151 protein-coding genes, 1 pseudogene and 1 riboswitch are annotated in these 171843 nt (G+C 70.0%); of the genes and pseudogenes, 72 read left to right on the top strand and 80 right to left on the bottom strand.

Translation table 11 applies throughout. The features are described from left to right. Position 1 precedes the first annotated feature (1 nt). The 4 genes from QQZ14_RS23990 to QQZ14_RS23975 all read right to left on the bottom strand — a co-directional run bounded on the left by QQZ14_RS23990 (position 2) and on the right by QQZ14_RS23975 (position 6553). Positions 2-1426: a cobyric acid synthase gene (locus tag QQZ14_RS23990; RefSeq protein WP_284536954.1), complete on the bottom strand. Its 1425-nt coding sequence runs from the start codon at positions 1424-1426 to the stop codon at positions 2-4. Then, positions 1423-2136, bottom strand: a complete 714-nt coding sequence (gene cobF / locus QQZ14_RS23985; RefSeq protein ID WP_284536953.1) for a precorrin-6A synthase (deacetylating) — start codon at positions 2134-2136, stop codon at positions 1423-1425. The genes QQZ14_RS23990 and cobF overlap by 4 nt, the downstream gene beginning before the upstream one ends. Continuing rightward, on the bottom strand, positions 2133-5753 hold the full coding sequence (cobN, locus tag QQZ14_RS23980) for a cobaltochelatase subunit CobN (protein WP_284536952.1): 3621 nt from the start codon (positions 5751-5753) through the stop codon (positions 2133-2135). Before cobN ends, cobF begins: the two co-directional genes overlap by 4 nt. Before the next feature lie 39 nt (positions 5754-5792). Continuing rightward, positions 5793-5907, bottom strand: a riboswitch (cobalamin riboswitch). Between the two features lie 31 nt (positions 5908-5938). Further along, positions 5939-6553 carry a flavodoxin family protein gene (locus QQZ14_RS23975; RefSeq protein ID WP_284536951.1) on the bottom strand — a complete coding sequence of 205 codons (615 nt, stop codon included), beginning with the start codon at positions 6551-6553 and terminating at the stop codon, positions 5939-5941. Between the two features lie 142 nt (positions 6554-6695). Between QQZ14_RS23975 and QQZ14_RS23970 the strand changes: the two genes are divergently transcribed. The 4 genes from QQZ14_RS23970 to QQZ14_RS23955 are packed head-to-tail and all read left to right on the top strand — an operon-like array spanning position 6696 to position 13394. Next, on the top strand, positions 6696-8207 hold the full coding sequence (locus QQZ14_RS23970) for a DUF3375 domain-containing protein (protein ID WP_284536950.1): 1512 nt from the start codon (positions 6696-6698) through the stop codon (positions 8205-8207). Then, entirely contained in the window at positions 8204-8950 is a 747-nt protein-coding gene (locus tag QQZ14_RS23965; protein WP_284536949.1) for a DUF4194 domain-containing protein, read from the top strand. The genes QQZ14_RS23970 and QQZ14_RS23965 overlap by 4 nt, the downstream gene beginning before the upstream one ends. Then, entirely contained in the window at positions 8940-12413 is a 3474-nt protein-coding gene (locus tag QQZ14_RS23960) for an ATP-binding protein (RefSeq protein ID WP_284536948.1), read from the top strand. Before QQZ14_RS23965 ends, QQZ14_RS23960 begins: the two co-directional genes overlap by 11 nt. A 45-nt stretch (positions 12414-12458) precedes the next feature. Next, positions 12459-13394, top strand: coding sequence for a threonine/serine dehydratase (locus QQZ14_RS23955; RefSeq protein ID WP_284536947.1), 936 nt, complete (start codon positions 12459-12461; stop codon positions 13392-13394). Positions 13395-13528: 134 nt separating this feature from the next. On the opposite strand, the gene QQZ14_RS23950 is transcribed toward QQZ14_RS23955, so the two are convergent. Genes QQZ14_RS23950 through QQZ14_RS23940 form a run of 3 tightly spaced genes read right to left on the bottom strand, consistent with a single transcriptional unit; the run spans position 13529 to position 15275 of the window. Next, on the bottom strand, positions 13529-14794 hold the full coding sequence (locus QQZ14_RS23950) for an RNA polymerase sigma factor (protein WP_342395252.1): 1266 nt from the start codon (positions 14792-14794) through the stop codon (positions 13529-13531). Further along, complete coding sequence (locus tag QQZ14_RS23945) at positions 14791-15117, bottom strand: YciI family protein (RefSeq protein ID WP_284536946.1); 327 nt, start codon at positions 15115-15117, stop codon at positions 14791-14793. Before QQZ14_RS23945 ends, QQZ14_RS23950 begins: the two co-directional genes overlap by 4 nt. Continuing rightward, positions 15114-15275 carry a hypothetical protein gene (locus tag QQZ14_RS23940; protein ID WP_284536945.1) on the bottom strand — a complete coding sequence of 54 codons (162 nt, stop codon included), beginning with the start codon at positions 15273-15275 and terminating at the stop codon, positions 15114-15116. Before QQZ14_RS23940 ends, QQZ14_RS23945 begins: the two co-directional genes overlap by 4 nt. Positions 15276-15463: 188 nt before the next feature. On the opposite strand from QQZ14_RS23940, the gene QQZ14_RS23935 reads away from it, so the two are divergent. From QQZ14_RS23935 to QQZ14_RS23915, 5 genes are all read left to right on the top strand, one after another. Then, complete coding sequence (locus QQZ14_RS23935) at positions 15464-15973, top strand: hypothetical protein (RefSeq protein WP_284536944.1); 510 nt, start codon at positions 15464-15466, stop codon at positions 15971-15973. 339 nt (positions 15974-16312) lie between these two features. Then, positions 16313-16696 (top strand): ArsR/SmtB family transcription factor, encoded by a 384-nt coding sequence (locus QQZ14_RS23930; RefSeq protein ID WP_446740520.1) that lies wholly within the window; start codon positions 16313-16315, stop codon positions 16694-16696. Then, a complete protein-coding gene (locus QQZ14_RS23925) occupies positions 16693-17433 on the top strand; it encodes a cation diffusion facilitator family transporter (RefSeq protein WP_284536943.1) in 741 nt (246 codons plus the stop codon). The genes QQZ14_RS23930 and QQZ14_RS23925 overlap by 4 nt, the downstream gene beginning before the upstream one ends. After that, on the top strand, positions 17433-18350 hold the full coding sequence (locus QQZ14_RS23920; protein WP_284536942.1) for a cation diffusion facilitator family transporter: 918 nt from the start codon (positions 17433-17435) through the stop codon (positions 18348-18350). Before QQZ14_RS23925 ends, QQZ14_RS23920 begins: the two co-directional genes overlap by 1 nt. Next, a complete protein-coding gene (locus QQZ14_RS23915; protein WP_284536941.1) occupies positions 18347-18820 on the top strand; it encodes a methyltransferase family protein in 474 nt (157 codons plus the stop codon). The genes QQZ14_RS23920 and QQZ14_RS23915 overlap by 4 nt, the downstream gene beginning before the upstream one ends. A 179-nt stretch (positions 18821-18999) precedes the next feature. Here QQZ14_RS23915 and QQZ14_RS23910 read toward each other — a convergent pair whose 3' ends face one another. The 6 genes from QQZ14_RS23910 to QQZ14_RS23885 form a co-directional block, all read right to left on the bottom strand. After that, positions 19000-20253 carry a tyrosine-type recombinase/integrase gene (locus QQZ14_RS23910; protein ID WP_284536940.1) on the bottom strand — a complete coding sequence of 418 codons (1254 nt, stop codon included), beginning with the start codon at positions 20251-20253 and terminating at the stop codon, positions 19000-19002. Then, complete coding sequence (locus QQZ14_RS23905; RefSeq protein ID WP_284536939.1) at positions 20219-20407, bottom strand: helix-turn-helix transcriptional regulator; 189 nt, start codon at positions 20405-20407, stop codon at positions 20219-20221. Before QQZ14_RS23905 ends, QQZ14_RS23910 begins: the two co-directional genes overlap by 35 nt. A gap of 34 nt (positions 20408-20441) precedes the next feature. Continuing rightward, entirely contained in the window at positions 20442-21752 is a 1311-nt protein-coding gene (locus tag QQZ14_RS23900) for a hypothetical protein (protein ID WP_284536938.1), read from the bottom strand. Further along, positions 21752-22051, bottom strand: a complete 300-nt coding sequence (locus QQZ14_RS23895; protein ID WP_284536937.1) for a hypothetical protein — start codon at positions 22049-22051, stop codon at positions 21752-21754. The genes QQZ14_RS23900 and QQZ14_RS23895 overlap by 1 nt, the downstream gene beginning before the upstream one ends. 116 nt (positions 22052-22167) lie before the next feature. Beyond that, positions 22168-22704, bottom strand: a complete 537-nt coding sequence (locus QQZ14_RS23890) for a hypothetical protein (protein ID WP_284536936.1) — start codon at positions 22702-22704, stop codon at positions 22168-22170. A 13-nt stretch (positions 22705-22717) separates the two neighbouring features. Continuing rightward, positions 22718-23131, bottom strand: a complete 414-nt coding sequence (locus tag QQZ14_RS23885; RefSeq protein WP_284536935.1) for a single-stranded DNA-binding protein — start codon at positions 23129-23131, stop codon at positions 22718-22720. Between the two features lie 161 nt (positions 23132-23292). Between QQZ14_RS23885 and QQZ14_RS23880 the strand changes: the two genes are divergently transcribed. Together QQZ14_RS23880 and QQZ14_RS23875 are read left to right on the top strand one after the other, a co-directional pair. Continuing rightward, entirely contained in the window at positions 23293-23817 is a 525-nt protein-coding gene (locus QQZ14_RS23880) for a matrixin family metalloprotease (protein WP_284536934.1), read from the top strand. A gap of 156 nt (positions 23818-23973) precedes the next feature. Then, entirely contained in the window at positions 23974-24225 is a 252-nt protein-coding gene (locus QQZ14_RS23875; protein WP_284536933.1) for a hypothetical protein, read from the top strand. 257 nt (positions 24226-24482) lie between these two features. Here the strand turns inward: QQZ14_RS23875 and QQZ14_RS23870 are convergent, their stop codons facing one another. Genes QQZ14_RS23870 through QQZ14_RS23850 form a run of 5 tightly spaced genes read right to left on the bottom strand, consistent with a single transcriptional unit; the run spans position 24483 to position 29635 of the window. Further along, positions 24483-26210 carry a TraM recognition domain-containing protein gene (locus QQZ14_RS23870; protein WP_284536932.1) on the bottom strand — a complete coding sequence of 576 codons (1728 nt, stop codon included), beginning with the start codon at positions 26208-26210 and terminating at the stop codon, positions 24483-24485. Continuing rightward, positions 26207-26668, bottom strand: coding sequence for a hypothetical protein (locus QQZ14_RS23865; protein WP_284536931.1), 462 nt, complete (start codon positions 26666-26668; stop codon positions 26207-26209). The genes QQZ14_RS23870 and QQZ14_RS23865 overlap by 4 nt, the downstream gene beginning before the upstream one ends. Further along, positions 26665-27738: an ArdC-like ssDNA-binding domain-containing protein gene (locus QQZ14_RS23860; protein ID WP_284536930.1), complete on the bottom strand. Its 1074-nt coding sequence runs from the start codon at positions 27736-27738 to the stop codon at positions 26665-26667. The genes QQZ14_RS23865 and QQZ14_RS23860 overlap by 4 nt, the downstream gene beginning before the upstream one ends. Beyond that, positions 27735-29231: an ATP-binding protein gene (locus tag QQZ14_RS23855; protein ID WP_284536929.1), complete on the bottom strand. Its 1497-nt coding sequence runs from the start codon at positions 29229-29231 to the stop codon at positions 27735-27737. Before QQZ14_RS23855 ends, QQZ14_RS23860 begins: the two co-directional genes overlap by 4 nt. Beyond that, positions 29228-29635 (bottom strand): hypothetical protein, encoded by a 408-nt coding sequence (locus tag QQZ14_RS23850; protein WP_284536928.1) that lies wholly within the window; start codon positions 29633-29635, stop codon positions 29228-29230. The genes QQZ14_RS23855 and QQZ14_RS23850 overlap by 4 nt, the downstream gene beginning before the upstream one ends. An 865-nt stretch (positions 29636-30500) precedes the next feature. Between QQZ14_RS23850 and QQZ14_RS23845 the strand changes: the two genes are divergently transcribed. After that, a complete protein-coding gene (locus QQZ14_RS23845; RefSeq protein WP_284536927.1) occupies positions 30501-32864 on the top strand; it encodes an AAA family ATPase in 2364 nt (787 codons plus the stop codon). Between the two features lie 78 nt (positions 32865-32942). Here QQZ14_RS23845 and QQZ14_RS23840 read toward each other — a convergent pair whose 3' ends face one another. The 4 genes from QQZ14_RS23840 to QQZ14_RS23825 are packed head-to-tail and all read right to left on the bottom strand — an operon-like array spanning position 32943 to position 36339. Next, positions 32943-34394: an SCO6880 family protein gene (locus QQZ14_RS23840; RefSeq protein WP_284536926.1), complete on the bottom strand. Its 1452-nt coding sequence runs from the start codon at positions 34392-34394 to the stop codon at positions 32943-32945. A 6-nt stretch (positions 34395-34400) separates the two neighbouring features. Continuing rightward, complete coding sequence (locus QQZ14_RS23835; protein ID WP_284536925.1) at positions 34401-35699, bottom strand: conjugal transfer protein TrbL; 1299 nt, start codon at positions 35697-35699, stop codon at positions 34401-34403. 10 nt (positions 35700-35709) lie between these two features. Continuing rightward, positions 35710-36015 (bottom strand): DUF6112 family protein, encoded by a 306-nt coding sequence (locus QQZ14_RS23830; RefSeq protein ID WP_284536924.1) that lies wholly within the window; start codon positions 36013-36015, stop codon positions 35710-35712. Positions 36016-36048: 33 nt separating this feature from the next. After that, complete coding sequence (locus QQZ14_RS23825) at positions 36049-36339, bottom strand: DUF6112 family protein (RefSeq protein WP_284536923.1); 291 nt, start codon at positions 36337-36339, stop codon at positions 36049-36051. A 68-nt stretch (positions 36340-36407) separates the two neighbouring features. On the opposite strand from QQZ14_RS23825, the gene QQZ14_RS23820 reads away from it, so the two are divergent. Further along, positions 36408-37238 carry a GIY-YIG nuclease family protein gene (locus QQZ14_RS23820; protein WP_284536922.1) on the top strand — a complete coding sequence of 277 codons (831 nt, stop codon included), beginning with the start codon at positions 36408-36410 and terminating at the stop codon, positions 37236-37238. A gap of 41 nt (positions 37239-37279) precedes the next feature. Here QQZ14_RS23820 and QQZ14_RS23815 read toward each other — a convergent pair whose 3' ends face one another. The 5 genes from QQZ14_RS23815 to QQZ14_RS23795 form a co-directional block, all read right to left on the bottom strand. After that, complete coding sequence (locus QQZ14_RS23815; RefSeq protein ID WP_284536921.1) at positions 37280-38398, bottom strand: C40 family peptidase; 1119 nt, start codon at positions 38396-38398, stop codon at positions 37280-37282. Between the two features lie 7 nt (positions 38399-38405). Then, a complete protein-coding gene (locus QQZ14_RS23810) occupies positions 38406-39071 on the bottom strand; it encodes a hypothetical protein (RefSeq protein ID WP_284536920.1) in 666 nt (221 codons plus the stop codon). A 46-nt stretch (positions 39072-39117) separates the two neighbouring features. Continuing rightward, positions 39118-40095, bottom strand: a complete 978-nt coding sequence (locus QQZ14_RS23805) for a ParB N-terminal domain-containing protein (RefSeq protein WP_284536919.1) — start codon at positions 40093-40095, stop codon at positions 39118-39120. After that, the gene (locus tag QQZ14_RS23800) at positions 40088-40897 is read right to left on the bottom strand and encodes a serine/arginine repetitive matrix protein 2 (protein ID WP_284536918.1); all 810 of its coding nucleotides are present in this window, start codon (positions 40895-40897) and stop codon (positions 40088-40090) included. Before QQZ14_RS23800 ends, QQZ14_RS23805 begins: the two co-directional genes overlap by 8 nt. Positions 40898-41243: 346 nt before the next feature. Then, on the bottom strand, positions 41244-42152 hold the full coding sequence (locus tag QQZ14_RS23795) for a bifunctional DNA primase/polymerase (RefSeq protein ID WP_284536917.1): 909 nt from the start codon (positions 42150-42152) through the stop codon (positions 41244-41246). A 300-nt stretch (positions 42153-42452) separates the two neighbouring features. Between QQZ14_RS23795 and QQZ14_RS23790 the strand changes: the two genes are divergently transcribed. The 5 genes from QQZ14_RS23790 to QQZ14_RS23775 all read left to right on the top strand — a co-directional run bounded on the left by QQZ14_RS23790 (position 42453) and on the right by QQZ14_RS23775 (position 45278). Continuing rightward, on the top strand, positions 42453-42581 hold the full coding sequence (locus QQZ14_RS23790) for a hypothetical protein (protein ID WP_342395251.1): 129 nt from the start codon (positions 42453-42455) through the stop codon (positions 42579-42581). A 266-nt stretch (positions 42582-42847) separates the two neighbouring features. Beyond that, positions 42848-43336 carry a cation transporter gene (locus QQZ14_RS23785; RefSeq protein WP_284536916.1) on the top strand — a complete coding sequence of 163 codons (489 nt, stop codon included), beginning with the start codon at positions 42848-42850 and terminating at the stop codon, positions 43334-43336. A gap of 156 nt (positions 43337-43492) precedes the next feature. Beyond that, the gene (locus QQZ14_RS25475; protein ID WP_446740519.1) at positions 43493-43822 is read left to right on the top strand and encodes a methyltransferase family protein; all 330 of its coding nucleotides are present in this window, start codon (positions 43493-43495) and stop codon (positions 43820-43822) included. A gap of 533 nt (positions 43823-44355) precedes the next feature. Then, on the top strand, positions 44356-44826 hold the full coding sequence (locus QQZ14_RS23780; protein ID WP_284536915.1) for a TlpA family protein disulfide reductase: 471 nt from the start codon (positions 44356-44358) through the stop codon (positions 44824-44826). Next, a complete protein-coding gene (locus QQZ14_RS23775) occupies positions 44823-45278 on the top strand; it encodes a DUF3152 domain-containing protein (RefSeq protein WP_284536914.1) in 456 nt (151 codons plus the stop codon). Before QQZ14_RS23780 ends, QQZ14_RS23775 begins: the two co-directional genes overlap by 4 nt. A 34-nt stretch (positions 45279-45312) precedes the next feature. Here the strand turns inward: QQZ14_RS23775 and QQZ14_RS23770 are convergent, their stop codons facing one another. Together QQZ14_RS23770 and QQZ14_RS23765 are read right to left on the bottom strand one after the other, a co-directional pair. Further along, positions 45313-46281 carry a M56 family metallopeptidase gene (locus QQZ14_RS23770; RefSeq protein WP_284536913.1) on the bottom strand — a complete coding sequence of 323 codons (969 nt, stop codon included), beginning with the start codon at positions 46279-46281 and terminating at the stop codon, positions 45313-45315. Beyond that, positions 46278-46664 carry a BlaI/MecI/CopY family transcriptional regulator gene (locus QQZ14_RS23765; protein ID WP_284536912.1) on the bottom strand — a complete coding sequence of 129 codons (387 nt, stop codon included), beginning with the start codon at positions 46662-46664 and terminating at the stop codon, positions 46278-46280. Before QQZ14_RS23765 ends, QQZ14_RS23770 begins: the two co-directional genes overlap by 4 nt. An 84-nt stretch (positions 46665-46748) precedes the next feature. On the opposite strand from QQZ14_RS23765, the gene QQZ14_RS23760 reads away from it, so the two are divergent. Both QQZ14_RS23760 and lnt read left to right on the top strand, forming a co-directional pair. Further along, positions 46749-47564, top strand: a complete 816-nt coding sequence (locus QQZ14_RS23760; RefSeq protein ID WP_284536911.1) for a cytochrome c biogenesis CcdA family protein — start codon at positions 46749-46751, stop codon at positions 47562-47564. Beyond that, positions 47561-49099 (top strand): apolipoprotein N-acyltransferase, encoded by a 1539-nt coding sequence (gene lnt, locus QQZ14_RS23755; RefSeq protein ID WP_284536910.1) that lies wholly within the window; start codon positions 47561-47563, stop codon positions 49097-49099. The genes QQZ14_RS23760 and lnt overlap by 4 nt, the downstream gene beginning before the upstream one ends. A 90-nt stretch (positions 49100-49189) precedes the next feature. On the opposite strand, the gene QQZ14_RS23750 is transcribed toward lnt, so the two are convergent. The 5 genes from QQZ14_RS23750 to QQZ14_RS23730 all read right to left on the bottom strand — a co-directional run bounded on the left by QQZ14_RS23750 (position 49190) and on the right by QQZ14_RS23730 (position 53611). Then, entirely contained in the window at positions 49190-49606 is a 417-nt protein-coding gene (locus tag QQZ14_RS23750) for a flagellar basal body-associated FliL family protein (RefSeq protein WP_284536909.1), read from the bottom strand. A 159-nt stretch (positions 49607-49765) separates the two neighbouring features. Next, positions 49766-51787, bottom strand: a complete 2022-nt coding sequence (locus tag QQZ14_RS23745; protein WP_284536908.1) for a cytochrome c oxidase assembly protein — start codon at positions 51785-51787, stop codon at positions 49766-49768. 11 nt (positions 51788-51798) lie between these two features. Beyond that, positions 51799-52434 carry a copper resistance CopC family protein gene (locus QQZ14_RS23740; RefSeq protein ID WP_284536907.1) on the bottom strand — a complete coding sequence of 212 codons (636 nt, stop codon included), beginning with the start codon at positions 52432-52434 and terminating at the stop codon, positions 51799-51801. Beyond that, positions 52431-53060, bottom strand: a complete 630-nt coding sequence (locus QQZ14_RS23735; RefSeq protein ID WP_284536906.1) for a DUF305 domain-containing protein — start codon at positions 53058-53060, stop codon at positions 52431-52433. Before QQZ14_RS23735 ends, QQZ14_RS23740 begins: the two co-directional genes overlap by 4 nt. A gap of 5 nt (positions 53061-53065) precedes the next feature. After that, the gene (locus QQZ14_RS23730; RefSeq protein ID WP_284536905.1) at positions 53066-53611 is read right to left on the bottom strand and encodes a DUF3105 domain-containing protein; all 546 of its coding nucleotides are present in this window, start codon (positions 53609-53611) and stop codon (positions 53066-53068) included. Positions 53612-53857: 246 nt separating this feature from the next. Between QQZ14_RS23730 and QQZ14_RS23725 the strand changes: the two genes are divergently transcribed. Further along, positions 53858-54769, top strand: coding sequence for a cation diffusion facilitator family transporter (locus QQZ14_RS23725; RefSeq protein ID WP_284536904.1), 912 nt, complete (start codon positions 53858-53860; stop codon positions 54767-54769). A gap of 32 nt (positions 54770-54801) precedes the next feature. On the opposite strand, the gene QQZ14_RS23720 is transcribed toward QQZ14_RS23725, so the two are convergent. The 4 genes from QQZ14_RS23720 to resB form a co-directional block, all read right to left on the bottom strand. Next, positions 54802-56133 carry a hypothetical protein gene (locus QQZ14_RS23720; protein ID WP_284536903.1) on the bottom strand — a complete coding sequence of 444 codons (1332 nt, stop codon included), beginning with the start codon at positions 56131-56133 and terminating at the stop codon, positions 54802-54804. After that, entirely contained in the window at positions 56130-56573 is a 444-nt protein-coding gene (locus tag QQZ14_RS23715; protein WP_284536902.1) for a hypothetical protein, read from the bottom strand. Before QQZ14_RS23715 ends, QQZ14_RS23720 begins: the two co-directional genes overlap by 4 nt. Positions 56574-56725: 152 nt before the next feature. Further along, positions 56726-57685 carry a c-type cytochrome biogenesis protein CcsB gene (gene ccsB / locus QQZ14_RS23710; protein WP_284536901.1) on the bottom strand — a complete coding sequence of 320 codons (960 nt, stop codon included), beginning with the start codon at positions 57683-57685 and terminating at the stop codon, positions 56726-56728. Next, entirely contained in the window at positions 57682-59214 is a 1533-nt protein-coding gene (gene resB, locus QQZ14_RS23705; RefSeq protein ID WP_284536900.1) for a cytochrome c biogenesis protein ResB, read from the bottom strand. Before resB ends, ccsB begins: the two co-directional genes overlap by 4 nt. Positions 59215-60012: 798 nt before the next feature. On the opposite strand from resB, the gene QQZ14_RS23700 reads away from it, so the two are divergent. Next, complete coding sequence (locus QQZ14_RS23700) at positions 60013-60639, top strand: hypothetical protein (protein WP_284536899.1); 627 nt, start codon at positions 60013-60015, stop codon at positions 60637-60639. 292 nt (positions 60640-60931) lie between these two features. On the opposite strand, the gene QQZ14_RS23695 is transcribed toward QQZ14_RS23700, so the two are convergent. Then, positions 60932-61978, bottom strand: a complete 1047-nt coding sequence (locus QQZ14_RS23695; protein ID WP_284536898.1) for a phosphatase PAP2 family protein — start codon at positions 61976-61978, stop codon at positions 60932-60934. A gap of 289 nt (positions 61979-62267) precedes the next feature. On the opposite strand from QQZ14_RS23695, the gene QQZ14_RS23690 reads away from it, so the two are divergent. The 4 genes from QQZ14_RS23690 (at position 62268) to QQZ14_RS23675 (ending at position 65847) form a co-directional block, all read left to right on the top strand. Then, complete coding sequence (locus tag QQZ14_RS23690; protein ID WP_284536897.1) at positions 62268-62639, top strand: ArsR/SmtB family transcription factor; 372 nt, start codon at positions 62268-62270, stop codon at positions 62637-62639. Beyond that, positions 62636-63799, top strand: a complete 1164-nt coding sequence (locus tag QQZ14_RS23685) for a cation diffusion facilitator family transporter (RefSeq protein ID WP_284536896.1) — start codon at positions 62636-62638, stop codon at positions 63797-63799. The genes QQZ14_RS23690 and QQZ14_RS23685 overlap by 4 nt, the downstream gene beginning before the upstream one ends. A gap of 414 nt (positions 63800-64213) precedes the next feature. Then, on the top strand, positions 64214-64930 hold the full coding sequence (locus tag QQZ14_RS23680; RefSeq protein WP_284536895.1) for a hypothetical protein: 717 nt from the start codon (positions 64214-64216) through the stop codon (positions 64928-64930). A 428-nt stretch (positions 64931-65358) separates the two neighbouring features. Beyond that, positions 65359-65847, top strand: coding sequence for a calcium-binding protein (locus QQZ14_RS23675; RefSeq protein ID WP_284536894.1), 489 nt, complete (start codon positions 65359-65361; stop codon positions 65845-65847). Between the two features lie 123 nt (positions 65848-65970). Here QQZ14_RS23675 and QQZ14_RS23670 read toward each other — a convergent pair whose 3' ends face one another. From QQZ14_RS23670 to QQZ14_RS23615, 12 genes are all read right to left on the bottom strand, one after another. Further along, entirely contained in the window at positions 65971-68970 is a 3000-nt protein-coding gene (locus QQZ14_RS23670; protein ID WP_284536893.1) for a LysM peptidoglycan-binding domain-containing protein, read from the bottom strand. Beyond that, positions 68967-69389 (bottom strand): TadE family protein, encoded by a 423-nt coding sequence (locus tag QQZ14_RS23665; protein WP_284536892.1) that lies wholly within the window; start codon positions 69387-69389, stop codon positions 68967-68969. Before QQZ14_RS23665 ends, QQZ14_RS23670 begins: the two co-directional genes overlap by 4 nt. Next, complete coding sequence (locus QQZ14_RS23660; protein ID WP_284536891.1) at positions 69386-69808, bottom strand: TadE/TadG family type IV pilus assembly protein; 423 nt, start codon at positions 69806-69808, stop codon at positions 69386-69388. Before QQZ14_RS23660 ends, QQZ14_RS23665 begins: the two co-directional genes overlap by 4 nt. After that, on the bottom strand, positions 69805-70242 hold the full coding sequence (locus tag QQZ14_RS23655) for a TadE family protein (protein ID WP_284536890.1): 438 nt from the start codon (positions 70240-70242) through the stop codon (positions 69805-69807). The genes QQZ14_RS23660 and QQZ14_RS23655 overlap by 4 nt, the downstream gene beginning before the upstream one ends. After that, positions 70211-70405 (bottom strand): hypothetical protein, encoded by a 195-nt coding sequence (locus QQZ14_RS23650; protein WP_284536889.1) that lies wholly within the window; start codon positions 70403-70405, stop codon positions 70211-70213. The genes QQZ14_RS23655 and QQZ14_RS23650 overlap by 32 nt, the downstream gene beginning before the upstream one ends. 29 nt (positions 70406-70434) lie before the next feature. After that, on the bottom strand, positions 70435-71337 hold the full coding sequence (locus QQZ14_RS23645; RefSeq protein ID WP_284536888.1) for a type II secretion system F family protein: 903 nt from the start codon (positions 71335-71337) through the stop codon (positions 70435-70437). Continuing rightward, positions 71334-72194: a type II secretion system F family protein gene (locus QQZ14_RS23640; RefSeq protein ID WP_284536887.1), complete on the bottom strand. Its 861-nt coding sequence runs from the start codon at positions 72192-72194 to the stop codon at positions 71334-71336. Before QQZ14_RS23640 ends, QQZ14_RS23645 begins: the two co-directional genes overlap by 4 nt. Next, positions 72191-73663 (bottom strand): CpaF family protein, encoded by a 1473-nt coding sequence (locus QQZ14_RS23635; protein ID WP_284536886.1) that lies wholly within the window; start codon positions 73661-73663, stop codon positions 72191-72193. Before QQZ14_RS23635 ends, QQZ14_RS23640 begins: the two co-directional genes overlap by 4 nt. After that, positions 73660-74367 carry a hypothetical protein gene (locus QQZ14_RS23630; protein ID WP_284536885.1) on the bottom strand — a complete coding sequence of 236 codons (708 nt, stop codon included), beginning with the start codon at positions 74365-74367 and terminating at the stop codon, positions 73660-73662. The genes QQZ14_RS23635 and QQZ14_RS23630 overlap by 4 nt, the downstream gene beginning before the upstream one ends. 56 nt (positions 74368-74423) lie before the next feature. Then, positions 74424-75053, bottom strand: coding sequence for an SAF domain-containing protein (locus tag QQZ14_RS23625; RefSeq protein WP_284536884.1), 630 nt, complete (start codon positions 75051-75053; stop codon positions 74424-74426). Between the two features lie 73 nt (positions 75054-75126). Next, positions 75127-76086 carry a hypothetical protein gene (locus QQZ14_RS23620; RefSeq protein WP_284536883.1) on the bottom strand — a complete coding sequence of 320 codons (960 nt, stop codon included), beginning with the start codon at positions 76084-76086 and terminating at the stop codon, positions 75127-75129. Further along, on the bottom strand, positions 76071-76691 hold the full coding sequence (locus QQZ14_RS23615; protein ID WP_284536882.1) for a hypothetical protein: 621 nt from the start codon (positions 76689-76691) through the stop codon (positions 76071-76073). Before QQZ14_RS23615 ends, QQZ14_RS23620 begins: the two co-directional genes overlap by 16 nt. Before the next feature lie 330 nt (positions 76692-77021). On the opposite strand from QQZ14_RS23615, the gene mobF reads away from it, so the two are divergent. From mobF to QQZ14_RS23570, 9 genes are all read left to right on the top strand, one after another. Next, complete coding sequence (gene mobF / locus QQZ14_RS23610) at positions 77022-80552, top strand: MobF family relaxase (RefSeq protein WP_284536881.1); 3531 nt, start codon at positions 77022-77024, stop codon at positions 80550-80552. A gap of 98 nt (positions 80553-80650) precedes the next feature. After that, positions 80651-81034 carry a hypothetical protein gene (locus QQZ14_RS23605; protein WP_284536880.1) on the top strand — a complete coding sequence of 128 codons (384 nt, stop codon included), beginning with the start codon at positions 80651-80653 and terminating at the stop codon, positions 81032-81034. Positions 81035-81706: 672 nt separating this feature from the next. Then, positions 81707-84163 (top strand): type I restriction-modification system subunit M, encoded by a 2457-nt coding sequence (locus QQZ14_RS23600; RefSeq protein ID WP_284536879.1) that lies wholly within the window; start codon positions 81707-81709, stop codon positions 84161-84163. Beyond that, the gene (locus tag QQZ14_RS23595) at positions 84163-85395 is read left to right on the top strand and encodes a restriction endonuclease subunit S (protein WP_284536878.1); all 1233 of its coding nucleotides are present in this window, start codon (positions 84163-84165) and stop codon (positions 85393-85395) included. The genes QQZ14_RS23600 and QQZ14_RS23595 overlap by 1 nt, the downstream gene beginning before the upstream one ends. Beyond that, positions 85392-88484, top strand: a complete 3093-nt coding sequence (locus QQZ14_RS23590; RefSeq protein ID WP_284536877.1) for a type I restriction endonuclease subunit R — start codon at positions 85392-85394, stop codon at positions 88482-88484. The genes QQZ14_RS23595 and QQZ14_RS23590 overlap by 4 nt, the downstream gene beginning before the upstream one ends. After that, the gene (locus QQZ14_RS23585) at positions 88471-89208 is read left to right on the top strand and encodes a M48 family metallopeptidase (protein ID WP_284536876.1); all 738 of its coding nucleotides are present in this window, start codon (positions 88471-88473) and stop codon (positions 89206-89208) included. The genes QQZ14_RS23590 and QQZ14_RS23585 overlap by 14 nt, the downstream gene beginning before the upstream one ends. Beyond that, on the top strand, positions 89208-89984 hold the full coding sequence (locus QQZ14_RS23580) for a hypothetical protein (protein WP_284536875.1): 777 nt from the start codon (positions 89208-89210) through the stop codon (positions 89982-89984). The genes QQZ14_RS23585 and QQZ14_RS23580 overlap by 1 nt, the downstream gene beginning before the upstream one ends. A 3-nt stretch (positions 89985-89987) precedes the next feature. Then, the gene (locus QQZ14_RS23575) at positions 89988-91598 is read left to right on the top strand and encodes an ATP-dependent nuclease (protein ID WP_284536874.1); all 1611 of its coding nucleotides are present in this window, start codon (positions 89988-89990) and stop codon (positions 91596-91598) included. A gap of 4 nt (positions 91599-91602) precedes the next feature. Further along, positions 91603-93285, top strand: a complete 1683-nt coding sequence (locus QQZ14_RS23570) for a UvrD-helicase domain-containing protein (RefSeq protein WP_284536873.1) — start codon at positions 91603-91605, stop codon at positions 93283-93285. Positions 93286-93491: 206 nt separating this feature from the next. Here the strand turns inward: QQZ14_RS23570 and glnA are convergent, their stop codons facing one another. Next, the gene (gene glnA / locus QQZ14_RS23565; protein WP_284536872.1) at positions 93492-94916 is read right to left on the bottom strand and encodes a type I glutamate--ammonia ligase; all 1425 of its coding nucleotides are present in this window, start codon (positions 94914-94916) and stop codon (positions 93492-93494) included. Positions 94917-95106: 190 nt separating this feature from the next. Between glnA and QQZ14_RS23560 the strand changes: the two genes are divergently transcribed. Both QQZ14_RS23560 and QQZ14_RS23555 read left to right on the top strand, forming a co-directional pair. Then, entirely contained in the window at positions 95107-95514 is a 408-nt protein-coding gene (locus QQZ14_RS23560) for an RDD family protein (protein WP_284536871.1), read from the top strand. Between the two features lie 71 nt (positions 95515-95585). Next, positions 95586-96458 (top strand): LppX_LprAFG lipoprotein, encoded by an 873-nt coding sequence (locus QQZ14_RS23555; protein ID WP_284536870.1) that lies wholly within the window; start codon positions 95586-95588, stop codon positions 96456-96458. Between the two features lie 104 nt (positions 96459-96562). Here QQZ14_RS23555 and QQZ14_RS23550 read toward each other — a convergent pair whose 3' ends face one another. The 6 genes from QQZ14_RS23550 to QQZ14_RS23525 all read right to left on the bottom strand — a co-directional run bounded on the left by QQZ14_RS23550 (position 96563) and on the right by QQZ14_RS23525 (position 101865). Then, complete coding sequence (locus tag QQZ14_RS23550) at positions 96563-97279, bottom strand: DUF4191 domain-containing protein (RefSeq protein ID WP_284536869.1); 717 nt, start codon at positions 97277-97279, stop codon at positions 96563-96565. A gap of 35 nt (positions 97280-97314) precedes the next feature. Then, entirely contained in the window at positions 97315-98256 is a 942-nt protein-coding gene (lipA, locus tag QQZ14_RS23545) for a lipoyl synthase (RefSeq protein ID WP_284536868.1), read from the bottom strand. 34 nt (positions 98257-98290) lie between these two features. After that, entirely contained in the window at positions 98291-99265 is a 975-nt protein-coding gene (locus tag QQZ14_RS23540) for a hypothetical protein (protein WP_284536867.1), read from the bottom strand. Further along, a complete protein-coding gene (locus QQZ14_RS23535; protein ID WP_284536866.1) occupies positions 99262-100173 on the bottom strand; it encodes an ABC transporter ATP-binding protein in 912 nt (303 codons plus the stop codon). The genes QQZ14_RS23540 and QQZ14_RS23535 overlap by 4 nt, the downstream gene beginning before the upstream one ends. 91 nt (positions 100174-100264) lie before the next feature. After that, the gene (gene lipB, locus QQZ14_RS23530; protein ID WP_284536865.1) at positions 100265-100969 is read right to left on the bottom strand and encodes a lipoyl(octanoyl) transferase LipB; all 705 of its coding nucleotides are present in this window, start codon (positions 100967-100969) and stop codon (positions 100265-100267) included. Next, positions 100966-101865 carry an alpha/beta hydrolase-fold protein gene (locus QQZ14_RS23525; protein WP_284536864.1) on the bottom strand — a complete coding sequence of 300 codons (900 nt, stop codon included), beginning with the start codon at positions 101863-101865 and terminating at the stop codon, positions 100966-100968. The genes lipB and QQZ14_RS23525 overlap by 4 nt, the downstream gene beginning before the upstream one ends. A 65-nt stretch (positions 101866-101930) precedes the next feature. Here QQZ14_RS23525 and QQZ14_RS23520 point away from each other — a divergent pair, with 65 nt between their 5' ends. The 3 genes from QQZ14_RS23520 to QQZ14_RS23510 all read left to right on the top strand — a co-directional run bounded on the left by QQZ14_RS23520 (position 101931) and on the right by QQZ14_RS23510 (position 104595). Further along, a complete protein-coding gene (locus QQZ14_RS23520; protein WP_284536863.1) occupies positions 101931-102371 on the top strand; it encodes a hypothetical protein in 441 nt (146 codons plus the stop codon). A 66-nt stretch (positions 102372-102437) separates the two neighbouring features. Further along, a complete protein-coding gene (locus tag QQZ14_RS23515) occupies positions 102438-103994 on the top strand; it encodes a DHA2 family efflux MFS transporter permease subunit (RefSeq protein ID WP_284536862.1) in 1557 nt (518 codons plus the stop codon). Continuing rightward, the gene (locus QQZ14_RS23510; RefSeq protein WP_284536861.1) at positions 103972-104595 is read left to right on the top strand and encodes a TetR/AcrR family transcriptional regulator; all 624 of its coding nucleotides are present in this window, start codon (positions 103972-103974) and stop codon (positions 104593-104595) included. Before QQZ14_RS23515 ends, QQZ14_RS23510 begins: the two co-directional genes overlap by 23 nt. A 7-nt stretch (positions 104596-104602) precedes the next feature. On the opposite strand, the gene QQZ14_RS23505 is transcribed toward QQZ14_RS23510, so the two are convergent. The 5 genes from QQZ14_RS23505 to lpdA all read right to left on the bottom strand — a co-directional run bounded on the left by QQZ14_RS23505 (position 104603) and on the right by lpdA (position 113323). Then, entirely contained in the window at positions 104603-105508 is a 906-nt protein-coding gene (locus QQZ14_RS23505; protein ID WP_284536860.1) for a TIGR01777 family oxidoreductase, read from the bottom strand. A 94-nt stretch (positions 105509-105602) separates the two neighbouring features. Then, positions 105603-109424, bottom strand: a complete 3822-nt coding sequence (locus QQZ14_RS23500; protein WP_284536859.1) for a beta-galactosidase — start codon at positions 109422-109424, stop codon at positions 105603-105605. 79 nt (positions 109425-109503) lie between these two features. Continuing rightward, positions 109504-110346, bottom strand: coding sequence for a DeoR/GlpR family DNA-binding transcription regulator (locus QQZ14_RS23495; protein WP_284536858.1), 843 nt, complete (start codon positions 110344-110346; stop codon positions 109504-109506). A 138-nt stretch (positions 110347-110484) separates the two neighbouring features. Beyond that, entirely contained in the window at positions 110485-111900 is a 1416-nt protein-coding gene (gene sucB, locus QQZ14_RS23490) for a 2-oxoglutarate dehydrogenase, E2 component, dihydrolipoamide succinyltransferase (protein ID WP_284536857.1), read from the bottom strand. Between the two features lie 43 nt (positions 111901-111943). Continuing rightward, a complete protein-coding gene (gene lpdA, locus QQZ14_RS23485; protein ID WP_284536856.1) occupies positions 111944-113323 on the bottom strand; it encodes a dihydrolipoyl dehydrogenase in 1380 nt (459 codons plus the stop codon). 137 nt (positions 113324-113460) lie between these two features. Between lpdA and QQZ14_RS23480 the strand changes: the two genes are divergently transcribed. Then, positions 113461-113826 carry a hypothetical protein gene (locus QQZ14_RS23480; RefSeq protein WP_284536855.1) on the top strand — a complete coding sequence of 122 codons (366 nt, stop codon included), beginning with the start codon at positions 113461-113463 and terminating at the stop codon, positions 113824-113826. Here the strand turns inward: QQZ14_RS23480 and QQZ14_RS23475 are convergent. After that, positions 113823-115340 carry a leucyl aminopeptidase gene (locus QQZ14_RS23475; RefSeq protein WP_284536854.1) on the bottom strand — a complete coding sequence of 506 codons (1518 nt, stop codon included), beginning with the start codon at positions 115338-115340 and terminating at the stop codon, positions 113823-113825. The two genes, QQZ14_RS23480 and QQZ14_RS23475, sit on opposite strands and share 4 nt — an antisense overlap. A 31-nt stretch (positions 115341-115371) precedes the next feature. On the opposite strand from QQZ14_RS23475, the gene gcvT reads away from it, so the two are divergent. The 7 genes from gcvT to QQZ14_RS23440 all read left to right on the top strand — a co-directional run bounded on the left by gcvT (position 115372) and on the right by QQZ14_RS23440 (position 121437). Further along, positions 115372-116499 carry a glycine cleavage system aminomethyltransferase GcvT gene (gcvT, locus tag QQZ14_RS23470; RefSeq protein ID WP_284536853.1) on the top strand — a complete coding sequence of 376 codons (1128 nt, stop codon included), beginning with the start codon at positions 115372-115374 and terminating at the stop codon, positions 116497-116499. A 1-nt stretch (position 116500) separates the two neighbouring features. Then, a complete protein-coding gene (locus QQZ14_RS23465) occupies positions 116501-116758 on the top strand; it encodes a hypothetical protein (RefSeq protein ID WP_284536852.1) in 258 nt (85 codons plus the stop codon). Between the two features lie 63 nt (positions 116759-116821). Continuing rightward, positions 116822-118336, top strand: coding sequence for a sigma factor-like helix-turn-helix DNA-binding protein (locus tag QQZ14_RS23460; RefSeq protein WP_284536851.1), 1515 nt, complete (start codon positions 116822-116824; stop codon positions 118334-118336). A gap of 25 nt (positions 118337-118361) precedes the next feature. Next, a complete protein-coding gene (locus QQZ14_RS23455; RefSeq protein ID WP_284536850.1) occupies positions 118362-119180 on the top strand; it encodes a PhzF family phenazine biosynthesis protein in 819 nt (272 codons plus the stop codon). 17 nt (positions 119181-119197) lie between these two features. Further along, positions 119198-119992, top strand: a complete 795-nt coding sequence (locus QQZ14_RS23450) for a thymidylate synthase (protein ID WP_284536849.1) — start codon at positions 119198-119200, stop codon at positions 119990-119992. Positions 119993-119999: 7 nt separating this feature from the next. Beyond that, on the top strand, positions 120000-120482 hold the full coding sequence (locus tag QQZ14_RS23445; RefSeq protein ID WP_284536848.1) for a dihydrofolate reductase: 483 nt from the start codon (positions 120000-120002) through the stop codon (positions 120480-120482). A 31-nt stretch (positions 120483-120513) separates the two neighbouring features. After that, on the top strand, positions 120514-121437 hold the full coding sequence (locus QQZ14_RS23440; RefSeq protein WP_284536847.1) for an LLM class F420-dependent oxidoreductase: 924 nt from the start codon (positions 120514-120516) through the stop codon (positions 121435-121437). A gap of 16 nt (positions 121438-121453) precedes the next feature. Here QQZ14_RS23440 and QQZ14_RS23435 read toward each other — a convergent pair whose 3' ends face one another. Further along, the gene (locus QQZ14_RS23435) at positions 121454-121954 is read right to left on the bottom strand and encodes a flavodoxin domain-containing protein (protein WP_284536846.1); all 501 of its coding nucleotides are present in this window, start codon (positions 121952-121954) and stop codon (positions 121454-121456) included. Positions 121955-122165: 211 nt separating this feature from the next. On the opposite strand from QQZ14_RS23435, the gene QQZ14_RS23430 reads away from it, so the two are divergent. Genes QQZ14_RS23430 through QQZ14_RS23420 form a run of 3 tightly spaced genes read left to right on the top strand, consistent with a single transcriptional unit; the run spans position 122166 to position 125921 of the window. Further along, on the top strand, positions 122166-123293 hold the full coding sequence (locus QQZ14_RS23430; protein ID WP_284536845.1) for an endo-1,4-beta-xylanase: 1128 nt from the start codon (positions 122166-122168) through the stop codon (positions 123291-123293). Positions 123294-123329: 36 nt separating this feature from the next. Then, the gene (gene dapA / locus QQZ14_RS23425; RefSeq protein ID WP_284536844.1) at positions 123330-124226 is read left to right on the top strand and encodes a 4-hydroxy-tetrahydrodipicolinate synthase; all 897 of its coding nucleotides are present in this window, start codon (positions 123330-123332) and stop codon (positions 124224-124226) included. Positions 124227-124235: 9 nt separating this feature from the next. Further along, on the top strand, positions 124236-125921 hold the full coding sequence (locus QQZ14_RS23420; RefSeq protein ID WP_284536843.1) for a ribonuclease J: 1686 nt from the start codon (positions 124236-124238) through the stop codon (positions 125919-125921). Positions 125922-125984: 63 nt separating this feature from the next. On the opposite strand, the gene QQZ14_RS23415 is transcribed toward QQZ14_RS23420, so the two are convergent. Beyond that, on the bottom strand, positions 125985-128843 hold the full coding sequence (locus QQZ14_RS23415) for a M4 family metallopeptidase (protein WP_284536842.1): 2859 nt from the start codon (positions 128841-128843) through the stop codon (positions 125985-125987). A 242-nt stretch (positions 128844-129085) separates the two neighbouring features. Here QQZ14_RS23415 and QQZ14_RS23410 point away from each other — a divergent pair, with 242 nt between their 5' ends. From QQZ14_RS23410 to QQZ14_RS23385, 6 genes are all read left to right on the top strand, one after another. Continuing rightward, entirely contained in the window at positions 129086-131725 is a 2640-nt protein-coding gene (locus QQZ14_RS23410) for an FtsK/SpoIIIE family DNA translocase (RefSeq protein WP_284536841.1), read from the top strand. 11 nt (positions 131726-131736) lie between these two features. Then, a complete protein-coding gene (locus QQZ14_RS23405; RefSeq protein ID WP_284536840.1) occupies positions 131737-133440 on the top strand; it encodes a helix-turn-helix domain-containing protein in 1704 nt (567 codons plus the stop codon). A gap of 124 nt (positions 133441-133564) precedes the next feature. Continuing rightward, complete coding sequence (gene rimO / locus QQZ14_RS23400) at positions 133565-134953, top strand: 30S ribosomal protein S12 methylthiotransferase RimO (RefSeq protein ID WP_284536955.1); 1389 nt, start codon at positions 133565-133567, stop codon at positions 134951-134953. After that, positions 134953-135564, top strand: a complete 612-nt coding sequence (gene pgsA / locus QQZ14_RS23395; RefSeq protein WP_284536839.1) for a CDP-diacylglycerol--glycerol-3-phosphate 3-phosphatidyltransferase — start codon at positions 134953-134955, stop codon at positions 135562-135564. Before rimO ends, pgsA begins: the two co-directional genes overlap by 1 nt. Positions 135565-135766: 202 nt before the next feature. After that, positions 135767-138091: a bifunctional metallophosphatase/5'-nucleotidase gene (locus QQZ14_RS23390; RefSeq protein ID WP_284536838.1), complete on the top strand. Its 2325-nt coding sequence runs from the start codon at positions 135767-135769 to the stop codon at positions 138089-138091. 75 nt (positions 138092-138166) lie between these two features. After that, complete coding sequence (locus tag QQZ14_RS23385) at positions 138167-140947, top strand: ExeM/NucH family extracellular endonuclease (protein WP_284536837.1); 2781 nt, start codon at positions 138167-138169, stop codon at positions 140945-140947. Here the strand turns inward: QQZ14_RS23385 and QQZ14_RS23380 are convergent. Next, positions 140934-142703 (bottom strand): glycoside hydrolase family 15 protein, encoded by a 1770-nt coding sequence (locus QQZ14_RS23380; protein ID WP_284536836.1) that lies wholly within the window; start codon positions 142701-142703, stop codon positions 140934-140936. The genes QQZ14_RS23385 and QQZ14_RS23380 overlap by 14 nt on opposite strands. A gap of 23 nt (positions 142704-142726) precedes the next feature. Here QQZ14_RS23380 and QQZ14_RS23375 point away from each other — a divergent pair, with 23 nt between their 5' ends. Together QQZ14_RS23375 and QQZ14_RS23370 are read left to right on the top strand one after the other, a co-directional pair. After that, positions 142727-143215 carry a CinA family protein gene (locus QQZ14_RS23375; protein ID WP_284536835.1) on the top strand — a complete coding sequence of 163 codons (489 nt, stop codon included), beginning with the start codon at positions 142727-142729 and terminating at the stop codon, positions 143213-143215. Positions 143216-143252: 37 nt separating this feature from the next. Continuing rightward, entirely contained in the window at positions 143253-143522 is a 270-nt protein-coding gene (locus tag QQZ14_RS23370; protein ID WP_284536834.1) for a helix-turn-helix domain-containing protein, read from the top strand. Between the two features lie 4 nt (positions 143523-143526). Here QQZ14_RS23370 and QQZ14_RS23365 read toward each other — a convergent pair whose 3' ends face one another. From QQZ14_RS23365 to QQZ14_RS23350, 4 genes are read right to left on the bottom strand one after another with little or no spacing between them, the layout of a single operon-like run. After that, complete coding sequence (locus QQZ14_RS23365) at positions 143527-144318, bottom strand: DNA-formamidopyrimidine glycosylase family protein (RefSeq protein ID WP_284536833.1); 792 nt, start codon at positions 144316-144318, stop codon at positions 143527-143529. Then, entirely contained in the window at positions 144311-148849 is a 4539-nt protein-coding gene (locus QQZ14_RS23360; RefSeq protein ID WP_284536832.1) for an ATP-dependent helicase, read from the bottom strand. Before QQZ14_RS23360 ends, QQZ14_RS23365 begins: the two co-directional genes overlap by 8 nt. Before the next feature lie 40 nt (positions 148850-148889). Next, positions 148890-149192, bottom strand: coding sequence for a hypothetical protein (locus QQZ14_RS23355; protein ID WP_284536831.1), 303 nt, complete (start codon positions 149190-149192; stop codon positions 148890-148892). After that, positions 149189-150094: a DMT family transporter gene (locus QQZ14_RS23350; protein ID WP_284536830.1), complete on the bottom strand. Its 906-nt coding sequence runs from the start codon at positions 150092-150094 to the stop codon at positions 149189-149191. Before QQZ14_RS23350 ends, QQZ14_RS23355 begins: the two co-directional genes overlap by 4 nt. A 76-nt stretch (positions 150095-150170) precedes the next feature. On the opposite strand from QQZ14_RS23350, the gene QQZ14_RS23345 reads away from it, so the two are divergent. Next, complete coding sequence (locus QQZ14_RS23345) at positions 150171-151103, top strand: LysR family transcriptional regulator (RefSeq protein ID WP_284536829.1); 933 nt, start codon at positions 150171-150173, stop codon at positions 151101-151103. Here QQZ14_RS23345 and QQZ14_RS23340 read toward each other — a convergent pair. The 3 genes from QQZ14_RS23340 to QQZ14_RS23330 form a co-directional block, all read right to left on the bottom strand. Further along, positions 151088-151534, bottom strand: coding sequence for a hypothetical protein (locus tag QQZ14_RS23340; RefSeq protein WP_284536828.1), 447 nt, complete (start codon positions 151532-151534; stop codon positions 151088-151090). The two genes, QQZ14_RS23345 and QQZ14_RS23340, sit on opposite strands and share 16 nt — an antisense overlap. Next, positions 151531-152682: a serine/threonine-protein kinase gene (locus QQZ14_RS23335; RefSeq protein WP_284536827.1), complete on the bottom strand. Its 1152-nt coding sequence runs from the start codon at positions 152680-152682 to the stop codon at positions 151531-151533. Before QQZ14_RS23335 ends, QQZ14_RS23340 begins: the two co-directional genes overlap by 4 nt. Before the next feature lie 343 nt (positions 152683-153025). Further along, entirely contained in the window at positions 153026-154282 is a 1257-nt protein-coding gene (locus QQZ14_RS23330; protein WP_284536826.1) for a GNAT family N-acetyltransferase, read from the bottom strand. Positions 154283-154341: 59 nt separating this feature from the next. On the opposite strand from QQZ14_RS23330, the gene QQZ14_RS23325 reads away from it, so the two are divergent. Further along, the gene (locus QQZ14_RS23325) at positions 154342-155448 is read left to right on the top strand and encodes a DNA glycosylase AlkZ-like family protein (protein WP_284536825.1); all 1107 of its coding nucleotides are present in this window, start codon (positions 154342-154344) and stop codon (positions 155446-155448) included. Here QQZ14_RS23325 and QQZ14_RS23320 read toward each other — a convergent pair. The 4 genes and pseudogenes from QQZ14_RS23320 to QQZ14_RS23305 all read right to left on the bottom strand — a co-directional run bounded on the left by QQZ14_RS23320 (position 155445) and on the right by QQZ14_RS23305 (position 160621). Beyond that, positions 155445-155828, bottom strand: coding sequence for a RidA family protein (locus QQZ14_RS23320; RefSeq protein ID WP_284536824.1), 384 nt, complete (start codon positions 155826-155828; stop codon positions 155445-155447). The genes QQZ14_RS23325 and QQZ14_RS23320 overlap by 4 nt on opposite strands. A 34-nt stretch (positions 155829-155862) precedes the next feature. Beyond that, positions 155863-157085, bottom strand: a pseudogene (locus QQZ14_RS23315) (IS110 family transposase). A gap of 231 nt (positions 157086-157316) precedes the next feature. After that, a complete protein-coding gene (locus QQZ14_RS23310; protein WP_284536823.1) occupies positions 157317-159899 on the bottom strand; it encodes a DUF4153 domain-containing protein in 2583 nt (860 codons plus the stop codon). Further along, the gene (locus QQZ14_RS23305) at positions 159896-160621 is read right to left on the bottom strand and encodes a response regulator transcription factor (RefSeq protein ID WP_284536822.1); all 726 of its coding nucleotides are present in this window, start codon (positions 160619-160621) and stop codon (positions 159896-159898) included. Before QQZ14_RS23305 ends, QQZ14_RS23310 begins: the two co-directional genes overlap by 4 nt. A 132-nt stretch (positions 160622-160753) precedes the next feature. On the opposite strand from QQZ14_RS23305, the gene QQZ14_RS23300 reads away from it, so the two are divergent. The 3 genes from QQZ14_RS23300 to QQZ14_RS23290 are packed head-to-tail and all read left to right on the top strand — an operon-like array spanning position 160754 to position 163304. After that, the gene (locus QQZ14_RS23300) at positions 160754-161692 is read left to right on the top strand and encodes an ABC transporter ATP-binding protein (RefSeq protein ID WP_284536821.1); all 939 of its coding nucleotides are present in this window, start codon (positions 160754-160756) and stop codon (positions 161690-161692) included. Then, on the top strand, positions 161692-162492 hold the full coding sequence (locus QQZ14_RS23295) for an ABC transporter permease (RefSeq protein WP_284536820.1): 801 nt from the start codon (positions 161692-161694) through the stop codon (positions 162490-162492). The genes QQZ14_RS23300 and QQZ14_RS23295 overlap by 1 nt, the downstream gene beginning before the upstream one ends. Then, positions 162492-163304 (top strand): ABC transporter permease, encoded by an 813-nt coding sequence (locus QQZ14_RS23290; RefSeq protein WP_284536819.1) that lies wholly within the window; start codon positions 162492-162494, stop codon positions 163302-163304. Before QQZ14_RS23295 ends, QQZ14_RS23290 begins: the two co-directional genes overlap by 1 nt. Here QQZ14_RS23290 and QQZ14_RS23285 read toward each other — a convergent pair. Next, positions 163297-163806, bottom strand: a complete 510-nt coding sequence (locus QQZ14_RS23285) for a GNAT family N-acetyltransferase (RefSeq protein ID WP_284536818.1) — start codon at positions 163804-163806, stop codon at positions 163297-163299. The two genes, QQZ14_RS23290 and QQZ14_RS23285, sit on opposite strands and share 8 nt — an antisense overlap. 70 nt (positions 163807-163876) lie before the next feature. On the opposite strand from QQZ14_RS23285, the gene QQZ14_RS23280 reads away from it, so the two are divergent. Genes QQZ14_RS23280 through QQZ14_RS23260 form a run of 5 tightly spaced genes read left to right on the top strand, consistent with a single transcriptional unit; the run spans position 163877 to position 168367 of the window. Next, positions 163877-165040, top strand: coding sequence for a class I SAM-dependent methyltransferase (locus QQZ14_RS23280; protein ID WP_284536817.1), 1164 nt, complete (start codon positions 163877-163879; stop codon positions 165038-165040). Between the two features lie 7 nt (positions 165041-165047). Next, entirely contained in the window at positions 165048-165242 is a 195-nt protein-coding gene (locus tag QQZ14_RS23275; protein WP_284536816.1) for a DUF3046 domain-containing protein, read from the top strand. Positions 165243-165249: 7 nt separating this feature from the next. Then, on the top strand, positions 165250-166521 hold the full coding sequence (locus tag QQZ14_RS23270; RefSeq protein ID WP_284536815.1) for an MFS transporter: 1272 nt from the start codon (positions 165250-165252) through the stop codon (positions 166519-166521). Then, a complete protein-coding gene (locus QQZ14_RS23265; RefSeq protein WP_284536814.1) occupies positions 166518-167333 on the top strand; it encodes an S-methyl-5'-thioadenosine phosphorylase in 816 nt (271 codons plus the stop codon). Before QQZ14_RS23270 ends, QQZ14_RS23265 begins: the two co-directional genes overlap by 4 nt. After that, positions 167330-168367, top strand: a complete 1038-nt coding sequence (locus QQZ14_RS23260) for an NAD-dependent epimerase/dehydratase family protein (protein WP_284536813.1) — start codon at positions 167330-167332, stop codon at positions 168365-168367. Before QQZ14_RS23265 ends, QQZ14_RS23260 begins: the two co-directional genes overlap by 4 nt. Position 168368: 1 nt before the next feature. Here the strand turns inward: QQZ14_RS23260 and QQZ14_RS23255 are convergent, their stop codons facing one another. Continuing rightward, positions 168369-169697, bottom strand: a complete 1329-nt coding sequence (locus QQZ14_RS23255) for a hypothetical protein (RefSeq protein WP_284536812.1) — start codon at positions 169695-169697, stop codon at positions 168369-168371. A gap of 112 nt (positions 169698-169809) precedes the next feature. On the opposite strand from QQZ14_RS23255, the gene QQZ14_RS23250 reads away from it, so the two are divergent. The 3 genes from QQZ14_RS23250 to QQZ14_RS23240 are packed head-to-tail and all read left to right on the top strand — an operon-like array spanning position 169810 to position 171724. Beyond that, positions 169810-170475: a glycosyltransferase family 2 protein gene (locus QQZ14_RS23250; RefSeq protein WP_284536811.1), complete on the top strand. Its 666-nt coding sequence runs from the start codon at positions 169810-169812 to the stop codon at positions 170473-170475. Then, on the top strand, positions 170472-171128 hold the full coding sequence (locus QQZ14_RS23245) for a TIGR04282 family arsenosugar biosynthesis glycosyltransferase (protein ID WP_284536810.1): 657 nt from the start codon (positions 170472-170474) through the stop codon (positions 171126-171128). Before QQZ14_RS23250 ends, QQZ14_RS23245 begins: the two co-directional genes overlap by 4 nt. Further along, a complete protein-coding gene (locus tag QQZ14_RS23240; protein ID WP_284536809.1) occupies positions 171125-171724 on the top strand; it encodes a class I SAM-dependent methyltransferase in 600 nt (199 codons plus the stop codon). Before QQZ14_RS23245 ends, QQZ14_RS23240 begins: the two co-directional genes overlap by 4 nt. Positions 171725-171843: the final 119 nt, after the last annotated feature.

The following is a 171843-nucleotide window of genomic DNA, read 5'->3' as shown; positions in this document are numbered from 1 at the left end:
TTCATGGCCGTCTCCCTATCGTCAGCGTCGGCAGGTCCGGTGCGCCCGCGCGTGCCAGCGCCAGCAGCGCGTCGACGTCGAGGTGCTCCTCGACCAGGTCGCCCAGCAGCTCCAGCCGCCGCTCCCGGGCGGCCGGGAACGACGCGGTGCTGGTCACGCCGAGCGCCTGCGCGAGGTACGCCGCGCGGTGGGCGTCGTCCTCGAGCGCCCCGTGGACCATCGTGCCGGTGACCGGCCCGGCGGTCCGCTCGCCCACCACGCGGCCGTGGTGGATCTCGTAGCCCGCGGGCGCGCGGAGGCGCAGCACCTTCTCCGGGCTGAACGTCGTGGCGAGGTCGAGCAGGCCGAGGCCCTCGACCGTCCGCGGTGCGCCCTCCACGCCGTCCGAGTCGGTGATCGTGCGGCCCAGCATCTGGCAGCCACCGCAGATGCCCAGCACCGGCCGTCCGGCGCGGGCGTGCTCGACGATCGCCTCGTCGAGCCCCCGCGACCGCAGCCACGCCAGGTCGCTGATCGTCGCGCGGGTGCCGGGCAGCACGACGAGGTCGGCGTCGGCGAGGTCGCGGGGGCGCGCTGCGAACACGACGTCGAGCTCGGGCTCCAGGCCGAGGGCGTCGACGTCGGTGAAGTTGCTGATGCGGGGGAGCCGCACCACCGCCACCCGCACGCGTGCCGTGTCCTGGCTGCGCCGGCCGTCGAGGTCGAGCGCGTCCTCGGAGTCGAGCCAGAGGTCGGGGTGCCAGGGGAGTACGCCGTGCACCGGCCGGCCGGTCAGCGCCTCCAGCTGCCGCAGCCCGGGCTCGAGCAGCTCGAGGTCGCCGCGGAACTTGTTGACGATGAACCCCGCCACCAGCGCCTGGTCGGCCGGCTCCAGCAGCGCCACGGTGCCGACCATCGAGGCGAACAGCCCACCCCGGTCGATGTCCCCGACGACCACCACCGGCAGGTCGGCGTGCCGGGCCAGCCCCATGTTCACGTAGTCGCTGGACCGCAGGTTGATCTCCGCCGGGCTGCCCGCGCCCTCCGCGACGACGACCTCGAAGCGCGAGGCGAGGTCGTCGTACGCCGCGTGGGCCGCGAGCGCCAGGTGCCGCCGGCCGGCCTCCCAGTCCGTGGCCGAGACCTCACCCGCCGGCCGGCCCATCAGCACGACGTGGCTGCGCCGGTCGCTGCCGGGCTTGAGCAGCACCGGGTTGATCGCCGGCTCGGGCGTGACCCGGGCAGCGAGGGCCTGGATCCACTGGGCTCGCCCGATCTCGGCGGTCGCGCCGTCGCGGTCGTGGCAGACCATCGAGTTGTTGGACATGTTCTGCGCCTTGTATGGTGCGACCGCGACGCCGCGTCGCGCGAACGCCCGGCACAGCCCCGTGGTGACCACGGACTTGCCGGCGTCGGAGGTGGTGCCGGCGACCAGCAGGCCGCTCATGCGGGTGCTCGCAGCAGGTAGAGGTCCATCACCCAGCCGGCTGCGGCCTTCGCGCCGTCGCGGGCCCGCTCGATCTCGTCGAGGACGTCGCCGACGCGTCCGGCGGCGAGCGCCTCGGTGGGTGTGCCGAGGTTGGCGCCCCACCACAGCGACCAGTCCTCGAGGCCGGCGAGGTCGAGGTGCGCGTTGAGCATGACGCAGAGGTTCGTCTGCCCGGCCGCGATGTCCTCGCGCAGGCGACGTCCGGTGGTGACGTGCACCGGCCCGCCCACCGGGTGCAGCACGATCCGGTGCCGGGCGGCCAGCAGCTGTGGGGCGCTGATGCCCGGCAGCACGTCGTAGTCGATCGGCAGTCGCGCGGCGAGCCGCTCGACGATGCGGATCGTGGAGTCGTAGAGCGACGGGTCGCCCCAGACCAGGAACGCCGCGGTGCCGCCGCGCTCGCGCAGCACGCTCTCGTACGCCGACACCCGCGCCTCGTGCCAGTCGGCGACCGCGCGCTCGTAGTCGGCCTCGCGGTCACGGGGCGGGTCCGGGACGGCGACGACCTCGACCCCGTGGGCCCCGGCGATCGCTCGGCGGGCAGCCAGGAGACCGTCGTCGGTGTTCTTCGCCGCGGCGATCACGTAGTCGCAGCCGCGCAGGGCCTCGGCGGCTTCCGGCGTCACGTGCTGCGGGCCCATCCCCACGCCGATGATGCGGATCCTCACGCGTCGTCTCCTTCCAGGTCGCCCTCGACCTCGAGGTAGACCTTCTGCAGCGAGGCCAGCGTCTCCGCGTCGGGCTCCGCCCACAGCCCGCGCTCGGCGGCCTCGTGCAGCCGCTCGACGATCCCGCGCAGCGCCCACGGGTTCGAGGTGCGCAGGAACTGCTGGTTGGTCTCGTCGAGCACGTAGGAGGCGGCCAGCGACTCGTACATCCAGTCGTGCACCACCCCGGCGGTCGCGTCGAAGCCGAAAAGGTAGTCCACGGTCGCGGCCAGCTCGAACGCGCCCTTGTAGCCGTGTCGCTGCATCGCGCCGATCCACCGCGGGTTGACCACCCGCGCCCGGAACACCCGGTTGGTCTCCTCCTGCAGCGTGCGGGTGCGCACCGCGTCGGGGGAGGTCGAGTCGCCGACGTACGCCTTCGGGTCCGCGCCGGTCAGCGCGCGGACGGTGGCGATCATCCCGCCGTGGTACTGGAAGTAGTCGTCGGAGTCGGCGATGTCGTGCTCGGTGCTGTCGACGTTCTTGGCGGCCACCTTGATGCGGCGGTACGCCGTGCGCATGTCGTCCGCGGCCGGTGCGCCGTCCAGCCCGCGGCCGTAGGCGAAGCCGCCCCACGCGGTGTAGACCTCGGCGAGGTCCTGGTCGTCGCGCCAGCTGCCGGACTCGACGACCTGGAGGATGCCCGCGCCGTACGACCCCGGCTTGGAGCCGAAGATCCGCGTGGTCGCGCGCCGGGCGTCACCGTGCTCGGCCAGGTCGGCGCGGGCGTGGGCGCGCACGAAGTTCAGCTCGTCGGGCTCGTCGAGATCCGCCACCAGCTGCACGGCGTCGTCGAGCATCGCGACGACGTGGGGGAACGCGTCGCGGAAGAACCCCGAGATCCGCACGGTGACGTCGATGCGCGGGCGACCGAGCTCGGCCAGGTCGATCACGGCCAGGTGGTTGACCCGGCGCGACATCTCGTCCCACTCGGGGCGGACGCCGAGCAGGGCCAGCACCTCGGCCACGTCGTCGCCGGAGGTCCGCATGGCGCTGGTGCCCCACACCGAGAGCCCCACCGAGGTCGGGTGCTCCCCGGTCTCGTCGAGGTAGCGCTGCACCAGCGACTCCGCCATCGCCTGGCCGGTCTGCCACGCGAGCCGCGACGGGATCGCCCGCGGGTCGACGGTGTAGAAGTTCCGTCCGGTCGGCAGCACGTTGACCAGCCCGCGCAGCGGCGACCCGGACGGCCCGGCCGCGACGTACCCGCCGTCGAGGGCGTGCAGCAGGGTGTCGATCTCGGCGCCGGTCCCGGCGAGGCGGGGGACCACCTCGGTGGCGGCGAAGCGCAGCACCCGCCGGACCGCCGGGTCGTCGTGCAGGGTGTCCGCGACGGCCGGGTCCCAGCCGGCCGCCTCCATGGCCACGACCAGCGCGCGGGCCTGCTCCTCGTAGGCATCGACGGTCGCGGTCGCGGCGCCCTCGGTGAGACCGAGCGCGGCGCGCAGGCCGGTCACCGCGTCGCCGACCCCGCCCCACACCTGCGAGGCGCGCAGGATCGCGAGCACCAGGTTGACCCGCGCCTCGCCGGTTGGCGCCTGGCCCAGCACGTGCAGGCCGTCGCGGATCTGCACGTCCTTGATCTCGCAGAGCCAGCCGTCCACGTGCAGGATGAAGTCGTCGAAGTCGTCGTCCTCGGGGCGCTCGTCCAGCCCCAGGTCGCGGTGCAGCTCGGCGGCCCGCATCAACGCCCAGATCTCACCGCGGATCGCCGGCAGCTTGGCCGGGTCCATCGCTGCGATGTTGCCGTACTCGTCGAGCAGCTGCTCCAGCCGCGCGATGTCGCCGTACGTCTCCGCGCGCGCCATCGGCGGGACCAGGTGGTCGATGATCGTGGCGTGCGCGCGGCGCTTGGCCTGCGCGCCCTCGCCGGGGTCGTTGACCAGGAACGGGTAGAACAGCGGCAGGCTGCCGAGCGCGGCGTCGGTGCCGCACCCGGGGGAGAGCGCGGCGTTCTTGCCCGGCAGCCACTCCAGCGAGCCGTGCTTGCCGACGTGCACGACCGCGTGCGCGCCGAAGCCGCCCTCCGCCTCGGGGGCCTCCAACCAGCGGTAGGCCGCGAGGTAGTGGTGGGTGGGCGCCAGGTCGGGGTCGTGGTAGATCGCGACCGGGTTCTCCCCGAAGCCGCGCGGCGGCTGGATCATCAGCACCACGTTGCCGGCGACCAGCGTTGCCAGCACGATCTCCCCGTCGTCGTTGACGAACAGGCTGCCCGGCGCCTCGCCCCAGGCCTGCGTCATCTCCTCGCGCAACGCGCTCGGCAGGTCAGCGGTCCACGCGGCGTACTGCTCTGCGGTGATGCGGACGTGGGCGTCGGTGAGCTGGCCCGCGGTCAGCCACTCCTCGTCCTGGCCGCCGGCCGCGATCATCGCGTGGATGAGGGCGTCGCCGGCCTCGGCGTCTCCCTCGAGGTCGAGCCCCGGCACCGCGCCCGGCTCGCCGAGGTCGTAGCCCGCATCGCGCATCCGGCGCAGCAATCGGATCGTCGACACCGGGGTGTCGAGGCCGACGGCGTTGCCGATCCGCGCGTGCTTGGTGGGGTACGCCGACAGCACGAGCGCGACCTTCTTCTCGGCGTTCGGCACGTGCCGCAATCGCGCGTGGTTGACCGCGATCGCGGCCACCCGCCGGCAGCGCTCGGCGTCGGCGACGTAGCGGGGGAGCCCGTCGCGGTCGATCTCCTTGAACGAGAACGGGACCGTGATGATCCGCCCGTCGAACTCCGGGATCGCGATCTGGTTGGCGGAGTCGAGCGGGGTGACGCCGTCGTCGCTCGCCTCCCACTCCGCGCGGCCGCTGGTGAGGCAGAGCCCTTGCAGGACAGGGATGTCGAGCGCGGCGATCCGCTCCACGTCCCAGGTCTCGTCGTCGCCGCCGGCGCTGACCGACGCCGGCACGCTGCCGCCGGCCGCGAGCACCGTGACGACCAGCGCGTCGAGGGTGCCGAGCGCCTCGAAGAGGTCGTCGGGCGCGCTGCGCAGCGACCCGGCGAAGATCGGTACGCCGACCGCCCGCTCGGTCGCGTCCACGGCGTCGGCCAGCGCGTGCGCGAACTCCGTGTTGCCGCTGGCCTGGTGCGCCCGGTAGTAGAGGATCCCGACCCGCGGCAGCGGCGCTCCGGTGGTTGAGGCCTCGAAACCACCGCGCTCGGCGTACCCCCACGACGGGATCACCGCGGGCGGCTCGAAGCCATTGCCGGTCAGCAGCACGGTGTCGGAGAGGAACGCGTGCAGCTGCGCCAGGTTCGCGGGCCCGCCCTCGGCGAGGTAGCGGTGCGCCTCCGCGGCGATGCCGATCGGGATGCTCGAGAGCTCCATCAGCTCCGCGCTCGGCTGCGCCTCGCCACCCAGCACCACGACCGGCCGGCCGCCGTCGAAGATCCGGTCGCGCCACGGCTCCAGGTCGTGCGGTGAGCCCAGCAACCGGACGACGACCAGGTCGACATCATCGAGAGCCGGGAGCGACCGGGCAGGGTTCGCCAGCACGTACGCCGCGCCGCTGGCCCGCGCCGAGAGCAGGTCGGTGTCGGACGTGGACAGCAGACAGATGCGGGTGGACGCGTGGGTCGGCACAGCCATGGCCGGGGTTCCTCCTCCGGGGTTCTCGCCCCGTCTAGCGGTCGGATCGAACCCCAGGTCAGTGTCTGGCTGGCGGCCCTCTCGGGCTGCGTCACAGTGGCGGAACCGCCCCGGAGTCTCACCGGGTTCCTGTGCCAAGGGCGTGGCCGCAGCCTACGGCAGCCGCCCGCGTCGCGTGGGGCCGCTCAGCCCGCGGGCGGGTACGGCTCGGACCTCAGCAGCCGGGCCAGGTGCGCCGCGTTGGCGGCCAGGACGCTCGTGGTCGAGGCGGTCTTCTCGGGACGCGGGTCGACGTCGCGGTAGTCGGTGGACTGCATCGCCTCGCCGACCCAGTAGGTCACGGCGTTCGCGGGGATGGTGAACCCGGTGTCGTTGAGCGCCTGGTAGAGCTCGGCCGAGACGTGGTGGGCGCCGTCCTCGTTGCCGACGACGGCCACGCCGGCGACCTTGCCGAACGTCACCATCCGGCCCTCGTCGTCGGTCTCGCTGATCTCCGCGTCGAGCCGCTCGAGCACCATCTTGCACACCGAGGAGGGCTGGCCCATCCAGATCGGCGTGGCCAGCACCAAGATGTCGGCAGCGAGGACCTGCTCCCGGATGGTGGGCCACTCGTCGCCGTCGCCCTCGTCGGCGGAGACGCCGAACCGGACGTCGTGGTCGACCACCCGGACCAGCGTGCTCTCGACGTCATGCCGCGCGAGCGCGGCGATGACCTCGGTGGCGAGCAGCTCCGCACTGGAGTCGGCGGGTGCGTGCTTGAGGGTGCAGTTCAGGACGAGGGCGCGCAATGACGTCGGCATGGCCGGCCGGTACCCGGCCCGGTCCGGGGCCACACGGACCCCGCTCGGTCGCCGCGAGGGGGAGTCCCCTTTTCGCGCTGTCGGTGACCTTTGCGATGCTTGGCGCTCCGAAGACGCAGGGAGGGACCAGGGGGGAGCAGCAGTGAGCGAGATCGCGGGCGAGCTCGCGCGCGTCAAGGGCGCGTTCGCGCAGCCCACCCTGACGCTCCTCCACCAGCGGCAGGCGCCGGTGGTGATCACGATCTTCCGGGCGGCCTTCGGCCGCCACAACCGGCCGATCCCGACGGCGCGCCTGCACACCCAGGTCGAGGAGCACCTCGCGGCGATCCGGCTCGCGGGGGAGCAGGACGTCCCGGTCGGCACGGGCAGCCAGATCTGCCAGCGCTGGATGCGGGGTCAGTGGCTGGTGCGGTCGCTCGACGACTCGGGCCGCGAGGTCTACGCGTTGACGTCGCACGCGCAGCAGGCCCTCGAGCTGGTCAAGAACCTCGCCCGCGACCGGGCCACGTTGAGCGAGCACCGGATCGCGACCATCCTCGGGACGGTCCGCCGCTTCAACTCCGAGGCCAACCCCGACCGCTCCGCGCGGGTGAGCATCCTCAACGAGGAGATCGCCCGGCTGCAGCTCGAGCGCGACCGGCTGGTCGAGGGCGCCGACATGGTGGGCGCCACCGAGGACTACATGCTCGAGGGCTTCACCGAGCTGCTCTCGCTGATCTCCGCTCTGCCGAGTGACTTCGCCCGCGTCGAGGAGCGGTTCGCCACGATCCGGGGCGAGATCCTGGCGGCGTTCCGGGCCGAGGACCGACCCGCGGGCGAGGTGATCGACGACTACCTGGCGCGCGCCGACGCGCTGATGACGGCCACCCACGAGGGCCGGGCGTTCGAGGGCGCGTTCATGCTGCTGCGCGACGACGCGCTGGTCACCCAGCTGCGGGAGGACCTGACGGCGCTGCTGGAGCACCCCCTCGCCGACCGGATCATCAGTGACGCGGACCGGGCCGAGGTGCGGGGCACGGTGCGCCTGGTGCGCGACGGCCTCGACCGGGTGCTCGCCCAGCGGTCCCGGGTCACGGCCACGCTGAAGGAGTACATCGTCTCCCACGACGCCGCCCGCGACCGCGAGCTCGAGCAGACCCTGCGGCAGGTGGAGTCGGAGCTGATGACGTGGATGGCGACCACCGGGCCCCGGGCCGCGCACGACGTGCCCCTGCTGCCGGCGCGCGCCGCCGTCGAGCACCTCCGTGAGCGGTTCCACGACCCCGCCGACGACCTGCTGCCCGAGCGGATCGGCCAGGCCGACCCCGACGACGCCCCACCCCTCGCGCTCGCGGACCTCATGGCCCAGGGCGGACCGAAGCTGTCCTCGCTGCGTCGTCGCCTCGACGAGGCGCTGGTCTCCCTGACCCCGGTCAGCTCGCTCGGCGAGCTCTTCGACGAGCTCGAGCCCTCGCTGCGGCGTCCGGTGGAGATCTTCGGCCTGCTGCACCTCGCGGCCGACCGGGAGTGGCGGGCCGACGACGCGACGGAGCCCTATGTGGCGGTCCGCGCGGACGGGACCCGCCGTACGTTCGCCGTGCCGCGCACGCCGCTGCCCGACCCCGACCTGCGCGAGAAGCGCGAGAAGCGCGAGAAGAAGGACACCCGCCGATGAGCGTCGACACCCACGCCGAGACCGCTGCCGGGACCGACCTCGAGGAGCTCCTCGACCAGGACTCGGTGTCGCTGTTCGAGGGCGACGAGGGCGGCCTCGAGTACGCGCAGCGGCATGCCCTGGTGACCCTCCTCAAGCAGCGCTTCATCAGCGCCCGCACGCACGCGCGCGACTGGCAGGTCCTGGTCGAGCACGAGCGCGTCCTCCGCTCCCGCCTCAACGACCTCTTCCTCGACCTGCAGGTCGACCGCGTCCGGGAGGTCGCCTGGAAGCGGCAGGCGACCGCCGAGGCGGGCGACCGGTTCCCGACCCTGCTCTACGACGCGGCCTGGTCCCGCGAGGAGACGCTGGTGCTGGTCCACCTGCGCGACCGGCTGCGCGCGGGCCTGGCGAGCGGCGACGCCCGGGTGTTCATCGACCGCGAGGACCTCGTCGACTACGTCGCGAGCTTCCGGCCGCCCCACGCGACCGATGTGGCGGGCGACGAGAAGCGCGCCCGCAACGCCGTCGCGAGCATCGTCAAGTCCGGCCTGCTCATCGGGTCCGGGACCGACGAGCGGTTCGAGATCAGCGAGGCGGTGGAGCCGCTCCTTCCCCTCGAGCTGCTGCAGGAGCTCTTGGCGGCGCTACAGCGCGCCAACAGCACGGACGCACCACCGGAGCCCGACGTACCGGCGGACCTGTTCGACGAGGACGGCGACTCGGAGACGACCTCGCAGGGGGATGACGACGATGTCCGTTGACGAGATCGAGGCCGCGTCCGCCGAGGGCCTCTTCGAGCGGCAGCAGGTCGCCACGCCCACCGACGACACCGTGCAGTGGCGCGCGTCCCTGCTGCAACTGGTCAACTGGGGCGGCTTCGGCGGCCTGACCACGGTCCCGCTGCGCGGCGACACCACGGTGATCTCCGGGGCGTCCGGAGTGGGCAAGAGCACGATCCTCGACGCGTACACGGCGCTGATGATGCCGTCGGACACGAAGTTCAACGGCGCGTCCAACGACGCGGTCGCAGGGCGTGCCAGGAGCGTCGGCCAGCGCAACCTGCTGTCCTACCTGCGCGGCGCCGTCGACGTGGTCGACGACCCGCGCACCGGACGTCCGGTCGAGAAGCTCCTGCGCGGCAAGGGTGCGGACACGTGGGGCGCGATCGCGATGACGTTCGTCAACGACCGGGGCGGGCTCTTCACCGCGCTGCGCACCTACTACGTGCCGCGGCGCGCGACCCGCCCGGCCGACGTGCAGATGCAGCTGGCCACCCACGAGGGCGCGGTCGCGCTGGACGCGCTCGAGGCCGCGGTGCCCGAGCGCTTCCACGCCAACACCCTGAAGAAGCTCCTGCCCGGCATCCGGGTGCACCGCACCTACGCCGAGTACTCCGCCGTCCTGCACGCCCGGCTCGGCATCGGCGCCAACGGCGACGGGGCGAAGGCGCTGCGGCTGCTGGCCCGGATCCAGGCCGGCAACCAGGTCCGCAGTGTCGACGAGCTCTACAAGGAGATGGTGCTCGAGCGGCCGTCGACGTACGCCGCCGCGGACCGCGCCATCGAGCACTTCGACGACCTCGAGACGGCCTACTCCGCGATGCGCACCGAGGAGCAGAAGCTCCAGCTGCTCGAGCCGATCGGGGGGCTCCACGAGCGCCGGGGCGTGGCGGCGCGACGGCTCGCGGAGCTCGACTCGTACGGCGTCACCCTCGGCGGCGACACGCCGCTGCGGCTCTGGCTGCTCCGCACCCACCTGCGCCTGATCGAGGCCGCGGTCGCCCGCAACCGTGACGACCGGGCCTCGACCGCCGACGAGCTCGCCGCGACGGCGTCCACCGAGCGCGACCTCGTGGCCGACCTCGAGGCGGCGAAGCAGGCGCACCGCGCGGCCGGGGGATCGACCCTCCAGGCGCTCGCGCTGTCGCTGGAGCAGGAGCAGGTGGTCCGCGAGGACCGGCTCGGCCGCCGCGCGGTCCTGCAGGAGCGGATCCTGCCGCTCGTCGACGTGGCCGACGCCTCGGCGCCCGACGTGGCCGACGCGCTGATGTCGGCCGAGTCGTTCGCGGTGCTCCAGCTGCACGCGCGGCAGTGGCTCGCCGGCTGGCAGCGCGACCAGGAGCGGATCCGGCAGCAGCGCGACGCGGCACTGCGCCGGCAGTTCCCGCTCAGCGACCGCCAGGCCGAGCTGCGCCGCGAGCGCGACTCACTGGAGATCCGCGCCGGCCGGGTGCCCGCCCGCCTGCACGAGCTGCGCGCCGAGGTCGCCGAGGCCAGTGGGCTCGGCGCCGACGAGCTGCCGTTCGTCGCCGAGCTGATCGACGTCGCGCCCGAGGAGGCCCGCTGGCGCGGGGCGATCGAGACCGTCCTCGGCGCCAGCGCCCGGACGATGCTCGTGCCGCTGGACCGGCTCGAGCAGTTCTCCACGGCCATCGACGGGCTGCGCCTGCGCGGCCGGCTCACGTTCGAGGGCGCCGAGCTCGACCTGCCCGACCTGGGCCCCACCGACCCCGAGCGGGTCGCGGGCAAGCTGCTCTACCAGGACTCGCCGTTCTCGGGCTGGGTCCAGGCCCACGTCGGCGCCCCGGCCCGCAACGCGCTGTGCGTGGAGTCCGCCGACGGCCTTGCCGGCCCGGGCTTCCGGGTCACCGTCGCGGGGCAGACGCGCAACGGTCGCCGCGGTGCCCACGGTCGCCAGGAGTCGCGCAACATCATCGGCTTCTCCAACGCCGACGCGATCGCCGAGGTCGACGCCGAGCTGGTCGGCCTCGAGGAGCAGCTCGACACGATCGCCGGCGAGGTCGCCGAGCTCGACCGGCAGGCACGGATGCTCGAGCAGCAGCGGGTGTCGTACGACGCCGTCGCGGCCGCCCGCTTCGACGACCTCGACGTCGACGGCAGCGACCGCCGGATCGCCGAGCTCGAGCACCGTCGGACCGAGATCCTCGGCGCCGACGACCAGCTGCGGGCCCTCGAGTCGCAGATCGACGGTCTCGAGGTCCGGCTGGAGGAGACCCGTCGTGCCCGCTTCGCCCTGGAGCAGCGTCAGCGGGAGCTGAACACCGCGCACGGCGACCTGGTCGACGCCGAGGACCACGTGAAGGACCGGCTCCAGGCGATGGAGACGACCGGCCGCGTCGTGATCAGCGACGAGCAGGAGGCCGCGCTGGCCCGGGACTTCGCCGAGGCCGCCGCCCCCGCCGATCCCGAGGACCTCGAGCGCTTCCCCGAGACCTCGCAGCGGCTCGCCGGCCGGCTGCGGGACGCGGTGGCCGACGCCGAGGCCGAGATCCGGCGCGTCGACGACGAGCTGACCGCGATCTTCCGGATGTACAAGTTCCAGTGGGACTCGCCCAACCTCGGGCTGACCGCGGAGTCCTTCCCCGACTACGCCCGGATCCTCGACGACATCCGGGGCAAGGGCCTCGCGGCCCGCCGCTCCGAGTGGCGCCGGCGGCTCACCGAGTGGAGCGGGCAGGACCTCGTGCCCCTCGTCGGAGCGATGGCGGCCTCGATCGAGGAGATCGAGGACCGGCTCGAGCCGATCAACGCGATCCTGCGTCGTCTCGAGTTCGGCTCCTCCCACGACCGGCTCCGGATCCGGCTGCGTCGGCTGGCGCCGGCCCACGTCCAGGCGTTCATGAAGGACCTCCGCGCGCTCTCATCGGGATCGACCACGGACCTGGGCGAGGAGCTGATGGAGAAGCGGTTCACCGAGCTCAGCAGGTTCATGCAGCAGCTCCGCAAGCCCAGCCAGGTCGGGGGGGCGACGGCCGTGCTGACCGACCGCGACCGCCTGCTCGACGTACGCCGCCACGTCGAGGTCAGCGCCGAGCGCTACGACCACCTCACCGGCGAGCTGCGCGCGACGTACCGGACGCTGGGGGAGAAGAGCGGCGGGGAGAGCCAGGAGCTGGTCGCGTTCATCGTCGGCTCGGCGCTGCGCTTCCGGCTCGGCGACGAGATGCGGTCCCGCCCGCGGTTCGCTCCGGTCTTCCTCGACGAGGGGTTCGTGAAGGCCGACTCCGAGTTCGCCGGCCGCGCCGTCCAGGCCTGGCGGGGGCTCGGGTTCCAGCTCATCGTGGGTGTGCCGCTCGACAAGGTGACGGGTCTCGAGCCGCACATGGACGAGCTCCTGGCGATCACCAAGAACAGCACGACCCACCGGTCCTGGATCACGCCGATCACCGGGGCCGGTCAGGTGGAGGCCTCCGCCGGGGGCTGAGCGGCCGGGGCCGGGGCGCCACCAGCGCCCCGGGATACTGGGGCCGTGTTGATCACCAGGGAGGACGTGCTGCTCGCGGCCCGTCGGATCGAGGGACGTGTCCGGCGTACGCCTCTGCTGGCGCCGGCGGGCCGGGACGGTGTCTGGCTCAAGGCGGAGTTCCTGCAGCACTGCGGGGTCTTCAAGACCCGGGGCGCGTTCGCCTGGCAGCTCGCCTCGGTCGAGAGCGGTGCCCTCGGGGACGCCGGCATCGTGATCGCGTCCGGGGGCAACGCCGGTCTGGCGCACGCCTTCGCCGCGCAGCAGCTCGGGCTGCGGGCCACGGTCTTCGTGCCGGAGGCGGCACCGGAGGTCAAGGTCGCGCGCATCCGCGGGTACGGCGCGGACGTCCGGCGGGTCGGGACGGAGTACGCCGAGGCGCACGGCGCCGCCGTCGAGTTCAGCGAGGAGATCGGGGCGGGCCTGGCACACGCCTACGACCTACCCGAGGTCGCGGCCGGCGCCGGCACGCTCGCCGAGGAGATGCTCGAGGACGAGCCGTCGATCGACACGATCGTCGTGGCCGTCGGCGGGGGAGGGCTCTACGCCGGTGTGGCCGCGGCCGCCCGCGGCCGGGCCCGGGTGGTCGCCGTGGAGCCGGAGCGGTGCCCGACCTTGCACGACGCGATGTCCGCAGGGCACCCGGTCGACGTCGCCGTGTCGGGCGTGGCGGCGGACTCGCTGGGTGCGCGGCGTGTGGGTGACCTGGCGTTCGCGGCGCAGCAGGCGGAGGCTCCGGTCTCCGTGCTCGTGAGTGACGAGGAGATCGTGGCCGCGCGGGCGGCGTTGTGGGCGGAGTACCGCATCGCCTCCGAGCACGGCGCGGCCACGGCGTACGCCGCGCTGCTCTCGGGTCGCTACCTGCCCGAGCCGGGGGAGCGCGTGGCCCTGGTGGTCTGCGGCGCGAACACGGATCCGGCGACCGGCCTCACCTCGCCGTGACCATCCGTGACCGCGCCGTGATCAGTTCGTGACCTTCGACGGTCTCGGGTGCGGAGCGCCTCGTGCGACACGCTCCCACCTGGATGTTGCGGGCGTGTTTCCGCAGGTCAGCCGGGGGTTCGATGTCGCCGAGGTCACACGTCGCGGAGGCGGCGTACGACGAGCGGGTCGGCCGACCCCAGGGCTGCCACCCGGCGGCGCAGGTGGTCGCGGTCGAGCTCGTTGGTCGCCATCCCCAGCGCTCGCTCGTACGACGACCGCGCCTCGTCGGCCCGACCGGAGCACTCGAGCAGGTCGCCCTTGACGGCCGGGAGGAGGTGGTAGTCCGTGAGGTTGCCGGACGACTCGATCTCCTCGACCAGCCGCAGCCCGGCCTCCGGTCCGTCCGCCATGCCGACCGCGACGGCGCGGTTCAGGGCCACGACGGGCGAGCCGGTCACCGCGAGGAGCGTCGCGTAGAGCTCGGAGATCCGCCGCCAGTCCGTGTCGTCGGCGGTCGGTGCGACCGCGTGGCCGGCGGCGATCCTCGCCTGGAGCGCATAGGGCCCGTCGCCGTCGGCTCGAGCGAGCAGCGCGAGTCCGTCGGCGATGGCCTCCTGATCCCATTGCGAGCGGTCCTGCCGGTCGAGGGTGACGAGCCGGCCGTCTACGGCCACCCGCGCGGCCCGACGGGAGTGCTGCAGGAGCAGCAGGGCAGCCAGGCCGAAGGTCTCCGAGTGCGGCATCGATCGCACCAGGAGGGAGGCCAGCCGGATGGCCTCGTCGCAGAGGTTGCGGCGGACCAGCACGTCGCCCGTGCTGGCGGCGTACCCCTCGTTGAAGAGCAGGTAGACGACCGCGAGCACGCCGTCCAGGCGCTCGGGAAGCGCCTCGGACGGCGGCACCCGGTAGGGGATGCCCGCTGCCCGGATCTTGTGCTTCGCGCGCACCAGACGCTTGGCCATCGTCGGCTCGGAGGTGAGCAGAGCGCGTGCGATCTCCGCGGTCGTCAGGCCGGTGAGGGTTCGCAACGTCAGCGCGACGCGTGCCTCCAGCGGCAGCGCCGGGTGACAGCAGGTGAAGAGGAGTCGCAGCCGATCGTCGGCGATGCCGCTCTCGTCGGCCGGGGGTACCTCGGGCGCGGGCAGGAGAGCCACCTCCCTCAGCTTGGCCGCCTCCACTCCCGCGCGGCGCAGCCGGTCGAGCGCGCGGTTGCGCGCAACGGTGGTGAGCCATGCCCCCGGCTTATCGGGTGCGCCGTCCGGCCACGTCTCCAAGGCGCGAGCGAAGGCATCCTGGGCGCACTCCTCGGCGAGGTCCCAGTCGCCGGTCGTGCGGATCAGGGTCGCGACGATGCGACCCCAATCCGAGCGGAAAGCGGCCGCGACCGCCTCCTCGACACCCACGCCGCGGTCGCTCACTGGTCCCAGAACGGCCGGATCTCGATGGTCCCGATCCTCGCGACCGGGTGCTTCGAGGCGATCTCGATCGCCTCGTCGAGATCCGCCGCCTCGATGATGTCGAACCCGCCGACCTGCTCCTTGGTCTCCGCGAACGGACCGTCGGAGACCAGCACCTCGGTGCCCCGCCGGCGGACGGTGGTGGCGGTACTGGTGGGGGCCAGACGGTGGCCGTCCTCGCGGGCGCCCCGGGCGGTCATCTCCTCAACCCAGGCGGTGGGGTCGAGATCGACCCCGGAGAAGTCGCCGTTCTCGTCGCCGCAGACGAGCATCAGGTACTTCATCGGACCTCCTCGGTGCGAGCGTAGTTGCGTCCGAGGACGGCGGCGACCCGCGCGTGCCGCGCGCGGCGACGGGCGGCGCGCAGCTCGGTCTCGCGGTGCACCTGAGCCAGTTGTGCGTTGATCAGCTCCGGGTAGGCGTCGGCCAGTGTCACGATCATCTCGGTCTCCTTTGGTTGGAACGTCTTGCCCAGACGACGAACCGAGGACGGCGAGATGGACAGGCCGACCAAGGAAGTTCGAGAAGGGACGGTGGTCGACCCTCGTGCTGGAGTAGCCGGCGTGGTCGCGTCATCTACCGCGTCCGGATCCGTCTATGACAGGTCATCCAGATCAGGAAGAAGGAACGATGAAGACTCTCCTCGTCATGACGGTGGCGCTCGGTGCCCTCGTGGTCGGCGCGGCTCCTGTGGAGGCGGCGACGTACTACGGACACACCTCGCGTGCGGTCGCTCGCGACATCGGCTGCACGCACTTCAAGGGCAACGGCGGTGGGGGCATGGTCTACCGGACGGGCGTGTGCCAGTTGCGGGGCAAGCGGGTGAACGTGATCACGTTCAAGAACAAGGAGCAGCAGCGGTCCTGGAACGTCGTCGCGAGGGCGGCCTTCGGGCCGCGCTACTTCTGGGGCAACGGCAAGGGGGCGCTCATCGTGGCCCGGAACGGCAACCGGCCCGCCGCCGTCCTCGGGGCCCACGTGCTTCCGGGCAGGGTGGCGCAGGGTAGCGCCCAGCGCTTCGCTCTCACCACAGCCTCGGCTGTCGACGGTTCCCCTGGAAGCGACGAACGGCGCCCCCGCGGGCAGAGGCCGCGGTGGCGCCGTCGCTGGTCAGCGAACCGCGCTGATCAGATGTCGTAGTTTTGACCTTGCGCGCTTCTGACCTGCGCGAACGGCATGATCGTGGCCAGTTGGGCCGCGCTGGGGCCTCAGGCGAGCTGTCATCGATTGGTCTTGTGAAGACGATCTCCCGCCGAGTTCGAGCTCTTGGCGGCGGGACACACCTTAAGGTGAGGCGACCGCCGCTTCCAGCCTCGCCGAGAGGTAGTCCGTCCGGTTCCGTGACAGTAGGTACTGGACTCCGCCCCGCCGCCTGACGAGAACTCGACGGCAGGGATACCGCCACGCCCGTCGGCACCGACTCTTCCACCCTTGTCGCCCGATTGACGACTAGTGACCACCTTCGGCTAACATCGCCCTATGACGATGAAAGCGACGGACGACGAAACAACCGTCCTCGACGAGAGCGCGGCCCTCACGGCAGCAGCCTGCCTGTTCCACGGGTTCTCCGACCCATCCCGGCTGACGATCGTGCGGCACCTTGCGCTGGGCGAGCACCGCGTGGTGGACCTGACCGATCACCTCGGCCTCGCCCAGTCCACGGTCTCCAAGCACCTTGCCTGCCTCAAGGACTGCGGGCTGGTCACCTCCCGACCCGAAGGCCGGGCCTCGATGTGGTCGCTGAACCACACCGACACCGTCATCGAGCTTCTCTCGGCCGCCGAACGGCTCCTGGCCGCGACCGGTGACGCCGTCACGCTCTGCCCGAACTTCGGCGCCAGCACCTTGGTGGACGCATCATGAGCACGTCCGTGAGCCTTGCCCCGACCGAGAGAGCACGACTGGGGCGGCGGGCACAGCTGCTGGCCGCTGCCTCCGTGTCCTACAACCTCATCGAGGCGATCATCGCGATCACCGCCGGCATCATTGCCGGCTCCGTCGCCCTGGTCGGCTTCGGACTGGACTCGGTGGTCGAGGTCTCCAGCGGTCTCATCATCCTGTGGCAGTTCCGCCATCGGCTGCCCGAGTCCCGCGAACACCAAGCGCTGCGACTGATGGCGTTCTCGTTCTTCGCCCTCGCCGCCTACGTCACCTTCGAATCAGCCCGAGCCCTGGTGAGCGGCCACGACCCGGACCCCTCGCCGGTCGGCATCGCACTGGCCGCGGCCTCTCTGGTGATCATGCCGTTCCTGTCCTGGGCACAACGCCGCACCGGCAAGGCCCTGGGGTCCAACGCGGTCGTCGCCGACTCCACCCAGACCCTGCTGTGCACCTACCTGTCGGCCGTGCTGCTCGTCGGCCTGGTCCTCAACGCGACGCTGGGCTGGTCCTGGGCTGACCCGATCGCCGGCCTGGTCATCGCCGGCGTCGCGGTCAAGGAAGGACTCGAGGCCTGGCGTGGGGAGGGCTGCTGCGCGCCCACCGGCATTGGCACCCCTGGCGCCGCATCCGATGTCGGCTGTGACGATGGCTGCTGCAGCCCCGCCTCGGAGAGCCCCGTGCTCCTGTCCCTCGACGAGCTCACGAAGGAGATTCACTGATGGGTGCAGGACACGGACATGGCCATGGTGCGCCCACCGGACATGCCGGTGGTCGCTATCGCGCCCGACTGGCTGCCGCGTTCGCGCTCGTTGCTGGGTTCTTCGTCGTCGAGCTCGTCACCGGGATCGTCTCGGGCTCCCTCGCCCTGATCTCCGACGCCGGGCACATGGCCGCTGACGTGGTCGCCCTGGGTGCTGCCCTGGTTGCGACCAAGATCGCCACCCGACCGGACTCGACCGGCCGTCGCACCTACGGCTCCTATCGTGCCGAGGTGTTCGCCTCGGGCCTCACCGTTCTCATCATGCTCGGCGTCGCCGTCTATGTGGTGATCGAGGCGATCGGCAGGATCAACGGCGAACCCGACGTCGCCTCGACCCCGATGCTCGTGGTCGGCGCCATCGGCCTGGCGATCAACATCGTGTGCGTACTTCTGCTGCGGGCCGGATCCCAGGAGTCCCTCAACGTCAAGGGCGCCTACTTCGAGGTCGTCGCCGACGCAGCGGGCAGCGTCGGGGTGATCATCGCCGGTGTGCTGGTCACCCTGACCGGCAACGGACTGTGGGACACCCTGGTCGCGCTCGCCATCGGCATCTTCGTCGCCATCCGCGCCGTCGTACTCGGCCGCCAGGTCCTCGCCGTCCTCGGCCAGCACATCCCCGAAGGCATGACGCTCACCGAGGTCGTCGCCGACCTGGAATCGGTCCCGGGCGTCAGCGACATCCACGACCTGCACATCTGGACCCTCACCTCGGGGATGAACGTCGCCACCGCCCACCTCGTCCTCGGTGACGGCGCCGCCGCCCAAGACGTGCTGGCCGAAGCGCATCGTGTCCTCGCCGAACGCCACCACATCGAACACGCCACCCTCCAGGTCGAGGAAACGCCCACCAATCGATGCCACGAGGTCAACTGGTGACTGAGCCGACAACGACCCCACGTCGTCTCCCGGTCCCACCTGTCGCGGTCCTCGGCGCGGCCGCAGCCGCCCAACACGTGCTCTCACGCCGACACGGACACATCGGGGCCGCCCGCGGGCTCGCGGGCGCCGCGCTCGCCCTGACTGCGGGTGGGTTCATCGCCGGATCGGTCCGCGAGTTCCGGCGCGCCCAGACCACCGTCAACCCCGTTGCCCCGGACAGGGCAACGTCCCTCGTGACCGGCGGCCCCCACCAGCTGTCCCGCAATCCGATGTACGTCGGGATGGCTGGACTGCTGGTGGCACACGCGGTGGCACGGGGGAACTGGGCCGCAGTCTTGCCGGCCCTCGGGTTCGTCGCCGTAATCGACCGCGTGCAGATACCAGCCGAGGAGGGAGCGATGGCAGAGCTCTTCGGTCGCGACTACGCCGAGTACGCCGCACGCGTGCCTCGCTGGCTTGGGTTCTAACTCGGGCCGCGGTCGGATCCCACGCCTGGACTATGAATGGTCCGGAGGACGTCGCTGCAACCGCCTTCGGAGTCGGTCCGCCATCGAAATCGCTCTCGCAATTGCTCTTGAATCGCCGCGGCGGTTCGACGCGAGTTCGACCCTTCCGTCCTGGCTGTTGGCGCTAGTCACGCGGGTGATCAGAAGGCATCGTCTTCGTTCTCTTCGGGATCTATGTTGTCCACGGGACTTTCGCCGTCCGGTGGCGCATCGCCCGTATCACGCTCCGGCGTACGGTGCCCGAACACGGCGTCGACAGCTCGCTTCGTGCGCTCGGCGCTGTCCTCGACGAGGTGGGTGTAGGTGCGCAGGGTGAAGCCGGGGTCCGCGTGGCCGAGGTACTCGCTGAGGGCCTTGATCGACTCGCCCTCATGAAGTGCCGTGCTGGCGTAGAAGTGTCGAAGTGCGTGACTGCCGTTCTCTCGCGTCACCGGGACCTCTGCCCGGTTCAACGCTGGCTTCCAGATGAAGGCGTTGATGTAGTTCCGTGCCAGCGCCTTCTTCTCGCGGCTGTACAGGAGCAGCGAAAAGGTCGTGGGCTTCCCGTCCGTCCTGTCCCAGGGGAGTGTCACCTCGATCGGTGGATGGGCGGTCATGTGCGCGTTGAGCGCCTCCAAGACCGCATCGGGCAGCGGAACGTCTCGGACCTTCCGTCCCTTCGGCAGGCCGAACATTTGCTTGTTGCGGACCAGCTTGACCTGGCGCCGAACGTGCACCTCACCACGGTCGATGTCGATGTCCTCCGGGGAGAGCCCGAAGATCTCGCCCTGCCGCATGCCGAGTCCGGCACCAAGCCAGACCATGAGTTGGTAGCGCGGCGGCAACTCGTCGCGGACGGCGAGCACCCGATCCCGGGTCCAGGGCACGACCTTGTGGTGCCCGCGCTTCGGGCGGCGCACGGACCGCGCTCGACACGGGTTCGCGACGATCAAGGCGTCGTCGACCGCCGCCGTGAAGACCGTCGACACGTTCGCGAAGATGATCTGTCTATAGGACGGTGCGAGATCCGTAAGCGTGCGGAGCCAGCCTTGGATTGTCGACGGCTGGATGTCGTTCAGGTTCCGGTTCCCGAGCACCGGAAACGCGTGCAGGCGGAACCTCAGCTCGACGGCGACGTGGGTGCCTTCATCGAAGGTTTGGGCCGCGAGCCACTTCCGCGCGTAGGTCTCGAACAGGACCTTGCCCGCGTCGGGATCGACGTACTGACCGCGCACCAGATCCGCAGACACGGTTGCTGCGAAGCGATCAGCGTCCACCTTGCGCTTGAAGCTCTTGTTGCGCTCCTTGCCATCCGGACCACGCCAGCGGACTCGGTACGACCTGAGGACCTGACCGTTCTTGCCCCGGCGCTCGCGCCGCTCAATGTGGGCCATGGTGGCCCGCCAGATGTTCATCTAGCCATGCGCGGACGGCGGCCGGTTCGTACCGGAGGTGCCGGCCGACGCGATACGCGTCGGGACCAGCGCCCTTGTGTCGCCACTGGTACAGGGTCGCCACCGGAATGCCAAGGAACTCGGCCACCTCGTCAACGGACAGCAGACGCTCCATCTTCTGCCTTGGCGGGGGAACGGACGCCTTCGCGCTAGAGACCTGGGACATCGAACTGCGCTCCCTTCTCGGGTGGACGGTGGATGAGGGCGGCATGGAGATCGACCCGGCTCGCGCCCGGTGACGCCACGGCAGCCTCTGGCCGAGGCCGCAGTTGCTCACGTGCGGTTCGGATGACATCGAGGTCGGCCGCGCGGGCGACGGGCACGAAGCGCTCGCGGACGGGGTGAACTAGTCGTCCCTCGCCGCTCACGAGTCGAGGGAGGGTCACGCGTTGGAAGAATGCCCCGCGCTCGACGCCGGCTTCGACGACATCGCTGATGCGTTCGTCGATGCGGAGGAAGAGTGTCTGGAAGCCTCCGAGCATCCGCGGCTCGATCACGGTGGCGGACGGCAATGCCTTCATTCGGCTGACCGCGTTCGCGGCCTCCGCAGTTGCGCCGGCGCCGTTGCCGAGTCTTCCCGCAACATTGCGGAGCTCGCGCTGCATCCGCGAGTACGTCGCGGTGCGGGCTCGCCAGTGTTCGGCTAGCTCGGGATCGACCCGTTCTGCGTACGGAATGAGTTGCGAGGTGAGCAGGCGCTGAGAGTCGACGATCAGGCGCAAGTTCATGGCGTTCGGGAACGACTTCAATCGGACCAGAAGGTTGTGCTCGGCCTGGAGCACTCCGAGGACTCCCGGCTTGGCCGGTCCACGGATCGGCTTGGTACGCGGGCGCCAGCCGGTGTGGTCGACGCTGTAGTCGGGCTGCCCGAGGCTGACGTCGAGTGCCGTAGCGAGCGCTGCCCACCCGAGTCGATCGCAGCCGGCGAGCGACTCCCAGTCGGGTGTGTTCCGGTAGCGACGATCGAGCACAACCAGTGCTTGGCTGATCGCCGCGACGTCGCCTGTGATGGCTCGGGCTTGGGCTGTCGTCAGGTGAACGGCCAGGTCGGGTGCGGTGTCGTGTTCGGCGAGTACTGCAGCCCGTGCCGCCAAGCGCCAGTGTTCGACCACGTCGTTCAAGGCCGGCGTCGCGATCTCCGTGCTGGACGCGGCCGGCGTCGTTGCCTGATCGCGAGCGAGCTCCAGTGCGCGGGCCAGCTCGCTCACTGCCGCGCCATGCGCGTTGGTCGCACGGAAGGGGTCTGCCGGTTTCTGCGGGATGTTCGAGAACGTGAGCGGCTGTGCCACTTGGATGGCTTGACCGCACCAGCCGACGAGCGTTCGCCTGTAGCGAAGGATCTGTTGCCCCACCTCAGCCCGCTCGGTGGGCGAGTCTGCGGCGAGACGGTGCATCACCCGGTGCTGACGCAGGAGCGAAGCCAACTCCGTGCGCATCTGGGCACCGTTCTCGCCGTACATCAGCCGATGTCCAGATCGTGCGCGTCGATGAGCATCGCCAGGATGAGCTCGACCGACAGCGATTCCACTCCGTAGTTCTCGAGCTGCTCCACGGTGTTGCTCGCGTCGGCGAGCAGGATGTCGCGGTCGTCGGTGAGGTCACCGGTGTCGAGTGCCGGGCAGTCGTCGCCGTGCACGCGGTCGAGTTCCAGCAGCACCCGCTCATACGCTGACGACGCCTCGATCGTCAGGGCTCGATCGGCGAGGGCGGCGACGTACGACCTGGCTTGCGCGAGGGTCTGTGCATGGGGGAGAAGCATGTTCCCTCCTTCAGGGGTCGGGTACCGACCGTGCGCCGGTGACCGCGGCCCGGCTTCTGGCGGCGCGGATGCTGTGGACGAACGTGCGTATGACTCGGTCATGGCACAGATCCGGCTCAGCCGATAAGTTGCTGATTCACAATTGCCTCAAGCCGGCGTCGGCGCAGAACGTCCTCTCGGACGAAATCGGCGAAGTCCTTGTTCCGGTCGCGGATCTCGATCTCTCCGCCGGGGTCAACCGGGACGTCGCCGGGCCAGGAGGTCTGCCGAGTCGGGCGGTCGCGGTCGAGCCGAGTGCCGCAGATGGAGACCCAGTCCCTCAGCCGGCCGCGAGTCTCGGCGAACTCGCGCATCCAATTGATAGGTGCCGACGGCGACGCCGACTCGTGGTAGCAGCTGAGCCAGTGGCAGTGCAGCGCCGAGAGTTCCCAGACGAGCTCGTCGTGACGGTGCCAGTACGGCGGCACGATGTTCGGCGGGAGCCCGAACGTGCCCTTGAGCCATTTCACCCACAGGTCGAGGTCATGCCACTCGATCTCGGCCTGCTCCGCATCCAGCAGATTCCAGTTGATCGGGACCGGCGGTCGTTCCAGGAGATCAGTCACGCTCCGGTAGCCGCCAGGGTCGTCGGGCTCGTCCGGATGCGGAGTCATCGCCGCAAGCCGATTAGAGGCCGACGGCGGGAGGCTGGGGCACAGCCGTCAGGGACCGGTCAGCAGCGCGCCGGCCGCGCTGAACGACGTAGTCGGTCTTGTTAACGTTGTGGCCGATCTTGCGGGCGACGAACTCCTCCTTGATGACACTGCCCTCGCGGCTGTCCACCTCGTATTCGTGGACGTAGCCACTGGCCACGAACGAGTCGCCCTTGCGGAAGCGGGCATAGGTCTCACGAGCCGTGCTCTCGAAGGCAACCATGTCGTGAAAGGTCGGATCGAGCTTCGTGAAGCTGCCGTCGACCTCCTTGCGCCACTGCTCGATGCCGACGCGCATCCGGCAGCACTCGGCGCCGGCCTTCGTGAAGTGCAGTTCGGGTGCGGAGGCGATGAGGCCGACCAGGCTCATCTGGGTGGGGATGGACATCCTGACTCCCGATTCCGACGGCGCCCGGTGCACCGCGCTTAGGAGATAGGTGCACCGGCCTCACCAGCAGACTGCCGTTGCGTCCTATGCGGCTACTAGACGACTCCCGAAGTGACCGCCTCAATGCCGCGCGGATCGCGGTACGAGCTTGCGGATCATCAGTGGTCTTTTCGCGGGCGGCACAGAACATCACTGGCGCCGAAAGTCCGTGCGACGACAAAGACGAGGTCGACGTCGCCTACAACTTCGCTGGAGAGACGACGACCGAGAGCGACTTTGAAGTCACGGCTACGGGCGGGAAGTGTCACCCAGAGTCCGGCTGGAGTGGCCAAGACAGCATCAGCACCGTCGACTTCAAACCGCTGGGGTCCGGCGCGCTCGCCCAGACGTGTCACAACTTCAGTGGTTCGGCGATCGTGGAGGCCGACGTGCGTCTAAACGACAACTCTCCCTGGACGTTCTACCCGAGTGGCTCGGCGTGTGAGAGCGCCAAGGCCTATGACATTGAAAGCGTACTGACGCACGAATTCGGACACGTCTATGGCTTAGCCGATCTCAACATCGACGACACCAGCACCACTCAGGGCTCCTTCTACCAGACGATGAATAGTGGTCTTCCCAAGTGCACCAAGTTCCAACGAACTCTCGCAGCGGGCGAGCTCACCGCCCTGCGGTACCTTTACTGAAGGGTGGTCATCATGAGAGCAGTTTGGGCTGTAGGAGTCGTCGCATTGCTAGCGTCGGCGTGTGGCGGTGGGTCTCCAGAGGCCACGGCGTCGCCGTCAGGAGAGCAGGCACTCTGTGTCGACCGGGCCGTAGTGCATGGACACGAATACCAGCAGATGACCCTGTCTGGGCCATTCAAGCGGGACACCAAGGGAAAGCCGATCGCAGGCCGCGAACTGGGCTGTGACGACGGCGGCGATACTGATGAGCTTCGTGTTTCCCTTCGACGCATCGACGGGATCCCGGGGCGACAGGCGCTGGTGCGCGAGAACTACCCATCGAAGTTCTCCGTCTATGTGCGCGGCGATGTCGACACGAGAGTCCAAGATCTTTCGGATCCCGTTCGCGAACTCATCCTGAACGGATGACATCCACCGCTCCACTTGAAGTTGTGGGCTGACCGCGCAGACAAGCGCCCTGCCAGCCAAGAGTCGACTCGATCGGCTGCGCAGTCCCGCCGGTTCCCGTCTGATAGTTGAGTCCACCGTTCGAGCTGTGAATGATCCTGCAGCCTCCTGCAAGCGAGCAGATGCTGCTCCGGCGAAGGGCCAATTGGAAGCTGGCGAGGCGGCGGCGAGGGTTCGCACACGCTCGCCGTTCGTCATCGTGGGCGGAACGGTGCGGGTCATGCGGCCCGATGCCGACGCGTCCACCGGCGAAGTTCCGTCACGATGGGCGGTGCGCTCCGCAAAAGGATTAAGGCGGTGCCGAACGGCAGCGTGCGGATCCGCTCGGGAGGCATCACGTGCGCGCGCCGGAATGACCGCTGGACGGAACGGTTGCCATAGTCGCCGGTCGTGACTGTGTCCGACCGCTCGTCGCGTTCGCCGATGAGTACGGAGACCTCCTGGAGGTCCTTCGACGCGGATGCGCCGCCGAGGATCACCTTCACGATCGAGGCGTCCCAGATCGTGCTGGCGGCGTGGTCACCCCATTTGTTGCGCGCCTGTGAGAGTGACTGGAGGACCGGCATCGTCGTGATGCCGGTGCCGCCGCCCTCCGCCATCAGAACTGGTAGCGAGGGGAGCGGGGCGAGGTTGCCGATCTCGTCGAGGGCTAGCAGCAGCGGCGGGTCGAGCCGCGCGCTGGTGGAGCCGGCTGCGAGATGTCGAGCGACTTCGGTGAGGTCCTCCATGAAGGCCGCCACGAGGGGCCATGAAGCGCCCGCGCCGGCGCCGGTCGCCAGCAAGTAGAGCGTTCCGTTCTGCACAAGGAAGTCGCCCGGATCGAAGGCGTCCTCCGGGTCCGGGCTGACGGCCTCGAGAACAGCCGGATCCGCCAGGGACGCGAGAGCTTGGCTGACCGCCATCCAGATCGAGTCGCGGGTCCGCGGGTCCGAGTTGATCATCCCTGCGAGAGCGTCCGCCCATCCTGGCGCAGCTTGCGGTCGGCTGGCGAGGATACCGACCGCATCCGTCGCCGCCGAAGGCGAAAGTGACCACTCGAAGAGAGCGCGCGTAGGTAGTCGTTCGATGGCAGCGGCGTGGAGGAGCGACTGGAGTGCCGCCCTGGCCTTGCCTTCCCAGAAGCCACCGGACTCAACGCCGCCAGCGGAGAGTCCGGTCGTCGAGGCGAGACCGGCTGCTCGGATCATCGCAGTGAGCGGCTGTTCGCAGCCGCGGATGGGGGACCAGCGGACCCCGCTCGCGGCGACGATCGGGAGTCCTGCGGTCAGGTGCTGCGGATCGAAGAGCGCTACAGGCCCGCGTTCCTTACGGGCAGCGATGGTGGCGACGAAGTTGTCCGGCCGAGTGGAGGTCGTGACGACGGCTCCGGGGGCATCGAGTATCGCGTTGATGACCAGGTGCAAGCCCTTGCCGGAGCGTGGTGGCCCGATGACCAGAATCGAGTCCTCCACCGAAGCCCAGATCTCGCGGCCGCAGCTTCGCCCGAGCAGGTAACCGACATCCTCGGGCCGCGGACGGCTGATCGAGGGGCGGAGGGTCTCGCCTCGGCGTACGAGCGCTCGCTTCGACGCGACGAGGTCGATGTCTCGGCGGGTGGCGATGCCATCGATCTTGTGAGGATCGTGGTTGGTGCGGTGGCGTAGTCGCGCGACGACGGTCCAGACAGGCCACGCAGCGATACCGATCAGCGTGAGGATGGCTGCGACGATGAGCCAGTACGCCGAGGCCGACAGCCCGGGTGTGCCGAGCGCCGTGCCGGGGTCCCCGGGGTCAGTGAGGACCCGAAGCCCACTTGCGACACCTCCGCGGGGACCCGGCTCACCGGCCAGGAAGGCGGCGACCTCTCCTGCGACGCTGAGGGCGAGCCCAGAGCCGAACAGCGCGATCAGACCCATCAGAGCAAGATTGACGAGCTCGTCGTTCGCGCTGCGAGCACGCGGGTTCATGCCTGCGCCTCGACTGGCGCGACCGTCAGCGAGGTCAGGCCGAGAAGCACGAGTCCGTGGCGTGTTGCGGTCAACAGCGCAGGTGGAAGGTTGATGGCGGCATTGCCGTTGCCATCGGCTTCTTGACGCGCTACGACGAAGGCGAGAGCGACCTGTTCACCTGGGCGGAAGCCGCTGCCGGCAAGAGCGCGTGCTGGTGTCTCGGGCCCGGGGGCGGCTTCGGGAGCAGGACTCGCTGGAGGGGTTTCGATGTCCCAGTACGTCGTGCCGTCTGCCTCGTGGACCTCGACCCGAACGGCCGTGCCGAGGTTCGCAGTGACCTCACAGAGAACTGAGCGGACGTCGTCGCGAGACAGAGTCCGATCGCCTGCCCGTGGCTGGCCGTCGACGCTGACCTCGAGTCGCCCCTCGGTGTCGATGTCGAAGCGGACGGTGGGGAGGACAATGGGGATCTTCATAGCCCCAGCGCCGCCCCGTCGCGTCGTACACGGGGAATAATCGGTTCGGCTCCCCGCTGGTTGAGCGCCTCCCGATCGAGGCCGGGCGGATTGCCGTCGCCGACCTTGGGGGTGTCGAGCTTGTCGAGGATCCCGAGCGCGGAGGTCCTCACCCGCTCGGCCGTCGACTGGATGACCTCGACCGGCGTCTTGCCGGGCACACTAGCTGCCCACGTCGAGACGTAGGGGACGGTGTACGTCGAGGTGTCCAGCCCGTGCGCCGCGCCGACCATCAGGGCGATCGACTCCGCTTCGACCTCCGCGATTCCGCGGTGCAGGGTCGCGTCGGCGGCGACATCCGTGGAGATCACGTTCTCCCGCGGAGCGTGGAGGAGGATGTGCCCGAGTTCGTGGGCGAGAGTCTTCACCTGGGCGGCGTCGTCCATGTCCATTCGCACCGAGACCTCGCGGGCGAGGAAGTCGGTCAAACCGTTGGCGCCGCCGATCGCCGCAGCAGACGAGACCAATCGAAGCTCGAACCCAAGCGCAGTGATCTGATCGGCGAGGCCGTCCCACAAGCCGGGTGGACCCTCGCCCTGGAGCAGGTCCGGGCGGGGGAGTTCCGGCACCGGGTCTCCGGTGGTTTGAGACACGTCCCAGACATGAGCGGGCTTCAGACCGACGAGTTTCGACTTCACGATCTCGCCGCGTCCGGGCTTCTCGCCGCGGGCAAGCCGGCGCCACGAAGTGGCATCGGCCGGGTTCGTCGAGGCGAACCTCGCCGTTACGGGCGCGAGGATCCCGTACCCCTGCTGGCCCTTCAGGACGTGGCGCCCGAGGGAGAGCCACTGGTGGAACCCGGCGACGTACATCGGGGTCGGTTGAGGAACGCGCCCCTCATTGAACGCCGAGAAGTGCTGGGCGTAGATCAGCATGGTGTTGTTGAAGCTGCGGGAGCGAAACTGCGCGGCGAACGTGAGCGCTCGCTTCCAGTCCTCACCCGTGACGAGTGCTGCAACGGACTCCGAGAGTTGCTGTTGGAGCGCCTCGAGCCTGGCTTCGCGCGACGAGCGTGTCGGGTGTGTGGTCACGACGACGGGCCTCCTGTCATCCGTCCGGTGGTGTCGAAGAGCTCGAGCTCGGCGGGATGCATCTGGTGCTGCACGATGAACGACCGGTGCTTGATCCGCCACAGGCCCTGGCCGATGCCGAGCGTGGGGATGAGGGACTGTTCGGTGCCGGTGAGCCCGAGTGCCACTGAGGTGGCGCCGAGCTGGTCGGACTCCTGGCGGTAGACGATTCGGGTCTCGGCATTGGCCAGTAGCGAGGAGGCGAGCGCACGCATCGCCGACCCCTGGTCGCCGACGTTGTCGAGGTCGGTGAGCTTGTGGAAGATCAGCATGTTCGCGATGCCGTAGTGGCGAGCGAGGCGCCAGTGAGCGTCCATCCGTCGCAACAGGGCGGGGTGCGACATGAGGCGCCAGGCTTCGTCGTATACGACCCAGCGCTGGCCACCGGCGGGGTCTAGAAGCGCGGACTCCATCCATGCCGATGCGCAGGTCATGAGGACCGAGATGAGGGTCGCATTCTCGGTGACGCGTGAGAGGTCGAGCGAGATCATCGGGAGGGACGGGTCGAACGTCACCGTCGAAGGCCTGTCGAAGAGCCCAGCGAGGTCTCCGGCGACGAGTCGACGGAGACCGTGCCCAACAAGTCGGCCGTCCTCGGTGAGGCGTCCGTCCGGGTCATCGGTGCGGTCAGGCGCGAGCAGCCTTTCGACGACCATCGGGAGAACGGGTACCTCGGCGCTCCGGACCGTGCGGTCGATCGCGATGTCGACGGCAGTGTGTTCAAGAGGGCTGAGTCGCCGGTCGAGCACGGTCTCAGCGAGCGCGCCGACGAGGTCGCGGCGGCGGGAGGCGATCTGGCTGGCCCATTGCACGTCGTCGAGACCTGAAGGGCGGTGGCCTTCGTCGAGCGGGTTGAGCCGGTTGGACATCCCGTGGCCAAGCGCGATGGCTCGGCCACCCACGGCTTCTGCAACCGCCGTGTGCTCGCCCTTGGGGTCGCCGGGCACGTATACCCGGCGGCCGAACGGGATGGATCGCGTGTAGAGACTCTTGGCGAGACACGACTTGCCGGAGCCGACGATGCCGGCGAGGACAAGGTTTGGTGCGGTGATGAGACCGCGGGCGTAGAGGATCCAGGGGTCGTAGACGAATGAGCTGCCCGAGTACAGGTCTTGGCCGACGAAGACGCCCTCACTGCCCAAGCCGCCCTCGGCAAGGAACGGGTACGCGCCCGCCAGGGTCGCGGAGGTGTCCTGATGGCGCGGGATGCGGAATCGTCCGGGAGTCCGGAGGGCGGCCGGACCCGATTCGCCGGCGCGGGGGAGCGTCACGGTTGCCCGCTTCTCAGCGGAGAGCTGGTCGGCCTTGCGCTTCGCTTCTGTACGCCGGGAATCCCGGTCAGCGGACAGGAGTTCTCGCGCGGCTGCCTTGCGCAGCTTGCGATCGTGCCGCCGCTCCCGGCCTGGCGAGACAAGGACAGCTGAGTGCAGCCGGCCGTCCTGCCACCCGGTCACAGCGACATCCCGGACTGACGCGATGAGCGCTGGACCGGTGCGAGCGACGGGTAGTCGTCGATGTCGTAGGCAACTGTCGCCTCGATCTCGTGCGCCCGGTCCACGCAGTCCGCAACCTGATGGATCATCTCTGCTGCGCGATGAAGCTCCCAGGACTCCCTGTACGACGCTGCGCGCCCGGCGTGGGCATCGCCGTTCATCCAGGCCTGCTTGCGAGTCGGCCCATCGTGGAACTGGCCGAGCTGGTGCAGCGACTGGCTCAGCGACACGAGCGCGGAGCTGATGGACCCGAGTACGGCATAGAGCGAGGTCGGATTCTCGATCGAGCGCGTCGCGTGGGCCAGGCCGCGGACTGCTTCCCGGAGTTCTTCAGCGTCGGCGACCGGGTCGGTGAAGGTAGGCATCGGTGGCTCCTCGGTCGATGGCTTTCATCGATGAGGTGCGCGTGGAGGTCCGCCGTGTCGCCGTGTGGGCGGTCGCTGGCCGACCTACCCTGTGGCCGTGGCCGATCTGACGGAGCCTTGCCCGAACTGCGACACCCTGATGCGCTGGGATACCTCGCACGAGCGTTGCGACGGCTGCGGTTACATCCGGCCCTGCTGTGAGGGCGCTCCCTGTAACTGAGCCGGTCTACTCGTCGGCGGCGTCGCCGATATCCCGGCGGCGGACACGGCGGCGCTTGCCGGTCCTGCGGAGCCCGGCCAGGTTGCGCGCAGCTGCGCTACATCTGCCGGAAGCGACGCTGCCTGCGAGGGGCACCTGCAGCCTGACAAGCCAGCTCACGAAGCGCGGTCGCGACAGATCCCGTAAATGGGAGCCGGCGGGCCCTTCAGTCGCCGATAGAGACACACCCAGTAAGAACGCAGAACTCGTCACCGCCGAAACCGTCCCTGACAAAGGCTCAGCGGCTGCCTGCGATTGTCGGTGGACGCCCTTACGGTGTGAGTCTCCGCCCACGTGGCTTCAGTTCTATACGGATCCGAGGAGAACACCCGCCTTGCCGTCTGATCGCACCCGGATTGCCCCGTCTGTACCACTTCGTCCCCTGTGCGGTGGTGCAGCGTGACTCTGTATGGCGAGTTGATTGAGTGGGCGGAATCGCGTCCTTGGTGGCAGCAGCAGGCGCTGGCCCGATTGGCGTCGGGCGAAAAGATCGGACCAGATGATCACGCGGCGATCGCGGCGTCCCTGCTCGAACCGTCTCCGACGCCACCGAACGGTGGCTGGCTGGCTGCCGTGCGTCCACCTGCCGAATCGACCGAGGACCAGGTGAAGCTTTTGGCCGTTCGGGACGTGAAGAACGTGAACCGACTCCGTCCCGAGGAGCGGCTGACGTTCGGCACCGATGGCGTGACGGTGGTCTTCGGATTCAACGGCAGCGGAAAGTCTGGCTATGCCCGCTTGGTCAAGCAGATGGTCCGCACGCGGCATCGGGAGGACATTCTCCCCAACGTCTTCGGTGCTCAGCAGCAGATCCGCGAAGGTCACCTGGACTACGTGGTTGACGGTGTCGCCGCGGACGCTGACCTTGCTGGCTTGCCGCCGCTGCCGCTTGGCCGTGTGGCCTTCTACGACGAAAAGTGCGGCGACGCGTACCTGACGACGGAGGCGGAGATTGCCTATAGGCCGTCCGTGCTGACGCTGCTCGACGACCTCTACGACGTCTGTGAGGGCGTTCGCCGTGAGTTCGATCGAATGCTAGGCGAGAACGCGCGCGCAGCAGCAACCATGCCTGCGCTGGCACCAGGTTCGCCCACGGCGGCATTCGCCGCTTCCCTAAACGCGGATACCTCCGACAGCGACATCGAGACCGCGTGTGCTCTTCCTGGGGACCACGAGTCAGAGGCCACTCGCCTGGATGCGGAGGAGGCGCGTCTGCGGTCGACCAACCCTGAACAAGAGAAGGCCCGGCTGAACTCGGCAGCCGGGTCCGCCGAGGCGGTCTCGGCGCACCTGATGTACCTGGAGCAGGGGCTCGGGGACTATGCGGTCACGGCTCTACGGGGACTCGATGTGGTTGCGCGAGAGAAGCGTGCTGCGGCCTCCATGGCGTCGACGGCGTCGTTCGATGGCGAGCCGGTCGGTGGTGTGGGTACTTCGACATGGAGGGCCCTGTGGGACGCCGCTAGGCGCTTCTCCGAGGCCGAGGCCTACCCGGCTGAGACGTACCCGCACACCGGCGAGGCGGCGCACTGTGTGCTGTGTCAGCAGCAACTCTCTGGTGATGCCAGTCAGCGCCTGAACCGCTTCGAGTCGTTCTTGGCAGACGACACTGAGCAGCAGGCCGAGCGCGCGGAGGGGGATCTCGCCCGGGCCCTCAGCATAATCAAGGCCGTCGAGGTGGATCCTGCCGCGGTAGCCGTCGCCGCCGCCGCTCTGGAGCAGGACCACGCTGGCTTGAAGGCCAAGGTGGACAGCACCCTCGGCGTGTTCCGGACCCGCCAGCACGGACTCGCCGCTCACCCGCTACGAGAGCTGCTGCCCGGGGTGGAGGTCACCGGCCTGGTCAGCGAGTTGGACAGGTTGGCCGGCGAGTTGCGCACGGAGGCCCGGGCGATCGACGCCGGCGACTTCGCCGTCAAGATCGAGGAAGTCGCCAATCAGCGGCGCGATCTCGGCGCACGCATCGTGCTCGCGGGCGCCAAAGACATGCTCATCGCGGAACGTGATCGGCTCCTCGCGCGGCGCTGTATCGAGGAGGCCCGGAAGCAGACCGCGACTACGGGTCTCACCACGAAGGTCGGTGAACTGACCCGGAAGTACGTCACGATCGCGGTCCAGGACCGGTTCTCCCGCGAGTCCGAGCGGCTACGGGTCGAGGGAGTCACGCTCCAGGACAAGAAGGGAAGACAGGGGGCACTGCTCCACAGGCCTGACTTCATCGGCACAACGCTGGGCGCCGAACTCCCACAGGTTCTCTCTGAGGGCGAGCAGACAGCGCTTGGACTGGCGGGGTTCTTCACGGAGGCCCACTTCGACCAGTCCCGGTCTAGCCTCGTGCTCGATGACCCGGTGACGAGCCTCGACCATGAGCGTCGCGGCCGAGTCGCCGAGCGACTGGTTGACCTCGCGAAAGAACGACAGGTCATCGTTTTCACGCACGACGCCACGTTCGCCGCCGAGATCAAGCGGTGCGCTGGCGAGGAGGAAATCGAGTTCACCGCCCGCACCATCGAGCGCGGCCGACCCGACCAGCAGCCGGGTGCGTGCCGGGACGACCATCCCTGGGCAGTGAAGGACGCACCCGGCCGCCTCGGATGGCTGAAGCAAGACCTCGTAAGGATCAAGAGCAACGCCGCAGGCTGGGACAGCGAAACCTACGACCGTGAGGTCGCGATGTGGGCCGGCAACCTCTCCGAGACCTGGGAGCGGTTCATCAGTCAGAACGTCGCCGACGCGCTCGTGAACCGCGGCACCCTGGAGGTCCAGGTGACGATGATGAAGGTCGTCGCAAGGATTACGGATGAGGACAACAAGCAATTCCAAGAGTCCTACAAGCGCTGCTCTCGATGGGCCCGCCGGCACGACAAGGACGCCGCACTAATCTATTCCGCTCCACCGATAGAGGACTTGGAGAAGGAACACGCGCTCGTTCAGGAGTGGTTCGACCGAGTTCGCAAGTACAAGGCCTAATCGCTAATCGCTGACTGGTGGGCGCTCATCGGCCCCGCAGACGCGGCCGCCTCTCAAACAGCCAGTGGAGACACCCGATTAGACACCTCGTGCTAGTGGCAGCGCGGCTACGGCGAAGCCCTGAGCCTGCTGTCCCCAGAGCCGACGGGTCTCGCATGACGCTTGGATCGCTGCCTGCTCGATCGCTGCGACAGCGCGCTCGAGCTCGTCGGGATCGCTCGCGCTGACCGCGACGAAGCCCGTTGCCCGGAGCACGCCATGGCCGGCCGTAAGGTCCGCCTCCTGCTGGAGAACGTCCTGGTACTCAGCCGCCTGCTGGGCATCCTCGATCTGGCCGATCCTCTGCCGCTGAGCCGCGTCAGAGATGTACTCGGTCTTCTTCTTGCGGATGTCACGCGCCGCCCTGTCGGTACGCATCGGTGTGTAGAGCAGGGAGAAGGTTCGTCGGATTCCAGAGGACAGGAGGAGGGGGGCGAGGAAGTCGGGGAAAACCAGCGAGCGTGGCCATTCGCTGATCCAGAGGACGCAGTGATGCGCCGAGTCACTGCGAAGGCTGCCCCAGGACTCGGTTACCGCAACTGGTCCAGCGGTTGCCAGGTCGCGGCCGACGGCGCCGTGGCGCTCCAACGCGCCAGCGACAGCTGGGTCGTATGCCGAACGCAGGATCAGGGCGAGGTCGCCAGGCGTGAGCCAGTCAGAAGGGGATAGGTCAGCGGACCGTAGGGCTGCCAGCATCGTCGCCATCTCCTGACGGAGTACAGCGGCAGCGCCGCGATTCCCGCCGCCTGCGGCCCGGATCGCGCGTCCAGCAGCCCTGACGTCGAGGGAGATCGAGATGGTGCTCGCGTGACGCTCGCCAGCGGGACCGGCGCGGTCGACGAGCTCTCCGTAAGTCGTCGACGCCCACGCGTCCGTGCGGCTTCCGTGCTGCTCCCACCAGTCCGCCAGGCCCTTGCCGGAGTCGGGGAGCGTGCGCTCCATGACCTGGAGCGACGCCAGCCGCCCGGATCGACAGGCGGTCGCGAGCACACGTCCCCAGCTGACAACCCGACGCTCCTGCTCGGCTGGGTCGAGGAGCACGAAGGCGGGGTGGGAGACGCCGACGATCGCGGTCAGGGTCGCGGCGTGTGGGTCGTGGACCATGACAGCGCCAGTCTCGGGATCGACCCACTGCCTCAGGCGGGCGGCGTCGCCCGGCAGCGCCAGCGTTCCAGCCGGTCGCGGCTTGACGATACGACGGCGGTAGAGCAACTGGCCTCCGGTTGAGCGCCAGAACCAGCGTGCTCCGATCGGTCCCCACTCGACGATCTTCCGGCCGCCGACGCCGGCGAACCCGAGGGCTACGAAGAGGAGGATGATCGGGAAGGTCACGATCACCGCACCGAGGTAGAGGCCGAGAATCAGCGTCCCGGCGGCAAGACTCGCCATCATGAGTTGGGGACCAGATAGCCCGACGAGGAATCCGCGCTTGGTCAGTCGGGAGAGCTTGATCGGTGTGAGCGACGGTTCGATGCTGCTCGACGAACTCACCGAGGATCACTTCCGTCCTGCGGGCGCGGCAAGCGTCGTGTCCGCGGCCGGCGGCGGGACCACTGACGGTGCCGTCGACTCATGGGCCTCTACTTGTCCGGTCGCTTGAGTGGCGACGAACCCACCGAAACGCGGTCCGGCTGCCGCAGCTTCTTTCGCTACCACTGCGCCCGCGGCGACCGCGCCGCCAGCAGCCGCAGCGCCACCCGCGGCAGCTGCTCCGCCCGAACCCCCACCAGTTGTGCCGCTTTCCGAGGTGGTTCCGGCTGGCCCGCCGCCGCCCGCGGAGGGTGTGATCGCAGGGGACCCACCGGTCGGTGTGCGGCCGACGCCGTCTCCCAGGATCTTGGCGGGTTCACTGCCGATACGGCGCGAGAGGGGGATCGGCATCGGCCGGTTGAGGGACGCCTTGGCCTCCTGCTCGGCCGACATCGCGTGGTGCATGTCGAAGCCCATGAATGCGATGGCCTTGTAGGTCAGGTAGGGTGCGAACCCGGCCATCAGCATCAGCACGACGCCGGCCATCGGCTGGCTGACAGATTCCAGGTCTGCATCGATCGGAGCCGACACCTGCGCGGTGGCGAGCAAGAAGATCACCACCAGGACGACCTTCGAGAGGATCATCGCGATCACGAACGTCGCCCAGCGGCTGAGCCAGGTGCGGGTGTGGTCCCAGCTGGATCCGGCGAAGGCGATCGGCGCGAACACGATCGCGATGAGCAGCAGGGCCTTGCGAATGAGGAGGCTGATCCAGACCACCATTGCGCCGACGATGGCGAGGCTCGAGAGGAAGATCGTCAGGATCGCGCCCGCGCCGGGTGCGCTGAGGTTGATCGCTCCGAGTCCGGCGGCGAGTACGGCGACCTTGTCGCCCATCTCGTTCATGTTCGTCCCTGCGGCGTTGACGATGCCGAGGCAGAGTTGGTCCGTAATCTCGAGCGCCGTGCCGAGAAGTGCCAGGGCGACGAAGGATCCAAGGATCGATTTCGCAAGGCCGAGCGCTGCTCTGGACAACGCGGCTGGCTCGCGGCGGATCATGCCGCCGATGACTTGCAGCATGAAGAACCCGAGCATCACGAAGACACCGACGCCGAACATGATGTTGTAGACCTTCGTGTACTCACCGCTGGTCACGTCGACGAACGTCGTGGTGTCGATGACCTTCCAGACTGAGGTGAACATCCACTCGGCCGCACCGCCCATTCCCTGAGCGAGCCAGTCGAACGGCGCGGTCACCACTGCGCCGGCCGCGTCGCCGGCGGAGTTGCAGACCTCGTGGATCACCGGGACGTCGCACACACCCATGACTGGACCCTCAGACCTGCTGGCCGACGTTCCAGAAGAAGTTCACCAGCGTCACCGAAGCGCCGCAGACGATCGCGGCGCCGAGGGCGACGAGGACGCCAAGCTTGCCGCGACCCGCGAGATGGGGATTGGACGAGTTGGCCCCCAGTGCCCAGACGATGGCCGAGATGATCAGCGCGAGTACGGCGAGGACCAGCCCGACCGTCATCGAGGCCCCGACGACCTTCTTGAGCTGGCCGATCCCGGGTAGGCCGTTGGAGTTCGGGTCAATCTCGATGTCGAGCGGGACTAGGAGAGCTGCTGTGAGAAGGTCCATCGGAGGGCTCCTGACGTCGGACGGGCGGACGACTTACAGGTGTGCACCGATGTCCAGCAGCCAGTTCGCCCATGCCAGCGCGGCGCCGCTCAGCGCGGCACCGCCGATGGCGACGAAGCACCCGAGCTTCGCCTTCTGGGCTGCGTGCCAGCTGCCGGAGCTGGACGCGATCGCCCAGGTCGTGGCCGAGATGACGAGCATGAGTACGGCGATGATCAGGCCATAGGTCAAGAGCGCGCCGACAATGGCCCGGAGATCGCCGGCTCCGCCCACAGCTCCGAAGTCGGGGCTCGCATCCATCCCGATCAACAAGGTCGCGCTCATGGTGTTCAGGTGCGCGTCGGCTCGCATTCGAGTTCAAACGTCGGACCGCCCGCATAGGGTCCGGGGCTATGCAGCCGCCGATCCCGCTCGCTTCTCTCCTACCGGCGAATCTCGACCCCGCGACCTGCAAGGTGCATTGTGCGGTCTTCAACGGGCAGAACTACCCCATAGACATCTTGGCCAACGACCCCGAGGAGTGGCAGCGCTGGAACTCCTGGCGCCCAGAGACGAATGCCTTCAACAGGCAGTTCATCTTCTCGCTCGCCCAGGACCGCCACGATCAGACTCTCTGGCTCTTCGGCGGGGTCTGGGAGGTGGTCGGCCGGCGGCCCGAGCCGAGGACCTACTCCTACGACGTCGTCCCGCGCGACGATCTGATGGGCCCCTTCGTCCGCCGCCTCTACGTCCGGCTGCACCTCGCCGGACGTCAACGGCGCCGGACCATGGAGTCCTGCCTGGATGAGATGACCGTCTCATCCATCCTCGAAGAGGCCTTTGTGGGCGACCCTTTCCCGGGCCACGATCGCATCAACCACACGCTCGCCGATCTTCAGGTCATCGTGGGCCAGCAGCGACCTGACTGGCGTATCGCCCTCGAGCAGATGAAGGGCGTCTACGTCATCCACGACCAGACGACCGGCGCCAGGTACGTCGGGTCGGCCTACGGTGACACCGGAATCTGGCAGCGCTGGAGCACCTACGCCGCGACGCTGCACGGAAACAACGTAGGTCTCAAGGAGCTCTTGGACGAGAAGGGTGAGGACCATTTCCGGACGAACATGAAGTTCGCATTGCTGGAGTTCTGGTCCATGCGTACCGACGACGACCACGTCCTGGAGCGCGAGTCTTACTGGAAGGAAGTCCTCCACGCGCGCTCGCTGGGCCACAACAAGAACTGAGGTCGTCCGAGCATGCGTGGCCCTCAGTGGTCGAGCAGGAGTCAACCGAGACGTCGAACCGTCAGCGTCTCGCCAGCGAACTCACCGATCGTTCCGTATCGGACGACGTCGCCGGTTCGAGGAGCGTGGATGATCCTGTCACCTCCGACGTAAATCGCGACGTGATGGGGACCGCCGGCGCCGGGGTAGCTGAAGAAGATCAGGTCGCCGGGCTGTTTGGACGCCCAGGGGATGCCGGCTCCAGAGTGAATCTGGTCGCCTGAGTAGTGGGGGAGTCGGATCCGGCCGCCGGAGGCTTGGTATGCGGCGTAGAGCACGAGGCCCGAGCAATCGAATCCGCCTCCCGCCGGTCCGTTGAAGTCTCCACCGCCCCAGACGTACGGCTTGCCGAGCTGCGAGGCGGCCGCGGTGATGAGTGCTCCGGGGAAGCCAGGTGGGAGGTTGGCCGGCAGGTCACCCGCGGGTTGCGCGCACTCCAGATCCTTACTGAGTGAGACCCCGCTGAGGGTGCTCAGCACCTTCTCGGCCACTGGCTGGTTGACGGCGTACCGATCCGGATAGGCGGAGACCTGCACCGCCTGCGCCGCCGCGCCGGGGTCCATGGACTGCCAGCCGTGGATGTCGAGGAGTCCGCGGGGAGATCCGTGGTTCGGGCCGTTGTCGCCACCATAGAACGCACGGGATGACCAGACCGGGTCCATCAGGCTCTCGACCGTCCCCCAACCTGCCGCAGGTCGCTGTTGGAAGAGGCCAACGGAGTCGTGGTCGCTGCCGTCGCCGTCATTCGGGATGTTGGCGGAATCGGGGTACGCGCTCGTGTTGGACAGGACTCGCAGTGACGACTCCGTCAGAGCGGTCATGATCGCGATCAACTGGCCGCGGGCCGGGATCCGCTCGTGGTTGCCGACGGCGATGATCGTCGCTGCCCGCGTGAGTTGCTGCTCGCCGAGGGTGACTGCGACGCCGTCTGCGTTGGTCGCGGTGAGTCTCGCGGGAACGGGGCCGGCGACTCCGAGGCTGGTGCTGGACTGGCCGTCCCACATGCAGCTCCCTGACCCGGCGGCCGCCGGGCTGATCAGCGTCGCCACGCCGAGGACCGCGGCGCCGGGCGCGAGCAACACTGCCGCCGCGGCGCCGATGGCAAGGACCTTCATAGCCATCGGCGTCTCACCTCAGGGGGTTGTCGAGCTGCGAGATTCGCAGAACGTGGCAGCGCTCGAAGGACGGCGGGCACGCAACGAAGACCGTGAAGGAGACCGGGTACGACGACTCGACCAGTTCACCGTTCCAGACTCCGCGGCGTTGGCGAGTGCCGGTGATCGTCACGGCTGTCGTCCCGGGTCGGAGGTGTCCGTGGGCCTGCTCGACCGCGGCCGACCAGGAATCTGGGACGTACGCGTCGTCGATCTCGATCGTCTGCACGACCTCCATCGCACCGAGGTCGAGCCACTGCTCGACCGTCGGCAGGTACGCAGCGGCGTCGTCGATGAGTCCGGGAGTCTCCTCGCCGGACGGGTCGGCGTCCCCCAGGACCGCGGCCGTGTAGTCGGTCGGGAGGAAACCGGCCGTCGTGTCCCAGTCGAACAGGGAGACCGCTACAGCCTGCGCGTACGAGATGGGATCTGTCGTGTGGGGCAGCGATCGGTCTCCCAGGGTGACGACAGGGTCGGCGGGATCCGCGCCCGCCTCGACCTGCGTCCTGCTCGCGGCCGATGAGTCGGAGGTCGTGCCGCCAGGTCCCCGGACGAGACCGTAGATGCTGACGCCGGCGGTGAGCAGGGCCAGCGCGCATCCCAGAAGGAGCATGATTTGGCGGGCGGTCAGGTTGGACATCGGAACTCCGAGCGACGGGTTCAGGGACGTCCGATAGGTGCGCCGCCTATGCCGATGTCGCTATGTGGCGCCGGGCCTCGACGAGCTGGTCGCGGAACGCGATCGTGGCTGTCACGAGGCGGTCGAACCGTTGCCAGTCGTTGCTGCTCAGTTGGGAGGCGAGGGCGTCGACGTCGTACAGCTCCGTCCAGCCGTCGAGTTCGGACCAGGTCAGGTTGAACGAGCGGACGCTTCGGAAGTGACTGCCCGGTCCGTGGTTGCGCTTGAGGTTCTTGCGGCCCCTCTCGCGCACCTCGCGTTCGGCGCGCTCACGTGCTTCGCGAGCCCGCCGAGCAAGATCCGTCTCGATCTCCGGCTGTGGCTGCTGTGAGTTTTCGAAGGCTTTCTTGACCTTGAGGTAGAGCGGCTTCACGGACTCGCCCTGCTCGATCATGTGGAGGGCTTCGTTCGCCATGGCTCGGATCTCCGGAGGCGTGGCCTTACGGGACGCCCAGTCCATGAGCGCGCAGACCCGTTCGTGGGTGCTGTACGACGCCTTCCCGGTGATCGCCATCGCTGCCTGTCGACGAGCTCGTCCTGTCTCCCCCGGCTGTGCCCCCGGCGCACAGCCGGAGTCGCCCGTGTCGGCGGACGCCCCGAACTGGGTCGCCTGCATGCGGCGCTCAGCCTCCTCCGCGCGAAGTGCCTTGAGCTCCCGGTAGAGGGACGCCTTCTCGAGCTCGTTCAGCGGCTTGTGGAGCTGGTTCTCGTCCTGCTGGGCAAGCAAGCCCTCGAGCTTGTCCGAGATGCCCGAGCGGACCCAGACCTTCATCGTGCGCCATCCGAGCCGGCGAACAGCCTCCAGGCGTCGCCACCCGCATACGAGGACGCCTTCAGGGGTGATGGTGATCGGCTGGAGCAGGCCGAGGCGTTCGATCGACTCCATGAGCGGTGCGAGGTCACCGGGGTCCTTGCGGTGACGGACTCCGACGGTGATCGAGTCGAGCGCTCGGTCGAGTTCGATGTGGCCGCGCGTGTCAGGCATGGATCCGCGCCTGCGGTCGCGGAGCGGTCTCGCTGATCTCGAACACCAGCAGATCGTCGTCCAGGAGTTCGGCCACCGGGTGCTCAATGAGCAGCCTCAGGAGGACTCCGTGCCCGTCCGACGTACAGGCCTCGTCGGGGTTCGGATTGCCCAGCACGATGCGCAGAACCGTTGACCACGCCTCCTGGTCGATGTCGAGGAGAGCCCGCGCCGTGTGGTCACGCCGCAGAGCTGCGTGAGCCTTCGGGCGGGATCCGGACTCGACCAGCCGGGCGGAGATGTAGTCGAGCGCGCAGGTCGCCGTGTCCCGTGGCCAGCCGAGGGCGGTGAAGAGGTCGATCGTCGCGTCGACCGCCTCGTACGCACCGGTCGGTGGAGTCTCGTCGGGGTTGAACGGCTCGATTGCGAGCGCCGGGAGGAAGTTGGGCAACTCGGCTTCGGTGTCGCAGAACCGGCGGACGTCGTGGTGCCGGGAGATCTCCGGGCGCCGGGCCTGGTCGACCGAGCACAGGAGCCCGTCGGCGCGCTCCTCGGCGATAAGCGTGACCTTGACCGCCATGGTCACGACTGCCCACGGGTCGTCGGCTGTGCGGACGGCATAGGTCCGCATTGCCTCGAAGGCCGCCGCGGCTCCAGCGGTCCGGTCGCAGCGGTGCTTGATCGCCAGCGCCTCGTACTTCTCTGCGGCGTAGAGCATCAGCTCGCGGGCCTCGGGGTCCTGCTCCCAGGCCTGCGGCCCGGACACGCGGAGGCGCATCAGGAGCCGGCGGAGTCCGTTCGCGGTCTTGAACGATTGGTTCATAGCGAGAGCCCCTCCGTACGGTTCGCCGGCGGCCTAGGCGACGGGGAGCTGGGGACGCCTCGCGCGAGGACGCGCTTGGTCGCGACCGGAGAACGGCGTGCGCGCCGGGTCAGTTCGGCATGGAGGTCGACTCCGCGCCCGACCATGGGGGTGACGTACGCAGCCAGATCGGTCGGCCGGACCCATGCGATGTCCTTCGCTGCCCTCGCCGATGCCTGCCCTTCCGCCGCGGACAGCGACGGATCGTGGTGGTGAGCTAGTTCGTTGGGTGCTGATTCGGTGCCCGGCACCGGCGGTGAGGGTTCGGGCGGCCGGTAGCTGTGTCGGCGGTACTCGGCGTGGGTGTTCACAGCTGGATCGCCTCACTCCGGACGGGAGGGCCCACGCCGCTCCAAGGGCCGATCCGAGAGGCGATCCGGTACGCCGAGTCGATCGTCGACTCGATCTCGCGATCGGGCAGACCGGCGTACTGCGCGGCCGGCATGAGGTAGCTGACTGCGTGCGCCCGGGTCTGGCCGTCCTCGGCCATGCGGCAGGACGCCCAGAAGAGGGCCCGGTTGCGACCACCTTCGGGAGTCAGGGCGACCACTCTGGCCAGTGCCTGAGGGCGGCACCGCTTCGGCGGAAGCCCCGAGGGTGGGTTTACCGGTCGAGGCCGGGGCGGCTCCAGGAACTGCCGAAGTCTGATCGCGTCGAGCGGCTTCGCCGGCTGGGTCGTGACCGCGATGACCTCGTATGTCGTGAGCTCTCCGTCGACCTCGATGCGTGACGGGGGAGCGATGACGTAGCCGCCGTCGCCCCGGAAGTCGACGTGCGAGGAAGGCACCTGCCAGGAGCGCTGCTCGCGGTCAGTCTCGGCGGGGTAGTAGGCGTGGATTCCGCCCGAGGGTGTGCGGACGATCCAGCCCCAGCTGTTGGTGAGCTCTTCTGACCGTGCTCGCTCGAACGCGGCGAATCCGCTGCCCCCAGGATGGACGTCGATGTCGACGACCAGGATCCCGGTGTCGGCACCTGTGGGCAGGCCGATGTTCGCGTCCGGCGTTCGCCGCCACCAGTGATGCACGGTGCGAGCCGACGATGTCGCGTCGTAAAAGCCGTTCGGCGTGAGCGGTTGCTTGCCGCCCGGGACGCAGGGGAAGACCGGTATCCCGAGGTTGGCGTAGCGGATCGCGGCATCAGCCAGGGTTGGCTCGGTAGCGACGCGCTGCATTGACGAGACGGTCCAGAGCGGGATCGGGTTGTCCGGGTCGTACATGGCTCGACCTTCGCCCGGCACCGTTTCCGGAACCTGGTAATCCCGTGGGGGAACGTAGGGTTAAGCCACGCGTTTGCGCAGGTCAGAAGCGTTCCCTAAGAGTTGCGGGTCGACCTGCCAGGGGACCGCGTTGGGGATTCAGAGCCGCCGCTCACCACCGGCAAATTGAACCTAGATGGCCACGCCGGCGTTGGTGATCCTGTGCCCTGCACTGCCCTGCCTGACGCCCAGCTTGACGTACGCCTCGCCTGCCTGGAGGACTGCGGGCGAGTGAGCTTCCGATTGGAGGGACGAGCCTCGATGTGGTCGCTGAACCACGCCGACATCGTCATGCAGCTGCTCGCCGCGGCCGAGCGACTACTCGCGCTGACCGGTGACGCCGTCACGCTGTGCCCGAACTTCGGCGCCTCCACTCTCGAAGGCGCCTGATGAGGAACCACGTCCACACTCACGCGAATCTCGACGCGACCGAAAAGGCCAGGCTTGGCCCGCGGGCGCAAACTGCTGGCCGCTGCCTCAGTTTCGTACATCGTCATCGAGGCGATCATCGCGATCACCGCCGGTATCGTTGCCGGATCCGTCGCTCTGGTCGGATTCGGCCTGGACTCGGTGGTCGAGGTCTCCAGCGGGCTCATCATTCTGTGGCATCCCGCCACAAGCTCCCCGAGTCCTGGGAACAGCAGGCACTGCGCCTCATGGCGTTCTCGTTCTTCGCCCTCGCCGCCTACGTGACGTTCGAATGGGTGCGAGCCTTGGCGAGCGGACACGATGCGGACCCCTCGCCGGTCGGCATCGGGTTGGCCGCGGCCTCCTTGGTGATCATGTCGTTCCTCTCATGGGCGCCGCGCCGCACGGGCAAGGCCCTTGGGTCCAACGCCGTCGTCGCCGACTCCACCCAGACTCTGCTCTGCACCTATCTGTCGGCCGTGCTGCTCGTCGGCCGGGTCCTCAATGCGACGCTGGGCTGGTCGTGGGCCGACCCGATCGCCGGCCTGGTGATCGCCGCGGTAGCGGTCAACGAGGGCCTCGAGGCCTGGCGCGGTAAAAGCTGCTGCGCACCCACAGCTACCTCCCACGGACCCAGCTCTGTCGAGACCGATGCCCCCTGCGGCGACGGCTGCTGCAGCAACGACACCGCGCTGCATCAGATCTCGACCGGTAAACCTGCAGGGCACAGCCCGTGAACTCGGCTGAACTCCGCCGGGTGCCGCCGCTGGGCTGGCTGGCCGGCGCGTTGCTGGCGCAGAAGTCGCTTCTCGGTGGCCGTTTGCCGAGCCGGACCTCACTCGGGCTGTCCGGGGTGATCGGCAAGGCGAGCCTGGCACTCCCTGATCTGGGCCGTGACCGCGTTTGGGCGCCAGGAGACAACCGTTGATCCGCTTGCCCCGGAGCTTGCCAGCCGCCTGGTGAGTGACGGGCCCTTCCAAGTCACCCGGAACCCGATGTCCCTGGCGATGGTCGGCCTACTTGTCGCCACCGCGATCGCCAGGCGCTCGCCCCCTGGTCTCCTCCCTGCCGCGGGGTTCGTCCTCCTGATCAGCAAGGCACAGATCGAAGCCGAGGAGCGCGCGATGGGGGCCAGCTTCGGCCCCGAATGGGAGCGGTGCGTTGCAGCCACACCCCGATGGCTGAGCCTCCGGTCGTTCGCAAGAAGGATGCCGTCTGCATGAAGAGTCGCTCGTACACCTACCTCGTTCTCGTGAAGGGAAGCTGATCGGTTGAGAGCAGAAGCCTGCGGAATCGGCTTGCGCCGCCATGAAGGCTCAAGCCCCGCGCGACCCAATCGCGCAGGGTCTCCAGCGGCGATGCAACGGAACCCTTCTCCCGACCTCATGGCGGACCCAACGGGTGTCGCTCACACGTGCCGCTACTACTATGTCAACTAGTAGTGGCGAACGCGGTGCGCGTGCGCTGTTGGTCGAGGCCGCTTCTTCGCGCGTTCCAACCAGCAGGGAGATGGAAAAGTATGCCTAGTGATGGTCCCGACGAACGGTCGGCCGCATCGTTGGACAAGGACCTCGGCGCCGTGTCGGTCCACGCTACCCAGGTGCCGCAGGCAAGCTTCCCGATGCGAGGGCCCTGGGCGGTGCAGTTGGTGGCGCTGCTCGTTCTGGTGGTCGTGTCAGCCTGGTGGGCCATCACGCGCGCGGAGGAGCCATCGTCTGGCCGATCAACGGGGGAGTCGGTCATTCAACAATTTCCAGTGTCTGAGCGTGAGTCCGTCGACGACTTTGCCGGAGAGCTGCTCAATGGATCCAAGTTCGAGAGCTCGGCTCTCGATGGCCAGGTTGCGGTGTACAACGTCTGGGGTTCTTGGTGCGCGCCCTGCAGGCAGGAAGCCCCAGCCTTGGTGAGAACGGCTCGGGAAACGGCGGGGCGCGTGAGGTTTGTGGGGATCAACGTGCGCGACAGTGAGGGCGCTGCCCGAGCCTTCGAGCGACGGCAGAGGGTGCCTTACGAGAGTCTCCGGTCTGAGGACAGCGATGAGGCGCTGTTGGCTTTCGGTAGCGCTCTGGGTGTGGCCGTGCCCACCACGGTCGTGGTGGACCGGGATGGCCGGATCGCGGCGCGGATAGTAGGGCCGACTACATACGTGACCCTGAGAGAGCTGGTTGAGGCGGTCCTCGCCGAGCGGTCTGCCGATCCGACGGCGGCTTCCCAGACTTTGCGGTGAGTCAGAGTGGTCGGCGTCTGCCGTTGCCCGCCCTTCCCAGGCCCCGCGTTCGCTCACCGGGTTGTGGCCCGCTTCTGGATGCCCGGGGGTGGTCGTCGGTCACCGGTCATACGTTCAGGCAGGTCGGCGCAGGCTCGACCATCGGGATGTTCCTTGCCTCCCCAGACATAACCGACGCGCCGTGCACGCCCTTGCCGACGCGTGGAGAGGTCTCACGCCGCAACGGCGCACTCGTGGTCATCAATGCCAGGCGATGGGCGTTCGGTGTGCCTCACTACAAGGGCCGGCTGGTCGACTACCGCAGGTACGTCATCAACCACGAGGTCGGCCACGCACTCGGAGGATCGCACGAGGCCCGCCCCTCCCCGGGATCGCCGGCGCCCGTCATGCTGCAGCAGACCTACGGGCTCGATGGCTGTGCTCGGAACCCGTGGCCGGGGACCGAGGAATGAAAGTCTGAAAGGGTCTTGCCTCCGGGGCGTTGCCTCACTTGCGCTGAGGGTCCGCCGGAAGGGCCACGTGACAGCAGTCGCGAGCCGACGCCTCCATTGCCGGTGCGAGTGCCAAGGCGACCGGCGCCGAGAGCAGCGCGACGGTACAGGCCCCGACGGCGAGACGCTGTCTGGGCCGGACGATCGACGGTGATGCTTCCGCCAGACGACGGATCCGCGCCGCCACGCGGTTGGTCTCCGTTGGCGCCGCGGGGGAACGAACGGTGGAGCCCAACGTGACGAGGGCGCTCGCCATCGCGTGGCGGGCTCCTACGCCACGCGCCGCGTCGTCGGCCTGCATCTCCACCAGTGTGGCAACCTGCTGGTGGGCGGTGGTGAACAGCCCGATGCCCCTGAACGTGCGGGACAGGGCGTCGGCCACCGCCAGCGCCAAGTCGTGCCGTGCACGAAGGTGAGTCCGCTCATGGGCCAGCACAGAGTCGAGCTCTTGTGGTGTGAGCACTTCCATCGCTGCGCGGGTGACCACCACTGCGCGCTGTCGCCCGGGAAGGCAGTAGACGAGCGGGACGGGGTGATTGATCACAGTGAAGCCGCCCGGGTGGCGGGTGCCGATGAGTCGCAGCCCCTCGACCTGCTGCGCGCGGCGGCGTGCCGACCGCCGGAGGTTCGAGAAGAGCAGGATCGCCGCGCGCCCGAACAGGGCGACCGAGAACACCGCGGCAATGACCGCCAGCCCGTTGCCAGCCGGTGTCGTGTAGTGGTCGGTGACGTCAAGGTGCGTTGTCCGGACGAGCTCGGTGAGGTGCGGGCCGATCGGCAAGATCGGCAGAGCAAGGGTCACGCCGATGAGCAAGACAGCAAGAGTGACCGCGAGCGAGACCGCCTGCCACGCCCAGATGCCCCAGCGCGGCGAGCGGTGCACCCAGCTCGCCCGCAATAGGTGACGGGGGGCCAGCACCGCCGTCGCCCCCACGAACAACGCGAGGATGAGCGGCGCGGTCACCGGGACGCCCGGGGCGGGTCGTCGCCAGTGCTCTCGACGCTGTCGAGAGCCGACCGGAGCACGGCGAGCTCGTCGTTCGACATGTGACCCACGAAGTGAAGGAGGGTGGCGCCGAGGTCCGTGCTCTGAGAGAGGACCTGGTCGAGAAGTCCCGCGGTGTACTCCTCGCGGGTCAAGGTTGCTACGTAAACGTAGGCGCGGCCCTGCTTCTCCCGTCGGACCAGTCCCTTGCTGTGGAGGTTGTCCAGAACGGTCATCACCGTCGTATAGGCGATCTCCCGACCCTGTTGCAGGTCTTCGAGCACCTCACGCACGACCACCGGCCGGTCCCAGTCCCAGAGGCGCTGCATGACCGACGCCTCCAGCTGCCCCAGCTGCCGCACGTCCTCACCTGCTTCGTCGTCGTCGTGTCAATCATCGTACTATCGGTCATAGTAGATTGTCCGAGTCCACCAGTAGAGGTCACGATGCCGGTCGCCATGCTCGCAGGCAACATCCAGGACACGGTGCTCTCGGGTCCCATCATCGCGGCTCTGCTCGTGGCAGCGCTCGCCGGGTTGATCTCGTTCTTCTCGCCCTGCTGCCTTCCGCTGGTTCCCGCCTACCTCGGCTACGTGTCTGGTCTAGCCAACGACGGGCCTGCAGAGAACAGCAAAGGAGGAGTCGGGCGATCGGTCGCGGTGCGGCAGCGAACGGCCGCGTCGCGGACCGTGCTGGGCGCTGGACTATTCGTGCTCGGCTTCTCTGGGGTCTTCACGGCGTACGGCGCCGCGTTCGGGGAGATCGGACGGCAACTGACCCTCCACCAGGACGCGCTGCTGCGGATCTCCGGCGCGCTCACCGTCCTCATGGGGCTCGTGTTCATGGGGGCCATGGGCAAGATCCCCCTTCTGAACCGCACCTACAAGCCGTCTTTCGCCCCCCGTGTCGGCCTCGCCGGAGCCCCGCTGCTAGGCGGCATGTTCGCGGTGGGGTGGACACCGTGCATTGGCCCCACTCTTGCTGCCGTCCTCACGCTCTCGACAACGTCGGCAACCGCCAGTAGGGGGGCACTGCTGACGTTCGCCTACAGCATGGGCCTGGGCCTGCCGTTTCTCGTAGCGGCGGCCTCCTACGGCCGCGCCAATCAGACCTTCGCCTGGGTCCGCCACCACCAAGGCCTCATCGCCCGCCTGGGAGGGACCTTCCTCGTTCTCGTCGGGCTGGCCCAGCTCTCAGGCGTCTGGTCCACGGGTATGGCCCAGCTGCAGGGCCTCATCACCGGCTGGCAGACCCCCCTGTGAACAGTGCTGCGGCGTCCGCCGCGGCCGTCCTCGGGGGGTTGCTGCTTGCGACGTCATTCGAACCCTTCGGCTTAACGGTCGGCATCCTCGCCGGACCGGCCTGCCTCATGGTCGCCCTCCAGGGCCGCACCAGGCGCGACAGCATCCTGGTCGGGTTCGTTTTCGGGGTGGCCTTCCAGGGAGCGCTCCTGATCTGGCTTGCGCAGTCGATCGGGCCAGCGGCCTGGGTCGCCCTCGTGTTGGTTCAGGCCTGTTGGTTCGGAGTCCTGGGTCTTTTCGTGCGCCTCTTGTCCGGACTTCCCGGCGCCGCCATCTGGTTCGCCATTGGGTGGACCGGAGTCGAGCAGGCGCGCTCGGCATGGCCGTTCGGCGGACTGCCATGGGGCCGCCTGGGGGGCCAGGTCCTCGACACCCCGTGGGCCGCGACGCTTCCTTACCTCGGCGTCACCGCGACAGGGCTGTGCATCTCCCTTGCCGCCGGGATGATCGGCATGGTGATCCTGGCGCAGGGGCGCGCCAGGTGGGGACGCCTCGCTGCCCTCGGTGCTGTCGTCGGTGTCGGTCTCGTTCCGCTCGCTGCGCCGTACCCTGCGGTGGACGCCGGGTCGATGACCGTCGCCGTTGTCCAGGGCGGGGTCCCCGGCGACGGCCGCCAGCTCGTGGCAAACCATCGGGAGGTCACCGACAATCATGTCGAGGCGACCCGCGAGCTGGCCGAGCTGGTCGAGCTCGGAGGCGAGTCACGGCCCGACCTCGTGGTGTGGCCCGAGAACTCGACGGCGGTCGACCCGTTCACCGACGCCACGGCGCGTGCGGATATCGAGGTCGCCGTCGCGAGTGTCGATGTGCCGGTGATCGTCGGGGGCATGGTGGACGGGCCCACCCCCCGGAACGTGCTCAACCAAGGCATCGTCTGGACGTCGGAGGGTCCCGCCGCTGCGCGCTACACCAAGCATCACCCTGTGCCGTTCGGCGAATACATCCCGTTCCGAGGCCTACTAGGGCGGATGTCCTCCCGCTTCGATGAGATCCCTCGAGACATGCTCCCGGGGACCTCGTCGGCCCCCCTGGACGTCAGTGGGGTCCGCATTGCCGACGCGATCTGCTTCGACGTCGCCTACGACGACGTTCTTGCTCCGCAGATCCGGCGCGGAGCCCAGCTGATCGTGGTCCAGACGAGTAACGCAAGCTTCACGGGGACCTCCCAGCTGGATCAGCAGTTCGCCATCACCCGTGTCCGGGCCATCGAGACTGGGCGCGCCATCGCGGTCGCGTCCACCAACGGCATCAGCGCGATCATCGGCCCCGACGGAACGGTGGTGGAACGCGCACCCCTCCGTGAGACCGGTGTCCTCGTCGCTCGAGTGCCACTCCGCGAAGCGCGCACCCCTGCCGTCAGATTTGGCGGGGAGGTTGCGACGGGGGTCATGCTCGTCGGCCTCTTGGGTGTACTCGTCGCCGGAGCCCAGGCCGCTACCACCCGGAGGGGGCGAGGCAGGCGGGGCAGACTCCTAACGCCGGGCCTGTCGAAATGATCGTGTCCGACGGCCGCACTCGCCGGCGTATCTGCCCTCACGCTGGCGGAGGACGCCGAAGAATTCGTGTCTGACGATGTGCCCGATGATCTACTGGGTCACGAACTCGGTGAAGTAGACGTCCATGAGTTCACCCGCATAGAGCTCGAGAATCGCCGTGGTCAACTCATTCTTGAGCTCTGCTCGTTGCTTCGGCTGCGAGACCGCGGACAGCGGTTTGCCCGAGTAGAGACTTATGGTCGCGTCAAGTGCCTTGCTGCCGTCCACCTCGTCGACAACCTCGGTGGTCATCTGCAGTGCCAGAGCAATACGCAGATAGTGACCCTCGGCCAGGTTCACCTGGAGTGGGCCGACGATGAGTACCTCCCCAGGCTCGGGCGACGGGTCCTGGGATGGGCGGAGAATCAACCAGCATGACGCCGCTACAGCGATGGCGGCGACCAACAGCAACATCAGCGCGCGTTTCTTGGGCCCTTTGGTCGGCCGCTCCTGCTCCGTCTCCCTCAACCTTCGACCTCCCTGAGTCGTCTGCGCAGGCTCAATCAGCCTGCCTCGCACTCGGGCAATCGACCCGTCCCGAAGGCACCTGAGAGAAACACTATTCGGCTTAGTAGAGGTTCGCGAGATATGCCCTCACAGGCTGCGATCTGTGGCGACTGAGAATGCCTAGGGTGTGCGGTCACCCTCACTTTGGTCCGATTCCGTGTGGGCAGTACCGCTGCGGCCCAGCGTTGACTCAGACCTCAGTCGGGCCAGGTAGTCGTTGTAGGCGGTCAGCTCCTGATCGCCGTCACGTCTCGCCTTGCGATCGAAGCGCAGTCGCTCCCGACGGTCGGCGCGGACCCACGAGACGATCAGCGCCATCGCGAGGATGGCCAGGGGGTAGTCGCCCAGCGCCCAGCCCAAGGAGGCACCGAGGTACTGGTCGTCGATGAGGGACCCTCCCCACGTGCGGTCCAGCGGGGCAAACCAGTCACGTGCCAGCACCTTGTTGTTCGCCATCAGCGACACCGAGAAGAGGGCATGGAAGCCGAACGTGACGAGGATCAGCAGGACTCGCAGCGGGTACGCGGGCCGACGCGGGCCGGGGTCGACCCCTACCAGGCAGTTCGCGAACAGATAGCCGGAGATCAGGAAGTGAGCCGTCATGAGCAGGTGGGCGGTGTGCGTCCTCAGTGACAGCTCGAACAGAGAGGAGTAGTAGAAGACCGCGAGGCTGACGATCACCATCCCGGCGGCAACGATGGGCGAGCCCAGCAACCGCGCCGGCCAGGAATGGACGATCCGCATCAGCCACTCACGCGGCCCCATGGATCCGTCTGCGCGTCTACTCAGCGTCCGCAGCGCCAAGGTCACGGGTGCTCCCATGACGAGGAACGCAGGCACGGCCAGAGCGACCGTCATGTGCTGGACCATGTGCATGCTGAACAGGACACGGCCGTAAGCCCCCGGCGACCCGCTGGTCGCCCAGATGAACAGCACCCAGCCAATTGTCCAGGCGACGGTCCGGGAGAGGGGCCAGCGGTCACCGCGCGATCGAAGCCGCGCCACGGCGGCGGCATAACTGGCGAGGAGCAGTAGTGCGATCGGCAGCCAGAACGAATCCGGTTCCCACTGGGTCAACCACTCGGCCGCGCCCAGTGGGGGAGGCAACTCACGGCCTAGCAGGGACTGTGCCGCGGTGAGCGGTTCCTGCGCGCCGGGCGGAGCTGGCGGCGGGGTTCGGCTCAACGCGACCCCGGTGCCGCTGGCAGCCGCGAGCACTCCGATCTCGATCACCACCATGCGTGCGAAGGCGCGCTGCCTTCCCTGGGCGAGTCGACGGATGCCGACCTGCCGTTGCCACCACCCGAACCCGGCCACCACGGTCGCGGCCGCCACCTTGATCCCCAGGAGCGCGCCGTAGGTCGAAGTGACGTCAGCCAGGCTCGGAAGTCGCAGGAAAGCGCCGAGCAGCCCGGACACTGCGACCACGGCCAGACACCAGCCGGCCAGCGCCGAGTACCGCTTGACCGTCGGGAGCAACGACTCACCGAGACGGGGCCGGACCACGATCAGGGCGACCAGGCCCCCAGCCCAGACCGATACGCCGATCAGGTGCATCGCCTGCAGGTTCACGGCGTCGTCGTGGTTCAGTGATCCTGCCGCATGTCCGGTCAGCGCCATCGGCCACAACCCGGCGACCGCGAGCGCGGCCAGGATGCCGACGCCGTTGATCCGACGGACGACCAGCGCCCCCACCGCGACGACGGCCCCCATGCTCGAGCTGACCACGAGATACCGACCGAGCTCGAAGCTGCGTCCGAAGAACGTCACCTCCTCCACGAACCCCGGGCTGGTCAGAGGGACACCAGCGGCGTCGGAGTACACGAAGCCGAGGAGCGCGAACCCGGACCACGTCCACGTGCTGGCGGCGACCACGACCAGGTCAAGCAGTGCGCGCCGCGCTCCGCCGATGCCTTCCCGGTCCTCCGGAGACCCGGGTGGTACGCAGAGGACGGTCAACGCGAGAGCGCCCACCGTGACCGCTGCGGCGACGTCGCGCAGGGCCTGGGTCAGTGGAAGGCCGTAGCGGGTGAGCTCACCAGCATCAGGCAAGCCCGGCACGAGGCTTGTCTCCGTGCCTCCGGTCACGACGAGCAGCATCAATGAGACCAGGGGAGCCACGGTGACCAGGCCCGCGGCCACGACCGCACGCCTCATGGCGCTTCGTCCCCCCTGGTGGGAGGCGCTTCGGTGGCGCGAGAGCGCCCCTCGAAGCGCGCCAGACCCAGCAGCGTGCCGAGCATGACCAACGCGCCGATCAGGATCGCCGGGCCGGCGTACTGCCAAAGAGAACGGCCGGTCCCCAACGCCCGGGATTCGGCGGCTCCGGTGACGGTCGTGGGGTCGTCCTCCTCCGGCGGCACCTCGCCAGCCGGGCGGGGCGCCGGGCCAGAGCCAGCCACGATGAAGTCGACCGATCCGTCGACGGGATGCCCATCGACGGATGTCACGCGATAGCCGACACTCCACGCCCCCGTGGCAGATGCGGTCTCGGCGGGGACGGTTGCCAGGAGGACGGACGGTTGTTCACCTCCGACCACCTCGAGTCGGACCGGGTCACTCCCGTCTCGGGAGAGGACGACTGTCGACAGGCCCGGGTCGACGTCTTCGCTGAATTGGAGCTCGATCTCGCGCGGCGGGGCCGAGAGCCGCTCGCCCTCGGCGGGGGACGACCGGACCAGGTCGGTGTGTGCCTGTGCCGGGCCCGTCCCGAGCAGGCTCAATGCCGCCATCAGTGCCACCACCAGGGTTCGTACGACGGATCGGCGAAGCTTCTGCAGGGCGGTCAAAGTGTTCGTTCCTCCAACAACTGCTGCATGATGTCGATCTCGGACTGCTGCGACGCGACGACGGCTGTCGCCAGCTGACGAACCTCAGAGCGCGCGGCCAGGTCAAGTGCGGCGCTGGCCATGTCCACTCCGGCGCGGTGGTGGCGGAGCATCAGCTTCAGCCAGAGGATCTCCGCGTCACGGCCGGTGGCCTCGCGGAGCCGCGCCATCTGAGCCGGCGTCGCCATCCCGGGCATGGGGCTCGGCATCGCGGAGTGGCCCATGTCGGACATCGCGTTGCCGGCTGCCCAGGTCATCGGTGTGTCGGCGCCGGTCTGCGGTAGACCCCAGATCTCCAGCCAGGCGTGCATCTGGCCCACCTGCTGCTGTTGTGTCATGGCGATGTCGAGGGCCATCGTGCGGATCAACCGGTCCTCGGAACGGTCCAGGATCAGGAAGGACATCTCTACAGCCTGGGCGTGGTGGGCCTGCATGTCACGAGCGAAGCCGGCATCGGCGCTGCCATCGGTCGGGTACGTCGATGCCGTCGCACCCGGGATGGCGGCAGTGCGGAGGGCGATCACGCCAACAGCGGCCACGAGACCCACGACCAGGATCAGCACCGCTGCCTTGATGGGAGAGGTCATCGAGGTCACTCCATGGTCTCGACGGCGTCGAGTGGCAGCGTGCCGTCGGATGCGCCGGTGCAGGGCGCGCCGATTTCGGGAGCCACGCCTCCGTTGCGGTACTCGGCGATGAACTCCTCCAGCTGGGGGTCGTCGGGCGACTCGAGCACAAGTTGGCGGCCCCAGGCGGATGCAACGACCGGCGACGGCAGGCCTTCGAACGGCGAGAGGATCGCGTACGTCGAGGGCAGCGACTCCTCCAGCTTGGCCACAGCCGCCTCGTCGAGGGCCGGGTCGTAGGTGATCCAGACCGCACCGTGCTCCATGGAGTGCACCGCGTTCTCGCTGAAGACGGGGTCGTCGTATGCGCCGCAGTTGAGCCAGAGCGGGTTGTGGGCGCCGCCGACCGGGGGCGTCTGCTCGTACTCGACCTCGGTGATCACGTGGTCGGCGACCACGTCGTACTCCTTCACGCCGGCGGGAGCGCTCTTCTCAGCCGTCTCCCGTGCCGGTGGCTTGTCACTTGCGGCCAGTCCCCAGAGGCCGACCGCCACGAGGATCAGTGCGACCATTGCGCCCCCGATGAGCAGGATCGTCCTCCCGCTCCGGTCGTGTGGGGGCTGACTCGCTGGCGCTGGGGTGGTCATGCCTGCCTCTCTGGTCGCGGACGGCGAGGGAGCCCGGGGCAGAGCCGCCGGATGCAAACAATCTACTATGAGTCTTCGTAGAGGCAGGGGTCGGTATGGCACTACGCTGCCGAACCGAACAGTGCGCGAGGAACGGCCCCGACAACACCACCAGGACGCCAGGAGGTCCGCATGGGCGCGGGACACGGTCACGGCGGGGCAACGGGCCACGCGGGCGGCAAGCACCGATGGCGGCTGGCCGTCGCCTTCGGGATGGTCGCCTCGTTCTTCATCGTGGAGCTCGTCTTCGGCATCCTCAGCGGCTCATTGGCGCTGATCTCCGATGCGGGACATATGGCCGCCGACGTCGTTGCCTTGGGTGCCGCGTTGGTCGCCACCAAGATCGCGTCCCGGCCCGACACGACCGGCCGACGGACCTTCGGTTCGTACCGCGCCGAGGTCTTCGCATCCGGGCTCTCGGTGTTGCTGATGCTTGGGGTTGCCGTCTACGTCGTGGTCGAGGCGCTGCGACGGATGGGCGAGCGCGTCGAGGTGCAGACAGGCACCATGATGGTCGTCGGAGCGATCGGACTTGGAATCAACGTCGTGTCGATCTTCATGCTTCGGGCGGGTGCCTCCGAGTCGCTGAACGTTCGAGGTGCCTACCTCGAGGTGGTCGCTGACGCGGCCGGCAGCGTCGGGGTCATCGTGGCCGGGCTCCTCGTCGTCCTGACCGGGGACGGGTGGTGGGACACGGTCGTCGCCCTGGCGATCGGGATCTTCGTGGCGGTGCGCGCGGTCGGACTGGGTCGCCAGGTCCTGGCCGTGCTCGGCCAGCACGCGCCAGCAGACCTCGACGTCGACAAGGTTGCCGCGGATCTTGCGGGGATCGCGGGCGTGGGTGACGTCCACGATCTCCATGCCTGGACACTCACCTCAGGCATGCACGTCGCGACGGCGCACCTGCTTCTGGTCGCTGGCGCCGACTCCGCTACCGTGCTCCGGGAGGCCCAAAGAATCTTGCGCACCGATTTCGGAATGGAGCACGCCACCCTGCAGGTCGAGGCGGCGACGGACCGGTCGTGCCACGAGCTCAACTGGTGACCTGACCGGGCTCTTCCGGGCCGATCGAAGCCTCAGAGGCCGAACAACAGGTAGAGGCCGCCGAAGGTGTAAAGAGTCATCGCGGCCAGCAAGGGCAGTTGTCCGATCACGTGGTGGCGCTTCGGGATCGTCTGGAGCGCGCGGTCGTGGGCCATCACCACACCAAGAACATGCCCGATCACGATCGACAGCACCTTGATGGTGGCGAGCCGCGTCGGGTCCTCGGACAGCCAGTAGTTCACCGACCAGTCGGCCGTTCCCAGGAGGTTCGAGCCGTTGCTCAGTGGATCACTGACCTGGATGAGCGTCTGCTGGCCGTACTCCACGAAGAACGTCAGGTAGTGGGCAACGATGTACCCGATGATGATCGGGATGATCGAGTGCGCCATGGCCCGAGGCAGCTGACGTCGTGACTCACCCGGAACGACAAGCGTCGCCATCGTGGCCAGGGAGAACGTGCCACCCACCAGGGTGCAGGCGAAGATCAAGAGCGCGGTGTTGACCAGAGTGATGTCCGCGCTCGTGCCCTGACTGAACTGGACCCAGAACGTCGACGAGTTGAAGCTGTCGAAGCCGGTACTGCCGAGCAGCACTGCTACCACGGCCACGAGGCCGGGTTCGCCGCCAACGGAGGCCAGGTTTCGAAGGGGGCTCCGAAGTGTCAGCACACCGGGGCTTCTGCCATCCGCGGAGGCTTCACGACTCCAGATCGACAGGTGACCGACGAGGGTGGAGTAGACCTCGAATGGGTCGGCGCGCTCGAGCCACCGGGATCCGAAGATCGCTCCGCCCATGAGCATCGCCGCAAGGTACATGGCCAGCCAGAGGCGGACGGGGCCGAGCATGGTTCCGTCTGGGTACACGAGCTCGAGCCAGACGAACGCGAGCAGCCCACCTGCTGCCGGCCAGTAGCCAAGCCACGGGGGATATGGGAGAAGTCCGCGGTCAGGGTCGCCACCGGTGAGCTTGCTCATGATGAGGTGGAACGTCCGCGCCGGGTTGATCGCCTTGTAGAACGGGCCGAAGAGCAGGGAAAGGGGCACGAGCCCGACCCAGAGCCACACGTAGATGACGCCGAACGTCGGATTCGTCAGCAGGTCTCGCCCGAAGATGGCCGCCCATGCGACGAAGCCGAAGATGACGAGACCGGCCGTGCGCAGGGTGAGTGCGAAGGCGCGACTGTCGACAACCAGGGCGATCCAATGGGCGCGGACACCGCCGCTCAGCTCGTCGTACCGGGGCCTTCGCCAAGCCAGCATGAGGATGATGAACGAGATCGTGAGCGCCGCGGTGCCGCCGGCGATGGCGTAGGAGGCCGGGATCGGTAGGTCGCTGCCTCCGCCGAGGCCGTGGGCGAGGTTCATCCGCCGACCTTGATCTGTGCGACCACGGCGCCAGTCTCGTGCTCCTCGACCTCGACGAGACCCGGGGTCTCGATCACCAGTTCCTGCGTCGACTTGCCGGCGGGGAACTCCAGTACCTGCTCGGGCTTGGAATGAACATGAAGCTCGCCGGGCCGGTCGGAGGTGAAGCTGATGACCAGGGATTCGCCAGTATCGATACTGATCTCCTTCGCGTTGGGCAGGACCTCGTCGCCACTGATGGTGACAACCAGTTCGGATCCAGGCTTCGGTGTCTCCTTCGGCGTTGCTTCCTGCGTCGAAGAGGCGGCCGGCGAGTCCGTGGAAGTGGGACTGGTGCTTCCAGGCGAGGAAGTGGAGGTGGAGGGATCCGGGCCGGATGTGCACCCGGACAGAGCAATCGTGAGGGCCGCGGTGAGGGCTAGGGCGGGGAGTGCGCGCAAGGTGCTTCCTCGGTGTCGGTGTGGTGGGGATTGAAAGTTCACTGATTCGGGTCGTCGTCGTACTCGGTGTGAGATGCGCGGGCGATCAGGTAGAGGACGACGAGGGTGGTCACGGCAGTGAAGAGACCGATCACGATGGTGGACAAGGCGGGTCAGACGCCCGCGTAGGAGTGGAGTCCGGTGATCCAAAGGTTCACACCGACGAAGTTGAACATAAAGGCGGCGTAACCGGCCAGCGCAAACCAGGAGGCGCGGACACCACGCCATCCGCTGGTGGACGCGGCGTGCAGGTAGGCCGCGTAGAGCACCCAGGTGATGAACGCCCAGGTCTCCTTGGGGTCCCACCCCCAGTAACGTCCCCAAGAGTTCTCCGCCCAGATGGCACCGGCGAGCACCGCGAACGTCCAGATCGGGAAGGCGAACATGTGGGCGGCATGCGCGACATGTCCCAGGGTCGTGCTCGGCGGAAGGCTCGCGGCGTACCTGCCATCCACGTCACCGCCGCGCTCCTTTGCGCGCGTCTCGGCGCGAGTCCGCACCAGGAAGAGCGCTGTCGCGACCGCACCGACGGTGAAGATGCCGCCTGCGCTGATCGCGGCTGCCACGTGGATGACCAGCCAGTAGGAGTTCAAGACGGGCACCAGCGCGTCCACCGGCGTGTAGAGGACCGTGACAGCGAGGCCGAGTGCGAGCAGCACGATGGCGACGATCCACACCCCGAAGTCCCGAACCGGTCGCCGGGACAGGAAGAACAGGTAAGCGCCACCCGCAGCGAGCGCACCGACGATGGCGAACTCGTACATGTTTCCCCAGGGCGCGCGCTGGGCCGCGAGGCCCCGTGCGGCCACGCCCGCCAGGTTGAGCAGGAAGCCGAGCACCGTCATCGACGTGCCGATTGCCCCGAGACGCCGCCAACCGTCGGGCGCCGGTTCCGGTTCGGGGGTCGTGGGCGAGTTCACCGCTGCAGTTGCTGCGGGCACGAGGACGACGTGTCGCCGGGCCGCCCGCCCGGCGGCCTCTGCCGAGTAGGCGAGCAGTGCCAGCGCGTAGACCGCGATGGCGGAGTAGACGAACCCGTTCGAGAGGCTCGCCATCGTGTCACTGAAGCTCATGAGGCGCTTCCTTCTGGTGGATGCAGTGCGGTGGCGTTCGCGGCGAGGGTTTCGACAAGGTGCGCGATGTCCTTGTCCGGGAGCGGCCAACGGGTCATGGACTGCCCGGCGACCTCGAGAGTCGAGGACCCTGCGGTGCCCGAGGCGTCGGGAATGGCCCGGACCCAGATCCGCCGTCGTCGGATCGACAAGGAGGTCGTGAGCCCGAGCAGCAGCATCACACCGGCCGCGAGTGAGATCTCCTTGCCTGGGTCGTAGGCGATCTGGAAGTTGGCGAACCGCCCCACTCGGTCGAAGGTGAGGCTGCCCAGTCCGTTGGGCAGCTTCATGGTTTCACCGACCGAAAGTGCGCGGGCGAACGGCTGGCCGTCAGCCTGCCGCAACTGCTTCATGCCTGACTTGTCCAGCGTGTACACCGATTGGGCCTCCCCGTCGTCCACGCCCAGGTCGCCCGCGAAGGCTGTCAGGAAGAGTTGCGGGTTCAGGGCGTCCGGGAAGGCCGAGTACGGACCTTGAGGGCCCGTGGCGGCGGTGGGGAGGAAGAACCCTTCGAAGCCCAACTGCTGAGGCATTGCGTCAGGCACCTTCACGACGCCGTCGGAGGCGTAAGAGCCGTCGTTGGGCAGGAAGATGACAGGCCCCGAAAAGGCGATGTCCCCACGGCCGTCCCGGACAGTCACAACCGGCGCGTAGCCGTGCCCAGTGAGGAAAGCCTTGGTCCCGTTCACGTCGAGGGGGTGGTTGGGTCGAACGTCCAAGCGGCGCGTCTCATCGTTGGCGCCGGCCTGGTAGGACAGGGCCGCGTTGAAGAAGCGAGGTTCGCCGCTCTTGGGCCCTTCCGCTGCGTACTCGGCGTCGAACTCGTCCAGGGTGAATGCGAACGGCTCCAGGCTCTCGGTGTCGGTCCAGACTGACGGGGTGAACGCGTCGTAGGCCGAGCTCACGTTGGTGAAGGTCTCGCCCTCGGCGAGCGCCACCCGCCCTTCGAACCCGAATAGGCGGCCCGCGGCCACACCCACCAAGAGCACCAGGAGGGACAGGTGGAATGCGAGGTTTCCGACCTCGCGAAGGTACCCGCGCTCGGCACGCACCTCGTCCTTCGCCACCTCCACACGGAACCCGCGACGCCTCAGAACCTCTGCGGCCCGCTTGAGCGGACCGGCCGAGCCGGGCTCTTCGTCTGCGACGGGGTCGCGCTCCCTGACCGGGAAAGATCGATAGCCCTCCATTCGCGTGAGGTTCCTCGGCGCGGGCGCAGGGGCGGAGCGGGCTGCCTGCCACAGCCGGGCGCACCGCGGCAGAACACATCCGGTCATGGAGACCAGCAGCAGGAGGTAGATCGCGGCGAACCAAGGGGAGGCGTAGACCTCGAACAGTCCCAGGCGGTCCAGCCACGGGTAGAGCTCGGGATTGTCCGTCGCGAAGTTCAGGACGGCGGCGGGGTCGCTGGCGACGTTGCGCTGGGGCAACACCGATCCCGGGATTGCCGCCGCCGCGAGGAGCCCCAACAGGATCACGGCGGTCCGCATCGACGTGAGGGACCGCCAGAACCAGCGACCCCAGCCCCAGCCATGGATCGGCTCATCATCCGGCGTCGAGGTTGACGCTGGTCGAGGGCGCAACTGGGTCGTCACGATCTGCCTTCGGGTGGGTGCTCGTGTATGCGATCTGCCACTGGCGACCGGCTCCCGGTGGGGAACCCGGTGGCCGGTCGCCGGGCACCGGCACTCTACTAGATGACCTAGTAGATCTCTCATCAGAACGTCGAGACGTCCGGCGTCCCACCGTGCCTGCCGTTGCGATGAGCACAAGGGCTTTCGGTGAAGAGGGTGACGTCCTTAGCGCCATCGGAAGGCGCGGGCACCCTGCTAGGGGCCAATCTGCGTCTCGCCCAACGCTCGTGAAGCCCTTATGTGCAGGTCTGTGAGCCGTGCTTGCAGCCTTGGTCCCACACAAAGGTTGACTACTAAGTATTTTCGTAGACAGCGGAGGGTGTGCTTGACTCGTCGCGGTCGGTCGAGCTCGCTGATCAGCCAGAAATGTCCGCCAAGAGTAAGGACCAGGCTGTGGTAGAGCATCGCCACAAGCGGGAAACCACGGCCAGCCGCAAGCCCTTACGCGCACTCGTCGCTGGCTCACTCGCAATCGTGGCGACGGGTAGTGCCGTGGCCCTGGGGGTCGCGACCAGCCCGCGGAACGCCGTCCCGGCGATCAGCGCGCGGGACCACGCCCCTGGCGTGCCGAGTACGTGGGTCGCCGGCGAACGCCGAGACGCTATCTCTCGGTCGGGCGTTCGATTCCAACCCAAGCCAACGAGGGCTCAGCGGTTGCTGTCGGTCAGCAGGACTCGCCAGGCGGTGCGTCAAGCTGATGTCAGACGGTGGACCACAGTGGCGCTGAATGTGTGGACCGAGCCCGGCGAAATGGCCCGTAAGGTTGGGCTGCTCGACGACCTGACGAAGGTTCTGGTGACGGGTAGGGCGTTGTGGGGCCGCCAAGAGGTGGTCCTCGAGGGTCGCTCCCGGTGGGTCACCGAGGGGTATCTCGTGGCGAGTAAACCCGAGGTGAGGCCCGAACCGGCCGATCGTGTCCAACCGGTGGGCGGTGGCACCTGCTCGAACGGCACGTCGGTGCCGTCCGGTGTGAGCCCGAACATCGTGGCCGTCCATGCGGCCGTGTGCGCTGCGTTCCCCGAGATTACGACCTACGGGACATTGCGCGGCGACGGCGAGCATGCCCAGGGTATTGCTGTCGACATCATGGTGAGCGGCTCGCGCGGCTGGCAGGTGGCTAACTTTGTCCGGCAGAACTACTCCGACCTCGGTGTCTCCTATGTAATACACGCTCGGAGAATTTGGTCGGTACAACGGGCCGGAGAGGCCTGGCGGGGCATGGAAGACCGGGGCTCCGTGACCGCCAATCACTTCGACCACGTCCACGTCACAACATACTGATCCATCGAATCGAGCCGACCCGGGGATGGCCGGACCTCAACCAGAGTCGCGGACGGCCACGACCGCCATCGCTACCGTCGGGTCGCAGTCTGGCCGTGAGATCGTCGGTCGACCCCCAAGTCTGGCCACTCGGTCGGCAGGTGGCGACTCCCGGGTCGGGGGTAAACACTCAACAGCGCCGGGCGGCTGATGATGTGGTTCAGGTCGAACGCGTGCGGTCACAGGACGTTGAAGCGTCTCAAACGAATGCCTTAGCGTCCGCGGTTGCCTTCTCCGATGGTGGCGACGTGTCTCAGGCTGAGTCGACGGGGACGGCCGAGGTGGTCGTCGTGGGGTGCGACGCCAGGCCGTGGCGCTCGAACTTCTGCCCGGAGGCGATGCCGCCGAGGTAGAAGGAGATCAGCGCGATCAGGATGCCGGCGATGTCGTCGGCGACGTAGTGCCAGCCGAAGTAGAGCGTGGCCACGATGGTGAGGGCGAAGTTGGCCCAGAAGACCCAGTGGGCGACGCGGGAGCGGATCGTGTACTGCACCATCAGCGCCACGAGCAGGGTGATGCCGCTGTGCAGGCTGGCGAAGCCGGCGACGGACTGCACCGCTCCCTCGACGCCGCCGAGGATCACGCCCTGCCGTTGGTAGGCGAGCGTGTCCATCAGGGCCGCGGTGGGGGTGTCGGCGAGGTCGAAGAACGACGAGGGGTACTCGAAGCCGGGGCCCAGGGTCGGCAAGGCGTAGTAGGACGCCGTGCCGAGCGTCCACGCGAGGCACTGGGAGGTGGCGAACCAGTAGCCGAAGGAGATGTTGCGCGACCAGATCAGCCAGGCGGTCAGCGCCAGCGGCACCAGCGGCAGGAACCACAGGTAGATCGCCGAGAGGAAGTGCGCCGCGATGTTGGTGCCGAGCAGGTCGTGGAGCACGTTGGCCGGCTGGTGGCCCAGGAACAGCGCCTGGTCGACGAGGTGGAGCTCGCGGTCGTACTTGACGTCGCCCATGACGAAGGGCAGGTAGGACTTGAGGTTCCGGTAGCTCACGTAGGTGATGTAGAAGCAGACCAGCCCCATCACCACCAGGGTCAGCCGCTCGCGCGTCCAGTGAGTGCGGACCCGCTCGCGCACGATGCCGGGCCACCGCCGCGGGTCCATCCGTGCGGTCCAGATGATGCGCGGCAGCATGTCCAGCAGGAAGGCACCGGTGAGCAGCATCGGGAGCCGCAGCCAGGACGGTCCGAGGAAGCCCTCGGGGTCGGCGAGCCGCTTGTCGAGGACGAGAGCCGCTACCACGGCCAGCGTGCCCATGACGGTGGCGGTCCCGACGAGCAGGACGTAGGCGCGGCGATACACCCGCGCAGTCTACGGAGACGCCGCTGACGATGTTCGCGCGCGACCTCGGCCCGGTGCCCCTCGCTTGGTCCACGGGGTTGTTAGCCGTGGGCTGCAAAGCTCAGGACCGCCGCAAGGTCGCTTGCGGCATTGCGCTGGAGCAACACCCCCCCCGGGGATGGGCGCCGCCGCTAGTGGCACCAGCAGGGTCACGGCGGTCCGCATCGACGTCACGGATCGCCAGAGCCAGCGAGCCCAACCGCACCGGGCGTCCATGATGGAGCGCTTGTGCATGTGTCATCATATATGCATGCGCGCATATGCTGCCGGTGAGGAATCGCCTGGCGTCGAGCAGATCGACCTCGCGGTCGAGGTCTTCCGCATGCTCGCCGACCAGACAAGGGTGCGGATCCTGTGGGCCGTACTCGCTGAGGAGCGGTCGGTCAACGAGATCGTGGAGATCCTCGGCAAGCCGCAGAGCGCGATCTCCCAGCACCTTGCCAAGCTGCGGCTGGCCCGACTCGTCCTTCCCCGCAAGCAGGGAGCCCAGGTCTTCTACCGAGTTGCCAACGATCACGTCCGGCAGCTCGTTGCCGACGCTGTGTATCACGCTGAGCACGCCGGTCCCGGCGTCCCTGCCCACCACCGCGGCGACGCCGTCGACCTCAAGGACGCCCGATGACCCACGAACGGCCTCCCCATGAGCACGAGGCGGATCCTCAGGTCACCGAAGCACTCTGGGCACACGAGGCCGCGCATCCCGGCGAGCACGGTGACGGGCATGGGCACAGGCACGACCACCAACACGGACACGGGCATGGCCACGGTCACGGGCACGGCGATTGGCCACGTGGTACTCTCAGACGATTCCTCGCCGAGACACTCCGGCCGCACAGTCACGACAGCACCGACTCGGTGGACTCCGCGCTGGAATCCAGCGCGCTCGGCATCCGAGCCGTCAAGATCAGCCTGCTGGTGCTCTTGGTGACCGCCATCGCGCAGGCGGCGATCGTCGTGCTGACCGGGTCGGTCGCGCTGCTCGCGGACACCATCCACAACTTTTCCGACGCCCTGACGGCCATCCCGCTCTGGATCGCCTTCGTCCTCGGCCGCCGACGCCCGACCTCGTCGTACACATACGGTTATGGACGCGCCGAGGACCTCGCTGGGATCTTCATCGTCGCGATGATTGCCCTGTCCGCGGGGATCGCAGGGTACGAGTCGGTGCGCAAGCTGCTCGACCCGCAGCCCCTCTCATACCCGTGGGTCGTGGTCGCGGCCGGACTGATCGGCTTCGCAGGCAACGAGCTCGTCGCGCTCTACCGGATCCGGGTCGGCCGCCAGATCGGCTCTGCCGCACTGGTCGCCGACGGCCTGCATGCCCGCACCGACGGCTTCACCTCCCTGGCTGTCGTTCTCGGCGCGATCGGGGTGCTGCTCGGCTTCCCCCTCGCAGACCCCATCGTGGGACTTCTCATCACGATCGCGATCCTGCTCGTGCTGCGGGACGCTGCCCGTGACGTCTACCGGCGGCTCATGGACGCCGTAGATCCCGAGCTCACCGCGACCGCCGAGACAACCCTCCGGCGCACCGACGGGGTCCGCGGCATCGAGCAGGTCCGGCTTCGCTGGATCGGGCACCGACTTCGCGCTGAGGCCGGCATCGTCGTTGACAGCACGCTCGATATCGTCGCCGCGCACGCGATCGCCACCGACGCCCATCACCGGCTCCTCCATGCGATCCCGAGACTTGTCGGCGCGACCGTGCAGACTAGCCCCAGCGACGAAAACGGCGACCCGCATCAGGTGCTCGCCCATCACCACGTGTCACCGCGCGCCTGAACGCCGAACGCCGTGCTCGCTCCAGGCACACGGGCACGAGGGCCACGACAGCGCCGGAGAGGAAGGTCATCCGGCGCGGGGATCGCCCGCAGCGGACACAACGCTGCGGGCGGTACGGCTGCCGGGTGGGTCCACAGGGTCACCCGGCCTCGGCGGCGAAGTCGAGTCGAGCTGATGGGGCGGTGGCCACGGCGGTGACCCGCGCGGCGAGAGCACGCAACTCGGCGGGCGACCCAAGCCTCATCCGGATGGGCTGGCGCGATGATGCTCGTGTCGGTGTTGCGGATCGGCGTGCTCGCCCTGATCATCTAAGGCGGTCGTGCGGCTCAACAACCCGGTGGCCGGGAGCCCGGGTCGCAATGAGCTAACAGTGGGCTGGCTGACGAGCCAGCCAGTGAGCGATCGGAGAACGCGATGAGCGCAGTCGGTCAGGCGGCAGTCCTCGTCTCCTTCCCGGTGGTTGCCGCAATCACCGGCTCGGTGGCCTCGGTGTTCACATCCTTCAGTGCCAAGGCCACCAGCGGCGTCCAGCACTTTGCTGCGGGTGTGGTGTTCGCAGCGCTTGCGTCCGAGATCCTCCCTGACCTGCGCGACGAGGGGCACGTGGTCGTGGTGGTGATCGCCTTCCTTGGCGGGGTCATGCTGCTGTTGTTCCTGCGGGAGATCTCGGCTCGGCTGGAGTCACGAGCTCGGGTCGCTGCCGTGGTGCCGCTGTCCTTGACGGCCACGGTCGGCGTCGATCTGCTCGTCGACGGACTCCTAGTCGGGGTCGGCGCAACTCTCGGTCGGACCGAGGGCATCATCTTGTCGATCGCTCTGACGCTGGAGATCCTGTTCCTCGGTCTGGCTGTGTCCTCGGAGCTGCTCGACCGGGGCGCCAGCAAACGTGTTTCGGCCCTGGTTCCGAGCCTTCTCGGGCTGCTCACAGCAGTGGGCGCGATTGGCGGAGCGCTGCTCCTTGCCGGCGCGAGCGCCGCGATCCTGGCGGCGGTCCTAGCCTTCGGAGCAGCCGCGCTCCTCTACCTGGTGACCGAAGAACTTCTGGTCGAAGCCCATGAGAGCGAGGAGACCCCAGTTCTGGCCGGCATGTTCTTCCTGGGCTTCATCATCATCTACGCCATGGCAGCGTGATCGGCTCGCACCACCGCTGGCTCACGCCAACAGACAACGCTTCCAGAAGCCACACATGTGACACGCCCGGCAAAGGCCCACGGGCCGGATCATCTTGGTGACGCTTCTCGCGTTCATCGTCGCCACCGCGCTTATGGTCGGACTGACCGAGCTGCTGGAGCGGATGTGAGCGAGATCCCGGACGCTGTTGGCGGACACCTTCCACAACTCTTCGACGCCCCTGACGGGCTCCCCATCGGGCGCCTGTGACTCAGGTGGGTCGTGGCGACGCGCGTCGCGACACCCACCGCGGAAGCGAAGGCCCTGACGGGCTTCGAGAGTCCCGGGGCTCCTGGGTCATTGGACTCTGGGGACGGCGGCCAGCTCGGCGCACGCCGATAGGCGGGTTCGGAAAGCGCGGAACTCAGCAACATCCTAGGAGGTCCGTGGTGACTGGTCCAAAGCGTATCGCTGCAGCGTTGATGGTCGCTCCGCTGGCAGTCCTGATCGGTCAGCCCATGGCGGCCTCGGCACCGTTCGCATTGTCAGCATGGTCGACTTCCTCGGAGACCGCCGCTGACCAGGCGTCGCAGCCCACCATCGTGGTCACGTCCAAGTCGCCACACGTCGTCCGGGGCACCAGTCACCGGGACATCATCGAGATCCGAGTCAGTGGGCATGTCGTCCGAGCGCTGGGCGGCGACGACGTGGTGTACGGGAGCGCCGGACACGACAAGGTCTTTGGCGGTCACGGGGCCGACCGCGTGTACGGCCACGCCGGCGACGACACGATGTACGGCGGGTCGGGCAACGATCACATCTACGGCGGCCATGGCGACGATGTCTGTGAAGGCGGCGTCGGTCACGACAGCACGGATGACGGGCATGACGGCACTCACGACGGGCATGACGGCGGGCATGGTGGCACCCACGACTGACACTCAGCACGAAGACGTACCTGTGCTGGGCGCTGCGGCTGGGCAGAACCGGCGCAAGATCACCGCTCATAAGGACCGTGGCGGGGCTAACTCAGGACTGGTCGATCGATGCGGCCACGCAGCCTAGGCCCAGTCCTTGTCGCGAACGATGTGAGCGGTGCGGGCCGGCAGATCGATCGGGGGTAGTTCGTCGTCGCGTCGATCGAATACCTTCTCGGTCAGGCGTTGGTGGGCGGCGCCGGCTCTTCCGTTGGCCTTCTCGGCCTGGATCATGTCGAGCTGCGCCACCTCGTCATACGGCGCCGCGGTGTAGGCGACTTGGGCTGCCCACAGCGCAAGGTTGTGGTCGCCCGAGGCAAGCGCGTGAGTCGTGACGATGTGCCCGACATCGACGATGGCGCTGGTCATGATGTGGTCCCACCGGTCACCGTCGAGTAGCCAGTTCCAGTGGTCCTTGCGCAGTTCCGTGAACGGCTCGCCCCTGACCAGTCGAAGTGCCGCGATCAGGTCGTCCATGCCGTCGGCCCCGTGGCTCTGTCCGCGGGCCCTGAGACGCCGGAAGAGGTCGAGGTCACACAGCACGCCGTCGAGCTTGTATAGGGCTGGCGACTCCGGGTCTGGCCCAGGCTGTGCCTTCGGCAGATAGGGCTTCCCGGTGCGGGGATCGTTGCCCAGCCATCGACGCAGTTGGCTGATGTCCACCCGAACCCGCTCCGGGCGGATCCCGAACGCGTCAGCAAGTTCGTGCCCGGAGACCCCGCGCGGGTGGAGTGCGAGGTAGGCCAGCAACTCCACGTAGAACGGCCTCCGGTGTGCCGTCGCTTTCGTGTCTCCCGTCGTGCGGGCACCGACTGGCCCGAGGAGGGTCAGCTTCGGTGCGGACAGCATCGGCGACTCCCAGCGAGCGAGGTCCTCGTCCAGCGCCGGGTCCGCCGCCTTCACGACCGTGCTGGCCTCCGGCGCCGCCCGGGGCGCGAGCACCTCCACGTCCTCGACGGTCGTCGCGGCGGCGTCGGCGTACACGACCGCATCGAGCGGCAGGAGTGACTCGTCTCCAGCCGCGCCGCGTTCAGGTCTCGGTTCCGTGAGTCGCTCGGAGAGGGCGCCTGCCAGGTTGAAGACCGCGCTATCGCCGTCCGGTTGCGGGACGGGAACGTCTTGCCCATCGAGAGCGAGGTCGAGGAGCAGCGCGCAAGCGCGAGCCTCCTCGGCGCTCAGCTCTGCCGCTAGGACGTCGATCCCTAGGCTGGGGGCTCGGAGGCGCCCGTCATCGGTCAGTTCCAGTTGCGTACCCGAGGGTCGAGGTTTGCCCTCGAGATCCACGAGCGCTGCCGCCGAACGGCCGGGAACATTTTCGATCGCCGTCGCGAGCGCATCGACGTCCGAGACCGGACGATCCGTGGCGGCGATGATCACCGCGCGGAAGTCATCGGGATCAACCGGCTCGACGACGGACGACAGGGTCTGCGCAGCTTCCGCGATGAAGCCGGTGTCACCTGCGGGGTGGGTGCGCACGCGGCCGAGGTTGAACGATGCAAGGTCCGATCCGAGACCGAAGACATCGACCGTCGTCACGACTGACCACGGGTTGACGGCCAGTTCGGCAGCGAGGTGACGTGCGAACCCTGTCTTGCGGTCGCTAGCGCCGGCGACGGCCACCGTCCGGAGCTCCTCGAGGTTGACGAACAAGAAGGAGCCGTCGTCAGTTCGTCCGACGCTCACCAGTAGCGGGTACGGAGGGAAGGAGTCCTCTGGGCGGTTGGGGACCTCGCCCAGTTGGATCCGCCATTCGGTGCCGGACCCGGTCCACGGCTCTGGAAGGTCAGCGGGCTCACCGAGGGAAAGGACGATCTCGTCCGCGGAGAGCACAGCCCCGACGAGCCGCGGTAGCGGCAGGTGGATGGAGCGCAGCGCGGCGTCGAGGGCGTCGATCCGGGGCGCGATCATCGATGCCGTGGCGTAAGCCGTCTTTTCCGCAGGGATCAGCTCCGCGGGCGGCGGAGGGATGATCGCGCCGGGACGCCGATGACGCAGCTGGGTTCGTCGCTGTGCACGCAACGCGATCCAAAGCGCGGCCCCGAGAACCGCTCCCGCTCCCGCGAGTCCGGGGACGAGCCAGCTCGACACGACGCTGTCATCCGAACTCTGGCCGGAATCGGCCGAGTCAGCCTCCGCTTCGCCGACCGGCTCAGTAGGCGTGACCTCGGCCGGAGGTGGAATCGTGTCGGGAACCTCTTCAGGCGGCTTCGCGTGCTTGGGTTCCCGTGATTCCGACGGCTTCTGCCCGGGGATGGTCAACTTCCAGCCGGGCAGGATCAGATTGGGGTCCGTGAGCCGGTCGCCGGTGGGTTGGACGGTGTTCCGGGATGCCTCGAAGATCGTGGGGTAGGCGTCGGCGTCCCCCAGTTCGTCCTCCGCAATCTCCGACAGGGTGTCGCCGGGCTGCACGACGTACGCGCCCGGCGGCGCGACCTCGGCCACAGGCACCCTCAAGACGGTGCCCGGCAGCAGGAAGTCGGGACGCCCGTCGAGGACGGCCTCGTTGAGCGCAACGATCTCGACGTACCGCGTGCCGTCGCCGAGGCGGTCCTCGGCGATCCTCCAGAGGCTGTCGCCACGCTTGACTGTGTACCGCTCGACTTCCCGCTCCGTCTCATGCTCGACCATCGGCGCAGGAGCGGAGGCGGAGGCGGGCTTGACCGTGACTCGGGTGTCGTCGGGCAGGGGAGCGGCCGTCGGAGCGGCCTCGGCCCTCGGCTGGGGCAGGAACGCCGTCGACGCCGGCAAGGCGAGGAACAGCAGGGCAGCTGCCGCGACGAGTCGATCTGCTGCGAGCTGGGGCATGGCTAGGCCTGGCAGCCGCGGTGTGCGGATACCTCGCACCTGAGAGACAACCGATGCGACGAGTTGCAAGCTGAACACCGCCCAGGCGATCCAGCAGACCACGGCGATCAGCTCGACCACCAGCGTGCCGTCGTCCGGAGCCGTGAGTCGCGACCACGTGAACCCCCCGAGGTCCGGAGCTGCGTCGATCGCAACCAGGACGGCCGGTACGCCGAGGACGAAAGCGACCAGGGCCAGCGCGGCTACCAAGCCACGCAGGCGGGTGTTGACGGTGCTCATCGCTGGCTACCTCCCAGGGTGCGGATCAGTCGAGCCGTCGCGGTGCTTGACACGTCGAAACGATGGATACCGATCAAGCCCAGGAACTGGGGGTCGTACGAGTCGTGGACGGTGACTCTGATGGTGTCGCCGTTGGTGATCTCGACCGTTCCGCTCACGCCCGCGGCATCGAGGTAGCGCTCAGCTGCGGCGCGAGCCGCAGTGGGGCTGATGATGAGCTCGCGCCCCTGGATGGCCGCACTGCCTTCAACCTCTTCGCCCCCGGCGCGTGCCGCTTGGGCTGCAAGGTCGTGGGCTCGTTCCTGGGCGTGCACCTGGCCGCCGAGATCAACGGCCAGTCCGACGAGGAACATCATCACGAAGCTTGAAAGGGCCAGCCAGACGGTGATCGAGCCGCGCTCGTCGTACTGCCGGATCATCGTTCCCGCCATGTGTCGATCGGGCTGGACATGGTCGCGCGCATGACACGGGAGCCGGGGACGCCAGGAACCGCCAGGTCGGAGAGATTCAAGCGACACGAGACAGTGACCTCGACCGAGCCGGGTATGCCCGGTTGCTTGTTGAAGTCGGTGGTGTCGACGGTCACGTCGACGTCCGAGCAGCCGAGCTTCTGATTGGCGATGCTCGCAGCAGCGGCCTCGCGGGCATCAGCTTGCGCAGTCTGGGAGTCACGAGCGATGGAGGCCGACCTGGCGCCGTCGGCGGCAGCAGACTGGAGAGCCTCGTGGGTGCTCGCCGTCCGCCCGCCGAAGATGATCAGGCCGACGAACAGCGCGAAGGCAGGTACGCCGACGGCCGCCTCGATCGCCGCGGATCCGCGCTCGTCTCGTCGACTCATGGTGTCCCCGCCGCGTTGGGAGCCGTAAGTCGCTCGACAGGGACTGTCGCGCTCTGCGTGATCCGGACGTTCCATCCGGGGATCACGCTGAGGCTGAACCCGGTGACCGTCACGGTGGCCGTCGTCGCCGTACGGTTGGCGCTCGTCGAGGCGCCGGTCAGGACGTCGTCGCCGCCGGCTTCGGCAAGGAAGTCGTTGGCCGCGCCCACACCGTCGGCTTCTCGGCCCTGCTCGGCGCCGGCCGCTCGAGCGCCCTCCTGCGCGGCCGCGATGGCCACGGTTCGCGCGTGGTAGAAGAGCGCTGCCTGCATCCCGATGAACATGAGCGCGAAAAGCGCGGGCAGCAGGATGACGAGCTCGATTGAGACCGAGCCCCGGTCGTCGCGCCGCCGCCGGCGGCGGCTACTTGATGTTGCCGGCCTGACTTTTGACATAGGTCGTCACAGCCGCGACCACAATCCCAACGATGGCAATCACGGCGACTGCCCAGAGCACGTGCTCTGTGGTCACCGAACCACGCTCGTCTCGCCGGGTGGTCCGCAGGTCGTCGTATTTGGTCACCACCGCTAGTTGAAGCAAGACCAGGACTTTCAACATGAGTTCCTCCTTGGATTTGTCCTTCCGTGTCACGAGCTCGTGAACATGCGAAGCAATGAGGGGGCCACGAGCAAGGCCATGAAGATGACGCCGAGCAGGGAGCCCGGGATAGTCATGCGCTCACCGACGGCGTTCGCCTGAGCAATTTCGTCGTTAAGCATCGCCGTGCGCATGGCGGCGGACCGGGCACGCAGGGTGGCGTACACGCTCGCTCCCTCCTCGCCCGAGAGGCGCATGATGTCGGCGAAGTCGTCGAGCTCGGGGAGTCCGAGCTCCTCTGCCAAGGTGTGCAATGCGTCCCAAGGCGGGAGGCCCGACCAGCGCGATCGGGTCAGTTCCTCTGAGAGGCGGGTGAAGACCCAGGAGTCGCCGACTTCCGCGGCTGCCTCCATGGCCTGCCGGACGCCGATCCCGTTGTGACGTTCGACGGCGACTAGGTCGATGTAGGCACCTAGGGCACGGGCGAACTCGACACGTGCCTTCCGCGCTTCATCGAGCGCGTTGTAGTTCGGGATGAAGAACATGACGGCCGCGAGGGCGATCGAGGCGAGGGCCGGAATCTGGAGTGGCAGATCGAGGCCGAGCGAGTTGAACAGCAGGGTGAGCCCGGGTGGGATGACGAGGCCGAGCCCAGCGAAGGTGAGCTTCTCGCCGTAGAACTGCGCCACGGATATCCGCAGCAGCGCGAGTTCGCGCGTCGGCGTCCGGATCCACAGGCCCGGCGGCAGCACGCGCATTCCCCACAGCCCGAGTCGTTCCTTGCCGGTGCGGGCAGCTGCGGCACTGGAGGTCGTGCGGTTGCGCGTCGAGGAGACGCGCTCCAAGGCGTCGGCGAGGTCCGGCTCGGCGGGCAGGATTCGCGCGACGACCAGCGTCAGCCCGAGGCCGACAAGGCCACCGGACAAGATCGCCAACTGAAGACCGGTGATCATGGCATCGCCGTCACATCGGGTCGGGTCTGTAGGAAGCGCGGCATCGGTTTACCGGTAGCCATGCGCCGCATCCAGATCAGGGTGCCGACGTAGGCCGAGAGAAGCACGACGAGGATCACCTGGCCGACAGCGGTCGCATACGGCTCGACGTACTGACCGGACAGGGCCAGGACCACCAGGACGCTGGTGCTGATGAGTGTTACCCATCGGGCAGTCGCACGCGGCTTGGCCCGATCGGCCTCGACCTGGCGACGGGCTCGTACGTCGGCCGCGACCGACTCGGCGAGACCTTCGAGGACGCTCGCGAGGCCGGCACCGCGGCGGCGTGCTCCGAGGATGAGGTTCGCGGCAATGAGATCGCCGGTCGCATCGTCGAGCTCGTCCGCGAAGGCCCGGAGCGCCGTCTCGGTGTCCCACCGGGCACGAAGGCGAGCCACGAGCCGGCTGACTTCAGGATTGATCGGGGCGGGAGTGGAGCGCAATGTGGCGACCAGTGCCTGCTCGAGCCCGATCCCTACTGTGAGGACGCCGGCGAGTGAGCGTGTCCATTCCTCCATCGCTTCGAGTCGGTTGATGCGAGTCGCGGCCGGTGGAGCGGACACCAGAGCTGGCAGCCCGAGGACTGCGACCGGCGCAATGATCAGCGCGAGTACCCACCCGGTGATGACCCAGCCGAGGAGGCCCAACCCGACGCCGATCAGCAGGAGCATCCGGGTGCGTGAGGTCAGGGCCACCCGACGTGCCCACGCCAAGTGCTTCTCGCGCGGGGGTTCGGCCGTCGGCCGCATGCCGAGGGCGATGCCGAGTATCCCGATGGCAATAAGTCCGCCTGCAAGAGCAGGAAGGAACGGGGTCACGGCTGCGCTCCGTACGGCTGGGTCGAGAGGTACGCCGCGAGGTCGAATCCGTGGTGGGCCAGCGCCCGGTACTCGTCGGGAAGCACGTCCGGTACGGCGACCCCTGATGCATCGGCACGAAAGACGTGCGTGGTCGCGTATCCGACCTCCCTCTCGCCAGGGGCAAGGGCGATGATCTCGGCGACTCTCCTCGTACGCTGCGCACCGCCCGAGATGGCCTTGGTCTCCATGCTCAGCTGGACGATCAGGTCCACCGTGGCCGCGAGCTTGCTTGTCGCGAGCCCCTGGGTGACGTGCGGACCGGCCTCCATCGCGCACGTGACGAGCTTGCGGACTGCCGAGACCGCGTCAGCTGCGTGGGTGGTCGAGATGGAGCCGGTCCCGGACTCCATCGCCTTGATCATCGCCCAGATCTCCTTGCCTCGTACCTCGCCGACGATCTGGCGGGAGAGGTTGAAGCGGAAGGAGTCGACCAGCGCCTCATCGAGAGTGAACTCGCCAGCCTGGCGGCCATCAGGCGCACGCTCTCCGGATCCCGGGCGTGCCTCCCAGGCGTGGACGACTTTGTGGCGGCCGAGTTCATGGAGGTGGAGTTCGTACTCGGTCTCGAATGTGCCGATCGCCTCCATGGTGTCGATCTCGGCACAGAGCGCGCGGACCAGGGTGGTCTTGCCTGTTCCCTGGGCGCCCGCGACGACGATCGAGCGTCGCGCCCGGACCGCCGCGCGCAGGAACGAGGCCGCGGTTGGAGTCATCATCTCTCTGGAGACGAGGTCGTCGAGGGTGACCTGCATCAGTCGGTGCCGTCGGATCACCACTGATGGGTGGGGCGTTACCCATGCTGCGGCAGCCAAGCGAGAGCCCCCGTCCAGCCGCAGATGAAGCCGCGGCTGGGCCTCGGAGAAGGACCGAGCGTTGACCTCGCTGCGCGAGGCAAGGAAGACGAGGAAGTCGATGAGTTCCTGGTCGGAGTCAGCGACCGGTGGACCATCGATCAGAGTGCCGTCGACCAGCTCGAGTAGGACGTTGTCGTGGCCGACGATGACGATGTTCTCGATGTCGTCGTTGTCGACCAGAGGCTGCAGCCGACCCAGGCGGAAGAGAGAGTCGAAGACAGCCTTCGCCGTGGCCTGTTGTCGCGCCGGGCTCCAGGCCCCGCGGCCGGCGTCGACGTCCTCGGCCATCGCGGACTCGATGAGGTCCAGCAGGATTGAGCGGCCGAGCTCCTGCTGCGCGGCCTTGTCGAGCCGGCTTCTGTCTGAGGCGACGGCCTGGCTCAACTGCTCGGACGCTCGAGCGCGCAGCTCCGCGACGATCGACCAGTCGACGTCGGGGACAGTCGTAGGGGGAACGGTCAATGGAGTGCCGAGCTTGGCGGCTGCGGGTGCAGAGCCGTTGGTCGGCTGGGCGAACAGTGGTAGTCGCGACAGCTCGCCGTATTCGCTCAGATAGCGGGATGCCTCAGTCACCGTGGGGCCTCCTCCACGAGAGCGAACCGACCGCGTGCGACGTGTGCCTGGACCGACTGCACCGCTGCCTGGAGCCCCCGGACGTAGGGTCCAGTTTCGAAATGGCGAGGCGGATGGTCCCCGCGGTGATAGACAGCGGCCGCCACCGGATCGTCGGGCAGATCGGCGACTACCGGCATTCCGAGCACCTTGGACACCTCGGTGTATCGGTACGGCTGACCTTCGCCGATCAGGAGCAGGCCCGCATGTCTCCATCCGGTGCCAGGCTGGCGCACGGTCTCCGCCCACGAGCGTGCCGCTGAGATCGACGGCAGGTTGGCGCGAGTTACGAGCAGGGTTGAGTCAGCCGAGTCCAGGAGTTGCTGTGGCGATCCCATCAGCCCGAGCCTGCCCGCATCGACGATGACGTCCTGGCCGCTCGCTTCCAGTTCGCGCAACGCCGAGCCGAGCGGCTCCCACACGTCGCGGAGTGCCGCCGCCTGAGCGTGGGTCCGTGTTCCGGCTACCAGCGAGACGTTCGGGCTTAGCGGCCGGACGACGTCCCGCAGCGCATCCGCCGCGCTTAACGGCGAGAGCGCCAGCTCGACCAGCCCGGCGTCGTACGGCCTCGTGCCCTTCATGAATCCTGCGAGGATCCCGGAGCCGCCGGTCGGGTCGGCCTCGACGAGAAGCACTGGACGCGGCCAGCAGAACGCGAGGCCCACGGCCGTCGAGGTGACGCCGGGCGATCCCGACGCGGAGGTTAGGCAGACGACGGCCATCACTCGGCTCCGGAGTCCAGGACCAAGGCGACGTTCCCGGTGGCGGCTCGTGCGGCAAGGACACCTGCGTCGGCGTACGGCACCAGGACGTTGACGACTGTGTTGCCTGTCGTTTCGTCCATGTAGGTGCCGACGACCTCGGCGACCGTGAACTGCGGAGAGTTGGCGGGTGCCTCTCCGTTGTCGCCTGGCGTGACGATGATGCGGACCTTGTCGCCGCCGTACAGAGGCATTCCCGGGACCTGCGCGGGTGCCAGGGAGATCCCGACGACGGACTGTCCTGGTGGCGGTAGGGGCTCGTCGGCAGTCGACTCGCTTGTGAGCAGGCCCCCCGCCGCGATGTCGAGGGCCGCCCGCTGACCGACGACGTCGTCGTAGGCCGAAGCGGGCAACGGGGCCAGAGCTGGGTCGCCGCTGATCCGGATCCGCTCGATGTCCTCAGCCTTGATCACCTCGCCGCGGTGGATCGTGTCTCGCGCAGCTAGAACCTCCTGGGTGTTCGTCGTCACGCTCCAGGCCCACGCGCCGAGCAGGCAGCCAAGCGCGGTCACGATGACCGCCGCAACGACCAGCGCGGGGCGTCGCCGGAGCTTGGGCGGGGGAGTGATGCTCGCGGCCGTCTCCGGCATGGTGGGGCGCGGGCCGGTCCTCCGGTCCTCTCGGGCAGTTGTGGACACTTCGTCGTACCTCCCGCGCAGCTCGTCAGTTCACGAGCACCTGCGCCTCGCCGATCCGGATCTGTGTTGAGCGGTTGAGGCCGTCGAGCCGGATCGTCCCCGTCTGGCCGGCGCCCGACCAGGTGATGACCCAGCTCGACGTCGCCGTGACTGTGTAGGAGTCATCGGCTTCCTGCGCGCTCGACTTCTTATAGGTGTGGCCGCAGTCAGGAGAGTCCTTCCGCCCGTACGACGGCTTGTACGGCGTGCCCGCCGTCTCGCAGACGACCTCGGTGCCGTCACCCATGTCCCACGTGATGCGGAGGACCTTTGCGGTGGCCGTGATCGTGATGCCTCCTGCGGAAGCGCTCTCAGTAATCGGGCCAACGGTGTGGGCGTTCGGGTCCTTGGCCCACATCCAGACCGGCATGCCGACCAGGCCGATGCTGTCCGGACCCGGCTCGGGGGCGATGCCGATGTTGATGGCAGACAGATGCATCTGCTCGATCGCGATCTGCGCCACCTCGCGCGGTGTTGGTCCCGTGCCGGAGTTCGGCGGCGGGTCCTGCGACCAGATGGTGATGAGCAGACCCGTCTGCGGCTGGTAGCAGTTGTAAACAGCGCCGTCGCCGGGCTCGTGACCCTGCCAGCTCGGGTCGCCGGCTGGCGGCTGGGGCTCGACCGGACTGATGTAGCAGTGGTAGCTGTTCGACCAGTAGCCGGCTGGCGATGAGCAGGGCACAGGCCCGGGCGGAGGTTTCGTGATGCCTTGGCTGGTGCCATCCCAGTAGCAGGCGGCTCCGCTGCCGGTGTCCGGTGGCCCGTCGTCGCCTGGCTCACCGGGCGTACCTGGCGTGCCCGGTACCTCGATCCAGATGAGGCACTCGCCCGTCGCTGGGTCGGTCTGCGAGCACACGGTGTCGGCGTATGACGGGGCGTTGACGAGAACGGAGAGGCTGGCGGCGGACAGCCCAGATAGGAGGAGGCGAATCAGGATGCCGCGCATGGCGCCTGCTTGAGGTCCTGGCCCGTCGCCACGCGCCAGCCGCCGGTCGGATCGGCGGCGTAGTCGTAGTTCGCGACGGTGTAACGCGTCCACCCGGTGTCCCGGCGGTCGGGGGAGACGATCGACTTGCCTCTCTTGTCGAGCACGTCGACCTTGCTGACGTCCCAGCAGACGTCGATGACGACCGTCGGAACCTTGCCGGCCTTCGGGTCGGAGTTGTCGAGGTTCACCGACTGGACCTGCAACTCGTTGATGGCTGTGGCGCCGGTCTGCCGCTGGCCCTCGTCACGCTGCCGGCCGATCAGGGTCTCGACGGCGTTGAGTTGCGCGCTCGTCGCGACGGACTTCAGCTGCTTGAGGTCAGCCGCTGGGTCGCTGCGGAGTTGGTCGACAACCGTGAAGTAGCTCCGGACCGCGTCGGTGGCATCGGCGGTCGCCGCATCCGAGGGGGAGCTGGGCGAGGCGCTCGTCGTCGGTGAACTCGGCGACGTCGACGACGGCTCCGAGGTCGGCGGCGGATCGGTGTCGCTGGCGCCGCATGCGGAAACCGCGGCCAACATCACTGTGCCGGTCGCCCAGGAGATCAACCCGAGTCGATTCATCATGCGGTTCCTGTTCCTCCTACAGGTGACTGAGGAGGCGGACGCCGCTGCGGACGGATCCCGAGCGCCGTCTGCGCCTCATCGTAGTCACGATTTCTGATTTCTGGCCCGCCAACTTCCACAGCCCTTCCATCCTCAGGTGCCTCTCCTTCTCCAGTCCGCTCCACCGACTCACGTCTCCTGCCCTATCCCGCCCCTTCATCCGTCCTCCCCTTCGTCCGATCTGCTCCGTCCCCGTGTCTCCACCCCACTCCTTTCGGCTTCACACGGTTTGCAGATCGAGGGGCCTGTGGATGGCGAAGCGCACCTGAGGGCTGTGGAACGGAATCGGCGGTGACGGTCTCGCTGCGCCGGATGTCCGCGGGCAGCGGCTACCACTACCTGCTGCGCAGCGTTGCGGCCGGCGATGGCGGCAGAGCCCTATCGACGCCACTCACCCGCTACTACTCCGAGGTCGGTACGCCGCCTGGTCGCTGGCTCGGCTCGGGAGTCCGGGCCTTTGGGAACGGCCAGCTCGTCGCGGGGATGCAGGTGACCGAGGAGCAGCTTGCGCTGCTGATCGGCATGGGCCGAGACCCGATCACGGGGGATCAGCTCGGGCGGGCGTACCCGACGTACAAGCGTCTGGCGGACCGCATCAACGAGCGAGTGGCGGCTCTCGATCCGGAGATGACCCAGGAGGATTGCGCGGCCGAGACGAGCAGGATCGAAGCCGAGGAGACTGCCGCCGGCATGCGCCACGCCGTGGCTGGCTTCGATCTCACCTTCAGCGTCCCGAAGTCGGTGTCGGTGCTGTGGGCAGTTGCCGACGCGGCCACCCAGGAGCGGATCGCGAACGCGCATCACGCCGCCGTCGCCGACGTCATCGCGTTCTTCGAGCGGGAGGTGGCCGCGACTCGGGCGGGCATCTCCGACAGGGACGGCGCCGTTGCTCAAGTCAGCGTCGAAGGAGTCGCCGCCGTTGCCTACGACCACTTCGACTCGCGCGCCGGAGATCCACAGCTCCACACGCACGTGGTGGTGTCCAACAAGGTGCTGACCGTGATGGACGGGCGATGGCGCAGCCTCGACGGCCGCTCGGTGTTCTCCTCCGTCACGGGATTGTCAGCGCACTACAACGCCCTGCTGGCCGACCGACTCAGCCGGGACATCGGCGTCGACTGGGAACTTCGCCAACGCGGCGCCGACCGCAACCCGCAGTGGGAGATCGCCGGCATCAGCGAGGAGCTCATCGGGGAGTTCTCGAGCCGCACCCGCGAGATCGAGCTCAAGAAAGACGAGCTGATCGCCGAGTACGTCGCAGGGCACGGTCGGATGCCCTCGCCCAAGACCATCGTGGAGCTGCGCGCCCAGGCGACATTGGCGACACGGCCACCCAAGGAGCTGCGGTCGCTCGCTGACCTGACCGCAGAGTGGCGGCGTCGCGCATCTGAGCGACTGGGCGCCGACGCGACCGCGTGGGTGGCAACGCTCCTTGGTGTGGGCGGGACGCCGCTCACCGCTGACGACATTCCCCTGGCAGCGATCGAGGCGATCGGCGCTGACGTCGTGGCCGCGGTCGAGGTGAAGAGGGCAGTGTGGAACCACTGGAATCTCATGGCCGAGGCGTCGAGGCAGACGATGGACTTCCGGTTCGCAAACACCTCGGACCGGGAGGTGGTCGTTTCCATGGTGGTCGACGCAGCTCAGGGTCAGTCTGTGTCGCTGACTCCGCCTGAGTTGGCGATCAGTCCGATTCGCTTCCAACGCGAAGACGGCACGAGCGTCTTCCGACCGCGGCACGCGGCCAAGTACTCGTCGACCGCGATCATCGAGGCAGAAGCACGACTCCTGAACTGGTCGGAAATCACCACCGCACCGACCGTGCGCCCCATCGCGCTGGGGCGGGTGGTGACGCGCTCGCGGGCTCGACTCAGCTCTCAGCAGCGCGCTGCCCTCGAAAGCATCACGACGTCAGGTCGACGGGTGGACCTGCTCGTCGGGCCCGCGGGCGCCGGCAAGACGACAACGATGCGCGCTCTTCGTGCCGCGTGGATCATCGAGCACGGGCAGGGCAGCGTGATCGGTTTGGCGCCCTCGGCGACAGCTGCCCAGGCCCTGGCCGACGATCTAGGGGTCGCCTGTGACAACACGGCCAAGTGGCTGCACGAGTATGACCGCGGGCGAACGCATCTCCGCGCCGGGCAGCTGGTGATCATCGACGAGGCCACGCTCGCGGGAACGACGACGCTCGACCGGATCAGTGGCATCGCGGAGGCCGCAGAAGCCAAGGCCCTGCTCGTCGGTGACCCGTATCAACTTCAGTCCGTAGAAGCCGGCGGCGCATTCGCGCTCCTGGTCGATCGCCGTACCGACGCCGCGGAGCTGACCGACATCCATCGCTTCGTCAACGAGTGGGAGAGGCACGCCTCCCTCGCCCTTCGTCGAGGTGAGGTCGAGATCATCTCGACGTACGTCCGACAGAAGCGAGTCCGCGAAGGGCTGACCGACGAGATGCTCGACCGGGCCTACGAGGCGTGGCGTGCGGACTGCAGCGCCGGCAAGGCCAGCATCCTCGTGACCGAGTCATCCCACGCCGTGCGAACTCTGAACGAGCGGGCCCGCGCCGAACGGCTGCTGCATGACGGCGCCGCCGATGGTCACGAGATCCCGCTGGCCGCCGGCCACAGCGCCTCGGTCGGAGATGTGGTCATCACCCGGCGCAACGAACGCACTCTTCGGACCTCCGGTGGCGGCTGGGTCAAGAACGGCGACCGCTGGCGGGTGATCGACATCCGCCGCGATGGCTCGATGCTGGTCGAACGGCTCGATCCACGACGTCAGGGCAAGGCGGTGCTGCCAGCTGAGTACGTCGCTGAGTACGTCGACCTCGGTTACGCCATCACCGCACACCGGGCCCAGGGCGTCACCGTCGACACCTCCCACGTCGTCGTCACAGCGTCCACAACCCGGGAGAACCTCTACGTCTCCATGAGCCGCGGCCGCGAGTCCAACGTCGCTTACGTCGCCATCGACCAGCCCGACGATAGCCATTCGACGCCATTGGCAGACGACGTCACTGCCAGGACCGTGCTGTACGGCGTCCTGCAACACAGCGGCGCAAACCTTTCCGCCACGCAGACGATCGAGGCCGAGTACGAGCTCCACGGTGGTATCGACCGACTGGCCGCAGAACTCGAGACAATTGCCGCCGAAGCTCAGCGCGATCGCTTCGCCGAATTGCTAAGCCGATCGGGCTTGACCTCCCAGCAGCACAGGCAGGTCGTCGAGTCGACGGCCTTCGGCCCGCTCGCAGCGGCGTTCCGTCGCGCCGAGGCCTACCATCATGACCTCGAGCAACTCGTGCCAAGAGTCGTGGGCCAGCACGGTCTGGATGACGCCGATGACGTCGCAGCGGTGCTGCGCTACCGCGTCGACAAGCTGGCTGCGACTCCACCTCGTGGATGCCTTCTCCGCCCGCGTCTGATCGCCGGGCTCGTCCCCGAGCCGCTCGGTCCGATGTCCGCGGATGATCGCCGGGCGATCCACGAGCGGAAGGAGTTGATCGAGGCCCGCTCACGGGCGCTTGCCGAGTCCGCTGTCAGTGGCCGCGAGGCATGGACCCGCCGGCTCGGTCCGATGCCGTCCGAATCGAAGGCGAGGGTTCGATGGCTTGACGCTGCGGCGGCTGTCGCCGCGTATCGTGACCGCTACAAAGTCAGCTCGGATCTGCCAGTAGGAGCGGCAGCCCGAAGTGACGCTCAGCGAGCCGACCGCCAGCGCGCCCTCGCGGCCCTCCGCGGCGCCGCTGCGGTGAACATGCATGAACGTCCGTCGTTCCCGCCGGCGCCGTCCGTGGAAATTCGTCCCGTTTCCGCTCCATAGGTGCCCTGAGTGCCGCCGGGGTCCACAGGAGCGCCCGGCTCATGCATGGCCGATGTCGAGCGGGCGTATCGAGGATGTCCCAACCCCCGGAGGCACCCATGCTGATCCTGCTCGCACTACCAGTTCTCTTCGCCGTCTCGGCGATCCACCGATATCTCGCCGTGTTCGCGCCCACCAACCTGCTGGTCCGGGGTGTGCGCTCTCACGAGCCTCGATGGCGAACTGTCGCCATGCTCGCCGCGATCGCCGTCGGCCTGTTGCTGGCCATGCACTTGGTCGCCATAGCCGTCGTAAACGGCGCGCCCGGCTGGCTGAACCTCGCTGTGCTCGTCCTTGCGTGGGATGCCCTGAAGGTCGGGGTCCTCAGTTTCCTTCAGGCGCTTCGCTGGGCGCACGCCCGTCGTCGTGCTGAGCTTGCTACTGGCAGCTCGCGCCTGAAGCAGGCGCGACGGATGCACGGATCACCGGTGCGGTCGGTTTGATGGATGAGTGACCCTTGGCGTCAAAGGCGATGTCGCGATCGTATGGCGTGGGTGCTCGGGCGCAACCTCTCGGGACATGCGCACCGCAACAGAGCTCTCGGTCACGGGTCTACTCCACCCCTTGGACCTTCGTGGCTTCAGTTGACGGTGCCGACGTGGAGCTGCCAGCTGTTCGAGGGGCTGGCCCGGTTGACACTGTGTGTGCTTCCGACGCTCCATCCTGCCAGGTGGAGCAACGCGTCCTCGGGTCGTTTGAGATTCGCGTCCGAGACGTCAGCCCGCTCACCCAGACAACCCGCGATGGATCTCTGTGCACCATTCTCTCGGTGTCTCGGCTCCGACTCTCGGTTTCTTGAGTCTGCGCCGCGCATATCCGTGCGGCGCTGCACGCATCTCAAGCAGCACCTCTCGGTCGAGGTTCGCTGCAGCACCAGCAGCCAACGACTCACATCTGTCAACGTAAGCGGAGACCAGACGTTGGCCCAACCAAGTTCCCAAGTACGCGTCGTGGTCCACCCTCCCGGATATAGCCATGGCAATGTCCCGATAACTGTCGGATCCCGTCGCTAGGGTGAACCTGGCCGTCTTGGCTGACTCGGGCAGGGCTCGAGCCGGACGACTGTCGGACCATTGGCAACTGCACCCTCGCGGGGCGGACGAGGGCTTGGAGTGGTGGCGTTGGCGCTGAAGAAGTCGGATCTGTACAGCTCCCTCTGGAGCGGTGCCGACGAGCTTCGGGGAGGAATGGACGCCTCCCAATACAAGGACTACGTCTTGACGCTGCTCTTCGTGAAGTACGTGTCGGACAAGGCGAAGGCCGACCAGGACAGCCTGATCGACGTCCCGCCCGGCGGCTCGTTCGACGACCTGCTCAAGCTCAAGGGCAAGTCAGACATCGGCGAGCAGATGAACATCGCCATCCGTGCTCTGGCCGAAGCCAACGACCTGCAGGGCGTCATCAACAACGCCGACTGGGACGACCCGACGAAGCTTGGCGACGGCAAGGCCATGGTCGACCGACTCGGCAGCCTGCTGGGGGTCTTCCAAGGGCTGGACTTCACCGGCTCCAAAGCAGAGGGTGACGACCTCCTCGGCGACGCTTACGAGTACCTCATGCGTCACTTCGCGACTGAGTCTGGCAAAAGCAAAGGGCAGTTTTACACGCCGTCCGAGGTCTCGCGGGTCATCGCGCGTCTGCTTGAGATCAAGCCTGGTACGTCCCGCAACACCACTGTGTATGACCCGACCTGCGGCTCCGGGTCGCTGCTCCTCAAGGTGGCCGACGCAGCTCCGAACGGCCTAACGATCTACGGCCAGGAAATGGACAACGCCACCTGGGCGCTCGCGCGAATGAACATGATCCTGCACGGGAACGTCACTGCAGACATCCGGCACGGCAACACTCTGGCGGATCCCAAGTTCCTCAAGAACGACGCACTTCAGACCTTCGACTACATCGTCGCCAATCCGCCGTTCTCGGTGAAGACCTGGACGCACGGCGTTGACAACGAGCGGGGCCGCTTCGACGGCTTCGGTCGCCCGCCGGAGAGGAATGGCGACTACGCCTTCTTGCTCCACATGGTTAAGAGCCTCAAGTCGAACGGCAAGGCGGCCGTCATCCTGCCGCACGGCGTTCTCTTCCGTGGCAACGCCGAAGCCACCATTCGCACGGAGCTTGTGAAGCGCGGCTATATCAAGGCAGTCGTCGGATTGCCCGGCAACCTCTTCTACGGAACGGGCATCCCGGCCTGCATCCTCGTCCTGGACAAGGAGAACGCTCAGGCGCGGGCGGGCATCTTCATGGTCGACGCCAGCAAGGGCTTCGTGAAGGACGGCAACAAGAACCGCCTGCGACCGCGAGACATGCACAAGATCGTCGACGTCGTGACCAAGCAGATCGACGTCGATCACTACTCCCGGATGGTGCCGCTGAGCGAGATCCAGAGCGCCGCCAACGACTTCAATCTGAACATCACGCGTTACATCGACTCTTCGGAGCCCGACGACATCCAGGACCTCGACGCGCACCTCAATGGCGGCATCCCGGACCGCGACTTGGACGAGTTGGCCGCGTACTGGGAGGCGTTCCCGTCGCTTCGCTCGTCGCTGTTTAGGCCGCTTCGAGCTGGCTACTCCGAGCTGGCTGTCGAACCGGGCGACGTGCGCGCAGAGATCACGGGCTCTTCGGAGTACCAGGGCTTTGCGGACGATGTCGCCGACCAGATCGCTCGGTGGTGGACGAACCACCGCGAGCGGCTGGAGTTGATCACCGCGAGCACTCGCCCGGTCGACCTGATCGACAACATCTCGGAAGACCTACTCGTTCGCTTCATCAAGCGGCCGCTCATCGACGAGTACGGCGTCTACGAACGTCTGATGCAGTACTGGAACTCCGTCATGCACGACGACGTGACGATGGTCGTCGGCGAGGGCTGGGTCGAGGCGTCCCGTCCACGAGAGGCCCGCATCGTCGGTACGACGAGCGCCGGCAAGCCGAAGTACGAGGACGCACACATCGTCTTTGGCACCGGTGCTAAGGCCAAGCGATGGGTGATGGACCTCATTCCTCCACACCTGATCATCGACCGCTACTTCAGCGCTGAGAAGGCCGGGATCGAGAAGATCGAACTGGACGTCGAGACGGCCACCCAGACGATCGCCGACTTCGCCGAGGAGCACGTCTCGGAGGGCGGTCTGCTCTTCGACGCGGCTGACGATGAGGGCAAGGTGACCCAGAAGCTCGCCAACGAGCGTCTTCGCGCAGCAAAGCGCGAAGACGCCGATGCAGATGAAGTCGAGGCGCTGAAGAAGGTCATAGAGCTCTTCAAGGCCGAGACCGCCGCGAAGAAGGCGCTCAAGGAGGCGCAGGAGGCTTTGGCACTCGCCACAATTATGAGGTACGGCGAGCTCAGTGAGGACGACGTCAAGACACTTGTGCTCGAAGACAAGTGGTACGCGTCGGCCGTCGCCCTGGTTGAGGAAGAGGTAACAGGCCTCACGTCGACGCTCGTCGGCCGCTTGAGTGCGCTCGGCCGTCGGTACGCATCGACTCTAGGTGAATTACAGTCGTCCGCGGACCAGCTGAACCAGCGTGTGCTCACCCATCTTGAGTCGATGGGAGTGAGCTGATGTCGCTGGGAACGCCACCATTTCCCTCGGACTGGTCTGAGCATCGACTCGGGGACCTCCTGGACTTCAGCAACGGCGTCAACGCCGGCAAAGCTGCCTACGGACGCGGCGTCCGATTCGCCAACGTGATGGAGGTTGTCAACAACGAGGCTCTAACCGAGAAGGACATTCCGGGCCGCGTCGCACTGTCCTCGGACGCTGTGGCTCGCTATCTCGTCCGGCCCGGAGACGTCCTCTTCAACAGGACCTCGGAGACTCAGGACGAGGTGGGTATGACCTCCGTCTACGTTGGCGAGGAGCCGGTGGTCTTCGGCGGCTTCGTGTTTCGTGGCCGGCCGCGCACGTCGTTGCTCGACCGCGGGTTCAGTCAGTACGTCCTGCGTAGTTCCGCAGTGCGAGGGCAGATCATTGCCCGTTCGCAAGGTGCCATTCGTGCCAACGTCGGGCAGCGCGACCTCAAGTCGGTTCGCGTCTTCCTTCCTGGCAAGCCGGAGCAAGAGGCGATCGCAAGTGTGCTCGACGACATCCGCTCGTCAATCGTCAGGCAATCCGCTCTGGTTGCGAAGAAGCGCGCCATGCACCTCGGGCTAACGCAGGTGCTGTTGACTGGCCGGATTCGTTTGCCTGGTTTCGCCGCTGACTGGAAACGGGTTCCCATTGCTGAGGTGCTGGAGCCGCGGACAGAGCGCAACGCTGCTGCGGCGGCGCTTGAAGTTCTGAGCTGTACCAAGCATCAGGGCTTCGTCCGCTCGCTCGACTTCTTCAAGAACCAGGTGTTCAGCCGTGACCTCAGCAACTACCTGGTGATCCACCATGGAGACATCGGTTATCCGGCCAACCACGTTGAGGAGGGCTCGATCGGTGTCCAGGAGTTGGCGGAACGGGGGCTCGTGAGTCCGATCTACGTGGTGATGCGCCCGGTCAGGGGTACGGACACGTTCTTCTTGCACAGGCAACTGAAGCTCGACTCGTTCCGACAGGAATTCGCTCGCGCCACCAACGCCTCTGTGAACCGCCGGGGGAGCCTCAGATGGCCCGAGTTCTCGCGCATCAACGTCTCGGTACCTGAACCGGACGAGCAGCGCGCAATCGCCTCAGCCATTCGCGACGCAGAGGCCGAGATTGCTCAGTTGCAGCGAGAGGTTGAGAAGTTGCGAAACATCAAGCAGGGCGTAGCGCAGCAGCTGCTCAATGGGTCGACTCGTCTCCCAGGAATGGGTGCAGCGGCATGAGTGAAGTTGGCCAGCCCGAACGCAAGACCCAGATCCGCGTCGTGAAGCTGCTCCAGAAGCAGCTCGGGTACGACTACCGCGGTGACTGGCAGGACCGCGTGGGCAACTCCCACGTGGAGGAGGAACTTCTGCGCGCGTACCTCGACGAGCGCGGCTACGACGACGTCCTGGTCAAACGCGCTATCCACGAACTCAAGACTCGTGCGACAGTCGGCGGCGCGCGCAAGCTCTACGAGGCAAACCGCGAGGTTTACGAGCTGCTGCGCTACGGCGCGAAGGTCAAGCGCGAGGCAGGGGACCAGTACGAGACCGTCCACCTCATCGACTGGGACAACCCCGAGAAGAATCACTTCGCGGTCGCGGAGGAGGTCTCCATCAAGGGCGCGCACAACAAGCGCCCCGACGTCGTGCTCTACGTCAACGGCATCGCGCTCGGTGTCATCGAACTGAAGCGCTCGAAGGTGAGCGCGTCAGAGGGCATCCGGCAGAACATCGGCAACCAGGACGAGCACTTCATCCGGCCGTTCTTCTCGACGGTGCAGTTCGTGTTCGCCGGAAACGACGTGGAGGGTCTGCGCTACGGCGTCATCCAGACCCCTGAGAAGTACTGGCTCTCCTGGAAGGAGCCGTCCGAGATCGAGGAGCCGCTGGACCGCGCCCTGCTCCAGATGTGCAGCAAGGAGCGACTCCTCGAGCTCATCCATGACTTCATCGTCTTCGATGCGGGCATCAAGAAGGCTCCGCGCCACAACCAGTTCTTCGGGATCAAGGCTGCGCAGGAGCGCATCGCCAAGCGCGAAGGCGGCATCATCTGGCACACCCAGGGGTCCGGCAAGAGCCTCATCATGGTCTGGCTGGCCAAGTGGATCCACGAGAACCAGCACAACGCGCGGGTCATTGTCATCACCGACCGCACCGAGCTGGATGAGCAGATCGAGTCCGTCTTCGGCGGCGTCGACGAGAGCATCTACCGCGCCACCGGCGGGGCCGACCTCATCGGCAAGCTCAACTCCCACAACCCATGGTTGATCTGCTCGCTCGTGCACAAGTTCCGCGGAGGAGACGACGAGAAGGAGCTCGACGAAGCCAGCGACGACTTCATCGCGCAGCTGCACAAGACGCTGCCTCCCGACTTCTCGGCGAAGGGCAACATCTTTGTCTTCGTAGATGAGGCTCACCGCACGCAGTCGGGCAAGATGCATGCCGCTATGAAGAGCCTTCTGCCGGACGCCATGTTCATCGGCTTCACCGGTACTCCGCTGCTCAAGACCGATAAGGCGACGAGCATTGCCACGTTCGGCACTTACATCCACACCTACAAGTTCGACGAGGCCGTCGAAGACGGTGTCGTGCTGGACCTGCGCTACGAGGCTCGTGACGTCGAGCAGGATCTGAGCAGCCCCACCAAGGTTGACCAGTGGTTCGAGGCAAAGACCAAGGCGCTAACGGACCTGACCAAGGCCACGCTCAAGAAGCGTTGGGGCACGATGCAGAAGGTGTTCTCCTCTGAGGGGCGCACCAAGCAGATCGTGCAGGACATCCTCATGGACATGGAGACGAAGCCTCGTCTCATGGACGGTCGCGGCAACGCAATTCTGGTCAGCGACAGCATCTACCAGGCGTGCCGGTTCTACGACCTCTTTGTGCAGGCGGGCTTCAAGGACAAGGTCGCCATCGTCACGAGCTACGTGCCGAGCGCATCGGAGATCTCTAAGGAGGACGCCGGCGACGGCAAGACCGAGAAGATCCGCCAGTACGAGATCTACCGCCAGATGCTCGCGGACTTCTTTGGCGTCCCGGCCGACGACGCGGTGGCTCGGGTCGATGAGTTCGAGAAGGAGGTGAAGCGCCGGTTCGTCGAAGAGCCTGGCCAGATGCGTCTGCTCATCGTGGTCGACAAGCTGCTCACCGGCTTCGACGCGCCCGACGCAACCTTCCTCTACATCGACAAGGCCATGCACGACCACGGCTTGTTCCAGGCGATCTGCCGGGTAAACCGGCTCGGCGGCGACGACAAGGAGTATGGCTACATCGTCGACTACCGCGACTTGTTCAAGTCGCTGGAGGGAGCGATCACCGACTACACCTCTGACGCATTCGAGGGCTATGACGAGGAAGACATCGAGGGGCTCCTTAAGGATCGCTTGGTCGACGGTCGCAAGGACCTGGACGAGGCACTCGAGTTCCTGCGGCTGCTCTGCGAGCCTGTCGCTGCACCGAAGCAGACGCTGCAGTACCAGCACTACTTCTGTGCCAAGGAGGCCGGCAATGCCGAGCAGCTCAAGGCCAACGAGCCGCTCCGCGTCGAGTTGTACAAGGGCGTGTCGTCGCTGGTGCGGGCCTACACCACTATCGCGAACGAGATGGCCGAGGCCGGGTACTCCGACGCCGAAGCGGCCTCCATCAAGGCCGAGGTCAAGCACTTTGCCGATGTGCGAGACGAGGTCAAGCTCGGTGCCAACGAGAACGTCGACCTGAAGCAGTTCGAGGCCGGCATGCGTGCGCTACTCGATACCTACATTCAGGCGCAGCCCCCGGAGATCGTCGCGACCTTTGAGGAGAAGGGTCTCGTGCAGCTCATCGTTGAGCGGGGCGAAGACGCGCTCAACAACCTGCCCGACGGCATCAAGAAGGACAAGGACGCGGTCGCCGAGACGATCATCAACAACGTCCGCAAGACCATCGTCGACGAGCAGGCGATGAACCCGAAGTACTACGACAAGATGTCGGAACTGCTCAGTGCGCTCATCCAGCAGCGCAAGCAACAGGCCATCGAGTACAAGACATTCCTGCAGGGGCTGCTCGACCTCGCGAAGAAGGTCGGCACGGGGGAGTCCGATGACGTCACGTACGACAACTGGGTGAAGGACGGTGCGCAGCGGGCACTCGTTGACTCTGGGCTTCCTTCGGACCTGGCCGAGCTCGTCGACGAGACCGTGCGGCGGGAGCGTCTACACGACTGGGTCGGCAACAAGATGAAGGAGCGCGCACTCGCCAAGGCGATCCGCTCGGTTCTTCCGCCGGACTTCAGCGCCCAGGAATTCGAGAAGCTGTTCAACCTTATTAAGGCACGCCATGAGTACGAGTAGCGCGTACCTCACGGTCGGGGGTATCGGCATCGACGTCATCTACAAGGACATCAAGAACCTCCACATATCGGTGCACCCGCCAGTTGGTCGTGTTCGTGTCGCGGCACCGAACCGTTTGAACGACCAAGCCATTCGGCTCGCGGTGATCCAGCGTCTGCCGTGGATCAAACGGCAACGCGAACAACTGCAGTCCGCACCCCGCCAGACCAAGCGCAACATGGTCTCGGGGGAGAGCCACTACGTCTGGGGCCAGCGTTACATCCTCGATGTGTCCCGCACCGGACGGCACGGCGTTGAGCTCGCTGGCAAGACGCTCTGGGTCGTTGCACCAAAAGGCAGCGACGACGACGTTCGTCTGCGCGTGTTGGAGAACTGGTATCGCCGCGAGTTGAAGCGTGCGATTCCGTCATTGATCGCCAAGTGGGAGCCGGTGACAGGTCGCCAGGTGGAGAGCTGGACCGTACGCCGGATGAAGACCAAGTGGGGCTCCTGTAGCGCTGACTCCGCGCATCTCTGGTTCAACGTTGAGCTAGCGAAGAAGGATCCGCGCTGCCTGGAGTACATCGTTGTCCACGAGATGGCTCACCTGCGCGAGCGTGGTCACGGCGAGCGCTTCGTTTCGCTCATGGATCAATACCTGCCGAACTGGCGCGCTCTGCGCGACGAACTCAATGCCGCGCCACTCGCTGACGAGGAGTGGACCGAGGCCGAGGGCGGCGCCTGATGCAGATCAAGCTCGCCGGGCGGCCGTACGAGTTGACCCCAGACCTGATCCGGGGGCGGCTGCGCGACCGCACGCCCGAGGAAATCCAGGAGTACTGGGTCGAGATCGACTGCGTTCGGTGGCCGGTCAAGCAGGTGATCGCACTTGCAACTGGCGCAAAGCGATCGGAGTTCCAGTCTCAGGATTCGCGGCGCTGGCTACAGAACCTGGGTTTCTCCCTGGGCGCCGGTTCCAGCGCTCTCAACGGCCGAGTCCACCCAGGTCGATCATCCGGGCGTCAGCAGGTCGCTGTGCAGGATCTCCCGGAGCTCGAGTCACTGAGCGTCTCGCTCAGCCTGACGTGGCGCTTGGCTGGAGCGGTCACTCTCGACAGTGCAGGGGTGCCGGACTTCCCGACACTCCCGAGCAAGCCCGGGCTGTATCGCTACGACTTCGGCACCGATGACGCCGGGGTGCGGACGTATTACATCGGGGAATCGCAGGACCTCGCCCGACGAGCGCGCAACTATCGCGGCGCGAAGACTGATCGCTCCACGCAGCGGACGAGTCGGCGAATCCACCTGGAAATCATTGAGCACCTGATGATGGGCGGCTCCATCGACTTTGCAATCGCGACTGAGGTCAGCGTCGACGGTGACGTCGCTGTAGACCTCCGCCTCAAGTCGGCTCGCCGCATGGCCGAGAACGCCGCCGTACTCGATGCACAGACGAGCGATCAGGTTCGCGTACTCAACATCGACGCGGACCTCGGAGACCCAGAAGGCGGAGCGGAGTAGTACATGCGGCTGACCAGACTCGCGATCACGAATCACAGCCGCCTTCAGGACGTCGAGCTGGAGGTGCGCCAGCACCTGGTGCTCGTTGGCCCGAACGACGTCGGTAAGTCGTCCGTCCTGCGCTGCCTCAACCTGCTGCTCGGCGCAAGCACCGCCCAGCTCTATTCCTGGCTGACACCCGACGACCTGCGTGACCAGGCGCAGTCGCTTGTTGTCGAGGCAGATCTGATCGACTTCACCCCGGACGACGAGGCGGTGTTCCCGGACGAGATCAACGTTGACGCCAGCGGCAATAAGTCGCTCACGCTGCGGCTTGAGGCCACATATGACGCGAACCAGACGCTTATCGTTGAGCGTCGCGCGCACGGTGCAGGGCACAACCGCCAACTTTCGCGTCAGCAGTTGCAGGCCATTGGGTGGAAGCTCCTCGGCGCGACTGCGATGAGTCGGGATCTGCGCGAGGACCGACGCTCCGCACTGGACGAGATCCTGGAGCAGGTGGAGCTCGGCGCGGAGCAGGCTGAGTTCGACAAGTTGGCTGCGCAGCTGCAGGAACAGCTCAAGAGTTCGACGGCGCTCGGGGCACTCAGAGGTGACCTGGCAAGCCAGCTAAGCCGAGCGCTTCCTGATGCAGTGGCGCAGGACGACCTGCTGCTGGTTCCCGGCGCGACCGCTGACAGTGACGTACTCAGCGATGTGCGCCTCCAAGTCGTAAAGGGCGGCGTGCCGCGCAACCTTTCGGAGCAGTCGGACGGGATGCGGGCCTTGTACGCGCTTGCGCTCTACGACCTGGTAAGCGTGGGTGCGAACGTCGTTGGCATTGATGAGCCAGAAGTTCACCTTCACCCGACCAGTCAGCGCAGCCTCGCACGCCTGCTGCAGAGCGGGCCAAACCAGAAGATCCTCGCGACCCACTCGGCAGACATCGTGGGTGCCTTTCAGCCTGACTGCATTGTCGCGGTACGTACCGGCGGCCACGTCGTGCAGCCGACCGCGAACTTCCTCTCTGATGACGAGCGGATGGTCGTGCACTGGTGGGTTCGCGACAAGCTCGAGCCGCTCACCGCACGCCGCGTGATTGCGGTCGAGGGTGTGTCCGACCGGATCATCTTGGAAGCGATCGGTGAGCTGACCGGAAGCAACCTTGACCGGCTCGGAATCTCGCTCATGGAGACCGATGGGTCTGGCGACATGGGTGCGATCATCAAGCTCTTCGGCAAGAGCGGCTTCGACATTCCTCTCTCGCTCCTCATCGACAAGGACGCCGCTGCGGATACCGCGAACAAGCTTGGCATCCCGGAAGCCGACCTCGAAACGCACTCGGCATACGTCTCCGATCCCGACCTTGAGGCCGAGTACGTCGGGGCCCTCGGCGCGGATGTCGTGTGGGCTGCCATCGAAGAGTCGACGCTCTTCTCAAGGAACGAGCGAGCCCTTTGCGCTGCGTCGGGCCCTGGCGGGACACGTACTGCCGAGGACGTCGCAGCCTTCTGTCGGCGCAAGGGGAGGGGCTACAAGGTGCGAGCGGCCATGGTCGTCGTGTCGCTGCTAAACGGGACGACGGCTAAGAGCATCCTGAGTATCAATCGCCTGTTGGACGAGTTCACGGCATAACCAGATGGTCACCCCCACCGCGGCTCAGGAGAAAGTCCGCGACCACGATGGTCTCGCGCTGCTCGTGGTCGCGCCTGCAGGATGTGGCAAGACCGAGGCGCTTGCTCTGCGGGTCGCGGGTCTCATCGACCGGAACGTCACCGACGGTGCCCGCAAGGTCCTGGTCACAACCTTCTCCAACCGTGCGCGCGACAACATCCGCGACCGGCTCCGGTCATATCTGTCGTCGCCGGCACTTCGCGACCGGGTCTCGGTCACCAACTTCCATGGCCTCTCGGCTCGCATCTTCAGGGCCCACGCGCGCGTAATCGGCCTTGACCCCGAGATGGAGTTGCCCGAGTCGGATTGGGTGCGCGAGCAATGCCTGAGTTGGGGTTGGGGGTGGGACTGGATCACTCTGTCAGAAGAGGCCCTGCGTCTTGCTAAGCAGCAGCCGCTCGACGACGCCGGCGTGGACGCGTTCCTTGGAGAACGTGGGGCGACGGGAGCGCTGCAACTTGAGCAGCAGCGGCTGGCCGAGAACCGTCTCACCTACGACGACCTTCCCCGTGTTGCCGAGCTGATCCTTGCCAACGACGCGGTCGCTGAGCTCTACCGGAATCACTTCGGCGCCGTCATAGTCGACGAGTTCCAGGACCTCACGCCCCAGCAGTTGCGGATCGTGAACCGGATCGGACTCGCCAAGACCACCTATGCGGGCGACCTTGCACAGGGCATCTACGGCTTCGCAGGCGCGCAGCCCACGCAGATCGACGCCGCGATCCGCGCCGAGTGCCCCGATGTCATCGAATTCGCCGAGTCGCACCGATCGTCGCCAGCTGTGCTCGGCATGGTGAACTCGCTGAACGGCTTAACCGGAGGGCTCACCCTCACGTCGGCGCGGCGTGAGTCGTGGCCTGGAGGCGGTCTGGCAGCAGGGATAGCGTTCAACGACGCAGCGCAAGAAGGACAGTGGGCGGTGCAGTTCGCTCGCTTCATCCTCGAGTGTGCCCCTCAACAACGCATCGGCATCATCTGTCGGAACGGACCACGGCGGGAGACGGTCGACGCGATTGCCGAGCAGTCTGGGCTTCCCGTCTACCGATGGGATGATGGTGTACTCGACACCGAGACGGCCAGACTCATGAAGATCATGCTCGTCCGCCTCAATGCTGCCGAAGCGCTAGCAGCCGCCGACCCGCTCCAGTACCTCCGGGAGGCGGCCAAGCTTGGGACGATTGCCGACACTGACACGAGGCGCTTCTTGGCTGATGCGCTGGTCTGGTGCCTCGACAAGCTCCGCGACGGCATGACGCCGTTGCAGATCCGTGACCGGATCAAGGTGGGCGACCAGGACACCCTTCTGACGGTGGCTGGGCTGCATCTCTTGAGTGGCCACGTCGGGAAGGGGCAGCAGTTCGACTGGGTCGTTGTTGTCGGGGCAGAGGACGGGGTCATCCCGGATTGGCGCTCGAACACCCAGGCCGCAAAGCTCGAAGACGCCCGCGTGCTCTCGGTGATGCTCTCGCGTGCCCGCCACGGTGTGGTCGTCACGTATGCCACGCGGATCGCTGACAAGTACGGGCGAGTACGCGCCAAGCAAGGTACTCCGTACTACAGCCACCTCAGGGCGGCGCCGTTTACGGATGCGGTAGGTGTGCAGCGCTTCCTGGAGACAGCTGACTGGGCAGCGATCGCTGCACGATGAATGGCAGTGCACCGCGTCGAGCTGTGGTCAAGGGTTGGCCGGCGCCATACACCCTAGTGGGGTATAGGGCCTGAGTAGGCCGTGGGCCGCACTGGGGCCGCAGACGAATGAAAAACGACCCCTGACGCCGGAAGACGTTGGAAGGCGTCTTCGCAGGTCAGGGGCCGTTTCAGGCACTCGGACGGGTGGGCATCACCCACGCGGGACTAGATGTCGTAGTAGAGCTCGAACTCGTGCGGGTGCGGGCGCTGCTGGACGGGGAGGATCTCGTTGGTGCGCTTGTAGTCGATCCAGGTCTCGATCAGGTCCGAGGTGAACACGTTCCCCGCGGTCAGGAACTCGTGGTCGCTCTCGAGGTTGTCGAGCACCGCGCCCAGCGAGGTGGGCACCTGGTCGATGTCGGCCATCTCGTCCGGCGGGAGCTCGTAGATGTCCTTGTCGATCGGGGCGGCGGGCTCGGTCTTGTTCTTGATGCCGTCGAGGCCGGCCAGCAACAGCGCCGAGAAGGCGAGGTACGGGTTGGCCGACGGGTCGGGGCAGCGGAACTCGATGCGCTTGGCCTTCGGGTTCGAGCCGGTGATCGGGATCCGGACGCAGGCCGAGCGGTTGCGCTGGGAGTACACCAGCGAGATCGGGGCCTCGAAGCCCGGCACCAGGCGGTGGTAGGAGTTCACCGTCGGGTTGGTGAACGCCAGCAGCGACGGGGCGTGCTTGAGCAGGCCGCCGATGTACCAGCGGGCGGTGTCCGAGAGGCCGCCGTACCCGGTCTCGTCGTAGAACAGCGGCGAGCCCTCGTTCCAGATCGACTGGTGCACGTGCATGCCCGACCCGTTGTCGCCGAAGATCGGCTTGGGCATGAACGTCGCGGTCTTGCCGTTGCGCCAGGCGACGTTCTTGATGATGTACTTGAACTTCATCACGTCGTCGGCTGCCTTGAGCAGCTCGTCGAAGCGGTAGTTGATCTCGGCCTGGCCGGCGGTGCCGACCTCGTGGTGGGCGCGCTCGACGATCAGGCCGGACTTCTCGAGCTCGATCACCATCTCGTCGCGGAGCTCGCCGAAGTGGTCGGTGGGCGCGACCGGGAAGTAGCCGCCCTTGTACTTGACCTTGTAGCCACGGTTGTCGTTCTCGAACGCCGCGCCGGTGTTCCAGGCACCGGCGGAGGAGTCGATCTCGTAGTAGCCGGCATTGGCCTTGGTCTCGAACCGCACGTTGTCGAAGACGTAGAACTCGGCCTCGGGCGCGAAGTACGCCGTGTCGCCGATGCCGGTCGTGGCGAGGTAGGCCATCGCCTTGCGCGCGATGTTGCGCGGGTCGCGGGAGTAGGCCTCGCCGGTGAGCGGGTCGTGGATGAAGAAGTTGACGACCAGCGTCTTCGCCGTGCGGAACGGGTCGAGGTAGGCGGTCGTCGGGTCCGGGAACAGCGACATGTCGGACTCGTGGATGGCCTGGAAGCCGCGGATCGAGGACCCGTCGAAGTTCAGGCCGTCGTCGAAGACCGACTGGTCGAACGACGACACCGGGACCGTGAAGTGCTGCATGACGCCGGGCAGGTCGCAGAAGCGGATGTCGATCATCTCGACGCCCTCGTCCTTGACGTACTTGAGCAGCTCGTCGCTGTTCTGGAACATTCGTCCTCCTTGGCTGCCAACGCAGTGGGTAACAGCCGGAAAGTCTGTGAGCAAGAGCCGGGGCGACGCTGCTCCGGGCGGTGCTCGCAACGTATGCACGGCCAGTTTCTCGACCGTATCGGGTTTGTTTCCGGCGTGTAACAGGTGGTCGGTGACTGGACCGGATCGGCGCCCGCCTACCCTGACCGTCGTGACTGAGCCCGCAGCGCCGCTGCTCGAGACCGCCTCGTGGGGGCGCCGGGTGCTGGCGCTCCTCGTCGACTGGTTCGCCTCGATCCTGGTGGTCAGCCTGTTCGTGCCGGTGTTCGGCACCACCGGTGGGCCCGGGAGCTTCTACACGCTGCTGGTCTTCGTGGTGGAGTCGGCGCTGCTGACCGCCACGGTGGGCGGCTCCTTCGGCAAGATCGCGACCCGACTGCGCGTGGTGCGGGTGGACGGCGGCGGCAATGTCGACCTGCTGCGCTCCTTCGCCCGGGCGATCGGGGTCGCCCTGGTGATCCCGCCGCTGGTGTTCCGTCCTGACCGGCGCGGCCTGCACGACGTGCTCGCCGGCACCGCGACGGTCACCCTCGACGTCGCGCGCTCTCCCCGGTCCTGAGCCGGAGGTTCGGCAGCTGGGGTCGGTGGGTCATGCTGGAGGCACCGTCCCGCTCTCGGAGAGGCCCAGCCGTGACCCGTCTGACCGCCGTACGCCGCAACCTCGCTGCGCTCGCCGTCGCCCCGCTGCTGCTCACCGGGCTCGCCGCCTGTGGTGACGGCGGCGAGACCACGGCCAAGGACCCGGCCGCCGAATCCCTCGCCGGCGCGGCCGTCCTCACCGGCCTGAAGACCGGTGACGAGGTCGACCCGGACGAGTTCATCGGCATCGTCGTCGACGGCATGGAGGCGTCCACGACCGCGCACATGACGATGACGACCACGATGGGCCAGCTCGGCGAGATGACCGCGGAGGGCGACGTCGACTACACCGCCGACCCGGTCGCGATGGCGATGACGCTGGCCATGCCGACGTCGATGCCGATGGGCGACCAGCCCGCCGACCTGCGCTTCGTCGACGGCGTCTTCTACATGTCGATGGGCGAGCTGACCGGGGGCAAGTTCTGGAAGCTGGACCCTGCCGACTCGTCGAGCCCGCTCGGCGACCTGGGACCGATGCTCGACCAGATGGATCCGACCGCGATGATGCAGCGGCTCGAGCCGGCCATCGACTCCGTCACGTACGCCGGCGAGGAGGACGTCGACGGGCGCTCACTCGACCACTACGAGCTGACCGTCGACGCCGCTGCGCTCGGCAAGGCGATGAACGCCCCGAAGGGCGCCCTGGGACAGCTGCCGGACAGCGTCAGCTACGACCTGTGGCTCGACGAGGAGCACCGGATGGTGCAGACCACGATGGAGCTGCCGATCCAAGGCATGACCGCCAGCGTCGAGATGACCGTCGAGGACTGGGGCAAGGACGTCTCGATCGAGGCGCCGCCGGCCGGGCAGATCACCGACATGCCGGACCTGGGCGCCATGACGCACCCGTCGCCGACTGTCTGAACCAGCTCGCGATACGACTGGGTCTCGACACGCCGGTCGCGGCTTCGTTCCTCAGCCGCGCGGCTCGCTCGACCACCATCAGCGGGTCCGCTGGCGCGTCCCCGCTAGCGGCCGCGCATCTGGCCGCGCATGCCCTTCATGCTGGTCGGGACCGGGCCCTTGGGCAGCGGGATGCTCGACCGGTTGGCGTCCAGCGCCTTGAGCCGGTTGAGGATGTCGGTCATCTCGGCGGGCTTGACCGAGCGGCCGAGCTTCTGCACGTGCTTGACCAGCTTCGACAGCGGGACCTGACCCTCGCCGTTGCCGCACACGACCTCGTGGATCGGCACCTCGGAGGCGACCCGCTCGTGCTTGCGCCGCTCGGCGGTCATCAGCTGGCGCAGCCGGTGCGGGTTGCCCTCGCCGACCAGCACGATGCCCGGAGGGCCGATCACCCGGTGGACGACGTCCTGCTGCTTGGTGAACGCGATGACCGGGTCGGACTTCCACCCGCGGCGCAGCATCCGGAGCGCGGCCGCCGCGGCGCCCGGCTGGCCCTCCATCTGGGCGTACGCCGCGCGCTGGGCGCGGCGGCCGAAGACGATCATCGCCAGCATCGTGCCGACCAGCAGCGCGCCGATCACCGAGAGCACGATGCCGAGCACGCCCTCTCCGGGGAGGATCCAGAAGACCACGAACCCGATGACGCCGCCGACGAGCAGCGAGCCGAGGATCCAGAGGTTGAGGCGAGAGTCGGACTTCTTCGCCATGCGATAGGTCTCGACGAACTGCGCGCGCCGGCTCATCTTGTCGGGGTCGACGGGCTTGGGGTCCTTCGCCATCGTGCTGGTTGCCTCTTCGAGTCGAACGGTTGGGATCAGGCGGTGACGCCCTCGCGGGCGTCCACAGCCTGACGGTACAGCCGACCGGCTCGGTAGGACGAACGGACGAGCGGTCCGGAGAGCACGCCGGAGAACCCGATCTGGTCGGCCTCCTCCTTGAGCTCCACGAACTCCTCCGGCTTGACCCAGCGCTCGACCGGGTGGTGCCGCACCGAGGGGCGGAGGTACTGCGTGATCGTGACCAGCTCGCACCCGGCGGCGTGCAGGTCGCGCAGCGCCTGCGAGACCTCCTCGCGGGTCTCGCCCATGCCGAGGATCAGGTTGGACTTGGTCACCAGCCCGAAGTCGCGGGCCTGGGTGAGCACGTCGAGCGAGCGGTCGTAGCGGAACGCCGGCCGGATCCGCTTGAAGATGCGCGGCACGGTCTCGACGTTGTGGGCGAGCACCTCGGGGCGCGACTCGAACACCTCGCGCAGCAGGTCGGGCTTGCCGTTGAAGTCGGGGATGAGGTTCTCGACCCCGGTGTCCGGGTTGAGCTCGTGGATGGCACGCACCGTCTCGGCGTACAGCCAGGCGCCGCCGTCCTCGAGGTCGTCACGCGCGACACCGGTGATCGTGGCGTACCGCAGGCCCATGGTCTGCACGGACTCCGCGACCCGGCGCGGCTCGTCCCGGTCGAGCGCCTGCGGCTTGCCGGTGTCGATCTGGCAGAAGTCGCAGCGCCGGGTGCACTGGTCGCCGCCGATGAGGAACGTCGCCTCGCGGTCCTCCCAGCACTCGAAGATGTTGGGGCAGCCGGCCTCCTGGCACACGGTGTGGAGTCCTTCGGACTTCACCAGGCTCTGGAGGTGTTTGTACTCGGGCCCCATCTTGGCCCGGGTCTTGATCCACTCCGGCTTGCGCTCGATCGGGGTCTCGGCGTTGCGCACCTCGAGCCGGAGGAGCTTGCGACCTTCTGGTGCAGGTGCTTGCGTCACGTCGGCCAACTGTACGCGGGCCCCCCAGCCGGGCTCAGGGCACGTCGCGCCGCCGGAAGGAGACCAGCGAGGCACCGGACGTGACCACCAGGGCCGCGCCGTAGTAGGCCGCGCCGTCCCACAGGGACAGCACGCGCTCGCCGGAGCACTCCGAGCCCGGCTGCGGCGGCGGCCCGGTCTGGTTCTCGGCGAAGCAGGAGGGCGGTGGCTCGACCCAGTACGTCGTGCCGTCCTTCACGATCGCGGCCACGTTCTTCTGCGGCTGCCAGTGCTCGCTGAGGCCCAGGACGGCGACGATCACGCCGCCGGCGACCGAGACCGCGAACAGCACCCCGACGGTGGCGACCGTGCTGCGCAGCAGAATGGTCAGGGCGTAGCCACCCAAGGCCGCGGCGGCCGCGAACGCCGCCCCCCGCAGCCCGTAGGCCAGCGAGTCGGTGAGGCCGCCGTCGCGGATCGGCAGGTCGCGGGCATGCATGGTCGCCCACATCGCGAGCCAGTACGCCGTGCTCACCACGGCGGCGGTCACCAGCGCCACGGCCGTGACCGCGAGGGCCTTGGCGCCCCACACTCGCAGCCGCCGAGGCTCGAACAGCAGTTGGTTGCTCATCGAGCCGCTGTTCCAGTCGTGGCCGACGAACGTGGTGCCGGCGAGCAGGAGCAGCGCGGTCAGCACGGCCACCACGGCCATCCCGGCGCCGCCGTCGCGCTGCTCGGCGAGGCTGAGCTGACTGCGGCCGGTGTACCAGCCGACGATCAGGTCGGTGCACTGCTGCTCGGTGCCGTGCCGGTCGCCGAGGTAGCGGCGGGGATGTGCGACGCAGTGGTCGATCTCGCGGGACTGGTCCTGGACGACCTGCGCGATCTCGCTCTCGGAGACCGGCCGGGTCGACCACGCCTGCGCCGCGCCGATGAACGCCGGGATGGCGACGGCGAGCAGCAGCAGGAGCAGCACGGCCCGTCGCCAGCGCAGCCGGGTCAGCTCGATGCGCAGCAGCCGGGCGCTCACTGGTCGCCGCCGAGCTCGGTGCCGGAGGTGAGCTCGAGGAACGCCGCCTCGAGGTCGCGGCGTACGGGCGAGAGCTCGGTGAGCCAGATCCCGGCCGCGCCCAGGGCCTCGGTGACCGCGGCCGGCCGGTCGGTGTCGACCACCAGCCCGTCGCTGACGGTGAACCCGGCGCCGGCGAGCACGCGGGCCGCGGCGTCGGGGTCGGGTGCGCCGACGCGGTACGCCGTGCTCGCGCCGACCAGGTCGTCGACCTTGCCGCTGGCCAGCAGCCGGCCCTGGCCGATGATCGTCGCGGAGGTGCACACCTGTTGCACCTCGGCGAGGATGTGCGAGCTCAGCAGCACCGTGACCCCGGACTCGCCGAGGTCGCGGATCGTGTCGCGGATCTCGCGGATGCCGGCCGGGTCGAGGCCGTTGGTGGGCTCGTCGAGGATCAGCAGGTCCGGGTCCTTGAGCAGGGTGGCCGCGATCGCGAGCCGCTGCTTCATGCCGAGCGAGTACGACTTGTAGCGGTCCTGGTCGCGGCCGGTGAGACCCACGGTCTCGACCGCGGCGCCCACCCGCGAGCTCGGCACCTCGATGGAACGGGCCAGCAAGGTGAGGTTCTGCCGCCCGGAGAAGTTCGGCGAGAACTTCGGGCTCTCCACCACCGCGCCGATCCGGACGATCACGGCCGGCAGCCGGCGGGGGACCTCCTCGCCGAAGAGCCGCATGCTGCCCGCGCTCGCGCGGGCGAGGCCCAGCAGCATCCGGATGGTCGTGGTCTTGCCCGACCCGTTCGGTCCCAGGAACCCGTGCACGCCACCGCGCGGGACCGCGAGGTCCAGGTCGTGGACGGCGACCCGCAGCCCCCGTCTGGTGCGGAACTCCTTGCGCAGGCCCGTGGCCTCGATCACCAGCTCGCTCATGCCGACCCCCCGAGTCGTCGTTGCCATGTGCGGTGTCCGACGATCCAAGCAGGGATCGGGTTGCGCCGGGGAAGGGACGCGCCGAGCCGGCCTACGGCGTGAGGATCTCGATCCGCGGGTGCCGGCCCGGCTCGGGGCGCGCCTCGTAGTCCGGCGTCGGGTCGTACGGCGCCCACGCGAGGTAGTCGCTCAGGTGCCGCTCGACCAGCGGGGTGACCTCGGCGACGGTCACGTCGCGATCGAGCTCGCGGCTCAGCGACGTCACGCCGGCGTCGGCGATGCCGCACGGCACGAACCGGTCGTACCAGCCCAGGTCGACGTCGCAGTTGAGGGCGAACCCGTGCATGGTCACACCGCGGCTCACCCGGATGCCGATCGCGGCGATCTTGCGCTCCGGCCCGCGCTCGTCGGCCTTCAGCCAGACCCCGCTGCGGCCCGGCACGCGCGCGGTGGTGACACCGAGGTCGGTGCACACGTGGATCAGCGCCTCCTCGACCCGGCGGACGTAGTCGACGACCTTGACGTGGTCGGGCAGCGTCACGATCGGGTAGCCGACCAGCTGGCCCGGCCCGTGGAACGTGATCTTGCCGCCGCGGTCGACGTCGATCACCGGCGCCCCGCCGGGGTCGGCCGGCCGCTCGTGCGGCTCGGTGCGCTTGCCGGCGGTGAACACCGGCGGGTGCTCGAGCAGCAGCACGGTGTCCGGCTGCGCGCCGTCCGCGACCCGGGCGTGGACCTCGCGCTGGAGGTCCCACGCTGCGACGTAGTCGACGAGGCCGGCGTCCTGGAAGATCACGCGCTCGAGCCTACTGCGGCACCCAGGAACGCCAGCTGGTCCGGCAGCATCCGCCGCCAGTACGCCGGGTCGTGGGCGCCCGGCTCGAACGTGCTCGTGACGTCGGCGTCGTCGGGGAACGCCCCGACGTAGTCCTGCACGTCGCGGTAGAACGGGTCGCCGGTGCCGCAGTCGACCCGGACGGCGATGCCGGTCAGGTCGGCCTGGTGGCCGACCACGGTGTACTCCTCGTACTCCGCGGCATTGGAGAACCCGGAGGACGACGCCTCGTCCGCGTCGCTCCAGATCGCCGGGCTCGAGGCGACCACGCCCGCGACCCGGTCGGGACCGAGCAGTCCGCCGAGCCGGAGCGCGCCGTAGCCGCCCATCGACCAGCCGATGAGCCCGATCCGGTCGCTGGTCGTCGCTCGCAGCCGCTGCTCGGCCAGCAGCGGCAGGAGCTCGTCGACGACCATCGCGCCCGCGTCCTCGCCGTCGGGGCGCGGGTGCCAGTACGACGTGCCGCCGTCGGCGGCGGCGATCGCGAACGGCGGCACCCCCGCGGCGACCGCGGCCGCGAGGTAGCGGCCCAGGCCCATCGCGGGCCCTACCAGCGTGGCGGCGTCCTGGCCGAGGCCGTGGAGAGCGACCACGACGGGCAGGTCGGTATGCCGCCCGGGCGGCCGGATCAGGCACCAGCCGGTCTCGGCGCCGAGCCGGTGCTGGGAGACGAACGTGTGCGTCTCGACGGGTCCGGCCTCGACATCGGGAATGACGCCGGCCTCCCCGTTGAGGCCGAGGTGGGCCTGCAGCCACGGCCGCCCGGGGAGCACTCCCTGCTCGACGCCGGCTCCGGCGCCCGCCACGACGACCGCCGCGGTGGCGCCCCCGAGCAGCACGGCGCGTCGGCTCAGCACCCGGTCAGTGTCCCAGGCCTGTGGACGACTGCGGCGACGGCTCGCCCGCGGGGTAGGAGGAGGCGATGACGCTCCTGGCCCTCCTGCTGGCCGCGCTGATGGGCACCGTGCCTGCGCCCCCTCCTGCTGCTCCGGACCCTGTGGCCGTCCTCCACGCCTGGGACGACGCTCGCGCCGAGGCGTGGGCGACGGCGGACCCACCTGCCCTGCGACGGCTCTACACCTCGGACAGTGCTGCCGGAGCGGCCGACGTCGCCATGCTCCGGGCCTGGCGGGAGCGTGGCCTGCGGGTCGAGCGGCTGCGCATGCAGGTGCTGTCGGTCGTGGTCCGCTCGCAGGAGCGGCACCGCCTGGTGCTGGTCGTCCGCGACCGGGTGGCCGCGGCGGTCGCGGTCGGTGACGGGGTACGCCGCTCGTTGCCGCACGACGAGGTCTCCACCCGGCGTCTGGTGCTGGTGCGGGTGGCGGGGGAGTGGCGGGTCAGGTGGGTCGCCGACAGGTATTGACAGTGACTGTCAGTTTCGTGCAACACTGAACTGACAGTGACTATCAGATATGCCGATGGAGGCGTGATGACCACTCCGATCCAGCAGTCCCCGCGTCGGTGGTGGGCGCTGCTGTCCTTGGTGCCCGCGGTGCTGGCCGTCGGCCTCGACGGCACGATCCTCAGCGTCGCGCTGCCGACCCTCGGGGGCGAGCTCGACGCGACGACCGGCCAGCTGCAGTGGTTCGTCACGGCCTACGCGCTGGCCTTCGCGGCGGCGATGATCCCCGCCGGCATGCTGGGGGATCGGTGGGGTCGCCGGCGGGTGCTGCTCGGTGCGCTCGGCGTCTTCGGGATCGGGTCCGTGGCCTGCGCGGCCGCGAGCGGCCCGACGACCTTCATCCTCGCCCGGGTGGTCCTCGGCATCGGCGCCGCCGCGATCCTGCCGATGGCGCTGGCCGCGACGCCGTACCTGTTCACCGAGGAGGAGCGCCCGCGGGCGCTCGGCGTGCTGATGTCGGTGACGATGCTCGGGTTCCCGCTCGGACCCCTCCTCGGCGGCTGGCTGCTCAGCAACGCGTGGTGGGGCTGGGTGTTCCTGATCAACGTGCCCGTGGTGGCCGTGGCCCTGGTGGCCGTCCGGGTGCTGATGCCGGAGTCGCGCGGGGCCCGGGCCGGCCGGATCGACCTCGGCGGCGTCGCGCTCTCGGCGACGTCGCTGACCGTGCTGAGCTACGGCGTCATCGAGGCCGGCGACCGGGGATGGACCGACGCCCGGTCGGTGCTGCTCGTCCTCGCCGGCATCGCGCTGGTCGCGGCGTTCGTGTGGTGGCAGCGCCGAGCCCTGGAGCCGCTGGTCGACCTGCGGCTGTTCGCGTCCCGCGCGTTCTCCGGCGGCGCGGTGGTGTCGACCGTGGTCTCCTTCGTGATGATGGGCCTGCTGTTCACGCTCCCGCTCTACACGCAGACGGTGCACGGTCTGGACGCGGAGGGCAGCGGGGTCCGTCTGCTGCCGCTGATCGCCGGGATGCTGCTGACCGCCCTGCCGTCGGGGTTGCTCGCCAAGCGGATCGGCCAGCGCGCGACGGTCGCCGCCGGCATGGTGGTGCTCGCCGTGGGCCTGGGCTGGGGAGCGACCACCGGCGTCGGCGACGGCAGCTGGGCGTCCGCCGGGTGGACGGTGGTCTGCGGCGCCGGTCTCGGGCTGTCCCTGCCCACCGCCATGGACGCCGCGCTGGGGGCCGTGCCCGCCGACGCGGAGGGCGTCGGGTCCGCGGTGTTGCAGGCGCTCCGGATGGTCGGCAGCTCGTTCGGTGCCGCGATCCTCGGCTCGGTGCTCAATGCCGGATACCGCGGCGATCTGCCCACCGACGCACCGTCGTTGCGCGGCCTCGCCCCGGACCTGGCCGCTGCGGCGCGGGACAGCGTCGTCGGGGCGTCCGAGATCGCCCGCAGCCGGGGGTCGGCGGACCTGCTCCACGCCGCGCGGTCGGCGTTCGTGCACGGCATGGACCTGACGCTGTGGGTCTCGTCCGGCCTCGCGCTCGCCGGCGCCGTGCTCGCCGTGGTCGCTCTGGCGGGTCGGGAGCCCGCGCCGGCGGTGGTCGGGGCAGACTCGGTGCATGAGCACGACCCGATCGGCTGAGGGGCAGGCGCGACCGGCGCCGGGGCTCCGCGAGCGCAAGAAGGCCCGGACCCGGTTCGAGATCCAGCAGGAGGCGCTGCGGCTGTTCCGTGAGAAGGGCTACGCCGCCACCACGGTCGAGCAGATCGCCGAGGCCGCGGAGGTCTCACCGAGCACGTTCTTCCGCTACTTCCCGACCAAGGCCTCGCTGGTGCTCACCGACGACTTCGACCCGGTGTTCATCGAGAACTTCCGGGCGCAGCCGGCCGAGCTGGGCGTGGTGGCCGCGATGCGCGCCGCCGTCCGGGCGACGTTCGCCGACATGCCGGCCGATCAGGCGGCTGCCGCCGAGCAGCGCAACGCGATGATGCTGGCCGAGCCCGAGCTGCGGGCGGCGTTCGCCGAGTTCCTCCTCGACTCGACCCGGCTGCTGCTCGGCCTGGTCGTCGAGCGCACCGGCCGTGCAGAGGACGATCCCGAGGTCGTCGCCGTCAGCGGAGCCATCATGGGCGTCCTGCTCTCCGCGCTGCTGCTGTCCGGTGCCAGCGTCGGGGAGCTGGTGGCGCGCATCGACACGCTCGACACGCAGCTCGCCCGGCTCGAGTCGGGGTTCAGCCTGTAGGGCTGGCTCAGGACGCCGCGTCGAGGCCCGTGCGGACGACCTCGTCGACGGTCCGGTCGCGGAACCGGTAGCCGAGGTCCTCCAACGCCGCCGGCCGCAGGTTGAGCGACCCGAGCGCCTCGGGGGCGAGCGAGCCGGCGCCGGCCTCGATCGCGAAGCGCGGCACCGCGAGGAACGCCTTGCGGTGGACCGCGCGGGCTAGCGCCGCGGTGAACTCGGCGTTGGTCGGGGTCTGCGGGCAGCAGATGTTGAACGGGCCCGCCGCGGTGTCGTGCTCGGCGAGGTACGCCGCCGCGCCGACCCAGTCGCGCAGCGTGACCATCGCCATCCGCTGGTGGCCGTCGCCCAGGCGCGCGCCGAGCCCGAGCCGGGTGAGCAGCTGGAGCTGCTTGAGCGGTGCGCCGCGGCGGTCCATCACCGGTGCGGTGCGCAGCAGGCACAGGCGCGCGCCCGCGTCCGCGGCCGGCCCCGCGGCGTCCTGCCACTCCCGGGTGACCTGGGTCAGCAGGCTGTCGCCGGTGCTCTCGGTCTCCTCGGTGACGACCTGCTCGCCGTGGTCGCCGTACCAGGCGATCGCGTTGCCGGCCAGGAACGCCGGACGCCGCTCGCTGTCCGCGATCGCGCGCGCCAGCACGCGTGTCGTGGTCACCCGGCTCTCGCGCAGCTCGCGGGCCCACTTCTTCGAGTGGGGGTTGCCGACCGTCGGCGTCCCGGCGAGGTTGACGACCACGTCGGCGCGCTCGATGACGTCACGGTCGTAGACGCCGGCGTAGGGGTCCCAGGTCGACTCACCCGGCCCGGACGCCGGCCGGCGCACCAGAGCGACCACGGTGTGCCCGCTGGCGCGTAGCTCCGTGCTCAAGTGGGTGCCCAGGAATCCGGACGCACCGGCGATCACGACGTTGAGTGCCATAGGGCCAGCCTCCCAGGTGCCTGGTGACCGTGCCGGTGCCGGAGAGCGGCCGAGGCCCGCCGACCGTGGTCGGCGGGCCTCGTCGTGCTGGGACTCAGGTAGCGCAGCCGACCACCTTGGCATCCGCCCAGTCGGCGTGGTCGTGGCCGTTGGTCCCGAGCGGGTCGACGTACAGCCGCAGCCTCGACACGCCGGTGAGGTCGACATCCGCGGCCGCCGTCTGGCTGCCGGTGATGTCGGGGGAGCGCCACAAGACCCGGCCGTCACCCTCGACCTGGAAGGCGACCTTGCCCGCCCGGTCCTCGGCGTCGAGGCCGACCACGCTGGTGAAGCGCGTGCACCCGTCGAGGTCGAGGACGACCTCCGACGGCGCGTGGGCGCCGAGCCCCTTGGCGTACTCGGTGTCTCCCACGGTGATCGGCGCACCGTCACCGGCGGCCTGGCCGTTGACCGACATGTCTCGCTCGACCGGTCCCCAGCCGTTCGTCGACGACACCCAGGGGAGGTCGCTGACGTAGTGGGTGCCGGGCTCGACCGGTGGGGGCGGCGGGACCGGCCGGCCCACGAACCACGTGGTGCCGACCTCCTGTGTCGCATCGCCCGAGCCCCACCGGGCGGTCCCGACCAGGGCCGCCGGGGGAGAGGCGGAGGTGCGGCCCGAGGCCGGCGCGGTGACGGACCACGCGGCCTCCGCCTCGCCGCTCGTGGGGTCCTCCTGGCGCTCGACGGCCCAGCCGTCGGGGGCGGTGAGGTCGTACGCCGCACCCGTCAGGTCCGTGCCGGCCGGCGCGTCCACGTGGGCGGTGACCGTGAACGTCTCGCCGTCCGCGGCCTGCGACGGTGCGGTCAGCACCAGAGCGGCGTCCGCCGGTTCGGCGTACGTCGCGGCGGCGTATTCGGGACTGTCCACGTCGTGGATCCGCTGGCTGGTGAGGTGGTTGCCCAGCGTGACCAGGCTGACCGGGCCGAGGCCCGCGCCCGAGTCGGACCACACCGCGAGCGAGATCCGGTTCCGGCCCTGGTGCCGCAGGATGCCCTGCGGGAGGTAGAACGTGCGCTGCGGCCCGACGTCGTTGACGTACTGCCCGAGGTTCCAGCCGTTGACGAACACCAGCGCGCGGTACTTCGTGGTGTGGTCACCACCGAAGTGCAGCCCGATCGGGGTGTCCTGGTCGCGCGGCACGTCGAGCCGCACGTCGGTGGAGTACCAGCTGAGACCCGGCTCGGCCGACGCCGTCGGCGTGCTGACGGTCTCCCACGACGAGGTGGGGTAGCCCGGCAGCGGATAGCCGGCGCGCTCGCCGTGCAGACCGCCGTTGTTGAGGATCCCGCGGGTGCTGTCGACGAGGTGCTCACCGCCACGCGCCCCCTGGATCCGCCAGGTCGGTGTTACCCCGGACCCGATCATTGATGCCGAGAGCAGGCCGCGCGGGTTCTTGTGGGCGTCGTTGTTCCCACCGTCCTCGTTGTGGCCCATGTTGCGGACCAGGACCGAGACCACGTTGTCGTCGCCGGCATGGACCGCCCCGTCGGGGAACGCGACCTCCTGCGTCGACTCCTGCGCGGCCGTGGAGGTGCGGTAGGTGCCGAGGTAGCCGCCGTTCAGCCATACCGCCCACGCCCCGGCCTTGCCGGTCCCGGCGCGCAGCTTGATGCCCTGCTCCTCGCCGGTGCCGGTGAAGTGGCCGCGATACCAGGTGTCGCCGTAGTGGAACCCGTAGTCGTCGGTGTAGAGCACCGGCAGCGTCTTCGGCCGCGTCGGGTTGTTGGTGGTGAGGTGGTCGGCCACGGCCCATGCCGAGTCGTCGAAGTCCGGCCGGGCCTCCGGCTGGTCGACGGTCCGCTTCCAGGTGGTCAGTGCCGGCAGGGTGACCTGCTGTGGCCCGTCGACGGAGAAGACCCGCGATCCCCACGGGGTCGGGCTGGTGGTGACCTCCCGACCGTTCCAGAAGACGCTGGACACCCCGCTGGACGCGAACACCTCGAGTCGGCCCGCCCGGTCGGTGTCACCGTCGAGGCGGAGCACCGGACCGTGGCGAGTCGCCTGTCGCATCATCGACCCCCCGCGGACCAGCACCGGCCCGTCGTCGGTGTCCAGCTTCCAGAACGTCGAGGCGGTGTCGCTGTCCGCGAGCATCAGGTCGAGTGGGTCTCGTCCGCCGCCGGTGATCCGGATCCGGGTCAGCCCGTCGGTGACGTAGTTGAGGCGCAGGTCCCCCGTCGCGTCGTCCCAGGTGGTGGCCACGTCGCCAGAGAGCACCTCGACCTGCGGCCGCTCGGCGTACCTCAGCACGGTCTCGCCGTCCTCGCCTGAGCGGCCGTGGAGGATCGCGACGTCGCGGTCGTCGATGCGCTGGTGGGTGTAGATCTCCGACGTGGAGTACACCAGCCGCTGGGCACCGAGGTCGTAGCCGCCGAGGAGGATCTTGTAGTCCTTGCCGTCGATCGTGATCCCGGTCCCCGGCTGCTGCGGCACGGTGTAGCTGCCGTCGGGGACGTCCACGCTCAGCGTCGTGGACTCCGTGCTCGTCGACTTGATGTTCTCCTGCCGGACGAAGTAGACCCTCGCGCCGGTCTCGGGGTTGACGTCTCCGGCGACGTGCAGCGCGGCGTTCGAGTGCTCGACCTGGCCCGGCAGGTTGTCGAGTTGGCGGAGGTCGGTGACGGCGTCCACGAGGTAGCCCTGCTGCTTGAGCACGGGGACCTTGTTCGTGAGCTCGCGGGGCTCGCTGAAGGCAGCGTGGTAGTCGTAGGAGGTGTAGACGACGTTCGGGTCGGCGGTCCAGCCGATGTTCGTACCGCCGTAGGCCATGTAGATGTTCTGCATCGTGAAGTGGTTGTCGATGTTGTTGCCGTAGGTGATCCGCTCGAACGTCGGGCCGTAGGTGTCGCGGTTGTCCTCGTAGAGGCCGCCGCCCCAGGGCTGGAACCAGCCGCCCTGGAACTCGGCCCAGAAGAACGGCCGGTCGCCCACCCCGCACCGGTCGGGGTCGAAGCTGGTGCCGTCGCGGAGGAACTCGTAGTCGGTGACCGACGTGCCGGGGTAGGTGTCGGTGGCGTAGAGGTCCGGTGCTCCCTTGCCGCAGGCCCAGCGCAGCTCGCGACCCTTGTCGTTGTGGAACAGCGGGACATCGATGCCATCGCCGCGGACCGCGGCCTTGAGCTCCTCCATGTAGGTCTGCCCGGTGGCGTTGGTGCCGGTGTACTCGTTCTCGATCTGGTAGAGGATCACCGAACCGCCCCCGTCGGTGAGCTGGTGACGGGCGATGATCGGATTGATCGCGTCGAAGTACTGCTCCCACGCGGCCTGGTAGTCGTCGGCGTCCGTCCGGGCGCGGCCGGCCTGGGTCTGGAGCCATCCCGGGAAGCCGCCGCTGTCCACCTCGGCGTTGATGTACGGACCGGGCCGGGCGATGACGTACAGGCCGACGTCCTCGGCGAGGTCGAGGAGCCGCTCCACGTCGCGGATGCCGGTGAAGTCGTAGCTGCCGTCGCGGGCGGAGTACTGCGCCCAGTCGAAGTAGAACGAGACGGTGTTGAACCCGTTGGCCTTGTACTTCTCCAGCATGTCGCGCCACAGGTCCGGGTTCGGCAGCCGGAACGGGTGGAACTCCCCGGACCAGATGTACTCGCGCTCGCCGTCGATCTTCAGCGAGTACCGGTCGTAGCTGATCGTGTGCGGGCGGCCGTCGCCGAAGTGCGGCCGGCCCTCCGCGTCCTGACCGGTTGGGGTGGCAGTGGCGGCGGCCGTGGTGGCTGCAGCGGTGGTGGCCTGCGCGACGGGGCGGGGCGCCGCCGCCGCGGGGGCGCCGACCGTGGTCAGGCCGAGCCCAGCGGCCAGGGCGAGGACCGCGGCCAGGCCGGCGGTGCGCCGCCGTCCGGTCCTCGACGGGTTGCTGTGAGCGTTCACTTTCATGAGCCGAGATCTCCTGTGTCGTGGTGGGGCGGGATGGGGGTGGGGGTGAGGGTGGACCCGGACGTGGGTCCGGGAGAGGTCAGGAAGGGGCGAGCACGCGGATGCCGTCCGGCGCCGCGTCGACGACCTCGACCTCCACGTCGTGACCGCGGAGCTGCTCGACCGCCTCGGGCGGTGCGGAGGCGCCGGTGAGGACGAGGTCGACGTCGTCGACGGCGCACACGTGCGCCACCGAGACCACGCCGATCTTCGAGCCGTCCGCCACGACGACCCGGCGGCGGCCGGCGGCGAGCATGCGCTGCTTCATGGCCACCTCGGGGAGGTTCACGTTGGTGACGCCCGCCTCGGGGTCGACCCCGTTGCAGCCGATGATCGCCAGGTCGGCGTGGATGCGCTCCAGCAGGAGGCCGCCCATGGGGTCGACCAGCGAGTGCTGCATCCGGCGCAGCGTGCCTCCGGTCAGCATCACCGTGAACCGCTCGGAGGCGGGCTCGAGCTCGGCTGCGATCGTGAGGCCGTTGGTCACGACCGTCACGCCGGTGAGGTCGGTGCGCCGGCACAGCGCGCCGGCGACGGCGGTGGTCGTGGTCCCGACGTCGAGGACGACCGTCGAGCCCGAGCGGACGAGCGCGGCCGCGGACCGGCCGAGCGCCGCCTTCTCGGCCGAGTGCGTCGTGGCCGTCTCCTCGAAGGACCTCTCGGGCTGTGAGGGGGAGGTCGCCATCACACCACCCCGGATGCGGCGCAGGTCGCCACGCTCGGCGAGCCGGTCGACGTCGGAGCGCACCGTGACCACGGAGACGTGGAACCGGTCGGCCAGGTCGGAGATCGTGACGAAGCCCTGCTCGGCGACCGAGGCCACGATCCGGCGCCGGCGCTCGGTGGCGGTCAGCTCGGCGGCTCCTCCTGTGGCGTCGGTCACGTGCCAAGAAGACGCCAGGTGACGGCGACTTGTCAATGGGCAAGCGTCAACGAAAGTGTCTTGCGTTTAGGAAAGTCCCCGGCGACGAGCGCGACGCGGGGCGCGACGCCGTCACCGGTCGTCGCGCCCCGCTGGCGCTCAGATTTCGAACTGGCCGGACTCCAGGCGCTGCTTCACGTCGCTGAGGAACCGCCCGGCGTCGGCGCCGTCGACCAGCTGGTGGTCGTAGGTCAGCGCCAGGTAGACCATGTAGCGCACCGCGATCGTCTCGCCCAGGTTCGGGTCGTCGATCACGACGGGCCGCTTGACGACCGCGCCGGGGCCGAGGATCGCCACCTGGGGCTTGTTCACGATCGGGGTGTCCCACAGGGCCCCGACGCTGCCGAGGTTGGTGATCGTGAAGGTCCCGCCCGAGAGCTCGTCCGGGCCGATCTTGTTGGTGCGGGTGCGCTGCGCGACGTCGCCGATCTTCTTCGCGAGCCCGGCGATGGAGAGGTCGCCCGCGTCCTTGATCACCGGCGTGATCAGGCCCTTCTCGGTGTCGACCGCGATCGCGAGGTTCTCGCGGTCGTAGTAGGTGACCTCGCCCGCCTCGGTGTCGATGGTCGCGTTCAGCGCCGGGTGGGTCTTGAGCGCGTCGACCGCCGCCTTGGCGAAGAACGGCAGGTAGGTCAGCTTGACGCCCTCGCGAGCAAGGAACTCCTGCTTGGCGCTGTCGCGCAGCCGGGCGATGTTGGTGACGTCGACCTCGACGACCTGGGTCAGCTGCGCAGAGGTCTGCAGCGACTCGACCATCCGTGAGGCGATGATCTTGCGCAGCCGCGACATCTTCACGGTCGTGCCGCGCAGCGGCGACGGAGCACCCGACGGCGCGGCCGGCGCGGCCGACGACGCGGCCGCAGCGGGTGCCGCCGGGGCCGGAGCCTGCTGGGCCTCCTGCTGGGCCTGCTCCTGGGCGCGAGCGGCGTCGAGGACGTCCTGCTTGCGGATCCGGCCGCCCACACCGGTGCCGGTCACCTGACCGAGGTCGACGCCGTGCTGGGCGGCCATCTTGCGCACCAGCGGCGTGACGTACCCAGGACCGTCGCCGGCCGCGGCCGGCTGAGCGGACTGGGTCGGCGCAGCGGCCGGCTGGGTCTGCGCCGCAGGCTGCGCGGGCGCGGCCTGGGGTGCGGACGCCGGCGGCGGGGTCTGCTCCTGCTGCGCGGGCTCCGGCTCGGGCTTGCGCTCCGGCTCCGGCTCCGGTGCGGGCTCGGGCTCCGGCTGCGGCTCGGGGGCCTGCTGCGGCTCGGGGGCCTGCTGCGCCGGGGCGGGCTGACCCGACCCGATCACGGCGAGCACGGCGCCGACCTCGACCGTCTCGTCCTCGGCGACCTTGGTCTCCAGCAGCGTGCCGCCGACGGGCGAGGGGATCTCGGTGTCGACCTTGTCCGTCGAGACCTCGAGCAGCGGCTCGTCGACCGCCACCGTGTCGCCGACCTGCTTGAGCCAGCGGGTGACGGTGCCTTCGGTGACGGACTCGCCGAGTGCCGGCAGGGTGACTTCGGTGGCCATGGACTTCCTTCGCTTGCGTGTCGTGGAGAGTGCGTTGAACGGTTCAGGAGTGAGCGTGGAGGGGCTTGCCGGCGAGCGCGAGGTGCGCCTCGCCGAGGGCCTCGTTCTGGGTCGGGTGCGCGTGGACGAGCGGGGCCACGTCTTCCGGGTACCCCTCCCAGTTGTAGATCATCTGCGCCTCGCCGATGAGCTCGCCGACCCGGTCGCCGACCATGTGGACACCCACGACGGGGCCGTCCTTGCGGCGCACGAGCTTGACGAAGCCCTGGGTCTTGAGGATCTGGCTCTTGCCGTTGCCCCCCAGGTCGTAGGTGAGCGTCTCGATGCCGTCGGCCCCGTAGGTCTCGGCCGCGTGCGCCTCGTTGAGCCCGACCGAGGCGACCTCGGGGTGGGAGTAGGTGACCCGCGGGATGCCCGCCTCGTCGATCGGGGAGGGGTCGAGCCCGGCGATCTCCTCGGCCACGAAGATGCCCTGCTGGAAGCCGCGGTGGGCCAGCTGCAGGCCGGGCACGATGTCGCCCACGGCGTACACGCCCTCGAGGTTGGTGCGGCACCGGTCGTCGGTGAGGACGAAGCCGCGGTCCATCGTCACGCCCTGCTCGTCGTAGCCGAGCCCCTCGGTCACCGGGCCGCGCCCGACCGCGACCAGCAGCAGCTCGGCCTCGATCGCGTCACCACCCTCGACCATCACCGCGACGCCGGTGTCGGTGTGCTTGACGCTCTCGAACGGCGTGCCGGTGCGGAACGCGATGCCGCGCTTGCGGAACGCGCGCTCGAGCGCCTTGGACGACGCCTCGTCCTCGACGGCCACCAGTCGCGGCAGCGCCTCGACGATCGTCACCTCGGCCCCGAAGCTGCGCCACACGCTGGCGAACTCGCAGCCGATGACGCCGCCGCCGAGCACAACGACCGACGCGGGCACCCGGTCCAGGCGCAGCGCGTGGTCGGAGGTGATGATGCGCTCACCGTCGATCTCGAGGCCGGGGAGTGTGCGGGCGTACGAGCCGGAGGCGAGCACGACGTTGCGGCCGGAGTACGTCGCGTCGCCGACGGTCACCTGGCGCGGGCCGGTGAGCCTGCCGGCGCCCTCGATGACCGTGATGCCGCGGCCCTTGATCAGCCCGGTGAGGCCCTTGAACAGGCGGGAGACCACGCCGTCCTTGTAGGCGTTCACGCCGGCCATGTCGATGCCCTCGAGGGTGGCCCGGACGCCGAACGACTCGGCGTCGCGCGCCTGGTCGGCGACCTCGGCGGCGTGCAGGAGCGCCTTGGTGGGGATGCACCCGATGTGCAGACACGTGCCGCCCAGGTTGGCTTTCTCGACCAGGCCCACGGTCAGGCCCAGCTGCGCCGCGCGGAGTGCGCAGGCGTAACCACCGGAGCCTGCACCGAGGATGAGTACGTCGAATTCGGCGTCGGCCACCCGCCCATCCTTGCACTTCCGCCCAACGTGTCCACACCGGCCTCCGGCGCGGGGGAGGGGCGTCCGGGAGCTACTCGGCGGTCACATCACCGGCGATCCGCCGGGGGTTCGCCCGGGTTGTTGGCACACTGGTGGTCATGGCATGGATGGACCGGTTCCGGCGCGGCTCGGGCACGAAGATGCGGCGCCCTGCGCGCGACGGGTTCCGCACGGGCTCGACCCGGGTGCGCGCATCGGACTCGGTGGACCAGGAGCACCTGCACACATGGGTCGCGGAGCGGCGCGGCGTGGAGGGCTTCGTCGAGCCGCGCACCGCGGTCAGCGACGTGACGCTGCTGCTCGTGGCGCACGACGGGGAGTGGACCCGTCGCCGGGTGCCGTCGGTCGCCTGGGCGCACGACTTCTGCAACCGGCACCAGGTGCCGTCCTACGACGCCGCCGTCGTCGGCATCCCGCAACGGATGCGCGACTACAATCGCCGGCGCAAGCAGCAGGGGCTCTAGGACCCCGACTCGCCGGCCAGGGTCCGCACGTAGTCGACCAGCGTCGCGACCGCGACGCCGGTGCCGCCGGCGGTGACATGTCCCCACGCACCCCCGGAGTTGAACGACGGCCCCGCGATGTCGAGGTGCGCCCACGGCAGGCCGCCGGTGAACTCGCGCAGGAAGGCCGCGGCGTACAGCCCGCCGCCCCAGCGGATCCAGTCGTGCTGGGAGAGGTCGGCGATCCTGCTCGAGGTGATCCGCTCGCGCATCGCCTCGGGGATCGGCATCGGCCACATCTCCTCGCCGGCCGTGGCGGCGGCGGCGAGCACGTCGTCGACGACGTCCGCGGAGCCCATCACGCCCGCGACCCGATCGCCCAGTGCGACGACCATGTGGCCGGTCAGGGTGGCGACGTCGACGATCACGTCGGGCTGCGCCTCGGTGGCGCGCACCAGCGCGTCGGCGAGGATCAGCCGCCCCTCGGCGTCGGTGTTGAGCACCTCCACCGTGGTGCCGCCGTACATCGTGAGAACGTCGCCGGGCCGGACCGCGGAGCCGGAGAGCATGTTCTCGGCCATGGGGACGTACGTCGACACCCGCACCGGCAGCCCGAGCCGCGCGATCGCGAACGTCGCCTGCACGACCGCCGCGGCGCCGGCCATGTCGGACTTCATCTCGTGCATGCTCTGGGCGGGCTTGATCGTGAGCCCGCCGGAGTCGAACGTGATGCCCTTGCCGACCAGCGCGACGTGCCGCTCGGCCCCCTTGGGGGCGTAGCTGAGCTCCACCAGGCGGGGCGGTGCCGACGAGCCCGCGCCGACGCCGAGGATGCCGCCGCAGCCGAGGTCGGCGAGCTCGGCCTCGTCCAGCACCCGGATCGTGACCTTCGGTGCGCCGCGCCCCTTGGTGAGCTCCTGGGTGGCCGCCAGCACCGTGTCGGCGAACGCCGGCGGGGTGAGGTCGCCCGGCGGGGTGTTGACCCAGTCGCGGGTGGTGGCGACGGCCGCGGCCACCACGCGGGCCTCCTCGAAGGCCGCGACCACCTCCTTCTTGCGGGCCGCGGCGCTGAGCACGATCACGTCGGCGGGGGCGTCGGTGGCCTTCGACTCGGGGGCCTTCTTGTACGTGGTGAACGTGTAGCCGCCGAGCTCGTAGCCCTCGGTGACCGCTCGCACCAGCCCGGGGGTGCCGGCGGGCAGTGCGATCGCGACCGACGCGGCGTTGGTGACCGCTCGGGCGGCCACCCCGGCGGCCCGGCGTACGGCGCCGGCGTCGGGAGTCTTGCCGAGTCCGACGAGCACCAGCAGCGGCGTGGGCAGGGCGCCGGCGGTCGGCACCTTGGCGACCTCGCCGGCCTTGCCCTTCACCCCGAGCGTCGCGAGGAGGGGGCGCAGCTTGCGACCGTAGGCGGCCGCGACGTCCTCACCCCCGTCGGCGAGCTCCGGACCCTTGGCGCCCTGGAGGACCCCCACCACCACGGCCTCGCTGCGGGTCTTGGCGGGGCTGGCGCTGCGCAGGGTGTAGGACGTCACCGGGGAAGGATAGTCCGGTAGGTTCGCGGTCATGGCGGACCACCAGGACCAAGGTCAAGACATCGAGCTCCACTCGCCACTGCACGCGCGGCACGAGGCACTCGGGGCCAAGTTCGCCTCGTTCGGCGGCTGGTCGATGCCCCTGGAGTACTCGACCGGGGTGGTCAAGGAGCACACCGCGGTCCGCGAGTCGGTCGGGATCTTCGACGTCAGCCACCTCGGCAAGGCCACGGTCGAGGGTCCCGGGGCGGCGGCGTTCGTCAACAGCACGCTCACCAACGACCTCGGCCGGATCGGTCCGGGACAGGCGCAGTACACGTTGTGCTGCGACGACGAGACCGGCGGCGTGGTCGACGACCTGATCGTCTACCTCCACGACGACGACCGGGTGCTGCTGGTGCCCAACGCCGCCAACACCGCCGAGGTGGTGCGCCGGCTCACGGCGGCCGCCCCCGACGGGGTCACGGTGACGAACCGGCACCGCGACTTCGTCGTCCTCGCCGTCCAGGGCACCCGTTCCGACGAGGTGCTGGCGAAGGTCGGGCTGCCCACCGGGCACGACTACATGTCGTTCGCCGAGCAGACGTTCGCGGACGAGACCGTCGTGGTGTGCCGCACCGGCTACACCGGCGAGCGCGGCTACGAGCTGATCGCGCCCAACGCCGTCGCCGAGCCGCTCTGGGACGCGCTGCTGGCTGCGGGCGAGGAGTTCGGGATGCTCGCCTGCGGGCTCGGCGCACGTGACACCCTGCGCACCGAGATGGGCTACCCGCTGCACGGCCAGGACATCTCGCTCGACGTGACGCCCAACGAGGCCCGGCTCGGCTGGGCGGTGGGCTGGCGCAAGGACGCGTTCTGGGGCCGTGACGTCCTCACCGCCGAGAAGGCCGAGGGCCCCAAGCGGCAGCTGCGCGGCCTGGTCGCCACCGGCCGGGGCATCCCGCGGCCCCACATGAGCGTCAGCCTCACCCCCGACGTGCTGCTGGGCGAGGTCACCTCCGGCACGTTCTCGCCGACCCTGCGCCGGGGCATCGGCCTGGCGCTGCTCCCGTCGTTCGTCGACCCCGACGCCGAGGTCGGTGTCGACATCCGCGGCCGGCGCGAGATCTTCCAGCTGGTCAAGCCGCCGTTCGTCGACCCGTCCGTGCGGGAGAGCTGAGATGAACCTGCCCGAGCAGCCCTCCACGTTCCGCCCGCCGTCACCGGCCGAGCGGCCCTGGTGGTGGCGTCTCGAGAACGCCGCCGGCGAGGAGGTCGCCGTCGGTCCCGACCTGGCCGGGGAGCGGTTCGCCAGCCAGGCCGACGCGGAGTCGTGGGTCGGCGAGGCCTGGCCCGATCTGGCGGCCGAGGGCGTCGACGCGGTCACCCTGTTCGAGCACGAGCGCCGGGTCTACGGGCCGATGTCGCTGCACGCCTGACGGCCACCGTCCCGGTCCTTTCGGCTCTGGCCTGACGGGCCCGGCGAGGAGCAGGATGCCGCCATGCGCAACGACGCCGACTTCGTCGCGTACGTCGCGGCGCGCTGGCCGTTCCTGGTCCGCTCGCTGGCGCTGATCGGCTGCCCGGTGCCCGAGGCCGAGGCGATCGTGCAGAGCGCGCTCGCCCGCTGCTACGCGGCCTGGGACGAGGTGCTCGGCTCCGACGACGTGGACGTCAGCGTCTACGGCGCGGTGCTCGACGGATGGCACCGGAGCCGGCGGCACCGGCGGCACCCGGCGCCCGCCGTACCGATGCCGGAGACGGTCCCGGCCGACGACCTGGTCCCCGAGCTGGTGCGGGTGCGACGGGCGCTCGAGGAGGAGCTCGGCCACCTCGGCACCGAGGACCGGGAGGTGCTGGTGCTGCGCTTCGTGGCCGGCCTGTCGGAGGACCAGGTCGCCGACCTGGTCGGCGTCCCCGTCCGGTCGGTCCCGAGCCCCGCGCCCGCCGAGGACTTCAGGACGGCGAGCGAGTCGATCGACGTGCTCGCACCCCCGCTCGACCGCGTGCTCGCCGAGGCGGCGGTGCAGCGCCGCCGGCACCGGCGGACCGTGCTGGCCTCGGTCGTCGCGGCCGTGGTCGCCGTCGGCGGGGTCGGCTGGCTCGCCTCGCGGCCGCCGCCCGCGGAGCACCCGTCGGACCTGCCCTGGACGGTGGTGCGCCAGCCCAACCCCGTCGACGTCGCGTGGTACGCCGGCGGCCAGCTGCACCTGTCACGGGTCACGGTCGAGATGCCGGCGATCGGCCAGCTGGTCGCCGTGCACGACGGCGCCCTCGTCACCGATGCCGAGGGCACGGTGGTGTTCGTGGCGGAGGACGGCGCCGCGACCGAGCTCGGCCGGACCGACCCCGGCGCCTCGGTGGCGGCCTCGGACCAGACCGACTGGGTGGCGTGGGTCGACGGGTCCTCCGACGTACCACGGCTGGTCGTGCACAACCTGATCTCGGGCAAGGACTTCGCGGCCCGGGACCTGCCCGACGGCGGGCAGCTGGTCGGCGTCGACCAGGCCCGCGTCTACTACGCGACGCCCGGCGGCGAGCTCGTCTGGCAGCCGGGCGAGGAGCCGCAGGAGCTGGACCGGACCGGCCTGCTCGACGTCGAGTCAGGCACCCGGGCCTACGACGTACCGGGCGGCATCGAGGTCCAGCAGGCCTTCTACAGCGCCGCCTACGTCCGTCCGGGGACCGGCGCCGTCCTCTCACCCGGCGGCAGCTTCCTGCTGAGCCGGGCCGGCGACGCGACAGCGCCGTTCCGGCCGATCCTGTACGACGTGCGCTCGGGCGGCCGGATGCGCTCGGGGCTCTCCGGCGGTGAGCTCGCCCTGGACGCGACGTTCGGCCCCAACCACACCGTGAGCTATCTGGTCGCCGCGCGTGCCGACCTCGCCGGCAGCCCGGACCTCGACGGCAACAGCGCGCCGCTGGTGGTCCTGCGCACCTGCGACCTCGCGCCGGTCACGTGCCACGACGTGCTCCCGCTGGCGCGTCCCGACGAGCGGCCGCTGCTCGCCCACTGAGACCCGGCGCTGACAGAATCCGCCCATGCGCTTCAGCCAGGTCGACGTGTTCTCCAGCGAGCCCCTGCTCGGCAACCCGGTCGCCGTGGTGCACGACGCCGACGGTGTCGACGAGGAGGCGATGGCGGCGTTCGCCCGCTGGACGAACCTCTCCGAGACGACCTTCCTGCTCGCCCCCACCCAGCCCGGTGCCGACTACCGGCTGCGGATCTGGACGCCGGGCGGCGAGCTGCCGTTCGCCGGGCACCCGACCCTGGGCAGTGCGCACGCCTGGCTCGAGGCCGGGGGCGTCCCGGCCGCCGACGGGGTCGTGGTGCAGGAGTGCGGTGCCGGACTGGTGCAGGTGCGCCGTGACGAGCGACTGGCGTTCGCCGCTCCGCCGCTGACCCGCGCCGGCGCCGTCGACGAGGCGGACCTGGTGCGGATCGCGGCGGTGCTCGGGGTGGACCGGGCCGACCTGCTCGACGCCGCCTGGATCGACAACGGCCCCGGCTGGGTGGGCGTGCTGCTGCCCCACGCCGACGCCGTGCTCGCGCTCGATCCCGACTTCGCGGCGTTCGGCGACCTCAAGATCGGCGTCGTGGGGGAGTACGCCGACGGGCCGGCCGCCGTCGAGGTGCGCGCGTTCTGCCCCGGCTACGGGATGCCCGAGGACCCGGTCACCGGCAGCCTCAACGCCGGGGTCGGCCAGTGGCTGGCTGGCGGCCGCCTGCCCGCGTCGTACGTCGCGAGCCAGGGCACCGCGCTCGGCCGCCGCGGCCGGGTGCACGTCGAGACCGTGGCCGGCCAGATCTGGGTGGGCGGCGACACCCGCACCACGATCACCGGGTCCGTGGGGATCTGACCACTACGCTCTGACTCGTGCGGGCCTACCTCGACCTCCTCCAGCGCATCCTCGACGAGGGCGTGCCCAAGGACGACCGCACGGGCACCGGCACGCTCAGCGTGTTCGGCCACCAGATGCGCTTCGACCTCGCCTCCGGCTTCCCTCTGGTGACGACCAAGAAGGTGCACACCCGCTCGGTGTTCGGCGAGCTGCTGTGGTTCCTGCGCGGCGATACCAACGTGAAGTGGCTCCAGGACCGTGGCATCACGATCTGGGACGAGTGGGCCGACGAGCACGGCGACCTCGGGCCCGTCTACGGCTACCAGTGGCGCTCCTGGCCGACGCCCGACGGCCGGCACGTCGACCAGATCGCCCAGGTCGTCCAGCAGATCCGTGACAACCCCGACTCGCGGCGGCACGTCGTGTCGGCGTGGAACGTCGCGGACATCCCCGACATGGCGCTGGCCCCGTGCCACACGATGTTCCAGTTCTACGTGGCGGGCGGGAGGCTCAGCTGCCAGCTCTACCAGCGCTCGGCCGACGTCTTCCTCGGCGTGCCGTTCAACATCGCGTCGTACGCCCTGCTCACCCACATGGTCGCCCAGGTCACCGGGCTCGAGGTCGGCGACTTCGTGCACACGCTCGGCGACGCGCACCTCTACACCAACCACCTCGACCAGGCGCGCCTCCAGCTCACCCGGGAGCCGCGGCCACTGCCCCGCCTGGTGCTCGACCCGTCGGTCACCGAGCTCGACGCGTTCGACCTCGACCACATCGCCGTCGAGGGCTACGACCCGCACCCCGGGATCAAGGCGCCCATCGCCGTATGAGCGCTCGATGACGCCCGGCGGCAAGCGGATCGTCCTGGTCGCCGCCGTGGCCCGCAACGGCGTGATCGGCGACGGCCCCGACATCCCGTGGCAGCTGCCGGGCGAGCAGCGGCTGTTCAAGGGGCTCACCTGGGGCCACATCCTGCTGATGGGCCGCGCGACGTACGAGTCCATCGGCCGCCCGCTGCCGGGCCGCACCACGATCGTGCTCACCCGGTCACCCGGCTGGTCGGCCGAGGGGGTCCTGGTCGCGCACGACCTCGACGAGGCCCTGGCGATCGCGGACACCCTCGACGGCGAGGTGATGGTGGCGGGCGGCGGGCAGGTGTATGCCGCCGCGCTGCCGGTCGCCGACGAGCAGGTGCTCAGCGAGGTCGACCTCGAGCCGGCTGGCGACGCGTTCTACCCCGACTTCGACCGCGCCGACTGGCACGAGACCGCGCGCGAGCAGTACCCGGGCTACGACCGCGTGGTGCTGGTCCGGGCCTGATGGCTCACCGCGGGCCTGGCAGGCTGGCGCCATGGAGCTGCGCGTCTTCACCGAACCCCAGCAGGGTGCCACCTACGACGACCTGGTCCGGGTCGCGCAGGAGGCCGAGCGACTCGGCTTCGGGGCGTTCTTCCGGTCCGACCACTACCTGGGCATGGGCACCGAGGGGCTGCCCGGCCCCAGCGACGCCTGGGTGACGCTGGCCGGGCTGGCGCGCGAGACCAGCACGATCCGGCTTGGCACGATGATGACCAGCGCGACGTTCCGCCACCCCGGCCCGCTGGCGATCTCGGTGGCGAACGTCGACCAGATGAGCGGCGGCCGGGTCGAGCTCGGCATCGGGGCCGGCTGGTTCGAGGCCGAGCACACGGCGTACGGCATCCCGTTCCCGAGCACCGCCGAGCGCTTCGACCGGTTCGAGGAGCAGCTCGCGGTGATCACCGGGCTGTGGGCGACGCCCGTGGGGGAGCGCTTCGACTTCGCAGGCGCGCACTACCGGATCGAGGGGTCGCCGGCGCTGCCGAAGCCCGTCCAGGCCAAGCCGCCGGTGCTCGTGGGCGGGCTCGGCAAGCGGCGCACGCCCGAGCTGGCGGCCCGCTACGCCGACGAGTTCAACCTGCCGTTCGTCGACGAGGAGACCACTGCGACGCAGTTCGCCCGCGTGCGGGCGGCGTGCGAGGCACAGGGCCGCGACCCCCGGACACTGACCTGGTCCAACGCGCTGGTCCTGTGCGTCGGCGCCGACGAGGCCGAGGTCGCCCGCCGGGCGGCCGCGATCGGCCGCGAGCCGGACGAGCTGCGGACCAACGGGCTCGGCGGGACCCCGGGCGAGGTGGTCGACAAGATCGGGCGGTACGCCGAGCTCGGGGCCGAGCGCCTCTACCTGCAGGTGCTGGACCTCGCGGACCTCGACCACCTACGGCTGGTCGCCGCAGAGGTCATGCCGCAGGTCTGACGCTCGGCCGACCTGATCAGGCGAGGGTCGAGGCGATCAGGTCGGCCGAGATCTGGTGCGCCCAGTCCTCGATGCCGGCCCAGTCGCGGTAGTCGCCCGGGCGCAGCGCCCGGCGTCTCGCCGGCTTGAGACGCAGCACCCGGTCGATCAGGTCGAGCCGGCGCACGACGAGCGCACCGCCGAACACCTGGCGGCCCCGGGCGTCGAGCAGGGCGCCCAGCCGGTCCAGGTCGACGGGCGGCTCGTCCGCCCCGAGCAGGCCGCTGCTGAACAGCCAGACCGGTCGCTCGGCGAGCGCGGTCTGGTGCTGCTCCGCGAACGAGGTGGCCTGCTCCATCCAGTGTCCGCGGTAGACCGAGCTGCCGAGGATCACGGCCTCGTGGTCGCGCAGGTCCGCGACCGCGGTGGTCGGCCGGACCCGGACGTCGTGTCCGGCCACGGTGAGCACGGCTCCGATGTGTTGGGCGATCTGGCGCGTCGCGCCGTACCTGCTGGCGAATGCCACGAGCACTGACATGGGTGGGCCTCCTCGGCATCCAGCCTCCCGGGCACCGCCGCGCCGGGCCCAGGGAACAAAGACCCCGGTCCTCGGGGACCGAAGGACCATCACCGGCCGAACGGCCCCCGGGTTTTTCGAAACGTTTTCGACAACGGGGCGCCATTGACCCTCGCGAGCGGGCGTCCCTAGCGTGATGGAGGCCACACCAGGCCATCTCTCGGGAGTCAACATGTCACTGCGCACGCTCAGGTCCCTCGTCGCCGTCGCCGTTGCCACCGCGGTCGCGACGACCGCCCTGGTCGGCCCGCCGGTCACCGCCCACGAGGCCCGGCAGGGCGGACCCCGCCACCACGCTCCGACCCTGCGCCAGGCTGCGCCTCCCGGCTTCGTGATCGGCAGTGCCGTCGCGGGCGGCGGCCACCACGTCGACCAGCCCTACCCGGACCCGTTCCCCAACGACCGGGTCTACCGGCACCTGCTGGGCAAGGAGTTCAGCTCGGTTTCGCCGGAGAACCAGATGAAGTGGGAGTTCATCCATCCCGAGCGGGACACCTACCGCTTCGGACCGGCCGACGCGATCGTCCGGTTCGCCCGCCAGCACCACCAGGTGGTCCGCGGACACACGCTGCTGTGGCACAACCAGAACCCGTCCTGGCTCACCGAGGGTGACTTCACCGCCACCGAGCTGCGCCAGATCCTGCGCGACCACGTCTTCACCGTCGTCGGCCACTACCGCGGCCGGATCCAGCAGTGGGACGTCGCCAACGAGATGCTCGACGGCAGCGGACAGCTGCGCACCACGGACAACCTCTGGCTGCGCGAGCTCGGCCCGGGCATCATCGCCGACGTCTTCCGCTGGGCACACCGCGCCGACCCGCACGCCCAGCTCTTCTTCAACGACTACGGCGTCGAGGGCGTCAACGCCAAGAGCGACGGCTACCTCTCGCTGATCTCCGACCTGCTCGCCGACGGCGTCCCGGTCGACGGCTTCTCCGTCCAGGGGCACCTGAGCACCCGCTACGGGTTCCCCGACGACCTCGCGGCGAACCTGCAGCGGTTCGCCGACCTCGGCCTCGAGACCGCGGTCACCGAGGTCGACGTCCGGATGGACCTCCCGGGAGGCGCCGAGCCGACCGGCGCGCAGCTGGCCCAGCAGGCCGACTACTACCAGCGGATGCTCGAGGGCTGCCTCGCCGTGGACACCTGCCGCTCGTTCACGGTCTGGGGCTTCACGGACAAGTACTCGTGGGTCCCGGTGTTCTTCCCCGACGAGGGTGCGGCCACGATCATGACCGGTGACTTCGAGCGCAAGCCGGCGTACTACGCGCTGCGCAGCACGCTCGCCGACGCCACCTGACCGGGGTCGCGGCCGGGGAGCGATAGCCTGGGGGGCATGACCTCCGCGCCCGCCGTTCCCTTCGGTCGGTTGCTCACCGCGATGGCCACCGCGTTCCACGACGACGGGTCGGTCGACCTCGAGGGCACCGCGCGGATCGCCGCGCACCTCGTCGACCACGGCCACGACGGCGTCGTCGTGTCCGGCACCACCGGTGAGTCGCCGACGACCACCACCGCCGAGGACGGGGCGATCCTGTCCGCCGTCAAGGACGCCGTCGGCGACCGCGCGGTCGTCGTGGCGGGCGTCGGCACCAACTCGACCGCCCACTCCGTCGAGCTGGCCGAGCAGGCCGCGAAGCTCGGCGCCGACGCGCTGCTGCTCGTCACGCCCTACTACAACAAGCCCGGCCAGGCCGGCGTGCTGCACCACTTCACCGCGGTCGCCGAGGCCAGCGACGTGCCGGTGATGCTCTACGACGTCCCGGGCCGCACCGGCACCCAGATCGCGCTGGAGACCTACGAGGCCGCGATGCGCCTCGAGAGCGTCGTGGCCGTGAAGGACGCCGTCGGCGACTACGTGCGGGGCGTCAAGCTCATGCAGATGGGCTACGCCGTCTACTCCGGTGACGACGCCAGCAACCTCGGCTGGCTGGCGCACGGCGCCGCCGGGTTCGTCTCGGTCGTCGGCCACGCCGCGGGGACTGAGTTCAAGGCGATGATCGACACCTTCGACGCCGGCGACCACGCCGGCGCGCTCGAGATCTTCACGCGGCTGCTCCCCGCGATCGACGCCGTCATGGGCGTCCCCAACTACGGAGCCACCACCGCCAAGGCAGCACTCCAGCTGCTCGGCGTCCTCGACAACCGCAACGTCCGTGCACCCCTGGTGCCGTTGGACGACGACGAGGTGGCCGCGCTGCGAGCAGGACTCGCAGCCTCCGGCCTCCTGTAAAGGAACCAGATGAGTCATCCCCACCCCGAGCTCTCCGCACCGGCCGCACTACCGACGGGGGGCCTGCGGGTCACCCCGCTGGGTGGTCTCGGCGAGGTCGGCCGCAACATGACGGTCTTCGAGTACGCCGACCGGCTGCTGATCGTCGACTGCGGAGTGCTGTTCCCCGAGGACCACCACCCGGGTGTCGACCTGATCCTCCCGGACTGGTCGTCCATCCGCGACCGGCTCGACGACATCGAGGCGCTGGTGCTCACGCACGGCCACGAGGACCACATCGGTGCGACGCCGTACCTCCTGCGCGAGCGCGGCAACATCCCGCTGGTCGGGTCCGAGCTCACGCTGGCGCTGCTGGGCAGCAAGCTCCGCGAGCACCGGCTCAAGGAGACCGTCCACCACGTGGTCAAGGAGGGTGACCGGGTCAGCTTCGGCCCGTTCGACCTGGAGTTCGTGGCCGTCAACCACTCGATCCCGGACGCACTGGCCGTGGCGATCCGCACCGGCGCCGGCATGGTCCTGCACACCGGTGACTTCAAGATGGACCAGCTGCCGCTGGACGGCCGGATCACCGACCTGCGGTCGTTCGCGCGGCTGGGGGAGGAGGGCGTCGACCTCTTCCTCACCGACTCCACCAACGCCGAGACACCCGGATTCACCCCGACCGAGAAGTCGATCACCCCGGTGATCGACCAGGTGTTCCGCGAGTCCCAGCAGCGGATCATCGTCGCCTGCTTCGCCTCCCACGTGCACCGCGTGCAGCAGGTGCTCGACGCGGCGTACGCCCACGAGCGCCAGGTCGCGTACGTCGGCCGCTCCATGGTCCGCAACATGGGCATCGCCCGCGACCTGGGCTACCTCCGCGTCCCGCCGAGCGTCCTGGTCGACGCCAAGGACCTGGCCGACCTGCCCCCCGAGCGCCAGGTGCTGATCTCGACCGGCTCGCAGGGCGAGCCGATGAGCGCGCTGTCGCGGATCGCCCAGCGCAACCACAACTTCGTGCACATCGAGGAGGGCGACACGGTTCTGCTGGCCTCGAGCCTGATCCCCGGCAACGAGAACGCCGTCTACCGGGTGATCAACGGGCTCGCGCGATGGGGAGCCCGGGTGGTGCACAAGGGCAACGCGCTCGTGCACGTCTCCGGCCACGCCAGCGCGGGCGAGCTGCTCTACTGCTACAACATCGTCCGGCCGCGCAATGTGCTGCCGGTGCACGGCGAGATCCGGCACATGCTGGCCAACGCGCAGCTGGCCCGCGACACCGGCATCGAGAACGTCGTGATCGCCGAGGACGGCGTGGTCGTCGACCTGGTCGACGGCGTCGCCTCGATCGTCGGCAAGGTCGACTGCGGCTACGTCTTCGTCGACGGGTCGTCGGTGGGCGACATCACCGAGTCCGACCTCAAGGACCGCCGGATCCTCGGCGAGGAGGGCTTCATCTCGGTGATCGTCGTCGTCGACTCGGTCAGCGGCAAGGTGGCCGGCGGGCCCGAGATCCACGCCCGCGGCAACGCGCTGGACGGCTCGAACTTCGACGACCTCAAGCAGCCGATCATCGATGCGCTCGACCGGGCCGTCGCCGAGGGCAACACCGACTCCTACCAGCTCCAGCAGACCGTGCGCCGGGTCGTCGGACGTTGGGTGAGCAGCACCCACCGGCGTCGGCCGATGATCATCCCGGTCGTGATCGAGGCCTAGCGGCACCCACACGAAGGCCCCGCCGGACACGTCCGGCGGGGCCTTCGTTGGGGCTGGTGCTGATCAGCCCTCCGTCGACGACCGGCCCAGGGTCGCCGCCGCACGGTGGTGAGTCCGCTTCTTGCAGATCACGAACCGCACGTTGTCGACGTACCAGCCGTCGTTGCCGCCGCAGCCGTCGCGGCCCAGCTCGATGCGGACCCGGACCCGGTCGCCGACCCTCGCTCCGGCCTTCCGGAGGTCGATGATCGAGGTGCCCCAGGAGCCGAAGGCGATGCCACCGTCGGTGCCGGTGAAGCCGACCTGCCCGGCGAGCGGGTTGGTGTTGCCGTCGGCCTCGGTCGCGAGCGTGGTCTTGGGCCCGTTGTAGAGGTAGGCGGCCGTCGGGATCACCTTGAACGCCTTGCCGTTCACGCTGATCTTGACGTTGCCGCCGTCGTACCCGGGCTCGGTGGCCATGTAGTGCTGGAAGCTGAGCTTGCGCACACCACCGCCGGGCATGGCGATCCGCGGCGTCGTGATGCCGTTGACGCTCGAGATGTCACCTGCCCCCGCCGAGCAGTCGCCCTCGTCGGGCGCGGGCCCGAAGGCGACCTTCGAGTCGTGCCTGCCGGGGACGTTCCTCGTGCCGCGCCACTTGTAGCCGTGGCCGCCGGCGTAGACGACGGTCTCGGTGGCCTTCCACCGACCGAGGCCCTTCTCGAAGTCGTCCTTCCAGAAGGTCCGGGTGCGGAACCTCTTGCCGCACAGGGCCGGAGCGTTCTTGGCGAGCATCGGCTTGAAGTTGCACTGGGTGGGCGGGGTGCGCAGCTCGGTCGCCTCGGTGACGGCCTGCACGGCCGCGCAGTCCTGCGCCGTGATCGGATCGGCGGCCTGGGGCGTGCCGTCCGCGACCACCTGCACCTTGTTGATCGGCTGGCCGACCAGGTCCGTGCACGACGCGGTGAGCGCGTCGGCCAGGTCGGCGAAGTCCGAGGTCGGGGTCAGGTACGCCGTCTGGGCCCGCCAGAACACGTTGGCGGCCTTGTCCAGACCCAGACCGGTGACCTCGACCCCGTTGGACGTGCTGCCGTCGACCAGGAGCGCGTACGTGTGGTTCACGACCCCGGAGTTGGAGTGCACGCCGCCGGAGTCGTCGGTGGAGCACCAGTACTGCGCGTCGGTGACCTTGCCCGGGTCGTCGTAGCAGTTCGGGTTCCACATGTCGCGGATCGCGCCGCCGAAGGCCGGGTCGTTCTCGCTGGAGAGCCAGCGGTAGGAGTCGGCCTTCGGGGCGTCGTCGATGTCCTTGATGGTCACGTTGACGGTGCCGGTGGCGCCCTTGATCTTGGCCCCGCTGGCCTGGTCGATCATCACGCCGTAGATGTCGGCGCTGCCGGAGGGCGAGAACGGCGGGTCGCTGACGTTGTTGCCGATGATGATGCCGGTGGCGCCGGCGTCCTCGGCGTTCCCGGCCTTCACGGCGAACGGGCAGCTGCCCCGGTCGACGTACACGAACAGACCCGCGAGAGCGGCGGCGTTGCTGAACGGCGAGCAGCCGTCGGTCGTCGAGCCGCCGCCCTCCTCGGCGGCGTCCTGGCCGACGACGACGTCCGTGGTGACGCCCGTCTTGTCGAAGACGGGCCCGAACTGAGCGGGAGCCGACTCGCACGGACCGGCGATGTCGGCCGGCGCGTTGATCGTGACGCCGACCTCGCCGCGGGTGTACTTCGAGCACTGGCCCTCGGGGCGGACCGTGTCGGGCACGTCGTTCTGCCGGTCGTTGGCCATGTCGACGGTCTCTCCCCAGATGTCGGAGAAGGCCTCGTTCATCGCGCCCGGCTGCCACTGGTAGATCAGCCCGGAGGTGTACTCCGTGTAGGCGTGCGCCCACTCGTGCGCGACGGTGTCGTCGGAGGTGACGCCGTCGCAGTAGTTGGTGGTCGTGCCGTTCCAGTTGGCGTTCGGGCAGGCGATGCGGCCGTCGTTGTTGACGGTGGTCATCGGGTGGCCCGCGCCGTCGTACGAGTCGCGGCCGAAGGTGTCCTTGAAGAACCAGTAGGAGTCACCGGTGCTCAGCACCAGCTCCTGCTGGGCCTCGTCGAGACCGCCTGGGAACGGGTCGCCCTCGGTCCACACCTCGGTGAACGTGTCGGGGTCGGTGGAGCCCGCCGCCTCGATCAGGTGCCGCTCGAGGGCGGTGTCCATCATCGAGTAGCGGTTGACGACCTTGCCGGTGGCCGCGTCGAGGAAGACCATGTCGCGCACGTTGGCGTGGTTGGTCACCTCCACGACCCAGGCCAGGACGTTGGCGCCCTTCTCGCCCTTGATCGCGCCCATCCGGTAGATGCTGAGCGTCGCGGTCGCGGTCAGCCCGGCGACGTCGGCCGCCGCGTCCTTGCTGCCGGTGGGCGGGTCCGCCCGGACCACGGACAGCGCGCGAGACTCGGCCTGGGCGCGGGTGACCCGCGGGCTCACGCCGAGGTCGAGGGCGGGCGCGACGAAGCCGTTGACCGAGGTGAGGTCACCGGCCTTGTCCACGTTCGCGAGGAGCCGCGACCCGAAGACCGGGATGCCGCGGTAGGTCTGCTCGAACCGGACGGTCCAGCCGTAGCGGGTCGAGGTGACCCCGGCCTCCCGGAGCTGCGCTGCCGGGGCGCCGAACGCCGGGGCGTACTTCGCGAGGTATGCCGTGGCCTTGGCCGCCGCGTCCGGGGCCGAGCGGGCGCTCTGCGACGGCATCAGGTCGCCGTGGCCGGCGGCGCGGACGAAGCCGACCTTGCCCGTGGAGCGCTCGAGCGCGAGCCGGGCGCCGTCGGACGCCTCGGCCCGCATGCGCTGGACCAGGGTCTGGTCGCCGCCCGTGCGAGCTGCTGGGGCCGCGGCCTGGGCCTGGAGGGCCGGCACGGCGGCGAGCCCGGCGATCACGAGCGCGAGGCTCACCCCTGTCTTGATGGGTTTCACGGTTCCTCCGAGAGTGGGTGCGCGGCGCCGTGGCGGTGGGCGCCATCCGGGCACCCTAGGGACAAGTCACGGCCACGGTCCAGGGTCTCGGGAAGATCGCCGGAAGTCTCCACCTTCGGGTGTAGTGCTTGCGGTGGGACCGAGTCGGCCGCCATGGTTCACCAAGACACGCACTCGTGTGGTCCCTGTGACTGGTGGGACGTGCGCCTAGGGTGGTCAGCATGGCGACCCGTACGTCTTCCCCGCCGGGGTCGCGGAGCAAGAGCACGTCTCGAACTGGCTCGAGCACCCGATCCCGGAGTACCAGCCCGAAGCGCAAGCCTGCCCCCAAGAAGGCGGCTCCGAAGAAGTCGACCCGAGGATCGTCGACGCGCGGAGCCGGATCTGGGGGCAAGGGCAGCACCCGCCGTCCCGCCGCCCGGCCGGCTCCACGGGCCGTGCGCAGCGGCCCCGGGCCGGTGGCACGCGTCTTCGGGCTGGTCTGGCGGGGGATCTCGGCGGTCTGGCTCGGGATCGCCCACGGTGTGGGCGCGGTCGCCCGCGGCATCGGGCACACCGCTCGCGACCTCGAGCCCGCGCACCGGCGCGACGGGGTCGGGCTGACGCTGTTCGGGATCGCGGTCGTCGTCGCCGCCGCGGTCTGGTGGCAGCTGCCCGGCTCGGTCATGGACGGAGCGCGCACGGTGGTGGAGGGCTCGGTCGGGAAGGTCGGCTTCCTGGTGCCGCTGGCGCTGCTCTACGTCGGATGGCGCACGATGCGCGACCCGGAGCACAACGGCCCGGCCGGCCGCCAGGTGGTCGGCTGGACGGCGTTCGCGCTCGGCCTGCTCGGCATCGTCCAGATCGCCGGCGGCAACCCGCAGCCGGTGCTGGGCGACACCAGCGACCTGCGCGGTGCCGGCGGCGCCGTCGGGTACGTCGTCGCCAGCCTGCTGCTCGACCTGCTCCGCTCGGAGTACGTCGTGATGCCGCTGCTGGCGCTGCTCGCGTTCTTCGGCGTGCTGATCATCACCGCGACCCCGCTCTACCAGGTGCCCGCCCGGCTCGCCGATACCCGGGACCGGTTGCTCGGCCGGACCGCCCCCGAGGTCGACCCGGACGCCACCCAGGCCATGCCCGCGGTCCGCGGCCGCCGGCACCGGACGCACGACACGGGCGAGATCGACCCCGAGATGGGCGACCCGGCTTACGACAGCCCGGTCCTCAGCGACCGCGAGCTCAAGAAGCGCCGCAAGAAGCCGGTCGGGGACCCCGATGCCGGCATCGACCTGTTCGCGCCGACGGAGGTCACGCCCGCGGTCCCCGACGACCCGGCCGACGAGCACAAGGACCTCGAGCCGCCGCCGCACGCGCCGCTGCCCGCGCGGGTCGAGCAGCTCGAGCTGTCCGGTGACATCACCTACGCGCTGCCGCCCAACGAGGTGCTCAAGCCGGGCTCGGTGCACAAGCCTCGCTCCAAGGCGAGCGACGCCGTCGTCGACCGGCTCATGCAGGTCATGGACGAGTTCGCGATCGACGCCCAGGTCACCGGCTACACGCGCGGCCCGACGGTCACCCGCTACGAGGTCGAGCTCGGCCCCGCGGTCAAGGTCGAGAAGGTCACCGCGCTGTCCAAGAACATCGCGTACGCCGTCGCCTCGGCCGACGTGCGGATCCTCAGCCCGATCCCCGGCAAGTCGGCGATCGGCATCGAGATCCCCAACGTGGACAAGGAGATCGTCTCCCTCGGCGACGTGCTGCGCTCCACCACGGCGCGCTCCGACCACCACCCGATGGTGTGCGGGCTCGGCAAGGACGTCGAGGGCGGCTTCGTGGTCGCGAACCTCGCGAAGATGCCGCACCTGCTGGTCGCCGGCGCCACCGGCTCGGGCAAGTCGAGCTTCATCAACTCGATGATCACCTCGATCCTGATGCGCTCCACGCCCGACGAGGTGCGAATGATCATGGTCGACCCCAAGCGGGTCGAGCTGAACGCCTACGAGGGCGTCCCGCACCTGATCACCCCGATCATCACCAACCCCAAGAAGGCCGCCGAGGCGCTGGCCTGGGTCGTCCGCGAGATGGATCTGCGCTACGACGACCTGGCCAACTTCGGGTTCCGGCACATCGACGACTTCAACAAGGCGGTGCGGGCCGGCAAGGTGCAGGTGCCGCCGGGCAGCGAGCGGGTGCTCTCGCCGTACCCCTACCTGCTGGTGATCGTCGACGAGCTCGCCGACCTGATGATGGTCGCGCCGCGCGACGTGGAGGACGCGGTCGTCCGCATCACCCAGCTCGCGCGTGCGGCCGGCATCCACCTGGTGCTGGCGACCCAGCGACCGTCGGTCGACGTCGTGACCGGCCTGATCAAGGCCAACGTGCCCTCGCGGCTCGCGTTCGCCACCTCGAGCCTGGCCGACAGCCGGGTGATCCTCGACCAGCCCGGCGCCGAGAAGCTGGTCGGCCAGGGTGACGGGCTGTTCCTGCCGATGGGCGCCTCGAAGGCGGTGCGCGTCCAGGGCTCCTGGGTCACCGAGGCCGAGATCCACCAGGTGGTCAAGCACTGCAAGACGCAGCTGGAGCCGTCGTACCGCGAGGACGTCACCGCCCCGGCCGCGGCCAAGCGCGACCTGGACGACGACATCGGCGACGACCTCGACCTGGTCGTCCAGGCCGTCGAGCTGGTCGTGTCGACCCAGTTCGGGTCGACCTCGATGCTGCAGCGCAAGCTCCGCGTCGGCTTCGCCAAGGCCGGACGCCTGATGGACATCCTCGAGAGCCGGGGCGTGGTCGGGCCGAGCGAAGGCTCCAAGGCCCGCGACGTGCTGGTCAAGCCCGACGAGATCGACGCCGTGATCGCGACCCTCCAGGGGGAGATGTGAGCAACCTCAGCATGGATCTGCAGGAGACCACCGACGCCGAGCGCGCGCCGCTCGAGGTCCGTGTCGACGCCCGCCTCGCGGCGCCGGTCGGCGGGATCGCGGCGCTGGTCGCGATCGCCTACCTGTCCCGGGCCATCGGCGGCGGCGGCTGGCTCGACTGGGCGCTGGCGGTCGTCACCGGTGCGATCGCGGTCGCGCACCTCCAGTCGCTCGTCGACGCACGGGTGCCGCTGCTGGTCGTCGACCAACAGGGCGTCCGGCTGCGCCGTCGCGGCACCTGGCACGGGATGCCCTGGCACGAGATCGAGTACGTCGAGCACGAGCCGCGGCGTGGCCTGCTCCACGACGGCCGCATCGTGCTGGTGCCCCGCGATCCCGACGTCACGGTGCTCTCGGTGCCGCTGTCGCTGTCCACCCGTGTGGTCGGCGCCGGCGCCGGCCTGACCGAGGCCCTCGCGGAGCTGGCGGGGGACCCCGACCAGGTGGTCGAGGTGCTGGCGCACGTCCCGGAGGACGTCCACGACGAGTGGGTCGAACCGACCGACGAGACGACCGACGAGCCGACCGGCGAGATCGACCTCCGCGAGGCGGACCTCGCGGAGGAGGACCCCGAGGACGACGAGCCCGGCGTCCACCACCCTCTGCTGCACGACCCGCGGCCGACCCTGGCCCGCGGCATCGGCTTCCTGGCCACCCGGCTGCGGCTGACGCCCGGCACGACCGCCGGCGAGCCCGAGATGGAGCCCCAGGGCGAGGTCGAGACCGCGCCCGGACCGGAGCCGACGGTCGCGCTGCCGGTCGTGGCGAGCGCGACCCCGCTGCCGCTGCGCGACCCGGTCACGGCGGCCCGCGTGGAGGCGCGCTTCGACGGCGCCGCAGCGCTCGCGGCCGACCCCGATGACGCGGACGCGACCAGCGCCTGGCTGCCCGAGTTCGCCGAGCTGCGCCGCGGCGATTCACCCGTGATCGACGACCTGGTCTTCGACCAGGCCGCGGTCGAGCCGGCCGCCGACCCGGTCGTCGGACCCGAGCTGGCGTCTGCGCGGACCCGTCTCGGCCTGACGGTCGACCAGCTCGCCGAGCGCACCCGGATCCGTCCCCACGTCATCGAGTCCATCGAGGTCGACGACTTCGCGCCCTGCGGCGGCGACTTCTACGCCCGCGGCCACCTGCGCACGCTGGCCCGGGTCCTGGGCGTCGATGCGGCACCGCTGCTGGTGTCGTACGACGAGCGCTATGCCGACGCCCCCATCGACGCCCGACGGGTGTTCGAGGCCGAGCTCGCGACCGGAGTCGATGGGCCCATCCGCAGCACCCGCGGCGGCCCGAACTGGTCGGTGCTGGTCGCCGCGGTGATGGCGATCGTGCTGGCTTGGTCGATCGCGCGCCTGGTGATGGACAGCCCCGTGGAGCTCAGCCACAAGCCGGTGCTCAACGGCTCGCCGTCGAACGCGGTCAAGGCCGGGCCCCCGGTGTCCGTGGCGCTGAAGGCCGCCGCGGGCGGTGCCCACGTGAAGGTCTTCGACGCGACCGGGGAGATCGTCTTCTCCGGCGACCTGGCGTTCGGCGACTCCAAGAAGCTCAAGGCCTCGCCGCCGGTGCGGGTGCAGTCCTCGGACGGTGCACTGCAGGTCACCGTGGACGGGCAGAAGCGCGGCGCGCTCGGCGAGGAGGGCCAACCGGCCCAGAACACCTTCGCCGCGAGCTCCGACTGACGCGCCATCGACCGGCCACTTGGCCGAGGGGGCGGGGTCGTCGTTTCGACGCCCTGCTGCTCGGTTGACATACTCGGGGACGACCATGACCACTGACTCGAGCCCTGTCCCCGTCCGCGACCTGCTGTCGGTGGCGATGGTGACCCTCGGCTGCGCGCGCAACGAGGTCGACTCCGAGGAGCTGGCCGGCCGTCTGGAGGCGGACGGCTTCCGTCTCGTCGAGGATCCCGCCGACGCCGACACGGTCGTCGTCAACACCTGCGGCTTCGTCGAGGCCGCCAAGAAGGACTCGGTCGACACGCTGCTCCAGGCCGCCGACCTCAAGGAGCACGGCCGCCCGCAGGCGGTCGTGGCGGTGGGCTGCATGGCCGAGCGCTACGGCAAGGACCTCGCGGCGTCGCTGCCCGAGGCCGACGCGGTGCTCGGGTTCGACGACTACCCCGACATCGCGGCCCGGCTCCGGTCGATCGTCGCGGGGGAGCACCACGAGGCGCACACGCCGCACGACCGGCGCACGCTGCTCCCGATCACGCCGGTCGAGCGCGCCCTGTCCACGACCCCGGTGCCCGGGCACGCCTCCGGGCCGGCCTCCGTACGGCGGCGCCTCGACCCCGGTCCCACGGCCGCGCTCAAGCTCGCGAGCGGCTGCGACCGGCGCTGCTCGTTCTGCGCGATCCCGTCCTTCCGCGGCTCGTTCGTGAGCCGCCGGCCCAGCGACGTGCTGCAGGAGGCCCGCTGGCTGGGGGAGCAGGGCGTCCGCGAGCTGTTCCTGGTCAGCGAGAACTCCACGTCCTACGGCAAGGACCTCGGCGACCTGCGGCTCCTCGAGACGCTGCTGCCCGAGCTGGCGGCCGTCGACGGCGTCGAGCGGGTGCGGGTCTCCTACCTGCAGCCCGCCGAGACCCGCCCCGGACTGATCTCGGCCATCGCCGGGACGCCGGGCGTTGCGCCGTACTTCGACCTGTCGTTCCAGCACGCCAGCGCCACTGTGCTGCGCCGGATGCGCCGCTTCGGCGACCCGGACAGCTTCCTGGCGCTGCTCGAGCAGGTCCGCGGCCTCGCGCCGGCGGCCGGCGTCCGTAGCAACGTCATCGTGGGGTTCCCCGGCGAGACCGAGGAGGACCTCGAGGTCCTGTGCGACTTCCTGGTCGCCGCGCGTCTCGACGTCACCGGGGTGTTCGGCTACTCCGACGAGGACGGCACCGAGGCCGCGACGTACGACGGCAAGCTCGACGACGACGAGGTCCGGGTGCGCGTGGAGCACGTGACGGCGCTGGTCGAGGAGCTCACCTCCCAGCGGGCCGCGGACCGCGTCGGCGAGGAGGTCGAGGTGCTCGTCGAGCGCGTCGACGACGCAGCGGTCGACGGGGCGGTCGAGGGCCGCGCCGCCCACCAGGGCCCCGAGGTCGACGGCTCGACGTACCTGATCGAGCCTGGGCCGCAGGTGGGCGACCTGGTGCGCGCCGTGGTCGTCGACAGCGAGGGCGCCGACCTCTACGCGAGGGCGCTGTGATGGCCGAGGTGCAGGCACCGCCCAGCAACTGGAACGTGCCCAACGTGCTGACCACCCTCCGGATCGTGATGGTCCCGTTCTTCGGGTGGGCGCTGCTCGTCGACGGCGGCGACTCGATCCTGTGGCGCTGTATCGCCTACGTGCTGTTCGGGCTCGCGATGATCACCGACAAGATCGACGGCGACCTGGCTCGCAAGCACAACCTCGTCACGAACTTCGGCAAGATCGCCGACCCGATCGCGGACAAGGCGATCACCGGGATGGCTCTGATCGGGCTGTCCGTGGTCGGCGACGTGTGGTGGTGGGTGACGATCGTGGTGCTGGTGCGCGAGTGGAGCGTCACGCTGCTGCGGCTCTCGATCCTGAAGAAGGTCGTGATCGCGGCGGCCGACCTCGGCAAGCTGAAGACCACCTTCCAGGCGCTCGCACTCGGCACCCTGTGCCTGCCGCTGCGCGACACCGACCTGCCGGGCTGGGCCGAGGTGCCCGGCGACGTGCTGTTCTACGTCGCCCAGGCGTGCCTCGCCGTGGCCGTCGCGCTGACCCTGTGGTCGGGCTGGGAGTTCTTCCACGGGGTCTGGAAGCAGCGCCACCAGCTCCGCTCGGCCTGACAGCGACATCTGCCCGGTCGAAGATCCCGGCATCGGCGACTTCTGCCGTTGCAAACTGTGAGCTGAACAGCATTCTTTGCGGTCGCCATCCGTTGGTAGCCGAACCGTTACGTCCTGGGCACTTGGACTCTGGATTTCTTCCGGCGGCGTGGGGTTAGGTTCCAGGCACCACCCTTTCTCCACCAGTCGAAAGGTCCATCTAGTGCCCACCAGTAGTACTCGGGCGCGACGGGGCATCCGTGCCCTGACCGCCACCGCCGGGCTCGCGCTCGTCGCGACGTCCACCACGTTGGTCAGCCCCGCTGCCCACGCCGCCGACCCCGTCGACATCCAGATCCTCGGCATCAACGACTTCCACGGTCGGGTCGAACAGAGCCTCAGCAAGTACGACCTGTTCGGCGGGGCCGGCGAGCTCGCCGGCGCGGTCAACCAGCTCCGCGGCGAGCACCCCGACACCGTCTTCGCCGCCGCCGGCGACCTGATCGGTGCCTCGACGTTCACGTCGTTCATCGCCCAGGACAAGCCGACCATCGACGCGCTGAACGCGGCCGGCCTCGAGGTCTCGGCAGTCGGCAACCACGAGTTCGACAAGGGGTACGACGACCTGCTCAACCGGGTGATGGCGCCGTACAACGCCGACACCAACCCCTACGGCGGTGCCCAGTGGCAGTACATCAGCGCCAACGTGAAGGTGAAGGCGACCGGCAACCCGGCTGTCCCTGAGTCCTGGATCAAGGACTTCGGCGACGTCCAGGTCGGCTTCGTGGGCGCGGTCACCGAGCACCTCGGTGAGCTCGTCTCTCCGGCGGGCATCGCCGACCTCGAGGTGACCGACATCGTCGCCGCGGCGAACAAGACCGCTGACGACCTCAAGGCGGACGGCGCGGACATCGTGGTCCTGCTGGTCCACGAGGGTGCGTCGGGCACCGACTGCGCGACGATGGACGACGACCCGGCCTCCGACTTCGGCAGCATCATCACCGGCGTCGACGACAACGTCGACGCGATCATCTCCGGGCACACCCACCTCGCGTACAACTGCAAGTTCCCGGTGGCCGGCTGGTCGGGCCGCGCGCTCACCGAGCGTCCGGTGGTCTCGGCCGGTCAGTACGGCATGAACCTCAACCAGCTCGTCTTCTCCCTCGACCCCACCACCCAAGACGTGCTCGGTGTCGAGCAGAACCTGCTCCCGCTGGTCACCAACAAGGACGGCGTGATCGCACCCGTCTACCCGACGGACGCTGGCGTGCAGAAGATCGTCGACGACGCGGTCGGCCAGGCGGAGGTGCTCGGTGCCAAGCCGCTCGGAGAGATCGCTGCGCCGTTCAAGCTCGCGAGGCTCGCCGACGGCACCACGGTCAACCGCGGTGGCGAGTCGACCCAGGGCAACATGGTCGCCGAGGTGCAGCGGTGGGCGACGTCGAGCCCCGAGGCCGGGAGTGCCCAGCTCGCCGTCATGAACCCGGGTGGGCTGCGTCAGGACCTGCTCGGTCTCAACGAGAACGGCTACCCGGCGACCCTCACCTACAAGCAGGCGGCGACGGCCCAGCCGTTCGCCAACACGCTGGTGAACATGGACATGACGGGCGCCCAGATCAAGACGATGCTCGAGCAGCAGTGGCAGCCCGAGGGCTCCTCGCGGCCGTTCCTCAAGCTCGGCACGTCCGACGGCTTCACCTACACCTACGAGCCCGCCGCTCCCGCTGGCGAGCACGTGCAGCAGATGTGGCTCAACGGCGAGCCGATCCGGCCCGCGGTGACCTACTCGGTCACGGCGAACTCGTTCCTGTCCAGCGGTGGCGACAACTTCGCCGTGTTCAAGGAGGCCGCCACTCACAGTGACACCGGCAAGACCGACCTGCAGGCGATGGTCGACTACCTCGACACCTTCGCGTCGGAGACCCCGCTCGAGCCGTCGTACCAGCAGCATGCGGTCGGCGTGAGCTACCCGTCGGGCACGTCGGTCTACCGCAGCCGGACGGTCTCCTTCGGGCTGTCCTCGCTGGCGTTCTCGAACGCGTCGGACGTCAAGGACGACACGGTGAGCGTGTCGCTCGGTGAGGTGCAGCTCGGCGAGTTCCCGGTCGACAGCACGGTCCCCGACGGGCAGTTCGACGAGACCGGCGTGGCCCAGGTGCAGGTGACGCTGCCCGCGTCCGTGCAGCCGGGCGATCACACCCTGACCGTGACCGGCGCCACGACCGGCACCACCGTGGCGGTGCCGGTGACGTTCAAGAAGGCCTTCTCGTCGGTGTCCGCCACGGCCAAGCCCACGAAGGCCGTCGTCGGCAAGACCCGCCCGACCATCAGCGTGCAGGTCACCTCCGGCGGCGCGGCCGCGCACGGCAAGGTCGTCATCAGGACCGGCGGCAACGCCTACACCGCGACCCTCAAGAACGGGGCGGCCGTCGTCAAGCTGAAGCCGTACGGCAAGGTCGGCAGGAAGAGCGTTACGGTGCGGTATCTCGGCAACGACTCGATCATGCGGTCGTCGACGACCCTGAGCATCACTGTCGTCAAGAAGTAGTACGTCGTCTGTCGGGGCCCGCCGTGAGGCGGCCCCCGACGACGGATCCCCTACACCCCACTCGGAAGGCTTCCCATGTCCACGACGTCCCGGGCGTCGCGACGAGGTCTGGCGGCAGTCGCCACCCTCGCTGCGGCGGTCGCCGGCCTCACGCTGGCCCCGCTTCCCACCGCCCAGGCCGCGAGCACCGGCCTGGTCATCAGCGAGGTGTACGGCGGCGGGGGCAACTCCGGCGCCACCTACACCAACGACTTCATCGAGCTCTACAACCCGACGTCGGCGCCGATCAGCGTCGACGGCATGTCGGTGCAGTACCGCAGCAGCGGCGGGACCGCGGCCGCGTCCGGCGTCACCGCGCTGAGCGGCACCGTCCCCGCCGGTGGCCACTACCTGATCCAGGAGGCCGTGGGCGCGGGCGGCACGACGGCCCTGCCGACGCCGGACGCCACCGGCACGATCGCGATGAGCGGAACGGCCTTCACGGTCTGGCTGGCCTCCGGCACGACCGCGCTCAACCCGGCCGCGGACGGCACCGCCGTACGCGACGGCATCGTCGACCTGGTCGGGGTCAACAGCAACACCTACGAGACCGCCAAGGCCGCGGGCCTGAGCAACACCACCTCGAGCAGCCGCACCAAGGCCGACAACGACAACAACGCGGACGAGTTCGCGGCAGGTGCACCCACGCCCGAGGCCGCAGGCCCCACCGACCCGGAGCCGCCGGCCGAGCCGACCGAGGCGACCATCGCGGAGATCCAGGGCACCGGTGACGTCTCGCCGCTGGTCGGGGACCCGGTGACCACCGAGGGCGTCGTGACCGCGGCGTACCCGACCGGTGGCTACGACGGGTTCTACATCGAGACGCCCGGCAGTCCCGACACCCCGGGGGCCTCCGACGCCGTGTTCGTCTACGGCTCGGCCGCGACCGCCAAGGTCGCCGTCGGTGACAGCGTGGAGGTGACGGGCAAGGTCAGCGAGTTCAACGGGACCACCGAGATCACCCCGGCCGCCGAGGACGTCACGGTGCTGCCGACCCCGCTGGGCACGGTGACGCCGCTGACGGCGCCGTGGTCCGAGCTCGACACCGCGGCGGAGAAGGAGTCGCACGAGGGCGAGCTCGTGGTCCCGCAGGGCGACTTCACGGTCAGCGACAACTACGACACCAACTTCTACGCCTCGTTCACGCTCGCAGCCGGAGATCACCCCCTGGTCCAGCCGACCGACGTCGCCGACGCCCAGGACACGGCCGCGATCGCCGCGGTCCAGGCCGAGAACGCCGCCCGGACGATCACTCTCGACGACGGCGCGAGCATCAACTTCAGCTCCGCCGCCAACAAGAGCATCCCGCTGCCGTGGCTGTCGAAGTCCAACCCGGTGCGGATCGGCTCGGCGGTCACGTTCCACCAGCCGCTGGTGCTGGAGTACCGCTTTGGCATGTGGAACCTCCAGCCCACCAGCCAGGTGACCGGCGACGGAGCGGACGTGGCCACCTTCACCGACACCCGCACTGCCGCACCCGAGCCGGTTGGCGGCGACATCCGGCTGGCGACGTTCAACGTGCTCAACTACTTCCCGACCACCGGTGCCGACTACGAGGCCGCCGGTCTCGGGACCTGCACGTACTACAACGACCGCGCCGGCAACCACATCACCGTCAACCGCTGCGGCACCGACGCCTCACCCGGTCCCCGCGGGGCGGCGGACGACGTCAACCTCGCGCGTCAGCAGGCCAAGATCGTCGCGGCGATCGACCACCTCGGCGCGAGCATCGTGTCGCTGGAGGAGATCGAGAACTCGGTGAAGTTCGGCCTCGACCGGGACTACGCGCTCTCGACGCTCGTCGACGCGCTCAACGCCGACGCCGGTGCGGGCACCTGGGCGTACGCCCCGTCGCCCGCCGCGGCCGACCTGCCGACGGTCGCCGAGCAGGACGTGATCCGCACGGCGTTCATCTACAAGCCCGCCGACGTGACCCTGGTCGGGCCCTCGCACGTGCTGACCGGGTCGGCGGCGTTCGCCAACGCGCGGCAGCCGCTCGCCCAGGGCTTCAAGGCCACCGGCGCACCGGACTCCGACGCGTTCGCCGTGATCGTCAACCACTTCAAGTCCAAGGGCTCCGGCGTCGATGACGGCACCGGGCAGGGCAATGCCAACCCGGACCGCGTCGCGCAGGCGGAGGCGCTCAGCGACTTCGCCACCGAGATCGCCGCAGGGCTCGACACAGACGCGGTGTTCCTGACCGGCGACTTCAACTCCTACACCCAGGAGGACCCGCTCCAGGTCCTGTACGGCGACGGCTACGACAACCTCGAGTCGACCACCGACCCGGAGGAGACGACGTACAGCTACGACGGCATGGCCGGCTCCCTCGACCACGTGCTCGCCAGTCCGGCGGCCGCGGCGATGGTCACCGGCGTGGACATCTGGAACATCAACGCCGACGAGTCGATCGCGTTCGAGTACAGCCGCTACAACTACAACGCGACCGACTTCTACGCGCCAGACCCCTACCGGGCCTCCGACCACGACCCGGAGGTCGTCGGGATCGATCTGCCCGCGATCAAGGCCGGGGCCACCGTGACAGCACGGGCGGTGCCCGCGACGACCATCGCGAACCTGGTGCCGGTCACGCTCGTCGTGCGGGTCACCGGGGACGGCGGCGTGCCCACGGGCGCGGTGACGGCGACGTACGACGGACGAACCGCGCAGGCACGTCTCGTGCACGGGCACGCCGTGCTGCGGCTCGGCAGGTTCGCGGACGCCGGCACCCACCACGTCGAGGTCGCCTACTCGGGCGATGCCACGTTCGGTGAGGCGACCACCGGAGTCGACGTGAAGGTGATCAAGCTGTTCTGAGGTCGAACGCCGCGCGCACGAGGGCCAGGTGACTGAACGCCTGCGGGAAGTTGCCGATCATCCTCGTGCGCGCGGCGTCGTACTCCTCGGGGAGGAGCCCGACGTCGTTCGCCAGGCCGCAGAGGCGGTCGAAGAGCGCGAGCGCGTCGTCGGTCCGGCCGGCCCGGGCGTACGCCGACACCAGCCAGAACGAGCAGGCCAGGAACGGATGCTCGTCGCCGGGCAGACCGTCGACGCCGGTCTCGGTGCGGTAGCGCAGCACCAGCCCGTCGCGGATCAGGTCCTCCTCGATGGCGGCGATGGTGCCCAGCATCCGGGGGTCGTCGCCGGCGATGAACCCGATCTGGGGCAGCACGAGCAGTGACGCGTCGACCTCGGTCGTCTCGTAGTGCTGCACGAACGTCCCGCGCGCGTGGTCGAACCCGTGGTCGAGCACCTCCGCGCGGGCCGTGTCGCGCAGCTCGCGCCACTCGTCGACCGGCCCGTCGAGGTCGAAGTCCTCGATCGCGCGGACCGCCCGGTCGAACGCCGCCCACACCATCGCCTGGGAGTGGGTGAACCGCTGCTGCGGACCGCGGACCTCCCACAGCCCGTGGTCGGGCTGCTGCCAGGTCTTCGCGAGGTTCTCGACGAGCGCGCGCTGCAGCGCCCACGCGCTGCGGTCGGCGTGACCGGTGGCCTGCCGGGTCTGCTCCAGGGCGATCATCACCTCGCCCAAGACGTCGAGCTGGCGCTGGAGCGAGGCACCGTTGCCGATCCGCACCGGCCGTGAGTCGGCGTAGCCGGGCAGGTGGGGGAGGTCGACCTCGGTCAGCCGCCTGCTGCCGTCGACGGCGTACACGATCTGGAGGTCGGCCGGGTCGCCGGCGACGGCCCGCAGCAGCCACCCCCGCCACAGTTGGGCCTCGGCCGTGTAGCCCGCCTCGATCAGGGCCCCGATCGTCAGTGCCGCGTCGCGCAGCCAGCAGAAGCGGTAGTCCCAGTTGCGCTGCCCGCCCGGGTCCTCGGGGAGAGAGGTCGTGGGGGCCGCCACGATGCCGCCGGTCTCCGCGTCGGTCAGCAGCCGCAAGGTGGACAGTGACCGCCGCACGAGGTCGGGATGCGGCATGTCCGCGCGGCAGCGGCCGGCCCAGTCCTGCTCCTCGGCGATCGACGCGTCGACCCGATCGTCCTGCACCCCGAGGTCGCCCACGGGCAGGTGGGAGGGCAGCCAGGTCGTCGAGAACGTGAGTACGGCGTCGGCCGCGACGTCGAACTCGTCGGTGTGCCGGTGATCGCTGGCTCGGGGGAGCCGAGGGCCGCGCAGCACCAGGAGATCCGGACCGCCGATCGCAGTGATCACCGCCTCACCGTCGACGGTCTCACGCTGGACCCACGGCAGGATCGCGCCGTAGTCGAGGCGCACCATCCACTCGTGGCGCATCCGCACGGTGCCGCTGACCCCGCGGACCCGGCGCACCACGTCCGCCCGGTCGTCCCCCGGCGGCATCACGTCGGTGAGCGTCACCACCCCGGTCGCGGTGGTGAACGTGGTCTCCAGCGCCGACGAGGCGCCGACGTAGCGGCGGCTCACCTCGTAGTCGTCGACCGGGCACAGCTGCCAGTGGCCGTGCTCGTCGGTGCCGAGGAGGCCCGCGAAGCACGCCGAGGAGTCGAAGCGGGGCAGGCAGAGCCAGTCGATCGAGCCGTTCGTGCCGACGAGCGCCCCGGTCCGGCGGTCGCCGATGAGGGCGTAGTCAGCAATCGGGAGCGCCATGGCCAGAGGCTAGCCTTGCCCCCGTGACGGACCTCCTGACCCGGGTGCACCTCCTGCTCCGCGCCGGCGGCAGCACGATCGCCACCGCCGAGTCGCTGACCGGGGGGCGGCTGGCGGTCGCCCTCACCGACATCCCGGGCGCGTCGGAGACCTACCTCGGCGGCGTGGTCACCTACGCCACCGAGATCAAGTCGTCGCTGCTCGAGGTCGACCAGTCGATCATCGACCGGCACGGCGTGGTGTCCGCCGAGTGCGCCCGCGCGATGGCCTCGGGAGTGCGTGCGCTGATGGGGGCGACGTACGGGCTCTCGACGACCGGGGTCGCCGGCCCCACCGAGCAGGAGGGCAAGCCGCCGGGCACCGTGTTCGTCGGCATCGCCGGACCGGGCCTGCTCGAGGCGGTCGCGCTCGAGCTGAGCGGCGACCGCGGCAAGATCCAGCAGCGCACCTGCCAGGAGGCGTTCGAGGCGTTGGAGGCGGTCCTCCGACGGGAAGAAACGACCCTCCGGTAGCGTTGTTCGCACAGACCTTCGACCCAAGGAGACGCGCATGGTGCTGTTCCGTCGGCTTCTCGGCGACGTGCTCCGCGACCTGCGGCTGCAGCGGGGCATGACCCTGCGCGAGGTCTCCGCCGAGGCCCGGGTCAGCCTGGGCTACATCTCCGAGATCGAACGCGGCCAGAAGGAAGCCTCCTCCGAGCTGCTCGCCTCGCTGTGCTCCGCACTCGACGTCCCGCTCTCCGACGTGCTCCGCGACGTCTCCGACGCGGTCGCGCTGGAAGAGACCGCGACCGCGCTCGCGGTCGTGCCCGCCGCCTGATCGGTCAGCGGCGCGGCTGGCACGCCGGGCACCAGTAGGCGATGCGCTCGCGGCCCGGCTCGCCGAGGTGGTCGTGCTCGACCACCGTGCCGCACCGCAGGCAGCGCTCGCCGGCACGGCCGTAGACCCAGAGGCTGCGGCCCCGGCGCTTGTCGCCGGTGGTGCAGATCTGGGGCTGGTGGCGGTTCTGGTCGAGCATCGAGCGCGCCAGCCGCACCATCCGCAGCGGGTCGGCGACGACGGCGACCGGGTCGCGCGGGTCGTAGCCGGTGAGGAAGCAGAGCTCGGTGCGGTAGACCGTGCCGAGGCCGGCGAGGTTGCGCTGGTCGAGCAGCGCCTCGCCGAGCGGGCGGCTCGGGTCGGCGGTGAGCCGGCGTACGGCCTCGTGCTCGTCCCAGTCGGGGCCGAGCAGGTCGGGGCCGAGGTGGCCGACCAGGTCGGCCTCACGCTCGCGGGGCACCAGGTCGACCACACCGAGCTGGAAGCCGACCGCGCTGCGGCTGCCGACGTCGAGCACCACCCGCGCGAGGTGGGCGGGCCTAGTCCAGCGCTCGCCGGCGCGGAAGACACGCCACGAGCCCTCCATCTTGAGGTGGGTGTGGAGGGTCCACGGCACATCGTGCTCGATGCGGGTGAGCAGGTGCTTGCCCCGGGAGACGGTCTCGACCACGGTGCCGCCGGACAGGTCGGCGGTGGCGTGCTGAGGCACCCGCAGGTCGGCGCGCACGAGGCGCTGCCCGTCGAGCGCGCGGCGGAGCCGCTCGGCGGTGCGCCAGACGGCGTCGCCCTCAGGCACCGGCGACCGTCCGCAGCCGCAGTCCCCGGGGGGTGGCGACGAAGCCGGCGCCCTGGAGCGCCTCGCGCAGGGGCGTGGATCCGGAGCCGAGCAGCTGCTCGCCGTCGGCGCGCTCGACGGTCATCCGTCCCAGCGAGCCGCGGCGCGCGGCGTCGGCGAGGGACGCGGCGGCCGGACCGAGCAGGTCGGCGTCGTCGGACCAGGTGAGCAGCGTGCGGCCGCCGCGCTCGACGTACATCGTGAGGACGCCGTCGACGAGCACCACGATCGCGCCGGCCTTGCGGCCCGGCCGATGGCCCCCGTCGCTCTCGGGCCAGGGGAGCGCCGCGCCGAAGGGGTTCGCCGGGTCGGTCGCGGCGAGCGCGAGAGCGGTGGGCTTGGCGTCCGCCGGCACCTCGGCGAACGTCCGCAGCCGGTCGACGGCGCCGGCGGAGCCGAACTGCGCCGCGCCGAGGCCGGCGACGAAGTAGCCGCGCCGGCAGCGACCGGAGTCCTCGAACGCCGAGAGCACCTTGTAGACGGCGGCGAACCCACCCGGGACGCGCTCGCCGACGACCGCGCCGCGGGTGACCACGCCGTGCCGCTCGAGCATCCGCTCGGCGGTGGCGTGGGCGCGGCGCGTGGCGTCGGTGTCGATGGCCGGCAGCAGCGCCCAACGCCCGGCGGTCTCGGGCGGCCCGGTGCGGATCGGCCGTCCGGCGCGCGGCGGCGGGCGCCGGGTGCGATGGGCAGGGGTGCCGGAGCGGGTGAGCGCGCGCAGCGGGGTGAGCGTGTCGTTGCTGATCCGGCCGGCCCAGACGAGGTCCCAGATCGCCGCGGAGAGCGCCGTGTCGTTGGTGGAGCCCACCGCGTCGGAGAGCTGGCGGAAGAACCACGCGCCGCCGGGGGCGAGCGCGTCGAGGACGGCCTGGTGGAGCTCTCCCCAAGATCCAGGGGAGTGCTCGAAGGGCTGCGGCTCGGGCAGCGTGAGGTGCGCCTGGTCGGCGAGGTGCAGCGACACCCAGCCGTCGGCCCCGGGGAGCGCGGCGTGGCCGGCCCACAGCACCTCGCCCGAGGCGGTCAGCTCGTCGAGGTACGACGGCTCGTAGTCCCGCACCCGGGCGGCGAGCACCAGCGGCTCGAGCGCGGACGCGGGCACCGAGCAGCCGGCGAGCTGGTCGATCGTGGCCAGCACGCCGTCGACGCCGCGGCGGCCCCGGGTGGTCACGTGCTGCCAGGCCCCCAGGAAGCGTCCGAGCGCCTCCGGCTCGACCGGCTCGATCTCCTGGCGCAGCCGGGCCAGCGAGCGGCGCCGCAGCCGGCGCAGGACCTCGGCGTCGCACCACTCGGTGCCGCTGCCGGACGGGCGGAACTCGCCGTCGAGCACCCGTCCCTGGGCAGCGAGCCGCTGCAGGGTGTGGCGCACGACCGCGGCGCCGAGCCCGAGCCGGGTGGCGACCTCGTCGGTCGTGAACGGTCCGTGGGTGCGGGCGTGGCGTGCGACCAGGTCGGCCAGCGGGTCGGCCACCGGCTCGGCGAACACGTCGGCGACGCCGGGCGGCACCGGGACACCGAGCCCGTCACGCAGCCGGCCGGCGTCCTCGACCACGGCCCAGCGCTCCTCGCCGGCCATCCGCACCTGCACGAGCCGGCGGCTGAGCGCGAGTGCGTCCAGCCACTCGGCGACGTCGGCGCCCGGCACGGTGCGCGCGGCCACCTCGTTGGTGCTGAGCGGGCCGACCAGCCGGACCAGGTCGACCACACCCTCGGCGTCGCGGGCGCGGCGGTCGGGGGCGAGCCGCTGCAGCTCGGCCTCGACCTCGGCGAGCACCTCGGGGTCGAGCAGCTCGCGCAGCTCGGCGCGGCCGAGGAGCTCGGCGAGCAGCCCCTGGTCGAGGGAGAGCGCCGCCGCCCGGCGCTCGGCGATGGGGGAGTCGCCCTCGTACATGAACTGGGCGACGTAGCCGAACAGCAGGCTGCGCGCGAACGGTGAGGGCGCCTGGGTCGACACGTCGACGACCTGCACCTCGCGCCGCTCGACGCCGCGCATCAGCGCGAGCAGCGAGGGCAGGTCGTAGACGTCCTGGAGACACTCGCGCACGGCCTCGAGCACGATCGGGAACGACGGGTACTGCACCGCCACCTCGAGCAGGGCGGCCGAGCGCTGGCGCTGCTGCCACAGCGGGGAGCGCCGGCCGGGGTCGCGGCGGGGCAGCAGCAGGGCCCGGGCGGCACACTCGCGGAACCGGGAGGCGAACAGCGCGGACCCGCCGACCTCGGTGGTGACGATGGCCTCGATCTCGTCGGCCTCGAACACGATCACGTCGCCGCTGGGCGGCTCGGCCTCGGTGTCGGGGATGCGGATCACGATGCCGTCGTCGGAGGCGACGGCCTGGCCGTCGACGCCGTACCGCTCGCGCAGCCGGGCGTTGATCGCCAGCGCCCAGGGTGCGTGCACCGGGGTGCCGTAGGGGGAGTGGACGACGAGGCGCCAGTCGCCGAGCTCGTCGCGGAACCGCTCGACGAGCAGGGTGCGGTCGCTGGGCAGCACGTTGGTGGCCTCGAGCTGCTCGTGGAGGTAGGTCAGCAGGTTGCCGGCGGCGTACTCGTCGAGCCCGTCCCGTACGGCGCGCGCGGTGGCCTGGTCGCGCGGCAGGGCGGCCAGTTCGCGGGTGAACGCGCCGATCGCGGCCCCCAGCTCGGCCGGGCGGCCGAGGGTGTCGCCCTTCCAGAACGGCAGCCGGCCGGGGATCCCGGGCGCGGGCGTCACCAGCACCCGGTCGTGGGTGATGTCCTCGATGCGCCAGCTGGTCGCGCCGAGCGCGAACACGTCGCCGACCCGGGACTCGTAGACCATCTCCTCGTCGAGCTCGCCGACCCGGCGGCCGGGGCCGGTGCCGCCGACGAGGAACACGCCGAACAGCCCGCGGTCGGGGATGGTGCCGCCGCTGGTGACGGCCAGCCGCTGGGCGCCCGGGCGGCCGGTGAGGAGGCCGGTCACGCGGTCCCAGACGATGCGGGGGCGCAGCTCGGCGAACTCGTCGGAGGGGTAGCGGCCGGCGAGCAGGTCGAGGGTGGCGTCGTAGGCGCTGCGGGGCAACTGGGTGAACGGCGCGCTGCGGCGCACCAGGTCGTAGAGCTCGTCGACCGGCCAGGCGTCGAGCGCGGTGGCGGCGACGACCTGCTGGGCGAGCACGTCGAGCGGGTTGGCGGGCACCCGCAGCGACTCGATCGCGCCGGTGCGCATCCGCTCGACCGCAACCGCGGTCTGGGCGAGGTCGCCGCGGTGCTTGGGGAACAGCACCCCGCGGGACACCTCGCCGACCTGGTGACCGGCGCGGCCGACCCGCTGGAGCGCGCTGGCCACGCTCGGGGGGCTCTCGATCTGGATGACCAGGTCGACCGCGCCCATGTCGATGCCGAGCTCGAGGCTGCTGGTCGCGACCACGCAGGGCAGCCGGCCGCGCTTGAGGTCGTCCTCGATGAGCGCCCGCTGCTCCTTGGAGACCGAGCCGTGGTGGGCCTTGGCGATCACGGTCTGGGCGCCGTGGCTCTGACCGGACTGCGCCATCACGTGTGCGGGCGCACCCACGGTGGTTGAGGTGCCAGCGGAGCGAGCCTCGAAACCACCGTCACCCGCCCGCTCCGTCGCGATCTCGTTGAGCCGGGCGGTGAGCCGCTCGGCGAGCCGCCGGGAGTTGGCGAACACGATCGTGGACCGGTGCTGCTCGACGAGGTCGACCACCCGCTCCTCGACGTGCGGCCAGATCGACTGGGCGCGCTGCGGGTCGTCGCTGTCCTCGTCGTACTCCGACGGCGCCGTCATGTCCTCGACGGGCACGACGACCTTGAGGTCCCACTCCTTCTCGCTCGGCGGCGCCACGATCTCGACCGGGGCGGTGCCGCCGAGGAACCGGGCGACCTCCTCGAGCGGGCGCACGGTCGCGCTGAGGCCGATGCGCTGGGCGGGCCGCTCCAGCAGCGCGTCGAGGCGCTCGAGGCTGACCGCGAGGTGGGCGCCGCGCTTGCCGCCGGCGACGGCGTGCACCTCGTCGACGATCACGGTCTCGACGCCGCGCAGCGACTCGCGGGCCTGGCTGGTCAGCATCAGGAACAGCGACTCGGGCGTGGTGATCAGGATGTCGGGCGGGCTGGTGGTCAGCTTGCGTCGGTCGGCGGCCGGGGTGTCACCGGACCGGACGCCCACCCGGAGCTCGGGCACCGGGGTGCCGAGCCGGTCGGCGGTGTGGCGGATGCCGGTCAGCGGGGCCCGCAGGTTGCGCTCGACGTCGACGCCCAGCGCCTTGAGCGGGGAGATGTAGAGCACGCGGCAGCGGTGCCGCTTGTCCTCGGGCGGCGGCGTGGTCAGCAGCCGGTCGAGGCTCCACAGGAACGCGCTGAGCGTCTTGCCCGACCCGGTCGGCGCGACCACGAGCGCGTGCCGCCCGGCTCCGATCGCGTCCCAGGCGCCCTCCTGGGCGGGCGTGGGCGTCGCGAACGCCGCACCGAACCAGGTGCGGGTCGGCTCGCTGAACCGGTCGAGGGCTGCCACCCGACCATCCTTGCTCACGGCACCGACAGTCGGGTGCGGGTCACCGCCGCGGCAGCTCGAGGTGCGGGACCGGCGGCTCGGTGAGCTGCGGCATGGGCACCGGACGGGGATCTCGCTGGTGCACGTGCGGGATCGGGACCGGCGGCAGGCCGTGCGGCTGAGCGTGCGGGATCGGCACCGGCCGCGTGGCGTCGGGGAGGTACGGCGGTGCGACGTGCCGGTGCGCCCGGGCGGCGGGCGGCACGGGGTCGGGCGCCGGTGCCGTCCGCGCCTGCGCGGCGACGCCCGGGCTCAGCGCACCCGCGGCCAGCACCAGGGCCGCGAGCGCGGGCAGCGGCCTCATGAGACCGATCGTAGCTCCGGTTCGATCTGCACCGGCGCCGATCGACGGCCGGTGTCCCGACCGCCCGGCCACTGGACGAACAGCACCGTCCCGAGCACCAGCGCACCGCCGAGCACCTGCTGCGGCGACAGCGACTCGCCGAACACGAGGGCCGCTGCGGTGACCGTGACGACGGGCTCGATGATCGACAGGAGCGCGGCGACCGACGGCCCGACCCGGGCGAGACCGGCGAAGAACAGCAGGATGGCGCCGACGGTGCTGACCAGCGCGATCAGCGAGAGCCAGAGCCAGCCCCGGGCCGCGAACGCCAGGTCGGGCGCGCCGTGCAGCCCCGACCACACCGCGAACGTCGCGAACGCCCCGCAGCAGACGAGGGTGGCGAAGGCGATCGGGTCGGTGCCCGCGACCCGGTCGCCGACGAGGATGTAGACCGTGTAGACGACTGCCGACCCGAGGGCGCACGCCGACCCGGCGAGGTCGAACGTCCCCGCGGACGCGCCGCCGAGCACCAGCGCGACACCGGTCAGCGCCACCACGAGGCCTAGGGCCCGGCGGCGGGTCGGCGGCTCGCGCCGGGTCAGCACGGCCATCGTCATCACCAGGAGCGGATAGACGCTGAAGACCAGGGCCACCTCGGACGCGTCGACCCGGGTCAGCGCGGCGAAGTAGAGGCCGGCCTGGGCGGCGTACCCGACGGCGCCCATCAGCAGGCCGACGACCACCGCTCGCCGGGTCAGGAGGCGTAGCCGTCCTCGGGAGAAGGCGAGCAGCAGGAGGCCGGCGAGACCGAAGCGGACCAGCAGCAGCGCGTCGAGCTGCACGCCGTCGTCGTACGCGAGCTTCGCGAAGACCGCCATCACGCCGAAGGCGACGGCGGAGAGGAGGCACGCGATCGATCCCATGCCTCCAGTCTCGGTGGCGGAATCGTTCAGGTCTATCGCCGATATGTGCGGACTGTCGTTCAGTTATTCTGAACAGATGATCGACCTGCGGCGGTTGCGCGTGCTGCGCGAGGTGCACGTGCGCGGCACCCTCCACGCCGCGGCGCAGGCGCTGGGCTACACCCCGAGTGCGGTCTCCCAGCAGCTGTCGGCCCTCGAGCGCGAGGCCGGGACGCCGCTTCTCGAGCGCGTGGGGCGCAACGTCCGGCTGACGGAGGCCGGGCAGGTCCTGGTCCGGCACGCCGACGGGCTCCTCGAGGGGGTCGAGGCCGCCGCGGCCGAGGTGGCCGCCGTCTCCGCGGGGCGGCTGGCGGGCGTCGTCCGGGTCGCAGCCTTCCAGTCCGCCTTCCTGCGGATCGTCGCGCCCGCCATCCGGGCGCTCGCGGAGCGGCACCCGGCGATCCGGCTCGAGGCCACCGAGACCGAGGTGGAACAGGCCCTGCCCGACCTGCGGCTGCACCAGCTCGACCTGCTCGTCGGCGACGAGTACGACGCGCAGCCTCGCGCCATCCATCCGGAGTTCCAGCGCGAGGTCGCGCTGCGCGAGCGCATCAACATCGTGCTGCCGGTCGACCATCCGCTGGCGAACGCCAAGCGGATCCGCCTCGCCAGCCTGGCCGGGTTGCCGTGGGCCACCAGCCAGCCGGGCACCGGCCACTACGCGATGCACCTGCGGGCCTGCCGGTCGATCGGAGGGTTCGAGCCCGACATCCGCTACACGTCCGACGACTTCGTCCTGCTTCTCGAGATGGTGCGTACGACGGGGGCCGGTGCCCTGCTGCCGGACCTGGTCGTCGGCTTCGAGCCACCGGGCGTGGCGGTGCGGCCGTTCGAGTCCGGGGGCGTCGGGCGCGAGGTGTTCCTGCTGACCCGGAGGACCCGGACTCCCACGGTCGAGGCGGTCGCCGAGCAGTTGCGCGAGGCCGCCGAGGTGGCTGCCACCCGCTCGCGCGCTCAGTCCTTGTCGTGACCGTGGGCTTTGCCCTGGCCCTGGCCCTTGCCCTTGCCGTGCTCCTTCGGGACGTCCTCCTCGTCGTCGGGCTCGACCGGCGTGCTCTGGGTGGCGACGGACGAGGGGCTCGGCGTGGTCGACGGCTCCGGCGACTCGCTGGCCTCCGGCAGCCGGTCGGCCAGGGCCGCGGCCGCGCGGAGGATGGCGTCGGCGTCCGCATCTGCGAGGGTGCCGTCGGTCCGGGCCCGCTCGGCGGTCGCGGTGAGGGCATCGAGGGCGGTGCGCGCGTCGTCGTACCGCTCGCCGGCGATGGCGGTGTCGACCCGGTCGAGCTGTCGCGAGAGCGCGGGGACCGAGTCCGCCGGGGTGCTGTCGTCGCCGCAGCCCGTGGTCAGGGCGACCAGCGTCGCGGCGACCACGAGCGCGCGGGAGCGTCGCTGCCTGCTCATCGGCCCTCCACCGCGTCGTGCAGGTCGGCCAGCGGCCGCTCGAGCGCCGGAGGAGTGTTCGGCGGGATGTCGCTCCGGCTCCCGTTCCCGCCGCCGCCACCGGCGACCACTGCGACGACGAGGATGAGCAGGAGCAGGCACGCGACCGCCGCCGCCACTCCGCGCTCGTGCGGCTCGAGGGCACGCGCCCGGTCGAGACCCCGGCGTACGGCGCCTGCGATCGCCTCGCCCGCGGCATCGGTCCGGGGCGAACGGCCAGGGGGTGCGGTCGTCGGCGGGGCAGCGGCGGCGTATGCCGTCGGGTGCTCGGTGAGCACGGCCGTGGTGGCCGCATCGACGGCCGGCTGCGCGCGGAGCCGGTCGGCGACCTCGGCCGCCGAGCACCGGTCGGCCGGCTCGGTCGCGGTCATCGCGCGCAGGAGGTGCTGCCACGACTCGGGGAGGTGCGCCGGAACCTCGGGCTCGCGGGTGAGCCGGGCCATCGCGGCCTCCGTGGGCGTGCCGGGGTAGGCCCGCTCGCCGGTGACGGCCTCCAGCAGCACCAGGCCGAGCGAGTACACGTCCGCCGCCCCGTCGACGTCGCGGCCCATCACCTGCTCGGGGGCGAGGTACGCCGCGGTCCCGATGGCCTGGCCGGTCCGGGTGTGCCGGACCGTGTCGCCGATCAGCCGGGCGATCCCGAAGTCGGCGAGCTTGACCCGGTCGTCGGCTCCGATGAGGACGTTGCCGGGCTTGACGTCACGGTGGACGACGCCGCGGTCGTGGGCGTAGGCCAGGGCGTCGGCGAGCTGGACCCCGATCGCGCCGACGCGCTCGCGGTCGAGGGGGCCCGCAGCCAGCTCCGCCGCGAGGGTGGGGCCGTCGACGAGCTCCATGACGAGGAACGGCCGGTCGGCCGTGTCGGTGCCGGCGACGCCGGCGTCGAGCACCATGACCAGGCCGCGGTGGGAGAGCTGCGCGAGCGTGCGGGCCTCGGCCGTGAACCGGGCGCGGTCGGCGGGGTCGTCCGTGCCGTCCCGCAGGACCTTGACCGCGACCGGGCGGCCCAGGAGCGTGTCGGTGGCGCGGAAGACGTCGGCCATGCCGCCGCGGCCCAGGAGCTCGCCGAGCTCGTAGCGCTCGCCGAGCAGGACGGCCTGCCTGGCCATGATCGTTCTCCCTCTGCACGTCCCCCGACGTCGGTGACAGGTCTCCTTGTACCCCGCTGCGTCCGACCGAACCCCGCGGATCGACAACGTCACACTCGCGGGAGGTCATCCGGATGGAGCAACCGCTTGCTCCATCCGCATGACGTCCCGCGACCGCACCGGGCGGAGTCGGACAGCGACCGCGATCGGGATGCGCAACCACGGCCGACGGACGGGCGTCCCACCCCGGTGAAGAGGCTGGTGCTGTTCAGCTGGGAGGCCGGCCTGCCTGTCGTCATCTACGTGCGGGACGACGAGGGCCAGGTCTGGACGTACGGGATGGTCGGCGGGCCGTAGGAGCCGCCTAGAACCCCACGGCCGCCGTCGGCGCCACCTCGGTGCGCAGACCCCGCCACACCTCGCGGACCGCGCCCGGGCGGTGCTCGGCCAGCAGGCCGGCGCGGTGCGCGGTGACGAGGTTGCCGCCGCCGAGGTACGCCGCCCCCAGCACGGCGACGTCCAGGGACAGGTCGGGCTCGGCTGAGGAGCGCTCGACGGCGGCGACCCCTGCGGCGTCGGCGTGGATCCGCCAGGCGCCGTCGTTCCAGGGTGCGGCCCGGTCGGCCACCTCGACGACCACGTCGCACGGTGCGCTCCACGTGCGGGCCGCCAGCGCCCCGGGCAGGTCGACCAGCCGCACCCACAGGCCGTCGTACATCCCCACGTCCGACGCGCCCCGCGGGCCGCCGGTCCAGGACAGCAGCGGGTCGTCGACGCCGACGGTGCCGACCTTGACCGTCGCCATCAGGTCGAGGTCGACCAGACGCCGCAGCAGCGCCAGCCGCGCCGCTGGCTCTCCCACCACCGTCCACACCTCCACCTCGCCGGCAGGGCGCGCTCGCTCCCACTTCTCGGCGCGCCGGAACAGCGTGAACCCGACGTCCACGCCGTCGCGCTGGGCGAACAGCACCCGCCACGGCTCCTTGCCTCGCAGGTCCTCGGGCAGCTGCAGGCAGACCCTCTCGTAGTAGCCGTGCTCGCCGACGACCGCGCCGACCTCGGCGTGGGCGAGGTGGCAGGCCCGCAGCCGCGCGGGGATGCCGGGGTCGGTCACGGTCGCCATCCGGGTCGTGACCGCCGCATCCTCGAGGTGCGGCGCAGAGAGCTCCGTGCCCCGTCCGACGCGCACCTGGAGCTCGATCGCCGCGAGGCCGTAGCCGTGCCGGCCGTAGATGGCCGGCTCGCTCGCGTGCAGGGCCGAGAGGTGCCCACCGTCCGCGTGCACCTGTTCGAAGTGGTGGCGCAGCATCGCGCTCAGCACGCCCCGGCGCCGGTGGTCCGGGTGCACTCCCACCCACGTGAGGCCGGCGCACGGGACCTGGCGCCGGCCCGCGTCAGGGCCGGGCACCGCCAGCGTCATCGGGTACACGCCGTAGATGCCGGGGTACGTCGCCGGGTCGGCGCCCACGGCCTCGGCCGCGAACCGGTGTCGGGGCTCGACGCCGGTCAGCTGCACCTCGGTCGGGGCGCTCCGCACCTCGGCCGACCAGACGAGCTGGTCGGTCGCCAGGTAGCGGTCGGCGTCGGCGGCGCGGTCGACGCGGATCGGGTGGTTGCTCATGTCCTCAGCCAACCGTCTGCCGCGCCGCGGCACCAACAGGTTTGACTACGCTCGCGGACGTGACGACGCCGCACCAGCTCTCACGCGCCGACGCGCGGCGTGTCTCGGTGCGCGCACAGCTGCTCGACGCGGGTCGGCCGGCCGACCTGATGACGGTGCTGCGCCACCTGACGATGCTGCAGCACGACCCGATCAGCGCCGTCGCGCCGAGCGCCGACCTGGTGTTGTGGAGCCGCCTCGGCTCGACGTACGACCCCGGCGAGCTGCGCGACGCCGTCGACGAGCAGCGGGTGATCGACCTGCACGGCCTGCTGCGACCGGCCGAGGACCTGGCGCTGTTCCGTGCCGAGATGGCGCAGTGGCCGGGCGCCGGCGATCTGCGCGACTGGCAGGTGCAGCGGGTCGCGTGGGTGGAGGCCAACGAGGCCTGTCGGCTCGACATCCTCGAGCGGCTGCGCGCCGACGGGCCGCTGCCGGTCCGCGACCTGCCCGACACCTGCGAGGTGCCGTGGGGGTCGAGCGGGTGGACCAACAACAAGAACGTCCAGCGGATGCTGGGGTTCATGGTGCAGCGCGGCGAGGTGGCGACCGCCGGCGGCTGGGGCAAGGACCGGCTCTGGGATCTCGCCGAGCGGGTCTACCCCGACGACCCCGTGCCCCCGGTCGACGAGGCCGACCGGGTGCTCCGCGAGCGCCGGCTGCATGCCCTGGGGATCGCACGGCCGCGGGTCGCCGAGGCGCCGGGGGAGCCGTACGACGTCGGCGACGCCGGCGAGCGGGCCGTGGTCGAGGGCGTCAAGGGGGAGTGGCGCGTGGACCCGGCCTACCTCGACGGCTCGCCGTTCGAGGGCCGGGCCGCACTGCTCTCGCCGTTCGACCGCCTGGTCGCGGACCGCAAGCGGCTGGCCGAGCTGTTCGAGTACGAGTACCTGCTCGAGATGTACAAGCCCGCCGCCAAGCGCCGCTGGGGCTACTACGCGCTGCCGGTCCTGTACGGCGACCGGCTGGTCGGCAAGCTCGACGCCACCGCCGACCGCGCGGCCGGCGTGCTGAGGGTGACGGCCGTGCACGAGGACGAGCCGTTCACCTCCGAGGTGCGCGCGGCCGTGGACGCCGAGATCGCGGACCTGGCGCGGTGGCTGGACCTCGAGATCGAGCGCGACTAGTCGTCGACGACGGCGTCCAGCTCGACCTCGACCTTCCACCGCGGGTCGAGCAGCCCCGCGACCACGACCATCGTCGAGGCCGGCCGCACCTCGCCGAACACCTCGCCGTGCACCGACCCGATCACGTCCCCGTCGGCCGCGGAGACGACGTACTGCCGGGTGCGGACGACGTCGGCGACGGACCCGCCGAGCTCCTCGAGCGCGGCCAGGCAGATCTCCCAGCAGCGGCGCGCCTGCACGGCCGGGTCGGGGTCGACGGCGCCGTCCGGCCACACCGGAGCGGTGCCGCTGACCGCGACCGTCGAGCCGACGCGGACCGCACGGCTGAACCCGATGGCGGACTCGTACGGTGACCCGGAGCGGGCCGAGGTGCGTGTCATGGGGGCAGCCTAGATATCCCAGGTCTCTAGGTCGTCAAGCGGCTGCTGGTTGGCGGTGTGCCCAGGCGATTGCTTCGTCGTAGGTGGTGCGGTGGCGCAGGCATCCGTCGAGGATGCCGACGAGACGGTTGGACAGGGCTCGTAAGGCTTGGTGGTGGGTGGCGCCGCGGGCGCGGTGGTGGTCGTAGAACGCCCGGGCGCCGGGTGATGCGGTCAGCGCTGTGAAGGCCTGCTGATGCAGGGCGTCCGCGAGCCGTTTGTTTCGGGCGTAGCGAGCCAGCACGACGCGTTGTTTGCCCGAGGTCTTCGTGATCGGGCTGGTCCCGGCGTAGTTGCGCCTGGACTTGGCATCGGCGTAGCGGTCCTTGTCGTCGCCGACTCGGCAAGCACCCGAGCGCCGAGGACCACACCGAGGCCGGGCTGGCTGGTGATGATCTCAGCGTCCGGGTGCTGGCCAAAACACCGCTCCACCTCGCCCTCGAGAACCTGGACCTGCTCGACCATCGTGGTCAGCACCGCCACCAGCGACTTCACGCTGGCGCCGTAGGCGTCGGTGAGCGCGTCAGAGAGTCCGAGGTGCTCGGCATGCAGGACGGTCGAGATCTCCTCGGCCCGGGCCTGCAGGTTCCGCTGCCGACTCGCCTTGCGCAGCACACTGACCAACCGTGACCGGGACAGTGCCCGGCCGGCGGCCGGGGTGGGCGCGGCCGCGAGGACCGCGAGCGAATCCCGCCCGGCCAGGTCATCGCCGAACGCCTCGAGTGCGGCGGGGTAGAACTCCCGCAGCATCGAGCGCAACTGGTTGGCCTGACGCTGCCGGGTCCAGATCATCGTCTGGTGGGTCCGGGCCACGGTCTTGACGACCTCGGCCTGTTCGCTATCCCCGGCCACCACACGGTGGTGCTCGCGGTCCTTGCGGACGATCTCAGCGAGCACGTGCGCGTCGCCGGGGTCACTCTTGGCGCCGGAGGTGGTGAGCCGTTCGCGGTAGCGGGCCGCCTGCTTGGGGTTGATCGCATACACCGTGTAGCCGGCGGCGATCAGGGTGTGGACCCAGCCGCCGCGGTCGGTTTCGATGCCGACCAGCACCGACTCCGGCTCGTCCTCGTCGGCGAGGTGGTCGGCGATCAACTCATGGAGCTGGGTCAGGCCGGCAACTCCTTCGGGCAGCCGGCGCCGCTTCAGCACTCGGCCGTGTTCGTCTTGGAGCTCGATGTCGTGATGGGCCTCGGCCCAGTCATCACCCAGGAACAGCACCCGATCTCTCCTCGTCGTGAACGGATCGTCAGAAGAGGCTCGCAGGCGACCCAATGGTTCAGTGCTCACCGCACACGGCGGGGCGCGTCATCCCAGCAGCCATCAACGCCTCCTCGTTCACCGGCGGGCGCACGATCTAGACCTAGGCCTCAAGGGCCAGGAGCCAGGAGTGCTCACCCACCGGCGGACTCGGACACCACCCTGCCGCAACGACCGGACGATGCACCCCCATTAGGAGCCGGAGGGCTCCTGCGTGCAGCGACTGGGCAGGACCGCTGTCGGCAGCGCGGCCTCGTCGACGAGGTCCGCCGCCCGGGAGCGGCCGAGGTTCCACTCCAGCCAGTCGTCCTCCGCGCGGTCGCGCCCGGCGAGCGCGCACACCCGGTCGTCGCCGTCGACGTGCGCGAGGGCCGGGACGGCGTCGTCGGACAGCCCGCGCAGGTAGGTCCAGTCGACCCGTCCCGTGTCGGCGTAGCGGTCGAGGTTGTGCTCGGCGATCCACGCATCCGGGTTGAGCGCCGCCAGGGCGAGCAGCGCCATCGCCCCGCTGAGCAGCGCGAACCGCGGCAGCCACGCGGCTCTGAGCAGGACCCCGCTCGCGAGCACCGCGAGCACGAGCAGCCCGAGCCAGCCCTCGAACACGTCGACCAGCAGCCGCAGCCGGGTGAAGCCGTACGCCTCCTGGTAGAGATGCATCCGGTGCAGCGCCGAGCCGACCACGACCAGCGTCTGCACCCCCAGCAGGCCGAGCGACCCGCGGAGCCAGGCCCGGTCGGCGGCGGTCTCACGCGGTGCCTTGCGGGCCGCGGCCCAGATCACCATCAGCGTCAGCGCGGTGGCGACCGTGAGCTGTCCGAAGCCCTGGTGGGCGTACTCCGCATAGGTCAGCCCGGTGGTGCGGCGCAGGTAGTCGTGCCCCCCGAACACCACGGTCGCCTGTGCGACCAGCAGGGCCGCGAACACCGCGTTGACGACGACCACCGGTGCCAGCCACTCGAAGCGGTGCGTCACCGCGCGGGCCGGGCCACCGTCGCGGTCCACCACCGGCGGGTTGAGGGCGAGGTACACCGCGGCCAGCACGGTGCCGCCCACCGCGAGGGCGACGAACGTGCGCTGCACGAACGTGTCGATCGTGAGGTCGGGGAGCACGGTGTCGACCCACTCGGCCAGCAGCGCGTCGGCGGAGGCGAACAGCGCGCCGAAGACCAGCACGCCCAGACCCGACAGGACCAGCGTGCGCAGCAGCGCCGCCCCGCGGCCGAGCCCGGTGAGCACGCCCAGCGTGCGGCCCAGCCAGGGCAGGCCGCGCAGCCCGGCGAGCGGCCAGGCCAGGCCGGCGAGCACGAAGCCGCCGAGCGTGCGGCCGCGGACCACCCCGCACACGCACAGGGCCGCCCCCGCGAGCAGGCACAGCACCACGATCCAGTCGGCGGCGCGGACCGCGGCCGTGGCGGCCAGCAGCACGCTGAGCACCCCGCAGGCGATCGTGAACGGGTCGCGCCGGTGCCGGGCGGCCGCGGCGACGACGCCGCCGGCGGCGAGCAGCACCACGACGGTGCCGATCCCGAGGTCGCGGTTGGGCAGCACGAGCCCGCCGAGCAGGCCGACCACGACCGCGCCGAGCAGCAGCGGCAGCCGGGCCGGGACGTCGCGGTCGGGCCAATAGGGGCCGAAGAGGTCGTCGAGCACCGGCCGGGCCGGTACGGCGACGGGGGTGGGCACGGGATCGAGGGCCGGCGTCGGGGCCGGTGGGGTGGCGGGCAGGGGGTCCTCCTGGGACGGGTGCTGGGACGGACGGTCGGGTGGCGAGAGCGGCAGGTCGACGCGCACGCGGGCGCCGGTGTGGCCGGCCTCGGGGTCGACGAAGCGGATGGTGCCGCCGTGCAGGTCGGTCACCCAGCGGGCGATGGCCAGCCCGAGGCCGGTGCCGCCACCACCGCCGGCGGCGGCGAGCGTGCCGAACGGCTCGAAGACGCGCTGCCGGTCACCCGCGTCGATGCCCGGACCCTGGTCGTGGACCTCGAGCCTGACCAGGCCACCGGCGCGGGCGGCGGTCACCAGCACGATGCCGCCCTCCGGGCTGTGCCGGGAGGCGTTGTCGAGCAGGTTGGCGACGAGCTGGCGCAGCCGCGCGGGATCGGCCCGCACCACCAGGTCGGCGGGCTCGACGCGGACGTCGTACTCCACGTCGCGGCCCAGGACCCGCGCCTCGGCGACCGCGTCGCCGAGCAGCGCCGCGACCGCCACCGGCTCGGGGGTCAGCGGCGCCTTGCCGGCGTCCACCCGCGCCAGGTCGAGCAGGTCGTCGACGAGGCCCGCCATGCGGGTCGCCTGGTCGAGGGCCGCGCCGAGCGAGGCCGGGTTGCGCGGACCGACGCCGTCGACCCCGTCGATGGCGTTCTCCAGCACGGCGCAGAGCGCGGTGAGCGGGGTGCGCAGCTCGTGGCTGACGTTGGCCACCAGCTCGCGGCGCTGCCGGTCGACCGCGTCGAGGTCGTGCGCCATCGTGTTGAACGCGCGGGCCAGCGCGCCGACCTCGTCGCTGGACGTGTCCGTGACGCGCACCGCGTAGTCGCCGGTCGCCATCCGCTGCGCAGCGCCGGTCATCTCGCGCAGCGGGGAGGTCATGCCGACGGCGAGCAGCTGGGTCACCGCCAGCGCGAGCAGGATCGTCACCGGGATGCTCAGCCAGACCGGCACGCCGGCGGCGCGTCCCAGGCTCGCGACCGCGGCCGCGACCGTGACGCTCGCGGCGACGAGGACGCCGAGCTTCACCTTCAGCGAGGTGACCCGGGCGAGCGGCTGCGGCGTCACGCGGAGTCCCCGCTCGCCGGGCCGGTCTCCAGGGCGTAGCCGACGCCGTGCACCGTGCGCACCGGGTCGGCGCCGACCTTGGCGCGCAGGCCCTTGACGTGGCTGTCGACGGTGCGGGTGCTGCTCGCACCGGGCCAGCCCCACACCTCGGCCATCAGCCGGTCGCGGGTGATGACCGTGCCCGGCTCGGCCGCCAGGCACAGCAGCAGGTCGAACTCCGTCGGGGTCAGCCGCACCTCCTCGCCGTCGCGCCAGACCCGGCGGGCGGCGGGGTCCACGCGCAGGCCGGCCAGGTCGACCGGCTGCCGGCCGGTGGCGGCCGCCAGCTCCGCGGCCCGCTCGACCCGGCGCAGCAGCGCCGCCACCCGGGCCACCAGCTCGCGCATCCGGAACGGCTTGGTGAGGTAGTCGTCGGCCCCGACCCCGAGTCCGACCAGGAAGTCGCTCTCATCGGTGCGGGCGGTGAGCATCAGCACGGGCACCGGCCGGTCGGCCTGGATCCGCCGGCACACCTCGTGGCCGTCGTACCCGGGCAGCATCACGTCGAGCACGACCAGGTCGGGCGTGTGCTCGGCGTGCGCCGCCACGGCGCCCGGACCGTCCCACGCGCGGACCACGGCGTACCCCTCGACCTCGAGCCGGTCGGCGACGGCCTGGTTGATCACGCGATCGTCCTCGACGACGAGGACCCGGCGGCGCTCCGGCGCAGGTGCGGTGGTCATGCCAGCCAGGCTAGGAGCGGCGGGGGCCTCCGGAGGCGTGGGCGCGGGGGAGGAGCTGTGGAGGTTCTGTGCAGACCCGTCGGCGCAAATCCTGATGAACGGCGTCCCCACCGCGGCCTAGGGTGTCGGACCGTGAGCGACTCGATGATCCTGGCCTCCGGGCTGCGCAAGTCCTTCGGGAGCTTCGAGGCGGTGCGCGGGATCGACGTCGACGTGCGCCGCGGTGAGTCGTTCGGGTTCCTCGGCCCCAACGGCGCCGGCAAGTCGAGCACGATGCGGATGGTGGCCGCGGTGTCGCCGGTGAGTGGCGGGACCTTGCGCATCCTCGGCCTCGACCCGGCCACCGACGGACCCGAGATTCGGGCGCGGATCGGGGTCTGCCCGCAGGAGGACACCCTCGACACCGAGCTCACCGTGCGCGACAACCTCGTCGTCTACGGCCGCTACTTCGGGCTCCCGCGCGCGGAGGTCCGCGAGCGCGCCGACGAGCTGCTGGAGTTCGTCCAGCTCACCGACAAGGCGGGTGCGAAGGTCGAGGACCTCTCCGGCGGCATGAAGCGCCGGCTCACGATCGCCCGCAGCCTGGTCAACCGGCCCGAGCTGCTGCTGCTCGACGAGCCCACCACCGGCCTGGACCCGCAGGCCCGCCACGTGGTGTGGGACCGGCTGTTCCGGCTCAAGCAGCAGGGCGTGACGCTGGTGCTCACCACCCACTACATGGACGAGGCCGAGCAGCTCACCGACCGGCTGGTGGTGATGGACAAGGGGCTGATCGTCGCCGAGGGCTCGCCGCTCGCGCTGATCGCCGAGCACTCCACCCGCGAGGTCGCCGAGCTGCGGTTCGGGGTCGCCGAGGAGGGCGAGAGCCACGAGGTGCTGGCGCGCAAGGTCGAGGACCTCGCCGAGCGCGTGGAGGTGCTGCCCGACCGGCTGCTGCTCTACACCGCCGACGGTGAGGAGACCGTCGCGCAGGTCCACGAGCGCGGGCTCACGCCGGTCGCGACGCTGGTGCGCCGCTCGACGCTGGAGGACGTGTTCCTCCGGCTCACCGGCCGGACCCTGGTGGACTGATGACGGGCACCGCACCCACCAACCCGTTCGCCGGCGCCGCGCGGCTCACCGACTACTGGGCGACGGTCTACCGCCGCACCTGGAAGGGCTCGGCGGTCTCGTCATTCGTGTCGCCGCTGTTCTACGTCGTCGCGATGGGCGTGCTGCTCGGCGGCTTCATCGACGCCGACCCCGACCGGCTCGAGGGCGCCACGTCGTACCTCGCCTTCATCGCGCCCGGCCTGCTCGCCTCGCAGGCGATGACGACGGTGTTCGGCGAGACGACCTACCCGGTGATGTCGATGGTGAAGTGGCAGCGGACCTACTACAGCATGACCGCGTCGCCGCTCTCGGTGGGCGAGGTGATCCTGTCCCAGCTGGGGTTCGTGGTGGTGCGGGTGGCGATGTCGTGCGGGGTGTTCCTGCTGGTGATGGCGCCGTTCGGGGTCTTCACGTCGTGGACCGGCGCGCTCGCCGCGTTCCCGGTGCAGCTCCTGCTCGCGCTGGCGTTCGCGACCCCGGTGCTCGGGCTGTCGGCCGGGCTCAAGGACGAGAGCCCGTTCGCGCTGATCTACCGCCTCGGGCTGATCCCGCTGTTCCTGTTCTCGGGAGCGTTCTTCCCGGTCGCCAACCTCGATGGGTGGATGCAGGTCCTCGCCAAGGCCACGCCGCTGTGGCACGGCGTCGACCTGACGCGCATGCTCACCCTCGGCCGGCTCGACTGGTCGATGGCCGCCGTCCACGTGCTCTACCTGGTCGCGCTCGCCGCGCTCGGGTGGTGCTGGGCCGTGCGTCGGCTGACCCGACGGATGGTGCTCTGATGGCGCTCGTGTCCGTGGCCGTCGGCCGCTCCGCCGCGCGGCCGCTGGGGGCCGGCGAGGCCACCGGGCTGCTGCTCTACCGCAACTACCTCGCCTACCGCCGGGCCTGGTACATCTTCCTGACCGGCTTCCTCGAGCCGGTGTTCTACCTGTTCTCGATCGGCGTCGGCGTCGGCCAGCTCGTGACCGGCTTCGAGTTCAACGGCCACGAGATCCCGTACGCCGAGTTCGTCGCGCCGGGCATGCTCGCCACATCGGCGATGAACGGCGCAGTCCTCGACGCGACGTTCAACTTCTTCTTCAAGCTGAAGTACAACAAGCTCTTCGACCAGCTGCTGGCCACGCCCCTGACGACCGCCGACATCGCCCGCGGCGAGCTGTCCTGGTCGCTGCTGCGCGGCGGCATCTACTCCGCCGGCTTCCTGGTCGTCATGGTCGCGATGGGGCTGGCGTCGTCGTGGTGGGCGCTGCTCGCGGTGCCGGCGGCGCTGCTGATCGGGCTCTGCTTCGGCGCGCTGGGGATGGCGCTGACGACGTACATGCGCAGCTGGCAGGACTTCGAGTGGGTCAACCTCGCGATGATGCCGATGTTCCTGTTCTCCGCGACGTTCTTCCCGCTCAGCGCCTACCCGACCGGCGTCGCCTGGGTGGTCGAGGCGACCCCGCTCTACCGCGGTGTCGTGCTGTGCCGCGAGCTGACCACCGGCACCCTGTCGTGGGCCTCCGCGGTCTCGGTCGTCTACCTGGTCGTGTTGGGTGCCGTCGGCCTCGCACTGGTACGGCGCCGGCTCGACGCGCTGCTGCTCACCTGAGCCGCAGCTCCCACAGCTCGGTGTCGATCCACCGGCCGAACTTGTGCCCGACCTCGTGCAGCACCCCGGCCCGGACGAACCCGCACGCCCGGTGCAGCCCCTGGCTGCCGGGGTTGGGCACGGCCACCACGGCCACGACCAGGTGCACGCCGTCGGCGCGCATCAGGCGCAGCAGCTCGTCGTACAGCGCGCGGCCGATGCCGCCGCCGCGGGCCTCTGCCGCGAGGTAGACCGAGCTCTCGCGGGTGGCGGCGTACGCCGCGCGCGGGCGGTAGCTGCCGGAGAAGGAGTACCCGACCACCGCCCCGTCGCGCTCGGCCACCAGCAGGTGGTCGCCGGTCTCGGTGCTGGTCAGCCGCCCGGGCCAGTAGTCCGGCGGCGGCGGCTCGGTCGCGAACGTGGAGATCCCGTGCGCCACCTCGTGGTCGTAGATCGCCGCGATCGCCGGCAGGTCGGCCTCCGTGGCCGGGCGGATCCTCGCAGCGCTGGCCGCAGCAGTCATGGCGCCATCTTCCCGGTCGCTGGCCGGAAGTCGCGCGCCGGGCGTCGGGGGCGGCTGGTTGGATGGCGCCATGAGCAGCGACACCGCCGGCGGCGCGATCGTCCCCGACACCAAGGACTGGACCTGGGTCCTCGACGCGCCCTGCCCCGAGTGCGGCTTCGAGGCCGCCCGTGTCACCGTCGACCGGATCGCTGAGCTGGTCCGCGACAACGCGACCACCTGGGAGGCGGTGCTGACCCTGCCCGACGCGACCGTCCGCCCCGACCCGTCGACCTGGTCGGGCCTCGAGTACGCCTGCCACGTCCGCGACGTGCACCGGGTCTTCGACGACCGGCTGCGCCTGATGCTCGACGAGGTCGACCCGACGTTTCCCAACTGGGACCAGGACGAGACCGCCGTCGCCGAGCGGTACGCCGAGCAGGACCCCGCCACCGTCGCGGTCGAGCTGCTGGAGGCGGCCGCCGCGGTCGCGGCCCGCTACGAGTCGGTGCCGCCCGACGCCTGGGGCCGGCGCGGCCTGCGCAGCAACGGCAGCGAGTTCACCGTCGAGAGCCTGGGCCGCTACCACCTTCACGACATCGTCCACCATGCGTGGGACGTGCGGACGCTGGCGGCGCGGGCGACCGTCGAGGCCTACGACACCCACGCGGCTGCCTACCGCGACGCGACCGACCAGATGTCCGCCGAGAGCCTCGCGCAGGTCGACGACCTCGCGGCGGCCCTCGGGCCGGGTGCGCGGGTGCTCGAGATCGGCAGCGGCGGCGGGCGCGACGCTCGCGCGCTGGAGACCGCCGGGCTGAGCGTGCGGCGCACCGACATCACGCCCGCGTTCGTCGACCTCCTGCGCGAGGCCGGCCACGAGGCAGACCTGCTCGACCCGCTCACCGACGACCTCGACGACCCGGCGCGCCCGGGCACGCCGTACGACGCGGTCTGGGCGAGCGCCAGCCTGCTCCACGTCGAGCGGTCGGCGCTGCCCACGGTCCTGAGCCGGCTCGCCCGAGCCACCCGGCCGGGCGGCGTGCTCATGCTGTGGCTCAAGGAGGGCGACGGCGAGGGCTGGTCGACCCACGGGTCCGTCGGCGCGCCCCGGCACTTCGTCTACTGGCGCGAGACGCCGCTGCGCGAGGTGCTGGGCGGGGCCGGCTGGGAGGTCGAGCGCGTCGACCACACCCGGAGCACGCGCACGGATGAGCCGTGGCTCGACGTGCGAGCGGTGCGGGCAGGCGCGTGAGGCACCGATGAGACACACCGAGTTCTGGTCCCGGATGGACCACGCCCTGGGCCCGGCCTACTCCCGGTCCTGGGCCGACCTGTTCGTGATGGCCGACCTCGGCGGACGGACCGCCTCGCAGGCGCTCGCCGACGGCGTGCCGCCCAAGCAGGTCTGGGCCGCGGTCTGGCGCGCGCTGGAGCTGCCGGCGAGCGAGCGGTGAGGCAGTGGTGAGCGTCCGGACGCTGCCGGACCTGGCGCTCGTCCAGCGGCGCACGATGCGCACGCTGGTGGCCGCCCAGGCCGTGGGCGCGATCGGGATCACGATCGGCATCGCCACCGCCTCGCTGCTGGCGCGCGACATCTCCGGCTCGGAGAGCCAGGCCGGGCTCGCCCAGACGTTCCAGGTGCTCGGCGCCGCGGTCGCGGCGTACCTCCTGGCCCGCCTGATGTCCCTGCGGGGCCGCCGGATCGGCCTGGTGACCGGCTATCTGCTGGGGGCGGCGGGCGCGGTGCTCGCGGTGCTGGCCGGCGTCGTCGACTCGATGCCGCTGCTGCTGGTCGGCGCGGTGCTGCTCGGGTCGACGTCCGCGGCCAACAGCAGCGCACGGTACGCCGCGACCGACCTGGCGGAGGACGCCCACAAGGGACGCGCGCTCTCCACGGTCGTGTGGGCGACGACCGTCGGCGCGGTCGCCGGCCCCAACCTCACCGGCCCGTCCGGTGCGCTGGCCCGCTGGCTCGGCATCCCCGAGCTGACCGGCCCGTTCGCGCTCGGCAGCCTCGGCATGCTGGGCGCGGCCCTGATCGCCGGCCTGCTGCTGCGCCCCGACCCGCTGCTGCTGGCGCGCGAGGTGGCCGGCGAGCCGCCGGTCGCGCCCACCGGCACGGCATGGGCGCGGGCGCTGAGCGCCGCCCGCGAGCGTCCGGTGATCGCCTTCGCGACCCTCGCCATGGCCTGCTCGCACGCGGCGATGGTCGCGGTGATGGTGATGACCCCGCTGCACATGGAGCACGGGCACGCCGAGCTCCGGGTGATCGGCATCGTGATCAGCATCCACGTGCTCGGCATGTTCGCGTTCTCGCCGCTGGTCGGCATGCTCGCCGACCGCACCAGCCGGCCGGCCGTGCTGGTCGAGGGCGCGGTGCTGCTGCTCGCGGCGCTCGTGCTCTCCGCCCGCTCGCCCGAGGGCAGCTCCTGGCAGATCTTCGTCGGGCTCTTCCTGCTCGGGCTGGGCTGGTCGTTCACCACGGTCGCGGCCTCGACGCTGATCGCCCAGCACGCCCCGCTCGACGCCCGCACCGACGTGCAGGGCGCCGCCGACCTGGTGATGGGGCTGACCGCGGCCGGCGCGGGCGGTCTGGCCGGGGTCGTGGTCGGCGCCTGGGGCTACCCCGAGCTGTCGGTGTCGGCGATCGGCCTGGTCGCGCTGGTCGCGATCGGCGGTCTCGGCGCGCGGGCGACCACCCGGCCGGCCCTGGCTGGCAGGGTGGGCCCATGACCACCGCGGACGTGGCCGTGATCGGCGGCACCGGCTTCTACTCGTTCCTCCGCGACGCAGACGGCGAGGTGGTGGACCACGTCGTGGAGACGCCGTACGGCGCACCCTCGGCGGCGGTCTCGGTCGGCACCGTCGCCGGCCGACGGGTCGCGTTCCTGCCGCGCCACGGACCGCACCACGAGCACCCGCCGCACCGCATCCCCTACCGCGCCAACCTGTGGGCGCTGCGCTCGCTGGGCGTCCGCCAGGTGCTCGCGCCCTGTGCAGTCGGCGGGCTGCGCCACGAGGTCGCGCCGGGCGACATCGTCGTGCCCGACCAGCTCGTCGACCGCACCCACGGCCGGGCCGGGACCTACGTCGAGACCGGTGCGGTGCACCTGCCCTTCGCCGACCCCTACTGCCCGCGGGTCTCGTCCGCCGTGCTCGCCGCCGACCCGGGCGTCAAGGACGGGGGAGCGATGGTCGTCGTCGACGGCCCGCGGTTCTCCACCCGTGCCGAGTCACGCCACTACGCCGAGCAGGGCTGGACGTTGATCAACATGACCGGGGCGCCCGAGGCGGCGCTCGCCCGCGAGCTGCGGATGTGCTACTCCGCGATCGCCCTGGTGACCGACATGGACGCCGGGGCCGAGACCGGCCACGGCGTCGGCCAGGAGGAGGTGTTCGCGCTGTTCCGCGCCAACCTCGAGCGGCTCACGGGGCTGCTCGCCCGCACCGTCGCCGGGCTCCCCGACCCTGCCGGCTGCACGTGCTCCACCTGGGCCGACGGCATCGACCTCACCTACGCCACCCCCGGCCCGGGGAGCGCATGAGAGTCCTGGTCACCGGCTCGGCCGGCTTCATCGGCGGCGCGGTCGCCGCGACCCTCGAGCACGCCGGGCACGACGTGGTCCGCGTGGACGCGATGCTGCCGATGGCCCACGGCGCGACCGAGCCGCCCGCGGGCACCCACGCCGTCGACGTCCGCGACGCAGAGGCGCTGGCCGCGCTGCTCGACGGGGTCGACGCGGTCAGCCACCAGGCCGCGATGGTCGGCGCCGGCATCCGGGTCGCCGACCTACCCGACTTCGCCGCCCACAACGACCTCGGCACCGCGGTAGTGCTCGCGGCGATGCACGAGGCCGGGGTCGACCGGCTGGTGCTCGCGTCGTCGATGGTCGTCTACGGCGAGGGCCGCTACACCTGCCCCGACCACGGCGACCAGGTCCCACCGCCGCGCAGCCGCGCGGCGCTGGAGGCGGGCGACGTCGACAACCACTGCCCGAAGTGCGGCCGGGTGCTCGGCTGGGCCCTGGTCGACGAGACCGCCCGGCTCGACCCGCGCTCGTCGTACGCCGCCAGCAAGGTCGCCCAGGAGCACTACGCCGCCTCGTGGGTGCGGCAGGCGGACGCGTCGGCGGTCGCGCTGCGCTACCACAACGTCTACGGCCCCGGCATGCCGCGGGACACGCCGTACTCCGGCGTCGCGGCGATGTTCCGCTCCTCGCTCGAGCGCGGGGAGCGGCCGCAGGTCTACGAGGACGGCGGCCAGATGCGCGACTTCGTGCACGTCTCCGACGTCGCCCGCGCCAACCTGCTCGCGCTGGAGTCCGTCGCCGCGGCCGGCCCGGGACGGTACGCCGCCTACAACGTCTGCTCGGGCCGCCCGGTCTCGATCCTGCGGGTGGCCGAGCTGGTCGGCGCCGGCACCGGCATCGAGCCGGAGGTCACCGGCGGCTACCGGCTCGGCGACGTCCGGCACGTCGTGGCCTCGCCTGAGCGCGCCCGCACCGAGCTCGGGTTCGCCGCGGAGGTCGACCCCGACGAGGGGCTGCCCGCGTTCGCGACCGCGCCGCTGCGCAACTGAGTCACCAGGTCGTGTAGAGCAGCTGCTGGACCGCGATCGCCCACACCACCTGCAGCAGCAGGCCCCGGCGGCGCCAGCGCGCCGGCAGGAGGGCGGTGGTCAGCATCAGCCACGGCACGAACGGGAGCCAGATCCGCTCGACCTCCGCCCGGCTCATCTGGGAAGCGTCGGCGAGCAGCACCGCCGCGGCGGCCGACCCGGCGAGCAGCAGCACCGTGCGGTCGACACCCCGGCGTACGCACCCGAGCCCCGCGCCCAGCAGCGGGCCCGTGCACACGAGGAGCGCCGCGAGGTTGGCCCAGGTCCAGTACGCCGCGGGCCGGTCCGCGGCGATCCCGTCCCAGTAGCGCTCCCGCAGCACCGGGAACGCCTCCCACCACGCGAACCCGCCGGCGGCGAACGCCAGCACCACCGCGGCCGCGGCCGCCGCTGCCACCGGGAGCGGCCACCAGCGACCGGCCCGGAGCAGCACGGCGAGCGCCAGCAGCCCGAGCAGCGGCAGCCCGTAGGACAGCATCACGCAGCCGCCCAGCAGCAGCCCGGCGAGCATCGACCAGCCGGCCGCCCGGCCGCGTCGCGGCGCGGTCGCGCCGAGCGCCAGCGTCGCCAGCCCCCACGCGGCGACGGCCGCGAACAGCCCGTCGGCCGAGACCGCCGTGAACACCGCGGCCGGTGCGAGCACGAGGAACGGCGCCGCCCGCCGGGCCGCGTCCTCGGCGCCCAGCGCCCGCAGCGTGACGAGCACCGCGACCGCCGTCGTCGCGGCGAGCACCGTCACCACGACCCCGGCGGCCAGGTCACCGCCCAGCCCGACCCGCACCAGCCCGACGAAGAACAGCAGCGCACCCGGCGGGTGCCCGGCCACGTGGGTCGGCCAGCTGTCCGCGAGGCCGTACGGGATCCGGTCGACGTAGCCCTGCAGCAGCGCGTGCACGCCCGCGCCGCCGCGCGCCGTCGGGAGGTACTCGTAGTGGCTGCCGAGCGCGCGCGAGAGCCCGTCGGTCCCGTCGACGAGGGCGAGCGCGAGCAGCCACGCGAGGGAGGCGGCGTACGTCGCCCCCAGCAGCCACCGCCACGGCAGCCGCTCGGCCAGGCGCGGCCCGTACCGCCAGCCCGCGAGCCCGAGCGCCACCGCGAACGGCGTGCCCGGCCCGAGCAGCTTCGGCTGCCAGTAGCCGTGCAGCGGCGGCAGGCCCGCGGCGACCGCACTGCGCGGTGCGCGGGCCCACACCTCCCAGTCGGCCACCTGCGGCACCGCGAACGCGAGCACCACCAGCACCAGCGCGACCCCGAGCCCCGCCCACGGCGCACGGGCGGGCGTCTCCGGCATGGCACCGACCCTAGGTGCCGCCGCGGGTCCGGGGCAGCCGAGCGGCCGATGGTCACGGCTTCGTAAGAACTGGGGCGCCGCAACGGGTCCCCGGATCCCTACGGTCGACGACATGACTGCTGGACCCGACTGCGACCTGGTGCTCCCGTGCCGCGACGAGGCGGCGGCGCTCGAGACGCTGCTGCCGGCGGTGCCGGCCGGGTTCGCGGTGATCGTCGTCGACAACGGCTCGCGTGACGGCACCGCCGACGTGGCCCGCCGCCACGGCGCGACCGTGGTCACCGAGCCCCGGCCCGGGTACGGCGCCGCCGTGCACGCCGGAGTGCTCGCGGCGACCCGTGAGCACGTCGCGGTCATGGACGGTGACGCCTCGATCGACCCGACCGAGCTGCTGCCGCTGCTCGAGGACGTCCGCAGCGGCCGTGCCGACCTGGCGGTGGGGCGCCGGATCCCGGTGCGCCGTGGGGTCTGGCCCTGGCACGCCCGGGCCGGCAACGGCCTGGTCGTGTGGTGGCTGCGCCGGCGGATCGGGATGGCCGCCCACGACCTCGCCACGGTGCGCGTCTGCCGTCGTGACCGGCTGGTGGCGCTCGAGGTACGGGACCGCCGCTTCGGCTACCCGGTCGAGCTGCTGCAGAAGGCCACCCGCGAGGGCTGGCGGCTCACCGAGCACGACGTGGCCTACCACCCGCGGGCCGCCGGCACCCGGTCGAAGGTCTCCGGATCCGCGGTCGGCACCGCCCGGGCCGTCCGGGACTTCTGGAAGGTGCTCGCATGAACGACGCCCGCGTGCTCGTGGTCGCGAAGGCGCCCGTCGCCGGCCGGGTCAAGACCCGGCTGGGCGCGACGGTCGGCATGGTCGCGGCCTCCGAGCTGGCCGCGGCCGCGCTGCTCGACACGATCGCCGCCTGCGCCGAGGCGTTCGCGCCGGACCTGCGGATGATCGCGCTGGCCGGCGACCTCGCCGACGCCGTGCGCGGCGACGAGATCGAGCGGGCGCTGGAGGGCTGGGCGGTCGGCCGCCAGCGGGGCAGCACGTTCGCGGAGCGGCTCGCCAACGCCCACGTCGACGTCCCCGACGGAGGGCCGGTCGTCCAGGTCGGCATGGACACGCCCCAAGTCACGCCGGCGCTGCTCGACGCGGCCGCCGCGCAGCTGCTCGAGCACGAGGCGGTGCTCGGCCCGGCCGAGGACGGCGGCTGGTGGGTGCTCGGCCTGCGTGAGCCGCGGTCGGCGGCGGCGCTGCACGACGTGCCGATGTCCACGCCGTCGACGTACGACCACACCCGCGACGCGCTGGTCGCCGCTGGGGTCGGGGTCGGCGTGACCACCGCTCTGCGCGACGTCGACACGGTCGCGGACGCGGACGCGGTCGCCCGCGTGGCGTCGGGCAGCGAGTTCGCCCGGGTCTGGGAGCGGGTGCGCCCGTGAGCGGCGCCCAGCCCCTCGACGGGCCCCTCGGCCGGTCCCTCGACACGGTCCTCTCGATCGCGACCTGGGCGCACCCCGCCGACGAGCACGACCGGCAGCTCGCCGCACTCTGCGTGGGCCCGACGCTCGACGTCGGCTGCGGACCCGGGCGGCTGACCGCGCACCTCGCCGATCGCGGGCACGTGGTGCTGGGCATCGACGTCGCGCCGGAGTGTGTCGGCCAGGCCCGCGAGCGCGGTGCGGCCGCGCTGCACCGCGACGTGTTCGACCGGCTGCCCGGCGAGGGTCGCTGGCGGACCGCGCTGCTCGCCGACGGCAACGTCGGCATCGGCGGCGACCCGGTCGCGCTGCTCCACCGGCTCCGCGAGCTGCTCGACCCGCGGGGGCGTGTGGTCGTCGAGCTCGCGCCGCCCGGCGCCGGCGTCCGGCGCGGCTGGGCGACGCTCCGGTACGGCGGCGGCGTGGTCCGCCCGCTGCGGTGGGCCGTGGTCGGGGCCGACGACGTCGATCGCGTCGCGGACGAGGCCGGTCTCGCCGTGACCAGCCGGCACGTGTTCGGCGGCCGCTGGTGCGCGGTCCTGGAGGAGGCGGCATGAGTTGCCCTGTGTCAACGTCGGCCGTGTCAGGCGGCTTTGGCGGTGTGTTCGTTGAGGACGCGTTGCAGGGCGTTGTGTCGGGCGGGGTCGTAGGCGACGCCGTCTTGCCAGCAGCGCCA

This window comes from Nocardioides sp. T2.26MG-1, assembly GCF_950101795.1.
Taxonomy (GTDB): Bacteria; Actinomycetota; Actinomycetes; order Propionibacteriales; family Nocardioidaceae; genus Nocardioides.
This window is presented reverse-complemented; position numbering and strand designations above follow the sequence as displayed.

What these genes read in the sequence shown, in the direction of transcription:
- QQZ14_RS23580 (WP_284536875.1), top strand. Translation starts at nt 89,208, where the DNA reads ATGCAGATCAAGCTCGCCGGGCGGCCGTACGAGTTGACCCCAGACCTG.
- QQZ14_RS23605 (WP_284536880.1), top strand. Translation starts at nt 80,651, where the DNA reads ATGCTGATCCTGCTCGCACTACCAGTTCTCTTCGCCGTCTCGGCGATC.
- QQZ14_RS23615 (WP_284536882.1), bottom strand. Translation starts at nt 76,691, where the DNA reads ATGATGAATCGACTCGGGTTGATCTCCTGGGCGACCGGCACAGTGATG.
- QQZ14_RS23595 (WP_284536878.1), top strand. Translation starts at nt 84,163, where the DNA reads ATGTCGCTGGGAACGCCACCATTTCCCTCGGACTGGTCTGAGCATCGA.
- QQZ14_RS23760 (WP_284536911.1), top strand. Translation starts at nt 46,749, where the DNA reads ATGCCGGTCGCCATGCTCGCAGGCAACATCCAGGACACGGTGCTCTCG.
- QQZ14_RS23645 (WP_284536888.1), bottom strand. Translation starts at nt 71,337, where the DNA reads ATGATCACCGGTCTTCAGTTGGCGATCTTGTCCGGTGGCCTTGTCGGC.
- QQZ14_RS23430 (WP_284536845.1), top strand. Translation starts at nt 122,166, where the DNA reads ATGTCACTGCGCACGCTCAGGTCCCTCGTCGCCGTCGCCGTTGCCACC.
- QQZ14_RS23330 (WP_284536826.1), bottom strand. Translation starts at nt 154,282, where the DNA reads ATGAGCAACCACCCGATCCGCGTCGACCGCGCCGCCGACGCCGACCGC.
- QQZ14_RS23905 (WP_284536939.1), bottom strand. Translation starts at nt 20,407, where the DNA reads ATGGAGCGTCTGCTGTCCGTTGACGAGGTGGCCGAGTTCCTTGGCATT.
- QQZ14_RS23480 (WP_284536855.1), top strand. Translation starts at nt 113,461, where the DNA reads ATGGCATGGATGGACCGGTTCCGGCGCGGCTCGGGCACGAAGATGCGG.
- sucB (WP_284536857.1), bottom strand. Translation starts at nt 111,900, where the DNA reads ATGGCCACCGAAGTCACCCTGCCGGCACTCGGCGAGTCCGTCACCGAA.
- QQZ14_RS23820 (WP_284536922.1), top strand. Translation starts at nt 36,408, where the DNA reads ATGCAGCCGCCGATCCCGCTCGCTTCTCTCCTACCGGCGAATCTCGAC.
- QQZ14_RS23735 (WP_284536906.1), bottom strand. Translation starts at nt 53,060, where the DNA reads ATGACCTCTCCCATCAAGGCAGCGGTGCTGATCCTGGTCGTGGGTCTC.
- QQZ14_RS23245 (WP_284536810.1), top strand. Translation starts at nt 170,472, where the DNA reads ATGAACGACGCCCGCGTGCTCGTGGTCGCGAAGGCGCCCGTCGCCGGC.
- QQZ14_RS23410 (WP_284536841.1), top strand. Translation starts at nt 129,086, where the DNA reads ATGGCGACCCGTACGTCTTCCCCGCCGGGGTCGCGGAGCAAGAGCACG.
- QQZ14_RS23875 (WP_284536933.1), top strand. Translation starts at nt 23,974, where the DNA reads ATGACCCTGTCTGGGCCATTCAAGCGGGACACCAAGGGAAAGCCGATC.
- QQZ14_RS23460 (WP_284536851.1), top strand. Translation starts at nt 116,822, where the DNA reads ATGCGCAACGACGCCGACTTCGTCGCGTACGTCGCGGCGCGCTGGCCG.
- QQZ14_RS23920 (WP_284536942.1), top strand. Translation starts at nt 17,433, where the DNA reads ATGGGTGCAGGACACGGACATGGCCATGGTGCGCCCACCGGACATGCC.
- QQZ14_RS23900 (WP_284536938.1), bottom strand. Translation starts at nt 21,752, where the DNA reads ATGTACGGCGAGAACGGTGCCCAGATGCGCACGGAGTTGGCTTCGCTC.
- QQZ14_RS23440 (WP_284536847.1), top strand. Translation starts at nt 120,514, where the DNA reads ATGGAGCTGCGCGTCTTCACCGAACCCCAGCAGGGTGCCACCTACGAC.
- QQZ14_RS23420 (WP_284536843.1), top strand. Translation starts at nt 124,236, where the DNA reads ATGAGTCATCCCCACCCCGAGCTCTCCGCACCGGCCGCACTACCGACG.
- QQZ14_RS23405 (WP_284536840.1), top strand. Translation starts at nt 131,737, where the DNA reads ATGGATCTGCAGGAGACCACCGACGCCGAGCGCGCGCCGCTCGAGGTC.
- QQZ14_RS23385 (WP_284536837.1), top strand. Translation starts at nt 138,167, where the DNA reads ATGTCCACGACGTCCCGGGCGTCGCGACGAGGTCTGGCGGCAGTCGCC.
- QQZ14_RS23590 (WP_284536877.1), top strand. Translation starts at nt 85,392, where the DNA reads ATGAGTGAAGTTGGCCAGCCCGAACGCAAGACCCAGATCCGCGTCGTG.
- QQZ14_RS23835 (WP_284536925.1), bottom strand. Translation starts at nt 35,699, where the DNA reads ATGGGTGTGTGCGACGTCCCGGTGATCCACGAGGTCTGCAACTCCGCC.
- QQZ14_RS23670 (WP_284536893.1), bottom strand. Translation starts at nt 68,970, where the DNA reads ATGAGCACCGTCAACACCCGCCTGCGTGGCTTGGTAGCCGCGCTGGCC.
- QQZ14_RS23940 (WP_284536945.1), bottom strand. Translation starts at nt 15,275, where the DNA reads ATGATCGTGACACTGGCCGACGCCTACCCGGAGCTGATCAACGCACAA.
- QQZ14_RS23990 (WP_284536954.1), bottom strand. Translation starts at nt 1,426, where the DNA reads ATGAGCGGCCTGCTGGTCGCCGGCACCACCTCCGACGCCGGCAAGTCC.
- QQZ14_RS23725 (WP_284536904.1), top strand. Translation starts at nt 53,858, where the DNA reads ATGGGCGCGGGACACGGTCACGGCGGGGCAACGGGCCACGCGGGCGGC.
- QQZ14_RS23930 (WP_446740520.1), top strand. Translation starts at nt 16,313, where the DNA reads ATGACGATGAAAGCGACGGACGACGAAACAACCGTCCTCGACGAGAGC.
- QQZ14_RS23570 (WP_284536873.1), top strand. Translation starts at nt 91,603, where the DNA reads ATGGTCACCCCCACCGCGGCTCAGGAGAAAGTCCGCGACCACGATGGT.
- QQZ14_RS23520 (WP_284536863.1), top strand. Translation starts at nt 101,931, where the DNA reads ATGACGCTCCTGGCCCTCCTGCTGGCCGCGCTGATGGGCACCGTGCCT.
- QQZ14_RS23250 (WP_284536811.1), top strand. Translation starts at nt 169,810, where the DNA reads ATGACTGCTGGACCCGACTGCGACCTGGTGCTCCCGTGCCGCGACGAG.
- QQZ14_RS23550 (WP_284536869.1), bottom strand. Translation starts at nt 97,279, where the DNA reads ATGGCGAAGGACCCCAAGCCCGTCGACCCCGACAAGATGAGCCGGCGC.
- QQZ14_RS23660 (WP_284536891.1), bottom strand. Translation starts at nt 69,808, where the DNA reads ATGAGTCGACGAGACGAGCGCGGATCCGCGGCGATCGAGGCGGCCGTC.
- QQZ14_RS23280 (WP_284536817.1), top strand. Translation starts at nt 163,877, where the DNA reads ATGAGCAGCGACACCGCCGGCGGCGCGATCGTCCCCGACACCAAGGAC.
- QQZ14_RS23830 (WP_284536924.1), bottom strand. Translation starts at nt 36,015, where the DNA reads ATGGACCTTCTCACAGCAGCTCTCCTAGTCCCGCTCGACATCGAGATT.
- cobN (WP_284536952.1), bottom strand. Translation starts at nt 5,753, where the DNA reads ATGGCTGTGCCGACCCACGCGTCCACCCGCATCTGTCTGCTGTCCACG.
- QQZ14_RS23295 (WP_284536820.1), top strand. Translation starts at nt 161,692, where the DNA reads ATGACGGGCACCGCACCCACCAACCCGTTCGCCGGCGCCGCGCGGCTC.
- QQZ14_RS23620 (WP_284536883.1), bottom strand. Translation starts at nt 76,086, where the DNA reads ATGCGCGGCATCCTGATTCGCCTCCTCCTATCTGGGCTGTCCGCCGCC.
- QQZ14_RS23340 (WP_284536828.1), bottom strand. Translation starts at nt 151,534, where the DNA reads ATGAGCAGGCAGCGACGCTCCCGCGCGCTCGTGGTCGCCGCGACGCTG.
- QQZ14_RS23320 (WP_284536824.1), bottom strand. Translation starts at nt 155,828, where the DNA reads ATGACACGCACCTCGGCCCGCTCCGGGTCACCGTACGAGTCCGCCATC.
- QQZ14_RS23800 (WP_284536918.1), bottom strand. Translation starts at nt 40,897, where the DNA reads ATGAACCAATCGTTCAAGACCGCGAACGGACTCCGCCGGCTCCTGATG.
- QQZ14_RS23380 (WP_284536836.1), bottom strand. Translation starts at nt 142,703, where the DNA reads ATGGCGCTCCCGATTGCTGACTACGCCCTCATCGGCGACCGCCGGACC.
- QQZ14_RS23265 (WP_284536814.1), top strand. Translation starts at nt 166,518, where the DNA reads ATGACCACCGCGGACGTGGCCGTGATCGGCGGCACCGGCTTCTACTCG.
- dapA (WP_284536844.1), top strand. Translation starts at nt 123,330, where the DNA reads ATGACCTCCGCGCCCGCCGTTCCCTTCGGTCGGTTGCTCACCGCGATG.
- gcvT (WP_284536853.1), top strand. Translation starts at nt 115,372, where the DNA reads ATGGCGGACCACCAGGACCAAGGTCAAGACATCGAGCTCCACTCGCCA.
- QQZ14_RS23730 (WP_284536905.1), bottom strand. Translation starts at nt 53,611, where the DNA reads ATGGTCGCACTGATCCTCGTGGCGGTCGGCCTCTGGGGACTGGCCGCA.
- glnA (WP_284536872.1), bottom strand. Translation starts at nt 94,916, where the DNA reads ATGTTCCAGAACAGCGACGAGCTGCTCAAGTACGTCAAGGACGAGGGC.
- QQZ14_RS23890 (WP_284536936.1), bottom strand. Translation starts at nt 22,704, where the DNA reads ATGACTCCGCATCCGGACGAGCCCGACGACCCTGGCGGCTACCGGAGC.
- QQZ14_RS23500 (WP_284536859.1), bottom strand. Translation starts at nt 109,424, where the DNA reads ATGAAAGTGAACGCTCACAGCAACCCGTCGAGGACCGGACGGCGGCGC.
- QQZ14_RS23305 (WP_284536822.1), bottom strand. Translation starts at nt 160,621, where the DNA reads ATGACCACCGCACCTGCGCCGGAGCGCCGCCGGGTCCTCGTCGTCGAG.
- QQZ14_RS23290 (WP_284536819.1), top strand. Translation starts at nt 162,492, where the DNA reads ATGGCGCTCGTGTCCGTGGCCGTCGGCCGCTCCGCCGCGCGGCCGCTG.
- QQZ14_RS23795 (WP_284536917.1), bottom strand. Translation starts at nt 42,152, where the DNA reads ATGTACGACCCGGACAACCCGATCCCGCTCTGGACCGTCTCGTCAATG.
- QQZ14_RS23870 (WP_284536932.1), bottom strand. Translation starts at nt 26,210, where the DNA reads ATGAACCCGCGTGCTCGCAGCGCGAACGACGAGCTCGTCAATCTTGCT.
- QQZ14_RS23335 (WP_284536827.1), bottom strand. Translation starts at nt 152,682, where the DNA reads ATGGCCAGGCAGGCCGTCCTGCTCGGCGAGCGCTACGAGCTCGGCGAG.
- QQZ14_RS23455 (WP_284536850.1), top strand. Translation starts at nt 118,362, where the DNA reads ATGCGCTTCAGCCAGGTCGACGTGTTCTCCAGCGAGCCCCTGCTCGGC.
- QQZ14_RS23625 (WP_284536884.1), bottom strand. Translation starts at nt 75,053, where the DNA reads ATGCCGGAGACGGCCGCGAGCATCACTCCCCCGCCCAAGCTCCGGCGA.
- QQZ14_RS23850 (WP_284536928.1), bottom strand. Translation starts at nt 29,635, where the DNA reads ATGCCTACCTTCACCGACCCGGTCGCCGACGCTGAAGAACTCCGGGAA.
- QQZ14_RS23895 (WP_284536937.1), bottom strand. Translation starts at nt 22,051, where the DNA reads ATGCTTCTCCCCCATGCACAGACCCTCGCGCAAGCCAGGTCGTACGTC.
- QQZ14_RS23370 (WP_284536834.1), top strand. Translation starts at nt 143,253, where the DNA reads ATGGTGCTGTTCCGTCGGCTTCTCGGCGACGTGCTCCGCGACCTGCGG.
- QQZ14_RS23690 (WP_284536897.1), top strand. Translation starts at nt 62,268, where the DNA reads ATGCGCGCATATGCTGCCGGTGAGGAATCGCCTGGCGTCGAGCAGATC.
- QQZ14_RS23465 (WP_284536852.1), top strand. Translation starts at nt 116,501, where the DNA reads ATGAACCTGCCCGAGCAGCCCTCCACGTTCCGCCCGCCGTCACCGGCC.
- QQZ14_RS23945 (WP_284536946.1), bottom strand. Translation starts at nt 15,117, where the DNA reads ATGAAGTACCTGATGCTCGTCTGCGGCGACGAGAACGGCGACTTCTCC.
- QQZ14_RS23720 (WP_284536903.1), bottom strand. Translation starts at nt 56,133, where the DNA reads ATGAACCTCGCCCACGGCCTCGGCGGAGGCAGCGACCTACCGATCCCG.
- QQZ14_RS23505 (WP_284536860.1), bottom strand. Translation starts at nt 105,508, where the DNA reads ATGGCACTCAACGTCGTGATCGCCGGTGCGTCCGGATTCCTGGGCACC.
- QQZ14_RS23515 (WP_284536862.1), top strand. Translation starts at nt 102,438, where the DNA reads ATGACCACTCCGATCCAGCAGTCCCCGCGTCGGTGGTGGGCGCTGCTG.
- QQZ14_RS23435 (WP_284536846.1), bottom strand. Translation starts at nt 121,954, where the DNA reads ATGTCAGTGCTCGTGGCATTCGCCAGCAGGTACGGCGCGACGCGCCAG.
- QQZ14_RS23815 (WP_284536921.1), bottom strand. Translation starts at nt 38,398, where the DNA reads ATGGCTATGAAGGTCCTTGCCATCGGCGCCGCGGCGGCAGTGTTGCTC.
- QQZ14_RS23285 (WP_284536818.1), bottom strand. Translation starts at nt 163,806, where the DNA reads ATGACTGCTGCGGCCAGCGCTGCGAGGATCCGCCCGGCCACGGAGGCC.
- QQZ14_RS23665 (WP_284536892.1), bottom strand. Translation starts at nt 69,389, where the DNA reads ATGATCCGGCAGTACGACGAGCGCGGCTCGATCACCGTCTGGCTGGCC.
- resB (WP_284536900.1), bottom strand. Translation starts at nt 59,214, where the DNA reads ATGCGGACCGCCGTGATCCTGTTGGGGCTCCTCGCGGCGGCGGCAATC.
- QQZ14_RS23805 (WP_284536919.1), bottom strand. Translation starts at nt 40,095, where the DNA reads ATGCCTGACACGCGCGGCCACATCGAACTCGACCGAGCGCTCGACTCG.
- QQZ14_RS23965 (WP_284536949.1), top strand. Translation starts at nt 8,204, where the DNA reads ATGAGCGTCGACACCCACGCCGAGACCGCTGCCGGGACCGACCTCGAG.
- pgsA (WP_284536839.1), top strand. Translation starts at nt 134,953, where the DNA reads ATGGCCGAGGTGCAGGCACCGCCCAGCAACTGGAACGTGCCCAACGTG.
- ccsB (WP_284536901.1), bottom strand. Translation starts at nt 57,685, where the DNA reads ATGAGCTTCAGTGACACGATGGCGAGCCTCTCGAACGGGTTCGTCTAC.
- QQZ14_RS23935 (WP_284536944.1), top strand. Translation starts at nt 15,464, where the DNA reads ATGAAGACTCTCCTCGTCATGACGGTGGCGCTCGGTGCCCTCGTGGTC.
- QQZ14_RS23680 (WP_284536895.1), top strand. Translation starts at nt 64,214, where the DNA reads ATGAGCGCAGTCGGTCAGGCGGCAGTCCTCGTCTCCTTCCCGGTGGTT.
- QQZ14_RS23510 (WP_284536861.1), top strand. Translation starts at nt 103,972, where the DNA reads ATGAGCACGACCCGATCGGCTGAGGGGCAGGCGCGACCGGCGCCGGGG.
- QQZ14_RS23790 (WP_342395251.1), top strand. Translation starts at nt 42,453, where the DNA reads ATGTGGTCGCTGAACCACGCCGACATCGTCATGCAGCTGCTCGCCGCG.
- QQZ14_RS23355 (WP_284536831.1), bottom strand. Translation starts at nt 149,192, where the DNA reads ATGAGGCCGCTGCCCGCGCTCGCGGCCCTGGTGCTGGCCGCGGGTGCG.
- QQZ14_RS23885 (WP_284536935.1), bottom strand. Translation starts at nt 23,131, where the DNA reads ATGTCCATCCCCACCCAGATGAGCCTGGTCGGCCTCATCGCCTCCGCA.
- QQZ14_RS23535 (WP_284536866.1), bottom strand. Translation starts at nt 100,173, where the DNA reads ATGAGCGAGCTGGTGATCGAGGCCACGGGCCTGCGCAAGGAGTTCCGC.
- QQZ14_RS23810 (WP_284536920.1), bottom strand. Translation starts at nt 39,071, where the DNA reads ATGTCCAACCTGACCGCCCGCCAAATCATGCTCCTTCTGGGATGCGCG.
- QQZ14_RS23275 (WP_284536816.1), top strand. Translation starts at nt 165,048, where the DNA reads ATGAGACACACCGAGTTCTGGTCCCGGATGGACCACGCCCTGGGCCCG.
- QQZ14_RS23825 (WP_284536923.1), bottom strand. Translation starts at nt 36,339, where the DNA reads ATGAGCGCGACCTTGTTGATCGGGATGGATGCGAGCCCCGACTTCGGA.
- QQZ14_RS23925 (WP_284536943.1), top strand. Translation starts at nt 16,693, where the DNA reads ATGAGCACGTCCGTGAGCCTTGCCCCGACCGAGAGAGCACGACTGGGG.
- QQZ14_RS23785 (WP_284536916.1), top strand. Translation starts at nt 42,848, where the DNA reads ATGGCGTTCTCGTTCTTCGCCCTCGCCGCCTACGTGACGTTCGAATGG.
- QQZ14_RS23865 (WP_284536931.1), bottom strand. Translation starts at nt 26,668, where the DNA reads ATGAAGATCCCCATTGTCCTCCCCACCGTCCGCTTCGACATCGACACC.
- QQZ14_RS23585 (WP_284536876.1), top strand. Translation starts at nt 88,471, where the DNA reads ATGAGTACGAGTAGCGCGTACCTCACGGTCGGGGGTATCGGCATCGAC.
- QQZ14_RS23650 (WP_284536889.1), bottom strand. Translation starts at nt 70,405, where the DNA reads ATGTTGAAAGTCCTGGTCTTGCTTCAACTAGCGGTGGTGACCAAATAC.
- QQZ14_RS23350 (WP_284536830.1), bottom strand. Translation starts at nt 150,094, where the DNA reads ATGGGATCGATCGCGTGCCTCCTCTCCGCCGTCGCCTTCGGCGTGATG.
- QQZ14_RS23445 (WP_284536848.1), top strand. Translation starts at nt 120,000, where the DNA reads ATGACGCCCGGCGGCAAGCGGATCGTCCTGGTCGCCGCCGTGGCCCGC.
- QQZ14_RS23345 (WP_284536829.1), top strand. Translation starts at nt 150,171, where the DNA reads ATGATCGACCTGCGGCGGTTGCGCGTGCTGCGCGAGGTGCACGTGCGC.
- QQZ14_RS23685 (WP_284536896.1), top strand. Translation starts at nt 62,636, where the DNA reads ATGACCCACGAACGGCCTCCCCATGAGCACGAGGCGGATCCTCAGGTC.
- QQZ14_RS23255 (WP_284536812.1), bottom strand. Translation starts at nt 169,697, where the DNA reads ATGCCGGAGACGCCCGCCCGTGCGCCGTGGGCGGGGCTCGGGGTCGCG.
- QQZ14_RS23910 (WP_284536940.1), bottom strand. Translation starts at nt 20,253, where the DNA reads ATGAACATCTGGCGGGCCACCATGGCCCACATTGAGCGGCGCGAGCGC.
- QQZ14_RS23960 (WP_284536948.1), top strand. Translation starts at nt 8,940, where the DNA reads ATGTCCGTTGACGAGATCGAGGCCGCGTCCGCCGAGGGCCTCTTCGAG.
- QQZ14_RS23975 (WP_284536951.1), bottom strand. Translation starts at nt 6,553, where the DNA reads ATGCCGACGTCATTGCGCGCCCTCGTCCTGAACTGCACCCTCAAGCAC.
- QQZ14_RS23655 (WP_284536890.1), bottom strand. Translation starts at nt 70,242, where the DNA reads ATGTCAAAAGTCAGGCCGGCAACATCAAGTAGCCGCCGCCGGCGGCGG.
- QQZ14_RS23260 (WP_284536813.1), top strand. Translation starts at nt 167,330, where the DNA reads ATGAGAGTCCTGGTCACCGGCTCGGCCGGCTTCATCGGCGGCGCGGTC.
- QQZ14_RS23575 (WP_284536874.1), top strand. Translation starts at nt 89,988, where the DNA reads ATGCGGCTGACCAGACTCGCGATCACGAATCACAGCCGCCTTCAGGAC.